At 38.9% G+C, this 230,686-nt stretch carries 202 protein-coding genes, 8 pseudogenes and 1 riboswitch (1 of these 211 cut by a window edge); of the genes and pseudogenes, 92 read left to right on the top strand and 118 right to left on the bottom strand.

Features of this window, described 5'->3' with window-relative positions:
• Nucleotides 1-653, bottom strand: partial view of a phospholipase D family protein gene (locus MMP72_RS01050; RefSeq protein WP_241313820.1) — the 5' portion only. It extends 856 nt beyond the left edge of the window; 653 of the gene's 1,509 nt are visible here — the first part of the coding sequence; its start codon is at nucleotides 651-653; the stop codon falls past the left edge of the window.
• 297 nt (nucleotides 654-950) lie between these two features.
• Between MMP72_RS01050 and MMP72_RS01045 the strand changes: the two genes are divergently transcribed.
• The 9 genes and pseudogenes from MMP72_RS01045 to MMP72_RS01005 all read left to right on the top strand — a co-directional run bounded on the left by MMP72_RS01045 (nucleotide 951) and on the right by MMP72_RS01005 (nucleotide 11,050).
• Nucleotides 951-1,226: a metal/formaldehyde-sensitive transcriptional repressor gene (locus MMP72_RS01045; protein WP_004653592.1), complete on the top strand. Its 276-nt coding sequence runs from the start codon at nucleotides 951-953 to the stop codon at nucleotides 1,224-1,226.
• 20 nt (nucleotides 1,227-1,246) lie between these two features.
• The gene (locus tag MMP72_RS01040; protein ID WP_241314009.1) at nucleotides 1,247-2,356 is read left to right on the top strand and encodes an S-(hydroxymethyl)glutathione dehydrogenase/class III alcohol dehydrogenase; all 1,110 of its coding nucleotides are present in this window, start codon (nucleotides 1,247-1,249) and stop codon (nucleotides 2,354-2,356) included.
• 59 nt (nucleotides 2,357-2,415) lie between these two features.
• The gene (locus MMP72_RS01035; protein WP_241313819.1) at nucleotides 2,416-2,772 is read left to right on the top strand and encodes a LysR family transcriptional regulator; all 357 of its coding nucleotides are present in this window, start codon (nucleotides 2,416-2,418) and stop codon (nucleotides 2,770-2,772) included.
• Between the two features lie 337 nt (nucleotides 2,773-3,109).
• Nucleotides 3,110-4,948 carry an allophanate hydrolase gene (atzF, locus tag MMP72_RS01030; RefSeq protein ID WP_241313818.1) on the top strand — a complete coding sequence of 613 codons (1,839 nt, stop codon included), beginning with the start codon at nucleotides 3,110-3,112 and terminating at the stop codon, nucleotides 4,946-4,948.
• 15 nt (nucleotides 4,949-4,963) lie between these two features.
• A complete protein-coding gene (gene uca, locus MMP72_RS01025; RefSeq protein ID WP_241313817.1) occupies nucleotides 4,964-8,569 on the top strand; it encodes an urea carboxylase in 3,606 nt (1,201 codons plus the stop codon).
• 12 nt (nucleotides 8,570-8,581) lie between these two features.
• Nucleotides 8,582-9,277, top strand: a complete 696-nt coding sequence (locus tag MMP72_RS01020; protein WP_241313816.1) for a GntR family transcriptional regulator — start codon at nucleotides 8,582-8,584, stop codon at nucleotides 9,275-9,277.
• Nucleotides 9,278-9,298: 21 nt separating this feature from the next.
• Nucleotides 9,299-9,520, top strand: coding sequence for a hypothetical protein (locus MMP72_RS01015; RefSeq protein WP_241313815.1), 222 nt, complete (start codon nucleotides 9,299-9,301; stop codon nucleotides 9,518-9,520).
• A 197-nt stretch (nucleotides 9,521-9,717) separates the two neighbouring features.
• Nucleotides 9,718-9,888, top strand: a pseudogene (locus tag MMP72_RS01010) (protein deglycase HchA); the annotation flags it as partial.
• A 148-nt stretch (nucleotides 9,889-10,036) separates the two neighbouring features.
• Nucleotides 10,037-11,050, top strand: coding sequence for a 2-dehydropantoate 2-reductase (locus MMP72_RS01005; RefSeq protein WP_241313814.1), 1,014 nt, complete (start codon nucleotides 10,037-10,039; stop codon nucleotides 11,048-11,050).
• Nucleotides 11,051-11,109: 59 nt separating this feature from the next.
• Here the strand turns inward: MMP72_RS01005 and MMP72_RS01000 are convergent, their stop codons facing one another.
• Nucleotides 11,110-11,982: a bile acid:sodium symporter family protein gene (locus MMP72_RS01000; RefSeq protein WP_241313813.1), complete on the bottom strand. Its 873-nt coding sequence runs from the start codon at nucleotides 11,980-11,982 to the stop codon at nucleotides 11,110-11,112.
• Between the two features lie 677 nt (nucleotides 11,983-12,659).
• On the opposite strand from MMP72_RS01000, the gene MMP72_RS00995 reads away from it, so the two are divergent.
• The 9 genes from MMP72_RS00995 (at nucleotide 12,660) to MMP72_RS00955 (ending at nucleotide 25,125) form a co-directional block, all read left to right on the top strand.
• Nucleotides 12,660-13,727 carry an HlyD family secretion protein gene (locus tag MMP72_RS00995; RefSeq protein ID WP_241313812.1) on the top strand — a complete coding sequence of 356 codons (1,068 nt, stop codon included), beginning with the start codon at nucleotides 12,660-12,662 and terminating at the stop codon, nucleotides 13,725-13,727.
• A gap of 24 nt (nucleotides 13,728-13,751) precedes the next feature.
• Complete coding sequence (locus tag MMP72_RS00990; protein WP_241313811.1) at nucleotides 13,752-15,299, top strand: DHA2 family efflux MFS transporter permease subunit; 1,548 nt, start codon at nucleotides 13,752-13,754, stop codon at nucleotides 15,297-15,299.
• Between the two features lie 150 nt (nucleotides 15,300-15,449).
• Complete coding sequence (locus MMP72_RS00985; RefSeq protein ID WP_241313810.1) at nucleotides 15,450-16,271, top strand: hypothetical protein; 822 nt, start codon at nucleotides 15,450-15,452, stop codon at nucleotides 16,269-16,271.
• Nucleotides 16,268-17,854, top strand: coding sequence for a GH3 auxin-responsive promoter family protein (locus tag MMP72_RS00980; RefSeq protein ID WP_241313809.1), 1,587 nt, complete (start codon nucleotides 16,268-16,270; stop codon nucleotides 17,852-17,854). Before MMP72_RS00985 ends, MMP72_RS00980 begins: the two co-directional genes overlap by 4 nt.
• Before the next feature lie 59 nt (nucleotides 17,855-17,913).
• Complete coding sequence (locus MMP72_RS00975) at nucleotides 17,914-19,194, top strand: TolC family protein (RefSeq protein ID WP_241314007.1); 1,281 nt, start codon at nucleotides 17,914-17,916, stop codon at nucleotides 19,192-19,194.
• A complete protein-coding gene (locus MMP72_RS00970; RefSeq protein WP_241313808.1) occupies nucleotides 19,191-20,363 on the top strand; it encodes a hypothetical protein in 1,173 nt (390 codons plus the stop codon). Before MMP72_RS00975 ends, MMP72_RS00970 begins: the two co-directional genes overlap by 4 nt.
• A 308-nt stretch (nucleotides 20,364-20,671) precedes the next feature.
• Complete coding sequence (locus MMP72_RS00965) at nucleotides 20,672-22,873, top strand: OsmC domain/YcaO domain-containing protein (protein WP_241313807.1); 2,202 nt, start codon at nucleotides 20,672-20,674, stop codon at nucleotides 22,871-22,873.
• A 284-nt stretch (nucleotides 22,874-23,157) separates the two neighbouring features.
• On the top strand, nucleotides 23,158-24,231 hold the full coding sequence (locus MMP72_RS00960; RefSeq protein WP_241313806.1) for an amidohydrolase family protein: 1,074 nt from the start codon (nucleotides 23,158-23,160) through the stop codon (nucleotides 24,229-24,231).
• A gap of 15 nt (nucleotides 24,232-24,246) precedes the next feature.
• Nucleotides 24,247-25,125 (top strand): SDR family NAD(P)-dependent oxidoreductase, encoded by an 879-nt coding sequence (locus MMP72_RS00955; RefSeq protein ID WP_241313805.1) that lies wholly within the window; start codon nucleotides 24,247-24,249, stop codon nucleotides 25,123-25,125.
• A gap of 19 nt (nucleotides 25,126-25,144) precedes the next feature.
• On the opposite strand, the gene MMP72_RS00950 is transcribed toward MMP72_RS00955, so the two are convergent.
• The gene (locus MMP72_RS00950; protein ID WP_241313804.1) at nucleotides 25,145-25,783 is read right to left on the bottom strand and encodes a LysE family transporter; all 639 of its coding nucleotides are present in this window, start codon (nucleotides 25,781-25,783) and stop codon (nucleotides 25,145-25,147) included.
• Between the two features lie 129 nt (nucleotides 25,784-25,912).
• Here MMP72_RS00950 and MMP72_RS00945 point away from each other — a divergent pair, with 129 nt between their 5' ends.
• Both MMP72_RS00945 and MMP72_RS00940 read left to right on the top strand, forming a co-directional pair.
• Nucleotides 25,913-26,398 (top strand): Lrp/AsnC family transcriptional regulator, encoded by a 486-nt coding sequence (locus tag MMP72_RS00945; RefSeq protein WP_241313803.1) that lies wholly within the window; start codon nucleotides 25,913-25,915, stop codon nucleotides 26,396-26,398.
• A gap of 29 nt (nucleotides 26,399-26,427) precedes the next feature.
• Nucleotides 26,428-26,640 (top strand): annotated as a pseudogene (locus MMP72_RS00940) (type 1 glutamine amidotransferase domain-containing protein); the annotation flags it as partial.
• Between the two features lie 84 nt (nucleotides 26,641-26,724).
• On the opposite strand, the gene MMP72_RS00935 reads toward MMP72_RS00940, so the two are convergent.
• The gene (locus MMP72_RS00935) at nucleotides 26,725-30,195 is read right to left on the bottom strand and encodes an indolepyruvate ferredoxin oxidoreductase family protein (RefSeq protein WP_241313802.1); all 3,471 of its coding nucleotides are present in this window, start codon (nucleotides 30,193-30,195) and stop codon (nucleotides 26,725-26,727) included.
• A 204-nt stretch (nucleotides 30,196-30,399) separates the two neighbouring features.
• Here MMP72_RS00935 and MMP72_RS00930 point away from each other — a divergent pair, with 204 nt between their 5' ends.
• A complete protein-coding gene (locus tag MMP72_RS00930; RefSeq protein WP_241313801.1) occupies nucleotides 30,400-31,356 on the top strand; it encodes a LysR family transcriptional regulator in 957 nt (318 codons plus the stop codon).
• A gap of 208 nt (nucleotides 31,357-31,564) precedes the next feature.
• Here MMP72_RS00930 and MMP72_RS00925 read toward each other — a convergent pair whose 3' ends face one another.
• Genes MMP72_RS00925 through MMP72_RS00905 form a run of 5 tightly spaced genes read right to left on the bottom strand, consistent with a single transcriptional unit; the run spans nucleotide 31,565 to nucleotide 38,079 of the window.
• Nucleotides 31,565-32,467, bottom strand: a complete 903-nt coding sequence (locus MMP72_RS00925) for a hydroxymethylglutaryl-CoA lyase (protein ID WP_241313800.1) — start codon at nucleotides 32,465-32,467, stop codon at nucleotides 31,565-31,567.
• Nucleotides 32,464-34,455 carry an acetyl/propionyl/methylcrotonyl-CoA carboxylase subunit alpha gene (locus tag MMP72_RS00920; protein WP_241313799.1) on the bottom strand — a complete coding sequence of 664 codons (1,992 nt, stop codon included), beginning with the start codon at nucleotides 34,453-34,455 and terminating at the stop codon, nucleotides 32,464-32,466. The genes MMP72_RS00925 and MMP72_RS00920 overlap by 4 nt, the downstream gene beginning before the upstream one ends.
• A 21-nt stretch (nucleotides 34,456-34,476) precedes the next feature.
• Entirely contained in the window at nucleotides 34,477-35,271 is a 795-nt protein-coding gene (locus MMP72_RS00915) for an enoyl-CoA hydratase/isomerase family protein (protein ID WP_241313798.1), read from the bottom strand.
• 9 nt (nucleotides 35,272-35,280) lie between these two features.
• Nucleotides 35,281-36,882, bottom strand: coding sequence for a carboxyl transferase domain-containing protein (locus MMP72_RS00910; RefSeq protein ID WP_241313797.1), 1,602 nt, complete (start codon nucleotides 36,880-36,882; stop codon nucleotides 35,281-35,283).
• 24 nt (nucleotides 36,883-36,906) lie between these two features.
• Nucleotides 36,907-38,079 (bottom strand): isovaleryl-CoA dehydrogenase, encoded by a 1,173-nt coding sequence (locus tag MMP72_RS00905; protein WP_241313796.1) that lies wholly within the window; start codon nucleotides 38,077-38,079, stop codon nucleotides 36,907-36,909.
• A gap of 145 nt (nucleotides 38,080-38,224) precedes the next feature.
• Between MMP72_RS00905 and MMP72_RS00900 the strand changes: the two genes are divergently transcribed.
• The 5 genes from MMP72_RS00900 to MMP72_RS00880 all read left to right on the top strand — a co-directional run bounded on the left by MMP72_RS00900 (nucleotide 38,225) and on the right by MMP72_RS00880 (nucleotide 44,441).
• Nucleotides 38,225-38,842, top strand: coding sequence for a TetR/AcrR family transcriptional regulator (locus MMP72_RS00900; protein WP_241313795.1), 618 nt, complete (start codon nucleotides 38,225-38,227; stop codon nucleotides 38,840-38,842).
• 111 nt (nucleotides 38,843-38,953) lie between these two features.
• Nucleotides 38,954-40,648, top strand: coding sequence for an AMP-binding protein (locus tag MMP72_RS00895; RefSeq protein WP_241313794.1), 1,695 nt, complete (start codon nucleotides 38,954-38,956; stop codon nucleotides 40,646-40,648).
• 56 nt (nucleotides 40,649-40,704) lie between these two features.
• Nucleotides 40,705-41,409: a class I SAM-dependent methyltransferase gene (locus MMP72_RS00890; protein ID WP_241313793.1), complete on the top strand. Its 705-nt coding sequence runs from the start codon at nucleotides 40,705-40,707 to the stop codon at nucleotides 41,407-41,409.
• Between the two features lie 294 nt (nucleotides 41,410-41,703).
• Complete coding sequence (locus MMP72_RS00885; RefSeq protein WP_241313792.1) at nucleotides 41,704-42,981, top strand: DcaP family trimeric outer membrane transporter; 1,278 nt, start codon at nucleotides 41,704-41,706, stop codon at nucleotides 42,979-42,981.
• Nucleotides 42,982-43,076: 95 nt separating this feature from the next.
• Complete coding sequence (locus MMP72_RS00880; RefSeq protein WP_241313791.1) at nucleotides 43,077-44,441, top strand: MFS transporter; 1,365 nt, start codon at nucleotides 43,077-43,079, stop codon at nucleotides 44,439-44,441.
• A gap of 207 nt (nucleotides 44,442-44,648) precedes the next feature.
• Here MMP72_RS00880 and MMP72_RS00875 read toward each other — a convergent pair whose 3' ends face one another.
• From MMP72_RS00875 to MMP72_RS00840, 8 genes are all read right to left on the bottom strand, one after another.
• Nucleotides 44,649-45,116, bottom strand: coding sequence for an Imm30 family immunity protein (locus MMP72_RS00875; RefSeq protein ID WP_241313790.1), 468 nt, complete (start codon nucleotides 45,114-45,116; stop codon nucleotides 44,649-44,651).
• 150 nt (nucleotides 45,117-45,266) lie between these two features.
• Nucleotides 45,267-46,439, bottom strand: a complete 1,173-nt coding sequence (locus tag MMP72_RS00870; protein ID WP_241313789.1) for a thiolase family protein — start codon at nucleotides 46,437-46,439, stop codon at nucleotides 45,267-45,269.
• Between the two features lie 75 nt (nucleotides 46,440-46,514).
• Complete coding sequence (locus MMP72_RS00865) at nucleotides 46,515-47,162, bottom strand: 3-oxoacid CoA-transferase subunit B (RefSeq protein WP_241313788.1); 648 nt, start codon at nucleotides 47,160-47,162, stop codon at nucleotides 46,515-46,517.
• A gap of 1 nt (nucleotide 47,163) precedes the next feature.
• Entirely contained in the window at nucleotides 47,164-47,868 is a 705-nt protein-coding gene (locus MMP72_RS00860) for a CoA transferase subunit A (protein WP_241313787.1), read from the bottom strand.
• 230 nt (nucleotides 47,869-48,098) lie between these two features.
• Nucleotides 48,099-48,980, bottom strand: coding sequence for a LysR family transcriptional regulator (locus MMP72_RS00855; protein WP_241313786.1), 882 nt, complete (start codon nucleotides 48,978-48,980; stop codon nucleotides 48,099-48,101).
• Nucleotides 48,981-49,159: 179 nt separating this feature from the next.
• The gene (locus MMP72_RS00850) at nucleotides 49,160-49,591 is read right to left on the bottom strand and encodes an SRPBCC family protein (protein ID WP_241313785.1); all 432 of its coding nucleotides are present in this window, start codon (nucleotides 49,589-49,591) and stop codon (nucleotides 49,160-49,162) included.
• Nucleotides 49,592-49,748: 157 nt separating this feature from the next.
• On the bottom strand, nucleotides 49,749-50,402 hold the full coding sequence (locus MMP72_RS00845; RefSeq protein ID WP_241313784.1) for a TetR/AcrR family transcriptional regulator: 654 nt from the start codon (nucleotides 50,400-50,402) through the stop codon (nucleotides 49,749-49,751).
• Nucleotides 50,403-50,485: 83 nt separating this feature from the next.
• A complete protein-coding gene (locus MMP72_RS00840) occupies nucleotides 50,486-51,838 on the bottom strand; it encodes an FAD-dependent oxidoreductase (protein WP_241313783.1) in 1,353 nt (450 codons plus the stop codon).
• A 198-nt stretch (nucleotides 51,839-52,036) separates the two neighbouring features.
• Here MMP72_RS00840 and MMP72_RS00835 point away from each other — a divergent pair, with 198 nt between their 5' ends.
• Both MMP72_RS00835 and MMP72_RS00830 read left to right on the top strand, forming a co-directional pair.
• Complete coding sequence (locus MMP72_RS00835) at nucleotides 52,037-52,366, top strand: hypothetical protein (protein ID WP_241313782.1); 330 nt, start codon at nucleotides 52,037-52,039, stop codon at nucleotides 52,364-52,366.
• A gap of 121 nt (nucleotides 52,367-52,487) precedes the next feature.
• The gene (locus tag MMP72_RS00830; protein WP_241313781.1) at nucleotides 52,488-54,686 is read left to right on the top strand and encodes a TonB-dependent siderophore receptor; all 2,199 of its coding nucleotides are present in this window, start codon (nucleotides 52,488-52,490) and stop codon (nucleotides 54,684-54,686) included.
• Nucleotides 54,687-54,765: 79 nt separating this feature from the next.
• Here the strand turns inward: MMP72_RS00830 and MMP72_RS00825 are convergent, their stop codons facing one another.
• The gene (locus MMP72_RS00825; protein ID WP_241313780.1) at nucleotides 54,766-55,692 is read right to left on the bottom strand and encodes an AraC family transcriptional regulator; all 927 of its coding nucleotides are present in this window, start codon (nucleotides 55,690-55,692) and stop codon (nucleotides 54,766-54,768) included.
• Between the two features lie 189 nt (nucleotides 55,693-55,881).
• Here MMP72_RS00825 and MMP72_RS00820 point away from each other — a divergent pair, with 189 nt between their 5' ends.
• The 3 genes from MMP72_RS00820 (at nucleotide 55,882) to MMP72_RS00810 (ending at nucleotide 60,235) form a co-directional block, all read left to right on the top strand.
• Nucleotides 55,882-56,616: an SDR family oxidoreductase gene (locus tag MMP72_RS00820; RefSeq protein ID WP_241313779.1), complete on the top strand. Its 735-nt coding sequence runs from the start codon at nucleotides 55,882-55,884 to the stop codon at nucleotides 56,614-56,616.
• A gap of 88 nt (nucleotides 56,617-56,704) precedes the next feature.
• On the top strand, nucleotides 56,705-58,099 hold the full coding sequence (locus MMP72_RS00815; RefSeq protein WP_241313778.1) for an aldehyde dehydrogenase family protein: 1,395 nt from the start codon (nucleotides 56,705-56,707) through the stop codon (nucleotides 58,097-58,099).
• 342 nt (nucleotides 58,100-58,441) lie between these two features.
• Nucleotides 58,442-60,235 carry a monovalent cation:proton antiporter-2 (CPA2) family protein gene (locus MMP72_RS00810; RefSeq protein WP_241313777.1) on the top strand — a complete coding sequence of 598 codons (1,794 nt, stop codon included), beginning with the start codon at nucleotides 58,442-58,444 and terminating at the stop codon, nucleotides 60,233-60,235.
• A 118-nt stretch (nucleotides 60,236-60,353) separates the two neighbouring features.
• On the opposite strand, the gene MMP72_RS00805 is transcribed toward MMP72_RS00810, so the two are convergent.
• The 4 genes from MMP72_RS00805 to MMP72_RS00790 all read right to left on the bottom strand — a co-directional run bounded on the left by MMP72_RS00805 (nucleotide 60,354) and on the right by MMP72_RS00790 (nucleotide 63,687).
• Complete coding sequence (locus MMP72_RS00805) at nucleotides 60,354-61,052, bottom strand: DUF1826 domain-containing protein (protein WP_241313776.1); 699 nt, start codon at nucleotides 61,050-61,052, stop codon at nucleotides 60,354-60,356.
• 208 nt (nucleotides 61,053-61,260) lie between these two features.
• Nucleotides 61,261-61,497, bottom strand: a complete 237-nt coding sequence (locus MMP72_RS00800; protein ID WP_151716398.1) for a VF530 family protein — start codon at nucleotides 61,495-61,497, stop codon at nucleotides 61,261-61,263.
• 301 nt (nucleotides 61,498-61,798) lie between these two features.
• Nucleotides 61,799-62,937 (bottom strand): IS3 family transposase gene (locus MMP72_RS00795; protein ID WP_241313775.1). Its coding sequence is split into 2 segments (ribosomal slippage): nucleotides 61,799-62,679 and nucleotides 62,679-62,937, totalling 1,140 coding nucleotides; the frame shifts between segments, so codons are not numbered across the junction.
• Between the two features lie 306 nt (nucleotides 62,938-63,243).
• The gene (locus MMP72_RS00790; RefSeq protein WP_241313774.1) at nucleotides 63,244-63,687 is read right to left on the bottom strand and encodes a MarR family transcriptional regulator; all 444 of its coding nucleotides are present in this window, start codon (nucleotides 63,685-63,687) and stop codon (nucleotides 63,244-63,246) included.
• A 375-nt stretch (nucleotides 63,688-64,062) separates the two neighbouring features.
• On the opposite strand from MMP72_RS00790, the gene MMP72_RS00785 reads away from it, so the two are divergent.
• The 5 genes and pseudogenes from MMP72_RS00785 to MMP72_RS00765 all read left to right on the top strand — a co-directional run.
• Nucleotides 64,063-65,622 (top strand): carboxylesterase family protein, encoded by a 1,560-nt coding sequence (locus MMP72_RS00785; protein WP_241313773.1) that lies wholly within the window; start codon nucleotides 64,063-64,065, stop codon nucleotides 65,620-65,622.
• Nucleotides 65,623-65,668: 46 nt separating this feature from the next.
• Entirely contained in the window at nucleotides 65,669-67,117 is a 1,449-nt protein-coding gene (locus tag MMP72_RS00780; protein ID WP_241313772.1) for an aldehyde dehydrogenase family protein, read from the top strand.
• Between the two features lie 127 nt (nucleotides 67,118-67,244).
• Nucleotides 67,245-68,432: an MFS transporter gene (locus MMP72_RS00775; RefSeq protein ID WP_241313771.1), complete on the top strand. Its 1,188-nt coding sequence runs from the start codon at nucleotides 67,245-67,247 to the stop codon at nucleotides 68,430-68,432.
• Between the two features lie 122 nt (nucleotides 68,433-68,554).
• Nucleotides 68,555-69,790, top strand: coding sequence for a DcaP family trimeric outer membrane transporter (locus MMP72_RS00770; RefSeq protein WP_241313770.1), 1,236 nt, complete (start codon nucleotides 68,555-68,557; stop codon nucleotides 69,788-69,790).
• Between the two features lie 66 nt (nucleotides 69,791-69,856).
• Nucleotides 69,857-69,970, top strand: a pseudogene (locus MMP72_RS00765) (helix-turn-helix transcriptional regulator); the annotation flags it as partial.
• Here the strand turns inward: MMP72_RS00765 and MMP72_RS00760 are convergent.
• The 3 genes and pseudogenes from MMP72_RS00760 to MMP72_RS00750 form a co-directional block, all read right to left on the bottom strand.
• Nucleotides 69,959-70,396, bottom strand: coding sequence for a hypothetical protein (locus MMP72_RS00760; protein ID WP_241313769.1), 438 nt, complete (start codon nucleotides 70,394-70,396; stop codon nucleotides 69,959-69,961). The pseudogene MMP72_RS00765 and the gene MMP72_RS00760 overlap by 12 nt on opposite strands.
• Nucleotide 70,397: 1 nt before the next feature.
• A pseudogene (locus MMP72_RS00755) lies at nucleotides 70,398-72,654 on the bottom strand (hypothetical protein).
• Nucleotides 72,644-73,312 (bottom strand): annotated as a pseudogene (locus MMP72_RS00750) (site-specific integrase); the annotation flags it as partial. The pseudogenes MMP72_RS00755 and MMP72_RS00750, both read right to left, overlap by 11 nt.
• Nucleotides 73,313-73,674: 362 nt before the next feature.
• On the opposite strand from MMP72_RS00750, the pseudogene MMP72_RS00745 reads away from it, so the two are divergent.
• Nucleotides 73,675-73,749 (top strand): annotated as a pseudogene (locus MMP72_RS00745) (type 1 glutamine amidotransferase domain-containing protein); the annotation flags it as partial.
• 91 nt (nucleotides 73,750-73,840) lie between these two features.
• On the opposite strand, the gene MMP72_RS00740 reads toward MMP72_RS00745, so the two are convergent.
• The 4 genes and pseudogenes from MMP72_RS00740 to MMP72_RS00725 form a co-directional block, all read right to left on the bottom strand.
• Nucleotides 73,841-75,046, bottom strand: coding sequence for an FAD-dependent oxidoreductase (locus MMP72_RS00740; RefSeq protein WP_241313768.1), 1,206 nt, complete (start codon nucleotides 75,044-75,046; stop codon nucleotides 73,841-73,843).
• Nucleotides 75,047-75,204: 158 nt separating this feature from the next.
• Nucleotides 75,205-75,753, bottom strand: a complete 549-nt coding sequence (locus tag MMP72_RS00735) for an Rrf2 family transcriptional regulator (RefSeq protein ID WP_241313767.1) — start codon at nucleotides 75,751-75,753, stop codon at nucleotides 75,205-75,207.
• Between the two features lie 196 nt (nucleotides 75,754-75,949).
• Nucleotides 75,950-76,969 carry an MBL fold metallo-hydrolase gene (locus MMP72_RS00730; protein ID WP_241313766.1) on the bottom strand — a complete coding sequence of 340 codons (1,020 nt, stop codon included), beginning with the start codon at nucleotides 76,967-76,969 and terminating at the stop codon, nucleotides 75,950-75,952.
• 145 nt (nucleotides 76,970-77,114) lie between these two features.
• Nucleotides 77,115-77,192, bottom strand: a pseudogene (locus MMP72_RS00725) (TetR/AcrR family transcriptional regulator); the annotation flags it as partial.
• A 53-nt stretch (nucleotides 77,193-77,245) separates the two neighbouring features.
• Here MMP72_RS00725 and MMP72_RS00720 point away from each other — a divergent pair.
• A complete protein-coding gene (locus tag MMP72_RS00720) occupies nucleotides 77,246-78,178 on the top strand; it encodes an IS5 family transposase (RefSeq protein ID WP_241313765.1) in 933 nt (310 codons plus the stop codon).
• A gap of 51 nt (nucleotides 78,179-78,229) precedes the next feature.
• Here MMP72_RS00720 and MMP72_RS00715 read toward each other — a convergent pair whose 3' ends face one another.
• The 4 genes from MMP72_RS00715 to MMP72_RS00700 form a co-directional block, all read right to left on the bottom strand.
• Nucleotides 78,230-78,355 carry a DUF4158 domain-containing protein gene (locus MMP72_RS00715; protein ID WP_241313764.1) on the bottom strand — a complete coding sequence of 42 codons (126 nt, stop codon included), beginning with the start codon at nucleotides 78,353-78,355 and terminating at the stop codon, nucleotides 78,230-78,232.
• 114 nt (nucleotides 78,356-78,469) lie between these two features.
• The gene (locus tag MMP72_RS00710; protein WP_241313763.1) at nucleotides 78,470-79,501 is read right to left on the bottom strand and encodes an HlyD family secretion protein; all 1,032 of its coding nucleotides are present in this window, start codon (nucleotides 79,499-79,501) and stop codon (nucleotides 78,470-78,472) included.
• A 15-nt stretch (nucleotides 79,502-79,516) separates the two neighbouring features.
• Nucleotides 79,517-81,055, bottom strand: a complete 1,539-nt coding sequence (locus MMP72_RS00705) for an MFS transporter (RefSeq protein WP_241313762.1) — start codon at nucleotides 81,053-81,055, stop codon at nucleotides 79,517-79,519.
• The gene (locus tag MMP72_RS00700) at nucleotides 81,052-82,524 is read right to left on the bottom strand and encodes an efflux transporter outer membrane subunit (protein ID WP_241313761.1); all 1,473 of its coding nucleotides are present in this window, start codon (nucleotides 82,522-82,524) and stop codon (nucleotides 81,052-81,054) included. The genes MMP72_RS00705 and MMP72_RS00700 overlap by 4 nt, the downstream gene beginning before the upstream one ends.
• Nucleotides 82,525-82,710: 186 nt before the next feature.
• On the opposite strand from MMP72_RS00700, the gene MMP72_RS00695 reads away from it, so the two are divergent.
• The 4 genes from MMP72_RS00695 to MMP72_RS00680 all read left to right on the top strand — a co-directional run bounded on the left by MMP72_RS00695 (nucleotide 82,711) and on the right by MMP72_RS00680 (nucleotide 85,957).
• Nucleotides 82,711-83,340 carry a TetR/AcrR family transcriptional regulator gene (locus MMP72_RS00695; RefSeq protein ID WP_241313760.1) on the top strand — a complete coding sequence of 210 codons (630 nt, stop codon included), beginning with the start codon at nucleotides 82,711-82,713 and terminating at the stop codon, nucleotides 83,338-83,340.
• A 62-nt stretch (nucleotides 83,341-83,402) separates the two neighbouring features.
• A complete protein-coding gene (locus tag MMP72_RS00690) occupies nucleotides 83,403-84,833 on the top strand; it encodes a cytochrome ubiquinol oxidase subunit I (RefSeq protein ID WP_241313759.1) in 1,431 nt (476 codons plus the stop codon).
• Nucleotides 84,830-85,831: a cytochrome d ubiquinol oxidase subunit II gene (gene cydB / locus MMP72_RS00685; protein WP_241313758.1), complete on the top strand. Its 1,002-nt coding sequence runs from the start codon at nucleotides 84,830-84,832 to the stop codon at nucleotides 85,829-85,831. Before MMP72_RS00690 ends, cydB begins: the two co-directional genes overlap by 4 nt.
• A 12-nt stretch (nucleotides 85,832-85,843) precedes the next feature.
• Entirely contained in the window at nucleotides 85,844-85,957 is a 114-nt protein-coding gene (locus MMP72_RS00680) for a DUF2474 domain-containing protein (RefSeq protein WP_241313757.1), read from the top strand.
• Between the two features lie 41 nt (nucleotides 85,958-85,998).
• Here the strand turns inward: MMP72_RS00680 and MMP72_RS00675 are convergent, their stop codons facing one another.
• Complete coding sequence (locus MMP72_RS00675) at nucleotides 85,999-86,916, bottom strand: site-specific integrase (RefSeq protein ID WP_241313756.1); 918 nt, start codon at nucleotides 86,914-86,916, stop codon at nucleotides 85,999-86,001.
• A gap of 222 nt (nucleotides 86,917-87,138) precedes the next feature.
• On the opposite strand from MMP72_RS00675, the gene MMP72_RS00670 reads away from it, so the two are divergent.
• From MMP72_RS00670 to MMP72_RS00660, 3 genes are all read left to right on the top strand, one after another.
• Complete coding sequence (locus MMP72_RS00670) at nucleotides 87,139-88,161, top strand: DNA-binding protein (protein ID WP_241313755.1); 1,023 nt, start codon at nucleotides 87,139-87,141, stop codon at nucleotides 88,159-88,161.
• Nucleotides 88,162-88,212: 51 nt separating this feature from the next.
• Nucleotides 88,213-88,920 (top strand): hypothetical protein, encoded by a 708-nt coding sequence (locus MMP72_RS00665; RefSeq protein ID WP_241313754.1) that lies wholly within the window; start codon nucleotides 88,213-88,215, stop codon nucleotides 88,918-88,920.
• A gap of 155 nt (nucleotides 88,921-89,075) precedes the next feature.
• Complete coding sequence (locus tag MMP72_RS00660; protein WP_241313753.1) at nucleotides 89,076-89,567, top strand: GNAT family N-acetyltransferase; 492 nt, start codon at nucleotides 89,076-89,078, stop codon at nucleotides 89,565-89,567.
• Nucleotides 89,568-89,707: 140 nt separating this feature from the next.
• On the opposite strand, the gene MMP72_RS00655 is transcribed toward MMP72_RS00660, so the two are convergent.
• The 5 genes from MMP72_RS00655 to MMP72_RS00635 all read right to left on the bottom strand — a co-directional run bounded on the left by MMP72_RS00655 (nucleotide 89,708) and on the right by MMP72_RS00635 (nucleotide 96,657).
• Complete coding sequence (locus tag MMP72_RS00655) at nucleotides 89,708-90,145, bottom strand: hypothetical protein (RefSeq protein ID WP_159414853.1); 438 nt, start codon at nucleotides 90,143-90,145, stop codon at nucleotides 89,708-89,710.
• A gap of 1 nt (nucleotide 90,146) precedes the next feature.
• Nucleotides 90,147-92,465, bottom strand: coding sequence for a hypothetical protein (locus MMP72_RS00650; protein WP_241313752.1), 2,319 nt, complete (start codon nucleotides 92,463-92,465; stop codon nucleotides 90,147-90,149).
• Entirely contained in the window at nucleotides 92,455-94,035 is a 1,581-nt protein-coding gene (locus MMP72_RS00645) for a site-specific integrase (RefSeq protein ID WP_241313751.1), read from the bottom strand. Before MMP72_RS00645 ends, MMP72_RS00650 begins: the two co-directional genes overlap by 11 nt.
• Before the next feature lie 6 nt (nucleotides 94,036-94,041).
• On the bottom strand, nucleotides 94,042-95,364 hold the full coding sequence (locus MMP72_RS00640; RefSeq protein WP_241313750.1) for a site-specific integrase: 1,323 nt from the start codon (nucleotides 95,362-95,364) through the stop codon (nucleotides 94,042-94,044).
• A gap of 270 nt (nucleotides 95,365-95,634) precedes the next feature.
• A complete protein-coding gene (locus MMP72_RS00635) occupies nucleotides 95,635-96,657 on the bottom strand; it encodes an AraC family transcriptional regulator (protein WP_241313749.1) in 1,023 nt (340 codons plus the stop codon).
• 128 nt (nucleotides 96,658-96,785) lie between these two features.
• Here MMP72_RS00635 and MMP72_RS00630 point away from each other — a divergent pair, with 128 nt between their 5' ends.
• Nucleotides 96,786-97,487 carry an NAD(P)H-dependent oxidoreductase gene (locus MMP72_RS00630; protein WP_241313748.1) on the top strand — a complete coding sequence of 234 codons (702 nt, stop codon included), beginning with the start codon at nucleotides 96,786-96,788 and terminating at the stop codon, nucleotides 97,485-97,487.
• A gap of 66 nt (nucleotides 97,488-97,553) precedes the next feature.
• On the opposite strand, the gene MMP72_RS00625 is transcribed toward MMP72_RS00630, so the two are convergent.
• Nucleotides 97,554-98,303 (bottom strand): iron-containing redox enzyme family protein, encoded by a 750-nt coding sequence (locus MMP72_RS00625; protein ID WP_241313747.1) that lies wholly within the window; start codon nucleotides 98,301-98,303, stop codon nucleotides 97,554-97,556.
• A 344-nt stretch (nucleotides 98,304-98,647) separates the two neighbouring features.
• Here MMP72_RS00625 and MMP72_RS00620 point away from each other — a divergent pair, with 344 nt between their 5' ends.
• The gene (locus MMP72_RS00620; protein ID WP_241313746.1) at nucleotides 98,648-99,877 is read left to right on the top strand and encodes a GGDEF domain-containing protein; all 1,230 of its coding nucleotides are present in this window, start codon (nucleotides 98,648-98,650) and stop codon (nucleotides 99,875-99,877) included.
• Nucleotides 99,878-99,946: 69 nt separating this feature from the next.
• On the opposite strand, the gene aroC is transcribed toward MMP72_RS00620, so the two are convergent.
• The 10 genes from aroC to MMP72_RS00570 form a co-directional block, all read right to left on the bottom strand.
• Nucleotides 99,947-101,038, bottom strand: coding sequence for a chorismate synthase (aroC, locus tag MMP72_RS00615; protein WP_241313745.1), 1,092 nt, complete (start codon nucleotides 101,036-101,038; stop codon nucleotides 99,947-99,949).
• Between the two features lie 11 nt (nucleotides 101,039-101,049).
• The gene (prmB, locus tag MMP72_RS00610; protein WP_241313744.1) at nucleotides 101,050-102,060 is read right to left on the bottom strand and encodes a 50S ribosomal protein L3 N(5)-glutamine methyltransferase; all 1,011 of its coding nucleotides are present in this window, start codon (nucleotides 102,058-102,060) and stop codon (nucleotides 101,050-101,052) included.
• 162 nt (nucleotides 102,061-102,222) lie between these two features.
• Nucleotides 102,223-103,410, bottom strand: coding sequence for a VWA domain-containing protein (locus MMP72_RS00605; protein ID WP_241313743.1), 1,188 nt, complete (start codon nucleotides 103,408-103,410; stop codon nucleotides 102,223-102,225).
• 12 nt (nucleotides 103,411-103,422) lie between these two features.
• Complete coding sequence (locus MMP72_RS00600; RefSeq protein ID WP_241313742.1) at nucleotides 103,423-104,274, bottom strand: MoxR family ATPase; 852 nt, start codon at nucleotides 104,272-104,274, stop codon at nucleotides 103,423-103,425.
• A gap of 45 nt (nucleotides 104,275-104,319) precedes the next feature.
• Nucleotides 104,320-104,706: a hypothetical protein gene (locus MMP72_RS00595; RefSeq protein ID WP_241313741.1), complete on the bottom strand. Its 387-nt coding sequence runs from the start codon at nucleotides 104,704-104,706 to the stop codon at nucleotides 104,320-104,322.
• On the bottom strand, nucleotides 104,699-105,004 hold the full coding sequence (locus MMP72_RS00590; RefSeq protein ID WP_130161510.1) for a YcgL domain-containing protein: 306 nt from the start codon (nucleotides 105,002-105,004) through the stop codon (nucleotides 104,699-104,701). Before MMP72_RS00590 ends, MMP72_RS00595 begins: the two co-directional genes overlap by 8 nt.
• A gap of 138 nt (nucleotides 105,005-105,142) precedes the next feature.
• Nucleotides 105,143-106,285 carry an HRDC domain-containing protein gene (locus MMP72_RS00585; protein WP_241313739.1) on the bottom strand — a complete coding sequence of 381 codons (1,143 nt, stop codon included), beginning with the start codon at nucleotides 106,283-106,285 and terminating at the stop codon, nucleotides 105,143-105,145.
• A gap of 287 nt (nucleotides 106,286-106,572) precedes the next feature.
• Nucleotides 106,573-107,169, bottom strand: a complete 597-nt coding sequence (recR, locus tag MMP72_RS00580) for a recombination mediator RecR (protein WP_004671058.1) — start codon at nucleotides 107,167-107,169, stop codon at nucleotides 106,573-106,575.
• A gap of 154 nt (nucleotides 107,170-107,323) precedes the next feature.
• The gene (locus MMP72_RS00575; RefSeq protein WP_004671056.1) at nucleotides 107,324-107,653 is read right to left on the bottom strand and encodes a YbaB/EbfC family nucleoid-associated protein; all 330 of its coding nucleotides are present in this window, start codon (nucleotides 107,651-107,653) and stop codon (nucleotides 107,324-107,326) included.
• A 12-nt stretch (nucleotides 107,654-107,665) separates the two neighbouring features.
• Nucleotides 107,666-108,853, bottom strand: coding sequence for an O-succinylhomoserine sulfhydrylase (locus MMP72_RS00570; protein WP_241313738.1), 1,188 nt, complete (start codon nucleotides 108,851-108,853; stop codon nucleotides 107,666-107,668).
• 187 nt (nucleotides 108,854-109,040) lie between these two features.
• On the opposite strand from MMP72_RS00570, the gene MMP72_RS00565 reads away from it, so the two are divergent.
• Together MMP72_RS00565 and MMP72_RS00560 are read left to right on the top strand one after the other, a co-directional pair.
• On the top strand, nucleotides 109,041-110,126 hold the full coding sequence (locus tag MMP72_RS00565) for an alpha/beta fold hydrolase (RefSeq protein ID WP_004671053.1): 1,086 nt from the start codon (nucleotides 109,041-109,043) through the stop codon (nucleotides 110,124-110,126).
• A 3-nt stretch (nucleotides 110,127-110,129) separates the two neighbouring features.
• Nucleotides 110,130-111,002, top strand: coding sequence for an NAD(P)-dependent oxidoreductase (locus MMP72_RS00560; protein ID WP_241313737.1), 873 nt, complete (start codon nucleotides 110,130-110,132; stop codon nucleotides 111,000-111,002).
• A 207-nt stretch (nucleotides 111,003-111,209) separates the two neighbouring features.
• On the opposite strand, the gene MMP72_RS00555 is transcribed toward MMP72_RS00560, so the two are convergent.
• The gene (locus MMP72_RS00555; RefSeq protein WP_241314005.1) at nucleotides 111,210-111,491 is read right to left on the bottom strand and encodes a hypothetical protein; all 282 of its coding nucleotides are present in this window, start codon (nucleotides 111,489-111,491) and stop codon (nucleotides 111,210-111,212) included.
• A 325-nt stretch (nucleotides 111,492-111,816) separates the two neighbouring features.
• Here MMP72_RS00555 and MMP72_RS00550 point away from each other — a divergent pair, with 325 nt between their 5' ends.
• Nucleotides 111,817-112,761 carry a metal-dependent hydrolase gene (locus MMP72_RS00550; RefSeq protein WP_241313736.1) on the top strand — a complete coding sequence of 315 codons (945 nt, stop codon included), beginning with the start codon at nucleotides 111,817-111,819 and terminating at the stop codon, nucleotides 112,759-112,761.
• A 132-nt stretch (nucleotides 112,762-112,893) separates the two neighbouring features.
• Here the strand turns inward: MMP72_RS00550 and MMP72_RS00545 are convergent, their stop codons facing one another.
• The 4 genes from MMP72_RS00545 to MMP72_RS00530 all read right to left on the bottom strand — a co-directional run bounded on the left by MMP72_RS00545 (nucleotide 112,894) and on the right by MMP72_RS00530 (nucleotide 114,417).
• Nucleotides 112,894-113,079, bottom strand: coding sequence for an addiction module antidote protein (locus tag MMP72_RS00545; RefSeq protein WP_241313735.1), 186 nt, complete (start codon nucleotides 113,077-113,079; stop codon nucleotides 112,894-112,896).
• A gap of 3 nt (nucleotides 113,080-113,082) precedes the next feature.
• The gene (locus MMP72_RS00540; protein ID WP_241313734.1) at nucleotides 113,083-113,223 is read right to left on the bottom strand and encodes a hypothetical protein; all 141 of its coding nucleotides are present in this window, start codon (nucleotides 113,221-113,223) and stop codon (nucleotides 113,083-113,085) included.
• Nucleotides 113,224-113,752: 529 nt separating this feature from the next.
• Nucleotides 113,753-114,187: a hypothetical protein gene (locus MMP72_RS00535; RefSeq protein WP_241313733.1), complete on the bottom strand. Its 435-nt coding sequence runs from the start codon at nucleotides 114,185-114,187 to the stop codon at nucleotides 113,753-113,755.
• Between the two features lie 92 nt (nucleotides 114,188-114,279).
• Nucleotides 114,280-114,417, bottom strand: a complete 138-nt coding sequence (locus MMP72_RS00530; RefSeq protein ID WP_241313732.1) for a hypothetical protein — start codon at nucleotides 114,415-114,417, stop codon at nucleotides 114,280-114,282.
• A 981-nt stretch (nucleotides 114,418-115,398) separates the two neighbouring features.
• On the opposite strand from MMP72_RS00530, the gene MMP72_RS00525 reads away from it, so the two are divergent.
• The 3 genes from MMP72_RS00525 to MMP72_RS00515 all read left to right on the top strand — a co-directional run bounded on the left by MMP72_RS00525 (nucleotide 115,399) and on the right by MMP72_RS00515 (nucleotide 117,497).
• Complete coding sequence (locus MMP72_RS00525) at nucleotides 115,399-115,668, top strand: YARHG domain-containing protein (protein ID WP_241313731.1); 270 nt, start codon at nucleotides 115,399-115,401, stop codon at nucleotides 115,666-115,668.
• Between the two features lie 72 nt (nucleotides 115,669-115,740).
• The gene (locus MMP72_RS00520) at nucleotides 115,741-116,154 is read left to right on the top strand and encodes an HIT family protein (protein WP_241313730.1); all 414 of its coding nucleotides are present in this window, start codon (nucleotides 115,741-115,743) and stop codon (nucleotides 116,152-116,154) included.
• Nucleotides 116,155-116,408: 254 nt separating this feature from the next.
• Entirely contained in the window at nucleotides 116,409-117,497 is a 1,089-nt protein-coding gene (locus MMP72_RS00515; RefSeq protein ID WP_241313729.1) for a porin, read from the top strand.
• Nucleotides 117,498-117,598: 101 nt separating this feature from the next.
• Here the strand turns inward: MMP72_RS00515 and MMP72_RS00510 are convergent, their stop codons facing one another.
• Entirely contained in the window at nucleotides 117,599-118,207 is a 609-nt protein-coding gene (locus MMP72_RS00510) for a YidB family protein (protein ID WP_241313728.1), read from the bottom strand.
• A gap of 169 nt (nucleotides 118,208-118,376) precedes the next feature.
• Nucleotides 118,377-118,838 (bottom strand): DUF6231 family protein, encoded by a 462-nt coding sequence (locus MMP72_RS00505; RefSeq protein ID WP_241313727.1) that lies wholly within the window; start codon nucleotides 118,836-118,838, stop codon nucleotides 118,377-118,379.
• Between the two features lie 37 nt (nucleotides 118,839-118,875).
• On the opposite strand from MMP72_RS00505, the gene MMP72_RS00500 reads away from it, so the two are divergent.
• On the top strand, nucleotides 118,876-119,745 hold the full coding sequence (locus MMP72_RS00500) for a DUF2797 domain-containing protein (RefSeq protein WP_241314002.1): 870 nt from the start codon (nucleotides 118,876-118,878) through the stop codon (nucleotides 119,743-119,745).
• Between the two features lie 38 nt (nucleotides 119,746-119,783).
• Here MMP72_RS00500 and lpxB read toward each other — a convergent pair whose 3' ends face one another.
• The gene (lpxB, locus tag MMP72_RS00495; RefSeq protein ID WP_241313726.1) at nucleotides 119,784-120,962 is read right to left on the bottom strand and encodes a lipid-A-disaccharide synthase; all 1,179 of its coding nucleotides are present in this window, start codon (nucleotides 120,960-120,962) and stop codon (nucleotides 119,784-119,786) included.
• A 247-nt stretch (nucleotides 120,963-121,209) separates the two neighbouring features.
• Here lpxB and MMP72_RS00490 point away from each other — a divergent pair, with 247 nt between their 5' ends.
• The 6 genes from MMP72_RS00490 to MMP72_RS00465 all read left to right on the top strand — a co-directional run bounded on the left by MMP72_RS00490 (nucleotide 121,210) and on the right by MMP72_RS00465 (nucleotide 126,315).
• Nucleotides 121,210-121,503, top strand: coding sequence for a hypothetical protein (locus tag MMP72_RS00490; RefSeq protein WP_241313725.1), 294 nt, complete (start codon nucleotides 121,210-121,212; stop codon nucleotides 121,501-121,503).
• A gap of 1 nt (nucleotide 121,504) precedes the next feature.
• Nucleotides 121,505-123,061 carry a PepSY-associated TM helix domain-containing protein gene (locus MMP72_RS00485; protein WP_241313724.1) on the top strand — a complete coding sequence of 519 codons (1,557 nt, stop codon included), beginning with the start codon at nucleotides 121,505-121,507 and terminating at the stop codon, nucleotides 123,059-123,061.
• Nucleotides 123,058-123,348, top strand: a complete 291-nt coding sequence (locus MMP72_RS00480) for a DUF1634 domain-containing protein (protein ID WP_241313723.1) — start codon at nucleotides 123,058-123,060, stop codon at nucleotides 123,346-123,348. Before MMP72_RS00485 ends, MMP72_RS00480 begins: the two co-directional genes overlap by 4 nt.
• Nucleotides 123,349-123,471: 123 nt before the next feature.
• On the top strand, nucleotides 123,472-124,359 hold the full coding sequence (locus tag MMP72_RS00475; protein ID WP_241313722.1) for a sulfite exporter TauE/SafE family protein: 888 nt from the start codon (nucleotides 123,472-123,474) through the stop codon (nucleotides 124,357-124,359).
• A gap of 118 nt (nucleotides 124,360-124,477) precedes the next feature.
• A complete protein-coding gene (locus MMP72_RS00470; protein WP_241313721.1) occupies nucleotides 124,478-125,569 on the top strand; it encodes a 3-deoxy-7-phosphoheptulonate synthase in 1,092 nt (363 codons plus the stop codon).
• A 143-nt stretch (nucleotides 125,570-125,712) separates the two neighbouring features.
• Complete coding sequence (locus tag MMP72_RS00465) at nucleotides 125,713-126,315, top strand: LysE family transporter (protein WP_241313720.1); 603 nt, start codon at nucleotides 125,713-125,715, stop codon at nucleotides 126,313-126,315.
• A 24-nt stretch (nucleotides 126,316-126,339) separates the two neighbouring features.
• On the opposite strand, the gene MMP72_RS00460 is transcribed toward MMP72_RS00465, so the two are convergent.
• Nucleotides 126,340-127,158 (bottom strand): AraC family transcriptional regulator, encoded by an 819-nt coding sequence (locus MMP72_RS00460; RefSeq protein WP_241313719.1) that lies wholly within the window; start codon nucleotides 127,156-127,158, stop codon nucleotides 126,340-126,342.
• A 119-nt stretch (nucleotides 127,159-127,277) separates the two neighbouring features.
• Here MMP72_RS00460 and MMP72_RS00455 point away from each other — a divergent pair, with 119 nt between their 5' ends.
• The gene (locus MMP72_RS00455) at nucleotides 127,278-127,784 is read left to right on the top strand and encodes a hypothetical protein (protein ID WP_241313718.1); all 507 of its coding nucleotides are present in this window, start codon (nucleotides 127,278-127,280) and stop codon (nucleotides 127,782-127,784) included.
• Between the two features lie 77 nt (nucleotides 127,785-127,861).
• Nucleotides 127,862-129,973 (top strand): TonB-dependent receptor, encoded by a 2,112-nt coding sequence (locus MMP72_RS00450; RefSeq protein ID WP_241313717.1) that lies wholly within the window; start codon nucleotides 127,862-127,864, stop codon nucleotides 129,971-129,973.
• A gap of 39 nt (nucleotides 129,974-130,012) precedes the next feature.
• Here MMP72_RS00450 and MMP72_RS00445 read toward each other — a convergent pair whose 3' ends face one another.
• The 17 genes and pseudogenes from MMP72_RS00445 to ybaK all read right to left on the bottom strand — a co-directional run bounded on the left by MMP72_RS00445 (nucleotide 130,013) and on the right by ybaK (nucleotide 150,642).
• A complete protein-coding gene (locus tag MMP72_RS00445; protein WP_241313716.1) occupies nucleotides 130,013-130,753 on the bottom strand; it encodes an adenosylcobinamide-GDP ribazoletransferase in 741 nt (246 codons plus the stop codon).
• Nucleotides 130,753-131,352 carry a histidine phosphatase family protein gene (locus tag MMP72_RS00440; protein ID WP_241313715.1) on the bottom strand — a complete coding sequence of 200 codons (600 nt, stop codon included), beginning with the start codon at nucleotides 131,350-131,352 and terminating at the stop codon, nucleotides 130,753-130,755. The genes MMP72_RS00445 and MMP72_RS00440 overlap by 1 nt, the downstream gene beginning before the upstream one ends.
• A complete protein-coding gene (gene cobT, locus MMP72_RS00435; RefSeq protein WP_241313714.1) occupies nucleotides 131,342-132,412 on the bottom strand; it encodes a nicotinate-nucleotide--dimethylbenzimidazole phosphoribosyltransferase in 1,071 nt (356 codons plus the stop codon). The genes MMP72_RS00440 and cobT overlap by 11 nt, the downstream gene beginning before the upstream one ends.
• A gap of 94 nt (nucleotides 132,413-132,506) precedes the next feature.
• The gene (gene cobU, locus MMP72_RS00430) at nucleotides 132,507-133,031 is read right to left on the bottom strand and encodes a bifunctional adenosylcobinamide kinase/adenosylcobinamide-phosphate guanylyltransferase (protein WP_241313713.1); all 525 of its coding nucleotides are present in this window, start codon (nucleotides 133,029-133,031) and stop codon (nucleotides 132,507-132,509) included.
• A gap of 2 nt (nucleotides 133,032-133,033) precedes the next feature.
• Nucleotides 133,034-133,657, bottom strand: coding sequence for a 2'-5' RNA ligase family protein (locus MMP72_RS00425; protein WP_241313712.1), 624 nt, complete (start codon nucleotides 133,655-133,657; stop codon nucleotides 133,034-133,036).
• 78 nt (nucleotides 133,658-133,735) lie between these two features.
• Entirely contained in the window at nucleotides 133,736-135,871 is a 2,136-nt protein-coding gene (locus MMP72_RS00420; RefSeq protein ID WP_241313711.1) for an HAD family hydrolase, read from the bottom strand.
• A gap of 238 nt (nucleotides 135,872-136,109) precedes the next feature.
• Nucleotides 136,110-138,410 carry a TonB-dependent receptor gene (locus tag MMP72_RS00415; protein WP_241313710.1) on the bottom strand — a complete coding sequence of 767 codons (2,301 nt, stop codon included), beginning with the start codon at nucleotides 138,408-138,410 and terminating at the stop codon, nucleotides 136,110-136,112.
• Between the two features lie 215 nt (nucleotides 138,411-138,625).
• Nucleotides 138,626-138,724, bottom strand: a pseudogene (locus MMP72_RS00410) ((2Fe-2S)-binding protein); the annotation flags it as partial.
• Between the two features lie 80 nt (nucleotides 138,725-138,804).
• The gene (locus MMP72_RS00405) at nucleotides 138,805-140,022 is read right to left on the bottom strand and encodes an MFS transporter (protein ID WP_241313709.1); all 1,218 of its coding nucleotides are present in this window, start codon (nucleotides 140,020-140,022) and stop codon (nucleotides 138,805-138,807) included.
• Between the two features lie 51 nt (nucleotides 140,023-140,073).
• On the bottom strand, nucleotides 140,074-142,470 hold the full coding sequence (locus MMP72_RS00400) for a TonB-dependent receptor (protein WP_241313708.1): 2,397 nt from the start codon (nucleotides 142,468-142,470) through the stop codon (nucleotides 140,074-140,076).
• A gap of 14 nt (nucleotides 142,471-142,484) precedes the next feature.
• Nucleotides 142,485-143,735 (bottom strand): MFS transporter, encoded by a 1,251-nt coding sequence (locus MMP72_RS00395; RefSeq protein ID WP_241313707.1) that lies wholly within the window; start codon nucleotides 143,733-143,735, stop codon nucleotides 142,485-142,487.
• On the bottom strand, nucleotides 143,732-144,103 hold the full coding sequence (locus MMP72_RS00390; RefSeq protein WP_241313706.1) for a hypothetical protein: 372 nt from the start codon (nucleotides 144,101-144,103) through the stop codon (nucleotides 143,732-143,734). Before MMP72_RS00390 ends, MMP72_RS00395 begins: the two co-directional genes overlap by 4 nt.
• On the bottom strand, nucleotides 144,100-144,738 hold the full coding sequence (acbD, locus tag MMP72_RS00385; protein ID WP_241313705.1) for an acinetoferrin biosynthesis acetyltransferase AcbD: 639 nt from the start codon (nucleotides 144,736-144,738) through the stop codon (nucleotides 144,100-144,102). Before acbD ends, MMP72_RS00390 begins: the two co-directional genes overlap by 4 nt.
• Before the next feature lie 30 nt (nucleotides 144,739-144,768).
• Complete coding sequence (locus MMP72_RS00380) at nucleotides 144,769-146,586, bottom strand: IucA/IucC family protein (RefSeq protein ID WP_241313704.1); 1,818 nt, start codon at nucleotides 146,584-146,586, stop codon at nucleotides 144,769-144,771.
• A complete protein-coding gene (locus MMP72_RS00375; protein ID WP_241313703.1) occupies nucleotides 146,583-148,064 on the bottom strand; it encodes a SidA/IucD/PvdA family monooxygenase in 1,482 nt (493 codons plus the stop codon). The genes MMP72_RS00380 and MMP72_RS00375 overlap by 4 nt, the downstream gene beginning before the upstream one ends.
• Complete coding sequence (locus MMP72_RS00370; protein WP_241313702.1) at nucleotides 148,057-149,841, bottom strand: IucA/IucC family protein; 1,785 nt, start codon at nucleotides 149,839-149,841, stop codon at nucleotides 148,057-148,059. The genes MMP72_RS00375 and MMP72_RS00370 overlap by 8 nt, the downstream gene beginning before the upstream one ends.
• 333 nt (nucleotides 149,842-150,174) lie before the next feature.
• Nucleotides 150,175-150,642 carry a Cys-tRNA(Pro) deacylase gene (gene ybaK / locus MMP72_RS00365; RefSeq protein WP_241313701.1) on the bottom strand — a complete coding sequence of 156 codons (468 nt, stop codon included), beginning with the start codon at nucleotides 150,640-150,642 and terminating at the stop codon, nucleotides 150,175-150,177.
• Between the two features lie 165 nt (nucleotides 150,643-150,807).
• Between ybaK and MMP72_RS00360 the strand changes: the two genes are divergently transcribed.
• The 4 genes from MMP72_RS00360 to MMP72_RS00345 all read left to right on the top strand — a co-directional run bounded on the left by MMP72_RS00360 (nucleotide 150,808) and on the right by MMP72_RS00345 (nucleotide 155,428).
• Nucleotides 150,808-151,113: a hypothetical protein gene (locus MMP72_RS00360; protein WP_241313700.1), complete on the top strand. Its 306-nt coding sequence runs from the start codon at nucleotides 150,808-150,810 to the stop codon at nucleotides 151,111-151,113.
• A gap of 192 nt (nucleotides 151,114-151,305) precedes the next feature.
• Complete coding sequence (locus tag MMP72_RS00355) at nucleotides 151,306-152,679, top strand: AarF/ABC1/UbiB kinase family protein (RefSeq protein WP_241313699.1); 1,374 nt, start codon at nucleotides 151,306-151,308, stop codon at nucleotides 152,677-152,679.
• Between the two features lie 237 nt (nucleotides 152,680-152,916).
• A complete protein-coding gene (locus tag MMP72_RS00350; RefSeq protein WP_241314000.1) occupies nucleotides 152,917-154,203 on the top strand; it encodes an acyl-CoA dehydrogenase family protein in 1,287 nt (428 codons plus the stop codon).
• Nucleotides 154,204-154,225: 22 nt separating this feature from the next.
• Nucleotides 154,226-155,428: an acyl-CoA dehydrogenase family protein gene (locus MMP72_RS00345; RefSeq protein ID WP_241313698.1), complete on the top strand. Its 1,203-nt coding sequence runs from the start codon at nucleotides 154,226-154,228 to the stop codon at nucleotides 155,426-155,428.
• Between the two features lie 137 nt (nucleotides 155,429-155,565).
• On the opposite strand, the gene gorA is transcribed toward MMP72_RS00345, so the two are convergent.
• Complete coding sequence (gene gorA, locus MMP72_RS00340; RefSeq protein WP_241313697.1) at nucleotides 155,566-156,918, bottom strand: glutathione-disulfide reductase; 1,353 nt, start codon at nucleotides 156,916-156,918, stop codon at nucleotides 155,566-155,568.
• A 158-nt stretch (nucleotides 156,919-157,076) separates the two neighbouring features.
• Entirely contained in the window at nucleotides 157,077-158,321 is a 1,245-nt protein-coding gene (locus tag MMP72_RS00335) for an alkane 1-monooxygenase (RefSeq protein WP_241313998.1), read from the bottom strand.
• 199 nt (nucleotides 158,322-158,520) lie between these two features.
• Here MMP72_RS00335 and MMP72_RS00330 point away from each other — a divergent pair, with 199 nt between their 5' ends.
• A complete protein-coding gene (locus MMP72_RS00330; protein ID WP_241313696.1) occupies nucleotides 158,521-159,453 on the top strand; it encodes an AraC family transcriptional regulator in 933 nt (310 codons plus the stop codon).
• 58 nt (nucleotides 159,454-159,511) lie between these two features.
• On the opposite strand, the gene lpxA is transcribed toward MMP72_RS00330, so the two are convergent.
• The 12 genes from lpxA to rimO form a co-directional block, all read right to left on the bottom strand.
• The gene (lpxA, locus tag MMP72_RS00325; protein WP_241313695.1) at nucleotides 159,512-160,300 is read right to left on the bottom strand and encodes an acyl-ACP--UDP-N-acetylglucosamine O-acyltransferase; all 789 of its coding nucleotides are present in this window, start codon (nucleotides 160,298-160,300) and stop codon (nucleotides 159,512-159,514) included.
• Entirely contained in the window at nucleotides 160,297-160,782 is a 486-nt protein-coding gene (fabZ, locus tag MMP72_RS00320) for a 3-hydroxyacyl-ACP dehydratase FabZ (protein ID WP_004670975.1), read from the bottom strand. Before fabZ ends, lpxA begins: the two co-directional genes overlap by 4 nt.
• 6 nt (nucleotides 160,783-160,788) lie before the next feature.
• Nucleotides 160,789-161,859 (bottom strand): UDP-3-O-(3-hydroxymyristoyl)glucosamine N-acyltransferase, encoded by a 1,071-nt coding sequence (lpxD, locus tag MMP72_RS00315; RefSeq protein ID WP_241313694.1) that lies wholly within the window; start codon nucleotides 161,857-161,859, stop codon nucleotides 160,789-160,791.
• 3 nt (nucleotides 161,860-161,862) lie between these two features.
• The gene (locus MMP72_RS00310) at nucleotides 161,863-162,351 is read right to left on the bottom strand and encodes an OmpH family outer membrane protein (protein ID WP_241313693.1); all 489 of its coding nucleotides are present in this window, start codon (nucleotides 162,349-162,351) and stop codon (nucleotides 161,863-161,865) included.
• A gap of 44 nt (nucleotides 162,352-162,395) precedes the next feature.
• Nucleotides 162,396-164,975, bottom strand: coding sequence for an outer membrane protein assembly factor BamA (bamA, locus tag MMP72_RS00305; RefSeq protein ID WP_241313692.1), 2,580 nt, complete (start codon nucleotides 164,973-164,975; stop codon nucleotides 162,396-162,398).
• A 35-nt stretch (nucleotides 164,976-165,010) separates the two neighbouring features.
• Complete coding sequence (rseP, locus tag MMP72_RS00300; protein WP_241313691.1) at nucleotides 165,011-166,366, bottom strand: RIP metalloprotease RseP; 1,356 nt, start codon at nucleotides 166,364-166,366, stop codon at nucleotides 165,011-165,013.
• 5 nt (nucleotides 166,367-166,371) lie between these two features.
• A complete protein-coding gene (gene ispC / locus MMP72_RS00295) occupies nucleotides 166,372-167,568 on the bottom strand; it encodes a 1-deoxy-D-xylulose-5-phosphate reductoisomerase (protein WP_241313690.1) in 1,197 nt (398 codons plus the stop codon).
• Nucleotides 167,569-168,393 carry a CDP-archaeol synthase gene (locus MMP72_RS00290; RefSeq protein WP_241313689.1) on the bottom strand — a complete coding sequence of 275 codons (825 nt, stop codon included), beginning with the start codon at nucleotides 168,391-168,393 and terminating at the stop codon, nucleotides 167,569-167,571.
• Between the two features lie 2 nt (nucleotides 168,394-168,395).
• Entirely contained in the window at nucleotides 168,396-169,145 is a 750-nt protein-coding gene (gene uppS, locus MMP72_RS00285; protein WP_241313688.1) for a polyprenyl diphosphate synthase, read from the bottom strand.
• A gap of 4 nt (nucleotides 169,146-169,149) precedes the next feature.
• Nucleotides 169,150-169,704 carry a ribosome recycling factor gene (frr, locus tag MMP72_RS00280; protein ID WP_241313687.1) on the bottom strand — a complete coding sequence of 185 codons (555 nt, stop codon included), beginning with the start codon at nucleotides 169,702-169,704 and terminating at the stop codon, nucleotides 169,150-169,152.
• Between the two features lie 75 nt (nucleotides 169,705-169,779).
• A complete protein-coding gene (gene pyrH / locus MMP72_RS00275; protein ID WP_241313686.1) occupies nucleotides 169,780-170,508 on the bottom strand; it encodes a UMP kinase in 729 nt (242 codons plus the stop codon).
• 52 nt (nucleotides 170,509-170,560) lie between these two features.
• Complete coding sequence (gene rimO, locus MMP72_RS00270; RefSeq protein WP_241313685.1) at nucleotides 170,561-171,904, bottom strand: 30S ribosomal protein S12 methylthiotransferase RimO; 1,344 nt, start codon at nucleotides 171,902-171,904, stop codon at nucleotides 170,561-170,563.
• 328 nt (nucleotides 171,905-172,232) lie between these two features.
• Between rimO and glnL the strand changes: the two genes are divergently transcribed.
• The 5 genes from glnL (at nucleotide 172,233) to MMP72_RS00245 (ending at nucleotide 177,348) form a co-directional block, all read left to right on the top strand.
• Nucleotides 172,233-173,342 (top strand): nitrogen regulation protein NR(II), encoded by a 1,110-nt coding sequence (gene glnL / locus MMP72_RS00265; RefSeq protein WP_241313684.1) that lies wholly within the window; start codon nucleotides 172,233-172,235, stop codon nucleotides 173,340-173,342.
• Entirely contained in the window at nucleotides 173,329-174,828 is a 1,500-nt protein-coding gene (gene glnG / locus MMP72_RS00260; RefSeq protein WP_241313683.1) for a nitrogen regulation protein NR(I), read from the top strand. The genes glnL and glnG overlap by 14 nt, the downstream gene beginning before the upstream one ends.
• Before the next feature lie 151 nt (nucleotides 174,829-174,979).
• Nucleotides 174,980-175,621, top strand: a complete 642-nt coding sequence (locus MMP72_RS00255; RefSeq protein ID WP_241313681.1) for a TetR/AcrR family transcriptional regulator — start codon at nucleotides 174,980-174,982, stop codon at nucleotides 175,619-175,621.
• Nucleotides 175,622-175,733: 112 nt separating this feature from the next.
• Complete coding sequence (gene argF, locus MMP72_RS00250; RefSeq protein WP_241313680.1) at nucleotides 175,734-176,654, top strand: ornithine carbamoyltransferase; 921 nt, start codon at nucleotides 175,734-175,736, stop codon at nucleotides 176,652-176,654.
• 169 nt (nucleotides 176,655-176,823) lie between these two features.
• Nucleotides 176,824-177,348: a protein tyrosine phosphatase family protein gene (locus MMP72_RS00245; protein ID WP_241313679.1), complete on the top strand. Its 525-nt coding sequence runs from the start codon at nucleotides 176,824-176,826 to the stop codon at nucleotides 177,346-177,348.
• Here MMP72_RS00245 and ispF read toward each other — a convergent pair.
• Entirely contained in the window at nucleotides 177,336-177,827 is a 492-nt protein-coding gene (ispF, locus tag MMP72_RS00240) for a 2-C-methyl-D-erythritol 2,4-cyclodiphosphate synthase (protein WP_241313678.1), read from the bottom strand. The genes MMP72_RS00245 and ispF overlap by 13 nt on opposite strands.
• Nucleotides 177,828-177,925: 98 nt before the next feature.
• Between ispF and MMP72_RS00235 the strand changes: the two genes are divergently transcribed.
• Nucleotides 177,926-178,573: a hypothetical protein gene (locus MMP72_RS00235; RefSeq protein WP_241313677.1), complete on the top strand. Its 648-nt coding sequence runs from the start codon at nucleotides 177,926-177,928 to the stop codon at nucleotides 178,571-178,573.
• Nucleotides 178,574-178,627: 54 nt separating this feature from the next.
• Here MMP72_RS00235 and MMP72_RS00230 read toward each other — a convergent pair whose 3' ends face one another.
• From MMP72_RS00230 to MMP72_RS00215, 4 genes are all read right to left on the bottom strand, one after another.
• Entirely contained in the window at nucleotides 178,628-179,872 is a 1,245-nt protein-coding gene (locus MMP72_RS00230) for a D-amino acid dehydrogenase (RefSeq protein ID WP_241313676.1), read from the bottom strand.
• Nucleotides 179,873-180,054: 182 nt separating this feature from the next.
• A riboswitch (glycine riboswitch) is annotated at nucleotides 180,055-180,144 on the bottom strand.
• Nucleotides 180,145-180,280: 136 nt separating this feature from the next.
• Nucleotides 180,281-180,772: a hypothetical protein gene (locus tag MMP72_RS00225; RefSeq protein WP_241313675.1), complete on the bottom strand. Its 492-nt coding sequence runs from the start codon at nucleotides 180,770-180,772 to the stop codon at nucleotides 180,281-180,283.
• A gap of 111 nt (nucleotides 180,773-180,883) precedes the next feature.
• On the bottom strand, nucleotides 180,884-182,281 hold the full coding sequence (gene fumC / locus MMP72_RS00220) for a class II fumarate hydratase (protein ID WP_241313674.1): 1,398 nt from the start codon (nucleotides 182,279-182,281) through the stop codon (nucleotides 180,884-180,886).
• A 152-nt stretch (nucleotides 182,282-182,433) separates the two neighbouring features.
• Nucleotides 182,434-183,441 (bottom strand): SDR family NAD(P)-dependent oxidoreductase, encoded by a 1,008-nt coding sequence (locus MMP72_RS00215; RefSeq protein ID WP_241313673.1) that lies wholly within the window; start codon nucleotides 183,439-183,441, stop codon nucleotides 182,434-182,436.
• A gap of 67 nt (nucleotides 183,442-183,508) precedes the next feature.
• Between MMP72_RS00215 and tusD the strand changes: the two genes are divergently transcribed.
• Genes tusD through MMP72_RS00195 form a run of 4 tightly spaced genes read left to right on the top strand, consistent with a single transcriptional unit; the run spans nucleotide 183,509 to nucleotide 184,914 of the window.
• Nucleotides 183,509-183,877, top strand: coding sequence for a sulfurtransferase complex subunit TusD (gene tusD, locus MMP72_RS00210; protein ID WP_241313672.1), 369 nt, complete (start codon nucleotides 183,509-183,511; stop codon nucleotides 183,875-183,877).
• 43 nt (nucleotides 183,878-183,920) lie between these two features.
• Nucleotides 183,921-184,271, top strand: a complete 351-nt coding sequence (locus MMP72_RS00205) for a hypothetical protein (RefSeq protein ID WP_241313671.1) — start codon at nucleotides 183,921-183,923, stop codon at nucleotides 184,269-184,271.
• A gap of 11 nt (nucleotides 184,272-184,282) precedes the next feature.
• Nucleotides 184,283-184,567 carry a hypothetical protein gene (locus MMP72_RS00200; RefSeq protein WP_241313670.1) on the top strand — a complete coding sequence of 95 codons (285 nt, stop codon included), beginning with the start codon at nucleotides 184,283-184,285 and terminating at the stop codon, nucleotides 184,565-184,567.
• A 35-nt stretch (nucleotides 184,568-184,602) separates the two neighbouring features.
• Nucleotides 184,603-184,914 (top strand): TusE/DsrC/DsvC family sulfur relay protein, encoded by a 312-nt coding sequence (locus tag MMP72_RS00195; protein ID WP_241313669.1) that lies wholly within the window; start codon nucleotides 184,603-184,605, stop codon nucleotides 184,912-184,914.
• Between the two features lie 10 nt (nucleotides 184,915-184,924).
• On the opposite strand, the gene MMP72_RS00190 is transcribed toward MMP72_RS00195, so the two are convergent.
• A complete protein-coding gene (locus MMP72_RS00190; RefSeq protein WP_241313668.1) occupies nucleotides 184,925-185,788 on the bottom strand; it encodes a DMT family transporter in 864 nt (287 codons plus the stop codon).
• 123 nt (nucleotides 185,789-185,911) lie between these two features.
• On the opposite strand from MMP72_RS00190, the gene MMP72_RS00185 reads away from it, so the two are divergent.
• The gene (locus MMP72_RS00185) at nucleotides 185,912-187,309 is read left to right on the top strand and encodes a PLP-dependent aminotransferase family protein (protein ID WP_241313667.1); all 1,398 of its coding nucleotides are present in this window, start codon (nucleotides 185,912-185,914) and stop codon (nucleotides 187,307-187,309) included.
• A 1-nt stretch (nucleotide 187,310) separates the two neighbouring features.
• Here MMP72_RS00185 and MMP72_RS00180 read toward each other — a convergent pair whose 3' ends face one another.
• From MMP72_RS00180 to MMP72_RS00145, 8 genes are all read right to left on the bottom strand, one after another.
• Nucleotides 187,311-187,793, bottom strand: a complete 483-nt coding sequence (locus MMP72_RS00180; protein WP_241313666.1) for a helix-turn-helix domain-containing protein — start codon at nucleotides 187,791-187,793, stop codon at nucleotides 187,311-187,313.
• Between the two features lie 178 nt (nucleotides 187,794-187,971).
• Nucleotides 187,972-189,210 (bottom strand): molybdopterin molybdotransferase MoeA, encoded by a 1,239-nt coding sequence (locus tag MMP72_RS00175; RefSeq protein WP_241313665.1) that lies wholly within the window; start codon nucleotides 189,208-189,210, stop codon nucleotides 187,972-187,974.
• On the bottom strand, nucleotides 189,210-190,133 hold the full coding sequence (gene moaCB / locus MMP72_RS00170; protein ID WP_241313664.1) for a bifunctional molybdenum cofactor biosynthesis protein MoaC/MoaB: 924 nt from the start codon (nucleotides 190,131-190,133) through the stop codon (nucleotides 189,210-189,212). The genes MMP72_RS00175 and moaCB overlap by 1 nt, the downstream gene beginning before the upstream one ends.
• Nucleotides 190,134-190,383: 250 nt before the next feature.
• A complete protein-coding gene (locus MMP72_RS00165) occupies nucleotides 190,384-190,869 on the bottom strand; it encodes a molybdenum cofactor biosynthesis protein MoaE (RefSeq protein WP_241313663.1) in 486 nt (161 codons plus the stop codon).
• Nucleotides 190,870-190,871: 2 nt separating this feature from the next.
• Nucleotides 190,872-191,123, bottom strand: a complete 252-nt coding sequence (locus MMP72_RS00160) for a MoaD/ThiS family protein (protein ID WP_241313662.1) — start codon at nucleotides 191,121-191,123, stop codon at nucleotides 190,872-190,874.
• 24 nt (nucleotides 191,124-191,147) lie between these two features.
• The gene (gene moaA, locus MMP72_RS00155; RefSeq protein ID WP_241313661.1) at nucleotides 191,148-192,179 is read right to left on the bottom strand and encodes a GTP 3',8-cyclase MoaA; all 1,032 of its coding nucleotides are present in this window, start codon (nucleotides 192,177-192,179) and stop codon (nucleotides 191,148-191,150) included.
• Nucleotides 192,180-192,471: 292 nt separating this feature from the next.
• Nucleotides 192,472-194,754 carry a molybdopterin-dependent oxidoreductase gene (locus tag MMP72_RS00150; RefSeq protein WP_241313660.1) on the bottom strand — a complete coding sequence of 761 codons (2,283 nt, stop codon included), beginning with the start codon at nucleotides 194,752-194,754 and terminating at the stop codon, nucleotides 192,472-192,474.
• A 28-nt stretch (nucleotides 194,755-194,782) separates the two neighbouring features.
• Entirely contained in the window at nucleotides 194,783-195,658 is an 876-nt protein-coding gene (locus tag MMP72_RS00145) for a MaoC/PaaZ C-terminal domain-containing protein (RefSeq protein WP_241313659.1), read from the bottom strand.
• 327 nt (nucleotides 195,659-195,985) lie between these two features.
• On the opposite strand from MMP72_RS00145, the gene dsdA reads away from it, so the two are divergent.
• The gene (dsdA, locus tag MMP72_RS00140) at nucleotides 195,986-197,317 is read left to right on the top strand and encodes a D-serine ammonia-lyase (RefSeq protein ID WP_241313658.1); all 1,332 of its coding nucleotides are present in this window, start codon (nucleotides 195,986-195,988) and stop codon (nucleotides 197,315-197,317) included.
• Between the two features lie 44 nt (nucleotides 197,318-197,361).
• On the opposite strand, the gene MMP72_RS00135 is transcribed toward dsdA, so the two are convergent.
• The 5 genes from MMP72_RS00135 to MMP72_RS00115 all read right to left on the bottom strand — a co-directional run bounded on the left by MMP72_RS00135 (nucleotide 197,362) and on the right by MMP72_RS00115 (nucleotide 206,423).
• Nucleotides 197,362-197,991 (bottom strand): NTP transferase domain-containing protein, encoded by a 630-nt coding sequence (locus MMP72_RS00135; RefSeq protein ID WP_241313657.1) that lies wholly within the window; start codon nucleotides 197,989-197,991, stop codon nucleotides 197,362-197,364.
• On the bottom strand, nucleotides 197,988-200,768 hold the full coding sequence (locus MMP72_RS00130) for a nitrate reductase (RefSeq protein ID WP_241313656.1): 2,781 nt from the start codon (nucleotides 200,766-200,768) through the stop codon (nucleotides 197,988-197,990). Before MMP72_RS00130 ends, MMP72_RS00135 begins: the two co-directional genes overlap by 4 nt.
• Before the next feature lie 85 nt (nucleotides 200,769-200,853).
• Nucleotides 200,854-202,479, bottom strand: coding sequence for a nitrite reductase small subunit NirD (nirD, locus tag MMP72_RS00125; RefSeq protein WP_241313654.1), 1,626 nt, complete (start codon nucleotides 202,477-202,479; stop codon nucleotides 200,854-200,856).
• Nucleotides 202,480-202,490: 11 nt separating this feature from the next.
• Nucleotides 202,491-205,037: a nitrite reductase large subunit NirB gene (gene nirB, locus MMP72_RS00120; protein WP_241313653.1), complete on the bottom strand. Its 2,547-nt coding sequence runs from the start codon at nucleotides 205,035-205,037 to the stop codon at nucleotides 202,491-202,493.
• Between the two features lie 27 nt (nucleotides 205,038-205,064).
• Nucleotides 205,065-206,423, bottom strand: coding sequence for an MFS transporter (locus MMP72_RS00115; RefSeq protein ID WP_241313652.1), 1,359 nt, complete (start codon nucleotides 206,421-206,423; stop codon nucleotides 205,065-205,067).
• 526 nt (nucleotides 206,424-206,949) lie between these two features.
• On the opposite strand from MMP72_RS00115, the gene MMP72_RS00110 reads away from it, so the two are divergent.
• The 5 genes from MMP72_RS00110 to accC all read left to right on the top strand — a co-directional run bounded on the left by MMP72_RS00110 (nucleotide 206,950) and on the right by accC (nucleotide 211,565).
• A complete protein-coding gene (locus tag MMP72_RS00110) occupies nucleotides 206,950-207,540 on the top strand; it encodes an ANTAR domain-containing protein (protein ID WP_241313650.1) in 591 nt (196 codons plus the stop codon).
• Nucleotides 207,541-208,575 (top strand): ABC transporter substrate-binding protein, encoded by a 1,035-nt coding sequence (locus tag MMP72_RS00105; protein WP_241313649.1) that lies wholly within the window; start codon nucleotides 207,541-207,543, stop codon nucleotides 208,573-208,575.
• Between the two features lie 715 nt (nucleotides 208,576-209,290).
• On the top strand, nucleotides 209,291-209,740 hold the full coding sequence (aroQ, locus tag MMP72_RS00100; protein WP_241313648.1) for a type II 3-dehydroquinate dehydratase: 450 nt from the start codon (nucleotides 209,291-209,293) through the stop codon (nucleotides 209,738-209,740).
• A 26-nt stretch (nucleotides 209,741-209,766) separates the two neighbouring features.
• Entirely contained in the window at nucleotides 209,767-210,183 is a 417-nt protein-coding gene (gene accB / locus MMP72_RS00095; RefSeq protein WP_241313647.1) for an acetyl-CoA carboxylase biotin carboxyl carrier protein, read from the top strand.
• Nucleotides 210,184-210,200: 17 nt separating this feature from the next.
• Complete coding sequence (gene accC / locus MMP72_RS00090) at nucleotides 210,201-211,565, top strand: acetyl-CoA carboxylase biotin carboxylase subunit (protein ID WP_241313646.1); 1,365 nt, start codon at nucleotides 210,201-210,203, stop codon at nucleotides 211,563-211,565.
• A gap of 60 nt (nucleotides 211,566-211,625) precedes the next feature.
• On the opposite strand, the gene MMP72_RS00085 is transcribed toward accC, so the two are convergent.
• The gene (locus MMP72_RS00085) at nucleotides 211,626-212,102 is read right to left on the bottom strand and encodes a hypothetical protein (protein ID WP_241313996.1); all 477 of its coding nucleotides are present in this window, start codon (nucleotides 212,100-212,102) and stop codon (nucleotides 211,626-211,628) included.
• A gap of 202 nt (nucleotides 212,103-212,304) precedes the next feature.
• Here MMP72_RS00085 and MMP72_RS00080 point away from each other — a divergent pair, with 202 nt between their 5' ends.
• Nucleotides 212,305-213,795 carry an amidase family protein gene (locus MMP72_RS00080; RefSeq protein WP_241313645.1) on the top strand — a complete coding sequence of 497 codons (1,491 nt, stop codon included), beginning with the start codon at nucleotides 212,305-212,307 and terminating at the stop codon, nucleotides 213,793-213,795.
• A gap of 1 nt (nucleotide 213,796) precedes the next feature.
• Here MMP72_RS00080 and MMP72_RS00075 read toward each other — a convergent pair whose 3' ends face one another.
• On the bottom strand, nucleotides 213,797-214,969 hold the full coding sequence (locus MMP72_RS00075) for an MFS transporter (RefSeq protein WP_241313644.1): 1,173 nt from the start codon (nucleotides 214,967-214,969) through the stop codon (nucleotides 213,797-213,799).
• A gap of 221 nt (nucleotides 214,970-215,190) precedes the next feature.
• The gene (locus tag MMP72_RS00070; protein ID WP_241313643.1) at nucleotides 215,191-216,579 is read right to left on the bottom strand and encodes an amino acid permease; all 1,389 of its coding nucleotides are present in this window, start codon (nucleotides 216,577-216,579) and stop codon (nucleotides 215,191-215,193) included.
• 358 nt (nucleotides 216,580-216,937) lie between these two features.
• Here MMP72_RS00070 and fahA point away from each other — a divergent pair, with 358 nt between their 5' ends.
• The 4 genes from fahA (at nucleotide 216,938) to MMP72_RS00050 (ending at nucleotide 220,527) form a co-directional block, all read left to right on the top strand.
• On the top strand, nucleotides 216,938-218,245 hold the full coding sequence (gene fahA, locus MMP72_RS00065; protein ID WP_241313642.1) for a fumarylacetoacetase: 1,308 nt from the start codon (nucleotides 216,938-216,940) through the stop codon (nucleotides 218,243-218,245).
• On the top strand, nucleotides 218,232-218,864 hold the full coding sequence (gene maiA, locus MMP72_RS00060; RefSeq protein WP_241313641.1) for a maleylacetoacetate isomerase: 633 nt from the start codon (nucleotides 218,232-218,234) through the stop codon (nucleotides 218,862-218,864). Before fahA ends, maiA begins: the two co-directional genes overlap by 14 nt.
• A gap of 19 nt (nucleotides 218,865-218,883) precedes the next feature.
• Nucleotides 218,884-219,438, top strand: a complete 555-nt coding sequence (locus MMP72_RS00055) for a VOC family protein (protein ID WP_241313640.1) — start codon at nucleotides 218,884-218,886, stop codon at nucleotides 219,436-219,438.
• A 309-nt stretch (nucleotides 219,439-219,747) separates the two neighbouring features.
• A complete protein-coding gene (locus MMP72_RS00050; protein WP_241313639.1) occupies nucleotides 219,748-220,527 on the top strand; it encodes an IclR family transcriptional regulator in 780 nt (259 codons plus the stop codon).
• Between the two features lie 160 nt (nucleotides 220,528-220,687).
• Here MMP72_RS00050 and hppD read toward each other — a convergent pair whose 3' ends face one another.
• Nucleotides 220,688-221,743 carry a 4-hydroxyphenylpyruvate dioxygenase gene (gene hppD / locus MMP72_RS00045; protein WP_241313638.1) on the bottom strand — a complete coding sequence of 352 codons (1,056 nt, stop codon included), beginning with the start codon at nucleotides 221,741-221,743 and terminating at the stop codon, nucleotides 220,688-220,690.
• A gap of 689 nt (nucleotides 221,744-222,432) precedes the next feature.
• Between hppD and MMP72_RS00040 the strand changes: the two genes are divergently transcribed.
• On the top strand, nucleotides 222,433-224,103 hold the full coding sequence (locus MMP72_RS00040) for an FMN-binding glutamate synthase family protein (RefSeq protein WP_241313637.1): 1,671 nt from the start codon (nucleotides 222,433-222,435) through the stop codon (nucleotides 224,101-224,103).
• A gap of 28 nt (nucleotides 224,104-224,131) precedes the next feature.
• Here MMP72_RS00040 and MMP72_RS00035 read toward each other — a convergent pair whose 3' ends face one another.
• From MMP72_RS00035 to MMP72_RS00020, 4 genes are read right to left on the bottom strand one after another with little or no spacing between them, the layout of a single operon-like run.
• Nucleotides 224,132-225,160, bottom strand: coding sequence for an alpha/beta hydrolase (locus tag MMP72_RS00035; protein ID WP_241313636.1), 1,029 nt, complete (start codon nucleotides 225,158-225,160; stop codon nucleotides 224,132-224,134).
• Nucleotides 225,160-226,284, bottom strand: coding sequence for a YdcF family protein (locus MMP72_RS00030; protein ID WP_241313635.1), 1,125 nt, complete (start codon nucleotides 226,282-226,284; stop codon nucleotides 225,160-225,162). Before MMP72_RS00030 ends, MMP72_RS00035 begins: the two co-directional genes overlap by 1 nt.
• 8 nt (nucleotides 226,285-226,292) lie before the next feature.
• Complete coding sequence (gene murB / locus MMP72_RS00025) at nucleotides 226,293-227,339, bottom strand: UDP-N-acetylmuramate dehydrogenase (RefSeq protein ID WP_347005567.1); 1,047 nt, start codon at nucleotides 227,337-227,339, stop codon at nucleotides 226,293-226,295.
• A 4-nt stretch (nucleotides 227,340-227,343) separates the two neighbouring features.
• A complete protein-coding gene (locus MMP72_RS00020; RefSeq protein WP_241313633.1) occupies nucleotides 227,344-227,856 on the bottom strand; it encodes a low molecular weight phosphotyrosine protein phosphatase in 513 nt (170 codons plus the stop codon).
• Between the two features lie 200 nt (nucleotides 227,857-228,056).
• On the opposite strand from MMP72_RS00020, the gene MMP72_RS00015 reads away from it, so the two are divergent.
• Complete coding sequence (locus tag MMP72_RS00015; RefSeq protein ID WP_241313632.1) at nucleotides 228,057-229,217, top strand: iron-containing alcohol dehydrogenase; 1,161 nt, start codon at nucleotides 228,057-228,059, stop codon at nucleotides 229,215-229,217.
• Entirely contained in the window at nucleotides 229,214-229,654 is a 441-nt protein-coding gene (locus tag MMP72_RS00010) for a thioesterase family protein (protein ID WP_241313631.1), read from the top strand. Before MMP72_RS00015 ends, MMP72_RS00010 begins: the two co-directional genes overlap by 4 nt.
• A gap of 209 nt (nucleotides 229,655-229,863) precedes the next feature.
• Here the strand turns inward: MMP72_RS00010 and MMP72_RS00005 are convergent.
• A partial coding sequence (locus MMP72_RS00005; protein WP_277606293.1) for a DNA polymerase III subunit gamma/tau C-terminal domain-containing protein occupies nucleotides 229,864-230,686 on the bottom strand: 823 nt, incomplete at its 5' end.

Raw genomic sequence — 230,686 nt, 5'->3', positions numbered from 1 at the left:
AACTGTTCGGTGGAATAACTTAAGTCACTATTCCAAAACTCATCGAAAACCTCAACGGCATGATCGACAGATGCTCCATAAAATAAGATGTCCATGTCACTAAATTGAAATTGATCACTTGCGTCAAAGTATTCACTACTAATATTTCTACCGCCTGTGACAGCAATTGATGCGTCAGCAATGGTGAGTTTATTGTGCATACGATGATTAATTTGATTTAACCTAAAAATATAATCAATAAATCTCAAGTGTCTAAATTTGTAGGGATTAAAGATTCGAATTTCTAAATTTGGATGCTGAGACAGCGCTTTGAGGGTTTTATCAAGTTTGATTCCATTTTGGTCATCAATGATTAATCTGATTTTTACACCTCTATCAGCAGCATTGAGCAATTCATAAAGCATCAAGTTCCCAATAGGATCATCATTCCAAATGTAATATTGTAAATCTAGATGGTATTTCGCATTCCTGATTAAATGGATACGAGATGCAATACTTAAAAAAGCATCATCTAAAGCTAAAAATGCAGTTAAACCATTTTCAATATTAAGATCGGATTGTGGGTCATTTATCCACTTTGTTTTTGTTTGCAAGGGATTACTCCGATCATGGTTCTGATTGAGTGGCAAAGAACAGCCACTCATTCCTAACATGATAACTAGTGTCGTTATCTTGAAATGGTATGAATTGTTTATCATTTTATTGATCAAGCGTGCGAGTCCAACAGTAATTGGTAGATGATTGATTTTCTTATATATCTAAATGCTTTTTTGTTCCAAGGGTTAAATGTAATTATCAATATAATCAATCATTTATTTCCTTGTTTATCTTTCCTTTTATATAAGTAAATCCCGATAAACACCGCTTTATAGAATTTTAAATCAATAAATATTGAGCTAAATTACTATACTGGTGTATAGTATATTTTTAGATTTAATGTGGTCGACATTATGCCTAAACAGTTAGAGGATAAAAAAAAGATTCTCACACGTGTAAGACGAATCCAAGGTCAAGTTCAGAGCGTTGAACGTGCTTTGGAAAATGACACAGAATGTGCAGATATTTTGCAGCAAATCTGTGCAGTCCGTGGTGCATTAAATGGTTTGATGACTGAACTTCTCGAAATTCACTTAAAAGATACTTTAGTCGTCGGTGAATCTTCTGAGTTGCAACGCAGTCAAGAGCTGATTCAAGTCAGTAAAATTCTTAAATCTTATTTAAAGTAAAATTAAGGAGAGTCATTGTGATTAAATCTCGTGCAGCCGTTGCTTTTGCCGCAGGCGAACCATTACAAATCGTAGAACTTGATGTTGAGCCACCTAAAGCAGGTGAAGTCCTCATTAAAATTACGCATACAGGTGTGTGCCATACTGATGCTTTCACTTTGTCTGGCGATGATCCTGAAGGTGTGTTTCCTGCGGTATTAGGGCATGAAGGGGCTGGGGTTGTGGTGCAAGTTGGTGAGGGTGTGACCAGTGTTGCTGTAGGCGATCATGTGATTCCACTATATACCGCAGAATGTAAGGAATGTTTATTCTGTAAATCGGGTAAAACCAATTTATGTGTTGCGGTTCGTGCAACGCAAGGTAAAGGTGTGATGCCAGATGGTACAACTCGTTTCTCTTATAATGGTCAACCGATTTATCACTATATGGGTTGTTCAACCTTTAGTGAATATACTGTTGTTGCGGAAGTGTCTTTGGCAAAAATCAATCCTGAAGCCAACCATGAACAAGTATGTTTGTTGGGCTGTGGCGTAACCACAGGGATTGGTGCAGTACATAACACGGCGAAAGTACAAGAGGGTGATAGTGTTGCCGTGTTTGGTTTAGGTGGTATTGGTTTGGCTGTGGTACAAGGCGCACGTCAAGCCAAAGCTGGTCGAATCATTGTAGTCGATACCAATCCTGATAAGTTTGAACTGGCAAAACAGTTTGGTGCAACCGACTTCTTAAATCCAAAAGATTATGAGCAGCCAATTCAACAAGTGATTGTAGAAATGACAGGTTGGGGCGTTGATCATTCTTTTGAATGTATTGGCAATACCAATGTGATGCGTTCTGCTTTGGAATGTGCACATCGTGGTTGGGGACAATCGGTGATTATTGGCGTTGCAGGCGCAGGTCAAGAAATCTCAACTCGTCCGTTCCAACTGGTCACAGGACGTAAGTGGATGGGCACAGCGTTTGGTGGCGTGAAAGGTCGTTCACAATTACCAAAAATGGTAGAAGATGCGATGAAAGGTGAAATTCAGCTTGAACCTTTTGTGACGCATACCATGCCGCTTGAAGATATTAATGAAGCCTTTGATTTAATGCATGAAGGCAAGTCAATTCGTACCGTTATTCATTTTTAATTGTTAAAATCTAGATTTGATGGTGTGTCCTGCATCATCAAATCTTTGGGTATTTATTCATGTCAAAACCACGTTTAAAATTACACGTCCGCATATTATCTGAAGAACAGATTGCTTTTGGTCCCGGTAAAGCAGAGTTACTTGAAGCAATACAGCGTACAGGTTCGATTTCGCAAGCAGCTAAATCAATGAATATGAGCTATCGTCGTGCATGGCAATTGGTGGATACCATGAATCAATGTTTCCATTCTAATCTTGTGGAAACACAAACAGGTGGAACGCATGGTGGTGGTGCAGTTGTCACTGATTTTGGGCAAGTGATATTGAAAAAATTTAGAGTCATGGAACAAAAAGCAAAGATTGCATTAGAAGCAGATTTCGAAGATATTGCGCACTATCTAAAATTAAAAAGATAATCTATTTCTCCAAAATTAATTTTATACCAATTATTATAAATAAATTATCAACAGCACAACGGGCGGCATCCATGCCACCTCCAAGATAGCAAATATTGACTTGAGTTTAGATTTAAAGAACTTCATTACTGGTATGAGCATTTTAGATGTGATTTAAGTGTGCTGAGTTATGGAGCATTTGCCATAAACCGAAGCCTTTTTAGCACCATCAATAAACAATTTTAAAAAACACTCATCAAATAAGATATATAAACTATTAATTTATTTAATAAAAATAGGGTTGGCATGCTTTCTGCTTTTATCTATCCAAACTTGTATACAAGATAGGATTCATAAAGTGAGCGAGATAAAAACTTTAGGCTGGACAATTTCTGAATGGCAAACGGCGTATTTAAAAAATGAGATTCAACTCGATCATTTAAAAGAATTGGTTGTATCAATTGATTCTCAGGATCGTGCTTGGATTTCGGTTGCGAGTACAGAGCAAATTGAACAGCAAATCCAAGCATTGAATAGCTTAACTCAAGATGCTGATGATCTATCTAAACAATTTCCACTCTACGGTATTCCATTTGCGGTTAAAGACAATATTGATGTTGCAGGCTTTGTCACAACAGCGGCATGTAAAGCTTTAACCGTAATTGCAGAACAAGATGCAGAAACGGTTCGTTTACTCAAACAGGCTGGTGCGATTGTGATTGGTAAAACCAACCTTGATCAATTTGCGACTGGCTTAGTCGGGACACGTTCACCATTTGGTGCAGTGCCAAATACTTTTAAGCCTGAGTATGTGAGTGGTGGTTCAAGTTCGGGTTCAGCAAGTGTAGTAGCTCGTGGATTAGTCCCATTTGCATTGGGTACTGATACAGCGGGTTCAGGACGTGTGCCTGCGGGATTCAATAATATTGTGGGATTAAAACCAACCAAAGGGCGTTTTTCAAATCGCGGTTTATTACCTGCTTGTAAGAGTATCGATTGTATTTCTATCTTTGCATTAACGGTGGTAGATGCAGATCTGGTTGCTCATCAAATTGAAGCTTTTGATCCTTTAGATAGCTATTCTCGTAAGCATTCTCAAAATGTTCCAGCACGTTTCTCCAGCAAACTCAAATTTGCCATTCCTAGTCAGCTTAACTTTTTTGGGGATGTACAAGCTGAAAAAGCATTTCAACAAACCGTTCAATTATTAGAAAGTTTAAATGCTGAAATTACCAAAATTGATTTTTCAGACTTTGAGAAATTGGCAGCGCAATTGTATCAAGGTTCGTGGGTGGCAGAACGCACGGCTGCTGTTGAAGAATTACTTAAAACCAATGTGGAAGATTTTGATCCAACGGTTTTAGAAATCATCAAACAAGGTGAAAAATATTCGGCAGTCGATGCCTACAATGCTGAATATTTAAAACAGGATTTAGCCCGCAAAATTCAGGAGAAATTGACTGAGTTTGATGCCCTAATCGTACCAACTACGCCAACGATTTACACCATTGAGCAGGTTCAGCAGCATCCCATTGAATATAACGCGCATTTTGGGATATATACCAACTTTACCAATTTAGCCGATCTTAGTGCGCTTGCCGTACCAGCAGGTTTTAGAGCGGATCATTTACCGTTTGGCATTACCTTAATTGCACCAGCTTGGCATGATGCTGCATTGGTTCATTTTGGTAAAGCATGGCAAAACTACTTGGCACTTAAACTGGGTGCTTTAGATAAGAGCTTGCCTGTAAGTCCTGCAACGCTTGCTTCTCCACATCATATTCGTGTTGCGGTGGTGGGAGCGCATCTGACAGGCATGCCACTGAATTTTCAATTGACCACGCGTGATGCCGTGCATATCGAAACCACAAAAACCTCTAAAAATTATGCGTTATATGCCTTAAACGGCACGATTCCACCAAAACCGGGTTTAGCTCGTCAGCAAGAAGGTCAAAGCATCATTGTTGAACTCTGGGATGTGCCAACTGCTCGATTTGGTGAATTTGTGGCAGAGATTCCAACGCCTTTGGGCATCGGTAATGTTGAATTGGAAGATGGCCGTTGGGTCAAAGGCTTTATTTGTGAGCCTTATGGCATAGATGATGCAGAGAATATTAGTCATTTTGGTGGATGGAGAGCCTATATCCAGCATCGTAACGGTCAAGCGAATCATCAAACAGCAAACACAGCAAATTAATTGGGGGAAAGCATCATGTTTAAGACAGTACTTATTGCAAACCGTGGTGAAATTGCTGTTCGAGCGATTCGCACATTGAAAAAATTAGGCGTGACCAGTGTTGCTGTGTATTCAGATAGTGATCGTTATGCGCAGCACGTTGAAGATGCAGATATTGCGATTGCATTAGATGGATTAAAACCAGCCGATACTTATTTAAGTATTGAGAAGCTCATTCAGGCTGCTAAGGAAACAGGGGCTGAAGCCATTTTCCCGGGTTATGGTTTCCTTTCTGAAAGTGCTGATTTTTCCCGTGCCTGTGAAGAAAATAACATTGCCTTTATGGGACCAACAGCGGAACAGATTTTAGAATTCGGTTTAAAGCATCGTGCTCGTGAATTGGCTGCTGCTGCCAATGTTCCGATGACACCGGGTACAGGTTTACTGGATAGTCTGGAAGAAGCACTCACTGCTGCTGATCGGATTGGCTATCCCATCATGCTGAAAAGTACCGCTGGTGGTGGTGGTATTGGCTTGACCCGTTGTGATACACCGCAAGCATTGACGGATGCCTATGAAAGTGTCAAACGCTTAGGTGAGCAGTTTTTTAAAGATGCGGGTGTCTTTATTGAATGCTTTATTGATAAGGCTCGCCATGTCGAAGTACAAATTTTTGGTGATGGCAAAGGGCAAGTAGTGGCCTTTGGGGAGCGAGATTGTTCATTGCAACGTCGTAATCAGAAAGTGGTTGAGGAAACACCCGCTGCGAATTTGCCAGAAGCGACCCGTAAAAAGCTGCATCAAGCTGCGGTTCAATTAGGGCAATCGGTCAACTATCGCAGTGCAGGAACGGTTGAATTTATTTACGATGCCAATCGGGATGAATTCTATTTCCTTGAAGTAAATACCCGTTTACAGGTTGAACATCCAGTCACTGAAATGGTAACGGGCTTGGATTTGATCGAATGCATGCTAAAAGTTGCTGCGGATGATGAATTGGATTGGGCATATCTCAGCAATATTCAGCCTAAAGGTGCAGCGATTGAAGTACGTGTTTATGCTGAAGATCCTGTAAAAAATTTCCAGCCAAGTCCAGGCGTGTTGACAGAAGTAAGTTTTCCAGAGGGTAGCCGTGTCGATACATGGGTGAAAACAGGCACAGAAATTTCACAATACTTTGACCCAATGATTGCCAAGATCATTGTCCATGCAGATGACCGTGAAGCGGCGATTGAAAAACTAAAAAATGTACTGGCAGAAACTCGTTTAAATGGTATCAGTACCAACTTGGATTATGCGCGTGCCATTATCTCTGATGAGCGTTTTGAATCCATGCAAATCTGGACACGGATGCTGGATGATTTCAACTATACGCCAAACGTGATTGAAGTGGTTCAAGCTGGAACATTGAGTTCAATTCAGGATTATCCGGGGCGTACAGGCTATTGGGATATTGGTGTGCCACCATCAGGTCCAATGGATGATTATGCATTTCAACTTGCCAATCGTATTGTCGGGAATGATGCTAAAGCCGCAGGTTTTGAGTTTACTTTGGTTGGACCAACCTTAAAGTTCCATGCGGATACCACCGTTGCTTTGGCTGGTGCGAGTTGTACAGCACTGTTAGATGATAAGAAAATTGATTTTTGGCAACCTATTGAAGTTAAGGCAGGACAAAACCTCAAAATTGGTCAGGTTGAATCAGGTTGCCGTACTTATTTAGCGGTACGAAACGGTTTAGATGTGCCTGTATATCTTGGCAGCCGAGCTACTTTTGCGCTCGGTAACTTTGGTGGTCATGCCGGGCGTACTTTACGTGTAGGTGACATGATCAAAATGGTCGATCCAGCATTCGCCAGTGCTGAATTGCCACTTGCAAACGAGATACCTCAAACACTATCCACTGATCTGATTCCTGAATATGGCAATGAATGGGAAATTGCGGTGCTGTATGGTCCACACGGTGCACCTGATTTCTTTAAACCTGAATATGTCGAAGAATTTTTTGCTTCTGAATGGACGGTACACTTTAACTCCAACCGTTTAGGGGTACGTTTATCTGGTCCAACACCAAGCTGGGCACGGGAAAATGGTGGTGAAGCTGGCTTGCATCCATCCAATGTGCATGATTGTGAATATGCAATTGGTGCAATCAACTTTACAGGTGATTTCCCAGTCATTTTGGCAAAAGATGGTCCAAGTTTAGGTGGTTTCGTATGTCCTGTGACCATTGCTAAAGCTGAACTTTGGAAAGTTGGACAACTGAAAGCCGATGATAAAATTCGTTTTTATCCAATCAGCGTTGAACAAGCCAATGAATTAGAACGGAAACAAATCGACAATATCCAAAACTTTGCAGATGCTGAGAACGTGGTTGAAACCATTGAACCTGCACAAGAAGTGCTCACTACTATTTTAGCTCAACGTGAACCAACTGACTTGTCACCAAAAACTGTTTACCGTCAGGCAGGTGATAGCTATATTCTCCTAGAGTATGGTGAAAACGTTTTAGATTTGGCTTTACGTTTACGTGTACATAAACTGATTCAAATGATTCGTGATACGAAGATTGCAGGCGTATTAGAGCTTTCGCCCGGTGTCCGTTCATTACAGATAAAATATGATGGCCTCATCATTCCACAATCAGAACTGATCACTCAATTGCTGAAACTGGAAGAAGAAATGGGTGATTTAAGTCAGTTGAAAATCCCATCTCGTATTGTGCATTTACCAATGGCATTTGAAGATAGTGCAACGTTGGGCGCAGTTGAACGCTATCAAGAAAGTGTTTGTGCCAAAGCACCGTGGTTGCCGAATAACGTCGATTTTATTCAACGCATTAATGGTCTAGCGCATCGTGATGAAGTCAAAGATATTATTTTCAATGCCAATTATTTAATTCTTGGTTTAGGCGATGTTTATCTCACTGCACCGTGCGCTGTTCCAATTGATCCACGTCATCGCTTACTCAGTTCTAAATACAATCCAGCACGTACTTTTACCGCAGAGGGAACGGTGGGGATTGGTGGCATGTATATGTGCATTTATGGCATGGATTCACCAGGGGGCTATCAGCTCATTGGTCGTACTTTGCCCATTTGGAATAAGTTTAAGAAAAATAAACAGTTTGGTGACAAACAATGGTTCTTAAAATTCTTCGATCAAATTAAGTATTTCCCAGTTTCTGAGGAAGAACTGAACCAATGGCGTGCAGATTTTGAAAATGGTCGTGCCCAAATTCAGATTGAAGAAACCGAGTTTGATTATGCAGATTATGTGAAATTCTTGGAAAATGAAGCGGAAAGCATTGCTGAGTTTAGAGCTAAGCAACAGCAAGCTTTTACCACTGAAGTGAGTCGTTGGAAAGAGGAATTTGCAGCTCAACCAGAGGAACAAATTGAACGATGCAATCATGTGGATTACAGCCATCTTTCGTCATTAAATGCATCTATGACAGGAAATATCTGGAAAATCTTTGTCGAAAGTGGGCAAGAGGTTAAAAAAGGTGAAACTATTGCTATTATTGAAGCAATGAAAATGGAGTTACCTGTTTATGCAGAAGAAGATGGCATTGTGAAAGCCATTATTTGTAGAGCAGGGCAAACGGTACATAGTGGCGAGCCACTGGTATATATGGAATAGGGCAAGGCTTGCATGAAAGAAACCAAAATAAAAACAACAAAAAGCTCAGACAATTTGTCTGAGCTGGTTTACCAACGCATCAAGAATGATATTTTTGATTTCAAATTAATGCCCGGTGAACGTTTTACAGAGTCCGAGGTTGCAAAAGCCTATGATGTAAGTCGTACCCCAATCCGACAAGCATTGTACCGTTTACAGCAAGAGGGCTATGTGGATGTGAGTTTTCGTAGCGGTTGGCAAATCCGACCGCTTAATTTTCGCTATTATGAAGAACTTTACGATGTGCGGATCGTGTTAGAAAAAGATTCGATTCGTAAACTTTGTCAAATAGATCATCAAAACTCAGTAGAACTGTCCGTTCTAAAAGACTTATGGATGGTTGAGCCGAACCAATATTTAAAAGATATCAAACAACTCTCACAACAAGATGAGGACTTTCATTGTGCTTTAGTTCGCGCTTCTGGTAATAATGAAATGGCAAGGATTCATCGAGACTTGAGTGAGCGAATTCGTATTATCCGACGTTTGGATTTTTCCAAAGATTATCGTGTTGAAGCGACTTATCAGGAACATCAAAAAATACTGGGTTTTATTTTTAATCGAAAAGTAGATGAGGCAATTCAGGCGATTGAAGTGCATATTATGCAAAGCCGTGACGAAGTGAAAAAGATTACGTTGCAAATGTTGGATTCGAGTCAGTTTTATTGAGTGATGAATTCTGGATTACGAATGCTTAAAAATGAATTAACTTACAGTATTAAACAATTTATAGATAAGACGGATATATCTATAAAGAATGCTAATAAAATTGAATGTTTGCTTGAAAGTTTAAATTTGGAACAGGAATTAGTGGATAATACTATTTTACTGTTAGCTTTTTATGTTCCTAGTGGTGAAAAATATATGTACGATGAGGATCAAGTAGCTTATGAGTTGAAGAAAATTTTGTAATAGATAATTGGGCTTTATTTATCATGATTTGGAAATTAATATTTATTAAAACTCTTTTTCTTATGCCTAATTCTGCATAAAACTAACAGTTCTTATCCATTTGCTATTTAATAATAAAAATCAAATTCCAAATCATCAGATGAAACATGATGAATGATCAAACACTCACAGCCCTATTATTGGATAAAGGTCCCAATTTAGTTGGTGAAAACCTAGAGAAGCTTGGTGTGGAAATCCTAAATAAAGGAGCTACAGGGCAAGCCCACAAAGATCGAAAACTCTTAACAGGTGATAGCCCATTAGTTTCGAATAATTTAGGCAAACTTGCTGCTGAAACTTTATTAGCCGATCCAAGTCTTACCACATAATTTTAATTTGTTCTCTAAAGCCCAATCTTCGTATTGGGCTTTTTCTTTGAAAAAATTTAAAATGTGTAAGATAGCTGACAAATGATTTTGCAAATATTGATTAAGTTAAAAGGGTAAAATTGAAATATTAAATATTTAGAGATGATGAATGAAAATATGTATTTATGGTGCGGGCAGTATCGGATGTTATCTTGGCGCAAGATTGGCTGTTGCTGGCTATGATATAGATTTCATTGTTCGTCCTAAAATTAAAAAGCAACTTCAAACATACGGTTTAACAGTTTCAGATTACCAAGGATTTAAGAAGACAATCGCTGCAAACAAACTTCAAATGAAGGATGATCCCAAAGAAGCTGCTCAAGCCAATATTATTTTGGTTTGCGTAAAATCTGCATCTACCGAACAAGTTGCTTACGAGTTAAAAGATATTCTAAAGAAAAAGACCATCATTATTAGTTTCCAAAATGGATTAAGCAATGTTGGGATTTTAAAACAAATTCTAAGCAATCATATTATTCTTGAAGGAATGGTACCTTTTAATGTAGTAGCTTTGGAAAATGGCGTATTTCATCAAGGTACGGATGGGGCTTTGCACGTAAAAAAACATGAAGGATTAACAGAATTAGTCAACGCATTTCAAAAAGCAAATCTTCAAATCAAGCAAGAACAAGATATGCAGGCTGTTCAATGGGCAAAATTATTGTTGAATTTAAATAACGCTATTAATGCCTTATCCCAATTGCCACTGAAACAGCAACTTTCTATCCGAGAATATCGCCAATGTTTAGCAATGGCACAAATTGAAGCACTGAACTTACTTAAAAAAGCAAAGATTAAACCAGCACAACTGACACCGATTCCAGCACAATTTATTCCTACAATATTAAAATTACCGAATACAGTTTTTAAGATTGTTAGTAAGAAAATGTTGGCAATTGATCCGCTTGCACGTTCATCTATGGCAGATGATCTGATTGCGGGTAGAAAAACTGAGGTCGATTGGATCAATGGTGAAGTACTAAATTTAGCAAAACAACTGAAGCGACAAGCACCAATCAATGAAATGTTGGTTCAATTAATCAAACAAGCAGAAAGTAACTCAACCCCAATTGCTTGGTCAGCTCAAGCGCTTAAGAATAAGCTAATAACCTTGGAAACGTGATTAATCATAGAAAGATATAGTGTATGGATCATACACTATATCCAGATAAGCGTTGAAAACTAATTATTTAATTCATCTTTCGGACCAAAGCGAGTAACCCAGATTCCAAAAATAGTCGCAAAGATATACATAAAAATAGAGTAAACCGCGGCAGGCATTGCAATGGTGGTACTAGCCATCACCGTAAGCGCAATCGTCATTGCCAGCGTACTGTTATGGATACCAATTTCAAAAGCACAAGCACGTGCTTGAAATGAGCTAATGCCGAGTAGGCGAGGAACAAAATAACCAACACATAAACTAATTGCACAGAATAGAGCCGTGGCTAGACCAATCTGACCAATGTAATTTACTAAGTTTGCACGCTCTGTAATGATTGCACCTAGAATAATAATCACCAAGAAAATGACGGCAAAGATGCGTACAGGACGATTCAGTTTCTCAGCAAAATGTGGTGCATAGTGACGAACGAGCATCCCGATGCCAACAGGAACAAGAATAATCAAAAAGACTTGTAATATTTTTGAGAATTGCAGTCCAACTTGTTGGCCCTCATTCATAAAATGTAGGATCGAGAAATTGACGATAAAGGGTAAAAAAACGGCGGCGAGTACAGCATTGATTGCCGTCAAACTAATATTAAGTGCAATATCCCCTTTATATAAATAGCTAAATAAATTTGCCGTTGTTCCACCAGGTGACGCGGCAAGTAGCATCAAGCCAACAGCTAATAATGGTGGTAAAGCTAAGATTTTACAGATTAAAAAGGCGATACCAACCAATATGACCAATTGACAGAACAGCGCAATCAATACAGCTTTGGGATGTTTACTTACTCTTGCGAAATCTTTGACCGTTAATTCTAAACCCAAACCTGCCATGACAATTGCAAGGGCAATAGGTAAAAAAAGTGTGATCAGTCCTGAATCCATAATCATTTTTTCCTTTTAATAAATATTATTTGCATGAATAGATGTTGTTTCGTCGTACCCAGTACGAAATCGATCCTTCGATTTGTATTGCTCTTGGGAAAGCCAGTACGACGAAAACAACATATCTAAAAAACCAACGCTTTATGCAATGTGTATTTAGTTATTTTTACTAAATAATTTCACTGATTAATACTACGTATTTTTTCGTTGGAATTTGTCTACTCTACGACAAATTCATAAAATTTTAATAGGTCACTTTTAGACTGAGCATTCATTTTCTATGCACGGTTACATTTTTACAACTATTGAGGATGATGACAGTTCTGTCTTTATGTTGAATCGGGTCGTGTAATTCAGACCGATTTTGAGGAGATTTTAATTTTTTATATTTTTATAAAATGATTAATATTAACAAATAGATATGATTGTTATATTGGTAGTATTACCACCAAACAATGAATAAGAATGATTATTATTTTCTATTGGTTCTTAAGAAAGTAATTGGCTTAAGTGCACAACTGTACCTTAATTATGGTCAATGACACTAAATTACATCGAGCATGATAATTCCCGCCAATTTGATATTTGTAACTATTTATTTGGTTTAGATAAGTGAAAGTTATAGAAATCTTTGAATCGAAATAAAAGAATTTATATTACAACATATGGAATAAAATATGGATGCCATAGCTCGAGTAGAGGTGGGAACGGATACGAAAGTCCAAAAAAAGCAAAAAGTCACTTGGATAGTTTTTTCACTACTTTCGCTATTTTTATTGATTGGGGTAATGTATTACTTCTTTGTATTTCGATTTTATCAATCCACAGATAATGCTTATATCCAAGCAGATGTGACATGGGTCATGCCGAAAATTTCGGGTGAAGTGGTTGAATTAGTCATTAATGATAATCAATTTGTTAAGCAAGGTGAAACCTTAGCGGTGTTAGATCAGCGTGATTATCAAGCACGTTATGATCAAGCTCATTCTTTAGTCACTTTAAAAGAAGCGGCACTTGTTGTTCAACAACAAAATGAAAGATCCGCAAAATCAACCATTAATGAAGCAAATAGTGGGGTATTTGCGGTACAAGCTGATTTATCTCGTTTGAAAAAGGATTACGCCCGCTATCAAGACTTATTGAAAGATGGGGTGATTACCCGCCAAAACTTTGACAGCATTCAATCTCAGTATCTTTCTGCTCAGGCGCAATTAAACAAAGCGTTAGCAACCGTCAATTCAGCAGAAGCTCAGCTTGGAAGCCTACAAGCAGGTCGAGCACAACTCTTAGCCGATATTCAAAATGCAAAAGCAAGCTTGGATCTTTATCAAATTGATTTAGCATCTGCAAAAGTCATTAGTCCTGTCACTGGCAAGGTGGGGAGTTTAGCCATACAAAAAGGTTCGCGTGTTGGTCCGCAGACACGATTAATGGCGATTATTCCTGAGAACAGTTTATATGTTCAGGCTAATTTTAAAGAAACCCAAATCGAAAAAATGCATATTGGTCAGGAAGTTAAATTAAAGATAGATGCTTACCCAAGCTTAACCTATACCGGAAAAATCGAAAGCTTTTCGCCTGCATCAGGTGCAACCTTCTCTTTGATGCCACCAGATAATGCAACAGGGAATTTTAATAAGGTCGTCCAGCGAATTCCAGTTCGTATCGCGATTGATAGCAACGCTCATATTGATCTTATCAAACCGGGTATGTCCGTTAAAGCAACCGTGAACTTAAGAACTTAATCATAACGATTTTAGGTAGTAAAAATGCATAAGCGTTACGATGAGGACTGGAAGTTTGCGCCGAATGTCGCATGGGCCATTTTCATTGCCATGATTTTTGGCAATTTTATGGCGATTCTTGATATTCAAATTGTTGCAAGCTCTTTGAATGAAGTTCAGGCAGGCATGAGTGCCAGTCGTTATGAGGTGACATGGGTTCAAACGGTATATCTGATTGCTGAAATTATCGCAATTCCGATGTCCAGTATTATCGCGCGCGTGATATCTACACGGATTTATTACACGATTTGTGCGGTTGGATTTACGATCAGTTCTTTATTGTGTGCAATGGCATGGAATTTAGAAAGCTTATTGGTTTTTCGTGCAATCCAAGGTTTTATGGGAGGCGGTATGATTCCAACGTCCATGACCGCATTATTTCTACTTTTTCCTGAAGCAAGACGCTCTTTACCATTGGTTCTCTTTGGTATGGTCAGTACTTTGGGGCCTGCAATTGGGCCGACTGTGGGTGGTTGGCTGACCAATAACTTCTCATGGCACTGGATGTTCCTGATTAATATTATTCCAGGCATCATCATCGCCACCATTATTTTTTCTGGACCAGATATTGATCGTGCTGATCATTCCTTACTGAAAAGCATGGATTGGATCAGCCTCATTGCGATGGCGATGTTCTTGGGCGGGCTGGAATACTTTTTGGATGAAGGCGCTCGACATGATTGGTTAGTGGATAGTGGGGTGCGAATTGCATTTATTATTTGCATTCTGGGGGGGATTACCTTCTTTTATCGAAGTTTTACCCAAGAAAAACCCTTATTGGATTTGAGTGTTTTTAAGAATAAAAATTTTACCTTGAGTGCGATCATTACCTTCGTCATCGGAATGGCGCTGTATGGTTTAGGTTATATGATTCCCGTTTTTCTTGGGCAAGTCCGAGAAATGAACAGCAGCCAAATCGGTCATATTATGATGGTGACAGGCGTCGTTATGTTCTGTTTTGCACCATTCCTTGCATGGTTAATTCCAAATTTTGATACTCGAAAAACAGTCTTTATTGGCATGATCTTGGCCGGATTTGGTGTCTGGTTAAATTCGCATTTAAGTATTCATAGTGATTATGACTTTATGTTTTGGCCGCAGATTTATCGTGGTATTGGCTTAATGATTTGTCTCATTGTGGTGTCGCATTTAGCCATGAGCACATTGCCACTCAGTAAAGTTGCTGATGCCAGCGGTATTTACAATCTGATGCGCAATATTGGTGGTGCAGTGGGACTTGCGTTAATCAACTCCTCGCTTGATTGGCTTACTGCAATCCATGTTACCGAGTTAAATCAATATATGACCCCACAAAATTGGATTTTTGTAGAACGACTTGAACAGCTCACAGCGCAATATCAAGAAGTAGGTTCAAATGCGCAGCAAATCGCACTCAGTATTATTTATCGAGATATTCATTATCAAGCACTGACATCAAGTTTTAATGATTTATTACGGATGCTGTCTATCATTATGTTTGTGGTTGCTTTTCTCACATTTTTTATGGATAGGGGGAAGAAAATGAATATGTAAAAATATCATATTAGAGGGTCAGTTTTTTAATATATTAAAAACTGGAAAAGGTATATATCTATATACTCTTTAAATAAAAATAATAGTTATATAAGTATCGAGATGTCTTGGGGACAAGAATACTTATGAGTGAATATAAAGGTTAGAACTATGATTAAGACAACATATAAGTTAATTTCTAAGTTAAACAATAAAGAAACTACTTATGGCCTGTACATTGAAAAAGAGAAAGTTGATACTGATAAATTGAAGACAATGTATTCAATTTATGAGCGATATTATGAAAATACCAAATTTTCAGTCTTTGTTGAAGATTTTAAAAAGAAAAGTGGTGCCATATTAATTTTCAATAAAGAAAGTAATGAAATTGTTGGTTTTTCAACGGTTGTTGTCCAGCATTTCTATTTTGAAGGTAAAGATTATACCGTTCTCTTTAGTGGTGATACGGTTATTCTAAGAGAATATTGGGGCACACGTACCCTGCAAAATACAATGTTAAAGCTCATCATGAAATTAAGAGTTAAATATCCATTTAATGAGCTGTATTGGTTATTGATATCTAAAGGTTATAAAACATATTTATTATTGGCGAATAACTATTATGTATATTACCCCAATATTATGGATGAAAACCAACATTTATCTGCGGTGATAGAACATTACTGTGAGAATTTCTTTGGTGAATATTATGACAAAGAAATTGGCTTATTGAACTTCGGTGATGATTACCAACCGTTAAAAGGCGAGGTCGCACCAATCACTGAAGAAATGAAAGTGAGGAATCCCAAAATAGAATTTTTTGAACAGAGAAATCCAACTTGGACAATGGGGACAGAATTGCCTTGTATCGGACGTTTGGGTTGGAAAGATCTAGCACGTTTTCCTGCAAAGCTAATCACTAAACCGATCAGCAAAGGGCGATATGATGCAATGATGACCTCACAAACCCGCCAAATAGGAGCCAGTAAATGAGTTGTCAAGCATGGCTGACTTCTGGATCGCATTTTATTTTAAACCAATGGTGCCATATCGCAGATCAAAAGTTTAAAAAAGGTTTTAATGATCTTGAAGCCACACAGCGCCAAATTTTGAGTGCAATTTTGCAGTCCTCGACTTTAGCGAAACAAAAAGAAATCAAAGATTATGAACACTTTGTAGCGACTTTTCCCACAACGCGATATAGCGCATGGCGAGAAGATATTCGGCTTTATCGAGAAGAGAAATCTTCACTTTCAAGTAGCAAATTGATTCGTTTTCAACCGACCAGCGGTTCTAGTGAACAAATCAAATTTATTCCTTATACCCAAGCATTCTTGGATGAACTCGATCATGCCATTACGCCTTGGTTAGCCAGTATGTACCGTAAATGCCCGCAATTAAAATCGGGTACTCATTATTGGTCTGTTTCATGGTTGCCAGAAAGTCAACGCGAAGTGTTAAAAGATAAAAATTTAAATGATGACAGTGCATTACTTGGTATCGGAAAACGTATTTTATCCAAGTTTACCCAAGCTGTTCCGAGCAATATCGCATTTGCAGCAAATGCAGATGATGCTTTGTTCGCTACGATTTGTTATTTGGTCGCTAACCGTAATTTAGCCATGATTTCAGTGTGGAGTCCGACCTTTGCTTTGCAGTTGCTAGATCGACTAGAAGCGATGCAACAAGACGTCGCAGAAGTATTATATAGCGGTTCATGGGGAGCACGTCAGTTGTCCTTGAAGCAGGTAGATGCACCGCATAGTCCAGCAAGTGCTGAGTGTCTCATTCGCTGCTCCGATGGTGACAAAATTGATTTTAAAGCCTTATGGCCAAAACTCAGTTTAGTGTCTAGTTGGGATACCGCAGGCTCAAAAGCTTGGGCTGATCAACTACGACAAAGACTGCCTGCTGTGCAGTTTGAAGGTAAAGGTTTGTGGGCGACCGAAGGCGGGGTTACGATTCCTTATACTGATCAGTATCCACTTGCTTATCAAAGTCATTTTTATGAATTTGAATATTTAGAAGGTGAAAAACAAGGAAAGATTATTCCATCATGGCAATTAAAACTTGGGGATGTGGTGAGTCCAATCATTAGCTCAGGTAATGGTTTACTGCGATATTGTTTGGATGATTGCTTAATCGTGACTGGTTTCTTGGATCAAATTCCGTGTTTTGAGTTTCAAGGGCGTCGTTTTGGTGTTGACTTGGTGGGTGAAAAGCTAGCACCTGAAACAGCACAACAGCTTTTATCTCATTTAAATCAAACGGATTCTAAAGCGATTTCGTTACTCGCGATTGATACTCAGCAGCAAGTTAAACCGTTTTATTGCGTATTGTTTGAAGGGGATATTGATCACAGCGTTGATCATGACTATATCGATAGTTGGTTACGTCAAAATTTTCATTATGAATTGGCACGTAATTTAGGGCAGTTAGATCAACCTCAGATTCGACAGGCAAAAAATGGTTGGAATGCTTATAAGAAGCTGGTGATGTTTGATGGCATTATTGAAGGAAATATTAAGCCAGAACCTCTGAAGAAAGTTAGCTTGAATAGTTTGGAACAGCTATGAAAAAAAGAGGGCGTCGGGTGCAGCAGTTCAAAAAGCGAATTTTAAAATTTCATTCTTTGATGTATATCAGCATTTTTTTTATAACGAGTGCAGTCAATGCGATGACCTTAGATCAAGCATTGAGTGCAAGTCTAAAACATGAAAGCCAACTAGAAATGAGTCGTTTAAGCGTGAATCAGTCCACAGCCATGCTTGAACAGGCAAAACAAAGAGATGGGCTAAAAGTCAATCTGGTTGGTCAGCTCGACTATGAAAAAATAGAAACACCTACGACCGTTTTATTTCCGACAGAGGGAAATAGGCATGGTCGTAGCTTACAATTACAGATGGATTATCCGATTTACACATCGGGTCGTCATCGTTTGGGTGTGGATGCAGCCAAAAGTCAGCTTTCTGCACAAACACATGCATTCTCAGATCGACGATCAGAAACGATTTTAAATACGGTGATGGTCTATACTGATGTACTCAAAAAACAGTCGATTTTAGCACTTAGAAAAAAAACACTTTCTAATCTACAGCGATCACTTTTTGAATCGCAACGGCGCTTTGATGTTGGCATGATTACCCGTGCAGATTTGGCTCAAGTCTTAGCACAAGTCGCACAAGGACAAGCAGATGTTACTCAAGCACAATCAAGTCTCAGCATTAGCGAGGCGCAATTTTATCAAGTGACAGGTGTTCGAGCTGATCATTTGGTTGCAATCAATCAAGCACCCAATCTGATAAATAATTTAGATGACATTCTATCAAAAACCAAAAATCATCCAGCGTTAATCCAAGCCAAGTATGAAAAGCAAGCGGCAGAGAAACAATTTGCCTTAACAAAACGTGAGTTATGGCCAACGATCATGTTGACGAGTCGTGCTGGGAAACAAGAAGAAGCGAGTTATATTGGCTCAGAAAGTAACAATTATATGGTGGGTGTTCAGTTAAATGTGCCGTTATATGATGATGGTCTAAATCGTGCCAATGTGCGAAAAGCACAAACAGATGTGGACTTGGCCAATCAGAAAATTAGAAGCCTTGAATTGGATTTGAATCAACGTGCGCAAACAACTTACGCACAACTTTTAAGTATTCGTCAAAATAAAAATGCGCTAAAAAATGCAATAGATGCAGCGGAAATTGCATTGCTCTATACACGGAAAGAATTTGAAATCGGGACTAAAACAACCTTTGATTTACTCAATACCGAGCAAAAATTGTTAGATGTTCAAACTCAGAAAATCGTCAATGAACAAGATGAAATCGTATTTGTTTACCAGTTATTAGACCACATGGGCGAGCTAAATCATTTGGTGTCTAATTCATATCCTGAACAGGTGAATCAACAATGAAACTAAGCACCCCTTCACAACAGCCTGAAAAAGATCATCTCATTACTCGGGAAGCAACGCTAGAAGATGACGACGCTTTAAGAGCGTTGATTGCTGTTCCAATGACAACCAAAGGTGTTCAAATCAGTTTTCAACGTGAGCCAAGCTATTTTAAAGCCTCAGACATTCTGTATAAACACAAATTACATGTTGTTATTGAAGACACTGTAAGTCAGAAAAAAGTCGCATGTTATAGCAATGGTTATCGTCCATGTTATGTCAATCGTGAAGTACAAAACTTTAGATATGCCAGCGATTTGCGAGTCGATCAGCATTATCGTGGAAAATCTTTAGTTAAAGTTTTAGGTGTGCATGTGAAAGAAAATATGCATGCGCCAAATTTTAGTCAAATGATTATTTTTGATGACAATCATGCCGCTCGAGCCGCAATACAAACACCTAAAACAGGTATGCCTGATTATTATGATGAAGGACTCATTGAGACATTAACGCTGACAAATCTTGGAACAAAAAGAAAAATAATTGCTTTTCTGAATGATTCAAGCCCGAATCATACGGACATGATGCAGATCCAATCTTGCATTGCCAAACCAGAACATATACAGGCCATGAACCACTTTATTGCTGAGATGTCACATTATTATAATTTTATCCCTGCTTATAATTTTGAAGAATTGCAACACGGTCATCGTTATTTTGCTGGCATAAAATTATCGGATTTTCTTCTTTATTTTCAGAATGACAAAATTGTTGGCATGTTTGGATTATGGGATCAACATACATTCAAACAAACCAAGATATTACATTACAGTCCAATGATCGGTGTACTCAGACCCATTTATAATCTCAGTACCCTGTTCAGCAAAAGTATGCCTTTGCCTAAGCGAGGGGAATCTTTGAAATATCATGTGTTGCATACGTTATTGTGCCACCCAGAAGCACTTGCTTTGCATCATCAAATGCTTGCTGATGCATATCTAAGATCAAAACAACTGGGGATTGGTGCCATCAGTTTCACGCTATCGCATAAAGATCCGCGCTATCAACTTAATCAGTTCTATAAAGGGGAACGATTGACTGGAATGCATGGTTTTATTAGTTTTGAGGCTGATCCACGTCCAAATTTTGACAATCGCTTAATCCCTTATCTTGAGGTCGGCAGAATTTGACCCTAAATAAAAATGACTGGGAAATATTTTTATTGAACAGTCATATTTTCTATTTAAAATGCTTCAATATGGCGTATTTTTAAGCCAATCTTTCTAAATCCAGTAGAAAAACAGACAAAAGTTATCAATTACAAAAAATACTTCTATAATAGCGCCCATTATGACTAAAGTTCATGTTCGGTATGATGATCGAATGACTCTAGCCAATCTTTTTTAAGTCAATTTCTTATCTGTGATTCGACTTATCTATTAAATAGTTTTAAGTGTTGTGTGTTGCTACTGACATACAAGAAAATTTAGGTGTCTGCATGGAAATCAAAGTTAATTATCTCGACAATCTTCGTCAAGAAGCCAAGTTCGATGACTTTACAGTAATTGCAGATCAACCGATCCGCTATAAAGGTGACGGTTCAGCACCAGGTCCATTTGACTATTTTTTAGCGTCTTCGGCATTATGTGCAGCTTACTTTGTCAAAGTTTACTGCGCTGCGCGTGATATCCCGACCGACAATATTCGTTTATCGCAAAACAATATTGTTGATCCTGAAAACCGCTACAAACAAATTTTTAAAATTCAGGTCGAATTACCTGCTGATATTTCAGAAAAAGATCGTCAAGGTATCTTGCGTTCAATCGACCGTTGTACGGTTAAAAAGGTCATACAAACTGGCCCAGAATTTATTATTGAAGAAGTCGAAAGTATTGATGCAGATGCACAAGCTTTACTTATGCCGAGTCTTGCCTCAGACAGTAGTACCTATATTGCAGGTAAGGATCTGCCGCTAGAAGAAACCATTGCCAATATGTCGAGTATTTTGGCTGGTTTGGGTATGAAGATTGAAATTGCATCATGGCGTAACATTGTGCCTAATGTTTGGTCTTTACATATTCGTGATGCACAATCCCCAATGTGTTTTACCAATGGCAAAGGTTCGACCAAAGAAAGCGCTTTGGCTTCAGCACTCGGTGAGTTCATTGAACGTTTAAATTGTAATTTTTTCTATAACGATCAGTTTTGGGGAGAGGAAATTGCCAATGCAGAATTTGTGCATTATCCAGATGAAAAGTGGTTTAAACCAGGTCCAAATGGCGAATTGCCAACAGAAATTCTAGATGAATATTGCCTAGAAGTTTATAACCCTGATGATGAGTTACTGGGTACACATTTGTATGATACCAACTCAGGTAATATTGAGCGTGGTATCTGTTCACTTCCATTTGTGCGTCAATCTGATGGTGAGACGGTTTATTTCCCATCAAATCTGATTGAAAACTTATACTTAAGTAATGGTATGAGCGCAGGGAATACTTTAGAAGAAGCGCAAGTGCAATGTTTGTCTGAGATTTTTGAACGTGCAGTAAAACGTGAAATCTTAGAAGGTGAGATCACCTTACCTGACGTACCAGAAGAGGTATTAGCGAAATATCCAAGTATTGTGGCAGGTATTCAAGGACTTGAAGAGCAAGGTTTTCCTGTATTAGTCAAAGATGCCTCTCTAGGTGGTCAATTCCCAGTCATGTGTGTGACTTTGATGAATCCACGTACTGGTGGGGTGTTTGCTTCGTTTGGTGCTCATCCAAGCTTTGAAGTTGCGTTAGAGCGTAGTTTGACTGAGTTATTACAAGGCCGCAGCTTTGAAGGTCTAAATGATTTACCTCAACCGACCTTCCAAAGTAATGCAGTGACAGAACCAAATAATTTTGTTGAACACTTCATTGATTCAAGTGGTTTAGTGTCTTGGCGATTCTTTAGTGCCAAATCAGATTATGACTTTGTCGAGTGGGATTTTACCAATGCTGGTGAAAATTCTAATGCCGATGAAGCCGCAGAACTGTTTGGCATCCTTGAAGAAATGGGCAAAGAAGTCTACATGGCCGTATATGAGCATTTAGGTGCAACGGCTTGTCGTATTCTAGTGCCTGATTATTCAGAAATTTATCTGGTAGAAGATTTGGTTTGGGATAACACCAACAAAGCTTTATTGTTCCGTGAAGATATTCTGAACTTACATCGCTTGCATGATGAGCAACTTGAAGCATTGCTTGAACGTTTAGAAGAATGTGAACTGGATGATTATACTGAAATCACCACACTGATCGGAATTGAATTCGATGACAATACGGTGTGGGGGCAGCTCACGCTTCTTGAATTAAAATTATTAATCAACCTTGCTTTGCAGCAATTTGAAGAAGCCAAAGAACTGGTTGAAACGTTCTTACAATACAACACCAATACTGTAGAGCGTGGCTTGTTCTATCAATGCATGAACGTTGTTTTAGAAGTCATTCTCGATGATGAAATGGAGTTGGTTGATTACGATCGTAACTTCCGTCGTATGTTTGGTGATGAGCGTATGAATGCGGTGATTGGTTCAGTCGAAGGCAAAGTACGTTTTTATGGTTTGACACCGACCAGTATGAAACTTGAAGGCCTTGATCGTCATCTTCGGTTAATTGATAGCTATAAGAAACTGCATAAAGCACGTGCAAATGCAGTAGCTATAAGCTAGTAATCTTCAATACACTTGGCTGCAAGATGATATTCATTGAGCAGTCGAGTGCTTTGAGATCATGAGTATTTAAAAAAATAATTTTAACAATTAAAAGGTACAAACCTTGTTTTGATTATGAATTAAATTCATATTTAATCATTAGAAAAAATCATTTCATGCATATCTAATATTTTTGTAAGCTCGAAAAATACGATACAGATTGTCATCAGCAAAGAACTGAAAATCTTTTTTGGATGAAAAAATACAAATATACGTTTATGTGTATTCAATTGAGTAGAAAAATGAATCAATTAGATTTCGCAATGATCGATCCACATATCCATCAATGGGATCCATATCACACACCACATTCAGCAGCACTATTGGTTAAAGTATTAGGCAAATATCCATCTCTTATGGATAAGGTGATTCGTCTGGTGAAGCCCAAGCCATTATTGGATACTCTTGGGAAGACTGAACATATACTAAGTCCATATTTACCAATGCATTATCGTCAGGATTTAGGCAGTTTTAATGTTGAAAGTGTGGTACATGTTGAAGCCAATTGGCATCATCATAAAGGCTTTGGTGTTGTTGAGGAAACACGCTGGCTCAATCAATTAGAGTTTTCAAAACATGGTTTAAAGCTGGCTGCAATTGTTGCGACTGCTGACCCATCTAGTCGAAAATTTGCTGATATTTTAAAAGCACATCAAGATGCCAGCCCAATGTTTAGAGGAATCCGAAAGATGGCTGCTTGGCATGAGGATGATAGAATCTATCGTTGGTCTAAAACGCCTCATTTATATCAGTCTAAAAAATTCTTAAAGGGATTTGAGCAACTCGCCAAAATGAATCTATCTTTTGATGCATGGGGTTATTCAACGCAATTAAATGAAATCACTGCCTTAGCCAAACAATTTCCAGAGACCCGAATTGTCGTAGATCACCTTGCAACACCTGTGGGATTATTTGGTGCAGTAGGAAAAAAGACTGGAAACACAGCATCTCAACGTGACGTAATATTTAAACAATGGCAAAACGATCTATGTGCTTTAGCAGAACAATCGAATGTGAATGCGAAAATATCAGGGCTGATGATGCCTGTATTGGGACATACATTTTATAAAGAAAACCGCACTGCGACTATCTCAGAAATGGTTCATTTATTAGCACCTTTGATACAGCATGCAATTGAAGTATTTGGTACAGATCGAGTGATGTTTGCTTCTAATTATCCAATGGATAAACCCAATGCCAGTTTAACGGACTTAATTCAAGCCTACATCACAATCATTCAGCCGTATGGTACACAAGCAATGTATTCAATCTTTAGACAGAATGCTGCCAATTTTTATCAATTAGACATCAATTAAACAAAGAGTCATGTTATGAAAAGTTTTAATCAAAAAGTTGCGGCGATCACTGGTGCAGGTTCAGGGATTGGACAACAGCTCGCTATTTTATTGGCTCAGCAAGGCGCACATTTAGCGTTGAGTGATGTCAATGAACAGGGCTTGGCAGAAACACATGAGTTGGTTAAGCAATATCCAATCAAGGTAACGCTCACGACCTTGGATGTGATAGATCGTAGCGCTGTACAAGATTGGGCTGCAAATACAGCTAAAGAACATGGAAAAATCAATCTCATTTTCAACAATGCAGGTGTTGCACTGGCAAGCACGGTTGAAGGAATGAGCTATGAGGAAATGGAGTGGGTTTTTAATATTAATTTTTGGGGTGTTGTATATGGCACCAAAGAATTTTTACCTTATTTAAAACAAAGTGGTGATGGGCATATTATTAACATTTCCAGCCTGTTTGGTTTAACTGCTCAACCAACCCAAAGTGCATATAATGCCACTAAATTTGCAGTGCGTGGTTTTACAGAATCACTAAGACAAGAGCTTGATTTGCAGAAGAATGGTGTCAGTTCAACCTGTGTACATCCGGGGGGTATTCGCACCAATATTGCCAACAGCGCACGTATGAGTGACAGTATTCGCGCTTTGGGATTGAATCCAGCAAAAGCCAGCAAAGCATTTAATAAGGTACTTAAAACCCCACCAACTGAAGCTGCAAAGGTGATCTTAGATGCGGTAAGAAAAGATCAGCGTCGGGTATTGATTGGAAATGATGCTAAAATTTTAGATCTCATTCAGCGTGTCGCACCATCTCATTATGCGCAAGCGTTGAATTTATTTACCAAAAAGAAAAAAATAATATTTGCCTTCATCTTCCTTTTCATTCACAAAGTCCCAAAAGTTTAGGGCTTTGTGAATAGATCACCTATGTTAAATATTGGGTGCTAAATTCTCTATAGAGCATTCCCAAAGCTAAAATGCACATCATCAAGGATAGGGCTCTTAATAAAAATGTTTGTATTTTTATATCGCTGAGCACTTTCTTTAGATTCCATGAAAAGAAGACATAAAGTCCGCCAATTAAGGCCAATGTCAAAATGGTGATAGCAACTAAAAACAAGCCTTGTTTTTGTAAAGACTGTGCACCAAAGATCGCTGGCACTATAGCGAGGTAAAATGAAATAGTTTTAGGGTTACTTAAGGTGATCAGCAGCCCATCTTTATAGGAAAAAATAGTTTCTTTGATATTTGATGGCGTCTCAATGCCCAATAAATTTCCTTCAAAAAACCAAAATTTGTAAGCTAAATACAGTAAGTATGAACTTGATAGAAGTATCAAATAAAAAGCAAAATGTGGACTAAAATGATGAATATATGAAATAAGAAAAATAGACGTCAGTAGAAAAATTATATCTCCAGTGATTAGACCGAATAGCATCATTAATCCATTCTTATATCCTTGAACTAAGGTTTTAAACATTAATCCAGTCATGCCTGGTCCAGGAAGAATAGCGGCTAAGGCTAACGTTACGATATAGGTCGTGGTTTGTGTGAAATGTTCCATGTGAATTGAAATCAAGTAAAAATGTATCTATATTTTTTAATAAATACATAGGTAGATCTGATCTATTTATTCTATAAAAATCCAGAAATAGGGTATAAATTACCTATTATTGTGATGATATGGAAAATTATGCCTAATTCTAAAATTGATAAGATAGACGCAAAAATTCTAGAGATGTTACAGAAGGACTCAAGAACCACAAACGCTGATTTATCTGAACAGTTAGGACTCTCAACCTCACCTTGCTGGCGTAGAGTCAAACATCTAGAAGATACAAACGTGATTAAGGGATATGGCGTATTACTAGATAGGAAGAAAATAGGTTTAGGCGTGATGGTGTTTGTACGTGTATCTATTGATAGTCATAGTGAAAAAGAAGCCAAGAAGTTTGAAGAAGAAGTAACAGCACTGGACTATGTGGTCGCGTGCTACAGCATCGGTGGAGACGCTGATTTTTTACTGCAAGTTGTATCTCCAGATTTAGATACTTATGCTGAATTTTCTATGTCTATTATTAGGAGATTGCCTGGGATAAAAGAGATGCAAAGTATGTTTGTATTAAAAGAAATAAAACCCTTTTTGTGTTTTCCAGTGAAAAGTCAGAAAACGATATGATTTGTGGTGTGGTTGGGTGAACGAGCAGTTTTGCTTGGTGTGAAGAAGTGTTGGCAGGCGTAGCGAAAAAAGTGCCATATAATGCTGAACAATTAGCCAAAGATCGTGGCGCTAACTACACTAAAAAATTGATTCCTTTTGTGCCGAATGTAGTCCGCGATGGAAATTTGATTACAGGACAAAACCCATTTTCTGCACGGGTTACAGCTAAAGCGATTATTGATGCATTGGAAACAAAATGATTGAGGAAGGATCTGCTGAACATTATCATTTCCTTAAACGAAGATAATGTCCAGCATGATCATGGTAACTTTATTTTTGTTCGCTTACTTTTGCAGTTTTAAAGCAAGTTCATCCCAACGTTGCATCGCTGTTTGCATGGCTTGTGTTTTGATATGGCCAAAGCCACGTACCTCTACAGGTAATTTAGCAATTTCCTCCGCTACAACTAGGTCATACTTTTCCGGTGCAGCAATTAGGGCTTCAACAAATGCGATATAACGATCACGCCAAGCCTGTTCGCTTTGTCGTTCTTCATGACGTGCAAACGGATCTAGGAATGTTTCTCGGAGCCATTGCAAGCGAGCAAGTAGCATCATTGGGAAACGAATCCAATATCCAAAGGCACGTTTACGAATATTTTGATCAGTGCCTAAGGTTGGCGGTGCAAGATGGTAAGTTAAACGTAGACCTTTACCAAATTGTGTTTCAATCGACTCTTTGAACTTTTTACCTGTTAATAGACGAGCCACCTCATATTCATCTTTATAGGCCATCACTCGGTACAGTTGTGTCGCAATGGTCTCGGTCAATTCTTCAGGTAATTGTTTCGACGCTTGTTCGACCAAGTTACGATATTTCGTTGCGTAAGCATCGTTCCAGTATTCGGTGAGACGAGTTGAGCGGTCTTCAATCAGTTCAGCTAGGGTTTCTGGCGTCTTAGTTTTTGGCATCGCTGCAAGTAAACGAGCGGCTAAACTTGGGTCACTGGCAAGATGGCATCCAATACGGAAAGCTTCTAGATTCTTTTCAACAGCAGTGCCATTGAGTTGAATTGCCTTTTCAATACTTTGACGTAGTAACGGTATACGACCTGATTGCCATGCCATACCAAGTAATAACTGATTTGTGAAAATAGCATCCCCTAACAATTGGGTGGCGATACGTGTTGCCGATAAAGAGACCAAGGTACCTTTACGGGTGCGACCACGCAGTCGATGAACTAAGTCACTGATTGGTGCATACCAGTCACGGGATTCGATAAAGTCTGACGTTGGGGAGGAGTCTTCATTAACAATCACCACAGCATCTTCTTTTAAACGTGAAAGTGCTGCACCACTACCTGCTACAACAGCATCTGCTCCGATTAAGAGATCACATTGACCAGCAGGGATTTTGGTGGAAGAGATTTGATCATCAGCGTTTGCGACTTGGATATAGGAGTAAACTGTGCCTCCTTTCTGAGCCAGTCCAGCCATATCCATCACCCGTGTTGCTTTACCTTCCAAATGTGCAGCCATACCCAGTAAAGCACCAATTGTGACTACACCAGTACCACCCACACCACCGACCATAATACGACTTGGTGTATCATCGAGCACTGGAATGATTGGGGTTTCAGGCCAGCCCGTAGTGATGCCTGCAAATTTCTCAGGGCGTTTCATATCACGAGTATGCACGGTGACAAAACTCGGGCAGAAACCATCCACACATGAAAAATCTTTGTTACAGGTACTTTGATTAATTTGACGTTTGGTTCCTAATGCGGTCTCTACAGGTTCGATAGAAAGACAGTTTGATTTTTTAGAGCAATCGCCACAGCCTTCGCATATATCACTATTGATATAGATACGTTCTGCTGGGTCTGTATAGGCATCACGTTTACGGCGACGACGTTTTTCACTGGCACAGGTTTGCACGTAAATTAAAGCAGTAACACCTGAAATATCACGTAACTGGCGCTGAATTGCATCAAGTTCATTTCGATGGTGAATTGCTACGTTTGGCGCAATTCCTTCTTCTGCATGGATCAGCTCTGGTTCATCTGTGACAATGACTTGTTTGGTGATTCCTTCCGCAGCTAATTGTCGAGTCAGTTGTGCAACACTTAAATGACCATCGACATGTTGCCCACCCGTCATGGCAACAGCATCATTATAGAGAATCTTATAAGTAATATTAATTTTGGCGGCAATCGCTTGTCGAATTGCTAAATAACCTGAATGGAAATAGGTTCCATCGCCAAGATTCGCGAAGATGTGTTTTTCATTGGTAAAATGCGATGCACCCGCCCAACTCACGCCTTCGCCACCCATTTGAGAGTATGTTTCGGTACCACGATCAAGTGAGACCGCAATATAATGACATCCAATACCGCCAAGTGCGCGACTGCCTTCTGGTAGAGCCGTCGATGTGTTGTGTGGGCAGCCACTACAGAAATAAGGCTTTCGTTCAGCAATATCCAATACACGGCGAGATTCTTGTTCTGCTTGCTGTAACAGCTTTGCTCTATTCTGGATTTGCGTTTTTAAATGTTCGGGTAGGTCGAGTTGTAAGAAACGCGCAGCAAGCATTTTTGCGATTGGTTCAGGCTGGAACTCATAATGTCCAATAAGAGGTGCTTCATCAATGGATGTACTCCATTCACCTTTACCTTCACAGGCTTTTCCAATCACACGAGGGCGTTTCCCATCTGGAAGGGAATAGAGCTCATCTTTAATTTGTGATTCGAGAATAGGGCGTTTTTCTTCGACTACAATTAGCTCTTGCAAGCCTTCGGCAAATTCGCGAATACCTTGAGGTTCTAAAGGCCAAATCAATCCGACCTGATAAACACGTAATCCGAGTTGTTGTGCGGTTTCATCTTCAATTCCCAAAATACGTAATGCTTCAATGGTATCCAAATAACCTTTACCACTGGCAGCGATTCCGATACGAGCATTTTCACATGGCCATGTGATGCGATTCAGTTTATTGGCACGCGCATAAGCCAATACCGCAGGTAAACGATATTTATAAAGTCGTTCTTCTTGTTGTAGCCCATGATCTGGCCAGCGGATATTAACACCATCATCTGGCAGTGCGACATCTTCTGGAATAATCGGTGTGACCCGATCTAGACCAACCTTGACTGAGGCAGACGTTTCAACAATTTCGCTGACCAGTTTCATTGAGGTCCAAACGCCAGCAAAACGAGACATCGCAACTGCATGAACACCGAGATCAAGAATATGCTGTACTGATGTTGGGTAGAAAATAGGGATACCGCAGCCAATCATGACGTGTTCAGATTGGTGGGGAACCGTGGATGACTTACAAGAGTGGTCATCACCAAATAGAGCAACAACGCCTCCATGTTCAGAAGTACCCGCTAGATTGGCATGACGAAGTACATCACCTGAACGATCAACGCCGGGGCCTTTACCATACCACCATGAAGTGACACCATCATATTTACCTTGTCCAGCGAGGTTGGCTTGCTGAGTGCCCCAAATAGCTGTTGCAGCTAAGTCTTCATTGACACCCGGTTGGAAGACCACATGATGATCTTTGAGTAAACCGTCAATCTGCCAAAGGAAACTATCATAATTACCAACAGGAGAACCGCGATAACCAGATATAAAACCAGCAGTTTGATAACCGTTTAAAGTATCGCGACGTGTCTGGGCAAGCGGTAAACGAACCAATGCCTGAATACCTGTCATATAAGCAGTACCGTCATCGCTTATATATTTATCCTCAAGAGACACATCCTTTGTAGCAATCATTCTTGGAGTAAATTTTGTCGCTATATTCATTTATATCTCCTTAGTATTATCCGTCGTTCGAGCGACTTTCTTTTCTCAACATCCGAGTTGAAGCTTGGAGCAATTGACATACGAAAAATTAAAATGGGCTGAGCGTTTTTGAAAAGGCCTGGCTCAAATGTATGTACATATTTACCATTGTGGATGATCTAAACTGGTGCAACAATGCGTAATTTAGGAAAAGATATTTACGTTATGCGCAAAAATCACGAGGGTGGACTGTTACATGCCATGCATGCTTTCCTGAAAGTGATCGACAGTGGAAGTTTTACCGCAGCGGCAGAACAGATGGATTTGACCACAGCACAGGTGTCACGCCTGATCAGCGAATTGGAAACACGTTTGGGAGCTAAACTACTGCAACGCTCTACGAGACAGCATGCATTGACCGATATTGGTGCAACCTATGCGGAACGCTGTCGTCAAGTACTTTCAATCATCGAAGAAGCGGAAGCGGAAGTAACAGGAACGGCGACAAAACCGAAAGGTCGATTACGTATCTTGAGTATGGCGAGTTTTGGACATTATTATGTCGCACCGGTTATGGCTGAGTTCTGCCAAACCTATCCAGATTTAACGGTTGAATATCGCACTTCTCAAAATGCACCTGATCTTTTAGGCAAAGGGATTGATGTTAGCCTCTACCTAACCGAATCTTTAACGGATTCAAGATTCGTTGCACGTCGGATTGGCACTATTTTTTCAGTTTTATGTGCATCACCGACGTATTTAGCAAAACATGGTATGCCTCAATCACCTGACGATTTACATGGGCATGCTTGTTTACGTTTGGTTAACCCATCCATCACACCACAATGGCACTTGGTCAGTGAAAACAGTTGCTCGTATCAGATTGATATCAATGGTCAGTTGATCGCAGATACGCCTGAATTACTGCTCGATATGGTGCAACAAGATATGGGTATTGCACTTTTGCCGATGTTTGCCGTGATTGATGCTGTTCGGGCTGGACGCTTATGTCACATTTTGCCAGCGTGGCGTTCTCCAGATATTGGTGTATATACCTTATTGCCTTCACGACATTTCATTGATGCAAAAACACGTGCATGGCTTAATTGGATAGAACAGCATATTGCCCCAAAAATAGAGGCAGATACGTCTTACTTTTATCAATTAACACATATCGAATAATTCAATATAAGGAAGTAGAGCAGTCAATAAAATGCGATATAACTCAAAAATTAGAAAATAATAATATTCAAATGCTCCCTCAAAACTTGATTGTGGGGCATTAGACTACTTTCATAATGACTCATACGCTCTTTGTATGTCTAACATCGAGAGAACAAAAAAGGGATTTATGAAAGAAGTCTATTGGTTTAATCATCATTAAATTTATTTAGGCACAATGTTGCTGCAAATAAGTATTTGCATAGCTTGATAGATTCTTTCGACTCAAGACTTGATTGATATTTTGGCTTGCCTGCATCAGCTTCTCCAAATGAATCCCAGTCTCAAACCCAATATGGGATAACAAGTAATATAGATCTTCAGTGGCGACATTGCCTGATGCACCTTTGGCATAAGGACAACCACCCAATCCAGCAAGGGATGAGTCAAAAATACGTATTCCTTGTTGTAGAGACTGATAGATATTGGCGATGGCCATGCCATAGGTATTATGAAAATGGCCAGCCAAAACGTTGCTGTCGAGTTCAGCTAAGCAGGCTTGCCAGACTTTTTGAACACGGTCAGGTGTTGCCGTACCAATAGTTTCACCTAAGGAAATTTCATAGCAGCCCATGTCATATAAGCGTTTAACAACATGCACCACTTGTTTAGGGGCAATTGCGCCTTCATAAGGACAATCCACCATACAGGAAACATAACCGCGTACACGAACATTGTGGGTTTTCGCCGCTTGGAAAATTTCAGCGAATCGCTCCAAACTTTCATCAATCGAACAGTTAATATTTTTACGGGTAAAGCTTTCAGAAGCTGCGGTAAATACCGCAACCTCTTTACAGCCAACAGCTTGAGCCGCTTCAAAACCTTTAAGATTAGGCGTAAGCAAACTCAAATTTAACTCTGGATGTTGAGGCAGCAATTTAAATAGCGCATCGCTGTGTGCCATCTGCGGCACCCATTTTGCCGATACACAAGAGCCCACCTCAATTGACTTTAATCCAGCATTAATCAGGTCGCTAATGAAATTAAATCGTTGTTCTATCGTCAACGGCTGTTTTTCATTCTGTAGTCCGTCACGTGGCCCAACCTCAACGATTTTGACAAACTCACTCATGCAACTTCCTCCTCGTCAGGTTGAAATTCCACAAGTTCATCACCGACTTTAACTTGATCACCGACTTGGAAATAAGCATCCACAATCACACCATCTTTCGGTGCGCGAATGGTGTATTCCATTTTCATGGCTTCAAGTGTCATGAGAATATCGTCTTTTTTCACAGCATGATTCGCACCGACCAAGAGTTGTGTCACGACACCCGGCATAGGCGCTTTAAGATGTCCTTGTTCTGCTTGGCTATCCGCTTGATTAAAGTCCTGACGAATATAATCAAACTTGTAGCTTTGCCCACTATGGAACAAGCTAATACCTTGCTTACTTTGGTTAAACGCTAGTTTTTGCTGAGTACCATTGATTTGAACCGAAGCACAATGTTGATCAAGTAGTTGACCTGTGATGTGATAACGTTGACCGTTAAATTCTGCATTAAAACCTTGTTCCGCTGCGATGAACTTAATCTGAATATTTTGATTTAAATAATTCAATTTAATGCTGTGCTGATATGCAACATTTATACGCCATAAAGGTTGTGCCAGCCAAAGTTGTTTTTGACCTGAATGGTTATTTTCAAGTTGAGCCAAGAACTCAATGAAAGCAGTTGCTACCACCAGTTCAGGCTTGATATGCACAGGACTAAACAAGAATTGTTCTTCACGTGGGATCAGATTGGTATCCAACTTCGCCTGTTTAAAGGAATCACAGCGTACAATCTTTTCCAAAAAGGCAATGTTATTGCCCAAACCATCAACATGGAATTGACTGAGCGCATGTTGCATTTGAATCAGGGCCGCTTCACGGTTTTTACCCCATACGATCAACTTGGCAATCATTGGATCGTAGAAAGTGGTGATTTCATCACCCTCCACAATACCGCTATCCACACGAACATATTGGTTTTGAGTTGGGTAACGAAGATAGTCAATTTTGCCGATTGCAGGTAAAAAGCCCTTATCAGGTTCTTCTGCATAGATTCGTGCTTCGAGTGCATGTCCATGAATTTGTAATTCATGCTGTAGTTTTGGTAATGCTTCACCATAAGCCACGCGTAATTGCCATTCCACCAAATCTTGACCTGTAATCATTTCAGTTACAGGATGTTCGACTTGTAGACGAGTATTCATTTCCATGAAATAAGCTGTACCGTCTTGCTCCACGATAAACTCAACTGTACCCGCACCGACATAGTCTACTGCGCGTGCAGCATCAATCGCAGCTTGGCGCATAGCATCGAGTTTGTCACTTGGCATTTGTGGAGCCGGGGCTTCTTCCAATACCTTCTGATGACGGCGTTGTACCGAGCAATCACGTTCAAACAAATGCACATAATTACCGTGTGTATCACCAAATACTTGCACTTCAATATGCCGCGGTTGAATCACATAGCGTTCAATCAAGACATCATCATTACCGAAGCTTGATTTGGCTTCACGTTTACACGAGGCAAGGGCATGTAGAAAGTCTTCGCTACGCTCAACCAGACTCATACCTTTACCACCACCACCAGCGCTGGCTTTGATCAATACTGGATAGCCAATACCATCTGCTTGCTGTTTTAAAAAGTCAGCATCTTGATTGGTGCCATGATAACCGGGGGTTAAAGGTACACCCGCTTTTTCCATCAGTGCTTTTGAGGTTGCTTTCAAACCCATTGCCAAAATGGCATCGACTGGGGGGCCAATAAAACAAATATTATGTTGTTGGCAGGCAAGCGCAAATTGGTCATTTTCTGAAAGAAAACCATAACCGGGATGAATCGCTTGGCTACCTGTATCAATCGCGGCTTGAATAATACGGTCAGCCTGTAAATAACTTTGAGTTGCAGGGGATTGACCAATATAAATGGCTTCATCTGCAAGTTTGACATGCTGTGCATTGGCATCAGCATCTGAATATACCGCAACCGTTGCAATACCAAGCTTTTTCGCTGTACGAATCACACGGCAGGCAATTTCGCCACGGTTCGCAATTAAAATCTTTTCAAACATTGTGATCGTCCTTAATTGTTGTTATTTCGCGGTGCAAGCCCACGCAGGTGGCTGTTTATTTAAAAAGGCATTTAAACCTTGTTTTGCCTCACTGCCTTGACGAACTTGTGCAATATGATGCGCAGTCTGTTGCAGTAGCGCATCGCTCATCGTTTGGTTATTGACCATTTGAATCAGTTGTTTTGATGCTGCTTGAGCATGTGGTCCACCGAGTAACAGTGCGTCAATGATGTCTTGAACTTTTTGGTCTAAGTCCTCTGCATCTGCAATTTCATGTGCCAAGCCGATCTGTTTGGCTTCATGTGCTGATATACGTTCAGCCGTTAAGAAATAACGTGAAGCTTGTCTTGCACCAATGGCGCGAATGACATAAGGGCTAATCGTAGAAGGCGCAAGCCCCAAACGAACTTCAGAAGTTGCAAACTTAGCATCGGTACTCGCAATACAAATATCGCAAGCAGAGGCAAGTCCCATACCACCACCAAAGGCGATACCATGAACACGAGCAATCGTTGGTTGTTTCAAGCTTGCAAGCGCATCTAGCATCTGGGCAAGCTTGAGCGCATCGGCTTCATTTTCTGCTGAAGATGCCTGACCCGCCTGTTTCATCCAATTTAGATCAGCACCAGCAGAAAAGCTTTTGCCTCGTCCAGCCAACACCACAACACGAATATCATCACGGGTACTGAGTTGTTTAAAACAACCATGTAACTCTTCAATCACGGTCGTGTTAAAGGCATTATGCAATTCTGGACGATTCAGCCAGACATAAGCCACCTGATCCTGTTGTTCCAGTTGTAAAAATTGATAGTTCATAAACACCTCTTACATACGGAACACGCCGAACTTGGTTGGCTGAATGGGTGCATTCATCGCAGCCGCAAGACTCAGACCAAGGACTTGGCGCGTTTGAGCAGGATCAATTACACCGTCATCCCATAGGCGGGCAGAGGCATAATATGGATGACCTTGGCGTTCATATTGTTCACGAATTGGTTGTTTAAATTCATCTTCTGCTTGTGCTGACCACTGTGCTCCTTTTTGCTCAATCTGATCACGTTTTAACGTTGAAAGGACGCTGGCTGCCTGTTCACCACCCATCACGGAAATACGAGAGTTTGGCCAAGTCCATAAGAAGCGTGGTGAATACGCACGTCCACACATGCCATAGTTACCTGCACCAAAAGAACCCCCAATAATCAGTGTGAGTTTTGGAACATTGGCTGTGGCAACAGCCATGACCAACTTGGCACCATGTTTGGCAATTCCTTCATTTTCGTATTGGCGACCGACCATAAAACCCGTGATATTTTGGATAAAGAGCAAAGGAATGTTGCGTTGGGTACAGAGTTCAATAAAGTGAGCGCCTTTTTGTGCACACTCAGAAAATAAAATGCCGTTATTGGCAATAATCCCGACAGGCATGCCATATAAAGAAGCAAAGCCTGTAATAAGCGTCGAACCAAAGCGCGCTTTAAACTCATCAAAACGAGAACCATCAACAATACGGGCAATCACTTCACGTACATCAAACGGTTTTCGTGCATCACTCGGTACAACGCCATAAAGCTCTTTCGCATCAAAAAGTGGTTCATCAATCTGTGTATTTAAGTCATTCGATTTTTTATTTAAATTGGCAACAATGTTACGTGCAATCGCAATCGCATGTTCATCATTTTCAGCCAAATGGTCGGCAACACCTGAAAGCCGTGTATGGACATCACCACCACCCAAATCTTCACTGCTGACGACTTCACCCGTTGCCGCTTTGACGAGAGGTGGTCCACCCAAGAAAATGGTTCCTTGATTACGAACAATAATGGTTTCATCCGACATCGCAGGCACATAAGCACCACCAGCGGTACAACTGCCCATGACTACTGCAATTTGCGCAATACCGAGACTCGACATGCGCGCTTGATTATAGAAAATACGTCCGAAATGATCCCGATCTGGGAACACCTGATCCTGCATTGGTAAGTAGGCACCACCAGAATCGACCAAATAGATACAAGGCAAATGGTTTTGTTCAGCAATTTCTTGGGCACGTAAATGTTTTTTGACGGTGAGGGGATAATAAGTACCACCTTTGACCGTTGCATCATTGGCAACAATCATACAAGTAACACCATTGACTTGCCCGATACCTGCAATAACGCCCGCAGCAGGAATATCATCTTCATAAACCTTATACGCGGCCATCTGCCCAATTTCTAAAAAAGCTGTACCGACATCAATCAATTGGTCAATACGCTCACGCGGAAGAAGTTTACCTCTCGCCAAGTGTTTTTCACGGGCATTTTCTCCGCCACCTAAAGCAATCGTCTGGGCAACTTGTTTTAAATCAGTGACCAATGTTTGCATTGCTTGCTGATTGCTTTTGAAGTCTTCACTTCTGACATTAATTTTGCTTTGTAATTGGTTCATAAGCTGTATCCTGATTTATCGTTCTTATTTGGTTTCATTGAAAAGTTCACGTCCGATCAACATACGACGAATTTCAGATGTACCTGCACCAATTTCATAAAGCTTTGCATCACGCCAGAGACGACCTGCCGGAAATTCATTGATATAACCATTGCCGCCTAAGCTTTGAATCGCTTCACCTGCCATCCAAGTCGCTTTTTCAGCAGCATATAGAATGGCACTTGCGGCATCTTTGCGTAAACTACGGTCATGATCCGCTTTATCACACGCTGCACCAACGGCATAGACCAATGCTTTACATGCCAACCAAGTTGAATACATATCTGCAAGTTTGCCTTGCATCAGTTGAAACTCACCTAGAGCTTGTCCAAATTGTTCACGTTGATGTAAATAAGGAATCACCACATCCAAGCAAGCATCCATAATGCCGAGAGGACCTGCACTTAATACTGCACGCTCATAATCCAAGCCACTCATGAGGACTTTAGTCCCATTGCCAACACCACCAAGTACGTTTTCGATAGGCACTTCAACATTGTCAAAAAACAGGGGATAGGTATTTGAGCCACGCATACCGAGTTTGTCTAAATGGTTGCCATGACTAAAACCTTGCATGTCTTTTTCAATTAAAAAAGCGGTCATACCTTTTGCACCAGCGTGCGGATCTGTTTTTGCGTAAACCACCAATACATCTGCATCACCACCATTGGTGATCCACATTTTTGAACCATTTAAGACAAAATGATCACCTTTTTGCTCGGCACGTAATTTCATGCTGACCACATCAGAACCTGCGTTTGGTTCAGACATTGCCAATGCACCGACATAGTCGCCAGAAATCAGCTTCGGTAAATATTTCTGTTTTTGTTGCTCACTACCATTACGGTTAATTTGGTTGATACATAAGTTAGAATGAGCACCGTAAGAAAGCCCAATGGCCGCTGAAGCACGAGAAATTTCTTGCATAACGATAATGTGCGCAAGATAGCCAAGATTAGTGCCACCGTATTCTTCAGAAACAGTTAAGCCAAATAAGCCCATATCTCCAAACTTTTTCCAGAGGTGAGAAGGGAATTTATTGTCTTGATCAACTTGTTGAGCAATTGGTGCAATTTCTTTTGCACAAAATGCGGCAACTGAATCTTGTAGTGCAATGAGTGTTTCATCTAGACCAAAATTCAAGCTACGTAGGTTCATTGTGTTCATCCCATTGGTTATATTTGTTGTTCCATAAGCATTCTTGTAGGTGCTTAGGAAGTACCATACAATGATTTTTTAAAAAAGTGAATAGAGATTCATAAAATGATTTACAATTCACTTTATTTGTTAGAGAATAAAATTTATGAGCTATAAACGATCATCTTTGATGCAAGAGCGAATGGAGCAAAATCGTAAGTCGATTTTGAATTCGGCGAGAAACTTAATTTCAGAAGGAGGCTTTAAAGACGCACAGATACAAACAATTGCTGAGCAAGCAGGTGTTTCGAGTGGGCTGGTTTATCGCTACTTTGACAATAAAAGTCAGGTGTTAATTGAAGTTCTGTCAGAAGCCATCAATACCGAGCTTTTGGTGATTGATGCAATCACAGAAAGTGATCTGCCAGCAGAACGAAAATTGCACAAAGCGGTAGCAACTTTTGTAAAACGGGCGCTGAATAGTCCTCAGCTTGCGTATTCACTGATGTTTGAACCTGTTGATTCTATGGTTGAACATGAGCGTTTTCGTGTTAAGCAGTTGATTAAACAGAGTGTGATTAAAATCCTTGCTGATGGAAATGCAAGTGGTGAGTTTGTGCTAGAGGATTTAAATACCACTGCCTTATGTGTGGTTGGTGCCATGACTTTTGTGGTAGTAGAGCCTTTAGACCCAGCTCAGAATACAAAGTTTGATCAGCAACACAAAGACTATTTTTCAAAACAGATTGCTGATTTTTGTGTGGATGCAGTACGGAAGAAGTAGGGCATACAAGACCATTAAAATCACAGAAACAGGCAGTTTGAAGAGTAGTTGCAGTAACAACAATTAGACCAGGTAACAAGAGAATTACAAAGAATCAAGGAGAATGATTCAATGCAACATGTACGGTTAAGCTATGCCTCAGGACCAAGTTCGCAACCCCTGCTGGGGATGACGATTGGAGAAAAGTTCGACCAAGCTTGTCAGCAATACGCTGCGCAAGAGGCGATTGTGAGTTCGCATCAGAACAGACGGTTAACCTATAAACAACTGCAAGATGAAGTCAATGCATTTGCATGTAGTTTGCTTCAACTCGGTGTGAAAAAGGGCGACCGACTCGCGATTTGGTCTCCAAACTGTGTGGAATGGACGGTGACTCAGTTTGCAGCTTTTAAAGCGGGGATTATTTTAGTCAATCTCAATCCAGCCTATAAAAGTCATGAACTTGAATATGTGTTGAATAAAGTCTCATGCAAGGGATTGATTATCGCGTCACAGTTCAAAACGACAGACTATCAAGAACTTCTCACAAGAATTGCGCCTGAGATCAGTTTCTGTACCGATAAAAAAATTCATTCAGAACGGCTGCCATTTTTAAAATTTGTGATCAAAATTGATGAGCAGCAACATACAGGGATTCATCGCTTTAGTGATCTTGTAACATCTCCAACAGCTGAGCAACTTGACCAATTAAAAAATGCAGCACAACAACTGCAATTCGATGAAACCATTAATATTCAGTTTACTTCAGGTACCACAGGTAACCCGAAAGGTACGATGTTGACGCATCACAACATTTTAAATAATGGTTACTTTGTTGGTGAAGGCATTCGTTTAACCCCTCAGGATAAAGTCTGTATTTCCGTACCACTGTTCCATTGTTTTGGTATGGTGATGGGAAACTTAGCCTGTATTACGCATGGCTCGACGATGGTATATCCATCAGCGGTGTTTAATCCTCTAGAAACACTCAAGACGATTCACAATGAACGTTGTACTGCTGCCTATGGCGTGCCCACCATGTTTATTGCGACCTTAGAACATGAACAGTTCAATGAATTTGATCTATCAAGTCTACGCACAGGCATTATGGCGGGAAGCCCATGTCCACGTGAAATTATGCAACGCGTCATCGACCGAATGCATATGTCAGAAATCACCATTTGCTATGGTATGACAGAAACCTCTCCAGTCAGTGTACAAAGTTCGGTAGACGATACGATTGATAAACGAGTCAGTACGGTTGGACGTGTACACCCACATCTTGAAATCAAAATTGTTGACCTTGAAGGACAAATCGTTCCACAAGGTAGCTTAGGTGAGTTATGTGTTCGTGGTTATTCGGTGATGGCTGGTTATTGGGGCGAAGAAGCAAAAACGCGTGAAGTGATTGATGCCGCAGGCTGGATGCATACTGGCGATATCGCTGAAATGGATGCCGATGGTTTCATCAAAATCAAGGGGCGTATAAAAGATGTGGTGATCCGTGGCGGTGAAAATCTATTTCCAAAAGAAATAGAAGACTTTTTATATACCCATCCTGATATTAGCGATGTTCAAGTCATTGGTTTGCCAGACAGCCGATATGGTGAAGAACTTTGCGCATGTATTATTTTGCATGAACATCATCAAAGTGATGAAGACGGTATCCGCAGTTTCTGTAAAGAACATATTTCACATAATAAAGTGCCACGTTATGTCAAATTCTTCAATGAATTTCCAATGACTGCTTCAGGCAAAGCACAAAAATTCAAATTACAGGAAATTATGCGAGCTGAGCTGAACTTAACGTCATCGGTGTTTGACTAAAGACGTTTGGGATCAAAGTACAGCATCGAAATAAGCTTGAGCATAGGACAAAGGAAATGGCAAAAGATTTTAATAGCCCGAAAGTTGTTGAAGAATATGATCAGCATATCCGTAAATTAATTCCGGGTTATGAAATGATCCATCAACAGGTGGATGCCATTTTACAATCAGCGTTACAGCCCAATTCTCATATCTTGATCGTTGGGTGTGGAACAGGCTATGAACTAGAATACCTACTTAAGAGGCATCCTGACTGGATCTTTACAGCAGTAGACCCTTCATTAACGATGCTTGAAAAGGCAAAGCAACTGGTTGCTGATTTGGGGCGATCTGCACAAGTGACGTTTGTACATGGTGAAACGTCAGCTTTGCCTGATCAAGCTTGTTTTGATGCTGCACTTTCTATTCTCGTTGCTCACTTTATTGCTGATGAAAGCAAATCTACTTTCTTTAGTGAGATTTATGATCGCTTAAAAGTAAATGGGATCTTACTGACCTATGATTTGATGACCTGTACGAATCCTCAGCAGCTTCAAGCATTGCGTTATGTATGCTTAGCTCAAGGTCTGACGGAACAACAGTGTCAGAAAATGTTAGAGCGGATGGAGCGGGATTTTCATAGCATTTCTACCGAGGTTTATCAGCAACTTCTTCACCGCACAGGTTTTATGGATGTGCATTCCTATAGCCAAATTTTGATGTATCAGGGATTAATTGCACAGAAAAAGAAAAAACAAGCTTATTCTGCGCAAGCTTCCTAGCCACGAGCGAACCGATGAGGAAATTAGACACTAGAACACGGACATAGTACTTAGTTTTTTACCAAATGTTTAATTAACAGTGGCTTATATAGCCGCTGCAAGATCGCTTTGTCTTTAAAAACAGTGAATGTACCAATACAAGCATTTTTACAGGAGGTGAAAATCAAATAAATCAAGGTGTTAAAGATTTAAAACAAGAAATGCGATGCAGTCATGGTTACTGCAAAGGATATAACGCAAACAAATAGTGATCTTAAAGGATATTTAGGATCAACAAGAAGGAAACTTATTTTAATGAAAAAGTTCATACTAACGGTACAAAAAAGTATGTTGGCGCTGTCTGTTATAGCGGTCATGTCATCTGTTCATGCAGCTTCGGAAAGTGAGGAGGTTGCGCAGCTTCGACAAGAAGTGCAAGAGTTAAAAGCAATGTTGCAACACTATGTACAGCAATCTGCACCAGCTCAGCCAACAACCAAAGTAACGGTAGCCGCCTCGCCAGAAACGACTCAAACGCCGACACCTAAGCTAAAATCTGGTGCAGAAGTGAGCTTATATGGTTATATTCGTGCCGATGCTTCTTATCAAGCTAAGGGTGCATCGACGATGTATAACAATATTAGTGGCGTGCCGCTCAAACATACAGCCGAAGAAGCACAACAAAAAGACCGCTTACATTCAACCGCCAATGTCTCACGCATAGGACTTAATTTTAAAACTCCAACAGCAATTGGCGATGTCGGTGGAAAATTAGAAATGGATTTCTTCGGGGGCACTTCACGAGATCAATTTCGTATTCGTCATGCTTATTTAACGTTTGATAAATGGCTAATTGGTCAAACGTGGTCTACCTTTATTGCACCTGAATATTATCCAGAAACCATTGATGCAGCGACTTATGTCGGTGGTGCATTGCAACGCTCTCCTATAGTCCGTTATAGCGACAATCTATCTGCAAATACCAGCTTTGCCTTATCAGTTGAAGACCCAAAATATACAGCCGCATCAGATCCAGATAACAAAATGCGTTTACCCGCATTTGTTGGACGAGTGAATCATAAATTTGCCAATGGTTCGATGCTGTCTGGTCGTAGCTTTGTTGCAGAGAAAAAAACCAATAATGATGACGAGTGGGCATGGGGTGTCGGGATCGGGGGGAAATATCAGCTAAGTCCTCAAACCTTCTTAAAGGCTGATTATAACCACATCAAAGGGGATGGACGTTTCCTAATGTGGACCAATAGCGCGTATGCGATTGATGATCAAAACAATATACACAGCAATGAATTTGATTCTATTTCTACGGGGATTACCCATCAATTCACTTCGCAATTCCGTTCGACTTTGGGCTATGGCTATATGAAAGCCAAAAGTGACAATGAATTTGCACGTATCCATAAAGATAGCTCAGCTCAGAATAAAGAACTGTGGCAAGGCTGGATTAACGGAATGTACAACCCATATAAACCGATCACGCTGGGCATGGAATATGTCTATGGCGAACGTGAAACATTTGATGGTCGCACAGGGTCCGATAACCGTATCAACATGATGGCGAGTTATGATTTTTAATGGAAGTAAAACCTTGAATAATATTGTTTTTCTTTAAGGTGAATTATGTCGTTTTAAATAATGATTAGGAAATTATCTCATAGAGGAGATGCAGAATGACAACATCTACAATTAATGTTAATACCGTTATCGACCAAGCAAAATTTACACCTTTTCACTGGAGTATTTTACTTTGGTGTTTATTGATTATTATCTTTGATGGTTATGACCTTGTGATTTATGGCGTGGTTTTGCCCTTACTAATGCAGGAGTGGTCACTGACCTCAGTCCAAGCGGGAATGCTGGCCAGTACCGCATTATGCGGCATGATGTTTGGTGCCATGCTTTTTGGCGCGTTGGCAGACAAAATTGGGCGTAAAAATGTAATTTTAATTTGCGTTACTTTGTTTAGTGGTTTTACCTTTTTGGGTGCTTTTGCTACTAGCCCTTTTGAATTTGGTATTTTACGGTTCTTGGCGGGATTAGGGATTGGTGGGGTCATGCCAAATCTAGTTGCGCTTACCTCTGAATATGCACCTAAACGCATCCGCAGTACCTTAGTCGGAGCTATGTTTAGTGGTTATGCGATTGGGGGGATTCTTTCCGCATTGATTGGAAGTTATTTGGTTGAAAGTCAAGGATGGCAAATCATGTTTTTGATTGCGGGTATTCCTTTACTTTTATTACCAGTAATGTGGAAGTTTTTGCCTGAATCTTTGACTTTTTTGGTTAAAACAGGAAAAACCGAACAGGCGCATACCATTATTCAAAAGATCTCATCTGAACAATCAATTACCAGTAATACACGATTAATTCTTAATGAAGAAAATGTTCCAACAGGTAGCTCAGTCAAAGGATTATTTCAACAAGGCCGTGCCTTCAATACATTAATGTTTTGGGTCTTATTCTTCATGTGCTTATTGATGGTGTATGCATTAAGTAGTTGGTTGCCTAAATTGATGCTTGCAGCAGGCTATTCACTCGGAAAGAGTATTTTATTCCTACTTGCTTTAAATGTTGGTGCCATGATTGGTTCGATTGGCGGTGGTATTCTTTCAGATAAATTCCATTTAAAACCTGTGATTTTGGGCATGCTCATGGCAGGTGCTGTGGCACTGATCGGCTTAGGGTTTAATTCACCAACTTATGTTTTATATGGTTTAGTGACTGTTGCTGGTGCTGCGACCATTGGTACATCAATTCTGCTTTATAGCTATGTTGCACAATATTATCCATTAAGTGTGCGTTCTACAGGAATTGGCTGTGCTTCTGGTGTTGGGCGAATCGGTGCGATCGTTGGACCTATTTTAACAGGCTTGTTATTGACCTTAAATTTGCCACATACCATGAATTTTGTGATGATTTCCATTCCAGCGATGATTGCGATTTGTGCGATTTTAAGCCTTAAACGTCATAAGTTTGATGAAGAGAATCAGGTGGAAGAAGTCAAAGTAAGTTTGACTGAGTCAGGTAACGCATAACTTAGTTTTCTTAATTGTTACCTTATCACAATCAATAAAAGGTACATCTGTTAATCTGGTGTACCTTAATTCAATTCAAGAAGTTGCCTAAGTCTATAATTTCCATAATCAATAAAGGCATCTTTTGTTTTCCAAGTAAAATCTTGATCGACTATAGTTGCACCTTTTAGTTCATATTTCCGTTAAGTTCTCTATCTAAATAGTTGATCAACTACTCTTTGCTGCAACTATGATGGTAACTGTCTTCTCTAAAAACTTAGCGTTCTTTTCATTAATCTTCTCAATAAGAACTAACACCGCCGCCTTAATTTCAGGAGTGGCAAAATAGACTTTTTCAGTTATGCATTCTCTTGTACTATCACTATTTAATATTCTCATAAATAAAATAGAAGCCCATCGTGGAGATTTATGCACCAAATAGGGTAATTCTTTTAGAATTTCAGATATATAAACCTCATCATCAAAAGACTCAATACTATGTATAATTGAGAATATTGTCTCATCATGTTGAGCCGTATCTTCAATTAAACGCATCAAGGGACGAATAGCTGAAGGATCATTAAAAGCCATAACTTCTGCAAGAATAGCATCAATAGTTTGCACATCTCCAAAGTTATCAATTTGTACCATTTCAACTAAAGTTTTAATTGCTTGTTCAAAAGCATAAACTGTCATTCTACTGCCCAAATATTGATGTTTTATTTAAGAAACAATCTAAAATATGCACTGGTTTTAAACAATAGACTTTTGAATTATTCACTTTATTAGAGTTAGACAGACAAAAAAATGCATCCCTTAAATGAGATGCATTTTTTATTTTAGAACTTAAATTTCAATTGCAACCGCGGTTGCTTCCCCACCACCGATACACAATGCAGCCACACCTTTGTTTTTACCTAAACGTTTTAATGCATAGATCAGTGAAAGAATAATTCGTGAGCCTGTCGCGCCAATCGGATGACCTAAAGCACAAGCACCGCCGTGAATATTGACTTTGGTTTCATCAATACCTAGCTCATGGATCGGTGCCATTGCTACCATTGCAAAAGCTTCATTGATTTCCCATGCATCGACATCTTCAACTGACCAACCAGCACGCTCAAGCACTTTTTGAATCGCACCAATTGGAGCAACCGTAAATTCACTTGGATGTTGTGAATGGCTTGAAGTTGCAACAATTTTTGCTAAAACATCTAAGCCATTTGCTTGAGCATATTCTTCAGTCGAGAGTACCAATGCAGCCGCACCATCAGAAATAGAGCTAGCGTTTGCTGCGGTAATCGTACCGTCCTTACTAAAAGCAGGGCGTAATGTTGGAATTTTTTCAAGATTTGCTTTAAGCGGTTGCTCATCTTGATCAATAAGGTCTACACCTTTACGTGTTTTGACTTCTACAGCGACAATCTCGTCTTTGAAATATCCTTCAGTAATCGCAATTTGAGCCTTTTTAAGCGAAGAAATAGCAAAGTTATCCATTTGTTCACGGGTAAAGCCTTTGGTGTTTGCCATGTCTTGTGCGAAAGAACCCATCAAACGACCAGTTTCAGCATCTTCCAAACCATCTAAAAACATATGGTCTTTCACTTCGCCATGCCCCATACGGTAACCACCACGGGCTTTAGGCAGGATATAGGGTGCATTGCTCATGGATTCCATGCCACCTGCAACCACAATATTGGCACTGCCTGCTTTAAGTGTATCTGATGCGATGAGTACTGCTTTCATTGCAGAACCACAAAGTTTATTAATGGTGACTGCACCGACATGATCTGGAACACCTGCTTTACGCATGGCTTGGCGAGCAGGACCTTGACCTATGCCAGCACTGAGTACACAGCCAAACACAACTTCATCGACTTGTTCTGGTTGGATACCTGCACGCTGAATTGATTCACGAATGACAGCAGCACCCAATTCTGGTGCTGTTAAAGCAGATAGACTGCCCTGAAAACCGCCCATTGCGGTACGACTACCTGAAACGATAACAATAGAACTCATTTTTGATATCTCTTAAAATTTATATAGTTATGTAATCTGCTCTAGCTGAAACTAGAGCAGAAAATCAAATAGGGATTAAGCAACTAAAGACTTATCAAATCGTAGCGGTACGCCAGTCACAGCGCGTATTTGCTCAAGTGTGACATCTTTGGCCAGTTCAATCAGTTCAACACCTTGTGGTGTAATGTCCATAACGCCTAAATCAGTGATGATACGATGTACTACAGCTTGACCTGTTAAAGGCAAACTACAATCTTGCACAATTTTAGGTGTGCCATCTTTGGCACAGTGTTCCATCAGAACCACAACTTTTTGGACGCCCACAACCAAGTCCATTGCACCGCCCATGCCTTTAACTTTCTTGCCTGGAATCATCCAGTTCGCTAAGTCGCCTTGTTCAGAAACTTCCATTGCACCTAAGATTGCAATATTGACATGACCACCACGAATCATGGCGAAAGATTCAGAACTAGAGAAAAATGCAGCACCAGCACGCGCTGTAATGGTCTGTTTTCCAGCATTGATTAGATCGGCATCAACTGTATCTTCAGTTGGAAATGCATCAATACCAAGCAAACCATTTTCAGATTGCAACCAGACATTCATATTCTCTGGAATATAATTGGCAACGAGAGTCGGTAAGCCAATTCCCAAATTCACATAAAAACCATCTTCAAGTTCTTGTGCAGCACGTTGTGCCATTTCATTACGTGACCAAGCCATTTTATACTGCCTCCGTGCTTAACGTTTTTTGTTCGATACGCTTTTCAGGTGATGCATTCAGAATGATGCGATTCACATAGATACCTGCTAAATGGATCTCATCTGGATCTAACTCACCAATCTCAACAACCTGTTCAACTTCGACAATGGTGATTTTTCCAGCCATTGCACATTCAGGATTAAAGTTTTGCGCGGTTTTGCGAAATATTAAATTACCTGCTTTATCTGCTTTATAAGCTTTCACCAAAGCAACATCAGCAGTGAGCGATTCTTCTAAGATATAGTTTTTACCTTTAAAGCTACGTTGTTCTTTACCTTCGGCAATCAATGTGCCTACACCTGTCTGCGTATAAAAAGCAGGGATACCAGCACCACCAGCGCGTAATTTTTCAGCCAAAGTACCTTGTGGTGTCAGTTCTACTTCGAGTTCGCCATTTAAATATTGGCGTTCAAATTCTTTATTTTCACCGACATAAGAGGAGATCATTTTTTTGATCTGTTTTGTTTGTAATAAGATCCCTAGACCAAAATCATCGACACCTGCATTATTAGAAATACAAGTCAGACCTGTTGCACCACTTTGCTTTACGGCCACAATCAATTTTTCTGGAATCCCGCATAAACCAAAGCCACCAACAGCCAGCGTTTGATTATTGGCAATCACATCTTTGATTGCTGCCTCTGCATTGGCATAAACCTTATTCATTCTATTGTTTTCCTATCGTCCCTTAGTGATCTAGTTTTAGCACTTGCTTTGGATGTGTAGAAGTTGATTTTTTTAAAGGATTAATGAGAAAAATTAATAAATCAGATATTGAATAAAAGTTTAGAAAATAAAAAGATTAGAATTAATTTTCTTATTTTATTGATTTTTATTAATATATTTAAAATAGGTATCAAGATAGATAGAGACCAAATCATCCAGTAATGAATATTTTAAAATTTATGCTTGGTCAATGATTCAATAAATTGTTCTGAAATATGTGATATTTCAAAATTCTTTTTGTAAATAATGCCCACTGTTTTATGAATGGTTTCTGCTGGTAACTCCAGCAAAATATTTTGTTGTAGGTCAATATGTTTGGCGAAATGACGCGGAATGGCACTTACGCCAATGCCAAGGGCAACAAAGCTAGACAAAGAAGAGATTTGATGACATTCAATTTTTAAATCCAATGTCATATGGTTACGTAAGCAATTTTGCTCAATCAAATGACGGACGATTGAAGGTCTTTGTAGCGTGATAAAAGGATTAGAAAAAAGTTGCTGCCAAGTAATAGAAGAGCAGGCTGCTAAGGGATGATTTTTAGGGAGTAATGCTAAGAAATCTTCTTCAAATAAAGCTTTAAACTCTAGGCCTTCGGTTAAATCTGGTTCAAAACATATGCCTAACTCAAATATACCGTCTTGGACTTTTTCAATAATGGTTTCATTCGGAATATCATGGATGGAGAAGTTGAGGTTTGGATGAAGTGATAAAAATTCATGAATCACTTCAGGCAAGATTGCATGTGTGACAAATGGCATTGAGGCGATGCTTAATGTGCCTCGATTCAGTTTAAAGCGCTGTTTGACATCATTTTCCATTTCATCCCAATTTGCTAGTAATTTTTTTGCATAGGGGATTAGTGATTTTCCTTCCTGCGAGAGTTCAACACGGCGTGTATTCCGATTAAACAGCTTACCGCCTAATTCTTCTTCTAGACTTTTAATGGAAAGGCTCAGGGCGGATTGACTCAGGTGTAACTCAAGAGAAGCATTGGCATAATTTAATGTACGAGCAAGCGCCAAAAAGGCTTTTAATTGCTTAAGTGTCATGTCTTTCCCTGAGGCCTAATCGTTCTATAACCTAATTTATCGTAAAAATGAGCCGAATGTTATTTTGGGAATCATTTTTCCAAAGAAAAGTTGATAAATACGCCAAAGAAAAACTCCCACAGTTAGAAAATAGGGGAGTTTGATTCACAAATTATTTAGGAATTCAGTTTTGTTAAATACTACACTTTCAGCTTTTTAAGTCCACGGCTGACACCATTTTGCAGCGCAACTTTAATGATTGGACCAATAAATGGCACTCGACCTTTAAATGTAATCGTATAGTCCAAACGACTACGATTATTGCCAAGATCAGTAAACTTCATTACACCACGATGTGCTTTGATTGGTGCAATACCCGCAGTAATTGCGTATTCAATCAGTTCATTTTCTTTATAAACTAAATTTGTTTCTACAAATGAAGGGGTTAATGGGATTGAGAGCTTACGTGCTGAACCTACACCATTGCGCGCATCTTTACCGTCACTTAAACGAGTCACTTTTGCTGGCGCAAATAGTTTATTTAGATTTTCATGCTCACTAAGGAGTGCAAAAACCTTTTCGACAGGCGCATTGAATTCTTGAGTTATGTTGATCTGTTGCATTTTTAGCATCGCAATTCCTTCTTTTAATTTGACATGATGTATTGTCAGTTTTTGGATATTAGCATGCTTTAAACAATTCAAGCATTTTCTTTGTCGGAAATTCAATACAACAGTTTATTACCCAAACACTAAGGTCCACGCTCAGGCAATAAAGATAAAATGAATGTTATTTCATTCCAGTAATAAGTGCACGTATCGTCATTTCTTTTAAAATCGTCGGGTCTCCCCAAGGATATTCAGGAACACCAATTAAACTTAAAACAATACCTAAGATACTACAGAGTAGAACACTCTTAATTTGGTTTGGATTTCCCAATCGGATTTCACCGCGCATTTGCGCTTCTTGAATCGCACGAGTATAAATTTCTAATTGAGGAACGGCTTGAGAGTCATCCACAAAATAATGTTCTTCAGCACTTTGAGGATGATCTTCAATTAAAAAAATAGCTCTACAATCATCAGGACGATCTAGCCAAAAATTTATTTGAGTTAAGCAAAGATTTTCTAATCGCTTTGATTCGGGAGTATTTTTATAACACTCTTCTAACTTCACTATTAAGTCTAAAAAAGTAACTTCCCAAATATGGTGGAGTAAGTGCCTTTTACTTGGAAATAAAGTATAGAGCGTTGCTGGTAAACAGTCTGCTTTCGCTGCAATTTTACGCATAGATACGCCTGCGTATCCATGTGTTACAAATAGGTCGCGAGCGGCTTGAATAATGATATTTCGACTTGCTGTGATTTGTTCCTGACTACGAGGAGGACGACCACGGCGTGGTGTATTTGTTTGTTTATTTTCCATATTTACTTGAACTTGCATTTTATAGAAGCAAAAAAATTGAGTGGCACGACTGTTGGTGATTGCCCTGTAAGTATCGTCTTTGATTAATCATCAAGGAAAAATTAGATTGTTTCAATGATTTCTTGAGCAGCCCGTATTCCAGACTCAAGCGCACCTTCGTAATATCCTGCAAATTCTCTTGCTGTTTCAGTTCCAGCCCAATGAATATGTCCAAATGGTTCACGTAAGGCCTGACCAAATTTTGTTAGTACGCCGAGCTTAGTATGAGCTGCATATCCACCTGAAGACCACTTTTCATCATCCCAATTACAATCTACATATTCAAGTGGCTCTGTAGCTTCTGGTCCAAAGTAATGTACGAGATCAGATATAACAATTTCTTTACGTTCCTCTTTAGACAATTTCCCCATATGAATTGCATGATGACCTTCAATTAGCCCAACGAGTATTCCTATATTTTCATCGTTTGGCGATTGGTCGAAGACTAAACCTAATTGGTGATCAGGGCTTATCACAGAACCACTTAATCCTCGATGGCGCCAGAAAGGTGTAGGGTAAGCAATATGCATTTTGATCACATTTCCCATCCTCATTCCGTTTAATAGTCCTAATTTTTCCGTAGGTAACTCTGGTGAGAAATCAATTTGAGTAACATACTGGGGTGGAGCTGTCATGATGAGTTTCTTTGCTCTAAAGCTACGTTCGGCACAATTGACTTGAACGCCATTTTTATCTTGTTGTATCGAGATAACGGGGCTATTTAAGTAAATATGATTGGCTAATAAATCAGCCATTTTTTTTGCAATTTGCCATGCGCCACCGATAAATTTATCTTGTTGAGCGCCACCTTTAACATCGGCCATAATTTTTATACCTTGACCTTGTCGTAAGAATTCTAGGAAAAATAAATAAGATGTTTCTGAAGCCTCAATACATAGCAAAGCTCTTATGATAAGTTTTACGAAATCATGAGTAGCATGATTTTTTATATTTTCTTCAATCCAATCATTTAAGGACAAATTATCCCATTCGTTAGCATGTTTTGCTAACCAAGGTTTGTTTTCTGGCAATGATTGTATATCTCGTTCCCAAGCCAAATATATTTTTGCTAGAGCCAAATAAGAAAATAGAGGTAGTTTGGGTACGAATTTAAATTCAGTGACTTTATTCTTTGAGCTAAGCAGTCCTTTTCCCTGAGTATACTGGGAATAAATTTGTATATTAAGCGCTTGAGCTTGTTCTCTAAGACGCTGTTGCTGCGCACCTAACCATTGACCACCATGATCAATGGGCTGGCCACAAATCTCACCCAACTTGGCTCTTCCTCCAACACGATCTCGTGCCTCAAGAACTAACACATTTTTACCTGCATTTTTTAATTCAAGTGCAGCTTTTAGACCTGATAAACCAGCACCAATGATGACTACATCCAATATTTCATCTGTTCTTTTCATTTTCATTACTCTTTTTTTTACGCGTTCATAAAATATAAATTAATTTTATTGAACATGTTCAATAAAATCAAGTGCCACAATATTTGATTAATAAATATTCTATTTGTATGCGAATTAATCATGGTGTAATGGTGAATCAACTCAAGTCATGCGATTCTTCTAGCGATTTTGATTATGTAGCTGAACGGAACAAAAAGTATGTTATCTAAAGATTTTATCAATGGCATTCAATATGAGTTGCAAAACCGAGCTTTTGCACTCAAGGCTATTACACGTATTTCTAACCGTGTACAGGGAAGACCTGAACATGCTTTAGGATCAAGTGAGGATCGTGAATTTTTAGACGATATGATTGCACAGGAACAAGTTCAAATTGAGTTAATGGAACTTGCAATCAAGAAAAATACAGTGAAATTAAACCAAAAAATGATAAGTTTATTGGTCACTACGAATATAAAGTTTTTGTATAGGAATTTGATTATAAGATTTAAAAAATTAATGAATCACCTTATATCTTTAAAGGTATAGAATTTTCTATTTTAAAACCTGAAATATGTCATAGAAAAGCTTGTTCAATCTGAGAAAATTGTGAATACTCATCCCGCAAAGTTCAGGTTATAAAATTATCTTTTGGGGTTAGACAACAACTGTGAAAACATATCCATTTTCTCGTTTACAAAAAGCATTACTGGCGATTGGCTCATTTTCATGTTTAGGGTTTAGCTCCGTAGTCGTACATGCAGAAGATGAAAATAATACACCACGACTCCCAACAATTACGGTTGTTGCTCAAGTAGAACAAACGTCTTATTATCAGCCAAAAGTGAATTTATCTGGTTTTACTCAACAAAACATTGTGAAAATTCCAGCTTCTATCAACACAGTTACAGCAGAACACATCGCTGATCAACATGCAAAAACGCTCACAGATGTCGTTAAAAATGATGCAGCAGTAGGAGATGGCTATGCACCCATTGGCTATTATCCAAATTTTGTTATGCGTGGCTTTGCCTTAAATCTCGGTTCAAGTTATTTACTGAATGGCAATTTGCTTCGTGGTGAACAAAATGTGGCACTTGAAAACAAAGAACAAGTCGAAATATTAAAGGGCATTAGTGCGATTCAAAGTGGCATGTCAACACCTGGTGGTGTAGTCAATTATGTCACCAAACGTCCGAAAGATATTCGTTCCATCACAGTTGACGCAGACAGTCATGGTGGCAACCGAGTAGCAACTGACTTGGGTAGTTTTGTCGGTGAAGATCAGCAATTTGGTTATCGCGTTAATCTGGCTACAGAAGAAATCCATCCTTATGTTGAACATGCTGATGGTAAGCGTTTATTTGGTTCTTTGGCTTTAGACTGGAAAGTTTCAGATCATTCAAAACTAGAGTTCGATCTTGAATCACAACGCCAACGTCAACGCTCAGTCGCTGGTTATCAGTTACTTGATGGAAAAACCGTACCAACTGGTATTGAGTGGGATCGTTTACTTGGTTATCAGAGTTGGAGTAAACCAGTAACCAATGAAAGCCTCAATACCAGCTTAAAATATAGTCACCAGCTCAATGAGAATTGGTCTGCAAACTTATCTGCATCACAAAGTCGTGTCGTGGTCGATGATTATTCGGCATTTCCATGGGGTTGCTACAGTGATATATGTCAGACTACAGGCTTAGGCAATAGTTTTGACCAAAATGGCAACTATGATATTTATGATTTTCGTAGCCCTGATGACAGCTACCTAACCAATCAATTTAAAGCAGGATTAAACGGTAAATTTAATACGGGAACATGGCAACATAAGCTGAATGTTGAATTGTCTCAGACCTACAAGCGCCGTGCGCAACATGATGCTATCAATGAGTTAGTGGGCACAGGAAATATTTATAAAGATAGTGAGACATACAATCCTTCTAACATTCCTTTAGGCAATCGGTATAAATCTTTAGATAGTCAGCAAACCGCACTTAACCTGCTCGATCAGATTGATTTCAATGACTCATGGTCTGTTCTCATGGGTGGAAAAATCCTTTCACTAGACGAAAAAGCCTATGATGCTGAAGCTAATAAGATCCGTGATACGGACTTAAATCGATTCTTACCTCAGTTCGCACTGATGTTTCAGCCTTGGGAAAATACCCATCTCTATGCGTCTTATGCTAAAGGCTTGAGTGATGGTGGACAAGCACCGTGGTTTGCATTGGGTAATGAAGAAAAAGGAATTGTAGGGAATGCATTTGAAACACTTGAACCTATCAAATCCACCCAATATGAATTAGGAGTGAAGCATCAATTACAATCTATACTGTTTACTGCTGCCATATTTAAATTAGAGCAAGATCATCAATATACAAATTCTGATAACTACTACTTAACTGAAGGTCAGCAACACAACCTTGGCTTGGAGTTGGGCGTACAAGGGCGCTTAGGGCAGAGCCTAGACGTGATATCGACATTAGCGCTTACTCGTTCGCGATTAATAGAGATAAATGTCTTAGATTATCAAGGGCATCAAACTCAAAATGTACCGAAAGTACGTTTCGCCAGTTATTTATCTTATCAAGTGCCACAAGTAGATGGATTACGCTTGTTAACAGGCATGCAATACAGCAGTAGTAAATACGCTAATAAATCAGGTACAGCGAAAGTATCTGGTTATACAATATTTAATGTAGGCACTGCCTATAACTTCCGTGCTTATGGGTATGACAATACTTTGAGATTTAATGTTGATAATGTATTCAATAAAAAATACTGGCGAGATGCAGGTAGCTTCTTTGGGGATGATTATTTATTCCTTGGTGCGCCACGTACCGCGCAGTTGTCTTGGAATGTGAGTTTTTGATTTGATTCAGATATTGCTATACCCTGAATAATTCAGTTAACTTTAATTTCAACATAAATATATATAATTAAAGGTTTTTTTAGCCATCGGGGTTGGATGTGGAAAGTGATAAAACTGTTTTTAAGTTTCTTACTTCTTCTATTGGACTACGACCAAATAGACGTTTAAATTCTCTGCTAAATTGAGAAGCACTTTCATAACCCACTTTTCTCGCAGCGCTTTCAGCACTTACGCCTTGTCTGACCATCATTAATCTTGATTTATGTAATCGTATAGCCTTGATATATTGAATTGGGGAGGTAGAAGTGACTGTTTTAAAATACATATGAAAAGCAGGAATACTAAGGTTAGTCTGTATTGCTAAAGTGCTAACATCTATTTTCTTATCATAATTTGAATGAATGTACTGTAACGCGTTAGCAATCTTACCAAAACTACTATTCCTTAATAAAACTTCTCTAAGTCCATTTCCTTGTTCATTGCTAAGAACTCTATAAAGAATTTCTCTATATATAGAAGGTCCTAAAACTTTAGCATCAATAGGAGAGGTTAGTGACTTTATCAAACGAAATACTGCATTTTCAAAATTTTCATCTACAGGACTAGAATATAACGCACTAGGAGGAGAGCTAGATGGCACAGAGTCTACAGGAAGATTTGTTATAAGTTCGGTTAATATCAAAGGATCAATGTGGAGTATAATACCTAGCAAAGGGTTATCCGCCGTTGCTTCTGCCTCAACATTAAAAGGCAAAGGAATAGAGACCACAAGATAATTATTAGCATCATAAATATATTGTTTATCATTATAAAAACCGCATTTACGTCCTTGTAAAATAATTACAATACTAGGCTCATAGAAGGTCGACATGCATGTCAATGCACTATTCGAACGAATAAATGTGACATTTTTAAGCAATGACTCTGTAAACCCTTCCGAAGAAGCTAACTGATTTATTAAAGACAACATTCGCTGCTGTGAATTAAGGGTGAAGTTAGTGCTCATTCTTGAATTCCACATCCAGTTTTAAATAATTAAAAATACGAGTAATTTTTTCTTTAAGCAAGTTATTGATTACTTTTAGGCAAGCATTGAATACGAATAGGTCTTAAAGCTTCGACCCTTTGTATATAGGATAATTTTAGGTTTTTAATGCATTTAAGTTCATCTTTACGGTTTTAGAGGTTTCAATACATGTCAAAAACAATCCAATCAAAAATTATTATTGTTACAGGTGCAAGTAGTGGTATTGGTGAAGCCACTGTTAGAGTTCTCGCTCGTCAAGGGCATACCTTACTGATTGGTGCTCGTCGTACCGATAAACTAAAAGTACTGGCTGATGAACTCGGTTCTGAAGGGTGTAAAGTCGAATATCGTCCTTTAGATGTCACCCAAAAAGATGATGTTCAGGCGTTTGCTGATTTTGCGATACATCAATTTGGTCGAATTGACGTCATTATCAATAACGCAGGTATTATGCCACTGTCACCAATGGCATCTCTTAAAGTAGATGAATGGGATGCCATGATAGATGTAAATATTCGCGGTGTACTTTATGGCGTAGCAGCCGTACTTCCTATTATGCAAAAGCAAGGAAATGGTCAAATTATTAATATTTCTTCCATAGGTGGCTTATATGTCATTCCTACAGGAGCCGTATATTGTGCGACAAAATATGCTGTACGCGCTATTTCTGATGGATTACGCCAAGAACATAAAGAACTCCGTGTAACGTGTGTTTATCCTGGTGTGGTTGAATCTGAACTTGCGAATACCATTACAGATTCTGCCGCAGCAGAAGCAATGGACGGTTATCGTAATATTGCTCTTAAGCCAGAAGCGATTGCCAATGCTATCGCACACGTTATTAATCAACCTGAAGATGTTGATACGAGTGAAATAGTTGTACGACCAACAGCAGCATTATAATTTTTTGTAAAAACGTGGTTATTTTATCCACGTTTTTAATTATTAAAGCTAAAAAATTATTTAAGAATTAACATTACGAGGCATAAAGATGAATCAAGAACAGATTAAGAGTTTATTAGATAGCCAAAGATCGTATTTTCTTTCAGGCGAAACATTGGATTTAGATTTTAGATTAGAGCAATTGGAAAAACTAAAAACAAGTTTTATAAAATACCAACCGAAAATCATTGAAGCCGCAAAAAAAGATATGGGCAGAAATGAAATGGAAACGTATTTAATTGAGTTGAATTGGGTGTTAGATGAACTCAATAACATGATAAAAAATCTAAGGGATTGGGCGAAAGAAAAGCACGTACAATCACCAGAAATCTTTAAAGCAAATGAAAGCATCCTAAAACCTGAACCCTTAGGAACAGTATTTATTTTGAGTGCTTGGAATTTTCCGACATGGCAAATTTTCGGTCCTTTACTTGGAGCGATAGCAGCTGGAAATACAGCAGTGGTAAAGCCTTCTTCTACTTCTGCTGCGTGTGGAAAAGTAATTAATGAAATTGTGGAAACTACATTTTCGCCAAACTACATTAAATGTATTTTGGGAGATGTGGAAATGATTAATCGTTTCTTAGAAGAACGATTTGACCTTATATTTTTTACAGGTAGTCCGAGAGTCGGTAAAGTTATCCAATTAGCTGCATCTAAACATTTAACGCCAACAATTTTAGAGTTAGGTGGGAAAAGTCCAGCTATTGTCGATGAGACAGCTGATATAGAACATGCTGCCAAGAGTATTGTTAGAGCGAAATTATTCAACACAGGTCAAATTTGTGTTTCAGTTGATCATGTATATGTACATTCGAGCATCAAAGAGAAGTTTATAGAACTCTGCAAAAAATACATCGTGGAGTTTTATGGCGAAGATGCTTCTCAAAGTGAAGATTATGGTTTTATTATCGACCAAAGAAACTTTGAAAGATTGGTAAGATCACTAAACAATAATGGGACGATGGTTTTTGGTGGACAGACAGACGCAGCGAAACGTTATATTTCCCCAACTATTTTAGATGATGTCACAGAACGTTCTGAGATTATGCAAGAAGAAATTTTTGGACCTATTATGCCTGTGCTTGCCTTTGATTCAATTAAAGAATTGGTCGCTCTGCAAAAGACTAAAGAGAAACCTTTGGCATTATATTTTTTTAGTAAAGACAAAAAATGCCAAGATTTAGTGCTTGCACATACCAGTTCAGGTGGCGTTACTATTAACGATTGTATGCAACACGCAGCATCGAGATATTTACCATTTGGTGGTGTAGGTAATAGTGGCATGGGTAATTATGTTGGTGAAGCAACATTCAAAGCCTTTACGCATTTTAAACCAATCATGATAGTTCACACCAGTGAGTCGACGGATGATTCATTGAGTTATCCCCCTTATAAAGGCAAGGTGGAAAAGCTAAAGAGCATTATGGAAAGTGCAGATTAATTGGTGTGATTCTAGGCGCACAAACACTGACGATGGCTCTTTATGTAGCATTTGAGACTTTAATTATTGGTCAAAATATGATGTTGCAGAGCGTTGTGGTTTGGTATGTGCGCCACATCCATACAATGCGACAGTTACTCAACTGATTCTTAAGTTTATCGCATAAGTCTAAATTTTAATAATTAACAGCTCTAGATGGAAGATTCCATACATAAAGCTGCTTAATGAAACCGTCCAATTTTCGTGGGTCAGATCAGATTTATTTTTCTAAGATTAGGTATTTAATAATAGATTTCAGAAAAGTATTTGACCTTTTTACGAATTATTTTTGAGAACCATAATATGTCCGCAGAGGCCCACTCCGTTGGCTTACTAAGCCCCGTCATTCTATTGGCAGCAGCCGTGATTGCTGTACCTATTTTTAAACGTATTGGGCTTGGCTCTGTACTGGGTTATCTTACTGCTGGGCTCATAATTGGGCCTTTTGGATTTGCCTTCTTTTCAGACTCAGCTTCAATATTACATATCGCCGAACTCGGTATCGTTATGTATCTTTTTTTGATTGGTTTAGAAATGAAACCATCACATTTATGGAGTTTAAGGCGAGAAATCTTCGGATTAGGTACATTACAAATAACCTTATCTTCTTTAGCATTGACCGGGGTTGGTTTGGCTTTTGGTTTTAGCTGGCAAATTGCATTCATTGCCGCGACAGGTTTTGTATTAACATCGACAGCGATTGTGATGCAACTATTGGATGATCGGGGAGATATCAATCAACCACGAGGACAAAAAATAGTCGCCATATTATTGTTCGAAGATTTACTGATTGTTCCTCTTTTAGCCATTGTTGCATTCATGTCGCCAGATCCAGTAGTAGAAAGTGTTAGCTCTCGTTGGCAAGGAATTGGTATAGGAATTATAGCAATTGCCGGGCTAATTGCTGCAGGCTATTGGCTTCTTAATCCTTTATTTAGGTTGTTGGCTGCCGCCAAGGCTCGTGAGGTAATGACTGCCGCAGCTTTGCTCGTTGTGTTAGGTTCAGCATTGTTGATGCAGGTAAGTGGTCTATCTATGGCTATGGGGGCTTTTTTAGCAGGTGTATTGTTATCAGAATCTACTTTCAGACATCAAATCGAAGCGGACATTGAGCCTTTTCGCGGGATTCTACTTGGGTTGTTTTTCCTTGGCGTCGGAATGGCACTTAATTTATCGGTAGTTGCAAACAATTGGCAATTAATTCTCAGTGCTGTTGTAGCAATGATGACCGCCAAAGCAGTTATGATTTATGTGGTTGCTCGTATTACAAAAACATCTCACCCTGATGCGCTGGATCGTGCTTTGTTGATGGCTCAAGGAGGAGAGTTTGCTTTTGTTCTTTTTGCTGCGGCAACAAGTGCTCATGTGATTGATGAAACAATTAAATCAACCCTGACGGCCATTGTTGTTTTATCTATGGTATTGACTCCTGTGATTGGAATCATTTTCAAAAAAATCTATAAACCAAGTCATCAAGAAAACTTAGATGGTATTGATGAAGCCAACGGTCTTAATGGTAGTGTACTAATCATTGGTTTTGGTCGCTTTGGACAGGTAATGAGTCAATCATTATTGGCAAATGGTTTAGATGTCACCATTATTGATAGTGATATTAAAATGATTAAGAATGCAGAAAAAATTGGTTTTAAAGTCTATTATGGCGATGGAGCAAGATTAGATATTTTACACGCATCAGGTGCTGGTAATGCTCAAGTTATTGCTGTTTGTATAGACGACAAAAATTCCGCAAATCAGATCGTAACGCTTATCAAACATGAGTTTCCTTTTGCAAAGGTGCTTGTACGAGCCTACGATAGAGAACATTCCTTACAATTAGTTAAAGCTGATGTAGACTTTCAGATTAGAGAGACCTTTGAATCTGCTTTGCTCTTTGGTGAGGCGACACTAAAAGCAGCTGGAGTAAGTCAAAATGAAGCTTCCAATATTACTCAGGAAATAAGGGAACGCGAGAAAATACGTTTTGATATGGAGGTTTCAGCAGATGACTTATATGCGAGTTTAGGTGTTCGATATAATAATACAACATCTAAAACAACAAAGTCTTTGATTGAGTCCAAGCGAGATAGGGATATTTAAAGAAACGAGTTGCGCTGAAACTAGTAGGGACTTTTACTTGTATGATTATGTAATCAACTTGTAAAAGTCCAATGCAGCCGTTTAGTTAGGAATGCCAATCTATATATAGAATAAATGCTTAACAAATCAATAGCAGTCTATATTCACCATCCTTTTCAGCAGGTGCTCTGTGAACACAAGGTAAGACCTGTTGCGCTGGATGATCTACCGCTAGCCGCCAAAGATGTCCTAAACCTAAATTCACAGGTTTTGTGTTGGGTTTAGGCTGATAATGCAGATCAAAGAAATACTCTTCTAGAAAATTTTCAAACTCAGCTTCTGGGCCGTCATGTAATTTTTTAAGTTTTTCCCTGATTTCAGGAATTAGAATTTTTTGTTCAACTTGATTATGGGGCAGGATATCACTTGCAGAACCATGATAGGTACACAAAAAAGTATCTATTGGGATAGGTGATCGGTCAACATGAAATGAATATACATCTGTTGAAATAAAATCTAGCTCATCATCCCGTTCGTAATTTTTAATTAAATTAAGCGAAGGCGATGCCCCCAAATCAGTTAAGCGTTGTATATCACTTAAGATAATTTCTCTTGCTAAATTGCCATTTTCCGAAAGTTGTAACGCTAAAAGGTCTTCAACTGAAATTTCCGTAATATTTTCTTTTAATTCAAGTTTAGATACAATCTCTTCGAAATCACCAACCAAAGTTCGATACCAGCAAATGGCATTACTTTCTCCATGAAAATTGGAATTTACCAATTCAGAAAAACTAGAAACCACGCTAATTTGATTGTTGTCAGAGAATGTATTCTTCATATGAGAATTAGATAATAAACAGGGGCTAATAATAACACTTAGCTTTATAAAAACATTGCATTTCAATTAAAGTAGGTTGGTAACTCTGTTATTAAGAAACATGATTGTAATGAAGCCATGGTTACAAAGATCGCTGTAAATGGCTGATAGATGAAATTTAGAATACACAGCAATGTGAATTAAGAATGCTGAGGCTGGGTTTTGATAGCTACGATTTCTGTTTGGCTTTTTGGCGTAAGACATACAAATATAAGTTTTCTACTTTTTCACGTGCCCATGGTGTGGTACGCAAAAATCGCAATGATGACTTAACACTTGGATCTATGCAAAAACATCTAATTTCAATTTTACGACTTAAACCTTCAAAGCCATCGTAGTAATCCAATAATTCATCCAAAATGTCAGCAAGTTTTTTGCCGTGTAGAGGGTCATTGGAGGCGTTCATAATAGATCAATCATATTTTGGGAGGCCATCATTATAACCTGAGCTAATTGAAAAATGAGAGGATTGGAGTTTAAACGTAATTAACATAGAAAAAGGCAGAACTTTATGGAAAACAGGAGAAAAGTTGAGCCTAAGAAGAGTCAGGCCAATGAAGTTCATGCACGTGTGGCGGTATTAAATAGATTCACCGAATTAGGTAGACCTCATACTTCACAATCAAATTTATGTTTAATAAACAACAAATTTAATTACTTAGATCACTAAAGTGGACTGCTCCCAGTATCCTAGACATGAGACAGCCTCATTTTGAAGCTGCTTCAAAGGCTTCTGGACTCATCCCATCGAGATGCGAATGACGCCTGATTCGATTGTAAAACATCTCGATATAATCAAACACATCTGCACGGACCATTTCTCGAGTTTTATAGATTCTCTTTTTAATTCTTTCCTTCTTCAAGCTGCTAAAAAAGGATTCAGCAACGGCATTGTCCCAGCAGTTTCCGCGACGACTCATACTCGGAACCAAGTTATGCTTCTGGCAGAATTTCTGCCAGTCTCTGCTACTATATTGTGAGCCTTGATCTGAGTGTATAATCACAGGTTCATTTGGCCTGCGTCGCCACACTGCCATGAGTAGAGCATCAAGTACGATATCCCTGGCAAGCGTAGGTTTCATCGACCAACCAATCACTTTCCGCGAATATAAATCCAGAACAACAGCCAGATATAACCAGCCTTGCCAAGTGCGGATGTAAGTAATATCAGTCACCCAAGAGGTATCTGGAGTGTTCACAACAAATTCTCGATTTAAATGATTGGGTGGTACGATCTGAGGGCGGCCACGACCATAGCTTTTATGCTTCTTGTATCCACGTACAGCTGTAATACCATTATTTTTCATGATCTTCAGCACACGATTTGGACCACAGCCTTCACCTAATTCTTTAAGATCTAAAGTAATACGTCGGTAACCATAGATGCCATAACTGGCATCATAAGAAGAGCGGATGAGCCCTAATAACCGTTTGTCTTCAATAGTCCTGCCTGATTCAGGTTCATGCAGCCAGGCATAATAGCCAGCACGAGCGATCTTAAGAACCCGACACATCGTTTTAATCTTAAATTGATGACTGTATTCAAGGATAAACTGATACTTTACTCGGGCAGGCTTGCAAAGTACCTTGCGGCCTTTTTTAGGATATCCCGCTCTTCTTCAGTTTGCTTAAGCTGACTTTTAAGACGAAGGATTTCTTTCTTTGCTTCCAGCAGTTCATGTTCATCAGGATTATTGCGTAATGGTTGTACTGATTTCAGCCATTTATAAATACTGTGTTGTGATACACCTAAACGTTCTGCCACATCAGTGACAGAGTATCCACGTTCAGTAATCAATTTTACCGCTTCATCTTTAAATTCTGGGGTATAGCGTTGTCCACTCATAAGGTTCTCTCCTATGCAAAAAGAATAGACGAAATTTGTCCAGGAGAGTGGTGGCAGTCCACCACTAATTAAAAGGTGTCTACAAAATTGGTGGCTATTCAGTGAATTGAGATTTCGGAAGAAAAGGTTGATCCAATGTTTTTAGATCAGGATCAAAAAATCTGGAAAATATCATTCCACCAAGTCCAAACGAAAAAAGAAGCAATTCTACTGAGTCAGAAGTTATTGTCTACATCGTTTTAAAATGATTTCTAGGAAAAGACCAAGAAAAATAAGTAAATTCTTCTCTTGGTCTAGGCATTGCATTTAGTTTTCAATAATGTTCTTTAGCCATTCACGAACACCACTTTCAATGTTTGGTGGCATTTGGTCTTTAATCTCTACTTCTAGATCTTCAATAATGACATTACATTTATGAAAACATTCGACTCCACTTTCAGTCAATTCTAATTGCTGAACTTTTTTATTCGTTGGGTGTTTCTTCTTTATTAATAAATTTTGCGACTCTAATTTAGAAATAATTTGATTGACCGTCTGCGGCGTAAGTAAAGATAGACGAGCAATTTCTGCATTTGATAAGCTAGGACAATTATAAATAATTGAAAGTATAGCGAATTGAGCTGAAGTAACTTTCAATTCTAATAAAACACGTTCCATTTTTAAGCGATACGCACCAGCCGCTTTCCGCAATAGATATCCCAAATAGCCATCATCATAGCCAAACATTTCGTTACTTTTAGTTACATTCATAGATAAAGGAATCCTTTGCCGACAAGAAAAATTATCAGTATACTGACAATATTATCAGTGCACTGATAATCATGATTGGAGCTGCATCTGAGCAGAACAATCATATCTTATTGTATAGAGGAGTTTCAAACGATGAGACGAGGTGGTTGGACAGGGGCTTTTCCCGCAATTTGGAGTACGAACCATAAAAAATCTTTAATGCTTTTGAGATCAAATTTATCCGTTTGAAAATCAGAATTATTCAAATCGAGGGATTAATCGTTAATAGAAAATTAAAGGCAATTAATACAAGTTTTAATGGCGTTGTTCAGAATTCTGGTCGTTAAAGTTTGTATTAATTGAATATCTCATTCAAATTTCTATCGTGAGTTAAATATGAAATTATCTAAATTTAAATTATCTGTTTGCACGCTGTTTACACTATCAATAACAGTGACCCATGCTTATGAATTATCAGATATCGTTGATACATCAAATGGACAGATTCAAGGTGTTGCAGAAAGCAACTTAATACGATTTCAAGGTATTCCTTATGCTGAAGCCCCAATTGGTGCAAGACGGTGGGAAGCACCTGTCGAAAAAAGAAAATTAGACGCTGTTTATTATGCAGGTAATCTAGCCAATACTTGTGCAACAACAACGAATTTGGGTGGATTCAGTAAAATAAGTGATTCTGAAGATTGCTTATATTTAAATGTCTATGTCCCTAAAAATGTAAGTCTGGATAAAAATCAAAAAGCACCTGTATTATTTTGGATTCCTGGTGGTGGGTTACAAACGGGTTCAGCTAATGAGTATGATCCTCAGTACTTCATTGATAAGGGCATTATTGTTGTCACCATTAATTATCGCTTAGGGCCATTTGGATTTTTCTACAATCCCAACATGGCCAACAAAGATGCAGCATTTATTAATTTAGGATTAATGGATCAACAAGCCGCACTAAAATGGGTGAATAAGAATATTGAATCCTTTGGTGGCGATGCAAAAAATATTACGATCTTTGGCGAATCCGCAGGTGGGCAAAGTGTCCTAGCCAATATCTTCTCGCCATTGTCTAAAAATCTTTTTCAAAAGGCCATCGCTGCCAGTGGTTCTTATCATGCTGATTTAAAGAATGTCGCTGATGCAAAACAAGTGACCAATACCATCGCTCAAAAACTAAATTGTGTAGGTGACGCTGCTGCGGTCAGTGCATGTTTAAAGAGTAAACCAACAGAACAGTTCTTAACGCCAGATATTATTTCATTATTCAATGATGGTTTTTTCATCGACAACACAACCTTGGACAAATCTTTCTATCAATCGATAGAAAGTAATGAATTCAATGTTTCAAGCATGATCAATGGCTTTAATACGGATGAAGGTAGTTTCTTTGCTGGTGTGATTGAAAATTCACTCGGTAGAAAAATGAATTATGACGACTATGTTGGTTCATTAACCGGACTGTACGGTAAGAACACCCAAAAACATATCATCAAAAATAAAAAGCCGAATGCATCAACTGATTATACGCAAGCATTCAGTGAAGATCTCGGCAAATACAAGTTCGTATGTCCTACGATAAAGTTTAATGACTTGTTCTCTAAAAAAGTAGCTTTATACAGCTATGAATTTGCCGACAAATCTGCTCCTCAATATATCAAGCCTATTTCTATTGATTATGGTGCATACCATACAGGAGAGTTGGCTTATTTCTTTAAAGACTTCCGTGGTGCCAATGGAAGCCTGACCAAACTGAATCCATCTCAAGCAGAGCTGTCTAAAGCGATGGTGAATTATTGGGCCAACTTTATCAAAACAGGTAATCCAAACGGCGATGCATTGGTGAATTGGGCTCAATATCAAAATAACGCCAAGAATACGCTCTTGTTTAAGACTGATGGAGCCAAGCTGATTCAAGAGCGTAGTTCAAATAGATCATGCCCGAAATAGTCATTCTTTTTAATCATTCTAAAATCTCAATACAGGAGACAGATCAATGTCTGTAACAACTGAAAACCAAGTTAAAAAAATTGATTTATGGATCAATGGTGAACGTGTAGCTCCAGCATCTAAGCAGTATTTTATTGACCATAACCCTGAAGATGACTCTGTCTTTGCAGAAGTTGCAGATGGTGATGAAAGTGATGTAGATCGTGCAGTGCAAAGTGCCCATCTTGCATTTCAAAGCTATCGTAAAACCCTTGTTAAAGAACGAGAAGTTTATTTAATCAAAGCAGCGTCTTTGGTGGAAAAATATGAAGACAAGTTCATAGAGTTATTGGTCAAAGAAGTTGGATCACCCATTGGTAAAGCACGTTACGAAGTTGCCTATGCCGCCAATTGTTTACGTGCAGCGGCAGGTGTGGCACGTCGCATATCTGGTCAGACACTTCCATCTGATACTTTAGGTCGTTTTGCGATGACTACTCGCCAACCTATTGGCGTGGTTGCTGCAATTACCCCATTTAATGTACCGCTATTAAAAAGTGTGAAACTGAGCTCTTCGCCCTTAGCAACAGGAAATACTGTTGTATTACTGCCATCGGAACAAGCGCCAATGATCAGCAATTTGCTTGCGGATATTTACCATGAAGCTGGTTTCCCACCAGGGACCGTCAATGTTGTTACAGGTAATGGTGCTGTCATTGGCGATGCGTTAACAACACATGATCTGGTTAAGGCAGTAATGTTCACTGGATCAAGTCGAGTAGGGAAGCATATTGGCGGGTTGTGTGGTTCCAGAATGAAACGTGCGCTTTTAGAGTTAGGCGGCAAAAGTCCTCTGGTTATTTTAGATGATGCAGATCTTGATGCTGCTGTAGAAGCTGCGGCAATGAGTCAGTTTTTCTTTCAGGGTCAAGCCTGTATGGCGTCAAGCCGTATCTATGTTGACAAGAAAGTTGAGCAAGAGTTTCTTCGCCGTTTTGTCAAAAAAGCTGAAACCTTAGGTTTAGGTGATTTATATGATGAAAGTACTTCTGTTGGCCCGATTATCTCTGCACGTCAACGTGAACGTATCCGTCATCATATTGAAGATGCACGAGCTAAAGGTGCAAAGGTATTAACGGGCGGAGAGTGGATTGGTCATCGTTGCAAACCGACCATCTTATCTGGAGTTAATGAATCGATGGTGGTGTACCGCGAAGAAACCTTTGGACCTGTGACATCTGTTTATTCATTTACGGACTTAGATGAAGCGATCACACAGGCCAATGACAGTAATTATGGTCTCTCTTCTGCGATTTTCACACAAGATATCAATAAAGCATTCCGCTTTGTTCAAGAGGTTGAATCTGGAATGGTTCATGTCAATGCACCAACGATTTTAGATGAACCGCATGTGCCATTTGGCGGTGTAAAAGAAAGTGGTTTTGGTCGTGAAGGCACAGATATCGATGTTGAAACCCTAACCGAGTGGAAATGGGTCACCATTAATCTGAATTAAGATTTGATTTTGACCGAGTCTTGATAAAGGAACTCGGTCAACTCCACTGCACGGTATGAATATGTTGATGATCCGATTTCTTAGCACTCATACCATGCCGGCATAGCATATAGTTTGGTAAATGAATATGAACTCTAATACTCAAATTCTCAATAAAGAGCGTTCCATCTTTCTGCTAATCGCTTTGCTATTAGTCGCATCGAGTTTACGCGCACCGATCACGGGAGTTGGGCCAATACTTGAGCAATTACGTCTGGTGTTTGGCCTTTCACCAAGTGCAGCAGGCTTATTAACAACTTTACCGCTGATTGCTTTTGCTGTTATTTCTCCATTTACCGCACGTTTTTCAATTAAATTTGGTTTTGAGCGAATTCTTTTCGCCTCCTTAATTGTTGTTATTGCTGGTGCTGTAGTACGCTCCAGTGGTTCAGCCACGATGCTTTTTATTGGAACAAGTATTATTGGTATTGGTATCGCTATTGGAAATGTATTGGTACCCAGTCTGGTAAAACGTGATTTTCCAAATAGCGTACCCGTTGTCACAGGATTATGTTCTATTGCGATGGCTGTGGCTGGTGCTTTTGCATCGAGCAGTGTTGTGCCTCTTGCTCAAATTTTAGGTTGGCAACCAACTTTAATGGTTATTGCCATATTTTCCTTCATCGCTTGTCTATTTTGGATTCCACTCATTCTCCAAAATAAAACTCAAGAACAAGTACAGATCCCATTAGCAGAAACAACCCATACCCCTAATATTTGGAAATCTAAACTCGCTTGGCAGGTCACATTTTTTATGGGCTGTAATGCGGCTTTATTCTATGCAATGGTGAGCTGGTTGCCTGCAATTTTGACCGAAGCAGGTTATAGCAATAAAGCATCTGGTTCTTTACATGGTTTGATGCAATTAGCAGGAATTGTGCCTGGTTTAATTTTGGGTCCATTGGTGAATCGTCTGAAAGACCAACGCTTAGTTGCCATCAGTATGGGGCTATTAATGTGTATCGGGATGCTCGGACTGTTATTTGTCCCACATTGGGCAACACTTTGGGTACTCAGTTTCGGTATTGGATCTGGTGGCGGAATATTACTGGCGTTGATGTTTTTGAGTCTACGGTCTCGTTCAGTACATCAAGCAGCTGCACTTTCTGGTATGGCTCAAGGTGGAGGCTATCTGATGGCGGCAGCGTGTCCAACCTTAGTCGGTGCACTGCGAAGCGTCAGTGAGAATTGGAATTCTGTATTAATCATGGCTGTTCTACTCTCAATACTGATCGGTATTCTTGGCTACCTGTCTGGTCGGAATCGTTATATTTAAATCTTAAGTATATATCTCGTTAAAAAATATCATTTTTAAAACCATCGTTTTCGATTTATTCGAATTCGATGCTGGGTTCAATTTATCTAAATTTACTGTTCAAGTCGCAACAGGAGTATTTCATGTGTGTGTTTCCTAATCGTTCGTCATTCATTCAGCATAGTTTAGCAATGACTGTAAGCTTGCTCATGATGACATCTGCCAACGCAGCGACTGATCAAGAAGAGATTCAAAAACTCATGGAAGAGGTAAAAGAATTGAGAGCATTAATTCAACAACAATATAAGGCCACTGAAACAGACCAAACGACTGTATCAGCGCCTATTGTTAATTTTTCACCAACTCAACCAGCGACTCATATCAATCTATATGGTTTTTTGCGGGCTGATGCCAATTATATTATTGAAGGCGCTGATAACGACTTTAATGCCGCAGCTAAAAGTACAGCCGAAGCCAAAGATAAACTCAGAACAACCGTTAAAACCACACGTATTGGCTTGGATTTTTCGACGCTTAATCAAGAGGCAAAAATTGGCGCTAAAGTCGAGGTGGATTTTGCAGGAAGTAATGATAATCTTCGCATTCGTCATGCTTATCTGATTTATAACAATTGGTTGATTGGTCAAACAACTTCAAATTTCCTATCCAGTCATGCGCCTGAAATAATGGACTTCTCAACCAATATTGGTGGTGGCACCAAGCAATATCCTCAAGTTCGTTACAATTACAAGGTTACATCGACAAGCCAACTTACTTTAGCTGCTGAAAAAGGAAATAATTCGGCGTCAAACACCGCGATTAAATATCAAGTGCCTGTTTTAACAGCAAAAATGATGCATGAGTTTACTGACAATAAAGGTTCTACATCGCTACGGGCCATGCTTGAGCAATATCAAGCTGAAACGCTAAAGTCAGATAAAATAGGTTGGGGGGTTGCTATCGGTTTGAACTATAAGCCAATTGAATCTTTAAAGCTATCAGCTGACATTAGCCATGTAAAAGGCAACAGTCATTATATTTATGGAAGCAATGCCGCTTTTACTGTTGTGAAGGGGAATGTAGAACAGAATGAATTTAATGCAGTACAGATCGGTGGAACCTACTATATTCGCCCCAATTTACGAACAACTCTCGCTTACGGCGCAATTTTTGCGGATGATACAAATAGCTATGCTCAAAGTAGTAGGACAGATATATCAGCCAATGAAAAAGTACAGCAGACATGGATCAATTTTATATATTCTCCTGTAGCACCAATTGATCTGGGGCTAGAATATATCAATGCTAATCGTAAAACTTTCTCTGGCGAAAGCTATCGTGATAATCGTATCGGAATTATGGCTAAGTATACGTTTTAATTAGCGTATGTAAATATTATATTATCGGGTTAAATAATATTGAATTTAGGACTAGTTGCATAGGAAATTGATCGTAGCTATTTGGGGCGAATTGAAAGGGGAGAAGTCAGCATTACTGTTGAAAAACTCTACCAAATCTCACAAACGCTTAATGTTGACCCTAAAAGACTACTCCCGTGATAAATATTTTTTGAGAAGGTGGGGAGCTAAGAGGTGATCAACTTTCAAGTTGGTTTTAAGTTTTACCTCTTCAATAATATCTATAAGTGTTTCTGTATTCTGATGAAGCTGTGACTCCAAATCATCAATTTGTGTGCGTAAATTTTTATTGGTATCCGTAAGAGCCTGTCTTGTCTTTTTATTGACATAAAGTTGCTGTTCTTTAGTCTTTAAGTGCAATGGAGAAATCTGCTCAGATACATACAGAGATATAAGTTTCTTCCTTTCAACCGAACTCAAAGTACTTAGCCCACCTGATATATACCCCTTAGCTGTTAGACGACTATGAAGAGCTTTATGTGAAATAGGGGATTTTTCAAAACCTTCAACTAACATCATTTGCAATTCTTGTTCGATGACTTCATCTAATTGTTTACCACGTAACATATCAGACTTCCTTAGATTCGATTTTTTGCTGTTCTATGGCGAACAGTTCACTTAAGGTTGTTGGTAATTTAGCGATCGCATCTCCATAAGGAAAAACTGGAATAGGGGTTAAACTATTTTGCCTATCAAGTGCTTTTGTCTTTAAGTCACTTAAATAAAGTATTTTTTGGCGTAAATCCTCGAGCATTTCTCTATAAGATAAATCATGGACTACGATTTGCTCTATATATGCAAACTCATCTACCAATTCATTCAAAGTATGTTGTAGGGCTTGTAATTCACCTTTCCGACCAGTTAAAGCAAAGTTTCCACATTGATCACCAGATTGGCATGCAAGGCGTTTAGGGCAATCGTGTACAGCGACTTCACGCATGCATCCACCAAAAGGCAAGGGGTATAAACAAGCATGGCGTTGAACTAATGAGTTGGCTAATGATTGATCCTCTTTAACCAGCTCATTAAAAGATTCAGCGATATCTTGAAAATACTCATCAAAAAAAGAGTTTTTTACATAGCTTGCCACTTCATTTTTTGAATCAAATGTCTGTAAATTCATCTGGATAGTCTGGCTTTAGTTCTCGTTTATCATTTTCGTAAAGTGCCAATTCATGTTTTTCTAACAAACTAGCAGTGACTTTACGTTGTTTTAACGCTAAGTGTTGATAATATTGATTTTGCTTAATGTCTACACGCCCCATTAGCATTGCTTGCAGATGTTCAGCTAAACCACTGAGAGCGAGAAAAGTATTGATATTGTGTCGTGGAATATGACTTGTAAGCTTTGAATATTCTGTTTCATTCTCAAGTAAATTATATTTTTCAAAAACAGATCTACTTAAGGAATTTCCAAAAAAGCTATTTATTAACATTCCATTTAGAGGAATGATGTTTGTTTTATTGATGAAAGCTCTTTGTAAGGTTGCAGATCTAAACTCATGAATAAAAAGCAAATCTTCATAAGCGATTTTTTCCATTTTTCCTTCATAATTAAAAACATGATCGATAGGGTATTCAGAGCCGTAATTAGCTAACCCTTTAATGAAGAAATTTATATCATGTTTCAAATAATATCTTTCAATCCCTTGACCAGATTTGGTCTCCTTGAAAACAGGAATATTTTTAAGAGTTTTAATAACAACGTCACGCTGTCCAGCTCTACCTCTATAAGTATCTTTAACTCCAAAAACACTTCCAATCAAATCATCTACTTCCACATAATCTTCACCAATTTCATCAATTGTTTTTGGCAAAAAATCTGAACAGTTTTTTGACCGGATATAATAAAGATGCTCTCTATATTCTTCCGTAAGACCCAATACCGACTGAAATATTGTCTCAACTAAATTTGCAGATAATGGCTCAACCCAGTGAATTCTAAAACCAGCTCCTTTAGCACCATGATATTGAATTCCCAAAGTGTATTGCTTTTTGCCATCTAAAGTTAAATGCTCCTTTGTTACTGGATCAAGAATAGGTTGTTTGATCAATGCATCTGTTTTTAGAAGGATTGCTTCTGTTGATCGTAAACCAGTGACAATAAGCAACAATAAAAGATTTAGAACAATCTTTTCACCATTCGTTTCACACAAACTGATAAGCGAAACAATATTTATAAATGTACGAATTGAAATCAGCTTTTCTTTATCAAGATCATCTTCATCTAGTTCCAATTGATCAATTAAAGCTTTTGTTTTCTTGGCATTTGAGGTTCTATTCTGGCGGTTTATATATAGGTATTTTTGAGAAAATTCTAAAGGTTGTTCAGTAAAACCGTAATGATTTAACATCTCCTGTAATCGAAGATAAGTACCAGCATGATCAGGAAGATTCGTTTTACTTGAATTTTCTGACAAAATTTCAAAAGACTTATTTAATATTAATGTAGATAAATGGCAGGGATGTATGCTCTCTATTTTTTCAGCATATAGAGCACTATACCAACGCTTCAGGATTAAAAATTCTGCATATAGTTTTTGGGGTGATGCTTTGGAGTTAGATTTACGATAACTAAGAATAAGTACAGATTTAATAAACTCTTGGAAAATGGGTTCAATGATATTGTTTTCGATACCTTTCAACTTTTTAATCGTGCCAAAAGTGAAATGTGTTTTACCACTTCTAGACAACAACCATCCTGATCCAATTGTACCACCATACCAAGATGAATCGTTCCAATTCCATTTAAAATTAGACTGTAAATTCTGATGAAAGTAATCTTTTTGCTCATCAATAAAAACATTATATTTTTCAATGTTCATGAATATCATCCTTCTGTAATGTACAACGAGCTATTACAGATTCAATTTCGAATTTAGTTGACTCATGCACTCGAATCAATGGATTTCTAGATACCCCAATTCCATCTGATAGCTTAATAAGACCATTGATCTCATTTTGTATGCTTTCTAAAACATGATTATGGTTAGCATCTATAAAAGGATGAAAGTACATGCAACCATAGCAATTACGAACTGGTTGAAATAAACATTTGTCTTGGTAGGAGCACCCACCAATATCGTAATGAATTTTGCTACCAATATTGCCCAAGACTTTTTTCTGATGCCAATCTTGCTTATAAACCAGCCTTCCAGTCAGGAGCATGGCGATCATTTGTCTGTATAGAGAATTTTTACCAAGTGCCTGTGCTCTAATTTGAGCAAGTTCAGGAGTAGAAAAAATATAATGTCTAGCTGTCACAACAGAAGAATGACCCAAGATATAAGCAATCTCTTCAGCTGAAGAACCTGACATTGCAAGGCTATAACCAACATGATGTCTAAAATCAGAAAAAGAATATTTCTGCTTTATCATTTCGCCTGCAAGAACAGCTTCTCTATAAGTCTTAGGAGCAAAATCAAATAATTGAGTATTAATCGCTTTTAAACAAAAACGTGCAGAATTTTCTCCTAAATCAAAATGTGAAATATTATTTTATATAAGTGATTGATTGTAGGTTAAACAAAGTGGTCTATGAACTTAAAGTATCATGTACTCAATTTAACTTATGTTTATATAAAATCTAGTTCATAATTATAAGGAGAAATATACTTATTAAATTTGATAATTTAAACTGATCATTTTTCAAAAATAGTAAATTAAGTTCATGAACTAAAGCTTCTAATTTAGAATAGAGAAAAAATTTTCATAAGATCAGTGTTTTTACATACCAAAATTATGATTTCCCCATATTCAGAAAAGATTGTAGTCGTTAGAGTAAGCATTGAATAGATATGATTTATGATATTTTTTAGATTCATTCATAATGATCTCAACACACATTAATTACAGGACAAAACACCTTTTCTGCTAAAAAAACGGCTTTAGCGATAATAGAAAAGTTAGAAAAGTCATAACTTAATGACTCAAAAAACCTAAAAGTAAAACCAGTGATGGTTTTTCTTTTAGGGGAGTTAAATAAAATGATCTGCTTTAATAAAACTAATTTTAAGGAACAATTACAAAATCAGGATTTGCTATAGCAAAAACAGCTTCACGGTCTGCAACTGGCGGATAAATCCATACCGTATTAATTTCTTGTTTAATTTTTTTCGCCTCGTGACGCACAAATTGAACTTTTCGATCCCATCCTTCAGTGTAAAGTGCTCCCCATGGGCCTAAGTCTACACAAGTTACATACTTTGGTTGGCTATACGCATGTAATGGCAAATCAACCAATTCTGCCGCAGCATTGTAACCCGCTACACGGCCTAGGCTCATGGCATGCTGACATGACATCACGTTAAAATTACCTAAATTGTCGGTTGGAACTTTTACAGTATCACCCGTCACAAAAATATGTTTTGCCTCTGGTGCATGTAAATAAGCATCACCTAAAATACGACCTAAATTATCTTTTTCACCTACAATTTGAGAGGTCAGCGAGTTCGCTCGCATGCCCGCAGTCCAAATGACAGTTTCTGCTTCAATTCTTTCGCCGTTAGAAAGTATTACCCCAGAAGCATCAAGTGCAGTAACACGTAGCCCAGCTTTACCTTCAATGCCAAGTTCGCTCAGTGCTTCGCGAATTACCGCCGCAGCTTCGTCACCCAATGCTGCACCAATTTCTGCTGATGAATCGACTAAAACCACACGAATATCAGTTTCACCTAAAATGCTACGTAGACGCTCAGGCATTTCGGTCACTGTTTCAAGCCCAGTCAGTCCACCGCCTGCAACCACGACTGTATTACGTGCTGCATTTGCAGGTTTATTGGCTAAGCTTTTAAGATGCTGGTCTAGTTTTTCAGCATCTTCTAATGTACTTACGCTAAATCCATATTCAGTAAGCCCCAGTATAGGTGGCATAAAAGTAGTACTTCCAGTTGCCAGAATAAAACGCTCATAGCTTAAAGTCTGTTTATCGCCGTGAGTTGTGGTAATCACAAGATTTTGGGCAGTAGTATCAATTTCATTTACCCAGCCAGCAACATATTTAACATCTACTACACTTAATAACTCTGAAATATCAGGGTACATATTTTCAAGAACAGCTTCATAAAGACGAGGACGAATATCCACATTTGGACTAGGGGAAACCATCATCACTTCAATGTTTTGTTGTTGGGACGTCAAGTGAATTGCTCGTTGTGCGGCAAGTGCTGCCCATAAACCAGCAAAGCCGGAACCTGCAATAATAATACGCTTACTCATTTGATTATCCTTTTGATAGGTTTTTCGGACATACAAATTCCTGCTCATCTCAAAATTTTGGGTGAGCGAATCCTTTCTCTGACTGTCCGAAAAATCTGAGAAGGCGTTTAAAACGTTTAGAGAAGTTTTACCTTAGGGATGAAAGCCCTATAAGCTCATTAGTCGGGCGTATCCCGTGATATTTTACTTTTCCGCATTTTTGCTGTTCTTCCTTCAATGCGTTCATTGATCCAGCCATTTACATCACTAAAAAATACGTCGGGTGCATAACGACCAAAACGGTCTGCAATATCACCAAGTGTGTGAGCACCTAAAGCATCTCGCATGGCTTTTTCAGCCTGTAACATAACTGCATGTACTGCACACACACCACTGGTTGCCCAATCGGGTGGGGCATTGTTAAAGACCGCACATTTACCACGAACTTCTTGGCACTCAAAAAGCGGTTTTTCACCTTCGATTGCATTCACGATATCTAAAAAAGTAATTTCGTGAGCAGATCGAGCGAGTAAATATCCGCCGCGAACACCTTCTTGAGCAACAACAAGACCTGCCTTTTCAAGTTTAGGAAAAATCTTGGCCATAAAACTCGGAGAAACTCCTTGTAATTCGGCAAGATCCTTACTACTTAAAGGTTTATCATCATTGTTCACAAGAAAAAGAAGACAGTGAATCGCATACTCGATGCTACTAGTAATATAAGCCATTTAATTTCATAATTGATCAATTACAAACACAGACTAATGTAGTCTGTGTTTTAAGTCAATCATAAAACTAAGACAAAGTTAGTCCTAGTTTTATCAAGAGAAAATATAGATGAAAATAATAGGGCTATATCACTGAATATAAATACCTTTAAAAGAGAATTGAAAGACGTAAATAATTTGAAAATGATCGAAAAAATTATGAACGCCACCAATAATTTTCGACATTTGGCTCGTTTAAGTTCAATACTTCACCCATTTGAGGCGTACTAATCGCTAAGTCGTTTTGATGAGCCAAAGCCACAATCCGTTCAAATGGATCATCCCAAGCATGAAGCGCCAAGTCAAAAGTCCCATTATGTACAGGCAACAAATGACGTCCTTTTAAATCGATATGTGCTTTTAAAGTTTGCTCAGGTTGCATGTGAACATCTGGCCATTCTGGATCATAGGCCCCAGTTTCTAGCATAGTAAGATTAAAAGGACCATAACGATGTCCAATCTCTTTAAACCCATCGAAATAACCAGTATCGCCACTAAAAAACACCCGTAGATCATTATCAATAATTACCCACGATGCCCAAAGCGTTGCATTGCTATCACCCATACCACGGCCTGAAAAATGATGGGCAGGGGTAGCAATCAGCTCAAGACCATCCACATGGGTTGTTTCCCACCAGTCAAGTTGCTGAACCTTTTCTGCTGGCACGCCCCATTTTATCAGTGCGTCACCGACACCGAGTGGTGTTAAAAAGTGTTCAACTTTGTCTTTGAGTTGGATTACTGCATGGTAGTCGAGATGGTCATAATGGTTATGCGACAAAATCACGCCTTTAATGGGCGGTAAGTCCGCAATGCTAATCGGTGGTTGGTGAAAACGCTTTGGTCCAACCCACTGAAAAGGCGAGGCACGCTCAGAAAAAACAGGATCGGTTAACCAAAATTCATTACGCAATTTTAATAAAATGGTTGAATGCCCAAGACGAAATAGAGAACGGTCTGGGGCACTCATGAGTTGTTCTTTTGATAAACTTAACACAGGAATTTCTCGGTTTGGCACCGTATTTTTGGGTTTGTTGAATAAGAATTTCCACATTAAGCCTAGCGTTTTTCCGAAAGAATGTGTGTGCATATTCGGCCGTGTATTGCTATATTTCCCATTGTGCTGCTGTGATGATATGAATGGAGAAGGCAAGTCTGTTACCTTTGAAATTGTCATTTTGTTTTCCTTGAGTGGAACAACCTATATCTTTAAATAAGAACTTGAGATAAGTGCTTATTTTGATTTATTTAAATGAGTGTTTAATCACTCATTAATTAATTTAAATAATAAGAATGCTGCACATTCTTACTTTAGTCTTTATCTACATTGAAACTGCATGCCAAAATGCTTCAAAACCTGACTTCCGATAAAGATCAGCTTGAGAAGTGTCTTGGGCAAGGCTTTGTTGCACAAACCTAGCATTTGAGGCTTATTCATCAATATAATTTCAAAATGAATAAACCTGCAGCTAAAATCTACCGGACAACGAATTGGTCTTCTTACAATAAAGCACTGATCAATCGAGGAAATATATCAATTTGGTTTGAACCAAAGACTCAATGGTATGCACAATCACGAGGCAAACAAGGTCGAAATCAAATCTACTCCGATATAGCTATTCAATGCTGTTTAATGATCAAATCTCTCTTTCGGCTCTCTCTACGGATGGTTACAGGCTTTGTTCAAAGTCTGATTAAACTTTGCGGATTAGACTGGATAGCGCCAGACTACACCACGCTTTGTAGAAGACAAAAATATATTGATATTGTGATTGATTATCAAAAAAGTAGAAATGGGCTACATCTACTCGTAGATTCTACTGGCTTAAAATTTCTAGGTGAAGGTGAATGGAAACGCAAAAAACATGGACCTGAATATCGCCGCCAATGGCGTAAACTCCATATTGGTATTGATGCTAAAACCTTGCAAATACGTGCTGTACAGCTCACTACAAACAATGTCAGTGATTCACAAGTACTAGGAGATTTACTTGCTCAAATTCCATTGGATGAAAAGATTGACTCTGTTTATACCGATGGTGCTTATGACACTAAACACTGCCGAAAAGTCATTTTAGATCGACAAGCACATGCAGTGATTCCTCCAAGAAAAAATGCAAAGCCATGGAAAGATCAGCAAGCGAGTTCTATAGAGCGGAATGAGTTATTGAAAACAGTCAAACGGTTAGGAAGATCCCTTTGGAAAAAGTGGTCTGGTTATCATCGTCGAAGTTTGGTGGAAACCAAGATGCATTGCATCAAATTATTAGGCGATAAATTAACATCAAGGAGTTTCCCTAGTCAGGTGAATGAGATTCATGCACGCGTAGCAGTCTTGAATAAATTCACAGAATTAGGTCGCCCTCATACCCAAGTTATGCCTTAAATTTGAGTGACTCGGGTAAATATTAACTTTTAAATCTTTGTGCAACAAAGCCTATTTACGGGCAAGTTTGGAGATAAAGTTTAGTTCAGCCTGACTAGGTGTATAGACCTGTTCAAGCTCTTTTTTTGAAATATGTTTTTTAAAACGTGGATAAGCTGTTCTTTCGATAGATGTCATTATCCACACTCCTGTAAACCATTATAAATATTTAAAATTTGTAAATTAAATAAACATTTTATTAAGTTTTCCTACCAATTAATAAAGCTCGATAGGAAAACTTAAATTGATATTTTATTGCTTATCCTTGATATAAATTGTTGGGATTACAGACATGCCAACACGTAGCTTATTCACTTCAGCTTGATTAGGTAGAATCCGAATACGCACAGGCAAACGCTGCACAATTTTAGTAAAATTACCTGTCGCATTATGTGGAGCGACTGCTGAATAACTTACACCACTGGCAGGACCTACACTTTCTACAGTACCTTTTAATACAGTATTCGGTAGTGCATCGACTTTAATATCCACAGATTGCCCAGTTTTAATATGAGCAAGTTGAGTTTCACGAAAATTTGCAGTGATATACAGTTTATTCAAAGGTACAATCGCCAGTAGAGGTTTTCCTGTATTAACAAAAGTGCCTGCACGGACTGATTTTTGCCCAACCATACCATCAACAGGAGCTGTAATCTGGGTATAGGACAGTTTTAATTTCGCAGCTGCTTGGGCAGCTTTTGCCTGAGCCAGCGTCGCTTTCGCACTTTCCATTTCAGCTTTTAAAATATCAATTTGTTGTTTTGCAGCATCTAGCCCAGCCAGATTTTTATTTCGGCTGGCAAGACGAATGCTTAACTGTGCTTCAGCTTGTTGCATTGCCTGTACTGTACCTGAACCATCCGCAGCTAGATTACGGTAACGAGTTTGATTTTCTTTGGCTAATTTTAATTCAGCATTATCTACATCAATGGCTGTCTGTGCTTGACGGATAGTCGTTTGCTGTTGTGCCATTCGTGCCTGAATGCTTGTAATATGGGCATTGGCACTTTCAACCTGAGCTTTGGCAGCATCAACCGCTACACTAAAATCTGCATCATTGATTGTTGCCAGTAAATCACCTGCTTTCACCTGTTGGTTCTCTTCAACCAAGACCTGATGAATGGTTCCCGAAATTTGAGGAGTGACCAAAGTAAAATCTGCCTGTACATAAGCATCGTCTGTGGACTGGCTGGATTCTGGTTGGTTCAAATAAATCACACAGCCAATCGCCACAATAAGCAACACGACAATACTAATGATTTTGGTTTTCTTGGGTAATGACATGATAAATTATCCTGATTAAGAAGCTGGAGGTGTTGGGATTTGTTGCAGGTTGGGTGCAGGGATATAGGTCAATCGCAAAACAAATGGAATTAACAATAACGCAAGCACACCAAGTACCAAATAAGTATCAGCTACCGATAAAACCAGCGATTGTTGAGTAATAATTGCCATAAGCTGTGCAGGTTCTAGTGGTTCTGCAAGTGTAAAGTGAGTGAATGCGGCATGATTAGATAACATTTCTGCATGAAATTGTCCCCGTATCACCATAAATTGCCCAACCACTGCACCGCCTAAAAGTGTTCCAAAGGCACGCAAGGTATTAATCGTTCCCGAAACATAAGGACCTTCGATGGGTTGAACAACGCTGGTACAAAGAAATAGCATGGATACAATCGCCATCGGCTGCCCAAAGGCTTGCAGACTTTGAATCAGCATAAACTGGTCTTTATTCCATTCTGAGGTGAGTTGCATGCCTAAAAAACAGGATAGGGCGATCAGCAATAATCCACCTGCAAAAATCCAGCGTGCATCAATCCATTTTTTATATAGGAAAATAGCGACCACTGAACCCAATATCAGTTGTGGCAAGGCAATCATTAGCCCGATAGATGCCATCTGCTGTGGACGATAATCCTGTATAGCCCCAAGATACCTCATCGGTAATAATGCTCCAGAGGTCAAGACAATCAACAGAAATACAAATAGACTAAAACCTAATCCTAGATTGCGACGACTCAGAATTTGCAATTTGATAAAAGGCGAGGGGTGATACCATTCTGTTAGCAGGTAAACTGCCAATAAGGTTAAACCTGCCACAAGTGACACTACAATTAGGGGGGAATTAAACCAGTCCAGACGGATGCCTTGGTCAAGGGCAACTGCAATTAAACCCAGTGCAGGAACACCCAAAGCCATTCCAAACCAGTTTGCCTGTGGAAAACGTTCCATTTGGATTTTATCTTTAGGCAAACCCCATGCAATCAATCCGCCCGAAATCAGAGCAAGGGGAATAATTTGCCAATATGCCCAACGCCAGTCCACAATTCCATCTGTCCAGTAGCCTGTGAGCCAAATAGAGAGATTTGGGGTAAATGTTGCAGTTAGTGCATACAGTGCCAATCCATGCAAACGAATATGGGGCGGTAGAAATTTTAGGGCAGCCATCATCAATAATGGAATCATCGTTCCACTGGCAATACCCTGTATAAAACGTAAAACCAACAGTAAATTAAGCTGATGGATAAAGGGCAGAATCAGTGCCAAAAAGGCACATAGACTAATCATCCATAATTCAAAACGACGCATGGATAAAGTAATTGCAAACCACGCAGCAAAAGGCATGGCAATCAATTCACCTGCACTATATACCGTCGTTAGCCAAGAAGCATCATCCAGACCATAACCCAATGCTCCACGAATATCAGCTAAAGCCAAAGCACCTACACGATTATTCAGCCCTGCCATCATGGCAGCAATCAAAATACCGAGTAATCCCAAAATGGCACGTTTCGGTGGACGATTTGCCATAGCTGGTGATGATGATGTACTACTCATGAGGTCACCAAAGAATTATGAAACGTGGTGACATCCCAACCACCACCCAATGCTTTGTACAGATTAACCACACTTAAGGCTGCATTAGTGGAACTGGCATTTAACTGATTTTGTGCGGCAAGTAACTGTCGTTGTGCGGTGAGTACCGTCATATAATCCGCCACACCTTGCTGATAACTTCGTTCAGCTGCTTGAAATGCCGCTTGATTCTGCTGATAAGCAATCATCAATTCAGCATGATGGCTGTGTTGAGCAGACCACGCATCAAGAGCATTATCCACTTCATGCCAGGCACGTAGCACTGTTTGGCGATAGGCGAGAGCCGCTTCTTTTTGACGGGATTCATTCAATGCTAAACGTTGTGTTAGTTTTCCACCCTGAAAAATAGGTAAATAAACCGTTGGACCCACAGAAAACAAACGGGAATCCCAACTATCCAAATCATCTAGTTCAAATGCTTCTACGCCAATGCGTCCTCTTAAACCAATACGAGGATAAAAATCAGCTTTAGCAACCCCAATCGCTGCGGTTGCTACATGCAATTTCGCTTCTGCACGTTGTATATCAGGACGTTGATGTGCTAATTCAGAAGACATACCGACAGGAATATTCTGCGGTAACTCAGGTATAGGCATAGCCTGAATTAATTGTTTATCTAAGGCTTGTGGTTGTTTACCCATTAATAAAGCAAGTGCATTCATCAACTGATGACGTTGTTGCATTAATTCAGGCAACATGGCTTTAATACTGGCTTGCTGTGCCAAAGCAGAAGCGGTTTCAAACCGTGTTGACACGCCATTACGCTCACGACTTTCGGTCATTTTGACCAAACGATTGGCAATATCCAAATTCTGCTCAGCAATCGCAAGTTGTGCCTGTATGCCACGTAATTGTAAATAGGTTTTTGCCACTTCCGCAGAGAGTGCGATTTGAGCAGCTTCACGGTCATAAAGGGTTGCTTCAAAAGAAGCGGTTGCCCCTTCACGCATCCGTCTAGCACGTCCCCATAAATCCAGTTCCCAACTGGCATCAAACCCTAATTGCCAAAAATCACTGGCGTTTGTCGGAGCACCCAGTGCTGCGAACTTGCCATTTTGACTCAACGCCTCACGGGAATAACTTGCTGAACTGCCAATCGTGGGTAAAAGCTGTGAGGAGGTAATACCAAGTTGAGCCCGACTTTGTTCAATACGTTCTGCTGCCATTTGCAAATCAAGATTATTTAACTTGGCACGTGATTGCAGCTCAATCAAAACCTTATCATTAAATACCAGCCACCACTCAGCTGGAGTTTTCGCCACTGATAAAAGGTGGTTATTGTAAATATCATCTGAACGAGATGGCAGTTGGAGCTTCGTGATTTCACTGTGAGGTTTTACAAAATCGGGACCGATGGTACATCCACACAGTGAAATTATACAAAATGCTGTACCTGCATTTTGTAATAGTGACTGTAACTTTATAGACATTTATCAATCCTGCTTATTGTACCGAACCGCTCGGTTTATTTATATGGGGTAAAATTCCAAAACTATGAATGCATCCACATAAATAGATGAATTAGTCAAAATACTGGCATGGTTGAAGTGTACCGTTCGGTTTGATATGATGTCAATATGCTATAGATAGCTCTTTTAATATTTAGGATATCTTTGATGCAGCAGATGAATCATGAATTTACTGGTAAAGCACTACAAATTCTTCAGGCAGCACGACGTGTTTTTTTAACACATGGTTTTGCCGCAGCAACCACAGATATGATTCAACAAGAGGCTGGGGTTTCTAAATCAACAATGTATGCACATTTCCCTAACAAAGAAATGCTATTTACCGCTGTGATAGAGGCTGAATGTACTACATTTACTGATACTGTCCGTGATATTCAATTTGAATCTGGCAAATTAAGAGAAACTTTAACTTTATTGGCACATGCTTATTTAAAGATTGTGCTTTCACCTGAGGGACTTGCAGTTTTTCGTGTGGTGATAGCAGAGGGAATACGATTCCCTAATCTTGCACGAGTATTTTATCTGGCTGGTCCACAGGTCATGATTAACATGATTGCTGAGCAACTCACTCATGCAGCAGCATCAGGAGAGGTTGATTTAAGTGAGTTGGGTTGTGATACCGCTGCCAGCTTATTTATCAATCTGGTTAGAAGTGAACCACAACTACAATGCCTTACTCATCCAAATGCTGCGCCATCTGCCATACAGGTTGATCAATGGGTCAATATCGCTGTCACAACTTTTATGCGTGCTTATGGATGCGAACAGCCGAAATGAGTTGTTGTTTCTAGAAAGTGGTTTATCCAATTATCTTCTCTCTATAACAATTGGGAGGTCTTATGAATTTAGGGCTGACGGCTTTGGAACTGGCAAGAATACAGTTTGCCTTTACCGTTTCATTCCATATCATTTTCCCTGCTATTTCGATTGGTCTGGCAAGTTTTTTGGCAGTACTGGAATGGAAATGGTTGCGTAGCCAAAACCCGATTTATCAGGATTTATTTAAGTTCTGGATAAAAATCTTTGCCTTATCTTTCGGGATGGGTGTGGTGTCTGGTGTGGTGATGAGTTATCAATTTGGTACGAATTGGAGCGAATTTTCCTATTTTGCAGGCAGTATTACAGGACCTTTACTGTCCTATGAAGTATTAAGTGCATTTTTCCTTGAAGCTGGTTTCTTGGGGATTATGCTGTTTGGCTGGGGGCGTGTTAGTCCTCGCATGCACTTTTTTGCCACGTTAATGGTGGCAATTGGCACCTGTATTTCCATGTTCTGGATTCTATCCTCTAATAGCTGGATGCAGACGCCACAAGGCTTTAGTATCGAAAATGGCATTATTGTACCGCAGGACTGGTTTGCGATTGTCTTTAATCCATCATTTCCTTATCGCCTGGCACATATGGGAATTGCTGCATTTCTTGTGGCAGCATTATTGGTCACGGGTACAGCAGCATGGCATTTACTGAAAGGTCGTCGTGATGAACTGGTTAAAAAATCCTTTTCCATGGGATTGTGGCTGATTCTGATTTTAGCCCCGTTACAGGTGTTTATTGGTGATGCTCACGGTTTAAATACCTTAAAACATCAGCCTGCCAAAGTTGCAGCCATGGAGGGACATTGGGAAACTAATCATGAGGAGGGAATGCCACTTTATTTATTTGGACTGCCTGACATGCAGGAAGAACGTACCAAATATGCCATCGCTATTCCCAATTTAGGTAGTTTAATTCTGACTCATTCAATGGATGGAACTGTCACAGGGTTAAAAGACTTTGCCCCTGAAGATCGTCCAAACTCGACCATTGTATTTTGGAGTTTCCGTATTATGGTGGGGCTTGGCATGTTAATGCTGCTGATGGCATTCGCCAGTGTCTGGCTTAGAAAAACAGGCAAACTCTATGAGCAAAAATGGTTTCATCGTTTTGCACTTATTATGACTCCTTCTGGTTTTATTGCCTTGCTGGCAGGTTGGTTTACTACCGAAGTTGGACGGCAGCCATGGATTGTCTATGGCATTATGCGAACCAAAGATGCGCTTTCTCCTGTATCAGCCGAGCAGGTGGGTTTAACCCTGATTATCTTTGTCGTGGTGTACTGCATTGTGTTTGGTGTTGGAATTTACTACATGCTAAAAATCATGCACAAAGGTCCAGAGTTTATTCATAGTCAGGTAGGTGAAATCGGGGGTGTTGGTCATTTTAAAACCCCAATGCGTCCACTGAGTGCGATCAATGAATCACTTGAAGAACAAGATAAGGGGACATCATGATGGATTTATCTTTAATCTGGGTTGCCATTATTGGTTTGGGTGTACTGGCCTATGTGGTACTTGATGGATTTGATTTAGGTATTGGAATTCTCTTTCCTTTTGTCAAAGACCAACAGGAAAGGGATGTGATGATGAATACCGTTGCACCTGTCTGGGATGGTAATGAAACATGGATGGTACTTGGTGGAGCGGGATTATTTGCCGCCTTTCCTATGGTCTATTCGGCCGTCTTGTCTGCACTGTATTTACCCATTATCCTCATGGTGATTGCCCTGATTTTTCGAGGAGTTGCCTTTGAGTTTCGTTTTAAGGCAAATCGTACCAAACACTTATGGGATCAGGCGTTTATTGGTGGGTCGATATTTTCCAGTTTTTTACAGGGCGTGATTTTAGGTGCATATATTCAGGGCATCAAAATTATAGATGGTCGTTATGCTGGCGGTGGGCTGGATTGGCTAACCCCATTCTCTTTATTTACAGGTATTGGCGTGGTGGTTGTATATGCTGCTCTGGGCTGTGGCTGGTTGATTTTAAAAACTGAATCTCAGTTGCAACAGCAACTTTATCAACTGATGCCTAAACTGGTGGTAGCATTATTGGTGATTTTTGCTGGGGTCAGTCTCTATACGCCACTGGCACATCCAGTCATTGCTGAACGCTGGTTTAGCTTACCGCAACTGTTTTATTTTAGCCCTGTACCAATACTGGTTTTATTGTTGAGTTTTCTGGTAATTCGTGCCTGTAAACAACGACATGAGTTTGCACCCTTGATGTATATGTTTGGTCTGGTCTTTTTAGCCTACACAGGTTTCCTCATTAGTCTGTTCCCCTACATTATTCCACCCTCAGTGACTATCTGGGATGCCGCAGCACCGTATCAAAGCCAGCTATTTTCGTTGATTGGTGCGTTAATTCTTATCCCAATTATCATTACCTATACTGCGATGTCCTATTGGGTATTTCGGGATAAAGTTAAAGTCGGTGATGGTTATCACTAAAGGAGTAAAGCCATGAAACTTTCTCAAACCCAATGGTTTATTGTACTTTGGCTGGGCGGTTTTTTAAGTTTACTTGTTGTTGCTGGCTTCTTTAAACTTTTATTGAAAGTGGCTTATTCATTCTAATTTTAATGCGTTGGAGTATATCCCTATATATTCCAACTAATCTAAATATTTATATCTTGAAATCTTTGAGAGCTTTCAATATACCGTAAGGCTGAATTAATGTTTTTCCAACCTACATATTGCATGAGATCCTTAATATCCCAGCCATTAGAGGTTGCCCAGTTAGCAAAACCACGACGTAAAGAATGAGCACTATATAATTCTGCCGATTCAACATCAGCTTCAGAGAAAATGTTTCGAATAAGCGGAATTAAACTATCAATATGCAGGGCATTAGTCGAAAGCTGTCCCCAACGATTAATTGATCTAAATACCATTCCAGAATTCAATTCACTCACTTTTATCCAATCTGAATAGGCTTGAACAGGACAGAGCTGGCTTAATGCTGGTACTTGAAAATACTGCCCATTTAATGTTCTATTCCCTTTTGTTTTAGCTAAATAGCAACGTAAGCTTTCAGGGTGAATTTCAATATTTTTTACCTCTAGTCTAGTAAGTTCATCTCCACGAAATCCACGCCAAAACCCTAGCAACAATAATACCTTATTACGAGTATAGCGAAGATGCTTTGCACGTTCTCCCGAATTTTTAGACTGTTCAATAACCTGATCAAGATAGTCCACTGTTTGTTTTAATTGGTTAAGTTGTAAAGGCTTCGCTTGTTTTTCCTGAACTGGATGAACTGTTTTAATTCCTTTTAAGACTTTTTTAACAATAGGTGCTTTAGTTGGGTCAGGAAAACCTTGTTCTATATGCCATTGAGATAAGGCAGCAAGCCTTTGTTTAAGTGTATTAAGAGATAAAATACCAGCATAATCAGTTAAATAGTGGGCAATATGATCTGCGGTTGCAGGTAAAAGTCCCTGCCATTCAAATTCATAGTGTTGAATTGCATTGGCATAACTTTTCTGTGTGTTCTCTCTGATGGAAGCCTGTAAGTAGAAATCAATTTTGTCCATATCAATTTATCCACAGTGAGTGACTGAATTAAAAGCACCAATTTTTCTTACTGTCATATGTAACTAACTAAACAGCAAAATCAGCATATCACACCATAACACAGGATAATGTTCTATTATCCTGTGTCAGATTTTTGATACAAGATTGTCAATATAACAATAATTTTAGTATGTTATTATGTAATACATAATACAGTACGATTAATTAAAAAGGATTTGATGATGTCTAGATCAGGTTTAACTAAAAATATGGTTAAGCAGGCAAGAGATGTACTTATCTCTCAAAATAAGTATCCATCTGTAGATGCTGTTCGAATTGAACTTGGTAATACTGGTTCAAAAAGTACAATCCATAAATACTTGAAAGAACTCGAAGAAGATGAAGAGCAGGGTATTGGCCAAAATCGTTCTATCAGTGAGACCATACAAAATTTAACTATACGTTTGGCTGAACAACTCCATATTGAAGCTAATGCTGACATAGAAAAAGTTAAAGAAATCAACCAAATCAATGAGGAAAGATTTAAGGAAGAAATAAAAGTCTTACGTAATGAATTAAATCAAACAAAAGTAGCTCTTCAAGAACGTGATACTACCGTTAACGAACAACAGAGAATAAATGAGATATTAAAAATATCCTTAGATCAGGAAATAATTGCTAAAAATCGCCTGGAGCAACAGGTTGTTAATATAAATGAGTCATTGAAACAAAATAAAGAATACCTATGTAGTTTAGAAGAAAAATTTAAACATGCTCAACAGTCTTTAGACCACTATAGAGAGTCTGTTAAAGAACAACGTCAGCAGAATTTACGTAGATATGATCATCAAGTTCAATTGTTACAGGCAGAAATACGTCAATTACAGCAAACGATTGTTGTAAAACAAGATAAGTTAAATGAATTTACTGTGGAAAATACGAAGCTAACAACAGAATTATCAATTTCAAATGAGAGTAATAAGAAATGTGAAAAGTCCATTGATGATCTAGGTAAGCAATTAGAGCAAGTTAAACAGCATGAAATATCATTGTTATCTGGATTAAAAAGCCATCAGGAAACTATCCAAAAATTGGAGATACAGTTAAGCGAAATTACTAAAGAGAAAAATATCTTAGATCAACATGCGAAAGGACTTGAAAAGGATTTGACCGAGAGTAAAATTAAATTTGAAACACAACAATCAATGTTTACACAGTTACAATTCATGTTGACTGAAAAACAAAAGGTTAATTTAAAAGAGTAGAATTGTTTTATGCAGTATATTTATACTTATTTCGATGATAATGTTGGATAAATGGCTGTGGATTACTTTTCAGATACATTTTTAGATACCCTTGGAGAGTGGCAACGAGGATGGAAAGAAAACCAAGCTTTACGTGAAGATATTGCTAAAAAACTTGAATTGCAAGCAATAAAACTTCCTCAAAAATACCGAATAGTTTCGGCTCCTTGCTATCGCAAACGTTATTTACTACCTAGTGATATTAACCCTTTATTCATGGATTCGGAAATCAGTGATGGTGCTACTAGCTGGACTTTAGATAAAAAATATGCAGAATTTTTTAAAGGATTTTGGCGTGATGATGCCGTGACAGCTGTTATTTTTAAGCATACTCCAAATCCAAGCGAAGTAATTCTCAACATTGCCTCATTGTACGAGTCCACAAATTTTATGAATGCGGTTAATGCATACATTCAAAAGTCTGGTAAAGAGGCTGCAACATTTATTAAGATTGGTGCTCAGCAAAAAGAAGTGATTCTTAATACAAACCTGCGTGTTGATGAAATTATTGCTTTTACAGGGAAAAGTAGCCCATTCGATGAGCTTTGCATTGCCGCTGGGGTGAATCAATATGATCAAGATAGTGTTTGGAAATTCTTTGTAGAAATAGGCATGCAGCCAGAAGTTCCTCGTTACGTTGAAAAAGATGGTGTGAAACGAATATTAGCTAAAGTATTAGCCAAAGCTAATGAATTAAAAAAATCGAAAAAACAACCATAAATCCCGATTAAACTATTGACAAATTTTATTTGTCCTATTTTTACACGTATCTCGGCTGTACCCGATGTCTATAAAGTTGCAAAGAGCTGGAAGCATAATTCTAGAAGAAGACATCAGTATCATAAACAAGATATAAAGAAAGGACTTATTGTATTATGAATAATAATATTGTGAATGATGATACTGAACGGAATGCTATTTCAGAAACTCTGGAAAGCTTCCTTGTTGATAGGCTTAAATACTCAAAGAAAAAAACTCATTTTACTATAAGGCAGTTGGACGGAAAAACTAAATGTTTCACAAGTTTTTTTGCAGGGAGGTCATCAATTGGGAAACCTAATGAATTTTATATTCGATTTGGAGAGCATGGTTATAAGAAGGCTAACAGCAAATATATTATTGTTGCCCGACTATCATTTCATCATAGAAATAAAGGACATGGAACAGCCTTTCTTAAATATTTATGCTTATTTGGTGAAAAATTTGATTATGAGTTTTTAGAAATAGAATGTCCTAATTCTGATTGCAGGGCATTCATGAAAAAAATAGGCTTTAAGGATCAGCTGTACCTTTCAATTTTAGAACTGAAGCAATCTATTCAAACATATGAAGCTCAAAAATTAACTAGAATAGAAAACAAAAAATAAGCTTGAGATTTTCATTATTTGTAATAAATTGGCTTTGTTACACACATCTATTTTAGAAAACATCTTCAGCCTTTGTTGGTTTAGTTCATATTCAAATAGACTTTTAGTGTGTCATTGAACAACGTCATTCACCAAATATATTATTTATTTTCTAAATATTTCTTCAACAAATGTGGTGCCAAAAGATGATCTACTTTTAAGTTTGTTCTTAGTTTTACTTCTTCGATAATATTTATAAGTGTTTCTGTATTCTGATGAAGTTGTGATTCCAAATCATCAATCTGTATGCGTAAATTTTTATTGGTATCAGTAAGAGCCTGTCTTGTCTTTTTATTCACATAAAGTTGCTGCTCTTTAGTCTTCAGGTACAGTGGCGAAATCTGCTCAGATACATACAGAGATATGAGCTTCTTGCGTTCAGCTGAACTTAAAGTACTTAACCCACCTGATATATACCCCTTAGCTGTTAAGCGACTATGAAGAACTTTATGTGAAATAGGGGATTTCTCAAAACCTTCAACCAACATCATTTGTAATTCTTGTTCGATAACTTCATCCAATTGTTTACCACGTAACATATCAAGCTTCCTTAGTTTCAATTTTTTGCTGTTCTATAGCGAATAGTTCACTTAAGGTTGTTGGTAATTTAGTAATCGTATCACCATATGGAAAAATAGGAATAGGAGTTAAACTATTCTGTCTATCAAGTGCTTTTGTCTTTAAGTCACTTAAAAAAAGTATTTTTTGACGTAAATCCTCAAGCATTTCGCTATAAGATTGATCATGAACTATTATTTTCTCTATATGTGAAAATTCGCCAAGTAATTTATCTAACGTATGCTGCAAGGCTTGTAATTCTCCTTTACGACCAGTCAATGCAAAGTTTCCACATTGATCACCTGATTGACAGGATAGACGTTTAGGGCAATCATGGACTGCTATTTCACGCATACAGCCGCCAAAAGGTAAGGGATGTAAATTTGCATGACGCTGGACTAACTCATCTGCATCTTTTTCATTAGTCTTCGTTAATTCATTGAACGATTGAGTGATGTCTTCAAAGTATTCATCAAAGAATGATTTTTTAATGTAATTAGCAACTTCATTCTTTGAATCAAAAGACTGTAAATTCATTTTGATATTGTTTTCCAGGTCTAAATTCTCTGAAAAAAACATTAACCCATCTTTTTTAATGGTATCGACTGGAGGTTCTATTTTGACTTCTTGAGTATTTTTTCTATAACTTTCTAGTTGATATTTTTCTAAAACACTTGTTGCTATTTTACGTTGCTTTAAAGCTAGATGATGATAATATTGATTTTGCTTTATATCAACACGTCCCATAAGCATGGCTTGCAAATGTTCAGACAAACCACTGAGGGCCAAAAAAGTATTAATATTATGCCGAGGAATATGAGAGCCTAACCTAGAATATTCTTTATCATTTTCTAGTAAATTATACTTCTGAAATATTGACAGGCTTTCAGTACCGCCTAAAAAACTATTTATATTTGTCGTTTGAAAAGGAATTACATTAGCTTTAAAGCTAAAAAATCTTTTTAATGAAGTTGATTTAAATTCATGAATAAAAAGTAAATCTTCAAAAGAAATTTTTTCTATTCTTCCTTCATAGTTAAATACATGATCTATTGGAAACTCAGAATCATAATTTGCTATATTTTTTATAAATTCATTTATGTCTTTCTTTAAATAATACTTATCAGTTTTGTTGTATTTTTTGATATAAACTTCTTTAAAAATTGGAATATTCTTAGCAGCCGTAGTAATGTAGCTTCTGGTTTTTTTATGAATTGCAATATTAAAAATTGAACCCACAAAATCGTCTAGCTCGATAAAATCCTCTCTAATCTCATCAATTACCTTGGGTAAAAAATCAGAGCAATTTTTTGATCTAATATATTGAAGATGCTCTCTAGGCTCTTTTGTTAGCTCTATAACTGATTGAAAAATTGTTTCAACAAGACTTATAGCGAGTGGCTCAACCCAATGTACTCTAAATCCAGCACCTTTTGCTCCATGATATTGAATCCCTAATGTATATTGTTTGATACCATCTAAAGTTAAGTGTTCTTGAGTTATTGGATCTAGTAAAGGCTGTTTAATCAATGCATCTGTTTTTAAAAGAAGTACTTCTGTTGATCTCAAACCCGTAACTATAAGCAATAATAAAAAGTTAAGAATGATTTTCTCGCTATTTCTTTCGCATAAATTTATTAGTGAGGCAATATTGATAAATGTACGGATAGAAATGAGCTTTTCCTTATCAATATCATTCTCATCTAATTCCAACTGGTCTATTAATGCTTTTGTTTTCTTGGCATTTGGGGTCCTATTTCTTGCATTTATATATAGATATTTTTGAGAGAATTCCAATGTGTTTTCGGTAAAAGCATAGTGATTTAGCATTTCTTGTAATCTAAGATACGTACCAGCATGATCAGGAAGGTTTGCTTTGCTCGAGTTTTCAGCCAGTACTTTAAATGAGTTATCTAAAGTTAATGTGGACAAGAAGCAGGGGTGAGTGTTCACGGGATTAGTTTTACATAATTCACTATACCAACGCTTGAGCACCAGAACTTCGGCATATAATTTTTGTGGTGAAGTTTTTGAATTAGCTTTTCTATAACTGAGAACCATTATGGCTTTAATGAACTCTTGGTATGTTACATCTATTGAAAGGTCTTCAATGCCTTTCATTCTTTTCGCTGTTTGAAATGAAAAGTGTGTTTTTCCACTACGTGAAAGTAACCAGCCTGAACCGATAGTACCTCCAGCCCATTCGGTATCACTCCATAACCATTTGAAATTTGGTTTGATATTTTCTTCAAAAAATTTTTTCTGTTCTTCTATAAAACTTTTATATTTTTCAAGATTCATAAATGTTACCCTTGTGTATTGCACAACGAGCAATTACGGATTCAATTTCAAATTTAGTTGATTCATGAACTCTAATCAATGGATTCCTAGATACACCTATACCATCAGACAACTTAATTAAATCATTAATTTCGTTTTGAATATCCTCTAAAACTTTGCTGTGATTAGCATCGATAAAGGGATGAAAATACATACAACCGTAACAATTCCGTACAGGCTGGAATAAACACTTTTCTACATAAGAGCACCCACCAATATCGTAATGAATTGTACTACCAACATTACCTAAAACCTTTTTTTGGTTCCAATCTTTCTTATAAACTAGTCTTCCTGTGAGGAGCATAGCGATCATTTGTCTGTATAAAGAATTTTTGCCAAGCGCCTGTGCTCTAATTTGTGCTAATTCTGGCGTAGAAAAAATATAATGCCTTGCGGTTACAACAGAAGAATGGCCTAAGATATATGCTATTTCTTCAGCTGAAGATCCCGCCATCGCTAGGCTATATCCAATATGATGCCTAAAATCAGAATAAGAGTACTTTTGTCTTATCATTTCACCTGCATGAACAGCATCTCTGTATTTTTCAGGAGCAAAATCAAATAACTGTGTATTAATAGCCGTTGAACAGAAACGAGCAGAATTTTCGCCTAGATCAAATAGCTTATCATTTGGTTTTAACTTAAATCTTTTAATATAGGCGAAAATAATTTCAGCAATTTCCTCTGGTAATTTTACAGATATTTTTTCATGTACATATCTTGCTTGCTTTGCATAAGGGATAAGTATGCTATAGCGCTGAAAATTATCTATTTCACGAGTCGTATCTATTTTAAGATTTTCTACCGATAATTTAGCTAATTGTACAGGTCTCAGTCCTGTTACATACACCAATCCTAGTATTGAGGAGTATAGAAGTGTTTGATTAGTTATGTTTTTTTTAGATTCCTTTATTTCCTTAATTAACTTAGAAAAACCCTGTTGAATCATAGAGATAAGAGCATAATCAATACAATCCTCATATTCTTGATAGAATAATTTTGAATTAAAAGACTTAGGTCTAGGAATAAACTCTAGTTCAAAATCATCATCAATGTCAAAATGCGGAAAGTCTTCTACTATTAAGAGTTTCAATAAAAATTTAGTATGAGAATATTTGTTATAATTTTTTTCTTCTTTTGCAAATTCAATCAATGTTTTTTTTAAATTTTCATAACTAAAAACCAACTTATTTTTTTTTAAATATTTAATTAAGAATCGAAAAGAATAAAATATATTACTCAAATTAGATGGTGTATTCTTTTGAATATACATTATAAGGAAAAATTTAGCTAATATAATCTCACTTTCATAAAGAGCTGAAAAATCTATTTTTTCTTTTGTTCCAGAATAATAGAAATGCCAAGTGTTATCTGTTGAAATTATAAATTTATCATCAAATTTATCAGCAGTTAAAAATTTGACAATCTTAGGTAATTTTTTATCTATACTTTGAAGGGCTGTCAGCTGTTTCTCATTAAAAATTGAAACAGGATGAAATTCCTGTTCTGTAAAAAGGTCAAATTGCACCATTTTTTATCATTCCAATAATTCTTCAGATATACGTTTTAAATTTAAGAGGTTTGCACTATCTACAATAAAGCGTTTAGCGTAATAGCTTGGCATTATGCTATTAGCACTCCAACCACCTAATACACGCAGATCTTCTTGGGCTTGTTGCATATTTTCGTCATTGTCGATTAGACCTTTAGCTTGATACTTTTTTATTGCAAAAGCTAATGTGATATAAGCCCAGGTATGTCGGCAAACATGAGGCGTGATTTTGTGGATAGAATCAACCTTATTGTTATCAAAATATATAGGATGTAAGTACCTGAAGACCTTATCAATTTTGTTAAAAATTATATTAATTGCAGAGTAACTTAATGGGGAGTAGGGTGGTTTCAAAGATGTAAACAAGATATCAGATTCACCACAACTCCTTATGTAATTGATATACATAACTAAAAAATTATAATCCTTTTGATTCAACTTTATAACTCTATATGACTGTTCATTTTTAATACTTGGCTTTCTCATCCTAGTATCATTTTCATCATCAGTATTTGTAACTATAAGGCTATAAGAATCAGAATTAATTGATTTTTTAATTGATTTCTCTGTCAATAACATTAGCTCACCAACTCTCAATCCGTAATTCAGCATGAGATGTATGATTAAGAAATTACGAAGCTGATGTGGTTGAGTTGAAAAAGGATTGTTAGGATTAGTTTTGTTTTTTTGATCTGGCCGAATTACTTCATAAAGATTAGCAACCATCTCATTGCTTAAGCTTTTAAAGCTATGATTTATAGTATTTTTTACAGTTAATCTTCGTTTAAAAAACTTTCCAAATATCTTTTTTTTATTTAATAAGAATCTATCTATTTTTTTCCTATGGCTCGTTATTTCTTTAATCGTAAGATCCTGATTTCTAATATTCCAATACTCATCCAAGAGAAAAACAAAGAACTTAATTACAGACCTCAGACGTTGTGTAATAGTCTTATAATTGACATCAGTATTTGATCTAAGTCGAATCAAATTCATTTCTAATTTTTTATTATTTTCTAGAAAAACAATAAAATTATCTATTTCATGCACATAGACTTCAGGTGTGTATCCAGAAGAAAAAAATGACTCACAGAACAAAGTTGAATATTTTAAAAACCAGAATTCATACCAAAGCTTTATTGCGAGCATATCAGATTGTTGCGTAGCAAAACTTTGAAATCTTAAAGCAGTTAAGGAATAGAGGAACGGATAAAGACATGGCGAAGTAGTAGAGGCATCAAACAGCAAGACTATCCGATTTTGAATAAACTTCTTTTTTGAAAGCTGAATTGTTTTTATGAAAAGCATGAGCTGTTTGTAAACTTTGTGAAGTATTTAAGATATAAACATAACTAAAAAAAGTCTGTTTTAATTTGTACTGTAAGTAACTGAATTATAGTTGATGGAACAAGTTTATGAACTTAATGCCACCTGTATCAAATTTAACATAATGTTGATTATGCGCAATATTTCAAATATAAGTAATTGCTTTATATGGTGTTATTTTTAAATATCACTATATAAAATACTTAATAAACACAACTGACTATTGTTTACAACTCTCATTGATTCAAGTTTCTAATAATAATTACCCTTAGAAACCTCTCGATAAAACTTAGGCGTAACGTTTGTCCACTTTTTAAATGCACGAGAAAAATGAGAAATATCTGCATAGCCCAAACGCTCTGAAACTTGCTCAATTGATAACTTATGTTGTCTCAATAAACGCTCAGCATGCGTCCTACGCACTTCTGCAACAAGAACTTGAAATGCCGTGTTTTCATTCGTCAATTGTCGTTGTAATGTTCTTTCTGAAATGTGGAGTTTCTCGGCAACTTGTTTTAAGGATAAGAAGCCCTCGAGCTCATCATAAACTAACTGTTTTACGACTGATGCCACATTATCTTTATCTCTTCTTTTTAAGGATAAGCTCTGAACATCCTGTTTACATTGCTGTTTAGTTAACCGAGCCGCCAATGCATCCGCCGTTTTAAGCTCTAAATTGAGCAAATCCTTTTTAAGAATTAAACAATCATTTTTATGACCAAAACTCACATTTAACCCATTGAATTTTCTAAATTCTTTATAAAAAATAGGTTTATCTTGCTGAAATATAAATGTAATTTCTAATTTATGTTGAACTAAATTTTCTAATATTTGTGCAAATCCAAAAACCAAGAACGTAATACCATGCGTATTTAGTCTAAACTGTTGTAGAGGTTGATTAAAATACAAGTATGCCATTTCTCCATCGATTTTAAGCCTAGGTTTAAATACAGAACAATGTAAACCAATAAATTGTTCTAAAACATCTATAGCATCCCCTAAAGTTTCTGATGCTGTCGCTGCAATCCCGACATGTCCATAACAAGAGATTTTCATCTCTTTTGCAAGATATAAACTTATTGCTGGCTCTTTTGTAAGTAACGCTGCTTTTTCCAATAAGTAGTTAAAAATATTGAAATCCACATACCAAAATGGAGCATTTAATTTCTGTGAAGAAATGCCTGTTCCAGCCAAAAGTTGTTCTGAAGAAATATCCCACTTTTTTATAACATCGACCAATAGATTGACATATGTACCAGGTAATTCAGGGTTCATAATTCATCCTTTTATATGCAATATCTGGCGTAAAATGGTAAATAGTGGCGGTTTATGAACTATGCCACTTTTTAGCTTTTAGGCATAGTACATATATCTAAAAATTTACATACCAAGGTTATTGATCAATGAATGTTTTAATTGTTCATGCACATCCTGAAAAACGCTCTTTTACAGCAGCACTGAAGAATACGGCCCAACAAACCTTCGAGCAATTAGGTTATACCGTTGAGATTTCTGATTTATATGAAATGAATTTCAATCCAGTTGCATCAAAAAATGATTTTGAACATTTGAATCAACCAGAATATTTCAATTATGCGCTTGAGCAACGCCATGCATTAAAGCAACAACAATTTTCAAAAGATATTGAACTTGAGATTGAGAAAGTAAAGCGTGCTGATTTTATTCTGTTTAGTTTCCCATTGTATTGGACATCTGTTCCTGCAATTTTAAAAGGCTGGATTGATCGAGTCTTTGTTTCAGGTCTTTTTTACGGTGGTAAGCGTTTTTATAATCATGGTGGTATGACTGGAAAAAAAGCAATGCTCTGTTTGACTTTAGGTGGACGTAGCAATATGTTCGGTGAAAACTCAGTGCATGGTCCTATTGAACATTATTTATCTTCGATCCAACGTGGCACACTTGCCTATGCTGGCTTTGAGGTTTTACCACCATTTATCGCTTATCATGTCCCGTATATCAGCAATGAAGATAGAGAAAATATGTTAATGAGCTTTGAAGAATACATTAAAAATTTAGCTGATTTAAAAGCTCTAGAATTTCCACATTTAGAAAACTTTGATGAAAAAATGAATCCGCTTGCATAAGAAGTGAGAATAGAGACTGCGACCAAGTCCCCAAGCAAAGTCACAGTCTCTATATTTGTGAAAACCTTACTTGTTAGCCTGTTGGATCTTATAACATTCGTCTAGTGCGAGTTCATAATACGCCAAACCTTCCTGTGCTGCTAAAAACACTTTTCGTTGTAAGTCAGGATCCTTGTCACAAAGTCTCTTAATCAATTCCATTGCTTCATAAGGATGAAGATCATCATAGTGAGCATGCGCTCTTAACCAAGCCAGTGATCGTTTATTGATATTGACTTCTGGGTGTTGGGTGTAACTTTGAACACCTTTATAAACTTGTATGCTCCAATCCCCTGTCGCCCACTCTATTGCAAGATTCGTGGCGGCTATACTTTCAGCTAAACTGCCACGAAAGTTAACATCCCATAAAAAATGATTTACAGCATTCATCGCTGCGGGTGGTCTGACATTATTTAACATCTCAACAGTTAGTCCAAAGCCTCCAGCCCAATCTTGATACCAACTGAGATGGCGTTCTTCAACTTTAATATTTTGGATCAACCAATCACGAGTCTCTGTGACGCCATTCAGTGAAAACGATGTCGCTTTGGCTAAGCTCCCAGCCATATAAGAGGGAAAATGGGCAACTAAAGGATAAAAGTTCAATAATGCTGATCGAAAACATTCGAGACTTAATGAACCACTTGCCATATCTAAAAATAATGGGTGTTTGCTAACTCTTTCTTTTGCAGGCAAAAGTTCATCCCAGAACTTCTGTGACCATCCAGAATGAGCTGTAATTTCCAGTTTTGTTCCATATTGACTCATAGCAGTCATTTCGATGCATCCTATTTCGTATGACTTGACTCAATCACATTCCATGATTGCTGCTTTTTTATAAATTGTATCCTAATATCCTAAATATACAATCACCATTATCAGATTTGTAGTTATTTTGTTTGCCAAATATCTTCTTCATTTAAATCATTCTATTAGGTATCTTCAAAAGTTTGATGAATCTTAAAGTCGTGCAAGTTTTGAGCAAGAAACAGTGATTATGACAAAAAATGGAGTTTTTTTGATTATCTAATACACATTTTATTTAATTCAGTGTAACGTAGTAAAAAAGAATACCTATATCTGACTTATATAAAAAATCTTTGGGAGTGGTGAGAGATAAAATGAAGTTGAAAGCTTCCAATATCTTGGGACAAGAACAAATCGACTTGTTAATATCTCGCGGGCTAAATTTAGTTTGGTTTCCTAAAGAATTAGAAGCGATCTATCGAGATCAGTATAGAAATGAGGCTGCACATGAGTTTCGTTATCGTGGTCCCATTATTCTAGGTCTGTACTTATTTCTTAGTTTTGGTATTTATCAAGTATTACCACCAGACATGCGGCTTGAATGGATTTCCTACTATGGATGGGTAGGTATTATTGTCCTGATCGCATGGTTACTTTCCTTTCTTCAAATTATGAATCGGTGGTTTGATCATTATGTCTGTATAGGTTCAGCGGGTGCTGTTGCCATTACATTTACTTTGATTAACGTATTAGAACAAGGTCAGCACAACGTATTATTTCATGCAGCGATGATGTATGCAGTGGTCATTATTTATGGCTTTGTTGGTATGCGTTTCTACACAGCGATCATTGCTGGTTGGTGTGGCGGTCTTGTCGGTGTGGCGGTCACTACATGGTTAAATGGTTCAATAGATTGGACTTTTTTAAATAGAACATATACGTTTAGTAGTTTCTTAGGGATGGCCCTTGCCTATGCCACAGACCGACAACATCGAGAAAATTATCTACAAAATTGTATGATCGAATTAAATCGATTAGAGCTGATGCGTCAAGCACAACAACTCTCGATTCTATCGCAGCAAGATGCTTTAACAGGTTTAGCAAATCGCCGTTATTTAGATGAAGTGCTTGAAAATGAGTGGAAACGCGCAATGCGCCACGAAATGCCAATCACCATCATGATGATTGAGATTGATTTCTTTAAGCTATATAACGATACCTTGGGACATATACAGGGTGATCAATGTTTAAGACGTATTGCAATATCACTTGGTTCGCTAACGTCGCGAAGTGGCGATCTCGCTGCACGATATGGTGGAGAAGAATTTTTACTCCTATTCTCAATGACTGACCAAGAACAAGCGTTAATACAGGTCAAAAGACTCATGGAGTTAGTTGGCAATATAAATATTAGTCATCCCAAAAGCCCCATTTCTAAGCACGTCACCATTAGTGTCGGGGTGACAACAATGACACCTAATATGAATGATAGCCTTTCAGGCTTTATCGCTCAGGCAGATCACGCATTATATGTTGCGAAAAGTAATGGGCGAAATCAGTACCATATTGCAGCTTCGGAAAATATGATTTCTGAGGCGTTATAACGTTATTGTTTAGGTATTTTAATATGATAAAGACCACGCATATAACACATTATATGCGTGGTTTAAATATTAAGCTTCAATCGGTTTAAATGGCGGCAACACATCAGCATTCTGCGCACGGTGACGTAAGAAATGATCCATTAAAACAATTGCCAACATTGCTTCTGCGATTGGTGTTGCTCGCACGCCAACACAAGGATCATGACGACCTTTGGTTAACACATCTGTATTTTCACGATTAATATTAATCGTTTTACCCGGTGTGGTAATACTTGCTGTAGGTTTTAGTGCAATGGCAACACGGATGGTTTGACCACTCGAAATTCCCCCCAAAATGCCGCCAGCATGATTGGCAAGAAAACCGTCAGTTGTCAATTCATCACGAGTTTCATGACCAAACTGTCCTGCAACTGCAAAGCCATCACCAATTTCCACACCCTTTACTGCATTAATGCTCATCATTGCGTGGGCAATATCTGCATCTAAGCGGTCAAAAATTGGCTCACCCCAACCCACGGGTACTTTTTCCGCTAGGATTTCGAGCTTGGCACCACAACTTGTGCCTTGCTCACGTAAAGAAGTGACCAGTTGCTCAAAGCGTGGAACCGCATCGACATCGCCACAGAAAAATGGATTATTCGGAACTTCTGCCCAATCCAACTTTTCTGCAACTTCATTACCGATTTGAGTCACATGTCCGCGAATATTAATACCAAACTTTTCAGCCAAATATTTCTTCGCAATCGCACCTGCTGCAACACGCATTGCCGTTTCACGGGCACTTGAACGACCACCACCACGATAGTCACGGAAGCCATATTTTTGTGTATAAGTATAATCAGCATGACCAGGGCGGAAAGTTTGCGCGATGTTGCCGTAATCTTTAGATTTTTGATCTGTATTACGAATCAACAACCCAATCGGTGTGCCCGTAGTTTTACCTTCGAAGACACCTGAAATAATTTCAACTTGATCAGGTTCTTTACGTTGCGTGGCAAATTTAGATGTGCCCGGTTTACGGCGATCTAAATCTTTCTGCAAATCATCTTCGCAGAGTTCAAGACCTGGCGGCACACCATCGACAATTGCCATTAAGCCAACACCATGTGATTCTCCACATGTTGTCACTCGAAAGAGTTGCCCAATACTATTCCCTGCCATGCTTTTGCCCCTTAGTTTTGAACGGATTGCTGAAATACTTCTTTATAATGACGACATTGTTCAGCGGTTAATGCAAAAATACCTGAACCGCCTTTTTTGAAAGTTAACCAATGGAAATCAACAGTGTTGAAGTTCTGACGCATTGCCCATTCTGAATTTCCAACCTCGATGACGATCAAACCATCTTCGGTTAAATAATCAGCCGCTTGTGCCAACATTTTGCGTACTAAATCTAAACCATCTTGACCTGCGGCCAATGCGAGCTCAGGCTCATGCAAAAATTCTTCTGGTAAATCGGCCATATCCTCTGCATCCACATATGGTGGATTGCTGATGATTAGGTCATATTGGTTTTCAGCAGGAATTTTTGCAAATAGGTCAGACTCAAGTAAAGCGACTTGATGCTGTTTATCATGATGCTCAGTGTTGATGGACGCAACTTCCAACGCTTCTTTTGAAATGTCTGTTGCATCAACCTCAGACTCAGGGAATGCATAAGCCAAAGCAATTGCAATACAGCCTGAACCCGTACACATATCTAAAATACGTTGTGGTGTTTTAGGATTCTTATTTTCAGGTAAGCTATTGAGTGCCTCAAGCATTTGCCCATTTTCATCTAAGCAATAAGGTGCAAAACGCTGTTCAATCAATTCTGCAATTGGTGAACGAGGAATAAGCACACGCTCATCGACATAAAATGGCTTGTTAAAGAAATAAGCAAGATTCAATAAATAAGAGGTCGGAATACGCTCATTGACACGGCGCTCTAATAAGCTCAAAAACTCAGCTTTTTCACTTGGTAATAATTTCGCATCTAAAATTTCTGGATTAGCAGCCCATTCTAGTGAAAGTGTTTGCAAAACCAGCGCAGAACTTTCTGCAAAATAATCTTCTGTACCTTGTCCTAAGTGCGCGTCATATTGACGAAGTGCAGTTACACCAAAACGAATAAAATCTCGAATGGTTACTAGATTTTCAGCCGCTTCTTGTAAATGTTCAGGGCTGATTGTAGGTCGCTCCACTTAGGCGTCTCCAAAAGTGCTAATTGCAAAACAGTTTATTTTACCTGAGCCAAGAAAAGCAAAGCAACGCTTTAAAAAGTTTCTAACTCTCTTGAGGCTTATTTAATAAGAAAAAACCGCTTCAAATCAAAGAAACGGTTTTATATCGTATTTATTTAAATTTTAACGTGACAAATATCTGGTCATATCTTCAATGCCCTTTAGCGTCATTGGATACATGTGATTATCAAAAGTTTCTTTAATCCACTGAATGGTCTGGGTGTAATGCCAATACCCTTCCAACTCAGGATTGAGCCAAGCTGTTTTATCGAAGTGTTGGCGTAATCGTCTTAACCATACCTCGCCAGCCTCTTCATTCATGTATTCGACTGAACCACCAGCAGACTTTAACTCGTATGGTGCCATGCTCGCATCGCCAACAACAATGACACGATAGTCTCGCCCATAAGTATGGAATAAATCCCATGTATTCATTCGTGTTGAGCTACGGCGATAATTATCTTTCCAGACATAATCATAGAGGCAGTTATGAAAATAGAAATATTCTAAGGTTTTGAATTCTGACTTCGCTGCACTAAACAGTTTTTCACATTCTGCAATGTGAGCATCCATTGAACCGCCAACATCAAACAACATCAGGACTTTAATGCGATTGCGACGTTCTGGCACCAGTTGGACATCCAAAATACCCTGTTTTGCAGTTTCGCGGATCGTACCATCAACATCGAGTTCTTCAGCAGCACCTTGACGCGCAAACTTACGTAAACGACGTAATGCGATTTGCATTTGGCGCGTACCTAAGACCTGATCATCATCAAGATTCTGATATTTACGTTGTTCCCAAACTTTGACGGCTGAGCGTTTACGACCCGGCCCACCGATACGCACACCTTCTGGATGATCACCAAAAGCACCAAAGGGTGACGTTCCACCTGTTCCCACCATGCGATTACCGCCCTGATGCTTTTTATGCTGTTCACGTAAACGCTCTTCCAGCATTTTCATCAGTTCTTCAAGCGAACCTGCTTTTTGTAGTTCGGCACGTTGCTCAGGTGTGAGATGCTTTTCTAATAACTCAAGATCAAACCAATCTTTGGGTAGTTTATGAACTTGTTTAAGCAATTCATCTAGATCGAAAGTCTCAATGCCATCGAAATAATCTTTCATGGCACGATCAAACTTATCAAAGAAGCGTTCATCTTTGACTAAGACTGTTTTAGCCAGTTGATAGAACTGTTCTTGATCAGCAAACACAAGACCTGAAGCGACAGCCTGATTGAGATCAATCAGTTCACGTGTCGTGACTGGCACCCCATATTTGCGTAAGGTGTAAAACAATCGAACAAACATTGAAAAACACTCTTAACGGCGTGACATAAAGGCTAAACGTTCAAGGAGTTGTACATCTTGTTCATTTTTAATCAAAGCGCCATATAGTGGTGGAATGGCTTTGGATTTATCATGATTACGTAATACATCTTCAGGCATATCATCTGCCATCAATAGGCTTAACCAATCAATGAGCTCTGATGTTGACGGTGGTTTCTTTAAATTGGGTACTTGACGTAGCTTAAAGAAAACTTGTAAAGCTTCACTGACCAAGGTATTTGAAATACTTGGGAAATGAACCGCAATAATGTCACGCATGGTTGCTTCATCAGGGAATTCAATATAATGGAAGAAACAACGACGCAAGAATGCATCAGGCAATTCTTTCTCATTATTCGATGTGATAATCACAATCGGGCGCTGTATCGCGGTAATCGTCTCACCTGTTTCGTAGACATAAAATGACATTTTGTCGAGTTCATGCAATAAATCATTTGGGAACTCGATATCTGCTTTGTCAATTTCATCAATCAACAACACACAACGCTCTTCGCTGGTAAAAGCTTCCCACAATTTACCGGGTTTAATATAGTTTTTAATGTCATAGACGCGGTCATCACCTAACTGGCTATCACGTAGTCGTGACACAGCATCATATTCATACAAACCTTGCTGAGCTTTGGTCGTTGATTTGATATGCCAAGTAATCAGTTTTAAACCGAGACTTTCTGCAACTTGTTCAGCAAGTAATGTTTTACCTGTGCCCGGCTCACCTTTTACCAATAATGGTTTTTGTAGAGCACGTGCGGCTTTTACTGCAAGTTTCAAGCTATCAGTTGCAATATATTGATCTGTACCAGCGAAGTGTTGTGTATCAGCAGACATTTTAAAACCTTATTTTTCTATCTTTAACAATGTGTGGATGTATACCTAAACTGAACGTGCAGTTTTATTTGCAGTGTATTTTGACCAGCAAAAGCCAATCAATAGTCCTGTACCAATGACGAATAAAATCAATGATAAGTTAGACCAGATTAAAACATGTTCTTTGGTGAGCACACCAAAAATCAAACCAAAAATAGCAGGTGCTAATGCTGAATTAGGACCCTCTGAAATCGTAGGTGTTGCCAGAATCGCAAAGACAACAATCCACAAGATTCCACCAATTGGGTTGGGTAAACGTGTCATCAAACGATACCAACACCATAATGCAATGAGTGTTCCAGTAACATATACAATGATTGCAACATTCTCTTCAGGAAATTGATCAAGTACTGAAAGAATGTTCGCCCATATTGCAGTTAAAGTTTCAAGCACCGCGCAAACCCTCTGGTTCTACCGCATTTGGATTGATTAATCCTTCTGGCGGCATCTGCATAAAAAAGCCTTTGGTCTGTAATGAATCTAAAACATGAAGCACATTCACACGTGCAAGTTTACGTTCAGCATGGAGTTCTAAATGCATCACAAAAGTTGCTTTGCCAAATGCTTGTAGAACTGTTTCAGGAACACCTTCAAATGGATTTTCGAGTTCCTTGCCATCAGAATGGTTTGGACGAGCAATATACATATACATTTCGTCTTTTTTGCTCGATCTATAAATATCGCAGTGCATGTTTACTCACAACTCTTAACAATCTTAGGGGCTATTGGTCTAGATATCATCTCAACAGACCATAAACAGCATACATGAAAAAAAAAACAGGTACATTAATGAATGTTAACGCAACAGTCGATTTTTTGACTACCTTGTTTATCTGGAAATTTTCATTTGTGTGGCTAAATATTCAGTGTCCTGCTGCAACAATGCAATCAATGGTTCTGTGAGAACATCATAACGCCACCCAAGTAAATAGCTTGGTAACTCTTGCTCAGGCAAATGAAAAACCACATGCTCATAAATGGCATTCAGCCATTTTTTTCGCAGCAAGACTTCTTTTGGTATTCCTGTTTGCATAACAATATCATCTATCAGCGCATCTACTTTAGGCGCGACTTCTTTAGAGTTACTTTTTACTGGTCGAGCCATTTTTAATGGCCAATCATCTTCTGGCGGTAAAAACTTCAACAGATCTAAAATCGTTCGACCATGCTCACGCACTACATTCGGCCGTATTTCTTTGATCTGAGCCAGTTGAAAATTATTATGTGGGTTCTTTTCCACCAAATCCAGCATGGTGGTGTTTTTCAGAATGAAACTGCGTGGCTGGTTCAATGCTTTGGTAATTTGATCTCGCCAAATACTTAATTGTTGTAGCTGCATCAACTCACGGCGTGTATGACGATAATTACCAATATTGGTATAAAGCTCTGGAAGCGGTGTTTCCATTGCAATTTCTTTGGTTAAGTTTTGACAATCTTCTAGAACATATTGGTACTGACCTTTACGTTGTAGATCATTTTTTAAGGCATCTGCAAGCTTTACCAAATACAGTACGTCGTTGGCTGCATAACACATCTGCTTCTCGGTGAGCGGTCGAGCTAACCAATCTGAGCGGGTTTGATCTTTTTCTATATCAATATTTAAGCAAGTTTTGAGCGCATTTTGATAACTCATTTGAAGCCCATGTCCAAGAAATGCCATTGCCACTTGGGTATCAAAAATATTCTTTAATGGTTTCTGATCAGCATAGTGATAGATCAGATCAATGTCTTCACTACACGCATGGAAAATATTTTGTTGTGCGTTAAATACTTTTTGCCAAAAATGCGATAAGTCCAGTGCGGCCCCATCCAATAAGGAAACATGTCCATTTAGATTAATTTGGCAGACTCCAAGTTTTGGATATAAGGTATCGACCTTAATAAACTCAGTATCAAGTGCATAGGTGGAACATTGTTCCATTTGGGAGAGAAGAACAGCTAAATCGTTTTGCTGTTGGATAAATTGAAACATATTTGCTCAAATACAATAATAAAAGAACCATTGGCGACTAACTGTTAAATACAGTCATCGTACATGCGAGATTAAATGTAAAAAATTAATCAGTATTCCACATACACAACATGAAATTACTCCTATTCCTTTTAATCAAAAAACGAAAATCCTTTTCGCCCGCCAATAGTGCCATAAATTCCAGCAAATAGATCTAGAATAATGTTAGACAAAATGTTAAAAGTTAATTATTTGTTTAAATTAACAACATGAATTTAAAATAAATATAAGAAAATAGCATGAATCTGCTATTTCATCCGCATCCGATTATGTACTGCCTGACTCAAAGTATGGCTATCCACATATTCTAACTCGCCACCTTGTGGTACACCTTGTGCGATCCGAGTCATATGAAGTGGTAAGTGTTTGGTGGCCTCTACCAAATAATGTGCTGTAGCCTGACCTTCAACCGTTGCGTTGGTGGCCAAAATCACTTCTTGGATTTTGCCTTCGCTTAACCGTTGGATCAGATATGGAATACCAATTTCTTCTGGACCAATACCATCTAAAGGCGACAAATGCCCGCCCAATACATGATACTTACCCCTAAAACTACCACTTTGCTCGATTGCCATCACATCTGCTGGGGATTCGACCACACATAACAGTTGCTCATCACGTTCAACTGAAGCACAAATATCACAGATTTCATTTTCAGTTAAAGAGTGGCAAATATGACATTCATGAATATGACTAGATGCTTCATGCAAGGCATAAGATAAAGCAAATGCGCCTTCACGATTTTTCATTAATAAATGTAAGGCCATACGCTGGGCGGATTTCGGACCAACACTCGGCAAAATACGTAATGCATGAACCAACTGTTCAAATCGTTCGCTAAACATAAAAATTGATACTTCTTAGGAGAGTCCTCCTCATCTCTCATTCTTACGATACTTGAATTGCATCGTATGGAGAAATCCCAAAAATCAATTATTGCTATTTAAGGGAAAGCTCCCTTTATGACAAAGGGAGCTTAGAGGAAGGATTAAATTTAAATTAGAACAAACCTGATAAGCCTGGTGGTAAACCCATGCCTGTATTTGCGCCTTGTAGCTTCTGTTCAGAAATAGCTTCAACTTGACGCGCTGCATCATTGATTGCAACAACAATCAAATCTTCAATAATGTCAGCTTCGTCTTGCAACAGTTCTGGGCTGATTTCGATACGCTTAACGACATTGCGGCAAGTCATGGTCACTTTAACCAAACCACCACCAGCTTCAGCATGAACCTCGGTATTTGCAAGCTCTTCTTTCGCTTTTTTAAGATTCACTTCCATGTCTTTTTGCATGCGTTGAGCTTGCTGCATGAGCATATTAATGTTCATAAGTCTCTCTCGTTAAATTAAATCTAAACCACGTGATATATCGCGAATAATATCATCAATGTCTTCTAAGCCTACAGAAACACGAATTAAACCTTCTTCAATTCCTGCAGCTTGTTTGGCCTCAGCCGACATTCTACCATGTGAGGTCGTTGCTGGATGCGTGATTGTCGACTTTACATCACCCAAATTACTGGTAATAGATAAAAACCGAGTATTATCAATCACAGTCCAAGCACCTTGGCGTTCACCTCTCACAACAAATGATACGACTCCACCAAAACCTTTTTGCTGTCTTTTCGCAAGTTCATGACCCGGATGATCAGGTAAACCCGCATAGTATACTTTTTCAACTTTATCGTGTTGGTGTAACCATTCAGCAAGCTTTTGGGCACTTTCACAATGTGCTTTCATACGAATACTGAGTGTTTCTAAACCTTTAAGGAAAATCCACGCATTAAACGGGCTCATTGAATTGCCTAAAGTACGAATAACACCATTCACTTCTTCAAGTAAATCATGTTTCCCCACCACTGCACCGCCTAAAGCTCGACCTTGACCATCAATATATTTAGTTGCTGAATATACAATCAAATCAGCACCAAACTTAATCGGTTGTTGTAAAACTGGTGTGCAGAAACAGTTATCAACCGCAAACAATGCACCATGCGCATGGGCAATATCAGCGATGGCTTGCATATCACCCACTTGAGCCAATGGATTAGACGGCGTTTCAATAAACAGTAAACGTGTATTTGATTGAATCGCCTGTTTCCATCCGTCAAGATCGCCTAGATCGACAAAAGTCACTTCAACCGCAAATTTAGCGACATATTTTTCAAACAAGGCAATAATTGAACCAAAAACAGCACGTGAACAAATCACATGATCGCCTGCTTTCAGATACGCCATACAGATTGCATGTACAGCCGCCATGCCTGAACTGGTTGCAACCGCACGCTCCGCACCATCAAGTACAGCTAAACGCTTTTCAAAAGCTTGTACAGTTGGGTTGGTATAGCGTGAATAGGTATTTCCTGCAATTTGCCCAGAAAATTTAGCAGCAGCATCAGCCGCGCTTTCACAAACAAACGATGACGTTAAAAAAATAGGCTCACTATGTTCACCTTCAAAAGTACGATTATGTCCCGTACGAATGGCGAGTGTTTCAAGTTGATATTCTAAATCATCGCTTGGATTCATGGTTTTATATGCCTTATGATCAATGGTCCTAATCCCCCTTTATAAAAATGCTTTTTCATAAAGGGATTATCAAATCCTATCTATATATGCCAACATTTTGATCGCCTAAGGTATTTGAGGTCAAGGTATAAGATGAAATTATCGCTTAGACTTCGCGCAATCTTGACTCATGATGAGACTTTAAAAGATGAAATCACTTGTGGAACTACAAAAAGTAAATTTTAAACACCTCGCAATGCGCATATTTGAAGCAGACAAACTGGTGTTATCTCAATCTACCCCCTATCAAGTGATTGCTCAGTTTAAACAAACCCGTGTCCGCTTTTACGCTTCAGAGAACAAACGCTTTAAAGAACCTCTTGTATTTGTTGCTCCTCTAGCGATCAATATGGATATTTACGACTTATATCCCTATCGTTCTTTGGTGAAGCATTTTCAAGAAGCTGGATTTGATGTTTATTTGATTGACTGGGGCAAGCTCACTTATAAAAACTATCGCGTTGATTTTCTATCTTTCATTGAGAGATTCATTCCCAAGTGTATTGAAGCAATTCAACAACATGCCAACTCAGAAAAAATTTCTTTGCATGGATGGAGTATGGCGGGCGTATTCGTCACGCTCTATACCGCGCACCATCAACCAAGTGTGGTGAAAAACTTAATTGTCCTCGGCAGTCCAATAGACAGTTATGCCTCAGGCTATATCGGAAAACTGTATAAAACTTTGGCATCGATCACCACACGCAATGCCACAATCAAAGACTATGTCTACAATCGACTCCCTAAATTGATGATTCATTCACCTGGTTTCTTAAATTCACTCGGATTTAAGTTACTTGACCCTAAAGGTTGGATTGATGGCAATATTCAATTATTAAAAAATTTAGATAATCTTAAATTGGTTCAAGAAGATGCAACGCTGAGTCATTTCTTAAACAATATGATTGATTATCCGGGTGGCGTGAATCAAGACATGCTCTTTAATGTCTGGTTGCAAAATCCCTTAAAAAATGGCGCGATCACACTCCAAGATAAAACCATTGAACTTAAAAACATTGATTGTTCTTTACTCGTGGGTGCTGGAAAATCAGATCAACTTGTTAGTTCCGAATCCGCATTTCCGCTTACCCAGTTGACAAATAGTCAAGATGTCACGTTTACTCTTATACCTGGCGGGCACTTAGGTTTAATGTCTAGTCAAAACAGTTCAATTGAGTTTTGGCCAACATTAACCACATGGTTGGCTGAACGATCAACTCCAATGAAGGAATAAGCGATGATTCAATCTGTTGCATTTATCGGTTTAGGCGCGATGGGCTATCGCATGGCAGCACATTTACCAAAACATTTCGATCAAGTCTTAGTCTGGAATCGTAATTTTACAAAGGCTGAACAACATGCAACAGAATATGGAACCATTGCTGCTGAGTTGTCTCAAGCTGCACAAGCAGACATTATTTTTTCTTGTTTACCAACCAGTAGTGACGTTGAAAGCTTAATAGACAGTATTGAAATCAAATCTGGGGCGATTTGGATTGATTGTACCAGTGGTGTTCCTGAGGCAGCGCAGCGTCTTGCAGAAAAACTAAAATCAAAAAATGTTGATTTCTTAGATGCACCTGTCAGTGGTCAAACCGTTGGCGCTGAAAATGCGACTTTAACGGTTATGGTGGGTGGAAATGCTGACGCTTTTGAACGTGCATACCCTGCGATGGCTGCGGTTGGGAAATTGATTCAACACGTAGGTGATTCAGGTGCTGGTTTTGCGGTAAAAGCGATTAATAATATGTTGCTCGCCGTGAATTTATGGTCAGTTGCGGAAGGTTTTTCTACACTAAAAGCGCATGGTGTCAATTTAGATGCCGCACTTAATTGTATTAATGCTTCTAGCGGTAAAAGTTTAGTCACCGAAAATATCTTTCCTCAGCGTGTTCTGAGCCGTGAATTCCCTGTGACCTTTGCTCTACCTTTACTGGCTAAAGATACAGGGATTGCTTTAGATCTAGTGCATGAAGCAAAACTTCCTGCGCCTATACTTGCTTTAACGCAAAGTTTGATTCAAGCTGCGAGTTTAACTGCCGAACCTAATAGTGATTTCTCTGCTGCTGTGAAAATGTATGAGTCTTGGAGTAAAATTACGCTGGAATAGGATTTGTATTTAAAAACAATATCTTAGGATGATTTTAAAATTTCATGGCGTAAATGAGGCGTAAATCATCCCCTTTAAAACGTAAAAAAACCGCTCAAAAGAGCGGTTTTTTTACGGACGCGGGTTCAACACCCCACCATCTCCAGATTTCTACGACTAGCTATTCAATAAAGGACTAGATAGATGTAAGAAAATAATAAATTCAGACTATTTGTTATTCACATCAATTTTGAATATCTTTCCATTGCATACCCAAACAGTATAAGTCTGCATATCGATATCATATACATATTCAGTTGCATGACAGGAATATCGACCATCTCTATGTTTAAAGTATCTAGGATAAGATTTTCCCATTTTTCGAAGCAAATCGCTTTCACTGTCTCCTATACTAACCAGTTCATATGAGGAACGCATTGAGTTCGTTTCTCTAGCAAAAGTACTGGCTGATATTAAAACTGAAATTATTCCTAATATTATATATTTCATACTATTAATCATTTGTTATTTCACTTATTTAATTTACCAAATGGTTAAAATAAAGTCATTAAAAAATTACCTGATCATGATTAGATAAACAGCAAAAAGTACAGCAGAAGCATTGAATGCACGCATACGGATCAGAGCTCCAGAATAAAAATACATTTATATTTTGGTACATGAAAAAGTACTTAAAAGCGTTTTTAGAATCTATTTTGTCCTTAAAAACGCTTTAAAGCGTTTTTTTGTCCTATAAGCACATGGTGATCTAGTTTACTCAATGTTAAAAATTGTCTATGCAATTTATTTCATAACTTTATATCAGGTGACATGTATGATCACAGAAAATCATCAAATTAAAGCAAGGAAAGTACACTTCGATTTTTCTGAATCTTCCGTATGCTGGATGCCAAATGATCCTCTTTGTTCACACATTGCCAATGGCATTAATATGCTTTTGCCTGCAGGTGAATTTTGGTTTTGTCGAGTATTTAATAAAGCCATTCCATATATTACTGATGAAAAATTAAAAGAAGAAGTTGTTGGATTTGTTCGTCAAGAAGCGGCCCATGCCCGTGCTCATGAAAAAGCACAAGATTTTCTAAGAGAAAATGGCTACGACATACAAGATCCATTAAACCGCGCGCACCTTGTATTCAACATTCTATTAGGCGATAAACCATTAGGCATCCCCTTCTTAAAAGGTGAAAAACTTGATGAACATTGGTTACTGTTTCGTGTAGGTGTGATTGCTGCAATTGAGCACTTTACTGGTACCATTGGACAATGGACACTCGATAGCAAGTCTTGGGATAAAGCAGACCCTGCTATGACTGATTTGTTCCGTTGGCATCTTGCTGAAGAAGTTGAGCATCGTTGTGTGGCTTATGACTTATTTGAACATCTATTAACAAACAAATTAGGTTTCTACGTTTCTCGCCAAGTCATTATGATGGCCATTTTCCCATTGTTTATTTACTTCCTTGCAGATTTCGCACGTAGCCTTGGAAAACAAGATTTAGAACATCAAGACATTCAGAAATTGATGCGCCGTGGATTCTTCTCTTTTATTCGTGAGTTTGAAAAGACTGCAACCAAAACAGATAACCTACCAACCATTAAGTATCTATGGAAAGCAACTTTACGCTGGGCATCTCCAAAGTTTAACCCAATCCATGAGGGTGATACTGAACAAGCCTTAGCATATATGGCTCGTTCACCTGCAGTGCAGTATTTTGAGCAAATGACTCATACACCAAAAGCTGCTGCATTAAGCTAAGGCTATAAACGTAAAAAACCGCTCTTTTTGAGCGGTTTCTTTATATCTAAAATTTAATGTTGCGCAGTGACAAAAGTCGCAGACCGTACGGTTAGTGGATGATGGGAAATACGCTGTCTTGCCTACCATAAATCATAGCTTGCCTGCATCTTTAGCAATTTGGGTCATACCACGAGCTTTTGCAATATCACCTAGTGCAGAAGCAAGTAGCGCATCATTATTCTCTTCTAAAATAGCATTTAGATATTCTGTGATGGCTTCTTCACTATCAAGATAGTTGGCAGCATCATAAGTAGGTAAATCAACAATTTTAACCATAACTCAATCCTCTAGTGTTTTTGATAGCTCAATCGCTTTATCAATATCACGTTGTTGTTTTGACTTTGTACCACCGCCTAACATCACAATGATCGTATTACCATGTTTGATGTAATACATACGCCAACCTGCACCAAAGTTCACGCATCTCAAAAACTTTATCGCCAGCAGGTTAAATATCACCCATATGCCAAAGGATACTTTTTTTGAGACTAGCATTCAGCTTAGATTTGGTCGTTACATCCTTTCTGTAAGATTATTTACTGGCATCCCATTCTTTTTCATACTCCTCTCGTTGTACATCAAAGAAATTGGCACGATCTTCAGCAAAATACTCCGTTCAACCCAATAGGTTTTCTAATGTGTAAAAATGCTACTCTCTTTGCCCATTCATTTAACTTCTGCCTTCTTCTCTCACAACCTGTACATGACATAAATTTCACCCATTAAAAAACCCACTCTCCGAAAAGAGTGGGTTTCACCTTTATTCTTGTTTTGCGCTGAATTAAGGTTATTGTTGTTTACTTTTTATAAAGTAAGTCGCAAATATATATAAATGTGACTTGCATCAACAAAAATTCAATAATTTTAATGATATTTTATAGAAAATTTCTCTCAACGTAACGCGTTTTTCTAATTTCTTCCATTTGTTGTTCATATTCATCTTCTGAAATTACTTGTCCAATATGTATAGTAAATATCTATCATCGATTTCTTTTTTCCTATTTTGCTTCATTTGCTGTTGATATTCTTCTTCTGAAATTACTCGTCTATCAGACGTAGACTCAATGAACTTCGAATATCTTTTATTATCTAAAGACCTATTTTGGCCAGTATATTGAGCTTTATCATAAGCGCTCATATTGGATGTTTGAAATCGATCTTCAGATCTTTGTGTAGCATAATTATACTTTTGATTTGCCCATTTTATTTTTAGTTGCTGTGATAACTCAAAAAAATCCACATTTTCACTGCTGTTATTCTTATTATGAACCTCTTCATCTTTAGCAATTAAGATGGATGGTTTTTTTTCGAAAAAATCCTCGCCACTGTGCACAACAGAGCACGCAACCACTGAGCTAATGAGGAATATTAATGTTTTAGTCATTGAGTACTTATACCCTATAAAAAAGGAATGCATAAATTTTATATATACCCAAAAAAATATCTACTACTATTTATCAAAATTATAGTACTACCTCAGCTTTTAAATAGTTTTGTTTCACTTTCGGTCAAGCCATATTCCTTCGTTTTATCATGCTCTTGATTACTCTTTACAGTAGAAACCAATGCTCCAACCCAAGAAAGACGAGACTGTGCTAATGCGTGAACGTCCATTAAGTCGCCTGAATCATATTCGTTTTATTTTATGCCCTGTACTTTTACATTCATGCTGCTTCTCCTTTTCCCAATAATTTAGCGAGCCGTAAACCTTTGGGGTAAAATTAAAACCTGCATGTCCGTATCATGCGTCCCATCTGAATGTGTATATAGGTAAGTTTTGTGCTCTAAATATTCGCTCTTTACTTTGTCCTGATAGCTCACCAGTTTTCCGTTACTTTGACGGCAATAGCACCAATTATTGACTTCAAGCCATTTCACCAATTTATTACGCTGGATTCCTATACCCCAGTTCCTCACTACCATTTCTTCTACGCAACTTTACGTGGCCAGAAATATGCTCAGAACTAATATATTCGATTTTACATTTAGCGATTGGAAATTTTCTGAGCCGTTTAAGCGCAATTATTTTAGATCTACAATACACATCCTCTACATCTTCTAAATATTTATTGATTGCCTGATGTAAAGTATATTCAGTGTTGACCTCTTTTATATTGAATATAAATGTCTGGGTTCTCTTCAATTTCAGCTTCCCTTTTTACGAGCCAGTTCTTTGCAATTTTTTAGATCCCAAGGTTTTACTTTCTTTATATGAAGGAAGATCTTTACGATTAATACGAATTTCTGCACGGTATTTGATGGTACCGTCTGATAATTGACGTGAAGAAACAGAACCCATAATTTTGTACACTTCAACTTGATAAAGTTACTATGGCGTAAATACACGTCTAAAAACAGCAATATAGAGCAAAACCAAGCAGAATAAAGCTAAATAGAAATGATGATAATTATTTGTTTTATATTGTATTTTATAGAAGTTGTTGATATATATAGCTTTTCTATACTATAAGAACAAATTATGGAGTAAAATTACATTCAAATAATACAGTTTCATTGAAATTTCATCAATACGCCTTATATTAGTACATGCGCTGCGCTCAACGCAGTGCTTGCTCATAACGAGAGGAACACCTCATGAATAAGTTTACAGTTGCTACTTTTGCTGGATTAATAGCCCTTACAGGTTTCAGCATGCAAGTCTCAGCATCGGAACAAGAATGTAAAAAGCTACAAGATAACTATAACTTGATCTATGCTTCCAAAGGCTTCTGCTTTAAAGATGCAGATGCTAAAGCCAAGTATGGTAATGAGAACTGTCATACCACTAAGCCAAAGTTTTCTGAAAAAGAGCAACAACGTTTAGATGAAATCAAAGCTCGTCAAAAAGAGCTGAATTGTAAATAATCTTTCTTTTGTCCTCTTTACAGAAAATAGAGGGACATTCCAAGATATACGACTTAAATTAAGGGATTAAGTATGGCATACGATGATCAAAATATTTTTGCAAGAATCCTTCGTGGAGAGCTACCTGCGATCAAAATTTATGAAGATGATCAAGTTCTCGCGTTTATGGATATCATGCCGCAAGCGGATGGTCATGCCCTCGTTATACCTAAAACACCAGCAGTTACCTTATTAGACTTACCTGCTGATGCTGCCGCTTATACGATTCAGATCGTTCAAAAAGTTGCTCAAGCGATAGAAACGGCACTCGATGCAAAAGGCATTGTATTAATGCAACTCAATGGTGCTGCTGCTGGTCAAACTGTTCCGCATGTACATTTTCATCTAATTCCAAGCTCAATCCATGAGTTAGGACGTCATGCAGCACAAATGGGTGATCAAGAAAAGATTCAGGCTCTTGCTGAAAAGATCAAAGCAGTACTTTAGACTTCGATAGTATCTAAAACGGAATGATTATTCCGTTTTTTCGTTTTTGTAATTATATAAAAATCAATAAGAAACAAAAGTATCATTTAATATCAATCGTCACCAAACTGTCATTTTTCCTTCACTTCTCTGTCACAAAGTTTGCCGATACTGCATACAAGTTAGTGAGCTATGTAACTTTTTGTACACGAGCAAACTTATAACAGTAACTAAGGCAACTGCCATTTACAAAAAAGTGTTTTGGAGAAATCTCAATGAAAAAATTGCTTCTTGCTGCTACTGTAGCAACATTAGCCATGAATGCAGCGCAAGCAGCACCAACATTGTATGGTAAGCTCAATGTGACGCTCGATCAAATTGATAAGAATGGCTTTAAAGACGAAAGCGTAACAAAAGTAAATTCAAACGCTTCTCGTATCGGTATCAAGGGTGAAGAAAAATTAACTGATAATCTTTCTGCAGTGTACTTAATCGAATGGCAAATCAATGCAGATGGCGATGGTGACCAATCATTCTCAAACCGTAACCGCTTTATCGGTCTTAAATCTGATGGCGTGGGTACATTAAAAGTTGGTCAGTACGACTCTTATCTCAAAACAGCAGCAGGTAGCAACCAAGATATCTATAACGATCACAACGAACTTGATATGACCGCTATCTTGGCTGGTGAAGATCGTCTAAAAAATGTCATTGGCTTTGAAACTGATAAAAAATTATTAGGTGGCTTAGCATTTAATATCATGTTCCAACAAGGTGAAGAATCTTCTGCTACAGAAAATGCAGCAAAAGGCTATAAGGGTAGTCGTGATGGCTTTGGTGATGGCGTATCTGCTTCTCTGACTTACGATAACAAAGACTATGGTTTCGCTGCAGCAGTTGCAGGTAACTACGGTATTGGTTCTAAGTATGGCGCGTATAACTTATCTGGCATTTATACCGATGCAATCCGTGTAACAGGTTCTCTTGATTTCACTAAAATCGGTCTTGATGGTTTCGTACTAGGTGCTTTATGGCAAACAGCTCAACCAACAGATGATACAGTTACAACAACTAGCGGTTCTGATGTAACTTCTTATAAAGGCTTACAAGAAGATGCGTATGGCGTAACTGCAGCATACAAAATCCCTTCTACACCGATTAAGTTAAAAGCACAGTATATCTCTGCTACAACAGAATCTAATGGTCGTGAAGATCGTAAACAAGACCTTTATGGTGTTGGTGCAGACTATCAAATCAACAAACAAGCACGTTTCTATGGCGTAGTTGGTCAGCAAAAACGTGATTGGTTAGTAAAAGATGATAAGAAAACGACTATCGGTTTAGGTCTAGAATATAACTTCTAATTTGAAGTTAATCTTATAGAAAACTAAAAGGGCTTTATGCCCTTTTAGTTTTGCTTTAATAAAAGATAAATCGTATCTATTGACCACTTCACTTCTAACTACTATTTCTTTAAAAACCCACTCACAATATTCAAAACGTTCTGAATATCATTATTCGCTTCTTGTGAGCTAGTACTTGAACCCTGTGGCGTTAAAGAATCAATTACCTGTGGTAAAACAGATGCAATTGCGCCATAAATCGCTTGTTTAGGTGCTTGAGTCTGTTGTGCAATTTGCTCTACATCTTGGTCATCAAACAAACTTTGCATATTTTGGGCTGGTATATCCGTATTATTTGGCTGATTAGGATCAACCCAACTTTGAACTTGATTGACTAAGCCCGCATTCTTAAGTTTATCCAGCGCACCTTGTAAGCCACCTTGTTTTTGAATCCAAGCTAAAATTAAAGGTAAAACAGCAATCAATAAAGTTTGTGCGGTATTTCCACCTGAGCCACTTTTAGCTTGGGAATTATTTCCTAATTGACCCAGTACCGAACCTAGAATGCCGCCTAAACCACCTTGTTGGTTCTGAGTGTTTTGTTGTTGTCCACCAACTTGACTCAGTACGGAACCAAGAATTCCTCCCAGCCCACCGCCTGTTCCTGATTGTTGCTGACCGCCTAAAGCTTGTTTTGCTAACATTTCAACAATATTACTTAAATCTGTCATGATCTATACGTTCCCTTTGGAATTATTTATCCAAAAAGCATACGCTGCTTTGAAAGCACAGAACAAAATTGAATTGTTAAATTTTGCAAGGGCTTGCAGTTACCTCCACTCTAAATTCACTCGGAGGAACAGCTAAAGTTCCACAAGAATGGTGAAACTTTTTTAAGAATTACCAACGGAATTTATTCCAGTTTTCAGGATTTGCCCAAAACTTCGAGTTAAACCAATCTGGCACATGCTTATAGGTTAAAATATTGAATTGCCACAATGCAAAATCACTGTCATGGCTGGTCTTATCTATTAGCTGAGTAAAGCCTAGTGAGCGGAGTAATTTTTCATCATCCAATTTACTTACGACGATAATACGTTTTGCCATCAAGTCACGTAATTTCACCAAAAGCTGCGCTTTTTGTACTTCATTAACGTCTTGCATCTCTGCTGTATCAAATAATACAAAACCTAAATCATAACGCTGTGTAAATGGCAGACTTAAAAAGTCAATTACGTTAAAATAATGCCATTGAATAGAAGCATTTTGGTCAATCTGCTGACCTATACAAAGTGCAGTATGAATGGGCTGTTCTTTAGATAAATCGTCTAGCATAGAAGTGATGACATTTTGTTCAGCCATACTGCAACCCTTGATTGAGAAAGATGAGAGTTTATTAATGGAACTACAAGGCATTTGTCATAAAATGCATGCAGCGCTCAAAACGCATAGTGTAACTGATCAACCAATACACAAGGCAAATGTTGAATATAAATTTATATTAGATCGTTCAGAAACTGATCTTCCATTTGTGTTGGGTCAAGAACTAGAGATCGAATGGACTGGCAATATTTTCTGTACATCATGTGGTGCTAAAACACCTAAATCCTATTCGCAAGGTCATTGTTTTAAATGTTTCAAGACCAAGGCTGAATGTGATTTGTGCATTATGAAACCTGAAACTTGTCACTATCATCTTGGAACTTGTCGTGAAAATGATTTTGCACACAATGTTTGTTTCCAGCCTCATATTGTTTATTTGGCAAATTCAAGCGCGTTAAAAATTGGTATTACCCGTATCGTCAATATGCCGACACGATGGTTAGATCAAGGTGCAACTCAAGCCCTGCCTATCATGAAAGTTGGTTCTCGCCGTTTATCTGGCCATTTAGAGACTTTGATTGCAAGCCAAGTTGCAGATAAAACGGATTGGCGAAAATTGCTTAAAGGCGAAGCCGAGCCTTTAAATTTGATTGAGCAACGTGATCAAATCATTGAAGAGTTTGCGCCAAAAATTCAAAGCATTCGTGAAGAATTCAACCAAAATCTTGAGTTTGATGAAGGCTTAGAATTTTTGGAAAATGAATCACAACATGAATTTATTTATCCTGTTGATCATTATCCTGAAAAAATCAAATCATTGAACCTCGATAAAACCCCAAAAATTCGTGGCGTTTTACAAGGCATTAAAGGTCAATATTTATTACTCGATATTGGTGTAATCAATATTCGAAAATATACCGGTTATGAATTGATTTTACGCACATAAGTGAATAGGTGGCATCAAAGCCACCTTTTTTCTTTCGCCTAGTCTGCTTTTAAGCACTTCAAAATGGCTTGTACTGGATCTTCAGTATTTCCAGAGATCAACTGCTTATGCATACTCACGTGTTGCATCATTTGAATATGTGCAGTTTCATGGTCCATCAATCTTTCGATCTCTGTAGCAAGCTGTTTCGGGGTTGCATCAGACTGGATTAGTTCTTCAATGACTTTTTTACCTGCAATAATATTGGGTAATGCGTAATAAGGAATTTTGACTAAAAATTTGGCAATCATATAGGTAAGCCAATGCAATTTATAGAAAGTCACCATAGGACGATGTAATAACATCGCTTCGAGTGTTGCTGTACCCGATGCCAGTGCCACAATATCGCTGGCATTCATCACCATACGCCCTATTTTTGATTCATTATCGCTATTTTCTAAAACATGAATCTTGGCTTTGAGGCTGATATCCAAATTTTGGATACCTTGCTCGATTTGCTGTTTTCTTGCATCGTTGATGGCTGGGATTAGAAACTCAAGCTCAGGGTATTTTCGATGCAAGATTTCGGCTGCGCCTGTTAATAACGGTAGTAACCGCTCAATTTCACCACGACGACTACCTGGTAATAATGCGATATGCATTTTATGCGCGGATAAACCGAAATGATGTTTTGCTTCTATAATTGGATTTTTTAAGGGTAACTGCTTTGCCAATGGATGACCGACGAAAGCAGCTGCGACATCGTAATTTTCATAGAATGTTTTTTCAAACGGAAATAAACACAGCACCAAATCAATACTGCGCTTGATGCCATGAACACGTCCTTGTCGCCATGCCCACACAGATGGACTGACATATTGAACGGTTTTAATCGGTAAACTCTTTTCTTTTATGCTTTTAGATAACCGTAAATTAAAATCTGGTGCATCTATCCCAATAAAAATATCCACGGGATGTTCCGTCCAACGTTCAATTAAACCGTCACGAACAGCGAATAATTTTTTCAGGTCTTTTAAAACTTCAATAATCCCCATCACAGATAAAATTTCCATTGGATAAAAACTATGAAAACCTTCTGCAATCATCTGTGGACCACCAATCCCCTCAAATTCAGCATCAATTCCTTGTTCACGGAAACTACGCATGAGTTTTACACCCAGCGTATCTCCAGAAACTTCCCCAACTACGATGCCAATTTTTAGTTTTTGCTTTAACAAGACCAACGCCCCATCCAAAAGTTTAAAAAAATTCTAACAGAATGATTTTACATCGAATCACTGCAAATAATGTAATTTGTTCATGATTAGTGAAGAACATTTTAATCTAATAAATCATTGAAAAGTCAAGTTTCTATCCAGATTTACGATAAATGAGCAATTGCTTGAGTTTCACTTAGACATTAATATGAACAAGAATCATTTACATATGTGATTTACTCTCCCTCTGCTATTTCTAAGTACATTTATGGCTAAATCCACCTCCCCAACGTTTGCCTACCGACTGAGTGTTGTCTATCGCTTTACTTTTATATTCGTGCTCGGCTTCTTGGCGATGATGTATTTAAGTTTAAGCTTAACAACGCTATTCACCTATTTTATCAATAAAGCAGAAGCGATTTTTCTCGCGGCATTGATCTCGATTTTGTTTTATTTAATGTTTGTTATTCTTGGATTTTGTTTCAACTCATTGATTAAACTGACATGGATCAGTTTGGCTTTGGTGGGACTCTTGTTCGGTTTATCTGTGGGTTTAAATTAAAATGCAAAATAAAGGCGTCCGCCAATCAATGGCATGGCTACATGCTTGGACTGGCTTGGTTTTCGGATGGCTTTTGTTTGCCATTTTCTTGATGGGAACCAGCTCTTATTATCGTCATCACATTAATTTATGGATGCAACCACAGCTTGCACAATATCAAGTCAATCAAGATGTGGCGATTCAAACTGCTACTGATTATCTAGAAAAAAATGCAGCAGATGCTAAATCATGGTATTTAGGTGTTGCCAATACTGAACAACCCGTGAATAAAATTTACTGGGAAAAGGCAAACGGTGGCTATGAAAGTCGTAATTTAGATATCAATACTGGCCAAGAGTTAAAATTATCAGCAACGCAAGGTGGCGAATTTTTCTACCGATTCCATTACCAACTTTATGGGATGCCCATCCTTATTGGGCGGTTGATCGCCTGTTTGGCTGCATTTATCATGCTGGTTGCATTGGTTTCTGGCATTATTACTCATAAAAAAATCATTACCGATTTCTTTACCTTTAGAACCTTTAAGTCGCAACGGTCTTGGCTCGATTTCCATAATGTATCTTCTGTAATCGCACTGCCCTTTTTTCTAACTATTACCTTTACCGGTTTAGCTATTTTCTTCTATCTGTATCTACCACTAGGAATGAAGAAATTATATCCAGATAATCCATATCAATATTTTACTGAAATCAGGACGGTGAGCCAAAGTCGTGATAATCAGGCAGCACCTAAACCCACTGAAACAGTTTCAATTACAACACTACTCACTCAAGTAAGAAAGCAATGGGGTGATCAAGAACTTGCAACGATTGAAGCAAAAAATCTGAATACCGATCAAGCAGTCATTACATTTAAACAATTAGAAGATCGATCAATCACCTTAAATCAAGCACAAATTAGCTTTGATGGTACAGGTAAAATCCTCAAAAACACGCGGAATAATAGTGCCGTTGCGACTTTAAACGCTGGTGTCTATAGCTTGCACATGGCAACCTTTGCACAACCAGCACTTCGATTTGCTTTTTTCCTATCAGGTCTTCTTGGCTGCTTAATGATTGCTTCAGGCTTGTTGTTATGGAGCTTAAAACGTCAAATTCAAAATAAGTCAGATCAGTTCCATTTTGGTTATTACCTAATTGATCGTTTGAATGTTGCTGCATTTGTTGGTTTGCCTATTGCAATGCTAGGCTACCTTTTTGCCAATCGACTGGTGCGTATCACAGAAACCACACCTAACTATGAGATTTATACATTTTTCATTGTTTGGGGGCTGAGTTTTATGATTGCACTTATAACAAAACAGCATTATTTATGGAAATCGCAGATTATTTTATTTGGAGTTTTAGCCATTGCTTTGCCTTTATATAATTTGGTTTATCTAATAAATCATCAACTTATTTCGGATATACAAAGTTATTGGTTGTTTTTACGAATCGATTTATTTCTTATTATTTGCGCATTCTTTGCTGTTTTTATTTATCGGAATATCCAACCTATTCAAGTAAAGGCACGAAATAAATTGAAAGCAAAACTTGATCAACAAGAGGCAAAAAAATGATGTTATTTGCGCTTCTCCTGATCGGTTTGGGCATGGCGTTATTATATAAAAGCAGTGATAAAGGGCTTCGTAAAGCCAAGCCGAATGCTCAACAATTGATCCAGCGCTTTCGATCTCAACTGAGACTGTTTGCATTTCTCTGTTTTTTCTTGGCAGGTGCATTGCTATGTTTAATCTATGGATCTTCAATCGGTTTTATCGGATGGTGGATCTTTGCCACACCTGTGACTTTTTTTCTTATTTTGGCAGTGAATGATCTAAGCAAACAGCCAAGTAAAAAATCATAGGATATGGCATTGATCTAACTTCTTTAGCATTTTTTCGCATAAGTAAATCATTTTTCATCACAACTGCTTATCTTGAAAAGGCATAAGATATGCTGTTTTTTGCATAATTCAGGCATATTGTCGATGTTTGGTCCAATAGAATTTATTTTAGCTGGTGTATTGGTTGGTTTCTGTGTAGGAATCACTGGTGTGGGTGGTGGTTCATTGATGACCCCTATCCTGATTAGCTTATTTAAGATTGAACCGCACATTGCTATTGGTACAGATTTACTCTACGCCTCAATTTCAAAATTTTGTGGTTCTTTGGTCCATGCAAAAAAGCTTAATATTGTTTGGCCGATTGTTATCTGGCTCGCTTTAGGCAGTATTCCTGCCTCTTTTGCTACCTCTTGGGTACTAGAACATTATTTGAGTCAATCTGCGCACTACAAGCCAGTATTGACCATGGTTCTAGGCGCAATGCTGACCTTAACAGGTATCTCCATCGTCTTCCGTGCTCAAATTGAAAAGTTCTTCGATCGCTTTAGAAATCGTGAACAAGCCAATATGGAAAGTGAGCAACATGCTCTACAGCATAAACGCCGATATATTGTTTTTATGGGCATTATTTTAGGCGTGTTGGTTACACTATCTTCAGTCGGTGCTGGTGCTTTCGGTATCATGGCGTTAGTGATTATGTTTCCGAATTTACCGATGATTCGTATCATTGGTTCTGACGTTGTACATGCAGTATTACTCACTGCTGTCGCTGGTTTAAGCCACATGTCCTCTGGCAATGTCGACTTTAGCTTGTTGATGTGGTTATTGGTCGGTTCTATCCCTGCGATTATTGTGGGTACATTGATCAGCTCGCATTTACCTGAAAGATTTATCCGTAAAATCTTGGGAATCACGCTATTTGCGTTGGGGCTAAATTTCATTATTAACCCTGTAAAAGAAAAGCCTAAACCCGTTGAAACAACCCAAGTGGTTATGATTCAGCAAACAAGTTATTCTACAACAACAGTTTAAGTGCTAAATAGCCGATTGTTTATACATAAATGATGCGAATCGCTAGTTAATCAATCGGGTTTTCGTGCTATATTCGTAGACAAATTAACCTCTTCTTTCGATTGAATTTGTGACAGCAATGAATACTCTACAGTCAAATCCAGTTTCTCAGCCAGATATCGACGACGTTAACATTAAAAGCATTCAAACTTTGATTACTCCAGCAGAACTTAAAAGTGACCTTCCCTTATCAGAAGTTGCCTATCGAACTGTATTGAATGGGCGTAACACTGTTCGTAATATTTTAGATGGTAATGATAAGCGCTTGTTTATCGTGATTGGCCCTTGTTCAATTCACGATACCAAAGCTGCGCATGAATATGCAGATCGTCTAAAAACGCTGAGTGAAAAAGTAAAAGATACTTTATACATCGTCATGCGTGTTTATTTTGAAAAACCACGTACGACGGTAGGTTGGAAAGGCTTAATTAACGATCCAGATATGAATGACTCGTTCAATATTGAAAAAGGTTTGCATATTGGTCGTGGGCTTTTACTCGAATTGAATGAAAAAGGTTTACCGTGTGCAACAGAAGCACTTGATCCAAACTCACCACAATACTATCAAGATTTAATTTCTTGGTCAGCGATTGGTGCACGTACCACAGAAAGCCAAACGCATCGTGAAATGTCATCAGGTTTATCTTCCCCTGTTGGTTTCAAAAATGGTACCGATGGTGGCTTAACGGTTGCAACCAATGCAATGCAATCAGTAAAACATGGTCATAGCTTCTTGGGTTTAAATGAGAGTGGTCAAGTTGCGATTATCAATACCAAAGGTAATCCATACGCGCATGTAGTTTTACGTGGTGGTAATGGTAAACCAAACTATGATGCAACTTCTGTGGTTGAAGCAGAAGCCGCTTTAGCGAAAGCCAAAGTCAGCACCAAAATCATGATTGATACCAGTCATGCCAATTCAAACAAAGACCCATACTTACAACCATTGGTTTTGAAAAATATCACCGAGCAAATTCTTGATGGTAACAAATCAATCGTGGGTATCATGGTTGAAAGTCACTTAAAAGGCGGTCGTCAGGATATTCCTGAAAACCTATGTGACCTCGTCTATGGTCAATCTGTAACAGATGGTTGTATTGATTGGGAAACCACTGAAAAAGCGTTATTAGAAATGCACGAAGCGTTAAAAGACGTTTTACCAAATCGTTAATATTTAAGTAGGTCTAAAAACAGGCTCTTATGAGCCTGTTTTTTTGTTCGTTAATTCAGCCAACTTGCACAAACGTACAATACAGCCCGTAGCACTTTGCCCTATTTTGATCATCCTTTGTTATTGATCCATTTAGGTTGATCATGGAAATTTTTCTTTATACTTTAAGTGTGATGTACAGCCCTGGTCCTGTGAACTTTATGGGATTAAATGCGGGGCTAACAGGACAGTTTTCCCGAACATTGGGCTTTTTTGCAGGTGTGGGTTGTTCCATGCTGATGCTATTTGTTGTATTTGGTTATGCAGGTGCAGCATTGATTCCCCATGCGTATTTGCATTTTATTGCATTGATTGGGGCAATCTATACATTCTACTTAGCCTATAAAATGATGACGGCACACACCGAATTAAAAACAGATCAAACCCAACACAAAACCCTCAATTTTTGGAATGGTTTCTGGATTCAGAGTCTGAATCCTAAAGCGATTTTGGTGATTTTACCTGTGACCACAATTATGTACCCCGCTGCACATATCACAGGTAGCTTGATTCTAATTGTTTCATTATTCATTTCTCTAGGTGCAGCAGGTGCTCCGTTGCTTTATTCATTCGCTGGATCAGTGATTGGCAAAAAATTGAGTAACCCGATTTGGCTCAATCATCTAAATAAAGTATTGGGTATCTTCTTGATTATTTCAGGTCTATTTATGCTGAATGATTTCTTAAAAGGCATGCATCTTATTTAAAACATTTTTAGTCGCAAGCACAGCTTATGTCTGACGCGTATAAATCTCTTTCCATCTTGCTGGGGTAATCCCAAAAGCTTTTGTAAAATGCCGAGTCATATGACTTTGGTCAAAAAAACCAGCAATGATGGCGGCCTGAGTCAGCGACTCCCCATACATCAAACACCTTTTCACGATATCCAATCGACGCATGGTCATATAACGGTGCGGACTGGTGCCAAATAGCAGTCTAAAATCACGAGAAAGACTCCAACGATCACGTTGTATATTCTGCTCTAAATCATCCAAACTGATGTTCTGATCAAGTGAAGCGTGAATAAACTCTCTAGCCCGCTCTGCCGCGATATAATCATAACGCTGCCTTGTGCGTGGTGGCTGACCTGCGACTTCATATAAGGTCGTCGCCAAGTCATATAAAGCATCTTCTTCTTCTAAAATATCCAATTGATTCTGCATATTTTGCAAAAGTGTATGGGTGACACGATAAAGCCGTGGATCATCACTTAGCCCCTGTTTAAAAAAAGGCAGAGGTTTGCCTTTCATGATCTTTTGAATCAATGCAGGTTCAACGTACATCATTCGGTAGTGAAAGCCTTCTTGGGTTCCCGCACTGCCATCATGTTTTTCATCTGGATGCAACACCATGGTCATGCCATGCTGACTATGTCGGACTTCACCACGATAATGAAAACTTTGCACACCTGACAAGGTTCGACCAATCGCAAAAGTATCATGTTGGTGTGGTTCATACGCATGATCAGAAAAGAAAGCTTCGATTCTTTCCAAGCGATCACTATCAGAAGCCCGAACAATCCAATCGGAATGATTTGCTATTTTTGACACGCTGATCTTCCTATAAGATATTGAATTCAGCAGTCTCAGAATACCTTAATTTTGCTTTGATCTATAAGTCATTTTTTGATTATACTGCTGCCACATTTCCCCTGCAACGTATCGCTGATATGAAGCCCAGTTTCCGTCAACATATGCACAAGTGGCGTACCTTATTTGGTGCGATTGCTTTGCTGTGTTTACTCTGGCATATCCTTTTACCAACAATGGTACATACAGGCATCGTACCTGCTCTCTATGCAATGCCATCACATTGCCAAGTCACAGAGATCCAAAAAGCCACATTGTTATCGACACAGGCACATAATAGTAGCCATCATCAACATATAATGCAGCAGCATAATCATCATCTTGATCATACGCAACATGGCTCACAGCTCAGTGAATATGCACAGCAAGTTTATGCACTTGCCAGCCAAATCATGAAGCATTGTCCTTTGTGTACTTATGGTTTGGATGCTGCTGCTATCGTGCCTTTAATTGCATTTATTTTCGTATTTTTATTGGCTTGGTTTAGTCGTGTACGTTGCCTATGCCATGCGTGGACAGAAGATCTACACATCGCTCGACTCTTTTATATTTTGCCCATAAAACAAGCCCCACCACTCGCTCTATAAATCGCAATTTTTTATACATCGTATCCAGTCAACCACTGCGATACAGCTTCGTTATTGCTTTTTTATAGAGTTTTTAAATGACTACTCCATTTCGTTTATCCGTGTTAACGGTTGCGTGCCTGTCTGTTACTTACAGTTCATTGGCCATTGCTGAATCGAATACCATACAAGATACCAAAACCTTGGCCACCATTGTGGTGACAGCAAGTCGTGAAGGCGAATCGCTGAGCAATACGCCTACTGCGATTAGCCAAGTGAATACACAAGCCTTAGAAGATAAAAATGCAACCTTCATTGGACAACTCATCAATCAGACCCCAGGGGTATTGATGAATGATTTAGGCAATGAGCAACACATGATGTCGATCCGTCAACCAATGACCACAGCAGCAGTCTATCAATATTTAGAAGATGGTATTTCCGTTCGTCCTGTTGGCGTGTTTAACCACAATGCTTTATATGAACTGAATCTTGCAGGGATTGATCGTATTGAAATTTTACGTGGCCCAGCCAGTAGTTTATATGGAAGTAATGCGATTGGTGGCACAATTAACTTTCTCACAAAAACGCCGAGTTTAACGCCTACAGCAGAGATTGGAATACTTGCAAGTAGTGAAGGATATCGTCGTCTTGATCTTGGTGCTTCCAATACTTTTGATACGGAGTTGGGTGAACAAGGCGTACGTCTTTCTGGTTATGCCAGTGATCGCGGTGATAGTTGGCAGGATCATGCTGAAAGTAATAAACAAAGCCTAACATTAAGACATGATTGGCGTATTTCTGATGCAACCCAAGTCAAGAATATCGTCAGTTATAATTATCTTAAAGCAGATATGACAGGTAGTGTAAACGCAAAAGATTTCAGTGAGCGTCCTGGTTATAGTTACCAAACATTTACCTATCGAGAAGTAGATTCCACCCGCTTATCTTCACAGATGAGCCATGCTTGGAATGATTTAAATCAAAGTCAGGTAACCGTGTATTATCGGGATAACACCACTGAACAAAACCCAAGTTATAGCATTCGTACGGATATGCGTAATGACATTCCAACAGGAACCTATACAGGACAAACGACTTATAATCAGTTCAAATCCTATGGTTTAAACTTGCAACATTCAACCAACATCGATCAAGTCAAATGGATTATTGGCGCGATGGCTGAACATACACCGAATAAAGCCAAAACCCATGATATTGAAGTTTTTCGTGATCCTGCAACACGTATTTATACAGGTTTTAAACTGCGCCAATTGTTACGTGATTTCAATGTTGATGTCGATAACCAAGCTATTTACACCCAACTGAATTGGCAAACCCTACCTATTTTAAACTTGGTCGCTGGTGCTCGATATGATTGGATTAAATATGACTATCAGAATAATTTAATGCCATCTAATATTACAGGTTCGCCAAATGAAACGCGTAGCTTTCATAAAGCCAGCCCACAACTTGGTTTTATTTGGAATGCTCATCCTCTATTCGATATCTATAGCAACTGGTCGCAGGGCTTTGTACCGCCTGAAGTCAGTAGTTTATATGGCGCAAACTTAGTGACACCAAATCTCACCGAAGCCACTTTTAATAATATTGATCTTGGGGTGCGTTTCAAACTCTTTGATGAGCGTTTAGATGGTGAAATCACCTTATATCGTTTAGACGGTGAAGATGAGGTGATCAGCTATACCAAACCCGATAATACTCGTGAACCACGCAATGCTGGTAAAACACGACATCAAGGTATTGAAATTGGTGGGACATGGAACATCACTGAACATTATGATCAACGCTTAAAACTTTCTGGTAGTTGGGCGAAGCATGAGTTTAAGCAATTCCAACCATCAACCAGCTTAAATTATAGTGGTCATCGTATGCCAAGTTCACCTAAGGCATTTGGAACCGTTGAATATCAAATCAAACCGATTCCTGAGTTGTTACTGTCCGCTGAAGGTGTGTATGTAGGATCATACTGGATCAATGATGCCAATACGGAGAAGTATGATGGTCATACGGTTTTAAATCTTCGCGCCACATATCGTCATAATGCTTATGAAATGTATGCGCATGTTCTGAACGCTGCTGATGTGCATTATGCGGAAAGTACCTCTTTTAGTAATAATCAAGCCAGCTTTACGCCTGCTGCACCACGAACTTATTTACTCGGCTTACGTTATCATTTCGGAAAATAATCAGATCAAGTGCAGCTTTTATTAAAAAGCTGTACTTTTTTAAATATAAAATATCGCCATAATAAAGCTTAGCAGTATCCCAACTTCAACTAACTCAATCGCAGCGCCAACTGTATCTCCAGTAATCCCACCAATTCTTTGCATAAACTTCGTACGCAGATAAAAAAGCAAAAGTATAAAAGTCAGTAAGCTAATAACACCTTGCCATTTAAATGCACAAAGCAATGATATTATAATTACAAATACAAACCACGCTGCTTTTTTCGGAATAAAGTCGGTGATTGAACGCCCAAGCCCATTATCACGTACATATCGAGTTGTTAAGAAAAGAAATAAAGGAACACTCCTGCCAATCGCTGGAACTACAATCAAAAAGGTATATAACTGCTGTTCCAAGAGTACATAAATTGCAGCAAATTTAATCAAGCAAACAATCACTAAACTGAGCACACCGATTGGTCCACATGCAGGATCTTTCATGATCTTTAAAGTGCGTTCGGAATCACCAAAACCACCGACCCATGCATCAGCCATATCCGCTAAACCATCTAGGTGTAATCCCCCAGTCAGCCAAATCCACAACACTAAAATGAGACTCGCAACTAAAATGGTTGGCAGTTTGAATAACAGAAGAGAAGAACCGAATAAAATGAATCCAATCAACAAACCAATCAATGGATAAAACAGCACAGATTGAGCATTTTGTTTTGGGTCTGGTATCCTTTTTAACTTAATTGGTAATATCGTTAAAAATTGCAAGGCAATCCAAAAAGGTAACATCAGACACATTCCTGAAAGCTTAATTGTTCTTGCTGTTGTGAAATGATTAATGAATAAAGCTGTCCTAATTCAGCAGGCATTTTTAACAATTCATTGACATCTTGTTGTCTAGCCAAACAAGTCAGTAACTTAATGACTCCGCCATGCGTCACAATCAAAGCAGTTTGCCAATGGTTTTCCTGCATTTGCTGATGAATTTGTTCAAAACCAGTCAGGATTCGTTGTTGGAATTGCGCTAAAGATTCACCATTTGGTGCGTGGTATTGAGTCGGAAACTGCCAAAAGTTGGCCAATAACTCAGGCGATGTTTCATAAATCTTTTGTGTTGAAATCCCTTCCCAATCACCAAAATACATTTCTTTAATGTGCTGATTAATAATTAAAGGTCGTTGCAAAAGTTTTGCCAGATGCTCTGCAAAAACACAGCAACGTTGTAAAGGTGAACTGATAATCACATCCCAAACAGTATTCTGATCAATTGCATTTTGAGTAGTTGATTGCATCTGCAACCAACCTTGTTGAGTGAGTTCATCATCGAGATGCCCACGCAGTGTATGGCTCAGTGTGGTTTCACCATGCCGTAATAAATCAATGCGCAACTTTGTCCCCTGAAACTGCTGCTTCTGCAAAAGTTGCCATTTGATTGTGTAACACACAAGCCAGTTGAATCATTGACAGTGCAGCTCCAGCGCCACTCCCTTCACCTAACCGTAGGTTCATGTTTAAAATTGGCTGAGCATTTAGTTCTTTTAATATCCGTTGATGACCATATTCAGCGGACTGATGTCCGAATAACATCCATTCTCTGACTTGTGGTTGAATACGTATAGCGCACAAGGCTGCAACTGAACTAATAAATCCATCAACGATGATTGGCAGACCTATTTGCGCACAACGTAAATATGCACCTGTCATTGCAGCAATTTCTAGCCCGCCTACTGCCGCCAAGATTTTAAAAACATCGTTATCAGTATGTGATTGATGTAATTTCGCAGCGCGATCAATAACTGCAATCTTATGTTGCAACTGTTCATTATTAATTCCAGTCCCAACACCAGTCAGTTGCTCGGCACTTTCATTCAATAACAAACAGGCCAGTGCTGATGCTGAACAAGTATTACCAATGCCCATTTCCCCAGCAATAAAGACATCAGCATCATTTGATTTTGCCAGATCAACGCTGTCTTTACCCAATTGTAATGCAGCAGCACATTCTGATTCACTCATCGCCGTTTGTTTGGCAAAATTTGCTGTACCTGCTCGAATACAATGACGCTCAACGCCAATATAGTCATAAACATCACCGACCGTACCACAATCAATTACCTGTAAATGTGCTTGATGATGTTTGGCAATCACACTAATGGCAGCACCGCCAGATGCAAAATTTTGGAGCATTTGACGTGTCACCGCTTGTGGATAGGCAGAAATATTTTCTTCAACCACGCCATGATCACCTGCAAAAACACTAATCCAAGGCTGTTGTATTTGTGGATGAGCTGTACTTTGCAAACTGGCTAACTGAATCGCAATTTGTTCAAGATCGCCTAATGCACCTGTTGGTTTAGTCAATTGCGATTGGCGTTGTTCAGCTTGCAATTTTGCTTTCATCTCTGGTTGCCTAACTGTCGTCAAAAACCAATCTACTTGTTCAATCATTTGTTTTTCATACCAATTCTAAAAGTTTTTTAATTTTAAAGAGAAACATAACCATCATTTACGATCACGTTGGCGACAGAGAGTTAATTTGTTGTTAATCCTCATTTTCTGCTTTTAAAATCATGGGAAAGCCTGCTACACAAAATACGACTTTATGGGCTAACTGCCCTAAAACTTGATGCAAACGCCCTGCTTCATCGACAAAACGACGATTGATTTCGCCCATTGGTACGACACCAAGACCTGTTTCATTGCTGACCAAAATAATTTTTGATTTCAGTTTTGGCAGTACATCAAATAATTTTTCAACTTGTTGTTGCTGCAATGCCAAATCTTCAGCTAGCAATAAATTGCTCAACCACAAGGTAAGACAATCAACCAAAATCAACTGATTTTCCTGATCAAGTTGTCGTAGTTTGTCAGCAAGAAAAATGGGCTCTTCACACAAATACCAGTGTTCAGGGCGTTGCTGTTGATGATGTACAATCCGTTGTTGCATTTCTTCATCTAAGGCTTGCGCCGTTGCAACATATACAACAGATAAACCACTCTCTTTAGCTGTTTGTTCAGCCAAACGACTTTTGCCTGAACGAGCGCCACCCAAAATCAGTTGCAACATATTTAACCTAATCTAAGCTGATGATAAGGATAAAGGAATCCTTGTAAAATCTGTGCTTTATAATAGCCGAAAGTTAAATGATCTACCTGAATTTTAAATTTTCGTGGTTGCAACTTTTGTATACGCTCAAGGACCAAGTCACTGCTCCATGCCTCACGATACAGTCCCAATGTAATATGCGGACAATATACGGGAGCTGCAACTTCCTTTGAGCTTTGGTCAAAACATTGACGGATTTTTGTGAGAATCTCATTCTGATCATGAATATGTAAAAATAAAGCACTGCTATAGCTATCCACTTGAGTAACTTCAAGTTCGAAAGCATCTAGCTGTAATTCTTCTAAACATTCAATTTGTTGCTTGAGTTGAGAAATTTCAAAATCATCATCAAAGTTGGGTATATTTGCCGTCAAAAAACCAGCCACAAACAAGGTAATATGATATTGGCGTTGATTCAATGGAAGCAATAGATCAGAAAATTCTTGTTGTAATTGATCTAGATATTCAATCAGTTCAGGTTGATCAATTTCGATATACCACACACCATATTCGACCCGACCGCGATGCCATTCAGAATAATCATGTTCGCTAGTCGCCATCAGTTTTGTGGATGCTTGTAATAACACAACTTGCTAGATCATTTTCGAAGTTGTGTTATTCAAACATAAATCACGTCGTTTTTTAAAGCGCCTTGACGCTTTAATTTAAGCTATTTCGGGCTGGGTTCCTAAGCTCTTTTTAAAATCAAGTCCGATACCCTGTTCTTTCAATTGCGACTGTATTCCGCTATAAAGTGCATCAAGTAACACTTTATGCTGACTTTCAGGAAGATCCAATTGTGTAACATGTTTTTGTAGATGCTGTACGATTACCATTTCATCTACATCTAGAATTTTTAAAGCATACACATAGCCGTAAATCGCCCCTTTCAATAAATTTTGATAAGGAATTTGCTGGTGGATGTGCTGCTCTATGCTACCCAAAACACGCTCATTAAAACTTAGCTTCCGTAAAGGGTCTCTAGCCACGCGTTCACAAGGATCTTTGTAGGCTGATCGACATGAGTACAAGAAACTCTCTGCCATGCGATCCAATTCTTTGGCTTGATTTGGAACGATATTGCCTAAGCCCAATTTAACTTCATCGACCAGTTGCTCAACAAAACACTGCATCCTTTGATCAGACATCGCGATACCGATGGTTTCCATGTCATTTAGACTTGCATACCAAGCCAACATGGCATGACAGCCATTCCACAAACGATTTTTAATCATTTGAATATCTGCAATCTGATCAACTAGGACCATTTGACGCATTTTGCTTAAGAGCGGACTTCGATTTTCAACATAAATTGGCATGTCTGCTTCACTGTTGAATAAAATGAGATCCATATTTTGCATGCTTTGACCCGCTTGGAATTGCTCACGTAGGTCTTCCAAGCATCGCGTCATTTGTTTCTCATGTTTCTCGCTTAAAGTGGTTTCATCTGAAAGTTCAACCGAGTCTTCATTCAAGTTGGCTTGACTCTGTATATATAAGCGATGCTTGATATTGAGTTGACGATATAAGGCTTGATCGGTCAGTTTTGAAACCATTCGGTTCACGACCGTATCACAAAAATAGTGTTCACTTAATATATGTTCAGCAATGTCTTCATCACTGATTTCAAGTAAAGCATCACGGATATATTTGAGTACCAGATATTTTGCACACACTTTATTGAGAACAATTAAAAAAGTAATTGGTTCATTATTATGCTGTATATCCTGAGACATAAAACGAGCAAGTAAGCCCTTCGCAATCACTTTAGCTTCTGATTCAATTGCATTTTCAGGGATACATAATGCAATCAGACTGGACTGCATATACATTTCAAGCATTTGCTGTTCATTATTAGCATCAATGACAGTTAGATTATCAATTCGCTCATCATAAGAGGATTGACCATATCGGATGCTATAACCAGCAAAAGTATTCACAGACTCAAGATATAAACGATTTCTCGTCGATGCCAATATTCGTTGTGGTCGGGTAAAACCATCCCAATGCGACAGGATTTGGGCAATATAGCCACCACCAATTGCACCAAAACCATGAATCCCAACCGTTAACTGATTTAGACTTTGTGGAAAAGCTTCTTGTAGTATCGGCATTCCCATTTCAGGAATATATTGATCTAAAGCATTTAGGCACTCATACATGTCTTGATAATAGAAATTTGCCTTAGACAGCATTTCGTCATTTGGTTCTTTGATATCTTTAAGTAAAATGGTTATACCAGCCGCATCATAAGCCGAACGAATACCATTTTCAGAGTCTTCAAACATCAAACAGGTCGATGTATCCAAGTTTAACTGTTCAGCCGCCTTTAAGAAAATTTCTGGATGCGGCTTACCCTTTTCAACTTCATCGCCACAAACCAATACATCAAAAAATTTATAAACATTGGCATTAATCAAATATTCTTCTGCAATTGCACGACGGCTAGAAGTTGCAACGGCCATCCTTAAACCGGACTTTCTTAACCGCTCTAAGACTTGAACCAAGCCCCTTTTAATGGGTACGCCTAGATGACGAACAGACTCTAATTCTAATTCATCAGCACGTTTTCGAATTGCTTGATAAGGAATATCCTCACCATAATATTTTTGCGCGAGCTGCTCAGCAGTTTTTGCACTTAAACCTAAGCAGTGCATGAGATAATCATCAGAAAATTCCTGTCCAATGAGTTCTTGAGATGCCTGTTTCAATGTTTGAAACCGTAACCGCTCAGTATCAAACATTGTGCCATCCATATCAAAAATTGCCCCATGAACAGGATAATCATGAAAAATAAGCATTTTTACTCCTTAGCTTTTTTATTACGTTATCTAGAATAACCAATAAAGATGCCAATAATGCAGGCTGTAAATAAATGAAATGAAATTGATCAAAAAACATACAACAAGCTAAGCTTCTTATTGTCATTTGTTATAATTGGGTAAAAAACTTGCACCTTTAAAGAATTTGTGAACGTTTAATGATCGGATTTGAGCTTTGCCAGCTAGACATAAGCCCAAAACGTTTGATCATCTTGAATTAATAGTTAAAGGTATAACTTAAGCCATAAGTACGGCCTTCAGCAGGGATTTCTAACAATGGATTACCATTTGATACTGCTACTTGTTGTGCAAATACCGTATTGTATTGAAGGCCCCAAACGTTATATACACCAAAATCTACACGACCTTTCCAGACTGGTGCATGCGCTAACACATCCATCGTAGCGTAGCCTTTAATTTTTGCAGCAATATTTCCATCATTTTTCACAGCTTGTTGGAATGCTTCATCATTACTCGCAGCAGCGAATGCTGCTAGTTTACGATCATCATTATAGGCCTTGCTTGTCCCTTTAATTGCTTGCATTTGAACACGCACGCCATAACCTTCATCATTATCCCATTCTGCAAATAATGTTCCTTTCACTGGCGAAACAGCAAAAGAGTTTAGTTCATGCCATTTATTTGCTACATCTTTATATTGCCCACGTGTATAAGCTAAAGTACCACCAACTTTGTAATTATCCATAAATGGATAACTTACCGTTGCTTCTGCACCATAAACACGTTGATCCGTATCTACAATTTTGGCTGCTCGATTACTGAATTGTAACGTTTTATCAGAGGTGTTATAAAAACCTGTTAATCCTACATTTAAACCATCATCCTGGTTTAAACGCCAACCCAATTCGTAGCTATTCACAGTAATCGGTTGGAGGTTTGAAGTTGAGACCGTATAAGTAGATACATCACGTAGCATACGCTGCACATCTGGGAAGCTAAAACCTTGTGAAAAGTTTGCATAGATTTGCTGTGTATCATCAATCTTATAAACGGCCCCTAAATTAAAGAGAGGTTTATCATCATGGGTAGAACCAGCAGGAACCATTGTTGATTCACGACTTGGAATATAAGCCTCAGTATCCGCCTGAATATATTGATAACGTATGCCCGCTTGAACGTTCAATAGATCATTAATGGCATAGTCACCTTGTACAAAAGCACCAACATTTTGAACTTCTGTATTAGGACCATACCCTTTACGTACACCTGTTGGCGTATAAACTAAATATGGATATTCTGTTGCCAAAATATCAACATACTGCTCATCCTTTTCCCAATCATAATCGAGACCATAAGTTAACTTAAGGTCTCTATCCGCAATACTAAAATCTGATTGCATAGTTGAACGTAAGCCTGCAACATCAATTTCTGATTGAGATTGGTTAACAGAAGTCACGGCTTTCGTTGTCAAACCATATGGGAAAAATCGCGCTTTTTCATTTCGGTAATAAGCTTCGATATTCAGAACTTGACCTAAAAAGTCTTGATTTTGATATTGTGAATTTATTGCGTAGCGTTCGGTAAATAAATGGTTACCCAACTTCAAGCCTTTAATCGCCTTATAACTTGGTGCAGTAACATCATTACTTGTCCCTGTAGTAGGTAAGTATGAATAATCCGGGCCATAATCCGTATCTTGTTTGTCTTTATAATATTGTGCGCCAAAACTTAATGTTTGATTATCTGCTAAATTGAAATTTAGTCGACCATTGACATCAATGGTATCCGTGTCCATGGTACTGCCTTGCCAAGGACTTAAAGAGATACGATCACCATCTCCATCAAACTGAGAACCGCGACTGGTGAAGTTTGCACCTAAGAAGCCATCTACATTACCTTTGCTAAATGAAACCGATTGTCCTACTTCATACGCCAAACCATCACCACGGAATGTGTCAGAAGAAGTAATACCGACTTTGCTTTCAAAGCTTAGTGGTTTTGACGTATCAGCACGTTTGGTGATGATATTGATAATACCTCCTGTCGCTCCAGAACCATAAATGCTAGTGGCGCCAGAAATAACTTCAATACGTTCAATCATACTTGGGCTGATGCTGTTCAACTGGCGAGACACATCACGTGAACCTGTTTGTGATACGCCATCAATCATAACCAATACATTACGGCCACGCATGGATTGTCCATAGTTACTGGTCGTGCCACTACTTGGTGCAAGTGATGGTACCAATTGCGCTAACACATCAGCTAGTTTCCGACCTGCGCCACTTTGTTGTTCAATTTGTTTTTTTTCAATAGTTTGAACTGTACCAGCAATATCTGCAATATTCTTTGGTGCGCGTGTTGCTGTTATCACAATTTTTTCTAACTGAGCCGTAGGCTTTTGTGTAACCGATGCATCAGAAGAAACTGTTTCTGCATACGCCTGTTGAGCAAACAGGGTCAAAACAGCAAGACAACACGGTGTCATCTTAAATAAAAACTGTTGTGTATTTGTTTGGCTCTTTAATTCAGCCCCAATTTCAGTGTTCACATTCATTTTTTACTTCTCCAAAAAGCCTTTCACGCCACTATAAATATCCAAAAAGCGAGACATTATACTTAATCTAAATATTAATGAGAATGATTAACATTAAAATGGTATACATATTATTTTATGCAAACAAATCGAGCAAAGTCTTACAATCAGTAATTGATCGTCCGATCGTTGAAGTTGCAATATTTTGATAAGCGGCAACTAATCATTCAGAGTGATCAGTTTGAGTCATGATTTACTTTCATTTCTTTTAACTGTAAAGGACAATTTCCACATAAAGTTTGCCCTACTTCTTCAAGCTGAAAATAGAAACAGCATTAATGCTTTTTACCGCAATATATAACTGGTCTTTGTCCACTCTTTCGAAAAATACAAACCAGTATTCATGCTATAAACGCTATGAATGACTCAAATAAGCATTCCGCTCTCTCAAAATCGTAATGCCAATGAAATACAGCCCAACAATAATCATTAAAATAAGTAAGAGATAAAATGGCAGAGCTATCCCATACTGATATAAAAATGTGCTTAATAAAGGCGCAACAATTAATCCTAAAGCTTGAATAGCTGTACACATACTTGCCATTTTGACCTGTGCATCTTGATTGACAGACTGAGCCGCGCCGGTAGTAAATGCAGGTAAAAGACTCGCAACGCCCATCCCATAGAACACATAACTTGCTTGGAAAATATGGATCTGACTTGTAAATAGAGATAATAACAATCCAGTAATCATACACATGATCCCCAAACCAACTAATATCTGTAACTTGAGCTTTATAACCTTCATGATTAAAATTTGAGTAATCACTAAGCTAAAACCAACGATCAGCATACACTGGGAAAAATAGCTCGCACTTTGCTGTGTCGTTAACTGAAAACGATCTTGAATATAAAAACCTGCCGTCATATTGAGTGTCACAATCGCAACATACGTACTAAAGCCAAGTATTAACCACGGTAAAGCAGGTTTTATTGAAAATGTTTTTACTGATGTGTTCGAGTCTAGTTGAATATTCTCAGCAGAAATGACTGGGGTCTTACGAAAGGAAAAACTTAATACAATGCTAAAAATAATGAGTAGTGCAACCGCAACCCACATGGGTAGTAAAATCCCGCCAAGTAATAAAACTGAAGTTGCAAACGGTCCAAGGATCATCCCTAAACTATTCATTGCTCCATACATTGCCATTTTTTGGCTACGCTGTTCAGTACCTATTACCTGTTGCATAACATAGCTTTGCAAACCAATTTGGGGCATTGCCATAAAAGCACCTGTCATTGCTCTACTTATCACTAACAAAATAAAAATAATCAATACAGGAAGTGTTTGATGAATCCCAAAATAGAGGATCAATGTAAAAATAGCCCAAGTGATTGTCATCCCCCAAAAACCATAACTCATTAATTGGTATGGCGTCTGTATTTTTTGATTTTTAGCGATAAAGACAGAGGCTATTGCCATACAAATTGCACCCGCAGAAACAATGATACCGCCTTGTATTTCGGTCAATTGTAACTGTCGAATTAATGGTGCAAGTAAAGGTAAAATCATGGAAAAGCACGTGCCATTGGCTAAAGTCGCCCAAGCCAGTAATTTAAAATTTTGCTGCATAGTTCAATCATCAAAAGAAAAGGCACCTCAACAGATGCCTTTTTGATTAGATTAGTATTTGAGGGTGTAGCTCAAACCATAAGTACGGCCTTGTGCAGGTAAGCTAGACATCGCACCATAAACAGCTTCAGCCGCTTGACTAAATACAGTTTTGTATTCTGTGTTCCAAACGTTATATACACCAAAGCCTAAAGTACCAGGACCAGCTTTAGCATTGGCAATCACATCCATAACTGCGTAGCCTTTGATTTCACTCGGTAGCTTGATATTTGCTCGCCCGGTTAGATCTACATTTTTATAATCTTGCATTTCCTCTTTTGCTTTATCTGTGCCACTGACAGCAAGTGCTTGAACACGAAGACCAAAGCCATCATTAAACTGCCAATCTGTATATAGCATACCTTTTAATGGTGAAATACGCGTGCTATCTAACTCTTGCCATTTCCCATCTGAATTTTTAAATTGTCCGCGTGTATATGCAACTGTCCCACCTAAAGACAAACTATCCGTTACTGGGTAGTTAACATTTGCCTCAGCACCGTAAATACGTTCATCCGTATCAACAACATCAATATTGTAAGCAGGCGCACTATTAAAACGTACAACTTTATCCGAGGTATTATAAAAAGCCGTTACACTTGTATTGAGACCACTATCACCTTGTAAACGCCAACCTAATTCATAGTTATTGACCTTGATTGGATCAATATTATTACTATTCACACCGAAATTAGCAGGTACATCACGAAGCATACGTTGTACGTCAGGAATGCTAAAACCCTGTGAGAAATTAGCAGAAACCTGTTGGGCATCATTTAAATGATAAACCGTTCCTAGGTTAAATAATGTCGCGTCATGTTTAACTTTACCACCAGCCAAGGCTTTTGCTGTATATGGATATACTAAATCGTTTGTTAGAATGTCAGCAGGAATAGATTCACGATATGGTGTTGAATCAGAAACTTTACTATCTATTCGCTCATGACGAATACCAGCTTGAACATTCAATCTATCTGATACTTCGTAATGACCTTGTAAAAAGGCACCTAACTTTTTAATTTCTGTGTCTGGTCCAAATTGATATGTTTTCTCTGGTTCAAAATTCAGACCATTACTTGCATAAAATTGATCGAAATTAAATCGGCGTGCAGACGCTTTATCCTTTTCATTTTCATAATCTAAACCATAAATTAAACCTAGTTTACGATTTGAAATCTCAAAATCTTTTTGTAAGGCTGTGCGTAAACCCCATACATCAATTTCTGTCTCTGATTGTAAAACGGCATACCCTAGACGAACAGCTTTTAAGAAATCAGGTGAAAGAGGGTTTGCATAATTTGGATAAAGTTGTCCTAAGCCGCCGTTTAAAGTTCCATGTCCAAGCGGAGAAACTGTTGGGAACCAGCGCCCTTTTTCATTACGATAATAAGCTTCAACATTCAACTTTTGACCTAATATATCTTGGTTTTCATATTGAGTATTAATTGCATAACGCTTTGTTCTAGGCTGGGTGTCTAATTGTAGGCCTTTTATAGCTTTTAAACTTGGTTTTACAGCGGTTGGAAATAATAAGTTGGCGGCATTATTACCAGAATATTTACCATAATCAGCACCATAATCACTGTCTTGTTCATCATTATAATATTGTGCACCAATACTAATACTTTGCTTGTCAGCAAACTGCCAGCCTAGACGACCATTTACATCAATAGTTTCGGTATCTTGGCGGTCAGTCTGTGCTACTTCAGGCCCAATGCGGTCACCATGACTGTCTTGAATCTCACCACGCTTGGTATAGCTTGCACCTAAGAAACCATTCCAATCACCTTGCTTAAATGCAGCGGATTGATACGCTTCGTATGCCAAAGCATCACTTTTAAAATTATCACCAGAAGTAACTCCTAATTTTGATTCAAAATGAATGCCATCAGTCGAACCTTTTTTGGTAATAATATTGATAATACCACCTGTCGCACCTGAACCATAAATACTGCTTGCGCCAGACACGACTTCAACACGCTCAATCATATCTGGGCTAATGCTATTTAATTGGCGTGAACTATCTCTCGAACCTGTTTGAGGAACACCATCAATCATATATTGCACGGTACGTCCACGCATGGTCATCCCGTAGTTACTTGTTGTGCCAGAATTTGGGGTTAGTGATGGCACCAATAAACCCAAAATATCTGCCGTACTTTTACCAGCAGCAGCCTGTTTCGCAATATCTTCTTGTTCGATGCGATAAACTGTCCCTGCAATTTCAGCAATACTTTGTGCTGAACGGGAAGCAGTCACTACGATGGGTGCAAGTTGGGTTGGCTTTTGGCTTTCAACAGCAGCGTTTACTTGAGTAGAGGTTTCTACTTCAACTGTTTGTGCATAAAGCTGCGTGCTAATCGCTAAGCTTAAAATTGTTAGTGATGTTGAAAGTGAACGAACTTTCATAAATTACCCCTAGTTTAGATGAGTTGTTGCGAGTGTTTTGATTTGTGAATTAGAAATTGACTGAGTAATACGCTTAAGACAGATGCTGCCGCGAGAATGAGATAAAAGTTTCCATAGCCAAAAGCTTTAGCCAAGAAACCAGACATTGCTCCGCCAAGGAAATAAACCAATAGCTCGAAACAAACTAAAATCGTGAAATCTGTTCCCGCCTGCTCTTTAGAGCTGGTATGCATAAAGTGGGCATACAAAGCGGTCATGGCGATATAACGAATGGCTAAAATAACAACGACAAACACACCAAGTAGCATATGCCACTGGTCAAACCAACTGAGTAGAACAGCAACCCCTAGCAAGGCATAAATTAAGGTGCGTACCCAGCCTGCCCAAATTAGAAGCTGAGTTGCCGCTATTTTTTTCAATAAAAATGCAGCTGATACTGCTGCTAATAAACCTACACCTGCTCCAACCACTGACATCAGTATGCCAATCTCAGCAAGTGACCATTTTTGGTCAATCAACATTGGATTTAACATAGCCATAGCTGGTGCTTCGACCACGCGATAACACACGATCAGAGCCAGTGCCCATAACATTTCAGGACGCTTAAAGGCACGAATCAGGCTCGGTGTTTGCTTGACTATCTTTTCAGTGGATTGTTGTTCTTGAATAAAGAAAATGGCAAGCATAGTCAGTGCAGTCATGGCTGCTAAACAAATCAGCGCAGTTTGCCAACCATACAATTGATAAAGCCACAAAGTTGCAGCCCCACCAATCATACTGCCCAGTGCGACACCAATACTTTGTGCCATACTTCCGAGTCGATATTCAGACTCAGAAAAGGTTTCTACGGTATAACCATCAATGGCAATGTCTTGTGTTGCAGCGAAGGTGGAAATCCATAAACCGACAATTACAAATACACTTAGACCATAATCAAACTGTGTCAATGCCAAAGCAACGACACCTAAAACTAACGCAATTTGAGTGAATAAAAGCCAAGTTTTACGTTTACCGAGTGCCTTAAAATAAAAACGATCAATCAAGGGTGCCCAAAAAAACTTAAATGCCCATGGGATATAGAGCAGCGATAGCATCCCAATCCAACGTAAATCCACACCTTGATGGCGTAAAATTGCTGGTAGTGCGACATTATAAAAATACAGCGGCAATGCATGTGCGAGATACAGCACAACCACAACAGATAGGCTCAGAGCTGATACGGTTTTGATTGGCAAGGTATTGTCATGATTGAGTTGTTGATTCATAACCACCTCTGTATTGCCCATTGCATGGCATCGGTTTTATTCAAACTCACAAAATAAGGAACATGCCAGGCTTTTTGCAAAGCTGGCGTGTCTAATCGAATACGATCCTCTTCATTTTGAGCAATTCGAGCAAATCCTAAACAATATTGGTAAAAATCTTGTTTATATTGCTTATACCATTTGCCTTGGATTACTCGATATTCTTCAGGAAACTCGGTATTGACCTCGGTCTGCATAATCAACACAAAACTTCTTTTTTGTTCGAAATATTGTTGAATATGCGCTAACCATTGTTCAAATTCTGCCACCTGAACATGCGCAGCAAAACGCATGTCCAAGATGTGCATCTCATTTATGAATAAACTCATGTAACACTCAGGATTTTGGCTGGCTGATCAGCGAGCTGTTGTTGTGATGTTTGGTAATATTCCCCAAACTTGTTATAAAAAGTTTCTCTAAAGCAGTAGTACAACATCGCCGTTTTTTCGGGCATTGGAATTAAACGTTGGGTTTCGTAGCACAGCTCTGCCACCACAGCAGCATAAGGTTTAACCGTATGGTCTGGTTCACCCACAATTTTTTTCGCTTGAGAATGTTCAAAAATATAGAAACTGAGTAAACGAATGGTTGGACGTAAAAAGCCCTTACCAAAGACTGACTTATCACCAAATAGCAAATGCCAACCGAGATCATTGTCATCGCCATCATAATAGCGACCTAAACGGTCACGTTTGCCCTCATAAATTTCGGTATAACCCACATCCTTGCCATCCACACCAACAATCAATAAACGCTGATGGTCATCTGCCAACATCTTGTCGAAATAAACTTGTAGTTCTAACTCTGATTTATTTAATTGCCACTGCGGAATCACATGTAGCTCATGCATCCATTGATGGAGCAAAGGAATATCCTGTGGATATTGCACTTGACGTAAGTAGTACTGTGTTCCATCTTCGTGGTATTCAAAATAATCAGGTAATTGCTGAGAGATTGTTTTCATATCGAACCTTTTTTAAATTTAGAAGAAGATTTAACCCGCTTTAGATTCAGCTTGCTGAGCTGCCCATTCAGCCAATGTTTCAGGACTGACTGGATTTGCGATTGGATCAAGGAAAACAGGCACTGGACGCTCTGCTTCATCGTTATAACTGGTGGTAAATAAGCGAACACGATTCAAACAAATTTTGGTGTAGGTTGGGCGCAACATGGCAAATTTTTCAGCACGTTCAGCCAGTTCTGGATGTTGTTGATTAAACTCAACAATGGTATTTGAAATGGTATTCCAGAAATCGAGTTCGGAATATTCAGGGTAATCTTGCAAGAACACATTACAGATATAACGGTAATGCACCATGAATAAACCAGTGAAAATAAAGTGGCTTAAATCAGTTGCCTCATGACGTAATAACAAGTCGCCTTCAGATGGCAGTTGAGCCAATTCAGGGAAATCTTCATCAACCAAATTGATGTCATCAATGAAGTCCTTTAATACCAATGCTTTCGGCACACCATTTTCATGTACCAGCATGGTGTTTTCACCGTGTGGAGAAAATGCCAAACCGTAACGATATAGACAAAGCAATAATGGGCTTAGCGATACTTTTGCAAATTGTGCTAACCATTCCAAAGGACTTAAACCTGAAGCTTGGATCAACACATTTAAAATAGATTGACCTGAAATATCTCGGTGCAATAATGCAGCTTGAGATAACACTTGCTGAGATGAATCAACATAGCGATCGACACTTTCACGCCACAAGCAACCAAATAGCTCTTTAAATTGGTAAGGCGCACCTTCAATTCGGTCAAAACACGGTTGGTGAATGGTTAAGGTCGCAACTTCCCCCAAGAAAATCACGCCAGTTTTCTGTAGGTCTTGATCTTGCTGATGAATTTGCTTTAACCAAGCGGTCACTGCTGGGGCTGCAAGATTACGCTTTGATGGTAATCCGCGATAAACGGCAGTATTAAAAATACTGACAGGCAGCTTAATGTAATGACGTTGTAGGTTTGATGTATTGCATAATGTGCGGATAGACTGCATTGGCACATAGCTATCTTGGCTAATATTCAATTCAATGATTTTCTGGTCTACAATTTCATTGGCATAGGTTGGAACTAACCATTGATGCCATTGCCAAGCATGCACGGGAATCAAAAAGTAATTTTGTGGATCTAAATTCTTTGTTTTAAGAATATTGATGAACTGTTGAAGTTCATTCGCATCAAACTCGTGTTGATACAAACCACAAGCATCCCATTGTTCAGTACTACGATACTTAGCTAAATCACGATGTACCGCCAGCCATAGCACTTTAACTTCAGGTGAAAGTTCTGGTGCAGAAGTTAAATAATCATCATAACCAAAACCCATGCGCCCTTTACTCATAATCAGCCAAGGATGACCACGTAGCATACCTTCAACTTTATAATGTGGTTCAGTCAGAATCGCAGCGCTTGGCAAACGCGTTTCATTAAACAGATGTGCTTCTGCCAACCACGTATTATTCATTTCTTTAATTAGATACGCTTTGGTGAATGGCTTTACATTGGAGCTGTTAGACATTGCGACTATAAACTCATGCAAGTTCCAAGCAGGTTGATGATGCTCTTGACCATCAGTTACATCTCGTACAGATCCTTCCTGAATATTCCAGTGTCCAAGTAAATATTGATGACCTTGGAATTGATAATGACGATTGCCTAGATCTAACTGATAGCATCCCTCTGACAAGGCTTTAACTTCAATAATTTCTTCATAAAGAAACTCTGCAATCGCCATTTCAATGAGACGCTGTCCTGCGGCACGCCATTGCTGCTGATTAATTTTTAAAGTTGCAAAGTTCATATCAGTTTCTCATAAGTTGAGTGCACAGAAGCAGTTTGTGTCCGTGTATTTGCACAACGGCTACTTGAATGTGTCGTAATCGTGCTCTGTTCTGTTTTCTTTAAAATTGAATGGTTTTTGCTAACAGCTTTTTCACAGAAACAGTCTTCCGACAAGGCCTTGTCATCTGCTATGCAAATTTTAGGATTTTGAGAGAGATTAAAATGTTGGAAGGTTTGCGCTTGCTGACCAAGTTCATAAAGCGACTCACCAAGCAATTGATTGATAATCATCGCTGCACGATAAGCGCCAAGACCTAAATCAGGTGTACCTACACCATGGCTATGCATTTCCTGATTTTGAACAAAAATATTGCCATTCAGGTGATGCACAACACGATAATCCTCTGTAATTTGCCAACGCTGTTTATGGTCAAATTCAATATAAGGCTTAAGTAACTGCATAAAACCGAAGTCAGGCGTAAAGTAACCTGTTGCCGCCACCACAAAATCACAGTCGAGATGGAATACCTGTGCCGTAGCACTATGCTGGAAATGCAATCGAATTTTTTGCGTATCTAATACTTCCGCGTCTGTTAAATCACACTGGCTATGTAAATGTGTCTGTAAACTTTGCCCAGCAATGCTACGGTGATAAAGTTTCTGATAGATTTCTCGAATGGTTCTTGCGCTAATCCCCTTATACAACAATGCCTGTTGCTGCAATTGTTGCTCTTTCTTCTCAGCTGGCAAATCATAAAAATGCTGAGCATAGTCTGGGCTAAAGTGTTCCAGTCCCAATGGCGCATATTCCATTGGGAAGAAACCTTGGGAACGTGTAAACCAGTGTAAGTCGAACTGATGATTTACCTCTTCTTGCTGTTCGCCAAACAAATCAATAAAGACTTCCGCTGCGGATTGTCCAGAACCAAGTACGACTACATCGCCGTGTAAATCTGCATCGGCATGTGTCATATACTGTGCTGAATGGAGGCATTTCTGGGGCTGCTGTTGTTGAACTTTTGCCAAGCATTCAGGCAAATATGGTGCGTTACCACTACCAATGACTAAATGACGGCATAAATAACTTTGTTGAATGCCTTGGGATTCAACTATTACTTTAAAACCAATGGTTTGAGGTTCAATTTTCAAAACACGCGATTGGTATTCGATACAATCAAGCTGCTCTGCAACCCATTGGCAATAATGATTGTATTCACAACGCGGAATATGTGGCTGCTCTAGAAAATAGAACTTATATAGACGTTGCTGATGACGCAGATAATTTAAGAAACTGAATGGACTGGTTGGGTCGACCATAGAAACCAGATCAGCCATAAACGGAACTTGTAGTACCGTATTGGGTAACTGCATTCCCGCATGCCAATCAAACTGTGCTTTCTGTTCAAAAAAACAATATTTAAGATCACTTTTATCTTGCAACAAGCTGGCAAGACTTAAATTAAATGGACCAAGCCCAATCCCAATAAAATCAAGCATAACTGACATCCTTCTGTGAAATACGCAGTGGATTTGGCAGTTGTACATAAACAGATTGATTTTCTACAGGCGCAATTAATTCATCAAGTTCATGTAAACGGGTTAATAAATTGCCTTTATAAGGTAAGGTGTCATTAAACAATAAACCTTGTAATAAAGTACTCTCAGGATATTGCTGCAACTGATCTTGTAAGAACATTTTTAGATGCTCAAGCAATTCATCCTCAGTGATATAGCCCGTCGCACCAATTGCATTGATAATGCCAAATAAAGTATTGCCAAAGAAATAATAACTAAACCGCTCATCCACAAAAGCTTTAGGACCAACAGCAAAGGCTTTCTCTTTAAGCTCAGGTAGCACCGCTAAAATTTCAGTAGCAAACTCTTCGATGTAATAAAAACCTTGGTTATCACGCAGCCATAAGTTCTTCGGGAAATGATTTTCGAGCTCTATTAAGACATTTTGCTGATGTGATTCAAATGCCATACCATAGCGATGGTACACATACATCAAGGGTTGTAGACTGACTTCAAGGAAGCGATTGAACCAATCTAAAGCAATCTCTGAAAAATCGGTTTCATGGTTTGCTTTGGCAATTTTTGCGAAAAGTGCGTTAAAACGATTTAATGATTTACTTGGATGATCTTGGCACAGTGATGCAATACACGTAATTTGCTGTTGCGGATGGAAAGGTTGATCACGAAAAATACAAATACTTTCATTCAGCACTTCTTCGTCAATTTTTAGAGCAATCCAAGCAGGATCATTCACTGCTTTTAAACTTGGACATTGTTCTAGAATATTTTGACCCAGCTCACTATGCCATAAACGATGCGTTAATTCGCCACGATGGCATTCTTTGGCTAAATTTATACGGATTGAATTGGTAATCATCACCGAAAGTGACGGCTTCACCATCCACGGTGCATTGAAACTTGCGAGTGTCCGAATCGAAGTAGTCGGAGAAAATTGCCAACCACGCAAACCCAAGTCAATCAGTTGGCCTGTTTGCTTCAGACGCTCAAACCAAGGCTTGCTTTGCAAATAGCGGGCTTGCCATGGATGTAATGGAAGTAATTTATATTCTGTGTGGGTCTTTAGCAGATTGAGATCATTTTCAGACAAATACCACTGTAGAGCTGTTTTTAATTGATCTGAAATACGTTCATCAATGGCATTGCCTTCAGCAATATAGTCCTGATGAACCAGCCAATAATGGAGCTGTGTCTTACCTTTATGTTCAGGTGAGAACTTTAACCAATCTTCATGAACAAAACCTGTTCTACTTTTTGGTGCTGGATGCATGCTATGCCCCAAAATCAGAGCCTGCTCCGTTTCAATAAAACTTTGCCCAGCTTTCACCAAATCATCAAACTCATGCTTACGATTTTGTAAAAATTGCTGCAAGGCATCCCGACTTTGAATCCATTTTTCAATTAAAGAAGCTGCATCTAATGGAATAGAAGACTCAAAAACCAGTTCTTCAAGCAATAGCCCAACGATTGCGACTGGGCTAAAAGACTTGATTTGTGCGTGAATAATAATTTGTGGAAGATCTGCTAGGCGGTGTCGCCCGACGCGACTGACATAAGATAAAGGAAAATTACATTGAGCTTGAATAGAATGGATAGGAATTGATAACAGCGTCAAACCTTGGCTAAACGCTTGTTGTTGTGGACTTTGCTGACTTTTATCTAGCAAGTGACCTTTGCCAGTTTCTTGCGTATATGCATTGACGAAATGTTGCATCGCCAACCGATTGGCAAGTGATTGCATCTGACTGTATCCTCTTTCAAGAGAGTTAATTTGTTTTTCGAAATGTTTTAGGCCTGAAACACGTCTTAAGCACAAGGGAGGTTATGATTAAGATTAATTCAATGATAATCATTATCATTTATATTTTCAATGCAATAATAGAACTTGTTAAATCATGATTTAAATAGTTGAATAGAAATAACTTTATTTGAGCAATGACATGAGCTAGATACAAAAGATAATAATTCTTCTCATCAAATAAAATGATAATTTTTTTATTTTTAATAGTTTCTATAGATATGAAAATCTTATAATAAATAAGGTATTAGGGTTCTTAATGCCTTTTTATACATTTTAGCCATCTAAAACATCATTAAAAGTTGCGCCAAGTAACTTTGCTAGGTCTTGTGGATTAACCCCAATATCCAGTCCCCTCTTACCACCACTCACATAAATCTTATCAAAAGTATTCGCGGTTACATCAATCACCGTTTTTAAGCGTTTCTTTTGTCCTAATGGACTAATTCCACCCACTAAATAGCCTGTTAAACGTTCTGCATCTTTAGGATTTGCCATCTGTAATTTCTTACAGCCTACTGCTGTGGCAACTTTTTTAAGGTTCAACTGATGATTTACAGGTAACACCGCAATAAAATAATTCTTTTCATCCGTAACCATGAGGGTTTTAAACACTTCTTCAACGTTTAAATTCAGCTTTTCTGCGGCTTCTAAACCAAAACTTTTGGCATTAGTGTCATGCTCATATTCATGAATTGAGAAGGCTATTTTATTTTTTTCCAATAATTTACAGGCTGGTGTCATGGTGGCTCAGTATTCTTTATTTCGATTTTAAAAGTGGTATTAGTATAGCATTTTGATTTAAATGATTAAATTTGCTTAGGCTATTTTAAACATAAATCTATTCTTGATAAATCTCACACCATCCTCATATATTTCTTAAATGTAAAGGATTCGGTACAGCAACTCATGAGCTACAAACACAACAATTTAATGGCAATGCGCCAAAATTATTGGGAAGATGAATCTTCTGCTGCTGTACAAGCTGAAAAGCAATTTCTAAAAGATACCTTGATTGAAGAAGGTATTTTTCAGAATGCGACGCTAGAAGACACTAAATATTTCTTCTTCACCCTGCCGAGCATCATTATTGTTAAAGCACATGCCCTTGGTTTTCATCATAGCTACGTCAAACAAATGTTGATTAAGCATATTGATTCTAACCGTGTTGCATTGATGCAGAAATCAACACTCAAGATTCAGTTTAAAATTTAGGACGTTTGTATAGCAATGTGAATTAAAATGTGAGTAATTTACTTAGGCTATTCTGTGCTATTGATCTGTTTCACAAATTTAGACTGATAATTCAAACGATTGAACTATTTTAATACGTTTAAAAGCTGTAATATCCACTACAATTTAGCTCTCAGCTTCACCCCTTCGATTTCAGCATAGGATTTTTCTTTCATGTCCGATCAGAACGATAAGCTTAAGAACCTGAAAACCTCGTCTGTGGATCGTCGCTTATCGATCGCAAAAGCTTCTTTACTTGCTGGCACACGTTGGGCAACAGCTAACGCGACTTCTATGTTTTCCAATGAACAAGAAAAAGAGAAAAAACGTAAAAAAGCCATGAGTGATCAAGCCAATTACCTCGTCGCAGAAATTGGTAAGCTCAAAGGTTCAATCGTTAAGATTGGACAAATGATGGCGTTGTATGGCGAACATTTTTTACCTGAAGAAATCACGCAAGCATTGAATACGCTTAACAACCAAACGGTAGCGTTAGCTTGGCCAGCGATTAAAGTACATTTACAAGAACAATTAGGTTCGAAATTAGATGATCTGACCATTGACCATGAGCCGATCGGAACCGCTTCACTTGCACAAGTACATCGCGCTACACGTAAATCTGATGGTTTAGAGCTGGTTTTAAAAATTCAATATCCAGGTGTTGCTGAAGCAATTGATTCAGACATGAACCTGTTTAAAAACATGTTAAAACTGACTCGCATGGTGCCGCAAACACGCGAATTTGATCAATGGTTCGATGAAGTTCGTGAAATGATGCATCGTGAGGTAAATTATGGCATCGAAGCGGCGACCACTCGTCGTTTTGCTGCGCGTTTAAAAGAAGATCCTCGTTACATCGTTCCTCAAATCGTAAATGATTTTTGTGCTGAAAAAGTGCTCTGTATGACGTTTGAGCGTGGCGTGCCTATTAACAGCCCTGTTATGCTCTCTCTACCTCAAGAACGTAGAAACCAACTAGGTGAAGCGTCTCTAGAAATTGCTGTACGTGAACTGTTCGAATGGGGTGAAATGCAGACTGATCCAAATTTTGGTAATTATTTGGTTCGTTTAGGCAATGGTGATGATGTAAGAGATAAGATCGTTTTACTTGATTTTGGTGCAATTCGCCAATTTGATGACAATTTGCTTTCTGTGGCACGTAATCTAATTCAAGCAGGTTATGAGCATGACAAAAATGCAATGGTCAAAGCCATGACTGGCTATGAATTCTTTGATGGCATGCCTGAAAGTATTAAACCAGGCATGGCAGATGTCTTTCTTGTTGCGACGGAAGCATTTAGCTGTCCAAGTAATAATCCAAATATGCCTGTTGGTGTTATGGATGAACAGGATCGCTATGACTGGAAAAAAAGCCAGCTTCATAGTCGTGTTATGCAACAAGCGGCTCAGTCGATGGCTTCACGCTATTTCTCTGTTCCACCGAAAGAGTTTATGTTTATTAGCCGTAAATTTATCGGTGCTTATACATTTATGACCGTGATTGAAGCGAAGACCAATGTTCGTAAAATGATTCGTCAGTTTGCGTAACTCATCCTCATAAAAGTCATTTTGACCAATCTGATTTGTCAGTTTGGTCAATTTTTTTTAGATCAATTTTTTTATATTTTAATTAATTCATTAAAAAACAATTAGATATTATTAATACAACTGATAAACAACCCTTTATCTATATCCAATCAACAGGTCAAAGAAGACATAGTCTTTATCACACGAACATGTCAGCATAAAATCACAATCATCCTCTAGGATAAAATCATGTCGAATATGATGAATAAAGCTCAAGGTATTGGGCTATCTTTGATCACAAAACTTGCAGGAAGCGATGTGCTTGATCAACTCAAATTAAGAAAATTTGTAGAAAAATCATTGTATCAAGGTTCAAAAACAGGTTTTAAAGTACTTACAAAAACACAGAAAGCTTTTAAACCTCAACCCATCGATAAACAGCGCTTACCTACTCACGTCAATAAGAATTTATTTGATCTTAGTTTGACTGAAGAACAGCAAATGACTGCTGATGCAATGTCGCAATTTGCACAAGAAGTTTTGTATACACTTGCCCATGATGCTGATCACAATGCTCAGTTTCCACAAGAGCTTTGGCAACATTTAGTTGATCTAGGTCTAAACTACTATGCATTACCTGAAGCTCTAGGCGGTGTTGCTGCGGAACAAAATATTGTCAGCAATGTTCTGATTGCTGAAAGCTTAGCTAAAGGTGATTTCAGTTTAACTGCTGGGTTACTCAGTACATTTAGCGTGATTAATGCAATTACACGTTGGGGTTCAACCCAAGTTCAGAGTATGTATTTACCATGCTTTGCAGAAGACACCGATGTAACTGCAACTTTTGCATTCCAAGAAGCAACCCCTGCATTTAATCCATATCAGTTAAAAACCAAAGCAACTGAAAATAACGGTCAATTCCTCATTAATGGTGAAAAAACACTCGTTGTATTAGGTGATATTGCTGATGTATTCCTGGTTAGTGCAGAACTCAATGGTCAACCCGATATTTTCATTGTGCAATCGAATGAAAGCATTTCAATTAAAGCCAGTCCTGCCATGGGATTAAAAGCTGCTGAGACAACAACATTACGATTTAATCAGACCCCTGCTTTACGTTTAGGCGATGCAGATTTTGACTATACTGCATTTGTTGATCTAGGCAACCTGATGTGGTGTGCAATGACAGTTGGTACTTGTGACGCAATCAAAAGCTACTGTATCAAATACGCCAATGAGCGTACTGCTTTTGGTGAGCCGATCTCACATCGTCAAAGTGTTGCCTTCATGATCGCTGATATGGCGATTGAAATTGATGCAATGCGGATGTTAGTACTCAATGCTGCAAGCTTGGCAGAAGCAGGTCAACCATTCCATCGTGAAGCATATTTGGCGCGTTTACTTTGTGCTGAAAAATCAATGAAGATCGGTACAGATGGTGTACAAATCGTAGGTGGACATGGCTTTACCAAAGAACATCCAGTTGAACGCTGGTATCGTGATCTTCGTGCAACTGCAATCTTGCATTCTGGCTTACACGCTTAATTAACGACCTGAGGATAATACAATGAATTTACAAAATCCTAAAAAATTCAAAATGATGGTCGATCAAGCACATGAAGTTGCTCTGAATGTATTGCGTCCTATCTCTCGTAAATATGACAAAGCGGAACATGCCTATCCCAAAGAGCTCGACATGTTGGCTTCTTTACTTGATGGGATGAATGAAGGTGGCGAAGGTATTAATGCAGGCGCGGCTGTTGGTAAAAAACGCGGTGAAGTTGAAACGGGTAATAAAAACGGCAATAACATGTCAACTGCGCTTGGTGTCATTGAAATGTGTTATGGCGATACAGGTTTATTACTCAGTATGCCACGTCAGGGCTTAGGTAACTCAGCCATCGCTGCTGTTGCCAATGATGAGCAGCTTGAACGCTTCAAAAATACTTGGGCAGCTATGGCAATTACTGAACCAGGTTGTGGTTCAGACTCGGCAGCCATTCGTACCACTGCAACCAAAGATGGCGAGGATTACATCCTCAATGGCGAAAAAATCTTTGTGACCTCAGGTGAACGTGCCGACTCCGTTGTCGTTTGGGCGACTTTGGATAAAAAACTTGGTCGCGCTGCGATTAAGTCCTTTGTCGTTCCCAAAGGTACTGCAGGGATGAAGGTGGAGCGTTTAGAGCATAAGTTGGGGATCAAAGCATCAGATACCGCAGTAATCAGTTTTATTGACTGTCGTGTTCCTGCTGCCAATTTATTGGGCAATCCTGAGATTGATGTGGCTAAAGGTTTTGCTGGGGTGATGGAAACCTTTGACAATACACGCCCATTAGTCGCTGCGATGGCAATTGGTTGTGCTAAAGCCTCTTTAGAACGCATCAAAGAGATTTTTAAAGATCAACTTGATGCTGACTATAAAACGCCATATCTCCAAACCTCAAATTTAGCTGCCCAAATTTATCGTATGGAAGCGGAATGGGAAGCTGCTCGTTTGCTCACGTTAAAAGCTTGTTGGATGGCCGACAATAAAAAGCCAAACTCTAAAGAAGCTTCGATTGCTAAGGCAAAAGCTGGACGTGTGGGCAATGAAATTACCCTAAAATGTGTCGAGCTGGCCGCAAGTGTTGGTTATGGTGAGGATGAGTTATTGGAAAAATGGGCACGTGATTCAAAAATTCTAGATATTTTTGAGGGTACTCAGCAGATTCAGCAGTTAATCATTGCCCGTCGTGAATTGGGTAAATCATCAAGTGAATTGAAATAATTTCTGTTTGATAAAAATTCGATTAGAAAAGGCTTTCGGATCTTTTTTTAATCATTTATTTTTAAATCTAGTTTAATCTAGGATTCTATCGTAAATTAAACTAGATTTAGCCCTATCAATAATTAGGTCATTATCACCTATCTCATCGTTACAAATTCTTCCGCCGAGGTGGGATGAATGGCAACGGTATCATCAAAATCTTGCTTGGTTGCACCCATTTTTAATGCAACTGCAAAGCCTTGAAGAATCTCATCCATACCAAAACCAATCCCATGAATCCCGACAATTTTCTCATCATCCCCCACACAAACCAGTTTCATTTTGGTGGGTTGTCTATGCTGTGTAACTGCACTAAACATCGAAGTAAAAGATGAATTGTATGTTTTAACAGATTGTTTGCCATATTTTTCTATGGCTTGCTGTTCTGTTAAACCTACAGTTCCGATTGGCGGATGACTAAAGACCACTGTTGGAATATTTTCATAGTCGAGATACTCTTCTGGTTTATGATTAAATAATCTTTCTGACAATCGACGACCCGCAGCAACAGCAACAGGTGTGAGTTCCATCTTGCCTATAATATCTCCAACCGCATAAATGCCTTTTTGTGAGGTATTCTGATATTGATCAACTTCGATATAACCTCGCTTATCTAACTGAATATTGGCTTGATCAAGATTCAAGCTCTCTGTATTCGGTTCTCGTCCTGTTGCCCATATTAAGCAATCTACAGTATGTTCAGCACCATTTTCTAAATGTAAAACAATTGAACCATCTGCATTTTTAGTTACTTTTTTTGGTACAGCTTGGGTATGTACAATAATTCCATCAGTTTGCATCACTTCGAGTAAAGTCTCACTAACAAACTGATCAAAACGACGCACTGGTAAATCTTTCCGGATAAATAGTCCGACCTGAGAACCGAGAACCTTTAAAACACCTGCGAGCTCCACAGCAATATAGCCAGAACCGATGACAGCGGTTCTTTTCGGTAAAGCTGTTAACTCAAAAAAACCATTTGAATCTATACCATGTTCGACACCTTCAAGATCAGGTAAGGCTGGCTGTGTCCCTGTTGCAATTAAAATATGTTCCGCTGTATAGCGCTCAGCATTGACTTCAATAGTATTTTTATTGATAAAACCAGCAACACCCTGAATTATATCAACTTGATTCTTACTTAGGCTATTTTGATAAGATTGATGAATCCGCTCGATATAAGCTTGCCTATTCTTAATTAAAGTCTGCCAGTCAAATGACTCTAGTTTGTTATTGAAGCCATAGTCAGTTGCATATTTTTGAATAGTTTCTGCCACTTGTGCGGCATACCACATGACTTTTTTAGGTACACACCCCACATTGACACAAGTCCCACCTATTTCGCCCTGTTCAATCAAGGCACATTTTTTACCATACATGGCTGCTCGATTAACCGATGCAATACCACCACTGCCACCACCGATCACAATATAATCATAATGTTTTGTCATTTCAGCCTCTTGAAATCTATTACAAGATTTTTTAGTTCTACGTTATAGGTATACAGTAAGCGTAATTAAAATCAGTTCTTTTTTATTTTTTTAATACAAGAAAATAAAAAAGCACCAATCATTACTGATCAGTGCCTCTAGTTTTTGGAGACTTAAATTTAGTCTGTAACCGCAACTTCAATTGATGCCTGTTCTAAAGACTGATCTACGACACCAAATTTTTTGAAAATTTTAGCACGACGTTTTGGATAGATATTGGCTTTATTTAAGTCACCTTTGTAGTGATCAAATACTCGCTTATCCATCATTTTAGCCCATAATGGTGGAATTAATGCAGGAAGTAACATGCTTGCATAACCACTTGGCAATTCTGGTGCTTCATCAAAATGACGTAATGCTTGGAATGGGCGTGTCGGATAAGCATGATGGTCAGAGTGACGTTGCAACTGATACAGGAATAAGTTGGTCACAATATTGTTATTGTTCCAGCTATGTTCTGGCATGGTACGTTCATATTTGCCATCCGCCTTCTTCTGACGTTTTAAACCATAATGTTCAATATAGTTAATAATTTCAAATAGCGTAATGCTATAAAATGCTTGAGAAATGAGATAAGGAGTCACACCCTTACCAAAAATGCCAATCATAGACGCATGAAATGCAGCGGTCATGCTCCAGCCTTGCAACAGCTCATTATCCTTAGACCAAAACTCTTTACCCTTACGTTTTAAACGTGTGGTTTCAATCTCAATCGCTGATTTAAATGAACCAAAAACGGTACGTGGCCAAAACTCATAAAATGTTTCACCCATTTGCGAAGATGCAGGATCTTCTGGAGTCGCAGCACGTTTATGGTGTCCGTATGGATGCTCAATACGGAAATGGTTATAACCTGATGGTACCAAAGCCAAATGTGACAAAATGTGATCAATACGATCAGATTTGTGGCTCAATTCATGTGCAGTATTAATCGCAATCCCATTGACCGCACCCATTGAAACACCAAGTAAGATTTTATCAATGAATGATGTTTCTTTTCTGCTGGTTAAATAACAGGCGTAAATATTTGCTGCATACTGTAGCGGAATAAAGCTTTTTACTAAACGAGCGTAGTATGGGTCTTTTTCTAAAAGCTTAATATCTTCTTCAGTTGGATTATTTGCATCTTTCCCAATGATTGTATCAATTGCTGGGATGACAATATGAAGAACAATCGGCCCACCCAATGCAAAGACTTTCTTCAACGGACGAGGTGCAAATTGATAACCTGCTAAGATTCCAATTCCAATGGCAGGTAAAGCTGGACTAATAGCCCATAAGTAACGTTTACGATCCAACGCTGTCTTTGATTTTGGAATGCTTACTGGCGTAAGTTCTTGCTCAACATTTACTGGCGCATTCATCATCTTTTCCATGTCTTTTCTATATACTTATATTTTCTAGGAAAATGTATTAGATGACAGTTGCAAGCGTCCAAAAAACCTATGTTAAAGTCTTTGGCATATTTCTGCCTGTTTTTGTCCTATAAGCACATAAACACGTATTGAGTTATCTCCATAGCGCTCTATAATTTAAGAATAACTACATCATGTAAAAAATCATATGGATGCCCTAAGTAAAATTTTTGCTGATATTCATTTAAATCACACTGAATATATCTACTTGAAAACTCAAGGAGAATGGAGTTTTTTTTGCCAAGATCAAACGGCATTGATTGTACATATTGTTTTGGTCGGTTCGGTTTATATTCAAATTGATGCTCAGAACAGCTTAACTGCTCATGCTGGTGAAATTGTGCTTATACCTTCAGGAAAAGCACATATTGGTGCAGACAATGCAATTACCAAACTCGTTGATGCGATTGATATTTCAAAATTCTTCGATGGCCACAAAGAGGATGCCTTAGAGTTTGGTACAGAGTCTTCAAATAAAAATCTAATTTTAACCATACGCTGTCAAATCGACACCATCATGGCACGCCCCTTTGTTCAAGCTCTTCCACCATTAATTCATCTACAAAAAGGTGATGCGACTGCCCCTGAATGGTTACAAATAGGATTGCATTTTCTTGCATTAGAAACCCAGAATATTCAGGCAGGTCGAGACATTATTATTGACCACTTGGTTAATATTTTATTAATCAAATGTATCCGTGATCATATCCAGCAAATATCGACACAACATGGTTGGCTCAGCGCTCTCAATCATCCTGAACTCAGTAATAGTTTGGCTGCGATTCATAACCATCCTGAAGATGCTTGGACAGTCGAATTATTGGCAGAACAATGCTGCATGTCACGCTCAAAGTTTGCCAGTTTATTTCATGAAGTCATCGGTGAATCACCACTTGCCTATTTACAACAACATCGGATGCGTTTAGCCAGCCAATATCTACGCAAAAGCAGTTATTCGATTCAACAAATTGCGAATAAAGTAGGATATTCTTCTGAAACTGCCTTTAGCCAAGCATTTAAAAGAACCTTTGAATTATCCCCTAAACAATATAGACAACAATTTGTGGAAGAAGAAAATTGAATACAAAAAAGACACCTACATTGGGTGTCTTTCTTATCAGTCAATAGACTTTAATCGATTAACGTACGATACCACGTGTTGATTTCTCTAAGGAATCAATAAACAATTGTGCTTCTGGTGTATTCACCAATATCTCATTACGAATTTGTTCGACAGCCTGCTCAGAGGTAAGACCTGACTTATAAATCAATTTATATGCGGCTCTTAGACCTTGAATCGTATCTCTGGACCAACCTTTACGTCGCATACCTTCAATATTCATACCATATGCATGCGCTGGATTTCCTGATGCCATCACATAAGCAGGCACATCTTTAAGAATCAACGCAGCACCACCAATCATACTATATGAATCAATGCGGCAAAATTGATGAATTCCAGCATTACCGCCGACAATGATATGGTCACCGACATGAACATGTCCCGCAACGCCTACATTATTGGCAAAAATATTGTGATTTCCAATCACGCAATCATGTGCGATATGCGTATTCACCATAAAGAGGTTATGACTACCAATCTTGGTAATACCTTGATCCTGAACTGTACCTCGATGTAATGTACAATGTTCACGGATCGCATTATGATCACCAATTTCCAACCAAGTTTCTTCACCTTGATATTTCAAATCTTGGCAAATTTCCCCAACACTAGAGAATTGGAAAATATCATTATTTTTACCAATCCGTGTAAAACCACCAATCACTACATGTGAGTGTAATTTTGTCCCCGTGTCAATACTTACATTTGGACCTACAATACAATACGGTCCAATCTGCACATCTGATGCGATTTCTGCAGATGGATCGATAATTGCTGTAGGATGTATTAAATTTTGACTACTCATGCCTGCTCAATTTTTTGGTGTGAAATAATAATCTCTGCCGTTGCAGCGATAATACCGTCAACGCTTGCAGTACAATTGTACTTGTAAATGCCGCGTTTTTGCATAACAAGTTCAGATTTTAAGATAAGCTGGTCACCTGCAACAACCTGTTTCTTAAATCTTATTTTTTCTGCACCAGCAAATAAGAACAATGAACCCGCTTTTGGCTTTTGATTGGTTAATACAAAACCAAGTATACCAGAGACCTGAGCTAAAGCTTCAATGATCAATACACCAGGCATAATCGGATAAGTTGGGAAATGCCCTTGAAGAAACTCTTCATTAATTGACACATTTTTATAACCGACAATGCTGTTTTCAGTCACTTCAGTTACACGATCGACTAATAGAAAAGGATAGCGATGAGGTAAATATTCTCGAATAGTAAGAATATCCATTGGCAATTCAGGCATTGTAAATGTTGGTAATGTAGATTCGGTCATAATAAATTATTTACGTAACTTAAGGGTTGATTCAAGGGACTCTAATTGAGCTTGCATATGATCGAGTCTTTTCGTGATTTGGGTCAATGGCACATCTGCTAATTGTCTTAAGCGCACAATCGTTTTTTTCCAATGACTATTTTCAAAAAGTCCCATCCCAGAAGAATAAGTTCCAGCCTCAGAAATATTTTTTGTGACCATTGACATTGCTGTAAGTATCACATTATCCGTGATTTCAAGATGCCCAACCACACCACAGGCCCCCCCAAGAATACAGTTTTTGCCAATTTTAGTACTGCCTGCAACTCCACATTTCGCTGCGATCGCTGTATTTGCACCGATATAAACATTGTGTGCGATTTGCACAAGGTTATCAATAATGACACCATCTTCCAAAATTGTGTCATCCAACGCGCCACGATCAATACTACAATTAGAGCCAATACGCACGCCATTGCCAATCTGAACTGAACCCAATTGAGCAATACGGTGCCATTTATCTTGATAAGGGGCAAAGCCAAAGCCCTCAGTGCCAATCGCAGTATTTGCATGTATACGAACACGGTCTTTTAATTTCGCTTGGCCTGTAATGGTAACATGTGCATCAATAAAACAATCTTTGCCAATCTCAACCCCATCATCAATAAATGAATGTGCTTGAATTATAGTATTTCTTCCAACCACGCAATTCTCACCAATCACCACATAATGTCCAATATAAACCTCATCGGCGATGGTTGCTGAGGGATGAATTTGAGCCGTAAGCTCAATACCACGCTGGACAATCTTTGTCTCAAATACATGTGTGAGAACTGCAAATGCTAAATAAGGATTATCAACAACAATAAAGTTTTTCTTCTGGTTAAGTTGCTGTTTTAATGTTTCTGTAACGATATACGCACCCGCATGACTTGCTTCTGCTTGGGCTAAATATTTTTCACCATTCACAAAACAAATATGCTGGTTCTGAGCCAGCTCTAGACTTGCCAAATTAGAAACCTGAAAGTCTTTTTCACCAAAATACTCACCTTTTATAAGGTGAGCAAGTTCTTCTAAACGATAACGACGTCTATTCATTGATTATTTCATTGCATTAACCTTTTGAATCATTTTATCAGTTAAATCATACTTAGCGTCAGAGGCAATGGTAGAATTTTTATTGATAATCAAGTCTACATTGTTTTCTTTACGCAATTGTTCAGCAGCTTGCTTAACACGATTTTCAAAAGTCGTATTCATTGTTTGCAAGCTAGATTGAACTTTAGACTGTAAACCTTGCTGAGTCGTATTGAACTCATTCACTTTCGCTTGATATTGCGCAGAAAGTTTTTGTAAATCGGCTTGATTTGCAGACTGTGCTTTTTGTTGCAAGCTCTCGATTTCTTTACCCAACTGCTCCAATTTAGTCGAGGTTGGTTTTACCGATTGACCTAGACTGGTATTTTGTTGTTTTAGATAAGTACTACTCTCAACAACTTTCGCTAAGTCAACAACAGCAATACTTGCTGCATTCGTTATCGCAGACATGGTTAAACCTAAACCGAACATAACAGCGGCTAATGTTTTCATGATTCCATCCTTTATATATTTTGCAACCTTAAACAAGGTCGTACTTAGAAAGTACGACCAATTTCAAATTGGATTGATTTGGTGTCATCACCCTTCTTATCATTAAGCGGGTAAGCATAACTCAGCGATAGCGGTCCAATCATGGTGATCCATGTAAAGCCTGCACCAACACTGTAGCGCATATTACCAGCATCAAAGTTGTAGTTGTCTTTACAGTATTGTTTAAGATTAATTTGAGACTGTCCTTTAATAATCGGTTCCTGAGATGAGCTTGGCACATCACATTGGGTATCAAACACTTGTGCGCCCTCAGCAAATAGTACTGGTCGGACTTGACGTGCCCAATCACCTTTAAATGGCACAGGTAATGCGAGTTCAGTACCAAACTGTACCAGTGCATTACCACCAACTTCTTCCGGATCAGGGTCATTCCTGCCTGTTTCACGGAAAATGACGCTTGGATATTTTGGACCCAAAGAACTGTTGTCATAGCCACGAACCGAACCATAACCACCTGCATAGAAATTCTTATAGAACGGCAGATCATTACCAAAACCTAACTTACCGTAACCTCGAAGTACAAAACCTTTTGGTAATGATTTAAACGCTTGCGCATCATAGGTTAGTTTTTGATAGTCTACATCACTACCTGGAAGACCCACTTCTAGACCGACACGATGTGACATACCAGAAGTTGGGAAAACTGGTCTGTTCAGCGTATTATATGACCACCCCAAATTGAGTGTATAAGTTAAAAACTTGCCTTCAAAAGCATTACCATATTCTCTCGGATCCAAAGCGTTAAATGCATCATCTACACAATGAATGGGTAAGTCGTAATCTTCTGGCGGGTTAGGGTTTGCTACTCCATTTTTAGTATCAATATCCTTTTGTGATTTGTAAGAACCGTCACAATGTGAACCCTTTCCTGTTTCCTTACCACCATTTTCGAGCAAATAATCACGAATGTAAGTAGAAACACTTGGTCCTGTTCTGACTTTAGTTTGATCAATACCTAATGAAGCACTTAAACTCTGATTTTCATCAATTGGGTAACCAAAACTTAAACTCCCACCAATACTATCGGTTACATAGTTGTTGACGTTATAGTCTTCATTTAACTTGGTTTTACGGTAGTAGACGTTATAACCACGACTCACACCATCAATGGTAAAGTATGGGTCAGTCACACTTAGGTTGTAATAATCTTGTGTTTCAGAACGAGATAAATCAACTGCAACACGATTACCTGTTCCCATGAAATTGGTCTGACTTAAACCTGCTTGGAAGGTTACACCGCCATTTTGAGAGTAACCGACTGCTAAAGTTGTAGTACCTGAATGTTGCTCTTCAACAGCGACATTTAAATCAACTTGGTCAGGTGTATTTGGAACACGAACAGGTTTCACATCAACAGTCTTAAAGAAGCCTGTTCGTTCTAAACGTATTTTTGATAAGTCAATTTTTTCATTACTTGCTAATGCGCCTTCCATTTGGCGCATTTCACGACGCAAAACCTCATCAGCGGTCTTATTATTGCCTGTGAAGTTAACACGACGTACTGTCACTTGTTGACCTGGATTGATATAGTAATTGAGATTCACAAGTCCTGTTTGGTTGTTGATCTCAGGGACAACATTTACCTCAGCGTAGTAATAACCAGCATTACCATATTTTCTAAGTAATAACTGCTTAACTGCATTCACTCTTTCTTGTGAATATGTTTCACCGTCTTTATATAGTTTTAGTGCTTTTAGCTCTTCAGGCTTATAAAGTGCATCGCCTAAGAATTTAGTCTCGCCAAATTTAAATTGACTACCTTCATCAACAGAAACTTCAATAAAAATATTTTTCTTATCTTCACTGATATTTAGTTGTGAATTAATAATATTAAAATTGATATAACCTTTGTTGAGATACAATGCACGTAAAGCTTCTAAGCTTGCTGCCATTTTCTCACGTGCATAGCGGTCATTACGGGTAACAATAGAAGCCCAACCACTTTCTTTCACTGCAAAAGCTTGTTTAATATCACTGTCACTAAATACAGTATTACCAATGATATTAATATCGAATACCTTAGCTGCGGTACCTTCGTTGAAGTTCAATAGCAACTCAACACGGTTATTTGGTCGAGCAACAGTTTCTACTGTCACATCAGCATCATAACGCCCTTGCTGGGTGTACTGTTGTTCAAGTTCTGTTTCAATAATCTGTAGTGCAGACTTCTTGAAGACTTCACCCTCAGCGATTCCCATTTTTTTCAAGCCTTGTTCCAAAGCTTCTTTAGGAATCAGTTTATTGCCTTTAAATTCCAACTTTGAAATCACTGGGCGCTCAACGACTTTGAAGACTAATATATCGCTTTCTTTAAAGACTTTAATGTCATCAAATAAACCTGATGCATATAAACTACGAATAGCCTCAGCAATCATTGGATCATTGACACGATCACCACTATTTATTGGCAACATCGAATAAATACTTGCAGGTGTTAAACGCACTAGCCCATCAATTCGTATATCTCGTGCAAGAAACTCATCTGCTGCGTATGCTTGTTGTACCACTGCCATCGCACTGACCAGTGCCAAAGGCATTAATAAATGTGTGTGACGCATGCCCATATATTTTCCAGTAAGTTAAATTCCATTTGCGTTTTTTATAAACGCATGAAGTCGTTAAATAAAGCCAAAAGCATCATGCTACCGAGCAGTACCATACCAACTTTTAGACCCAATATCTGTATTTGTTCGGAAACAGGTTTACCACGAATGAGTTCGATAAAGTAATAAACCAAATGCCCACCATCAAGCATAGGAATCGGTAATAAATTTAGAATTCCTAAACTTACACTCATAAGCGCCATGAATGAAATAAATGTTTGCCATCCCATTTCAGCACTTTGACCTGCAACTTTAGCAATGGTGATTGGTCCTGATAAATTATCCAGCCCAATTAATCCACGCACCATTTTGACGATCGAGTTAAAAATCATACTTGAAAGCTGTACGGTTTTATCAACCGCAACACCAAAAGCTTCCAAAGGTGAATACTGAATGGTTTGCTTATAGTCATTCGGAATCGTGACTTGACCTGCATCACTCTTCACTCCCAGTACACCAGTCACATTGCCCATATTGTCACGTTGACCACGGGGGATCATCTGTAAATGTACCAGCTCACCTTGTCGCATCACATCAATATTCAATAACTTTTCAGGTGATTTTTGAACCACACTCACCACATCAAACCAGTCTTTCATGGCAACATCATTAATTGCCACAATTTTATCGCCTTCTTTCATACCTTGACGGATCGCGGTGCCATCAGCAGTCAGTTCTTTCACGATTGCTGGAATCATTGGACGATAAGGTAGAAAACCCAATGCATCTAAAGGAGATTGACTTTGATCTTTGAGAAAGTTTTGAATCGATAAATTAAATTGTTTTTCAGAACCGTTACGATCAACCAGCACCGACACCTGTCCAGATTCACCCACACGATTAATTAAAGCAAAGTTTAATTTCTCCCATGTTGGTGTGGTTTGACCATCCACAGCCAGAACTTTATCACCGACCTGTAGATCAACCTGAGCAGCGGGCGTATTTGGCATGATTTTACCAATACGCGTATTCAACTGTTCTTGTGCAGGTAAGAACAAAATCCAAAATAAAAAAACTGCAAAGATGAGATTAATTAAAGGGCCCGCTGCAACAATTGCAATACGCTTCCAAGGAGGCTGTCGGTTGAACGTATAAGGAAGGTCTTGTTCTGAGACATTTCCCTCACGCTCATCTAGCATCTTGACATAACCACCTAAAGGCAATGCAGAAAGCTGATATTGAATACCAGATTTTTTAGATTGCCATTTAAGTAACGTCGGACCAAAACCAATCGAATAAACTAAAACTTTTACACCAAGCTTACGTGCAACCCAATAGTGACCAAACTCATGAATTGCGATCAGAGGCCCAAGCAATAAAATCGCTGCAACAATCATAAATAGTGCATTCATACGATTTAGCCTCCTATATCCACAATATATTTCTCTGCAATCTGTCTAGCGATCATATCAGTATGCAAAATGATGTCTATGTTTTCCGCTTTAGCATTTTGTACAGCATCTAAGCTCTGTTCTACAACTTGAGCGATTTGTGTAAATCGAATACGACCTTGTAAAAAGGCTGCCACTGCGATCTCATTTGCTGCATTTAAGATCGTTGGTGCTAAACCACCTGCTCTCATCGCCTGACGCGCTAAACTTAAAGCAGGAAACTTAACTTCATCAGGTGCTTGAAAATCCAACTGAGCTGTTGCAAATAAATCCAAAGCGGGAACATGTGTCTTTAGACGTTTAGGCCATGCCAATGCATGTGCAATCGGCGTACACATATCTGGGTTACCCATTTGTGCCAAAGTCGAACCATCCACATACTGAACCATTGAATGAATAATACTTTGTGGATGAACGACAACTGTAACAAAATGTTCTGATATTGAAAACAAATGACACGCTTCGATCAGCTCTAGACCCTTATTCATCAAAGTCGCTGAGTCAACAGAAATTTTCTGTCCCATCGACCAGTTTGGATGCTTACATGCTTGCTGTGGTGTTACTTCATTTAATTGTTCTAAAGAGTGATTCAGGAATGGGCCGCCAGAAGCTGTCAACAAAATACGAGACACGCCTAACTGTGGCTGTCCTGTTCGTTCAGTCGTTAAATAATCATGCGGTAATGATTGAAAAATCGCATTATGTTCAGAGTCAACAGGTAATAATAACGCATTATGCTCACGTGCAGCCTGCATCATAATGTCACCAGACATGACCAATGCTTCTTTGTTTGCGAGTAAAACACGTTTACCCGCTTTTACTGCGGCAAGTGTAGGCAATAAGCCAGCCGCACCAACAATCGCAGCCATGACAATATCAACGTCTGGATGCTTAGCAATATCAATTAATCCAGCTTCATCCGAAAGAATTTCAATTTGTTTTAAGTTTTCTTGGTTAAAACGCTGTTGCAATTCGTTGACTTTTTCATTTGGCACAACAACAATTTTAGGATGGAATTTTCTACAAATCTCTAAAAGCTCATCCAAACGACTATAAGCAGAAACCGCAAATACCGTGTATTGCTCTGGGTGCTGCTCTAATACTTTTAAAGTACTCTGTCCAATTGAACCTGTCGCACCCAATATACAAACAGCTTGTGTCATTTATAAATCTACACCAATAAGTTTTAAGATATACAACCCTGTTGCAAAAATAGGTGCAGCGGCGAGTAAAGAATCAATTCGATCTAATACACCACCATGTCCTGGCAGTATACGCCCAGAATCTTTAATTCCAGCACGGCGTTTAATCATCGACTCGAACAAATCGCCCAATACTGATGCAAACACCGTGATAATAGAGAGTATTAAGAATAAGACCAACTGTACAGTTGTTAAATCTAAGTAAAAATATTGCACAACAAACATAATAATCACAGTCGTTGCAATACCACCATACAATCCCTCAAGGGATTTGTTTGGACTGACTTTAGGTGCAAGTTTCTTTTGACCGAATTTACGTCCAACAAAATAAGCACCGCTATCTGCGCCCCAAACCAGCAGGAACAAATACATCAACCACCAAGGCGAGCTAAACCATACAGCATACAGTGCAGTGACCGCAGCTGAAATCAAGATAAAGCCAATGATGTATAATGACGGATTGTACCAACCATCTGATTCAGGAAAGTTTTTAACCCAATAAATACTTCCCAACCAAGTGAGAATAGAAGCAGCCCAAAGCAATAGCGCGACATCATCGTAGAACAATGCCAGTGCTGATACGAGTGCTACACAACCACCATACAACCAAGCCTTAGGTTTTGGAACAGTGATCGCAGTTCGTGGCATAAGCTTAAACCACTCATAACCTGCCACCCCCGCAGCTAAAATCATAAGCATGAACATTGGATAATGTGATTGCGTTGCGAACATGCAACTTAAAACAACAGCAACTAACACCAATGCGGTAATAATCCGCTCTAACATTATTAATTCTCTATTTTCGCTTGTTGAATCTGTTCAGATGTCTTACCAAAACGTCTTTCACGTCCTGAAAAAACGCGAAATGCATGATCTAACTCTTTAATTGTAAATTCTGGCCATAAAGTCTCAGTAAAATACAATTCTGCATATGCTGCTTGCCAAAGTAAAAAGTTAGACAAACGATAATCACCGCCAGTACGAACCAACAAATCAACAGCAGGCAGATCATTTAGACTGACATATTTATCAAATAAATCAACATTTATCTGATCTGTTTGAAGTTTTCCAGCAAGCGCATCTTCAGCAATACATTTTGCAGCATGTGCCATATCCCACATACCACCATAACTCACAGCGATTGAAAGGGTCATGGAATCAAAAGTAGCTGTTTTCTGCTCTGCTTCTTGCATCAAATCACGTAATTCATTTGACAGTCGAGAACGATCCCCAATGAAACGTAGCGCAATGTTGAATTTTTCCATGCGTGGAAGCTGCTCATGAATTGTTTCTTCAAGCAATTGCATGAGCAAGTCAACTTCGTATTGGGGACGATTCCAATTCTCGCTGGAGAATGCAAAAACAGTTAAAGCTCGAACACCCATTTTTTTACAATGTTCGACTATAGGATCTAAGACATTTTTGCCTTCACGATGCCCATCACCTTTTTGCATTTGATTTTTTTTGGCAAAACGATTGTTGCCATCCATAATGATGGCAACATGTTGAGGAAGAAGTGGCTCTTCTTGCAAGGTCATAGAATTAGACCTTCATCAATTCTGCTTCTTTTGCCGCAAGACGTTTATCAACTTCTGCAACATACTTATCAGTGATTTTTTGGATATCATCACCTGCACGACGATCATCATCTTCAGAAATTTCTTTTTCTTTCAATAATGATTTGATATCACCTAAAACATCACGACGAATATTACGAATCGCGATTTTTGCATTTTCAGCTTCAGTACGTGCTACTTTCTGCATATCACGGCGTGTTTCCTCAGTCAAAGCTGGTAGTGGAACACGAATAGCATCGGCTGTGATTGGGTTTAAGCCCAAGTCACTTTCACGAATCGCTTTATCAATTGCAGAAACCATTGTACGTTCAAATGGTTGAACCACAAGCGTACGAGAATCTTCTATACCCACGTTTGCAACTTGATTAAGTGGCACGTCAGAACCATAGTAAGAAACCATTACGCCATTTAAAATAGATGGATGAGCACGCCCAGTACGAACCTTTGCAAACCCTTGCTCCAAAGATTCAAGGGTTTTTTGCATGCGCTGTTCGCTATCTTTTTTGAGATCGTTAATCATATGATCTTCCTTACTTATTCAATAGGTATTACTAAAAATTATGCGTAGTATAAAGAGCTTTATGCGTCACGTATATTAGTTGGTGACGTGAGTACCTTCTTTTTCACCCATAACGACCGAAAGTAATGCACCAGATTTATTCATATCGAATACTTGTAGTGGAACATTGTGGTCACGACATAAGCAAATCGCAGTCAAATCCATAACACCCAATTTCTCATCAAGGATTTGATCGAAAGTTAAGTGATCGTATTTAACGGCATCATCATATTTGCTTGGGTCTTTGTTATAAACACCATCAACCTTAGTCGCTTTAAGAATCAAGTTCGATTCGATCTCAATGCCACGTAAACAAGCTGCGGTATCCGTCGTAAAAAATGGGTTACCTGTGCCTGCAACAAATACGCATACTTCGCCTTGGCTTAAATGGCGAATCGCATCACGGCTAGAATATGACTCAACCACGGTACCGATCTGTAATGCCGACATTAAACGAGTTTTAATATTACGACGTACCAATGCGTCACGCATCGCCAAACCGTTCATGACAGTTGCCAACATTCCCATTTGGTCACCAGTAACACGCCCAACCAAACCATCTTTTTGTAATTGGCTACCACGATATAAGTTACCACCACCAACGACGATACCTACCTGCACGCCCAAACCAACTAAATGCGCAATCGATAATGACATTTGATCGAGTACTTGGGCATCAATGCCCATATCTTTATTTCCCGCTAAAGCCTCACCAGAAAGCTTGAGCAAGATACGTGCATAACGCGGATTCTTAGAAGTCGACATACTTTTACTCCAAACCGAACAATTTCAAAAAATTTTACTATTTAATTCAATATCAAGCAGATTTAATCTGAATCAACTTTGCAAATAAATCATATTCATCCGCATCAGTAATTTCGACTTCAAGCAAAGCCCCTGCTTTGATCACGCTCTTATCAATATCTTCAACAAAAACATTACCATCAATTTCTGGCGCATCTGCGTATGAACGTGCGACAGCAACTGGAAACTCGTCTTCTAAATGATCAACCAGCACGGTCATGGTTTGACCAATACGTTTTTGCAACTTTGCTGCTGAAATTTCTTGCTGAACTTCCATAAAGCGTTCATAACGTTGTTGTTTAATTTCTTCAGGAACATGATCAGGAAGATCATTGGCTGTTGCACCCTCTACAGGTGAATAGGTAAAGCAACCGACACGATCAAGTTTAGCTTCTTTTAACCAATCCAATAAAGTTTGGAAGTCTTCTTCTGTTTCACCTGGAAAGCCAACCACAAAAGTTGAACGAATCACCAAATCAGGGCATTTTTCACGCCACAATTTAAGGCGCTCTAAAGTATTTTCACTATGTGCTGGTCGCTTCATCAATTTTAAGATGCGCGGACTGGCATGCTGAAAAGGAATATCTAAATATGGCAAGATTTTACCTTGGGCCATAAGATCGATGACTGCATCAACATGTGGATATGGGTAAACATAATGTAAGCGTACCCAAATACCCAGTTGACCGAGTGCTTCACACATATCATAGAATTTGGTTTTTACGGGCTGGCCATTCCAGAAGTCCAACTTATATTTAGTATCTAATCCATAAGCAGAAGTATCTTGAGAAATCACCAAGACTTCTTTTACACCTGCGCGTTTCAACGCAGCCGCTTCTTCCAAGACCGAACCAACAGGACGGGAAACCAGATCTCCACGCATACTTGGAATGATGCAAAACGTACAACGATGGTTGCAGCCTTCTGATATTTTTAAATACGCATAATGCTTTGGTGTTAAACGAACACCTTGCTCTGGAACCAAATCGACAAATGGGTTGTGCTTTGGTGGTGCTGGTACATATTCATGTACTGCTTCCATAACATCTTGATATGCTGCCGCACCTGTGACTTTGAGAACATTTGGGTGCATTTGGCGAATTTTATCTTCGTCTTTACCTAAACAACCTGTTACGATAACTCTACCATTTTCGCTCATGGCCTCGCCAATCGCGTCTAAAGACTCTTGTACTGCAGATTCAATAAAACCACAGGTATTAACAACAACCAAATCTGCACCGTCATAATCTGATGCAACTTGATAACCTTCAGTCTTTAACTGAGTTAAAATTCGTTCAGAATCTACCAATGCCTTAGGACAACCTAAAGATACAAAACCGACTTTGGGGGTCTTCATGAATCTGCGCTCCACTTGAATCGGCGTATTGTATGACTTTTCTTGGCTTACGCATAGCTACAAAAACATCTCTTTGTGTAATGCACCAAAATACAACCAATCTTTTAATTAAAATCCAACATCGCACCATTTTGGAACATGATAAGATATTAAATTAAACCGCTGTATGTGAAAAATACCGTATAAATAGATCACTTCATGAATAAACCATTGATATTTAGCAAATACAAAGTTGGCGTGAATTTTGCATGAAGTACATTTAAGAAGTTAATGGCTATTCATTCAAATTGATATTTATTGCGCCATTTTAAAACAGGACGATTCACAAATGGATCAACACACCACTATCGACTATCGACTCTTAGTAGATAATCTAACAACTGCCATTTTATTGGTCGATAGTCAGCTTAATATTTTTTATTTGAATTCTGCTTGTGAAGCATTATTTGATATCAGTCTGTTTCGTGCCTCAAGCCAACCAGTCTTGAATTTATTGCATGCTCACGATGATTCATTTAATACACATGAAGCCTTATTAAAGACATTAAAAAGCGGACAACACTACACGCGTCGTGAAGCTGTAATCAACGTGAGTTTTAAATCAATTCACGTTGATTACACAGTTTCACAACTTAATATGGGGAAAAACAATTCTCCATTATTACTCATCGAACTCAATCCAATTGATCGTATGTTGAAGATTTCCAAAGAAGAAAACTTAGTTCAACAACATCAAGTTGCTCGGCAACTGGTTCGTGGCGTGGCGCATGAAATCAAAAATCCTTTGGCGGGCATTCGTGGTGCGACCCAACTACTCGCACGTAGCTTAAACGATGATCGCTATGGCGAATTTACAGACATTATCATTAGTGAAGTTGATCGACTCACCAATTTAGCAGACACCATGCTCGGTTCACGCCAATTGCCAAGCTATGAACATGTCAATGTGCATGAGCCATTAGAGCGCGTTCGATCCCTGATCACAAATCAAACCAAGAAGAAGATTAAAATCACACGTGACTACGATCTCTCTCTACCCGATGTCATGGCGGATCGTGACCAATTGATTCAAGTTATGCTCAACATTAGTGTCAATGCCGTGCAAGCCATGACTGAAAATAAAGATTTTTTTGTAGAATCAGAACCTGAACTCATTTTACGAACGCGTATACAACGTTTAGTCACTATTAATGGTTCTCTTCATCGCTCAACCGTTCGTATCGATATTGAAGACAATGGACCAGGCGTACCTGAAAGTATTTTAGAGTCTGTATTTTACCCGCTCGTCACTGGACGGGCTAAAGGTACCGGTCTAGGTCTTAGCATTGCACAAAACATCATGCATCAACATAACGGAATGATCGAATGTCAATCCGTTTCTGGAAAAACCATATTTAGCTTATATTTACCTTGGGAGTCAGACCGTGTCACGAAATAAAATTTGGGTAATAGATGACGATCGTGCCATGCGTTGGGTACTCGAAAAAACTTTTAAAGAAGAAGGTTTTGACGTTACCAATTTTGAAGAGGCACAAACAGCACTGGAACGGCTACATGATGATGCACCAGATGTCATTCTGACTGATATTCGTATGCCAGGTATTGATGGTTTAACTTTTCTATCTAAAGTTAAGAATACCCATCCCGATCTACCTGTGATCATTATGACCGCTCATTCTGACTTAGAATCTGCTGTGTCGAGTTATCAAACGGGTGCTTTTGAATATTTGCCAAAACCATTTGATATTGATGAAGCATTGGCGCTGGTCAATCGGGCTATTTTGCATATCAATAAATTACAACAGCAAGAAGCCACCAAAACTGCTACGCCTATTCATTCAACAGAAATTATTGGTGAATCACCTGCTATGCAGGAAGTATTTCGTGCGATTGGACGTTTATCACAATCACACATTACCGTATTGATTAATGGTGAATCAGGAACAGGAAAAGAACTGGTTGCTCACGCTTTGCATAAACACTCACCACGTCGTGCCAAACCTTTTATTGCACTAAACATGGCTGCAATTCCAAAGGATTTGATTGAAACCGAATTGTTTGGGCATGAAAAAGGTGCATTTACTGGTGCCAACACCCAACATCAAGGTCGTTTTGAACAAGCCAATGGCGGAACACTATTCTTAGATGAAATCGGTGACATGCCATTTGAAACACAAACTCGTTTACTTCGTGTGTTAGCAGATGGTGAGTTCTACCGTGTAGGCGGTCATATTCCTGTTAAAGTTGATGTCCGAATTGTTGCTGCAACCCATCAAGATTTGGAAAAGTTGGTCAATGAAGGTCGATTCCGTGAGGATTTGTACCACCGTCTTAATGTCATCCGTATTCATATTCCAAAACTTGCACATCGCAGCGAAGATATCCCAATGCTGGCGCAGCACTTCTTAGCACGTGCAGGTAAAGAGTTAGGCGTAAGTCCAAAAATCTTACGTACTGAAACAACTGACTATATGCAACAACTGCCTTGGCCAGGAAATGTACGTCAATTAGAAAATACGTGTCGCTGGCTGACTGTCATGATTACAGGTCGTGAGGTTTATCCAGAAGATCTACCCGCGGAACTCAAACAAGTTTCTGTACAGAAAATATCAAGTGACACAACATCCGCCACTTCTACCGCTCATCCAACATTAGTTGACCGAGTGGCTATTCATCATTGGGATGAGTTGTTGGCTCAATGGGCCATTCAAAAACTCAAAAATGGTGAAATGAAGCTTCTTGATATCGCCACTCCAATGTTTGAACGTACCCTGATCACTGCTGCATTACAACAAACACGCGGTCGTAAACGCCATGCCGCTGAGCTATTAGGTTGGGGCCGTAACACGCTCACCCGTAAGCTCAAAGAGCTAGGAATGGATTCGACTGAGGAAGATGAAGAAGATGAAACTCGCCCAGCCTAGTGGTTAAATATAGCCAACAAAGAAGCGAGTCATTTATGGGCTCGCTTTTTTGCGCTGCAAGATGTTTTGAATAGACTCGAAAGAGATCACCATACAACGCGTATGGTTTTTGCTATAATGGGTATTACCCTACATATAAGTACCGAATACAATGACTGATATTTGTTACCCAAATTGTGAAAAGCCTCAAACCCGTCGCGGTCAAGAACGTCGTCTAGCCTTATTACTCTGTGCTACCGATTTTTTTCTTGAAAAAGGGTATGACGCTGTTTCTTTGGATGACATTGTCAATCATGCGGGCGGCTCCAAGACCTCCATCTATAAATATTTTGGCAACAAAGAAGGGCTTTTTACCGCTATTTGTGATTACCGCAGAGAAGTTTTTTTTAATGGGGTCTGTTTACCTTACGCCCCAGAGAAAATTAGCTTAAGAAACTATTTAAACAAAACACTACAGCGTTTTTACCAACATATCATCCTCCCCGAAAATATTGCCTTTATGCGTATGTTCACTGAGCAATCTCAAAAAGATGTGCAGTTAGCAAATTATTTTTATGATAAATGTGCCTCTAATATTCAAAATACGATTGCTTTCGCGCTCGAACAAGCACACTCAAACAATGAGATTTTTTGTTCACAACCGCATTTTTCTGCCACGATGTATTTTGGGATTTTACGCGATGTCGAGTGGCGAATTTTAATGGGGCTCAATGTCCCAGAGGATGATAGTGAAATATTTGATTATATTGATTATTCTGTAGAGCTATTCTTAAAAGCTCATCAAAAGGTCTAATTCTTTTGCATTTTTTTAGACCTATAGTATAGTAGTCAATTCTTTTTTATTCACCACCCAATAAAGAGCAACTAGTTATTGTTTTTATTCAATAATTATTGTGGGAGTAACTATGGCGCTTCGGCATTTTCTAACTTTACGTGACCTATCTTCTTTGGAACTGCAACGCATTTTAGATCGCGCGCATGAACTTAAGCGTATGCAACATAGCAATACGGTATATCAACCTTTTGTTGGTAAAGTTTTGGGAATGATTTTTGAGAAATCGAGTACACGTACACGTATTTCTTTTGAAGCTGGTATCGACCAGTTTGGTGGTAATGCCATTTTCCTTTCTCCACGCGATACACAATTGGGCCGTGGCGAACCAATCGAAGATTCTGCTCGTGTCATTTCAAGTATGCTTGATATCGTAATGATCCGTACATTTGGTCATGACATTGTGGAACGTTTTGCGTCTTACTCCAAAGTTCCTGTGATCAATGGACTAACTGATGATCACCACCCTTGCCAATTGCTTGCGGATTTACAAACCTATCAAGAACATCGCGGTAGTATCGAAGGCAAAACCGTTGCGTGGATTGGTGATGGCAACAATATGTGTAATTCATATATTGAAGCTGCACACATGATGGGCTTTAAACTCAAAATTGCCGCGCCTGAAGGCTATGAACCACAAGCTAAATTCTTGGCTGAATTTGCTGACTGTGTTGAAGTTTTCAACACAGCAGAAGATGCTGCGGTGAATGCTGATCTTATCGTCACCGATGTATGGGCAAGCATGGGACAAGAAGAAGAGCAAAAACTTCGAGAGCAAGCATTTGCTGATTTTCAGGTCAATGAAAAACTCATGGACTTGGCTCACCCTGATTGCTTATTTATGCACTGCCTACCAGCGCACCGCGGTGAAGAAATTTCTGAAAATATGCTTGATCATAAAAATGCCGTTGTTTGGGATGAAGCAGAAAACCGTTTACATGCTCAAAAAGCATTGATGGAGTTCTTACTAAACGAGAATTTGAAAAAAGACTAAGTGATTAAATAAAAACAGCATCAAATGATGCTGTTTTTATTTGTGCCTTATAATTTTTTATTTGTACCTTATAAATTGAACACTGAAATAAAAACACTTATAGTAAGCCAAGCCCTTTAGAATAAGTTTCTCTTCACACGAGAACTTCAATGACGACACAGCGGACCTTATGACAACACTTGAGCAAGCTTTATCTGAAATACCAAGTTTCTCTGTGGTGCATGAGCATTTGTTTAGCTCTGCTCAACCAACAGCGGAACAATTACAGCAGATCAAAGAGTATGGTTGCAGTACCGTCATTAATCTTGCGACAAGCAAATCCGAGAATCATTTATCCAAACAAGATCAAATTTGCTTAGACCTTGGACTAAATTATATTCACATTCCAATTGATTGGGATATGCCTTGTTCAGAACAATGTCTTTTTGTTTTAGACCTTATTGATCATTTAGTTCAGAATGAAGTCATTTGGTTACACTGCGCTAAAAATATGCGTGTGAGCAGCCTAATGTATCTGTACCGTCAGTTCTATATGAATGTTGACTTACCTACGGCCCAAGAACTGTTACACCAAATTTGGGAACCAAATGAAACGTGGACTGGTTTAATCCACAGTATTGCTTTACAACTTCAAGGTCGTAAAGCAACTCAAGAATTACAACAAGCATTAATCAACACCGATCATTTCGCTTGATGTGAAACCAATACGGTTGCTGTTGCCAAGATTCCTTCTTGACGACCAGTAAAACCTAGTTTTTCGGTTGTTGTGGCTTTAATACTAATCTGTGTGACATCGACATCAAGCACATCTGCAATACTTTGACGCATTTCCAAATTATATTTAGCAAGTTTCGGACGCTCACAAGCGACTGTGATATCGGCATTGTTTAAATGATAACCCCGATCCAAAATGAGCTGATAAACATGCTTCAGCAACACACGACTATCCGCCCCTTTATATTCGGGATCAGTATCAGGGAAATGCTGTCCAATATCACCCAATGCCAATGCTCCCAATAGCGCATCGCTCAATGCGTGTAAGACCACGTCACCATCTGAATGTGCTTTTAGACCATGTGTATGAGGAATTTGAACACCCGCTAAAGTAACAAAGTCACCTTCTTCAAAAGCATGTACATCTATCCCTTGTCCAATACGAATTTGAGCAACCATATGATTTTCCTTTTACAATATACTGAACAAATCTTGTATTCAGGCTTTCTATTTCGCTATAGTACGTTGAGCAAATTAGACTGAAAGTATAAGTGATTATGCTGTTGAACATTGTAAGAAATCAATTAAAGAAAGCGGGTTATATCATCACATTGGGTTGTTTATGCTCAACATATACATTTGCCGAATCGATCGATTGCTCTCGTAGCAACGCTGATCTCAAAATCATATGCTCAAAACAATATGATGAGCAACGACTAAAACTCAACGATAAATTTTTAACTGCGTATCTGGTTACGGATGCACCCGTACAGCTTTTACACGATACTCAAAAGTTATGGCTAAGCCATATACGAAAATGTAAATCTAAAACATGTTTTCAACAGCAATTCGATGCTCGTCTTGATGATTTGAATTTTTATACCTCAATGAATCAAACACTCACCCAACATTATCTAAAATATGAACATGGCAAACTTGCATCGCAACCTGTTCATTTACAAATTCATCAGCTAGACAAAGACAAACTTAAAATTGAAGGGATTGCCTATCGAAGTCCCAACAATCGTTTGGAGACACAAACCCTATCATTACTTGCTTATAGTACCCCCAATGAGAAAAATTTGATCATCGATAACGAGAAAAAGTGCCAATATCAGTTTGATTTTCAGCGAGCTTTATTGATTATAAAAACAGAGCAAAAAGGTTGTGAACGCTTTACAGGCATTTATCGTTTGTATGACTGATACATCAACATAATCAATAAGAAGCCGATGTTTCCATCGGCTTCCGAAAAACACTTAGCTTGGAAACTTCTGAGCAATTTCTTGGCTAATCAAGACCGCTGTAGCCGCGGATAATGTCCAACCCAGATGACCGTGCCCTGTATTATAGAAAACGCGTGATTGCTTACCTTGTCTCACCACTGGCAACATATTCGGCATCATCGGACGTAAGCCCGCCCAAGGCACGACATGCTCCGTTGAAATATCAAAGTTCTGATTGACCCAATTAATCAAAGGCTGGATACGATCAGCACGGATATCACGGTTATAACCATTGAACTCTGCTGTTCCAGCGACCCGAAAACGATCAGTACCTAATCGTGAGGTTACAATTTTTGCACTTTCGTCCAATAAGCTGACCCAAGGTGCATTCTTTACACTGCGCTCGTCGTTCAGTTGCACTGTAATTGAATAACCTTTTACTGGATAAACATTGACACTATCTCCAAGCAGATCCGCCAATTGATAGCTACCTACGCCACCACAAACAACCACCAAGTCTGCTTCAATTTCTGTTTTCTCATCAGATTCTGGATTCATATTCTCCGAACTGTTTTTACACTGAATAATCACTTTATCTTGCAAACATTTGACATCAACCACATCTAAACCAAAGCGATATTTCGCACCATACTGCTGTGTTTTTTCTGCCAAACCCACAGAATATTTATGAATATCCCCTGTTGCATCACCAGATGTGTAGTATCCACCAAAATAATCACCTGTTAAATTAGGCTCAATTGCTTTCATTTCCTCAGGTGTAATCGCATTACGTTCAAGTTTACCTTCTACCAAAACGTCGTTCACTTTTTTTGCGATTTCAAAGTCTTCTTTGGTGTGATACATATGTAAAATACCACGTTTTTCTAAATCAAAAGAAATGCTCTCTTTCTCAGCAATTTCAAATAAACGTTGTCTCGCCAACAAAGCCAAACGCACAGTCTCAATGGTATTGGCTTTATAATTTTTAATATGGGTCAAAAACTCGATCAACCAACGATATTTGTGTGCACTAAAAGATGGATTGAGCAATAATGGTGCATCTTTTTTGCCCATCCATTTCATACCTTTCAGTACGGTTGCTTTTTGATTCCATACTTCAGCATTACAGGCGGACAACTGTCCACCATTGGCAAAGGATGTTTCCATTGCTGGAAATAGGTGGCGATCTATCACCGTCACCTCATAGCCCAACTTAATGAGTTCATAAGCAGACGTTACACCCGTAATCCCCGCACCAATTACAACAACATGTGGCATAGCAAACTCCTAGAAATGCATAACATTTCTTAATGCATAGCCCCATCTGTCATGGTACCTGAGAGTTTTGGCAGATGATTACCAATTAATCATTGAGCCTTCCCCTTCGGTGAGTGTTTTTCGTAGAAGAAAAAATTATGTCTATGTTTCTACAAATTGAACACTGCTCTCCAGATTGTATGTCTATTATTACAGTCCTTCTGCCTGAGAGTTTCCGGGGTCGTTGCTCCTTCGGCGAGTTCATTGAAGAACTTCTCTCCCGCAATAATATTTATATCCTTATAAGCAATATATATACCGTTTAAAAATTCAGATACAAAAATCTTGTAATTGTTTGTAGATGGAAATTTATTCTGATGTATTAATCCACAGCAATAAAAAAGCAGACTCAAAGTCTGCTTTTCGTCATTAAAATTTACATTGCAAAATTTGCTCAGAAAACTGTCCTTTCCATTGCTCACGTAACGTCGGTAAATAGAATTTTTCACCGATCATCACCAATTCTGCATCAATCAACGCATGAATCTCATGCATCAAGACATAGTCCAAAGCAAGTAATGACAATTGAGCTTGTTTTTGTGAAATCCGCTTACGTTGAGTTTGGGCTTTCTTCACCAGCTCATTTGCAAAATCTTTATCTTTATACGTGGTAATAGCACTTAAACGTAGTTCGATGACACCCCAACCTTCCAATAACTTTTTAAAAATTTCAAAATCTTTTGAATTGGCTTCCCACGTCAGGTTTTCTAAATCGTTATCATCGGGCAATACTGGCAACAATAAATCAACCGTGCTTGGAAATATTTTCTTTAAATTCAACAGAAACTTAACAGGGTTTTCATGAGACAGACCAGAATATTGAATATGAGTTTGAGTATCTGTTAAATAAATATTAAGCATAGTAAAACAATGGTCTAGTCAATCAAACCAATATTGTACGCAGTTCACTTTATAAAAACCACTCATAAAAAAGTCCTCCCATAAATGGGAAGACTTATATTTAAAATAAAATCACGACTTACTGTTTGGTGAAACCATATTTTCAGGTTTAACCACTTCATCAAATTGCTCGGCTGTTACTAATCCAAGCTCAACTGCAACTTGTTTTAAAGTTTTATCTTCCTTATAAGCCGTTTTAGCTACTTTTGCTGAGTTTTCATAGCCAATCACAGGATTTAATGCCGTGACTAACATCAAAGAATTATGTAAGAAATAGTCAATTTTCTCACGATTTGGCTCGATACCCACTGCACAGTGATCGTTGAAGCTATTACATGCATCACCGAGTAGTTGAATAGATTGCAATAAGTTATAGGCAATCACAGGCATAAATACATTTAACTCAAAGTTACCTGATGCACCAGCCACATTGATGGTTGTATCGTTACCCAATACTTGAGCAACCACCATGGTCATTGCTTCACTTTGGGTTGGATTCACTTTACCAGGCATAATACTTGAGCCAGGTTCATTTTCTGGAATACGAATTTCACCAAAACCACAACGAGGACCGCTTGCCAACCAGCGAATATCATTGGCAATTTTATTTAAACTCACGGCTAAAGTTTTTAATGCACCTGAAGCAAATACTGCTGCATCACGCCCAGCCAAGGCTTCAAATTTATTTGGTGCAGTGACGAATGGCAAACCTGTAAGTTCAGCCAACTGCTCTGCTGCTTTCTCTGCATAATCAGAATGTGCATTCAATCCAGTACCTACAGCCGTACCACCTAACGGTAATTCGTAAAGCCCCGACAACCCTTGCTGCAACCGTTTTAAACCATGTTCTAGCTGAGACACATAACCACTAAACTCTTGCCCTAAAGTCAACGGTGTCGCATCTTGTAAATGGGTACGACCAATTTTGACGATATCATCAAATTCTTCCGATTTATGCTGCAAGGTCGCTTTAAGTTTTTCAACCGCTGGAATGAGTAACTCATTGATTTGAAGACTTGCTGCAACATGGATAGCCGTTGGGAAAGAATCATTGGTTGATTGGGCACGATTGACATGATCATTAGGATGCACAGGTTTTTGTGCACCGAGTGCTTGTCCTAATTTCTGATTGGCGATATTTGCAATGACTTCATTACAATTCATATTGCTTTGCGTACCTGAACCTGTTTGCCACACCACCAAAGGAAATTGAGCATCCCATTGTCCAGCAATCACTTCTTCAGCAGCACCAACGATATATTGACTTAAATCTTCAGGAAGTTGCTTCAATTCAGCATTGGTTATGGCTGCTGCTTTTTTCACAAGCCCCATTGCACGAATCATGGCTCGTGGTAAGCGCTCTTGACCAATCTTAAAGTTCTGTAAACTTCTTTGCGTTTGCGCACCCCATAAAGCTTCATTGGGAACTTCAATTTCGCCCATGGTATCGTGTTCAGTTCGCATTTGCATATCATCAACCTCTGATCTATTTGGTTAAAATTTTCACGGGCTGAAGCAAATAGATGCTTTGGCTAGCTAAGTTGTAGAATATCTATATCAATATCCGACAACCCTCATCATTATCATCAAACAGCCTATTGATGTAAATAAGAATCATTAATCTAATTACCTTTCAAGGTATTGAGATAAAATCGCCATTCATCTTCAAGCATTTGGGTTAAAGACCGTTTTGGTTCCCAATTCAGTACATTCTTCGCCTTATCAATATTTGCGCCTAGTTGAGCCAACTCTTGATTTTGATAAACCGCAGGTTGTGTACGAACCTCAGCTTGCGTAACTTTGGCTATTTCATCCAATAAGCTTTGAATAGAAGTCAGCTGTGAATGAGCGATATTGAAAGACTCTAAGCAATGGCTCTGAGTTTCTAACCAATTCATCGTCATCAATACCGCATCACAAGCATCCAACACATGTAAGAAACTACGCTCTACCGTGTGATCTTCTGTTTCAGCTTGATTTTGCAACTCAATACAATCTCTTTGCAAGGCTGCAACTTGTAAAGCGAGCGGCACAATATTTTTTGGAAGTTGCGTAACATACTCTCCCAATACCCCATGCTCAAATGCACCAACAATATTAGATAAACGAAAATTGACTATTTTCCATTCGTGATCAACTTTATAAGTATCGGCGATAATATCTTCAACGATTTGTTGGGTTCGAATATAAGGATTGGCAGAGCGATAATTGAATTCTGTATCTTCAGATAGGTTTGGATGCGATTTTCCGTAAACAGCGAGGCTAGATAAATTCAATAATTGCCGAACACCCATCCGTTGCATTGCACGCAATAGGCTCATGATACAACTGACATTATCATTATAGTATTCAAGTGGTTTCAAAGCAGATTCTTCGAGAGATTTAAAACTTGCTGCATGAATAACGGTATCTATTGAATATTGTTCGAATACTTTATTTAAAGCGGGTGTATTACGCACATCTAACTTTACAAATGGAATATACATACCTGAAATATATTCCAAACGCTCTAAGGTCTGTAAGGTAGAATTAGCTAAATTGTCAACAATAACTATTTCTTTCCCTTGAGCCAATAAACTCAAAGCAATATGTGAACCGATAAAGCCTAAACCACCTGTGACCAAAATCATTGTATAATTACCTTCTTTTTAATTATGCCCACCTTCATTTCGCCTATATGACCATAGTGAATATTCAATGAGTACACTACTGCTAATTACTTCTGCGCCAACTTCAGTAATGGCTTGGCACGCGTTTGGTTTGGCACAAGCATTAAAAAATAAGCATGAAGAAATTCGTGTCTTCTTTTACCAAGACGGCGTTCAGGTTGCGAACGATTTACAGTGGTTTCCTGATGATCAACGCAATCTAAAACAAGAATGGCAAAAACTCGGCATTCGACTCCCTGTCTGTGTCAGTGCTGCCCTTGCTCGGGGAATTACTGATGCGAGTAATGCAAAACGCCATTCACTTCAACATCACAATCTCGCTCAAGGGTTTGAGCTTGTTGGGCTAGGTGAGCTTGCGGACGCAGTGCAAGGTTGTTCTCGTCTAATTCAATTTTAATTTAAGTTCTTTAATAGAGTGTTGCTTTTAAAAGGTAAATTGTGTGAAATCTGTACTCGTCATCCTAACGCAGCCCAATTTAACCAGTTTGCAGGTCAATGAAAGTTTATCTGCAACTATGGTTTTAGCAACCTTTGGTATTCCTGTCAAAATTTTATTAAAGGATGCTGCACTAAGCTTATTGAACCATCAGTTGGCATTTGACCAACTCAAGCATGCTTTTAAAGTCGCATCAAATATGGTCGAAAGTTTTGAATTTTACGATTTAACTCCTATTCTGATCGAAACAAAAAATCAACAACTGAGTGTGGTTCAGAACTCTGAACAAGAGATCGAATTTATTGAACTCAATCCACAGTTCATTCAATCATTTGATCATGTGTTGTACTGGTAGGGAGTCATACGATGAAAAATACCACTCTATTTTTAATTCAATCACCCTATTCTCAACTCGACAAGATATGGCGTGAATTGCGTCAAATAGCTCAGGCTGATGACCCGATTGTGATCATGGGTGATGCAGCCCTACAAGTATCTCAAAACATCATAGATACTTTTTCTAATCTTTATTGTTTAAGTAGTGAACAAAGCTTGTTAAATGATGAAGTTAAAGATCATGTAAAAATTATCGAATACGCTCAATTCGCTGATTTAATCGTCCAGTTTGATCGTTGTATTACTTTGAAATAAAGCATTTTCTAATTTAAATTTACTTAGGCTATTTTATGCAATTAGCATTAGACCAAGATGGTCATTTAATTGATTATACGATTTGGAATCAAAAGGTTGCTCATGAGTTGGCTAAATCTTTAGATTTGGAATTAACAGCATGGCATTTTGAAGTGCTCAATGCAGTACGTCAGTTCTATCAACAATTTGGGCACTCACCAGCAACTCGTCCATTGATTAAATTTTTAATGAAAACAGTCAGCCCTGAAATCAATAATGCCGAACTACAACAGCGCTTTAATACAGGTTTAGTCGCCCGTCATTTAAGTCGTTTGGCTGGTGTGCCTAAACCTGCAAATTGCTTGTAATGATGTAAGCTCAAGCAAACTTTTTGGCACACGTCACACAAGCAATGACAGCGATAGTCACTGCAAACATCGTCATACTCACCTGTTCATGTAAGACAACAGCGGCAATCGCCAACCCAAATATGGGTTGTAATAACTGTAACTGTCCGACTGTTGCAATACCACCAAGGGCCAAACCTTTGTACCAAAAAAAGAAACCGATGAGCATACTAAAAATAGAGACATAAGCTAAGCCCAACGTTGCAGACCATGAAATGTGCTCAAAGCTGACTGGCATAGACCAATATGAAATGACCAGCATCATCGGTAAGGTTAAAGTGAGCGCCCAACATATCACTTGCCAACCACCTAAATGCTTTGACAACTTGCCACCCTCAGCATATCCAAATCCACATAGTAGGATGGCCAATAACATAAAAATGTCACCATAGTTGAATGACCAACTTTGGGTTTGAATTAGCATATAAGCAAACACAAGCGTAGCGCCTAAGATAGCAAATAACCAGAATGCAAAATTAGGGCGCTCGCCGCCTCGTAACACACCGAAAATAGCGGTAGCTAACGGTAATAACCCAATAAAAACGATGCTATGTGCAGCACTGACATATTGTAATGCTAGAGCTGTAAAAAGTGGAAAACCGACGACAACACCAATCGCAACATACAATAACGGCATCCAGTCTTTTCTATCAGGTAATTTTTGACGAGATAGCAGAATTAAAATGAGTCCTAAAATACCTGCGATAGCAGCCCTTGCAGCGGTTAAGAATGTAGGGCTAAAATCCATAACAGCAACACGCGTTGCAGGTAAAGAACCAGCAAAAATAATGACACCAATCAACCCATTGATCCAACCACCGCTTAAAAACTTCATTTATTCTCTCCACATCTATATGGAGAATTTAAACTGTGATATGGTTTATATACCACACACAATACAGTACAATTTTAAATAACTGTATTGCATATAACACCAGTACAGTTAGAGCACGAATAGATGAGAACAACAAAAATTGATTTCGTTATACAGCATGTTCATGAGCAAATTAAAAATCGCTCGTTGATGCCCGGCTCAAGATTACCCTCTGTACGTGCTTTAGCTGATCGACTGACTTTGTCAATTTCTACGATTGTCGAAGCCTATGAACGCCTTGCTGCACAAGGTTTAATTGAGGCCAAAACAGGTTCAGGCTATTTTGTTTCTGGCCCTCTCGCACCATTATCTATTTCTGAAATTCATCCGAAGATAGATCGAAACATTGATCCTTTATGGATTTCACGACAAGCGCTAGAAGCAAACCATGAGGTTTTAAAACCGGGATGTGGTTGGCTACCCGATGATTGGATGCCCCATGAAAATATACGCAAAGCGATCCGAAAAATATCAAAAGCCAATGCAAAAATCCTGACCGATTATTCTACTCCGCTTGGTCTACCTGCATTACGCGAACTGCTATCCCGTAGGATTTTATCCAAAGGAATCGAAGCATCGCCAAATCAAATTTTGCTTACTGATTCTGGCACACAAGCGATTGACTTAATTTGTCGTTATTTTTTAAAACCCAATGACGTGGTCCTCGTAGATGACCCGTGTTATTTTAATTTTCATGCTCTGCTTAAAGTTCATCAAATACACATTGTGGGTGTGCCATATACAGCAACAGGTCCTGATGTAGAGGCATTTTCTCACGCGATTAAAACGTATAACCCACGTTTATACATTACCAATTCAGCGATTCACAATCCTACAGGTGCAGTGTTAACAGCTACAACGGCTTATCAAATTTTAAAGCTGGTTGAACAATCCAATTTGATTGTGGTCGAGGATGATATTTTTGCTGATTTGGAATTACACACAGCGCCACGACTTGCTGCACTCGATGGATTATCAAGTGTGATCCATATTGGGAGTTTTTCTAAAACCATGTCTGGTTCTGTTCGAACAGGATATCTCGCCACTAAACCTGAGTGGATTGAGGATTTAACCGATATAAAAATCGCAACCTGCTTTGGTGGAAATCAGTTATCAGCCGAGATTTTATACGCAGCATTAACAGATGGAAATTATCGAAAGTATTTAGACGAATTAAAAGTACGTTTGTCAAAAGCGATGGATTCAACCATAAAGCAATTAGAGCTACTCGGAATAAAACCGTGGGTTAAGCCACAAGCAGGGATTTTTCTATGGTGCAAATTAGCAGATGATTTAGACACCACCCGTATTGCCAAAACATGTCTTGAACAGGGTGTGATTTTGGCGCCAGGAAATGCATTTAGCCAAAGCCAAAATTATCAAAACTTCATCCGCTTTAATGTGGCTCAATCTTTAGACCCGAAAATTTTCGATGTTCTATCCCAAGCAATTCAACATGAAATAGAACAACAAAAATTGTAAATCATGCACTTTTTTGTTTTTGCTGCATAAATGCAAAATAACCCGGACCAGCGGTAGCGCGTACATCTTGAACATGAATCGATTCATCACATTCTGAACAGACCACTTTAGGGATCATTTTCTTTCCACACGCCTTGTGAGTAAACTCAATCGGCTGACCAAACCCCATATCCATCCACTTATCCGCCCATTGTACCATCGACAAGATAATCGGATAGAGATCTAAGCCTTTGTCTGTCAGTCGGTATTCAAAACGCTCCTGCCGCTCCACATAAGGAACTTTAGTCAAAATACCATGTTCAACCAAACGCTTTAATCGCTCAGAAAGCACATGTCTAGTTAAACCTAGGCTACGTTGGAAATCGTCAAAACGACGCACCCCCATAAACGCATTGCGTAAGATCAACATCGTCCAACGATCGCCAAGTACGGAAAGTGTTCTCGCCACTGAACATGGCTGATCGCCTATCTCATCCCATTTCATTATTATCACCTAATCATTATTTTAACGTTTTTAAAAAGACATTGAACCTTGTCTTGAACCGTAATGCTTAGAAACTAAACAATATAAAATATACACTAAACGATCTCCTCTATCAGATGCAATATTGGCACTTAGCTAAAAGAGCAAAAAACAACAAGTTACAGAAATTTCTTAAATCCTAATTATGAATAAATAATCCTGACACCTGCTGTCCTGCTTCCATTTTAATATTGGCGGGAATACGCACTAAACAATTCGCCTGCATAAGATTACTCAGCATATGCGATTGTTGTTTCGCTAAGCTTTGCAATTTAAGTTGTCCTTGCTCAAAGTAAGCATGCATGCGCAAAAAACGTTCACGAGCATCAGATTTAAGTTCATGCGTCAGAATAGCGCTAAACCACGGTAATGGCTGATCTTGATTTTGTAGTGCATCTAACAAGGTTTTACCATAAATTTGCATTGCTACATATACGGCGGCTGGATTGCCTGGTAATCCAAGTAAATAACAATGATGACCATCACGCTCTACTGGCTTATATTCTGCAAAAAATAGTGGTTTACCCGGTTTTTGTTTCACTTTCCAAAAGACTTGCTCAAATCCCGTTTCAAATGCACACGGACGAACAAAATCATAATCTCCAACAGAAACCCCTCCAGTGCTAATAATCACATCATACTGTTGTTTTAGCCCTTCAAAACATTGTGTAACTTGTTCTGCTTCATCGACAATATGTAGAATCTCAACATCTAGTCCATAGTCTTTAAACCATGCTTTTAAAAGTGGACCATTGGCATCAAAAACTTTGCCTACCTGTAAATCCTCTGGTGTTTCCGCAACCTCATCCCCAGTAATGACCATAGCAATTTTGGGTACACAAAAAACCTCTATGCTTTGCACACCAGCCATACTGAGCGCTGCAAGTGCACCAATATTAATTTTCTGTCCAATATCAGCTAATTGTTGTCCTTGCTGAACTTCTTCACCGGTAAAACGAATATCTGCTTGCGGTCTAATGTGTTCAGCTAGACGAATCTTAGAATCAGATTCAACAAGCACAATTTCTTGTCGTGCCACATGTGTAGTGCCTTCTGGTATTTTACCACCAGTAAAAATTCGAATCGATTGCCCTTGCAGCAATGGGCGATCAGATACACTTCCAGCTTTAATTTCACCCTTTAGCTCAAAACAAACATCTTGAAGCTGTTCAAGCGCGGTATTCAATGCATAACCATCGACCGCGCTTTGGGAAAAGCTAGGCAGATTCACTTCTGAATAGACGGCTTTGGCTAAATAACGATTGAGACATTGTCCTAAGGGCAATATCTCTGTCGCAAGTACTTTAGGCTGTGTCTGTATCAGTTGTAATGCCTCATCAATACTGATTAGACCTTTTTCAGCACCACATCCTGACATTATTCATATCCTCCTGGATGCGGTAAATCTCGACAAACATCAAAAATATGAACTAAAGCTGGCAGAATCGCGGCCATAGATTCACTTGCACCACCACGGCTGCCCGGTAAAGTCACGATCAATGAACGATCAATAAAACCCGCAACCCCACGTGATATTGCCGCATATGGTGTCCGTTTTTGACCAAAGGAACGTGCTGCTTCCATTAGTCCATCCAGTTTTCTTTCTAATAATGGCTCAAGTGTATCAACCGTAATATCACGCGTCCCAATCCCTGTACCACCAACGGTCATAATGCATGCACAAGACTTGGTCAGCTCTAACACCAAATCTTTAAGTTGATCAGACTCATCAGGCAAAATCTGATAATGAATCGGATCAAAACCAGCTTCGGTTAAGGTATCAACGACAGATTTCCCCGCAGTATCAGGCTTACGTCCTGCTGCAACCGTATCAGAAAGAACAATCACAGCGGCAGAAACTGGCTGACGCAAGGTACGTTTAAAGTGGGACTTACCGCCTTTTTTCTTGAGCAATTTGCATTGATCTAAACACAGTTCGTCAGGCTCACAATGTGGCTTCAACATATCGTAAATAGTTAATCCAGCTAAACTCGCTGCGGTTAAAGCCTCCATTTCAACACCAGTTGGCCCAATGGTTTCAACTGTCGTTAAGATCACCACATGATCATCTTTTAAATCATAGTCAACATCAGCACGGTAGATCGGTAAAGGATGACAAAGTGGAATGAGTTCATCTGTACGTTTTGCTGCCAAGATACCTGCAATACGCGCTGTTTTTAAAGCATCGCCTTTTTCAGTATTTCCATCACGCAATAGCTGAATACAATGTGCGGGTGCATATAAAATTGCTTGTGCTTCTGCTACACGATAACTTTCGGGCTTCATCCCAACATTTTTCATTCATTCTACCTTTTAAATTTTATACAAAACGGAGTCTTGTCGAGTCCTCATCATATTTTTAGGATAAGCCTGCGGCTCGCCTTACTTTGGTTTCGCCCAAAGTAAGCAAAGGCATTGTCATCCGCAAAACCTGACTACTTCTTGCATTAATCTCATATTATCTATCCAACTCACAGCTTTCTATTATTTAATACCACGCAGGTTGCGGATGACGTTTCCGAGTATCCAATTTCACGTTGAATCTAATACATTAATCATGTGCACAATGTTTATGTTCATGGATATGTAGTCGTGGTTCAGTCGTATCCTTACGAATACAGCAGCCTTCAACGTATTGGCTGGTTCCATCCATAAAGAATTCTTCTTTCCAGATCGGCACCTCATGCTTGACACGCTCAACCGCTTCTTCACACGCCTGAAATGCTTCACGGCGGTGTGCCGCATAAGCGATGGCAATAATCGCGGTTTCACTGACATCCAAATAGCCAATGCGGTGCATGACACGCACATAAGAAACCTGATACTTATCTTTAATTTGCTGTTCAATCTCACGGATCATCTTTTCAGCAACAGGTGTATACGAGGTGTATTTTAACGCCTTGACAGCTTTTCCTTCGTGATGATTCCGCACTGTACCGATAAAAATATCAATGCCACCACATTCAGGAAAGCTTTGAATTGGATCGAAACAATCTAAAATTAGAGCTTGCTCTTGAACCCTAGCAAATTCACGCATTTTTATCCTCCTGCTACTGGTGATAACAGCACTAATGTACATGAAGAATGCAATGCTGTTTGTCGAGCCACAATATCTTCACCAATGGCACAAGCGCATTTTTCCATTGCTGTTGCAGACTCAGGATAAAGCGATACCAAATGCGCAAGTACATCTTTAACCATTTGATCGGCAGAAAACTCAAATGTCAGCGCTTTCGGTAATAACCGTTCTATTGCGCCAAAGGCCTCTATTTTAATCTCAATGGTTTGCATGTTTTCTCCAGACCACTTTTCTCTCTAACCACCAAGCATGTGCATACTAATTTTACGTGCTTGTTGATGTTGTATCGCATGATAACCTTTTGCTTTATTCCAAATATAAGGTTTTATTTGTAAATCAAGCTGTTGGAAATCAATCACTTTCTCTTGCCCCAACTGTCGAACTACATCGAACAAATAAGGTTTAATATTTAAACCTTGTTGCGCAAAAAGACAGTTATATAACTCACCCTGTGCAGTTAATCGAATCCGATCACATTCACCACAAAATGAATGAGTAATGGTCGAAATGATACCAATACAGTATTGCCCATCAAGTTGATATTGACGAGCAGGTTCATGGTGTTGCTGAATGGGCTGAATATCATAATGTGGTTTAAGTTGTTCAAGAATTTCCGCCTCACTGACAACCGCTTGATTGCTCCAATGCTGATCACCATCCAAAGGCATAAACTCAATAAAACGTAATGGAATATCGTGTTGTTTTGCCCATTTCACCATCGGCAAGATTTGGTCATCATTTTGACCTTTCATCAATACACAATTGATTTTAAATGGAAGTCCAGATTTTTTTGCTGCTTCAATGCCATTTAAAACAGGGGCAAGTTCTTTTTTTGTGAGTTGCTTAAATTGATTTGCATCCAAACTATCAAGACTAATATTTAAGTCGTCTAAACCAGCCTGTTTAAGCTGTTCAGCATATTTTGCAAGATAATGCGCGTTGGTGGTCATAGAAATACGCTTCAAGCCCAAAGCTCTTAAACTTTGCAGATCACGAATAAAATGTACGACACCCTGACGCATCAAAGGTTCACCACCGGTAATACGAATATTTTCAATGCCTTGTTTAACCATATACTGGCAGAAAACCAGTAAAGCTTCAAAACTGAGTAAATCTTGTTTTTTTATCCATTCAGGATGTTCAGGCATACAATAAATACATTTGAAGTTGCAACGATCCGTCACGGAAATCCGCAACTTCCGTTTAATACGACCATACTGATCCTTTAAGATCGGTAATAAGGTCGTGTCATCTTTCTCATGCTTCATTATATGCACTCATATTGTGAATCTTTTTACTGGGTTTAGCACAAGTTCTGTGCATCCTTGCTTTACTCATCACAGTGAATTGTCTTTTATTAAAGCAATAATTATTCCAATCCTTAATCATCTTTGGACCTTACGTTGTTTATTTAATCAAACAAGCAACGCTTTCAACCTATAAACAAAAATACATGCTGTCCTCAGTATTTTTGTTTATATCTTTTTGCACCATTTCAAGCCATATTTTATTCCATATGTAAGAATATAGTGCAACCACTCGATAAGGATCAAATCAATTCTAAGCAATCAAGCCTTCCAAACGCACAGGTACATACTTATGATATGGTGTCTTGGACAGTGGATCACAATGCTGACCAGACGTCAGGCGATTAAGCTGAGGACCGATAGGCTCACTGCCACCATAACGCAAACCATAACCATGTGGTAATGACACTACACCTTTACGCATCCCCTCATCAAGCTCGACAGTGACTTGAATCTGCCCATGTTCAGAAATACATTGCAGCGAATGACCATTTTCCACCCCAAACTTCAATGCATCTTGAGGATTCATTCTCAAACGTCCCTCTGCATCGACTTTACGCCATGCTGGGTCACGATAGATTTGATTGGCGTTATAGCTGCGACGCTCACCTGCAAGCAAAATAAAGGGATAGTCATCTGTCAATGCCAAAGATCGCTGTCTTAATTGTGCTAACTCGATAAACATCTCAGGAATCACCAAACGAATTTTTTTATCTTTATATGCTAATAAATTCCACACATCTGCGTAGTCATGTTGAGACAACACCACACCAGAACGTTGTTTTAGAATCGTTTGGAAAAGCTTCACCCCAAGATTAAGTCGATTCCCTTCATATCCAGCTTGCTTAACCGCTTTATAATGCTGAGCCGCATATTGCATACATAAGGGAAGTAGCAACGCAGTAGATGCAGCATCATTTGGCAAAGTCTTGCCTAAAGTGCGATATACAATCGATGCAGCAAAGGGAATCAGCTTTTTATTTCTCGCAAAACTCGCGCCAAGCGCACCGAAATAAGCAAGATAAGCTGTATTCGCCGAATCTTTTTCTGCAATTTTACTCAGAACAGGAAACTGTTTCGGCATGACGCCCATTGCTTCTAGTAAGCGCGTATAAATTTCCGCTTCTGCTAAGGTATTACCTTTCGCTTGGAAAAGTGGATGGCGTAAATGAAAACCATTTTTAGGAAATTCCAGATTAAAACCCGTAAATTCCCACTTTTCAAATTGACTACGTGCAGGCAAAACATAATGCGCTAAACGTGCTGTTTCAGTCATTGCCACATCCACCACAACCAATAGATCAAGCGACTGAAAAGCCTGCTCATAAGCTGAGGTATCCGCATAAGTCAGCAAGGGATTGCAGCTATCCACAAATACGGCCCGAACACGTTTTTCACCTGCTTTTAAAATCTCATCGGGCAAAATATTCGGTGGGAAAAATCCAGAGATAGGAAACATTTTATGATGGACTGTACGGCGATATTTCGGATTACGCTCATCGGTATTGGTCAAAATCGGGATAAACATGGTATGTAGATTATTGGTGCCTTGTTTGCCAAAATGCCCTGCCAATAAATATAAAAGCTTCTCTAAATAACCATTCAAGGTGGTATTTAAAGTATGCTGAATCCCCAAATCAATCCGCACACAACCACGCTTAGCTTGAGCAAAATCACGTACAATTTGATAAATCAGTTCAACTGAAACATCTGCTTTTTGAATATAGTCTTCGATCGGAACGGCAAGAAATGCCTGTTTTACTTCATCAAAACCATGCGTATGCTGTTGAATAAACTGTTGATCATACAAGTCCTCTCGCAACATGATGGCGATCATCGCTGACATCAAATAAGCATCTGATCCCGGTTTTAATTGCACATGAATATCGGCTTGCTTTGCTGTTTCTGTGACCCTCGGATCAAAAACCACCATGGTTCGATGAGGATCTTTCTTGATATGTTTTAAAGTATCTCGTGCATTTGGAATACCATGCGCCTGAAATGGATTGGTTCCAATAAACAAGACATAATCTGCGTGCTCAACATCTTCGGTGGTATGACAAGCTTGACTACCAAACAAACGACCATTGACCCAAAAATCACCTGTTTTTTCTTGTGCCAATGAGTTATAGGCATAAAAACTTTTCATGGCATATAACAACTGACGACCATAGGCTGCGCCTAAGTGATTGCCCTGCCCACCACCACCAACGGATGCAAATGCGGTTCCACCATAGGTATTTCTAATCTGAACAAGCTGAGCCGCAATCTCCTGAATCGCTTGTTCCCAACTGACTTGCTTAAATGTTCCATCCGCCTGACGTTTTAATGGCGACGTTAAACGATCGGCATGTTGTTGGTAATGCTGTAAGCGTGCCGCCTTTTGACAAATATACCCGTGAGAAAAAGGATGTTGATCATCCCCTTTGATTTTCTTGAACTGATTGTTTTCGATTTCTACACTCAATCCACAATTGCGTGAGCATAGAATACAAGCAGTCACATCCTGCCTTGAAACTGGCGCTGTTATTGTCATGTGTTCTCACCTTATCGTTGTTATGAAGTTATGAAAATTGACCCATTAAACAAATTTGCCCTGCTGAGCCAACCACACGTACAAACTTTTGATCCTGCTCAACACTGGTTTCAACTTGATTGTATTGGGAGGGCAATTTCACTGGTTTTAAGAATCGGACATCAATCTGTTGAATTGGCTCAGGTAATAGCTCAAAGCTACGTGCAAACACCCCAAATCCATGCAGTACTTTCTGCCCAAAACTAGAAATTTTTGCTAAAGGCCCGACCCAATGGATTGGATTAAAATCTCCTGTTAACAGCGCAAATTTCAAACCATCATTCGCTGTGGTTGACCATTCGCCTTGTGTGGTCCACTTTTTCTGGTCTGTGCTTTCTGTCCGTTTGGTTTTTTCAAAATTAGGTAAAATGAACGCCATATGCAACACAGCTTCAACCAAGTCAGGCTGAGCGATTGTTCCAGTAATAATCTGAACCGAGACACGTGCCAGACCATTACGCTCATCCACTTGGGAAATCTTGGCTTGAATCAATAATTTTTCATGTCGAGGAATCTTGCCATGAATTTTCAGGCTAACCCCTTGATTGATCACTTGGGTCAACGGGTAACTCGTTTGCAATAACAGGCGTGTTGCAAATGAAAGCCCCCATTGCGATACCATATGCGGTGGAATCGAATCCTGATATTTGTCTGCTTGAGCACCACTCCATCGCACATAATGATCAATCAATTCAACACTTGGCGGTTCAATCACTTCTTTAATCGCTGCGAGCGCCTGCCAATCAACTGACTTCACCTGAGCCTTTTTGAGACTGCGAAGTCCAATTTTCCCAAGCCCAGCTAGAGTTGATTGATGTTCAAATAAGAATTGTAATGGGATCTGCTGGTACCGAATCGAAAACATGTGAAGCTCCTATTCTCTTTATTTTTCCAACATTCTTTCATTGTACCGATGTTAATCCAAACACAGGTTCAATCGGATGGAATGATATAAGTTCAAAAATAGAACTTACTAATACAAAGGTCAAGAACACTCGTCAGAAATTTACATAAGGAAGTAAATTAAAGCTGAATGGCAGATCATCGTTTTGGCTATATCGATGCTTTCATCAATCGCAGAAAGCCAGTTTTTGTGGTTTAATCTTCACCATCATATTCATTCAAAAGAAAAACTAGACTGAGTAAACCGTCCCTTTCATTCTAATTTTATTTAAACCTGATGAGCACTTTTATGAATTCAGATCAAATTAAACACCTTATTACGCAATACCCCATTGTTAAAGATCTGATCGAACTCAAAAAGACCGTTTGGTTTAATTCCCAATTTACGACACTTGACGAAGGCTTGCCTTATGTTGGGCTAACTCAGAACGATATTGATGACGCACGTGATCGTTTAGCTCGCTTTGCGCCATACCTCATGACAGTATTTCCAGAAACCACTGTGACAGATGGCATAATCGAATCTGAGCTAATAGCTATTCCCAATATGCAACATGCTGTTGAGGCTCACTTTGGACAAGACATTTATGGAAAACTCTGGCTTAAAAAAGACAGTCATCTCCCCATATCAGGTTCAATCAAAGCGCGTGGCGGTATTTATGAAGTCCTCTATCACGCTGAAAAGCTTGCACTTCAAGCTGGGTTATTAACGGTTGATGATGACTACTCAAAACTGAACAGTCCTGAATTTAAAACATTTTTTAGTCAATACAGTATTGCCGTCGGTTCTACAGGCAATCTCGGACTATCAATTGGCATTATGAGTGCAAAACTAGGCTTGGATGTTACGGTACACATGTCCGCAGATGCACGCCAATGGAAAAAAGATAAGTTGCGATCTCATGGTGTAACCGTCATCGAATATGATCAAGATTACGGTGTTGCAGTACAAGAAGGTCGAAAAGCAGCCTTAGAAAATCCGAATTGTTTTTTCATTGATGATGAAAATTCGCAAAATTTATTTTTAGGTTATTCGGTTGCAGGCGAACGCTTAAAAAAACAATTAGAGCAAAAAAATATCACTGTAGATCATGATCATCCTTTGTTCGTTTATTTACCTTGTGGTGTTGGTGGTGGCCCTGGCGGTGTCGCATTTGGGTTAAAAATGGCTTTCGGGGATCATGTTCATTGTATTTTCGCTGAACCCACCCATTCGCCATGTATGCTACTGGGTGTTGCTACAGGTCTACATGATGAAATTTCTGTTCAGGATATTGGAATTGATAATATCACTGCTGCCGATGGTCTCGCCGTGGGGCGTGCATCAGGCTTTGTTGGTCGAGCAATGGAAAGATTATTAGATGGTTTTTATACGCTTGATGACCAAACGATGTATACCTTACTGGGTATACTTCACCAATCCGAACATCTCAAACTTGAGCCATCTGCCTTAGCGGGTATGTTAGGCCCTATTTTGATCAGCCAGCATAAAGCCTACGCTGCTTTACATCAATTTACCGAACAACAGCTTGAAAATGCCAATCATATCGTTTGGGGCACAGGTGGTGGAATGGTTCCTACTGAAGAAATGGAGAATTACCTCAAAAAAGCCTTAGCCTGAATAATATTCTTGTAAAGTTGTTGAACAGAAAGGACTTACAACAATTAGTTAGAAATCAGCATCTGTTTAAAAGCTTTGATTTGTTGATATTGTTGCAATTCATCCAGAGAATTAATGCTATGACAAAATAAACTCTGTTTCTGGAATGAGACAGTTTGTGCATGTAACTGCTTAAAACAATCACGTAGACTCAATTTATTTGCTGTTATTTGTTGGTCTAAAACTGGCAAGCTTGCTCTTTTTAATAGACAAAATGGATATAACGCATCGCCATTGATCATGACATAAGCAACTTGCGCTATAGGGTTTTTCTGTAAAGCCCGATGAAGTTTTGCCAAAACCTGATTCGGAATATACGTCACATCACAAGGAATGAATAAGACATAGTCTGATTGTACCTGCGCCCAAGCACTTTTCATTCCCATCAATGGGCCTAAAAAACCACTTTGATCATCGGCATAGCACTGAATATCGGGCTCAATATGCTTATAAATCGAACTGTCTCGATGACTGTTGACCCAAACCTGCTGGACTTCAGTTTTAAAGTTTTGGCAGATTTTTGAGAGTTGAACTTGGTCATCAAACTGTTGTAATAGTTTATTCATACCGTTCATACGACGAGCTTGCCCTCCCGCTAGGATCACTAGATCTGTAGCGGGAAATTCTGTGTTCATACCTCTGCCTCCAATTGACAAGTTTTGATCAAGCCACGAATCTCGGGTAGACATGAACCACAATTTCCACCAGCTTTTAAACACGCTGTCACTTGTTTTTCATGCGTAATATTTTGAGTTTTAATGGCTTCAATGATTTTATTTTTACCTACTTTAAAGCAACTACAGACCAGTGGTCCATCGTTGTTAGCCGCTGACATCGGCATACCTGCCAGCAAAGCTTTTCGGTGTAACGCACTCAATCGTTCACGTTTAAATAGCGTAGCGACCCAGTCACGATCAGGTAACAACTCTGCTGGCGCAATATATAAACTTGCAATAAGAATACCATCTTTCAATATCACACTATGGCTCAGTTGCGCTGAAACATCGTCCAGACTTAGCCACTCATAGGTTTCATCAACAAAAGGTAAAAAGTTTTTAAGGTTCTTTTGCGTTTGATCAAAGTTATGACGGTCTGCGATCTCATAACGTATTGCTTTGGCTGTTTTGATCTTGGTCCACCAAGCACAAGTCTCTAGCGAGTTTTTGATATAATGTTCAAATCCCTCTCGCACATATAACACGCCTTGCCAAGTGGTATGAAATGGTTGAATCGCCACTGGTGTGTGTTTAAATTCAGGTTCGCCAGAAATGGCATCTACCACTGGATTGACGATCTTACCAATTCGGGCATCCGAAGCCACTTGTTCAGTCCAATGAATCGGTGCAAAGATTTGTCCACGGCGTACACCTTGAGCCAGTGTCACACGCAGTACGCAACTGCCCCACGTTGAACGCACTTCAACCAAGGCTTTATCACGAATACCAAATTTTAAAGCGTCATTTGGATGAATCTCACAAAACGGCTCAGCTCGGTGTGTGGTTAAATTCTCAGATAAACCCGTTCGTGTCATAGTATGCCATTGATCACGAATACGCCCTGTATTAAGTATCAACGGATAATCTTCTGACGTCGCATTCACTGGGTTAATTGCAACTGTTGGAATCAATTTGGCCTTACTATTTTTATGACTAAAGCATCCTTGATCAAAAAGTTGCTCCACCGCAATACTTTGACCTTTTCCCCAGACTGGCCATTGAATTGGCTGTAATTGGTTATATTCATCTAAGCTTAAATTCATTAAGCCTTTTAAGTTGAAATAACGGAAATTCTCAACTTGATCACGTTGATCTACACTGGCATTTTCATAGGCAGACAACGCCGCATGTTCATTAAAAATATCACTGGCATTGTTAAAATCAAAACCTGAAAAACCGAGTTTTTTCGCCACTTCGCATACAGCCCACCAATCAGCTTTCGCTTGTTTTGGCGCAGGCAGAAAAGCACGTTGACGAGAAATACGGCGTTCAGAGTTGGTGACTGTGCCATCTTTTTCACCCCAGCCTAAGGCTGGTAATAAGACATCAGCATAAGCGGTGGTATCGGTATCAGCACAAATATCCGACACCACGACAAACTCACATTTTTCCAAAGCGCGTTTCACTTGATCGGCATCAGGCAGGCTCACCACTGGATTGGTTGCCATAATCCAGATGGCTTTGATTTTTCCACTCTCCACAGCTTGGAATAAATCAACCGCTTTGAGGCCAGCTTGTGTGGCAATGACAGGACTATTCCAGAAGCTCTGCACTAAATTTTGATGACTTTGATTATCTAAATCTAGATGTGCTGCCAGCATGTTCGCCAGCCCGCCCACTTCACGCCCACCCATGGCATTCGGTTGACCCGTCATTGAGAACGGCGCAGCACCCAACTTACCAATTTTGCCAGTCAATAAATGGCAATTGATAATACTATTGGCTTTATTGACCCCTTGCGAAGATTGGTTCACGCCCATAGAAAATAGCGTAACCACTTTTTCAGTCTGAGCAAACTTATCAAAAAACAGTTGTAATTTTTCTGCTGAAATCCCTGTGCGTTTAACCAGTGCATTAAAATCTTGTTCGCTTTGACTTGCTTCTAAAAGTGCTGGTAATCCTTCGGTATACGACTCAACAAATTGATGATCTACATAATCATTTTGATATAAATATTGTAATAAACCATTAAATAAAGCCACGTCTTGCCCGAGTAAAATAGGCAAATGCAAATCAGCTTGTTCACAAGTACTGGTAAAACGTGGATCAATCACCACGACGAACAAATCTGGATTTTTACTTTTTGCCTGCATGATGCGTTGATACAAAACTGGATGACACCATGCAGTATTTGAACCCACCAATACCACCATATCGGTATGTTCGAAGTCCTCATAACTTGCAGGAACGATATCTTCCCCAAAGGCACGTTTATGGGCAGCTACGGCAGAGGACATACATAGACGTGAATTGGTATCAATATTGGCAGTACCAAGATAACCTTTGACGAATTTATTCACCACATAATAGTCTTCGGTCAACAACTGACCTGAGACATAAAAGGCAACACTGTCAGATCCATATTGATCAATACAGGCTTGGAATTGGTCTGCAATTTTTTCTATTGCGGTGTCCCAAGTGGCGACTATACGGTGATTTTTACGCCCAAACATTGGAGACAAGACACGAGTTTCTAGACCGATGGTATCAGCTAAATTGCTGCCCTTAATACAAAGTCGCCCAAAGTTTGCTGGATGTTGAGTATCACCTGACACTTTAACCGTTGTGCCGTATGCTTTATGCTGGACGGTAACATCTACACCACAGCCAACCCCACAATAAGGACACGTTGTTTTTGTAATGATTTTTTCTACATGATCGGAGCGACTGTGTTCTAAATTTTGAATACTGTTCATGACTGCCCCTTTACCTAATTCATTTCTGCCTACATTTCACATTCTATTTTTGGCTTAGGAGGAGATCCTCCTAAGCCAAAGAGGATTAACCAGCCTTTTTCATTGCAAAGTCTTTACCAAATAACAATTTATTTCTAAACATCGAAACTGGCGTTTGATCAGCAATCAGTTCGGCATACCACATACCATCCTCGGTATCACCAAATAAAACAGCACCGATCACTTTGTCTTTTTGAATAATAATACGCTTATAAATTTGACGCTTTTCATCGTTCAAGATGATGTCTTCAAAGTCTTCTTTAGGCTCAAAGTTTCCTGCCGAAAATACATCGACACCACTGACTTTTAATTGTGTTGGAACAGTTGGTGATTTGAAAGTCAAACTGCCGTGTTCAGCCAAATGGGTTGCACAAATAAATGCTTGTCCCCATAGCGGTTCAACCAGACCAAAGGTTTGATTACGGTGTTCGATGCACTCACCCACCGCATAGATACTTGGGTCAAAGGTTTGCATGGTGTCATTCACCAAGATACCACGATTACAACGCAACCCTGCACTTTGTGCCAATGCGATATTAGGACGAATACCTACAGCAAAGATCACAAGATCAGCATCTAAAACAGTTCCATCTTTTAAGCGGACTTGTTTGACATGACCATTTTCGTCAGCAATCAACGCTTCTGTATTTGCTTCAGTAATAATATTGATGCCTTTCTGCTCAATACTATGACGTAACATACCGCTGGCACGACCATCAAGCTGACGCTCCATAATACGATCCATCAAGTGCAATACCGTGACATTCATACCACGTTGTACCAGACCGTAAGCAGCTTCCAAACCAAGTAAACCACCACCAATCACCACTGCATTTTTCTTGCTTTCAGCATATTTAATCATGGTATTTACATCATAAATATCACGGAAGCTGATCACACCTTTCAGGTCAACACCTTGAACTGGCGGAATAAATGGTGACGAGCCTGTCGCAATAATCAAGCGATCATAATCAACACTTTCACCTTTTTCGGTATGTACAGTTTTACGGGTACGATCTATTTTTACTGCTGGATCATCAGCAATAAACTGAATACCTTTATCGCTATACCATGCATGTGGATGCAGCATGATGTCGTCAATGGTTTTTTCACCTGAAAGCACTGGCGACAGCATAATACGGTTGTAATTGCCCCACGGTTCTTCACCAATCACAGTGACTTCATAACGATCTGGTGCCATATCCAATAAGTCTTCAAGACAACGCATACCCGCTAAACCATTGCCAATCAGCACAAGTTTTAACTTTTCTTGAGAAGCGCCATTATTAGTGATGTAAGTCTTTTGAGGAACTGGACTCACCCATACCCGACCATCTTCGATTTTGGTTGGAAATACTAAAAGTTTTTGATCCTTATCTTCCAAACAACGCCCTGTCGCTAAACTGAAATGTTGTTTATAGATCGGCGATGCAATCACACGTTCGCCTTGTAAATCACCAATAATGCCACGACACATTACATTGGCTTGGCTGAATGGGTCTTTATTGCTCAACGCATAAATACGTTTTTCATGTCCTACACGGAACAAGGCAACAGCTTGCTCACCCACCAATGCTCCAACACCAGTATTTGGCGTAATATCATTTAAAGCACAGACTTCAATCCAATCATTTTCAGGAAGCATATTGTTCATTTCTTTTAAACTGGTCATCTCTGTTCTCCTTATGCTTCAACCATTGGAATACGATCTTCTGAACGTTCTGCATCATTCAATGGACGGATTTGATCACGTACTTGCGTAAACTGAATGTGTGGATCAGCTTGTTGTTCAGCACTTGCATTGATATAGGTTTGGAAACGTTTGCGGATTTCAGGATTTTCCACCGCAGTGCGCCATTCATCTTGATAAGTGCCAATCACATGACTCATACGGTTTTCAAGCTCTTCAGCTAGGCCCAATGAATCATCGACAATGACTGATTTCAAGTAATCCAAACCACCTTCCATGTTGTCACGCCATACACTGGTACGTTGTAAACGATCAGAGGTTTGGATGTAGAACATAAAGAAGCGGTCAATATAACGAATCAAAGTTTGAGTATCTAAATCAGATGCCAGTAACTCAGCATGGCGAGGTTTCATACCACCATTACCACACACGTATAAGTTCCAGCCTTTCTCAGTGGCAATCACACCGACATCTTTACCTTGCGCTTCCGCACACTCACGGGTACAACCTGAAACTGCCATTTTCAGTTTATGTGGTGAACGCAAACCTTTATAACGATTTTCAAGTTCAATCGCTAAGCCGACAGAATCATCAACGCCATAACGACACCATGTGCTACCCACACAAGACTTCACAGTACGCAGTGATTTACCATAAGCATGACCTGATTCAAAACCAGCCGCGTTTAACTCTTCCCAAATAAATGGCAGTTCATGGATTTGTGCACCGAATAAATCAACACGTTGACCACCTGTGATTTTGGTGTACAAATTATATTTTTTAGCAATTTGACCCACTGCAATTAATCCATCTGGAGTCACTTCACCGCCTGCCATACGTGGCACAACCGAATAAGAACCATCCTTTTGGATATTGCCCAAGTAGTAATCATTACTGTCTTGTAAGCCTGCATGACTCGGTTCTAATACAAAGTCATTCCAGCACGATGCCAAGATATTGGCAGCCGTTGGCTTACAAATATCACAACCTAGGCCATGACCATGTTGATGAATCAAATCATCAAAGGTTTTGATCTCATTGACACGTACCAAGTGATACAGCTCTTGGCGTGAGTACGGGAAATGTTCGCAAATATGGTTATTGACCGTAACACCTTGACGTTGTAACTCTGATTTTAAGACTTGAGTCACCAGTGGCGCACAACCACCACAAGCTGTTGCTGCTTTGGTACATTTTTTCAAAGCACCCAGTGAAGTTGAACCATCACAGATTGCTTGACAAATATCTGCTTTAGAAACGTTGTTACATGAACAAATGGTGGCACTGTCAGGTAGTAAATCAACACCACTACCGCCTGCTTTCGCACCTGAATCAGCGAAGCCCGGCATAATTAAACTTTCAGGTGTTTCAGGTAATGCCAGACCATTCAGCATCATTTGCAATAGGTCGTTATATTCTGCTGCATCACCGACCAACACTGCGCCCAGTAATTTGGTTTTGTCGGCATCAACCACGATCTTTTTATAGACCAATGCATCTTCATCAGCATAGAAATAGCTGAGAGAATTTGGTGTCATACCATGTGCATCACCGACTGACGCGACATCCACACCCATCAACTTTAGCTTGGTGCTCATATCGGCACCTGCGAAGCAATGTGTTTCTTCAACCAGAATATGTTTTGCTGCAATACGGGCCATATCGTAGCCGGGTGCAACTAAACCATAAATCTTGTTATCCCACAGCGCACATTCACCAATTGCATAAATATTTTCGTCTGACGTTTGGCAGTAATCATTGATTTTAATACCACCACGCTCACCTAACGCCAAACCACTCAAACGAGCCAATTCATCACGTGGGCGAATCCCTGCTGAGAAGAGAATAATGTCTGTTTCAAGCTCGCTGCCATCAGCAAACTTCATGATATGCGTGGCACTGTCGCCTGCTTCAATACATTGTGTTGCTTTTTGGGTATGAACCTTCACACCAAGGTTTTCGATTTTACGACGTAGTACCTTACCACCTAAATCATCAATTTGAACGGCCATCAAGCGTGGTGCAAATTCAACAACATGTGTTTCTAAGTTTAAGTCACGTAATGCTTTCGCTGCTTCCAAACCAAGTAAACCACCACCAATCACTACACCTGTTTTTGCATTTAAGCTTGCTGCTCTAATCGCATCCAAATCTTCAAGGGTACGATAAACAAAACAATTTTCACGATCATTACCTGATATTGGCGGAACAAAAGCATAAGAACCTGTTGCCAACACCAATTTGTCGTAGTGAATCACATCCCCATGATTCGTGGTCACTGTTTGTTCAACAGTATCAATTGCAGTTGCTTTGGTATTTAAGCGTAAATCAATACCGTGCGCATCAGCAAAGTCAAAACGTGCAAGTGACAAATCCTTTGCTGATTTACCAGAGAAGTACTCAGTCAAATGTACACGGTCATAAGCAATACGTGGTTCTTCTGCAAGAATGGTAATTTCCAACTCATCATCAGCTTTCTCTAAAATGGCTTCGATGAATTTATGACCTACCATGCCGTGACCAATCATCACTAATTTCATTGTGTTTCTCCTAAAATCTGATTTTGATTAAGCTGCGCTGTTTTGTTCTGCGTGGCGTTCTAAAAGTGCTTGTTCAAATAAGCGTTGTTCTTTTTCTTTATGCTCTACCGAGAATCGGATGAACATCACAGAACCGGCAGTGATCACAACCAAGCCACCTAAAACCATTAAACATGTTTGGATATCCAACATACCCTTCAATAAAAATCCTGCTGCAACAGCGCCAACGTTGCCACCTGCGCCAATAATGCCCGCGACTCCGCCCAAAGCATCACGGTCAATGAATGGAACCAATGCATACGTTGCTCCACACGCCATATGAGTAAACAATGCAAAGATGGTCATGCTTAGAATTGCTAAAGTGACACTGCTCATTTGAGAGAAAAGGATCAAGAACAGCCCTTCTCCCAAGATCAATAAAAATAGAATCTTGGTACGACCATCCAAACCGCGCTTAAGTGCAATTTTGTCTGAAACCATGCCACCTAGAGCACGGGCAAATAATGCCAATAAACCAAAGATCCCTGCGGCTAAACCTGCTTCTTTTAAACCAAAGTCAAAGTGAGTCACGTAATACATCGCAATGATGTTATGGATGAAGATCTCAATACCAAAACATGCTGCATAAGAGACAAATAAGATCCACACACGATAGTTACGCGCCGCGTGCATCAGAATCGCCATCCCACCTTTTTTATCGCTGCCAACAGAAATACCTTGCGCACGAAGCTCTTTAAAGTTGCCTTGTGGGCAATCTTGTGTGTATTTCCAGTAAAGTACCCCGACAATAACCATCAACAGACCCGGAACAAGCAGTGCAATTCTCCACCCCATCGCTTGTTCAACACCGAACATCACTAACGCCGCAAGCATCAATGGCATCAAGACTTGAGTCGCACCACCACCAGCATTCCCCCAACCAGCAGAAGCAGCATTTGCAGTACCTACCACATTTGGCGCAAACATAATGCTGGTGTGATATTGCGTAATCACAAAACTGGCACCGATCGCACCAATCAATAAACGGAAAAATAAGAAAGATTCATAGCTGTTTGCTGAGGCAACACCAAATACAGGAATACTCCCGATCAGCAATAATGCGCTATAGGTTTTACGTGGACCGTATTTGTCACACAGTGGCCCAACGATAAGACGAACGACAATCGTGATCGCAACAGCTGCAATATTAATATTGGCAATTTGATCTATCGTTAAATTGAACTCACCTGCAATGACTGGCATCAAAGGAGCACAAGCGAACCAAGCAAAGAAACAGACGAAGAATGCAAGCCAGCTCATGTGGAATGCACGCATCGCTGGTGCGGAAAAGTTGAATAACTTAATTGATGTGGCTTTTTTGGCCGATAAATCTAAAGACATTGCCATCTCTCCTACTGAACGTATACTGTGTTGTCAACACAAACATTGTGTAAACAAACCGATCAGATCGGACATCGTTGGCCGTCTTACAATTTTTTTGAAAAGTCGTCTTTGACTCACTAAGTAGTTAGCAAATACTATGCCAAACAAAAACAAAGAAATACTGAGAAAGAATTTAACCATTGTTTTATATATGTTTTTTAATACTTAATAGACAATATATGTATAAGCAAATTGCGCATTTCTCCCCCAAAAATAGGGATGACCTGTTTTAAAGCAAAATTCACCTTGCTTCATAACAACTCTTTTTACGCACCAAAAAAGAACAGGTTTATATTTTTAACACTTAAAGAGCAGATTTCATTTTTCCAAATAAACCAGCAGCGATACAATAAAGCGCATAAACTATCGACTTCTGGCGCATTTGCACCGAATCAGAAGTTTTCTTATGGCATTAATTTTGCTTAAAAAATAATACTCACAGCACTTTATTCAGAATGTGCATATACCGACTGTTTGACTTTATATACTTATGCCGAAACTCAAGATCGTACTTATTGACGATGATCAGGCTCGGGCGGAATACATCAAAACCTGTTTAACAGAACATGACTTTGATGTAGTTGCTTGCTTTACCTTAGATCACCTTAATATTTTTAAGCTCGAACATCTTCAAGCAGATGTCATTTTGCTTGATATGGATCACCCGCATCGCGATGTAATTGAGAGCTGTGTCAGCAGCTTTGACTTACCCACAGTACTTTTTACCAAAAACACAGATAAAGACACCATTAAACAAGCCATTGATGCGGGGATTACTGCATATATCGTTGATGGCATTGACCCCTCACGTTTACACACCATTTTAGAGATATCCATTGAACAATATAAAAAGCATAAAAAGTTAGAGGGTGATCTTAAAGACGCAAAAACCAAACTGGCTGACCGTAAAGATATCGACAAGGCCAAAGTGTTATTAATGAAACTACATGGTTTAAGTGAAGATACCGCCTTTCAATTACTGAGAAAAAATGCCATGAGTCATCGTATGACAATTGGTGAAATGGCTCGTCGTTTACTCGATGCGCAACAACTATTAAGCAACCAATTAAAGGATGAATAGATGAGCCATTTAGTAGAATTAGAAAAAACCAAATTGCAACTCGGCTATATCCCTTTACTTGACTGTGTTGCGTTACTTTGGGCCAAACAACGTGGCTTTTTTGAGGACGTGGGCTTAGACATCACCTTAGTACAAGAAGCCTCATGGGCAAGCCTACGAGATCGACTTGCATTTGGTCTGCTTGATGCCGCCCATTGCTTATCAGCCATGTTACCCGCCGCCGCCGTAGCAGCTGATCAAATCGGCATCCCACTACAAACCCCTTTAATTTTGAGCGAAAACCGTGCATTTATCAGTTTAAGCCAAAAGCTATGTTATGAATTAAACATTCAAAAACAGGACTCAGCGAAGACCTCTGCACAAAAATTAGTGCAAAAAATAAAGGCAAATCATACCGTCTCTTTAGCCCATGTATTTCAACATTCTATTCATCATTATTGTCTAAGAGAATGGTTAGCATTGGCTGATTCTGATTTAGCACATTCAATCAATGTAAAAACCTTAGCTCCACCATATATGGTTGAGGCACTCAACAACCATTTGATCGATGGGTTTTGTGTTGGTGAACCTTGGAATACACAGGCTGAATTACTTGGGTTGAGTCATCTTCTGTGTTCAAGCCAAGATATTATCCCAAATGTTGCTGATAAAGTTTTAGCAGTGACCCAAGACTGGGCGCAACAACACCCCAATACGCTGATCGCGTTAACCAGTGCTATTATTAGAGCCCAGCGAGAACTACGGGAAATAGAAGATTTTGCACCCGTCTGGCAGCTTCTCATCGACTTTGAAGTGATTCAATTCAACTGTTCACCAGAGGTACATGTTGAAAAGTATTTTAATATTCAAAATATAATCCGAAACTTCATTGAGGATAATGCTGAACCCAAACAAAAGGACTTTGCATGGTTATTTCAACAGATGCAAAAATGGCATAGCTCTAATCTCAAGCCAGCACTATGTACCGATTCAGCACAAAACCTTATTTTATTAGAGACTTATTCTGCTGCATTTAATGAAGCGATAAAATCTTAGGTTAAAAAAAACTGCCTTTAAATATAAAGGCAGCTCTAAAAGACCCAAAAGAGACTACGCCAATCACAGCAGTCTCTTAAGTAATCATGATACTACTCAAAGGAAGCTTATCTTTTTCGGACATTTTTATGTCATTAACTGCCATCCACAAAAGGAAATGCATCACTTTTGCCAATACACGAACGCCAAGAGATGCTTAACAAACAATCGTCTTGGTATATCGAGCTAAATGTCGCTGCTGATTTAGCGATACTAGGTAATAAGCCAAGCCCTTTACACATACACATCTAAAGGAATCTGGTGACATCGTATTTAAGATGAACAATAAAAACCAGCAGAAACAATGTTATAATTCAAAATATTCAAGCTTATATGTTATTTTCAACACAGTTACAGCTTATTTATTCGTGGATATTAAAATGAATTAAAAATAAGCATAATTGATGCATATTGACTGGTGAGTTACACAAATCCCATGAACCAATTGGGGTAATTCAGTTTAGAATATTAAAAAATAAAATAAGCTGAATTTTGTCATTTTTTAACATTGCCAATTCCTTGCAAAGTTTCCATTATATGCACCATGCTTGGTATGCAACTTTCTTAATTGATGAAAAGAAATTATAAAAAAATTGTAGAATTTTGTGCCATAATAAGCAAACTTTGCAGACATCTTGCAAAACACATTTGCAGTTTTAGAATTGGAGCAGGCTGAATGAGCTCAACCATTTTGGTGATTCACGGACCGAATTTAAACTTGCTAGGAAAGCGTGAACCAGAAGTTTATGGCCATCTCACTTTAAGTGATATTGACCAACAACTCACCGCTCAAGCTAAAGATGCGTCACTTATACTAGATACTTTCCAAAGCAACTGGGAAGGTGCGATTGTTGATCGCATCCATCAGGCACAAAATGAAGGGGTCAAATTGATCATTATCAACCCCGCTGCCCTGACCCATACTTCAGTTGCTTTACGCGATGCCTTGCTTGGTGTTGCAATTCCATTTATTGAGGTTCATTTGTCGAATGTTCACGCACGTGAAACATTCCGTCATCACTCATATCTGTCAGATAAAGCCATTGGCGTGATTTGTGGCTTAGGTGCTCAGGGTTATTCCCTTGCACTCGATTACGCTATCGAAAAAATTCAATCTTCTAATTAATTTAAACATTTCAGGAATGCTCACTCATGGATATCCGTAAAATCAAGAAACTCATCGACTTGATGATTGAATCTGACTTACAAGCGATTGAAGTTAAGGAAGGTGATCAATCCATCTCATTGACTCGCCCAACACCTGTTTATGCAGCTGTATCTGCTGCACCTGCTGCATCGACCCCAGCAGCGCCAGTTGTAAAAACTCCACGCGGTGCAGTTGAAACGTCTCCAATGGTTGGTGTGTTCTATGCAGCACCAAGCCCAGGTGAAGCACCTTTTGTCAAAATCGGTCAAACGGTATCTGCTGGTGAAACCTTAGGGATTATCGAAGCAATGAAGATCATGAACCCGATCGAAGCAACCCAAAGCGGTGTAATCGAAGAAATCTTAGTGAAAAATGGCGACGTTATTCAATTCGGTCAACCACTATTCCGCTACCGCGCCTAATAAATCTGGGGATTTCTATGTTGCAAAAAGTATTAATTGCAAACCGTGGTGAAATCGCTTTACGAATTACTCGGGCTTGCAAAACACTAGGCATTAAAACCGTTGGTATTTATTCTGATGCTGACAAAGATCTGATGCATTTACGCTTTGTAGATGAAGCAGTGTGTATTGGACCGGGTACCACAAGCGAAAGTTATTTAAATATTCCTGCAATTATTACTGCCGCAGAAATCACTGGTGCGGACGCAATCCATCCGGGTTATGGCTTTTTATCGGAGAATGCTGAATTCGCTGAGATCATTGAGAATTCAGGTTTTACCTTCATCGGCCCTCGCCCTGAGCATATCCGCCTCATGGGTAACAAGGTTTCTGCAATTATTGCAATGAAAAAGGCTGGCGTACCAACCGTACCTGGCTGTGACCATGCTGTCACGATTCATAATGCACTTGCCGAAGCCAAAGAAATCGGCTTCCCACTGATCGTAAAAGCTGCATCAGGTGGTGGTGGTCGTGGTATGCGTATTGTCGAACGTGTGGACACCCTACTTGAATCTGTTCAAGCCGCTCAACGTGATGCAGAAATGTGGTTCGGTGACGACACTGTCTATATGGAACGTTTCTTACAGAAGCCTCGCCATGTAGAAGTACAAATTCTCGGAGATGGTAATGGTCATGCGATTCATTTATATGATCGTGACTGTTCATTGCAACGCCGCCATCAAAAGGTATTAGAAGAAGCACCTGCGCCTAATCTACCTGAACAAGCACGTGCTGATATTCTAGAGGCATGTGTCAATGCCTGTAAGCTTATGCAATATCGCGGTGCAGGAACATTTGAGTTCTTGTTTGAAGATGGCGAGTTCTTCTTTATTGAAATGAATACGCGTGTTCAAGTTGAGCATCCTGTTACGGAAATGGTGACAGGTGTTGATATTATTGAACAACAACTTCGTATTGCTGGTGGTTTAGGCTTGGCACTTGAACAAGATCAAATCGAAGTCAAAGGCCATGCGATCGAGTGTCGTATCAATGCTGAAGACCCAACCAATTTCTTGCCATCGCCAGGTAAAATTGACAACTTCTATGCACCGGGTGGCGCAGGTATCCGTTTAGATTCCCACATCTATCAAGGTTATAGCATTCCGCCATATTATGATTCAATGATTGCAAAACTCATTGCGCATGGTAAAGATCGTGAAACATCTTTAGCGCGTATGCGTCAGGCATTAGATGAAATGATTTTGACAGGTATTAAAACCAACATCCCTTTGCATAAAGATTTGATTTTGAAAGATAAAAATTTCTGCGAACAAGCAATGGATATTCATTATCTTGAAAAACATTTACTGAAACAGCTTGAACCTAAAGCCGAAAAAGCTTAAATAAAAGCTGCAATAAAAAACCTCTTATAAATCATAAGAGGTTTTTTATTATAAGGTGATTTAAGGTAATACACGGCGCAACGTTGCAAAGCATTTTTCACCTTGCTCGTTCGCACAAAAATCAATGGTATGTGGGTTCGACCACTTTACAAAATATTGAGAAACTTCCCCGGTTTGATCGACTTGCTGACCAGAACAGTCAACTTCATTATTATCATATTTAATTTGTAGAATCAGTGCAGGTAAACGCTCTTTATGATCTTCTGAGGGCTGATAGTCATACATACCATACGACCACTCTTTGCCACTTTTGACCACAACCTCATTCATTCCACGAAAGTTATAATATTCAACACATTTTTTATTATTGGGTATTTCCATTCCCCACAACCCCATAATTTCTGAGCGATTGGTAACACGTATATTATTCGCCGTAGTAATAGGTTGAGCCGTTGCTGTCTCCGCATTTAGCGCTGTTTCAGCCATTGCCCCTGTTGAGCACGCCCACAATAATCCAATAATATAAATATTTTTCATAGATTTAATTAAGTTATCATCTAAACTTTTCATGGCTTAACTTAGCATATTTTTGAGTAAAAACACTGGATCATAACCATATCAACACAATATTTTTATGCTGTGATTTATTTGATTGTTCTGTCAGTTTTTTAAGGTATTCTTATCAATTACAAATATTTAGTTTTTAATTGATAGAAGTTTAGCTTTAGGGATAAAAGCCATGAAATTTTCTGAATACCTCCAATATGATGGTTTAGGCTTAGCTCAATTGGTCAAGAATAAACAAGTTCATCCATCAGAGTTACTGGAAATTGCATTACAACGAACGGAGAAAATCAATCCTAAACTGAACGCAATCATTATTCCCATGTACGAGCATGCTCAACAACGTGCCAAGAAACAACCCTCAGGGCAATTCGCAGGTGTTCCATTTCTAGTCAAAGATTTATTCCAAGAATACCAAGGCATCCCCACCTCTTATGGTAGTCAGGCACTTAAAAGAATCAATTACACACCAGACTTTAATGCGGAAATCGTCAATCGTTGGGAACAAACTGGGATTGTCACATTTGGGCGAACCAATACCCCTGAGTTTGGGATTAAAGGTATTACTGAACCTGAGGCATGGGGTTCATGTCATAACCCATGGAATTTAAAACATAATAGTGGTGGCTCTTCAGGCGGTTCTGCATCGGCCGTCGCTGCTGGTTTAGTTCCAATTGCAGGTGCTGGCGATGGTGGTGGATCGATTCGTATTCCTGCATCTTATTGTGGTTTATTTGGACTGAAACCAAGCCGTGGACGCACACCATGGGGACCTCAATATAGTGAAGCTATGCATGGTGCAGCGATGCAGCATGTGTTATGTAAAACGGTACGAGATAGCGCAGCCATGCTAGATGCTGTACAGGGTCCTGAACAAAGCTCTCTTTTTAGAATCGAAGCACCGCAGCAGAAATATTTGGATGTCATCCAACAAGCGCCCAGAAAACTCAAAATCGCATTCAGCACCCAATCACCGATTGGTAGCAAAATTTCTAAAGATGCCATTCAAGCTGTTCAACAAACCGCTAAACTTTTAGAATCTTTAGGGCATATCGTTGTTGAAGATCGTCCAAAAATAGATGGCTTAGAATTGGCAAAAGATTTCGTCACCACATGGTTTAGCCAATTCTCTTATATGCAAGCACAAATCAAACAAATGTCAGGTGCGACAAATCATGATTTTGAACTCGATTCAATTGCTTTAGCGGCTTTTGGTGCAAAAACCACGGCAACAGAATACATCCACACCTTAAATAATTGGGGACTTTATAGCACCCAAATGAATATTTTCTTTGAAAAATACGATCTATACTTAACCCCAACAACGGCTTCCGTTGCCCCAAAAAATGGTGAAGTTGCCACACCTGCTTGGCAAAAACCCATTTTGAAAGCTTTATTAAAAGTTGGAAAAGCACATTATCTCGCACAAGGGAAACTGGTTGAGAAAATGGTTCAGGATAATTTGAGTTGGGTGCCTTTCACGCAATTAGCCAATGTCACAGGTTTACCTGCCATGTCTGTACCACTGTACTGGAATAAAAATGGTATGCCATTAGGCAGCCAGTTTATTGCTCCCTTTGGACGTGAAGATCGTTTGCTACAACTCGCTGCACAACTTGAGCAAGTACAACCATGGATGCCGCAGTATAAAAACATTCAACTCTAGTTTAGCCTTTGGCTGCCGTTTCTAGCTGATTCGGCAGCCATATCACAAAGACCAAACCAAGTAAGACAACTGCACTGGCACAGAAGAAAATGGTCACACCTGAAAAGATTTGCCAATAATACCCTGCCAATAAACTACCCGAGGCAACACCCAACCCCCACATGGTGCTATACAAGGCTTGACCTCTACCTTGTTGCCCAGCCGAAAAGTTCTGAAAAATGACTTTCATCGCAATCAAATGAAATAATCCAAAACTAAAGGCGTGTAAACATTGGGCTAAAAGCTGCCCGATGAAATGAGTGTTTAATATTCCGACGAGAAACCAGCGAAGACTGGTGAATAAAAGACAAATGATCACCAAGTTCCGCCATGAAAAACGGGTAAAAAAGACTTTCTGTGCAATCGCAAACATTACAATTTCAGCAATAACCCCCATCGCCCATAGACTGCCAATTTGTGTCGTACTAAACCCGATTTCTTTGAGAAAGTTGCTATAGAAACTATAAAATGGTGCAAGTGAAAATAGTAAAATAAACTCTATCGTAAAAAATGCAGCAACCAAGGGTCTTTTTAGAATCGGCCATATAGGTTCTAATTTTTCTTGTGAACTTGGTGCATATTTAGGTTCTTTAATACTAAATGACCATAAGAAAGCTAAAAACGAAATTGCTAAAAGTAAGATTGGTAACATGGAGATGGGGATAATTTCTAATAATGCCCCAATCGCAAAGACTCCAACAATAAAGCCAACCGAACCCCACTTTCGAACTTTGCCATACAATTCAGCTCGTTTTTCACCTAACCAAAAGAGTGTCACACCTTCAAACTGCGCCAAGATCGCATTCTGAAAAAAACTAAAAATCAGCATGAGTAATGCGACAGATTGAAAGTTATTTGGAATCACAAAAATGGCAAACCAAATACACGCCTCCATCCATGTGGCAATACGAACTAACAGCATCCGTTTCCCAGATTTATCTGCAATCCAGCCCCAGATCAACGGCGCAAAAAAACGCGTAATGATTGCAATAGAAGATAAAACACCGATTTCTTGATAGTTGAAGCCCTGATCTTGTAGATACAGGTTCCAATAAGGCATGAATGTTCCAACGATTGCATAGTAAAACAGGTAGAAACCGCCCAATCGTGTTTGGATATTTAAAGATTGAAACAATGCAGAAGCCTTTTGATGAACAACATGATATCAAGCCAAAAACAAGCAAACTTATTTTCGATTGATGAGTGCACAATTCTATCTTAGATAAAACAATAATACCTAAACCAAATCATTGACGCTTTGTTGTTATGAACAATAGCAGTGACATTTTAGCCATTACAAAAAAATAGGGCTGAACATTCATCCAACCCTATTTATATGAAACTCAGGAATAGTCTTTAAACATCAGTTCCTAACGCCATACTCGATTGAGCATTTTTCAGTTTTCGCAGCTTAAAGGCATAAGTCAGCATTAAGCAGAGAATCCACGCAGGAATCATCATCACCGCAATACGCATATCTGGTGAAAGTGACATCACCACAAGAATACCAAGCATAAATACGATGCAAAGATAATTACTAAATGGATAAGCAATACTTGGAAACTTGGTGGTCTGCCCTTGTATTTGCATCGCTTTACGGAACTTAAGATGCGTCCATGAAATCACGATCCAGTTGATCACAATCGCAGCAACCACTAGCATCATCAACAACGCAAAGGCTTTTTGTGGAAATAGATAGTTGATCAATACACATAATACGGTTACGAAAGCGGATACCAGCACCGCATTGGTTGGGATACCACGTTTATTGATCTGTTTTAAGAATTTTGGTGCATTCCCCTGCTGTGCCAAACCGAGCAACATACGGCTGCTGCAATAACTTGTCCCATTATAAACAGACACTGCCGCTGTCAAGATGACAAAGTTCAACATGGTTGCCACACCATGGCTGTCTAAAGAAGCAAAGACCATCACAAACGGACTACCGCCTTCGATCATTTGATTCCAAGGGAATAATGCAAACAAAATAAATAGTGTTGCGATATAGAAAATCAAAATACGATAAATAATTTGATTCACTGCCTTAGGTAAGGTTTTATCTGGATCACGTGCTTCTGCCGCGGTGATACCAAACAATTCTATCCCACCAAATGCAAAGATAATCACAGCCATCGCCATGACTAGACCTTCAACACCAAATGGAAAGAATCCACCCAAAGCCCAAAGATTGCTAATACCAGCTTGTGGACCTGCGGTACCTGTTGCAAGCAAATAAGAACCAAAGCCAATCATGGCTAGGATTGCTAAAATTTTGACGATAGAAAACCAGAACTCCATCTCGCCAAACAGCTTCACATGCAATAAGTTAATACCGTTAATTAACAGGAAAAAGGCCAATGCCGATGCCCATGTCGGAATCTCGGGCCACCAATATTGAATATAAAGTCCGATTGCCGTCAGCTCAGCCATACAGACTAGAATATTGAGTACCCAATAATTCCAGCCAGACATAAAACCTGCAAATGAACCCCAGTATTTATTCGCAAAATGACTAAATGAGCCACTGACTGGCTCTTGAACCACCATTTCGCCTAACTGTCGCATCATTAAAAATGCAATAAGGCCTGCGATTGCATAACCTAAAATAACTGACGGACCTGCCAGCTTAATAGATTGTGAAATACCCAGAAACAATCCTGTACCAATAGCACCACCTAGCGCGATAAGCTGGATGTGCCGATTGCTCAAACCATGTTTCAGGTTTCCTTGCGCTTCATTTGACATATGATTATTCTCATCCTTGTCACGTAATTTTCTTGTATTTAATTACGTATATCATAAATTAATCCCAAATGCCTATAGTTGATCGAAAAATAATTAATTTACTTTTCTCATAACCGCGCATATAAGCAGAAAATTCAATAAATAACAATAATTATGTTATATGTAATTAAATTATGTATTGCGTAATTATTTATTTTCAGTATGATAGAAATCATAACGTTCGCTCCTCTTGCTCGGTCTAGATTAAAGAAACTTATAATATTTTAAACATATTTATATATTTCAATAATTTGACCAATAAAGTGAAAACTTTACTTCAAGGTAACCCTGACAAAATTAAGACAAGGAAAGCAAAAACATGACACAGTATTTAACTTCTTTTCTTGAGATTGACCCTCAATCAGATTTCACAATGCATAATTTGCCGTATGGCATCTTTAGTGAAATAGCTCAAGGCAATAAACGTGTTGGCGTTGCAATTGGCGACTGGGTGATTGACCTTGCTGCATTAGAAGCGCACGGTTTATTGCAACTTGATGGAAATCAAGACTATTTCAACCAACCGACACTGAATCCATTTATTGAGTCTGGCAAACAAAACCGGCAAAAAGTGCGTCAAACATTGCAGCATTTATTGTCTGTAGATAACCCGACTCTACGTGATAATGCCGAGCTGCGTAATCTAATATTCTTGCAACAAAATACGGTAACTTTACACTTACCTATCCATGTACCGGGCTATACTGATTTCTATTCGTCTAAAGAACATGCCACCAATGTCGGCACCATGTTTAGAGATCCTAAAAATGCTCTTCTTCCCAACTGGAGTGAACTTCCAGTGGGATATAATGGACGAGCTAGCTCAGTCATCGTCAGTGGTACAGATATTGTGCGTCCATCAGGACAAATCAAATTACCCAATAGTGAACGTCCGATTTTCTCCGCAACACGCAAACTCGATTTTGAATTAGAAACCGCATTTATCGTGGGTAAAGCAACGAAACTGGGGCAGCCAATTGCGATTGAAGACGCATCGGATCATATTTTTGGCATGGTGTTACTCAATGACTGGTCAGCACGAGATATTCAACAGTGGGAATATGTGCCGTTAGGACCATTCAATGCCAAAACCTTCGCCAGCGCTATTTCTCCATGGGTAGTGACGATGGAAGCATTGGAACCGTTCAAGGTCAAAGGCCCTGAACAACAACCTAAACCACTGCGCTATCTAGAAGAGCACTGCTCAAATAGCTATGACATTCATCTCAGTGTCGAAGTACAAAGTCCGCAATCGCAAAAATCAGATGTGATTTGCCAAACCAACTTTAAATATATGTATTGGTCGATGGCACAACAACTGACGCATCACACGATCTCAGGCTGTAATGTCCAAGTCGGTGATCTCATGGGTTCAGGTACTATTTCAGGACCAACCGAAGATTCCTACGGCAGCTTGCTCGAATTGACATGGAATACCACCAAACCATTGACCCTTTCAAATGGTGAAACACGTGGTTTCTTAGAAGATGGCGACCGTGTCGTGATGAAAGGTTATTGTGAAAAAGACGGTATCCGTATCGGTTTTGGTCAAGTCGAAAATACGATTCTTGCTGCACATCACTTTGAGTTTAATGAAACTGAGGAAGTGAGCTATGAAACTGTATAGCTACTTCCGTAGTTCTGCGGCTTATCGCGTACGGATTGCATTAAATCTAAAACAGCTTGCCTATGAAACACAGGCGATTCATTTAGTGAAAAATGAACAGCAGCAGGCAGATTACCAAGCACTGAATCCAAGCCAATTGCTACCGACCCTAATGGATGCGGATCAAACCTTGTTGCAATCCATCAGCATCTTGGAATATTTGGAAGAAGCTTATCCTGAGGTTGCTTTATTACCCAAAAATCTTGCTGATCGAGCCAAAGTCCGCGCCTTTGCACAAGCGATTGCCTGTGATATTCATCCACTCAACAATCTAAGAGTGTTGAAGTATTTACAGCATGAACTTGCAGTCAGTGATGTGCAAAAAAATAGTTGGTATCAACACTGGATGTTACAAGGCTTTAAGAGTTTAGAGGTGCAGCTTCAGGATTCAAATGGGCAATTCTGCTTTGGCACACAAGCCACATTTGCTGACTGTTGTTTGATTCCTCAAGTCTATAACGCGAAACGTTTCAAAGTTGATTTAACTGCATTTCCAAAAATTGAATCCATCTATCAACACTGTTTAACGATTCCCGCATTCCTGCATGCAGCCCCAGAAAAACAACCAGATTGGGAATAGAAATAAAAGGAGTTTTATGATGAGCTTTGCAATTAAAAAAATTCACCACGTTGCTTACCGTTGTCGAGATGCCAAAGAAACGGTGGAATGGTATAAAACCATGCTGAATATGGATTTTATTCTTGCTTTTGCAGAAGACCATGTACCGTCTACCAAAGCATTTGACCCTTATATGCATTTATTCCTCGATGCAGGTCAAGGTAATGTCTTGGCATTTTTTGAGCTGCCGACACAACCTGAAATGGGACGTGATGAAAACACCCCTCAATGGGTACAACATATTGCTTTTGAAGTAGAAGATCAGGATACCCTATTAGAGGCAAAAGCACATCTTGAAGCGCATGGCGTGAAAGTATTGGGTGTCACCAATCATGGTATTTTCCATTCGATTTATTTCTTCGATCCAAATGGTCATCGCCTAGAACTAACCTATAATGACATTCATGCAGATGCCAAAATTGCACGGATCACCGAAGAAATGAAGTTAGAAATGCTGGATGAGTGGAGTCGGACCAAACGTGCGCCCCATCACACCCACTTCTTACATGAAGATGAGTTAGGGGCTGAAGTATGATCAATACCGATGCTATACGTCAGCATAGACATGTAGCATAAACAATGCGTAAATCGGCATTGAAGAAATATCACTTCAATGCCGATTTTTTATTGTCTAAATATGAGTGAGTTGTATTCTGCTGTGATACAAACAAAATCCAGTTCTATATGAAAACAAATGTATGCTTATACAATTCACCTATTTAAGTCATTTAAAAAGATGATTTCTATTTTGCAGAATGCTCAGGCATTATGTGCAGAACGCGTAAAATCGAATACCAAGATCAAACCAATACAGCTAGATGAAATGTAGATGAAGGGTTACTGAATGATTGAAGAAAAGTTATCTGGTGGGGTTCAATCACTTGAGGTGGGATTATCCGTTCTCAATGCCCTTTTGGAACATAATAAGCCGATTATTTTAAAAGAGCTGTCCAGCCAACTTGATATGCATCCAGCCAAAGTCCATCGTTATCTTGTCAGCCTGATCCGTATGAATTACGCAAAACAACTGGAAGGTGGTCAGTATGCATTAGGTGATCAAGCTTGGCGTTTGGGGCTGAACTGTATTCAACATACGGATGTTTTACAATTGGTTCAGCATCTGATCTACGATCTACAAAGTAAAATCGGCTGTGGTATCCAAATCAGTAAATGGTCGCCTAAAGGGCCTTTAGTCGTACAATCGATTGAATCAAATCACCCGATTTCAATTGTCACTAAAGTCGGTTCAACCATGCCTTTGGTCAACTCTGCGGCAGGTCGTATCTTTGCATCTTATTTGCCTGAAGCTGTGATTCAGCCGCTAATGTATGCCGAATGGGAAAAAGCGGCACAAAACCACTATCCGATCAAACCAGCCAACTGGGATGAGTTCTTAGCACTCAAAGAAATCACGTTGCAACATGGCATGGCCATCGCTCAAGGTGACTTATTGGTTGGTATCAATGCGGTTGGTTTACCGATCTTTAATGCGCAACATGCCATGGAATTTTGTATCGTTGCATTGGATAGCGAAATGTTCTTACCTGTACATGCTGGCAGCGAGAAACTCGAATTATTTAAACGTGAAGTCGCAGCAATCAATCAGTACATTAAAACGCGTTAATAGACCTCTTCATTATGATTTAGCCTGTTTGTATTTCTCCCATTGAGAAAACCAAAAGGAGTTTATGAAAGAAGTCTAACTTTTAAATCATCTGCTTCATCGTCAAATCAAAAAAGCCAAGAATTGATTCTTGGCTTTTTAGTGTGGATTTGCGAGATACTTATTTGGTTTCTAACACACCACGACGAATTTGATCACGTTCAATTGATTCAAATAATGCCTTGAAGTTACCTTCGCCAAAACCATCATCATCTTTACGTTGGATGAACTCAAAGAAAACTGGCCCAAGCATATTTTCAGAAAAAATCTGCAACAACAGCTTTTTCTGACCATCTTTGGTATTGCCATCCAATAAAATACCGCGTTTTTGCAACTCATCCGTTGGTTCGCCATGCTCAGGCAAGCGTTCTTTCAACATTTCATAATAAGTTTCTGGTGGTGGCGTCATAAACTTCAGCCCCAAACCTTTCAACTTATCCCATGTCGAAATAAGATCATCGGTAATAAATGCAATATGTTGAATGCCTTCACCGTTGAAGTCGGCTAAGAATTCAGCAATTTGACCATTGCCCTTGTCCGAATCTTCATTTAATGGAATACGAATCAAACCATCAGGTGCGGTTAAGGCTTTAGAGGTTAAACCTGTATATTCACCTTTAATATCAAAATAGCGAATTTCTTGGAAATTAAAGATTTTTTCGTAGAAATTGGCCCAATAATCCATACGTCCTTTATAGACATTATGGGTTAAATGATCAATTTCATTTAAACCAGCACCACGTGGATTTCTTTCAACATCATCAAAGAAAATGAAATCATTTTCATAAATATCACGATCTACAAGAAAAATCGGCATACCACCAATTCCTTTAATCGCAGGGATATTCAGTTCCATTGGCCCTGATTGAGAATGCATCGGTTCTGCACCTAGCTCAATCGCATTTTTAAAGGCTTTTGCAGCATCACGGGTTCTAAAACCCATTGCACATGCTGAAGGACCATGCTCTTTAAAGAAAAATGAAGCATAAGATTCAGGTTGATAATTCAAAATGATATTGATATTACCCTGACGCCATAAATACACTTTCTTAGATTTGTGTTTTGCGACTTTTGAAAAACCAATTGTTTCAAAAATTTGATCTAATCCATTTTCCGTCGAAACAAACTCAATAAAAGCAAATCCACAAAGTTCTAATGGGTTATCTAAAATGTCCATCTAGTTTCCCTTATCCTTATTGAGATAAATTCATCCGTTTTAATACTAAACACAATGATATTGATCTCTCATTGATGATTTAACCATGACTATCATTGTTAAAACAATCTAAAAGACCTCAACACGTGCGAGCGTTAATAGAAAAGGCATACGGTGTTGTTCTATGTTGATCAAAGCATCCGTATCAAAACCTTTTCCTTTCCTTGAGGAAGCCAAATACAACGCTGAAAAAAGCATATCTATGTATTGGCTACCAACTTAAAATTCATGCTACAAGAAAGAATAAATTTATGCAATACATAATTTAATTATGTTATATGTAATTATTACTTTTTCAAAATGCTCCACTTTGCTGAATCGAACAGCCCATATTGCCCATTCGCGTGATTTAACGATAAATAGCTTTATATCTAAATCCGACATTGGTCTCAATCCAATAAAGCATGAATATTCCACGGAATGAATAGCAAAAAATATAAAAAATCATTCTCACGAATCTGGAACTTAATGATAAAAAATATATTTATTAACAATGGCTTGTGAAAAACAATAGCGTTTGACCCATTTCGCAATCATTCATTTTCTCCCCTTTTAGAGAATCATTCTCAGACCTAACAATTCATTACTTGTAGTTATATCTGCTTCTTGGCATGGTTACTTCATTGTTTAATAATAGGAATCCCATGCCTATGGCTAGTCCAGCACAAGCTATACGACATAAATTACTCAACACTTTCTTTTCAAGACATTCTGTTTGGTTTCTTTGTATTTTTATCGCCTTAACGATTACTTGGTTCAAGGCCACTTATACTCCCCACACCATTTACTATTTTATTTCTGACACACTTCTCAATGGGCTTTGGCTGGTCACAACCTTACTCAGTCTGGTTGGCGTATACGATTTACTACAAAAGAAACATGCGATATTAAGAAACTATCCAATTTTGGGTCATTTCCGTTTTATTTTTGAAGATGTACGTCCTGAAATTCGTCAATACTTTATTGAATCAGATCAAGATGCGTTACCCTTTTCACGGATGCAACGCAGCCTTGTCTATCAGCGCGCCAAGAATGAAAATGCGGATAAACCGTTTGGTTCAATCATCGACGTGTATGAACCAAACTATCGCTTTATTGTCCACTCAATTGCACCATGCCCACCTGCTGATCCAGCCTCTTTTCGTGTTCAAATTGGTAATGCGCAATGTCTTCAACCCTACAGCGCCTCCATTATGAATATTTCGGCGATGAGTTTTGGGAGTTTAAGTGCCAATGCCATTCGAGCACTGAATCAAGGTGCAAAAAAGGGAAAATTTTATCATGATACGGGTGAAGGCAGCTTAAGCCCTTATCATTTAGAAAATGGCGGTGATATTGTTTGGCAAATTGCCAGTGGTTATTTTGGTTGTCGCACGCCTGAAGGACTTTTTGATCCAGAAAAGTTTGCTGTACAAGCCAAAAACCCACAGATTAAAATGATTGAGGTCAAGCTTTCGCAAGGTGCTAAGCCTGGTCATGGTGGCATCCTACCAAAACATAAAATCACTGAAGAAATCGCACGTATTCGCGGTATTTCCAGAGATCATGACTGTGTTTCTCCAGCCAAACATCCGAGCTTTAACACACCAATTGAAATGATGCATTTCATTCAAAAATTAAGAGAATTGTCTGGTGGTAAACCTGTCGGCTTTAAACTTTGTATTGGTCAACCTTGGCAGTTTATGAGTATCGTGAAAGCCATGCTCGAAACAAAAATTGTTCCTGATTTTGTGGTGGTGGATGGTTCTGAAGGTGGTACAGGTGCAGCGCCAATTGAATTTAGTGATTACATTGGGACACCACTAAGAGAAGGATTACGCTTCGTCCACAATACCTTGACGGGTGCTGGCTTACGTAGCCAAGTTAAAATCGGTGCTAGTGGAAAAATCATCAGTGCATTTGATATCGCCAGTACTTTTGCTTTAGGCGCTGATTGGGTCAATTCTGCACGCGGATTTATGTTTGCTGTTGGTTGTATTCAAGCGCAAAGCTGCCATACCAACCAATGTCCTGTTGGAGTGGCAACACAGGATCAAGATCGTCAGAAAGCCATTGATGTACCGAGTAAATCTGAACGCGTGTTTAATTTTCACAAAAACACCTTACATACATTATCTGAAATGATTGCTGCCGCAGGATTAAGCCATCCGTCAGAGATCAAAGCCCATCATTTAGCGCAACGGATGAATGATCGGGAAATCAAAAACTATGCACAAATTCATTTCTTTCTCAAAGAAAAGGAATTACTGCAAAGTGACTTAGATGATGATGAAAATTTCTACTATCGAATGTGGAAAATGGCAGATGCGACCCAATTTTAATAAAAACTAAGCTCAATAAAAATCACCACTAGTAATAGTGGTGATTTGGTTTTGCATGCAAGAATGCTGGAATCAAACCTGTTAACGCAGCGCGAATATCTGCACGCTCATTGATCAATTGATGCGAGCCTTCTTCTAGCATCAATAAGGTCTGTAATCTAAATTTACGTCGAATATATTCAATGTTATAACGCCAATCAACCGTTTGATCGAGCGCTCCTTGCGCTAACCACACAGGTATCCGACATGCTGGGCGTTGTTCCATTTCCAGCATCCATTTTGACATGGCGAGTATCCAATCCATCCCCATCATCCGTGGTTGCAAAGGATCTTTTAAGCGAACAAAACGTAGAAACTCGGGATTATGATTATTACGACGGAAATGTCGTGGCACTTGGCTTTTAATACGGCGAATAATGCCCAAACCCACAGAGTTATGCCACCATGCTGTTTTCGCAGGTCGAATCAAGGGTGATAACAACAGCACTCGATCGACAATCGGATCTTCCCTGCGTTGTGCAAATTCTAATAAATGATGCATCCAAATCGCACCACCCGTACTTTGCCCTATTCCCAACCATGGTTTTGGCAATTGTTTTGCATCACGAACCGCATCATAAACCGCATGTAAAACCTGTTGATAATGATCAAAGTTTTGAATACTTGCCGCTGAACCATCACTCAAACCATGACCCGGTAAATCGTAGGTCACAACACTAAAGCCCTGATCCAATATCTCTTTAATAATCGGCTGATAAATCCCGCTATGCTCCAAGTACCCATGTAATAAGCAAACGGTACCTTGTATCTCAGATTGCTTCGGCTGAAAAACTTGCACATGGACACGAAACAATGGCATTTCCACATAACCTTGCCACTGATCACACTCCAACGAGTCCAATCCATACAACTTCTGATATGCAAGTAACGCTTTAGGTGCTTCAAAAGGCTGATTCAGATCTAAAACTTCAAGTATTTGCGGTGTGGTTTCACGATTTGGAATAGGTAAATCAAGTTGTTTTAAAATTGTCGGATTTAAAAATGGAATATTGGACATTATGGTATCTCCCGACAATCACTTGAACCAAATAATACATCACGAATCGTGGCAAGCAGTTCATAATTGGCACGGCGACTATGATCGTAGTTTTTTTCACTCGGACGCCAGCGCGTTAAAGTTGTTGGCATAGGTGCAACCACTGGAACCGTCTCAATACCATTCAAAGCGAATAAGCGTCGTGTACGAGGCATATGATACTCATCGGTAATCAAGATGACTTTGGGTGCACCACCTTTCTTTTGCAGTAAAAGTGAGCTAAAGCGAGAGTTTTCACAGGTATTCATGCTTCTATTTTCAAGCAATTTCGCTTCGATACCACGTTCTTCCAACCATGCTTGCATATACGGTGCTTCCACACCACTGAGTACAATAGGTAAATCGTATTTTTTCTCAACTTGCAATGTTCGCTCTAAACGCAACCGCGTATAATTATTGACAACAATGTCTTTGCCATTTGCCCCAAGTGTCAATCCACCACCCAAGACCACAATGGCATAAGGCTCAGTGCTACTTTTGGCTGCAACAATCCCATCTTTATTCTTCTCAAGCTCGAGTAAATCTTCTTTGCTCAGCCCTTCTTGTCCCTCAAGAGTCGGCAACTCCATCGGATATGTTTCTAAGAAAGCGACATACTTTTCCATTAATACCTGATTGTCAGGTGTATTGAATTGTAAAAAATCAATAGGTGTACTCGCAGCAGCGATAGCCTCTTGATCTTGTATTTGCTTGTTGCTTAACGGAACAATCAGCTTTTTTTCCGGTTCATTTTCTTTTTCTTGTTCCTCAACAATAAGCTGTTGTAATAATTTATATCGTGCCTGAATGAGCTTTAGGTCTTTAGAGCGCTCTGGTTCAAAGCGTTTTTCGATTAATTTGAGATAAGCTTGTCGAGCAATCCATAAATTGGAACCCGGCTCTAAATTTTCATGTTCACTCAAAGCAGCTGATTTTTGGCTTTCAGCCGCAACCTCATTGACATCCACTGACACAAAGTGAGTTAAGCCCTTTACCATCAGTTGAGAGTAAAACGGTGAATATAAAAAAAGTACAAAACAGCCCAATAGCACGAATAGTATTGTGATTACTCGTACTAAACTGACCATCCAATGTACTTTAGCCATAAATCTCCTCATTCACTGTGAGCTTGGATTAAACCGTGTTGACTATATAACACAGGTTCAGGTTCTAATTGAATACTAAACTTTTGTTTTACATCACTTTGTACAGCATGATAGGTATTTTGAACATCGGCTAAAGTGGCCTCTGCATGATTCACCAATACCAATGCCTGCTTATGAAACATACCGACGGAACCAAGCTGCTTACCTTTCCAACCGCTTTGATCAATCAACCAGCCTGCTGCCACTTTAACATTGCTATTTGCTTGTGGATAATGAGGAATGTTTGGAAATTGTTGAGCGACTTTATTAAATTCAGTTTGTGGCAGAATTGGATTTTTAAAAAAGCTTCCCACATTTGGAAATGCTCTCGGATCAGGTAGTTTACTTTGGCGAATATGAATCACCTGATTTTGTAAGTTTTCTGCCGTCAGTTCATCACCGACTGCTTGCTTAAGATCACCATAACTGAGTTTTAAATCTGCATGTTTCAACAACTTAAAAGTTACACTAACAATGATGTAACGATTGGGTTGATCTTTGAAAATGCTATGACGATAAGCGAAATGACAATCTTCGGCTAAAATAGAGTCAAACTGTTTTAATTCACGATCATAGACTTGCACAGATTCAATAAACTCACCTACCTCGACACCATAAGCACCAATGTTCTGTACAGGTGAAGCCCCTACCAAACCAGGAATCAAAGCTAAATTCTGTAAACCAAACCAGTTTTGCTGTGTGCTATATAAGACGAAATCATGCCAAATTTGACCTGCGCCAACTTTCACAGTCACGGTATTTTCATCTTCAGCCAAAAGGTCAATGCCTTGAATATTTAAGTGTACCACCAACGCTTGAAGTTGCTGTGGCAGCAATACATTACTTCCACCAGACAAAACCAAAACGTTTAAACCTTGTTGCTCAGCAAATGCCAAAGCCTCAATTACATCATTCGGCTGATGAATTTGAACATAATGCGAAGCGATAGCATTCAAATTTAGGGTATTTAGATGTTTAAGCTGAACTTGCTGTTGTACATTCATGTCGAGTGAGATCCTATTACCCTGCTTTGATTTGCTGTTTAAAAATATTCACCCATGCTTGGCTACTCGACTCACATTGATCAAGCACTCGATCAAAACCATCAGCGCCACCATAATAAGGGTCAGGAACAGCTTGTTGGCTAAATAACGGATCGTGTTCACTCATTAATACAATTTTGGCACGAATCTGATCAGTACCAAATTGGCGAACTGCTTGAGTCATGAGTGATTGAATATCATCAAAGTTTTCATGATCCATCGCTAAAATGAGATCAAACTCAATGAAATCTTCTAATCTTAATTGTCTTGCTCTTTGCGTAGAGAGATCATAGCCGCGCTGTAAGGCGTGTTGCTGACTACGAGCGTCTGGTGCTTTATTGGGGTGATAATTACTTGTTCCCGCTGAATCGACCAAGACCTCTAAACCATGCGCATCACAATAATGTCTGAGAATCGCTTCTGCTGTGGGCGAACGACAAATATTTCCCAAACAGACACATAACACCTTATAGGGCATTTTGGATGGCATAATCACCTCAACGCTACACATTTTGACAGCGTCTTATGGTAATTTATTTGGACAATGAAACCTATAGTCACTTCATATAAAAATGTTGTATTTATAAGGGTCTGTTGACATTTTATCTATGATTGTGAGAGAGAATATTTTAGCTGAGAGCGCAATTTATTTATAAAGTGTGAATACAGTTCAAGTATAAGGACGTACCTATGAATCCATTTCAATTTCAAACTGTTCCGAACATTATCGCGGGACTAGGTTCGATACAAGAACTTAAACAGGTTTTAACACAACACAATTATCACAAAGCGCTTTTAGTGACAGATGCTGGGATGATTCAGCATCAGTTGCATCAACCTATTATACAAATATTCAATCAAATCTCACTCGATCATATTATTTACTCAGATATCCAAGCTGACCCCCCAGAACATATCGTATTAGAAGCAGTTGATTTTGCTAAACAAGAACAGATTGATGTAATTATCGGTTTTGGTGGTGGCAGCTCAATGGATGTCGCTAAGATTATTGCTTTACTCGCACATCCTGAGCAACAGCAACATCTAAGTGAAATTTATGGCGTCAACCAAGCCAAAGCCCCTCGTTTGCCACTTATTTTAGTTCCAACGACCGCTGGAACAGGCTCGGAAGTGACACCGATTTCAATCGTCACCACTGGAGCAACAACCAAAATGGGGGTTGTATCACCCATTTTATATGCGGATGTTGCCATTTTAGATGCAACATTCACAGAAGGTCTACCTGCACATATCACGGCAGCAACAGGTATCGATGCGATGGTACATGCGATTGAAGCCTATACCTCAAATATCAAAAAGAACTTTTATGCCGATATACTGGCTAAAAATGCACTTCAACTACTCAATCAAAATTTAGCGAAGGTGCTCAAAAATGGCGCTGACTTAGATGCTCGTCAAAACATGCTGATTGGCTCAATGTTGGCAGGTCAAGCCTTTGCCAATGCGCCTGTCGGTGCCGTACATGCACTTGCCTATCCACTTGGTGGACATTTCCATCTTTCCCATGGTCATACCAATGCTTTAGTCCTGGTTGAGGTATTGAAATTCAATGTGCCCAAAGCCAAACACCATTATGCTGAGTTAATGCAACTGCTCGATCCACGAAGTACAGGCTGTACCGATGGGCTATGCGATCTATTTATTGATCATATGCAAAATCATTTAGATCACAGTGGCTTAACGCTTAAATTAAAAGATTTAGAGATTGCAGAGGCAAAATTACCACAACTGGCGAAGGATGCCATGCTACAAACTCGACTATTGCAAAACAATCCAAGAGAAATGACCGAACAAGATGCTTTACAGATTTATCAGGCGATTTATGCATGAGCAAACCTATTTTAAAAACCCGTGAACAATTCAAATTCTTTTTTGATATTCAAACCCGCTGGGCAGATAACGATATTTATGGTCATGTCAATAATGTGACCTACTATAGCTATTTTGATACCGCAGCTAACTCATTGCTCATTCAAAAAACAGGTTTCGACATCCATCACAGTGACGTGATCGGTCTGGTGGTCGACTCAGCTTGTAGCTTTTTACAAGAACTCTCATTTCCAGAAATCATTCAGGTCGGCGTTGCCATTGGAAAAATTGGCAATTCCTCGTTACGCTACGAGCTGGCTATTTTTAAACAGGGTCAACAACAAGCCGCAGCACAGGGGCATTTTGTTCATGTATTTGTTGATCGGGTAAATCGAAAAAGTACTGCAATTCCACAAAATATGCGTGATGTACTTACTGAATATTTGCTAACAGAATAAGGTCTGTTGATATTTCACCTTACGCGCTATAGCTCTCATTGCAACATGCGCCATTTCTAACAAATGTCCCTGTCCCATTCGCAGCATGTCTTCTGGCGAAGCTTTAAACGCTTCTCAAGACAAAGCCTTAAAGCGATGCTTTAAGTTTAATTCCGCCACTCGAGCAGGCTCTCGTCTTGCGCTCGGATAAAGCGTTGCTTTATCCTCGCTCAAGGTTTCAATTGAATATTGTGTAGTTCCGCATCAAAGGTCTCAATCAAGCTTTTGATGGTTGGTTCATGTTGCAGTAACTCTACTGCTCGGTTGAAGGCTTTTTCTTTACGCTTATTCTGAATTGCCAATGGTGTATTGGAATGCACTTCCCCATACTGCACATTGAACTGTGTATTTGGCCATTGCGAGTTGAGTGCATCCTCTAAGCCATGTTGTAACTGCGATAGCATGACCTCATATTCTTGAGGAATATGGAAAACCGATGCACCATTAATCTCACCTTGCATAACCCCATGCTGAGCTAACTCTTGCACAGCGGGAGAAAGTTGGCTGGTTCTAAACCAATACTCCCACTTCTCTAGATTCCACTCACCCTCTAATACCTGTTCACGAAGTTTTAAAATATCTTGTGGCATCAAATCTGTGGATTCAGCAGTACTTGATTGAGTATCAAACTCAATCGGAGTTTCAATAGGCTGTTCTGCCACTTGCTCGGTTACAACAGCATCCATTTGTTCAGGTTCAACCAGAGCATTCTGTTCAATTGCTTGACTCACAATGTCGCTGTCTTGCACATGTTGTTCAACTGGAAATACTAAAACATCGTCAGATGCAGTGATATCGAACTGAGCCTGCTGTTGAGCTGAGGTACTTTCGAGTCCGATCAGTTGCCCATCCTCTGCATCGAAAACCATCACCTGATGATCTTCCTGCATGGCAGGTTCAGGTTCAGGTTCAGGTTCAGGTTCAGGTTCAGGTTCAGGTTCAGGTTCAGGTTCAGGTTCAGGTTCAGGTTCAGGTTCAGGTTCAGGTTCAGGT

The organism is Acinetobacter sp. NIPH 2699, from assembly GCF_022549355.1.
Taxonomy (GTDB): domain Bacteria; phylum Pseudomonadota; class Gammaproteobacteria; order Pseudomonadales; family Moraxellaceae; genus Acinetobacter.
This window is presented reverse-complemented; position numbering and strand designations above follow the sequence as displayed.

Excerpts from the sequence above, each read along its gene's own strand:
- MMP72_RS01045 (WP_004653592.1), top strand. The coding sequence starts at position 951 with ATGCCTAAACAGTTAGAGGATAAAAAAAAGATTCTCACACGTGTAAGA.
- MMP72_RS01035 (WP_241313819.1), top strand. The coding sequence starts at position 2,416 with ATGTCAAAACCACGTTTAAAATTACACGTCCGCATATTATCTGAAGAA.
- uca (WP_241313817.1), top strand. The coding sequence starts at position 4,964 with ATGTTTAAGACAGTACTTATTGCAAACCGTGGTGAAATTGCTGTTCGA.
- MMP72_RS01020 (WP_241313816.1), top strand. The coding sequence starts at position 8,582 with ATGAAAGAAACCAAAATAAAAACAACAAAAAGCTCAGACAATTTGTCT.
- MMP72_RS01015 (WP_241313815.1), top strand. The coding sequence starts at position 9,299 with ATGCTTAAAAATGAATTAACTTACAGTATTAAACAATTTATAGATAAG.
- MMP72_RS01005 (WP_241313814.1), top strand. The coding sequence starts at position 10,037 with ATGAAAATATGTATTTATGGTGCGGGCAGTATCGGATGTTATCTTGGC.
- MMP72_RS01000 (WP_241313813.1), bottom strand. The coding sequence starts at position 11,982 with ATGGATTCAGGACTGATCACACTTTTTTTACCTATTGCCCTTGCAATT.
- MMP72_RS00995 (WP_241313812.1), top strand. The coding sequence starts at position 12,660 with ATGGATGCCATAGCTCGAGTAGAGGTGGGAACGGATACGAAAGTCCAA.
- MMP72_RS00990 (WP_241313811.1), top strand. The coding sequence starts at position 13,752 with ATGCATAAGCGTTACGATGAGGACTGGAAGTTTGCGCCGAATGTCGCA.
- MMP72_RS00985 (WP_241313810.1), top strand. The coding sequence starts at position 15,450 with ATGATTAAGACAACATATAAGTTAATTTCTAAGTTAAACAATAAAGAA.
- MMP72_RS00980 (WP_241313809.1), top strand. The coding sequence starts at position 16,268 with ATGAGTTGTCAAGCATGGCTGACTTCTGGATCGCATTTTATTTTAAAC.
- MMP72_RS00975 (WP_241314007.1), top strand. The coding sequence starts at position 17,914 with ATGTATATCAGCATTTTTTTTATAACGAGTGCAGTCAATGCGATGACC.
- MMP72_RS00970 (WP_241313808.1), top strand. The coding sequence starts at position 19,191 with ATGAAACTAAGCACCCCTTCACAACAGCCTGAAAAAGATCATCTCATT.
- MMP72_RS00965 (WP_241313807.1), top strand. The coding sequence starts at position 20,672 with ATGGAAATCAAAGTTAATTATCTCGACAATCTTCGTCAAGAAGCCAAG.
- MMP72_RS00960 (WP_241313806.1), top strand. The coding sequence starts at position 23,158 with ATGAATCAATTAGATTTCGCAATGATCGATCCACATATCCATCAATGG.
- MMP72_RS00955 (WP_241313805.1), top strand. The coding sequence starts at position 24,247 with ATGAAAAGTTTTAATCAAAAAGTTGCGGCGATCACTGGTGCAGGTTCA.
- MMP72_RS00950 (WP_241313804.1), bottom strand. The coding sequence starts at position 25,783 with ATGGAACATTTCACACAAACCACGACCTATATCGTAACGTTAGCCTTA.
- MMP72_RS00945 (WP_241313803.1), top strand. The coding sequence starts at position 25,913 with ATGCCTAATTCTAAAATTGATAAGATAGACGCAAAAATTCTAGAGATG.
- MMP72_RS00935 (WP_241313802.1), bottom strand. The coding sequence starts at position 30,195 with ATGAATATAGCGACAAAATTTACTCCAAGAATGATTGCTACAAAGGAT.
- MMP72_RS00930 (WP_241313801.1), top strand. The coding sequence starts at position 30,400 with ATGCGCAAAAATCACGAGGGTGGACTGTTACATGCCATGCATGCTTTC.
- MMP72_RS00925 (WP_241313800.1), bottom strand. The coding sequence starts at position 32,467 with ATGAGTGAGTTTGTCAAAATCGTTGAGGTTGGGCCACGTGACGGACTA.
- MMP72_RS00920 (WP_241313799.1), bottom strand. The coding sequence starts at position 34,455 with ATGTTTGAAAAGATTTTAATTGCGAACCGTGGCGAAATTGCCTGCCGT.
- MMP72_RS00915 (WP_241313798.1), bottom strand. The coding sequence starts at position 35,271 with ATGAACTATCAATTTTTACAACTGGAACAACAGGATCAGGTGGCTTAT.
- MMP72_RS00910 (WP_241313797.1), bottom strand. The coding sequence starts at position 36,882 with ATGAACCAATTACAAAGCAAAATTAATGTCAGAAGTGAAGACTTCAAA.
- MMP72_RS00905 (WP_241313796.1), bottom strand. The coding sequence starts at position 38,079 with ATGAACCTACGTAGCTTGAATTTTGGTCTAGATGAAACACTCATTGCA.
- MMP72_RS00900 (WP_241313795.1), top strand. The coding sequence starts at position 38,225 with ATGAGCTATAAACGATCATCTTTGATGCAAGAGCGAATGGAGCAAAAT.
- MMP72_RS00895 (WP_241313794.1), top strand. The coding sequence starts at position 38,954 with ATGCAACATGTACGGTTAAGCTATGCCTCAGGACCAAGTTCGCAACCC.
- MMP72_RS00890 (WP_241313793.1), top strand. The coding sequence starts at position 40,705 with ATGGCAAAAGATTTTAATAGCCCGAAAGTTGTTGAAGAATATGATCAG.
- MMP72_RS00885 (WP_241313792.1), top strand. The coding sequence starts at position 41,704 with ATGAAAAAGTTCATACTAACGGTACAAAAAAGTATGTTGGCGCTGTCT.
- MMP72_RS00880 (WP_241313791.1), top strand. The coding sequence starts at position 43,077 with ATGACAACATCTACAATTAATGTTAATACCGTTATCGACCAAGCAAAA.
- MMP72_RS00875 (WP_241313790.1), bottom strand. The coding sequence starts at position 45,116 with ATGACAGTTTATGCTTTTGAACAAGCAATTAAAACTTTAGTTGAAATG.
- MMP72_RS00870 (WP_241313789.1), bottom strand. The coding sequence starts at position 46,439 with ATGAGTTCTATTGTTATCGTTTCAGGTAGTCGTACCGCAATGGGCGGT.
- MMP72_RS00865 (WP_241313788.1), bottom strand. The coding sequence starts at position 47,162 with ATGGCTTGGTCACGTAATGAAATGGCACAACGTGCTGCACAAGAACTT.
- MMP72_RS00860 (WP_241313787.1), bottom strand. The coding sequence starts at position 47,868 with ATGAATAAGGTTTATGCCAATGCAGAGGCAGCAATCAAAGATGTGATT.
- MMP72_RS00855 (WP_241313786.1), bottom strand. The coding sequence starts at position 48,980 with ATGACACTTAAGCAATTAAAAGCCTTTTTGGCGCTTGCTCGTACATTA.
- MMP72_RS00850 (WP_241313785.1), bottom strand. The coding sequence starts at position 49,591 with ATGCTAAAAATGCAACAGATCAACATAACTCAAGAATTCAATGCGCCT.
- MMP72_RS00845 (WP_241313784.1), bottom strand. The coding sequence starts at position 50,402 with ATGCAAGTTCAAGTAAATATGGAAAATAAACAAACAAATACACCACGC.
- MMP72_RS00840 (WP_241313783.1), bottom strand. The coding sequence starts at position 51,838 with ATGAAAAGAACAGATGAAATATTGGATGTAGTCATCATTGGTGCTGGT.
- MMP72_RS00835 (WP_241313782.1), top strand. The coding sequence starts at position 52,037 with ATGTTATCTAAAGATTTTATCAATGGCATTCAATATGAGTTGCAAAAC.
- MMP72_RS00825 (WP_241313780.1), bottom strand. The coding sequence starts at position 55,692 with ATGAGCACTAACTTCACCCTTAATTCACAGCAGCGAATGTTGTCTTTA.
- MMP72_RS00820 (WP_241313779.1), top strand. The coding sequence starts at position 55,882 with ATGTCAAAAACAATCCAATCAAAAATTATTATTGTTACAGGTGCAAGT.
- MMP72_RS00815 (WP_241313778.1), top strand. The coding sequence starts at position 56,705 with ATGAATCAAGAACAGATTAAGAGTTTATTAGATAGCCAAAGATCGTAT.
- MMP72_RS00810 (WP_241313777.1), top strand. The coding sequence starts at position 58,442 with ATGTCCGCAGAGGCCCACTCCGTTGGCTTACTAAGCCCCGTCATTCTA.
- MMP72_RS00805 (WP_241313776.1), bottom strand. The coding sequence starts at position 61,052 with ATGAAGAATACATTCTCTGACAACAATCAAATTAGCGTGGTTTCTAGT.
- MMP72_RS00800 (WP_151716398.1), bottom strand. The coding sequence starts at position 61,497 with ATGAACGCCTCCAATGACCCTCTACACGGCAAAAAACTTGCTGACATT.
- MMP72_RS00790 (WP_241313774.1), bottom strand. The coding sequence starts at position 63,687 with ATGAATGTAACTAAAAGTAACGAAATGTTTGGCTATGATGATGGCTAT.
- MMP72_RS00785 (WP_241313773.1), top strand. The coding sequence starts at position 64,063 with ATGAAATTATCTAAATTTAAATTATCTGTTTGCACGCTGTTTACACTA.
- MMP72_RS00780 (WP_241313772.1), top strand. The coding sequence starts at position 65,669 with ATGTCTGTAACAACTGAAAACCAAGTTAAAAAAATTGATTTATGGATC.
- MMP72_RS00775 (WP_241313771.1), top strand. The coding sequence starts at position 67,245 with ATGAACTCTAATACTCAAATTCTCAATAAAGAGCGTTCCATCTTTCTG.
- MMP72_RS00770 (WP_241313770.1), top strand. The coding sequence starts at position 68,555 with ATGTGTGTGTTTCCTAATCGTTCGTCATTCATTCAGCATAGTTTAGCA.
- MMP72_RS00760 (WP_241313769.1), bottom strand. The coding sequence starts at position 70,396 with ATGTTACGTGGTAAACAATTAGATGAAGTCATCGAACAAGAATTGCAA.
- MMP72_RS00740 (WP_241313768.1), bottom strand. The coding sequence starts at position 75,046 with ATGAGTAAGCGTATTATTATTGCAGGTTCCGGCTTTGCTGGTTTATGG.
- MMP72_RS00735 (WP_241313767.1), bottom strand. The coding sequence starts at position 75,753 with ATGGCTTATATTACTAGTAGCATCGAGTATGCGATTCACTGTCTTCTT.
- MMP72_RS00730 (WP_241313766.1), bottom strand. The coding sequence starts at position 76,969 with ATGACAATTTCAAAGGTAACAGACTTGCCTTCTCCATTCATATCATCA.
- MMP72_RS00720 (WP_241313765.1), top strand. The coding sequence starts at position 77,246 with ATGAATAAACCTGCAGCTAAAATCTACCGGACAACGAATTGGTCTTCT.
- MMP72_RS00715 (WP_241313764.1), bottom strand. The coding sequence starts at position 78,355 with ATGACATCTATCGAAAGAACAGCTTATCCACGTTTTAAAAAACATATT.
- MMP72_RS00710 (WP_241313763.1), bottom strand. The coding sequence starts at position 79,501 with ATGTCATTACCCAAGAAAACCAAAATCATTAGTATTGTCGTGTTGCTT.
- MMP72_RS00705 (WP_241313762.1), bottom strand. The coding sequence starts at position 81,055 with ATGAGTAGTACATCATCATCACCAGCTATGGCAAATCGTCCACCGAAA.
- MMP72_RS00700 (WP_241313761.1), bottom strand. The coding sequence starts at position 82,524 with ATGTCTATAAAGTTACAGTCACTATTACAAAATGCAGGTACAGCATTT.
- MMP72_RS00695 (WP_241313760.1), top strand. The coding sequence starts at position 82,711 with ATGCAGCAGATGAATCATGAATTTACTGGTAAAGCACTACAAATTCTT.
- MMP72_RS00690 (WP_241313759.1), top strand. The coding sequence starts at position 83,403 with ATGAATTTAGGGCTGACGGCTTTGGAACTGGCAAGAATACAGTTTGCC.
- cydB (WP_241313758.1), top strand. The coding sequence starts at position 84,830 with ATGATGGATTTATCTTTAATCTGGGTTGCCATTATTGGTTTGGGTGTA.
- MMP72_RS00680 (WP_241313757.1), top strand. The coding sequence starts at position 85,844 with ATGAAACTTTCTCAAACCCAATGGTTTATTGTACTTTGGCTGGGCGGT.
- MMP72_RS00675 (WP_241313756.1), bottom strand. The coding sequence starts at position 86,916 with ATGGACAAAATTGATTTCTACTTACAGGCTTCCATCAGAGAGAACACA.
- MMP72_RS00670 (WP_241313755.1), top strand. The coding sequence starts at position 87,139 with ATGTCTAGATCAGGTTTAACTAAAAATATGGTTAAGCAGGCAAGAGAT.
- MMP72_RS00665 (WP_241313754.1), top strand. The coding sequence starts at position 88,213 with ATGGCTGTGGATTACTTTTCAGATACATTTTTAGATACCCTTGGAGAG.
- MMP72_RS00660 (WP_241313753.1), top strand. The coding sequence starts at position 89,076 with ATGAATAATAATATTGTGAATGATGATACTGAACGGAATGCTATTTCA.
- MMP72_RS00655 (WP_159414853.1), bottom strand. The coding sequence starts at position 90,145 with ATGTTACGTGGTAAACAATTGGATGAAGTTATCGAACAAGAATTACAA.
- MMP72_RS00650 (WP_241313752.1), bottom strand. The coding sequence starts at position 92,465 with ATGAATCTTGAAAAATATAAAAGTTTTATAGAAGAACAGAAAAAATTT.
- MMP72_RS00645 (WP_241313751.1), bottom strand. The coding sequence starts at position 94,035 with ATGGTGCAATTTGACCTTTTTACAGAACAGGAATTTCATCCTGTTTCA.
- MMP72_RS00640 (WP_241313750.1), bottom strand. The coding sequence starts at position 95,364 with ATGCTTTTCATAAAAACAATTCAGCTTTCAAAAAAGAAGTTTATTCAA.
- MMP72_RS00635 (WP_241313749.1), bottom strand. The coding sequence starts at position 96,657 with ATGAACCCTGAATTACCTGGTACATATGTCAATCTATTGGTCGATGTT.
- MMP72_RS00630 (WP_241313748.1), top strand. The coding sequence starts at position 96,786 with ATGAATGTTTTAATTGTTCATGCACATCCTGAAAAACGCTCTTTTACA.
- MMP72_RS00625 (WP_241313747.1), bottom strand. The coding sequence starts at position 98,303 with ATGACTGCTATGAGTCAATATGGAACAAAACTGGAAATTACAGCTCAT.
- MMP72_RS00620 (WP_241313746.1), top strand. The coding sequence starts at position 98,648 with ATGAAGTTGAAAGCTTCCAATATCTTGGGACAAGAACAAATCGACTTG.
- aroC (WP_241313745.1), bottom strand. The coding sequence starts at position 101,038 with ATGGCAGGGAATAGTATTGGGCAACTCTTTCGAGTGACAACATGTGGA.
- MMP72_RS00605 (WP_241313743.1), bottom strand. The coding sequence starts at position 103,410 with ATGTTTGTTCGATTGTTTTACACCTTACGCAAATATGGGGTGCCAGTC.
- MMP72_RS00600 (WP_241313742.1), bottom strand. The coding sequence starts at position 104,274 with ATGTCTGCTGATACACAACACTTCGCTGGTACAGATCAATATATTGCA.
- MMP72_RS00590 (WP_130161510.1), bottom strand. The coding sequence starts at position 105,004 with ATGCACTGCGATATTTATAGATCGAGCAAAAAAGACGAAATGTATATG.
- MMP72_RS00585 (WP_241313739.1), bottom strand. The coding sequence starts at position 106,285 with ATGTTTCAATTTATCCAACAGCAAAACGATTTAGCTGTTCTTCTCTCC.
- recR (WP_004671058.1), bottom strand. The coding sequence starts at position 107,169 with ATGTTTAGCGAACGATTTGAACAGTTGGTTCATGCATTACGTATTTTG.
- MMP72_RS00575 (WP_004671056.1), bottom strand. The coding sequence starts at position 107,653 with ATGAACATTAATATGCTCATGCAGCAAGCTCAACGCATGCAAAAAGAC.
- MMP72_RS00570 (WP_241313738.1), bottom strand. The coding sequence starts at position 108,853 with ATGAATCCAAGCGATGATTTAGAATATCAACTTGAAACACTCGCCATT.
- MMP72_RS00565 (WP_004671053.1), top strand. The coding sequence starts at position 109,041 with ATGAAATCACTTGTGGAACTACAAAAAGTAAATTTTAAACACCTCGCA.
- MMP72_RS00560 (WP_241313737.1), top strand. The coding sequence starts at position 110,130 with ATGATTCAATCTGTTGCATTTATCGGTTTAGGCGCGATGGGCTATCGC.
- MMP72_RS00555 (WP_241314005.1), bottom strand. The coding sequence starts at position 111,491 with ATGAAATATATAATATTAGGAATAATTTCAGTTTTAATATCAGCCAGT.
- MMP72_RS00550 (WP_241313736.1), top strand. The coding sequence starts at position 111,817 with ATGATCACAGAAAATCATCAAATTAAAGCAAGGAAAGTACACTTCGAT.
- MMP72_RS00545 (WP_241313735.1), bottom strand. The coding sequence starts at position 113,079 with ATGGTTAAAATTGTTGATTTACCTACTTATGATGCTGCCAACTATCTT.
- MMP72_RS00535 (WP_241313733.1), bottom strand. The coding sequence starts at position 114,187 with ATGACTAAAACATTAATATTCCTCATTAGCTCAGTGGTTGCGTGCTCT.
- MMP72_RS00530 (WP_241313732.1), bottom strand. The coding sequence starts at position 114,417 with ATGGACGTTCACGCATTAGCACAGTCTCGTCTTTCTTGGGTTGGAGCA.
- MMP72_RS00525 (WP_241313731.1), top strand. The coding sequence starts at position 115,399 with ATGAATAAGTTTACAGTTGCTACTTTTGCTGGATTAATAGCCCTTACA.
- MMP72_RS00520 (WP_241313730.1), top strand. The coding sequence starts at position 115,741 with ATGGCATACGATGATCAAAATATTTTTGCAAGAATCCTTCGTGGAGAG.
- MMP72_RS00515 (WP_241313729.1), top strand. The coding sequence starts at position 116,409 with ATGAAAAAATTGCTTCTTGCTGCTACTGTAGCAACATTAGCCATGAAT.
- MMP72_RS00510 (WP_241313728.1), bottom strand. The coding sequence starts at position 118,207 with ATGACAGATTTAAGTAATATTGTTGAAATGTTAGCAAAACAAGCTTTA.
- MMP72_RS00505 (WP_241313727.1), bottom strand. The coding sequence starts at position 118,838 with ATGGCTGAACAAAATGTCATCACTTCTATGCTAGACGATTTATCTAAA.
- MMP72_RS00500 (WP_241314002.1), top strand. The coding sequence starts at position 118,876 with ATGGAACTACAAGGCATTTGTCATAAAATGCATGCAGCGCTCAAAACG.
- MMP72_RS00490 (WP_241313725.1), top strand. The coding sequence starts at position 121,210 with ATGGCTAAATCCACCTCCCCAACGTTTGCCTACCGACTGAGTGTTGTC.
- MMP72_RS00485 (WP_241313724.1), top strand. The coding sequence starts at position 121,505 with ATGCAAAATAAAGGCGTCCGCCAATCAATGGCATGGCTACATGCTTGG.
- MMP72_RS00480 (WP_241313723.1), top strand. The coding sequence starts at position 123,058 with ATGATGTTATTTGCGCTTCTCCTGATCGGTTTGGGCATGGCGTTATTA.
- MMP72_RS00475 (WP_241313722.1), top strand. The coding sequence starts at position 123,472 with ATGTTTGGTCCAATAGAATTTATTTTAGCTGGTGTATTGGTTGGTTTC.
- MMP72_RS00470 (WP_241313721.1), top strand. The coding sequence starts at position 124,478 with ATGAATACTCTACAGTCAAATCCAGTTTCTCAGCCAGATATCGACGAC.
- MMP72_RS00465 (WP_241313720.1), top strand. The coding sequence starts at position 125,713 with ATGGAAATTTTTCTTTATACTTTAAGTGTGATGTACAGCCCTGGTCCT.
- MMP72_RS00455 (WP_241313718.1), top strand. The coding sequence starts at position 127,278 with ATGAAGCCCAGTTTCCGTCAACATATGCACAAGTGGCGTACCTTATTT.
- MMP72_RS00450 (WP_241313717.1), top strand. The coding sequence starts at position 127,862 with ATGACTACTCCATTTCGTTTATCCGTGTTAACGGTTGCGTGCCTGTCT.
- MMP72_RS00445 (WP_241313716.1), bottom strand. The coding sequence starts at position 130,753 with ATGTTACCTTTTTGGATTGCCTTGCAATTTTTAACGATATTACCAATT.
- cobT (WP_241313714.1), bottom strand. The coding sequence starts at position 132,412 with ATGATTGAACAAGTAGATTGGTTTTTGACGACAGTTAGGCAACCAGAG.
- cobU (WP_241313713.1), bottom strand. The coding sequence starts at position 133,031 with ATGTTGCAACTGATTTTGGGTGGCGCTCGTTCAGGCAAAAGTCGTTTG.
- MMP72_RS00420 (WP_241313711.1), bottom strand. The coding sequence starts at position 135,871 with ATGCTTATTTTTCATGATTATCCTGTTCATGGGGCAATTTTTGATATG.
- MMP72_RS00415 (WP_241313710.1), bottom strand. The coding sequence starts at position 138,410 with ATGAATGTGAACACTGAAATTGGGGCTGAATTAAAGAGCCAAACAAAT.
- MMP72_RS00405 (WP_241313709.1), bottom strand. The coding sequence starts at position 140,022 with ATGCAGCAAAATTTTAAATTACTGGCTTGGGCGACTTTAGCCAATGGC.
- MMP72_RS00400 (WP_241313708.1), bottom strand. The coding sequence starts at position 142,470 with ATGAAAGTTCGTTCACTTTCAACATCACTAACAATTTTAAGCTTAGCG.
- MMP72_RS00395 (WP_241313707.1), bottom strand. The coding sequence starts at position 143,735 with ATGAATCAACAACTCAATCATGACAATACCTTGCCAATCAAAACCGTA.
- MMP72_RS00390 (WP_241313706.1), bottom strand. The coding sequence starts at position 144,103 with ATGAGTTTATTCATAAATGAGATGCACATCTTGGACATGCGTTTTGCT.
- acbD (WP_241313705.1), bottom strand. The coding sequence starts at position 144,738 with ATGAAAACAATCTCTCAGCAATTACCTGATTATTTTGAATACCACGAA.
- MMP72_RS00380 (WP_241313704.1), bottom strand. The coding sequence starts at position 146,586 with ATGAACTTTGCAACTTTAAAAATTAATCAGCAGCAATGGCGTGCCGCA.
- MMP72_RS00375 (WP_241313703.1), bottom strand. The coding sequence starts at position 148,064 with ATGCTTGATTTTATTGGGATTGGGCTTGGTCCATTTAATTTAAGTCTT.
- MMP72_RS00370 (WP_241313702.1), bottom strand. The coding sequence starts at position 149,841 with ATGCAATCACTTGCCAATCGGTTGGCGATGCAACATTTCGTCAATGCA.
- ybaK (WP_241313701.1), bottom strand. The coding sequence starts at position 150,642 with ATGACACCAGCCTGTAAATTATTGGAAAAAAATAAAATAGCCTTCTCA.
- MMP72_RS00360 (WP_241313700.1), top strand. The coding sequence starts at position 150,808 with ATGAGCTACAAACACAACAATTTAATGGCAATGCGCCAAAATTATTGG.
- MMP72_RS00355 (WP_241313699.1), top strand. The coding sequence starts at position 151,306 with ATGTCCGATCAGAACGATAAGCTTAAGAACCTGAAAACCTCGTCTGTG.
- MMP72_RS00350 (WP_241314000.1), top strand. The coding sequence starts at position 152,917 with ATGATGAATAAAGCTCAAGGTATTGGGCTATCTTTGATCACAAAACTT.
- MMP72_RS00345 (WP_241313698.1), top strand. The coding sequence starts at position 154,226 with ATGAATTTACAAAATCCTAAAAAATTCAAAATGATGGTCGATCAAGCA.
- gorA (WP_241313697.1), bottom strand. The coding sequence starts at position 156,918 with ATGACAAAACATTATGATTATATTGTGATCGGTGGTGGCAGTGGTGGT.
- MMP72_RS00335 (WP_241313998.1), bottom strand. The coding sequence starts at position 158,321 with ATGAATGCGCCAGTAAATGTTGAGCAAGAACTTACGCCAGTAAGCATT.
- MMP72_RS00330 (WP_241313696.1), top strand. The coding sequence starts at position 158,521 with ATGGATGCCCTAAGTAAAATTTTTGCTGATATTCATTTAAATCACACT.
- lpxA (WP_241313695.1), bottom strand. The coding sequence starts at position 160,300 with ATGAGTAGTCAAAATTTAATACATCCTACAGCAATTATCGATCCATCT.
- fabZ (WP_004670975.1), bottom strand. The coding sequence starts at position 160,782 with ATGACCGAATCTACATTACCAACATTTACAATGCCTGAATTGCCAATG.
- lpxD (WP_241313694.1), bottom strand. The coding sequence starts at position 161,859 with ATGAATAGACGTCGTTATCGTTTAGAAGAACTTGCTCACCTTATAAAA.
- MMP72_RS00310 (WP_241313693.1), bottom strand. The coding sequence starts at position 162,351 with ATGAAAACATTAGCCGCTGTTATGTTCGGTTTAGGTTTAACCATGTCT.
- bamA (WP_241313692.1), bottom strand. The coding sequence starts at position 164,975 with ATGGGCATGCGTCACACACATTTATTAATGCCTTTGGCACTGGTCAGT.
- rseP (WP_241313691.1), bottom strand. The coding sequence starts at position 166,366 with ATGAATGCACTATTTATGATTGTTGCAGCGATTTTATTGCTTGGGCCT.
- ispC (WP_241313690.1), bottom strand. The coding sequence starts at position 167,568 with ATGACACAAGCTGTTTGTATATTGGGTGCGACAGGTTCAATTGGACAG.
- MMP72_RS00290 (WP_241313689.1), bottom strand. The coding sequence starts at position 168,393 with ATGTTAGAGCGGATTATTACCGCATTGGTGTTAGTTGCTGTTGTTTTA.
- uppS (WP_241313688.1), bottom strand. The coding sequence starts at position 169,145 with ATGACCTTGCAAGAAGAGCCACTTCTTCCTCAACATGTTGCCATCATT.
- frr (WP_241313687.1), bottom strand. The coding sequence starts at position 169,704 with ATGATTAACGATCTCAAAAAAGATAGCGAACAGCGCATGCAAAAAACC.
- pyrH (WP_241313686.1), bottom strand. The coding sequence starts at position 170,508 with ATGTCGACTTCTAAGAATCCGCGTTATGCACGTATCTTGCTCAAGCTT.
- rimO (WP_241313685.1), bottom strand. The coding sequence starts at position 171,904 with ATGAAGACCCCCAAAGTCGGTTTTGTATCTTTAGGTTGTCCTAAGGCA.
- glnL (WP_241313684.1), top strand. The coding sequence starts at position 172,233 with ATGGATCAACACACCACTATCGACTATCGACTCTTAGTAGATAATCTA.
- MMP72_RS00255 (WP_241313681.1), top strand. The coding sequence starts at position 174,980 with ATGACTGATATTTGTTACCCAAATTGTGAAAAGCCTCAAACCCGTCGC.
- argF (WP_241313680.1), top strand. The coding sequence starts at position 175,734 with ATGGCGCTTCGGCATTTTCTAACTTTACGTGACCTATCTTCTTTGGAA.
- MMP72_RS00245 (WP_241313679.1), top strand. The coding sequence starts at position 176,824 with ATGACAACACTTGAGCAAGCTTTATCTGAAATACCAAGTTTCTCTGTG.
- ispF (WP_241313678.1), bottom strand. The coding sequence starts at position 177,827 with ATGGTTGCTCAAATTCGTATTGGACAAGGGATAGATGTACATGCTTTT.
- MMP72_RS00235 (WP_241313677.1), top strand. The coding sequence starts at position 177,926 with ATGCTGTTGAACATTGTAAGAAATCAATTAAAGAAAGCGGGTTATATC.
- MMP72_RS00230 (WP_241313676.1), bottom strand. The coding sequence starts at position 179,872 with ATGCCACATGTTGTTGTAATTGGTGCGGGGATTACGGGTGTAACGTCT.
- MMP72_RS00225 (WP_241313675.1), bottom strand. The coding sequence starts at position 180,772 with ATGCTTAATATTTATTTAACAGATACTCAAACTCATATTCAATATTCT.
- fumC (WP_241313674.1), bottom strand. The coding sequence starts at position 182,281 with ATGCAAATGCGAACTGAACACGATACCATGGGCGAAATTGAAGTTCCC.
- MMP72_RS00215 (WP_241313673.1), bottom strand. The coding sequence starts at position 183,441 with ATGATTTTGGTCACAGGTGGTTTAGGCTTTATCGGTTCACATATTGCT.
- tusD (WP_241313672.1), top strand. The coding sequence starts at position 183,509 with ATGAGTACACTACTGCTAATTACTTCTGCGCCAACTTCAGTAATGGCT.
- MMP72_RS00200 (WP_241313670.1), top strand. The coding sequence starts at position 184,283 with ATGAAAAATACCACTCTATTTTTAATTCAATCACCCTATTCTCAACTC.
- MMP72_RS00195 (WP_241313669.1), top strand. The coding sequence starts at position 184,603 with ATGCAATTAGCATTAGACCAAGATGGTCATTTAATTGATTATACGATT.
- MMP72_RS00190 (WP_241313668.1), bottom strand. The coding sequence starts at position 185,788 with ATGAAGTTTTTAAGCGGTGGTTGGATCAATGGGTTGATTGGTGTCATT.
- MMP72_RS00185 (WP_241313667.1), top strand. The coding sequence starts at position 185,912 with ATGAGAACAACAAAAATTGATTTCGTTATACAGCATGTTCATGAGCAA.
- MMP72_RS00180 (WP_241313666.1), bottom strand. The coding sequence starts at position 187,793 with ATGAAATGGGATGAGATAGGCGATCAGCCATGTTCAGTGGCGAGAACA.
- MMP72_RS00175 (WP_241313665.1), bottom strand. The coding sequence starts at position 189,210 with ATGTCAGGATGTGGTGCTGAAAAAGGTCTAATCAGTATTGATGAGGCA.
- moaCB (WP_241313664.1), bottom strand. The coding sequence starts at position 190,133 with ATGAAAAATGTTGGGATGAAGCCCGAAAGTTATCGTGTAGCAGAAGCA.
- MMP72_RS00165 (WP_241313663.1), bottom strand. The coding sequence starts at position 190,869 with ATGCGTGAATTTGCTAGGGTTCAAGAGCAAGCTCTAATTTTAGATTGT.
- MMP72_RS00160 (WP_241313662.1), bottom strand. The coding sequence starts at position 191,123 with ATGCAAACCATTGAGATTAAAATAGAGGCCTTTGGCGCAATAGAACGG.
- moaA (WP_241313661.1), bottom strand. The coding sequence starts at position 192,179 with ATGAAGCATGAGAAAGATGACACGACCTTATTACCGATCTTAAAGGAT.
- MMP72_RS00150 (WP_241313660.1), bottom strand. The coding sequence starts at position 194,754 with ATGACAATAACAGCGCCAGTTTCAAGGCAGGATGTGACTGCTTGTATT.
- MMP72_RS00145 (WP_241313659.1), bottom strand. The coding sequence starts at position 195,658 with ATGTTTTCGATTCGGTACCAGCAGATCCCATTACAATTCTTATTTGAA.
- dsdA (WP_241313658.1), top strand. The coding sequence starts at position 195,986 with ATGAATTCAGATCAAATTAAACACCTTATTACGCAATACCCCATTGTT.
- MMP72_RS00135 (WP_241313657.1), bottom strand. The coding sequence starts at position 197,991 with ATGAACACAGAATTTCCCGCTACAGATCTAGTGATCCTAGCGGGAGGG.
- MMP72_RS00130 (WP_241313656.1), bottom strand. The coding sequence starts at position 200,768 with ATGAACAGTATTCAAAATTTAGAACACAGTCGCTCCGATCATGTAGAA.
- nirD (WP_241313654.1), bottom strand. The coding sequence starts at position 202,479 with ATGACCAGTTTAAAAGAAATGAACAATATGCTTCCTGAAAATGATTGG.
- nirB (WP_241313653.1), bottom strand. The coding sequence starts at position 205,037 with ATGAAATTAGTGATGATTGGTCACGGCATGGTAGGTCATAAATTCATC.
- MMP72_RS00115 (WP_241313652.1), bottom strand. The coding sequence starts at position 206,423 with ATGGCAATGTCTTTAGATTTATCGGCCAAAAAAGCCACATCAATTAAG.
- MMP72_RS00110 (WP_241313650.1), top strand. The coding sequence starts at position 206,950 with ATGCCGAAACTCAAGATCGTACTTATTGACGATGATCAGGCTCGGGCG.
- MMP72_RS00105 (WP_241313649.1), top strand. The coding sequence starts at position 207,541 with ATGAGCCATTTAGTAGAATTAGAAAAAACCAAATTGCAACTCGGCTAT.
- aroQ (WP_241313648.1), top strand. The coding sequence starts at position 209,291 with ATGAGCTCAACCATTTTGGTGATTCACGGACCGAATTTAAACTTGCTA.
- accB (WP_241313647.1), top strand. The coding sequence starts at position 209,767 with ATGGATATCCGTAAAATCAAGAAACTCATCGACTTGATGATTGAATCT.
- accC (WP_241313646.1), top strand. The coding sequence starts at position 210,201 with ATGTTGCAAAAAGTATTAATTGCAAACCGTGGTGAAATCGCTTTACGA.
- MMP72_RS00085 (WP_241313996.1), bottom strand. The coding sequence starts at position 212,102 with ATGAAAAATATTTATATTATTGGATTATTGTGGGCGTGCTCAACAGGG.
- MMP72_RS00080 (WP_241313645.1), top strand. The coding sequence starts at position 212,305 with ATGAAATTTTCTGAATACCTCCAATATGATGGTTTAGGCTTAGCTCAA.
- MMP72_RS00070 (WP_241313643.1), bottom strand. The coding sequence starts at position 216,579 with ATGTCAAATGAAGCGCAAGGAAACCTGAAACATGGTTTGAGCAATCGG.
- fahA (WP_241313642.1), top strand. The coding sequence starts at position 216,938 with ATGACACAGTATTTAACTTCTTTTCTTGAGATTGACCCTCAATCAGAT.
- maiA (WP_241313641.1), top strand. The coding sequence starts at position 218,232 with ATGAAACTGTATAGCTACTTCCGTAGTTCTGCGGCTTATCGCGTACGG.
- MMP72_RS00055 (WP_241313640.1), top strand. The coding sequence starts at position 218,884 with ATGAGCTTTGCAATTAAAAAAATTCACCACGTTGCTTACCGTTGTCGA.
- MMP72_RS00050 (WP_241313639.1), top strand. The coding sequence starts at position 219,748 with ATGATTGAAGAAAAGTTATCTGGTGGGGTTCAATCACTTGAGGTGGGA.
- hppD (WP_241313638.1), bottom strand. The coding sequence starts at position 221,743 with ATGGACATTTTAGATAACCCATTAGAACTTTGTGGATTTGCTTTTATT.
- MMP72_RS00040 (WP_241313637.1), top strand. The coding sequence starts at position 222,433 with ATGGCTAGTCCAGCACAAGCTATACGACATAAATTACTCAACACTTTC.
- MMP72_RS00035 (WP_241313636.1), bottom strand. The coding sequence starts at position 225,160 with ATGTCCAATATTCCATTTTTAAATCCGACAATTTTAAAACAACTTGAT.
- MMP72_RS00030 (WP_241313635.1), bottom strand. The coding sequence starts at position 226,284 with ATGGCTAAAGTACATTGGATGGTCAGTTTAGTACGAGTAATCACAATA.
- MMP72_RS00020 (WP_241313633.1), bottom strand. The coding sequence starts at position 227,856 with ATGCCATCCAAAATGCCCTATAAGGTGTTATGTGTCTGTTTGGGAAAT.
- MMP72_RS00015 (WP_241313632.1), top strand. The coding sequence starts at position 228,057 with ATGAATCCATTTCAATTTCAAACTGTTCCGAACATTATCGCGGGACTA.
- MMP72_RS00010 (WP_241313631.1), top strand. The coding sequence starts at position 229,214 with ATGAGCAAACCTATTTTAAAAACCCGTGAACAATTCAAATTCTTTTTT.